The organism is Mesorhizobium sp. C372A (assembly GCF_030323245.1).
GTDB lineage: Bacteria > Pseudomonadota > Alphaproteobacteria > Rhizobiales > Rhizobiaceae > Mesorhizobium.
The window spans coordinates 5,040,856-5,267,646 of the sequence record NZ_CP100475.1; the positions used below are offsets into that span (position 1 = coordinate 5,040,856).

Annotated in this window: 225 protein-coding genes, 2 tRNA genes and 2 pseudogenes (2 of these 229 cut by a window edge); 87 read left to right on the plus strand and 142 right to left on the minus strand. The window is 62.5% G+C overall.

The features are described from left to right. The 5 genes from NLY42_RS24195 to NLY42_RS24215 form a co-directional block, all read left to right on the plus strand. A protein-coding gene (locus NLY42_RS24195) for an ABC transporter substrate-binding protein (RefSeq protein ID WP_023682324.1) crosses the window boundary here: on the plus strand, window positions 1–1,031 show its 3' portion. Its footprint begins 259 nt before the window's first position; only the last 1,031 of its 1,290 coding nucleotides appear in the window; the start codon falls outside the window, past its left edge; the stop codon is at window positions 1,029–1,031. Between the two features lie 237 nt (window positions 1,032–1,268). Next, window positions 1,269–2,180 carry an ABC transporter permease gene (locus NLY42_RS24200; protein WP_023697429.1) on the plus strand — a complete coding sequence of 304 codons (912 nt, stop codon included), beginning with the start codon at window positions 1,269–1,271 and terminating at the stop codon, window positions 2,178–2,180. A 1-nt stretch (window position 2,181) separates the two neighbouring features. Further along, complete coding sequence (locus NLY42_RS24205) at window positions 2,182–3,000, plus strand: ABC transporter permease (RefSeq protein ID WP_023669394.1); 819 nt, start codon at window positions 2,182–2,184, stop codon at window positions 2,998–3,000. 2 nt (window positions 3,001–3,002) lie between these two features. Then, complete coding sequence (locus tag NLY42_RS24210; RefSeq protein WP_023748834.1) at window positions 3,003–3,749, plus strand: aspartate/glutamate racemase family protein; 747 nt, start codon at window positions 3,003–3,005, stop codon at window positions 3,747–3,749. A gap of 5 nt (window positions 3,750–3,754) precedes the next feature. Further along, a complete protein-coding gene (locus NLY42_RS24215; RefSeq protein WP_023705048.1) occupies window positions 3,755–4,591 on the plus strand; it encodes a GNAT family N-acetyltransferase in 837 nt (278 codons plus the stop codon). Between the two features lie 98 nt (window positions 4,592–4,689). On the opposite strand, the gene NLY42_RS24220 is transcribed toward NLY42_RS24215, so the two are convergent. Continuing rightward, window positions 4,690–6,915 carry a GumC family protein gene (locus tag NLY42_RS24220; protein WP_023753608.1) on the minus strand — a complete coding sequence of 742 codons (2,226 nt, stop codon included), beginning with the start codon at window positions 6,913–6,915 and terminating at the stop codon, window positions 4,690–4,692. Between the two features lie 264 nt (window positions 6,916–7,179). Between NLY42_RS24220 and NLY42_RS24225 the strand changes: the two genes are divergently transcribed. From NLY42_RS24225 to NLY42_RS24240, 4 genes are all read left to right on the plus strand, one after another. Continuing rightward, window positions 7,180–7,743 carry a polysaccharide biosynthesis/export family protein gene (locus NLY42_RS24225; protein ID WP_023669390.1) on the plus strand — a complete coding sequence of 188 codons (564 nt, stop codon included), beginning with the start codon at window positions 7,180–7,182 and terminating at the stop codon, window positions 7,741–7,743. 7 nt (window positions 7,744–7,750) lie between these two features. Further along, window positions 7,751–8,881 carry a glycosyltransferase gene (locus NLY42_RS24230; protein ID WP_023753609.1) on the plus strand — a complete coding sequence of 377 codons (1,131 nt, stop codon included), beginning with the start codon at window positions 7,751–7,753 and terminating at the stop codon, window positions 8,879–8,881. An 85-nt stretch (window positions 8,882–8,966) separates the two neighbouring features. Further along, window positions 8,967–10,502, plus strand: a complete 1,536-nt coding sequence (locus tag NLY42_RS24235; RefSeq protein ID WP_023753610.1) for an undecaprenyl-phosphate glucose phosphotransferase — start codon at window positions 8,967–8,969, stop codon at window positions 10,500–10,502. Beyond that, window positions 10,499–11,740, plus strand: coding sequence for an O-antigen ligase family protein (locus NLY42_RS24240; RefSeq protein ID WP_023753611.1), 1,242 nt, complete (start codon window positions 10,499–10,501; stop codon window positions 11,738–11,740). The genes NLY42_RS24235 and NLY42_RS24240 overlap by 4 nt, the downstream gene beginning before the upstream one ends. A gap of 63 nt (window positions 11,741–11,803) precedes the next feature. Here NLY42_RS24240 and NLY42_RS24245 read toward each other — a convergent pair whose 3' ends face one another. Both NLY42_RS24245 and NLY42_RS24250 read right to left on the minus strand, forming a co-directional pair. Beyond that, window positions 11,804–12,832, minus strand: a complete 1,029-nt coding sequence (locus NLY42_RS24245; protein WP_156933754.1) for a glycosyltransferase family 8 protein — start codon at window positions 12,830–12,832, stop codon at window positions 11,804–11,806. Beyond that, a complete protein-coding gene (locus NLY42_RS24250) occupies window positions 12,829–13,794 on the minus strand; it encodes a glycosyltransferase family 8 protein (protein ID WP_245263488.1) in 966 nt (321 codons plus the stop codon). Before NLY42_RS24250 ends, NLY42_RS24245 begins: the two co-directional genes overlap by 4 nt. A 248-nt stretch (window positions 13,795–14,042) precedes the next feature. Between NLY42_RS24250 and NLY42_RS24255 the strand changes: the two genes are divergently transcribed. Then, a tRNA-Pro gene (locus NLY42_RS24255) sits at window positions 14,043–14,119 on the plus strand. A 203-nt stretch (window positions 14,120–14,322) separates the two neighbouring features. On the opposite strand, the gene NLY42_RS24260 is transcribed toward NLY42_RS24255, so the two are convergent. The 3 genes from NLY42_RS24260 to NLY42_RS24270 form a co-directional block, all read right to left on the minus strand. Then, complete coding sequence (locus NLY42_RS24260) at window positions 14,323–14,604, minus strand: hypothetical protein (protein ID WP_023753614.1); 282 nt, start codon at window positions 14,602–14,604, stop codon at window positions 14,323–14,325. Between the two features lie 566 nt (window positions 14,605–15,170). After that, window positions 15,171–15,428, minus strand: a complete 258-nt coding sequence (locus tag NLY42_RS24265; RefSeq protein ID WP_023753615.1) for a hypothetical protein — start codon at window positions 15,426–15,428, stop codon at window positions 15,171–15,173. Window positions 15,429–15,448: 20 nt separating this feature from the next. Next, the gene (locus tag NLY42_RS24270; RefSeq protein ID WP_245263479.1) at window positions 15,449–15,688 is read right to left on the minus strand and encodes a hypothetical protein; all 240 of its coding nucleotides are present in this window, start codon (window positions 15,686–15,688) and stop codon (window positions 15,449–15,451) included. Window positions 15,689–15,909: 221 nt separating this feature from the next. On the opposite strand from NLY42_RS24270, the gene NLY42_RS24275 reads away from it, so the two are divergent. After that, the gene (locus tag NLY42_RS24275; protein ID WP_023753617.1) at window positions 15,910–16,212 is read left to right on the plus strand and encodes a hypothetical protein; all 303 of its coding nucleotides are present in this window, start codon (window positions 15,910–15,912) and stop codon (window positions 16,210–16,212) included. Window positions 16,213–16,570: 358 nt separating this feature from the next. Further along, window positions 16,571–16,846 carry a hypothetical protein gene (locus NLY42_RS24280; RefSeq protein ID WP_023753618.1) on the plus strand — a complete coding sequence of 92 codons (276 nt, stop codon included), beginning with the start codon at window positions 16,571–16,573 and terminating at the stop codon, window positions 16,844–16,846. 150 nt (window positions 16,847–16,996) lie between these two features. On the opposite strand, the gene NLY42_RS24285 is transcribed toward NLY42_RS24280, so the two are convergent. Continuing rightward, window positions 16,997–20,005, minus strand: a complete 3,009-nt coding sequence (locus NLY42_RS24285; RefSeq protein WP_023753619.1) for a phage tail length tape measure family protein — start codon at window positions 20,003–20,005, stop codon at window positions 16,997–16,999. After that, the gene (locus NLY42_RS24290; RefSeq protein WP_023753620.1) at window positions 20,005–20,412 is read right to left on the minus strand and encodes a hypothetical protein; all 408 of its coding nucleotides are present in this window, start codon (window positions 20,410–20,412) and stop codon (window positions 20,005–20,007) included. Before NLY42_RS24290 ends, NLY42_RS24285 begins: the two co-directional genes overlap by 1 nt. Window positions 20,413–20,501: 89 nt before the next feature. Between NLY42_RS24290 and NLY42_RS24295 the strand changes: the two genes are divergently transcribed. Further along, complete coding sequence (locus NLY42_RS24295; RefSeq protein ID WP_023756391.1) at window positions 20,502–20,756, plus strand: hypothetical protein; 255 nt, start codon at window positions 20,502–20,504, stop codon at window positions 20,754–20,756. A gap of 367 nt (window positions 20,757–21,123) precedes the next feature. On the opposite strand, the gene NLY42_RS24300 is transcribed toward NLY42_RS24295, so the two are convergent. The 15 genes from NLY42_RS24300 to NLY42_RS24370 all read right to left on the minus strand — a co-directional run bounded on the left by NLY42_RS24300 (window position 21,124) and on the right by NLY42_RS24370 (window position 32,642). Continuing rightward, entirely contained in the window at window positions 21,124–21,549 is a 426-nt protein-coding gene (locus tag NLY42_RS24300; protein WP_023753622.1) for a hypothetical protein, read from the minus strand. Then, window positions 21,549–21,773: a cold-shock protein gene (locus tag NLY42_RS24305; protein WP_023753623.1), complete on the minus strand. Its 225-nt coding sequence runs from the start codon at window positions 21,771–21,773 to the stop codon at window positions 21,549–21,551. Before NLY42_RS24305 ends, NLY42_RS24300 begins: the two co-directional genes overlap by 1 nt. A gap of 99 nt (window positions 21,774–21,872) precedes the next feature. Continuing rightward, window positions 21,873–22,409 (minus strand): HK97 family phage prohead protease, encoded by a 537-nt coding sequence (locus tag NLY42_RS24310; protein ID WP_023753624.1) that lies wholly within the window; start codon window positions 22,407–22,409, stop codon window positions 21,873–21,875. Beyond that, window positions 22,406–22,588 (minus strand): hypothetical protein, encoded by a 183-nt coding sequence (locus tag NLY42_RS24315; RefSeq protein ID WP_023753625.1) that lies wholly within the window; start codon window positions 22,586–22,588, stop codon window positions 22,406–22,408. The genes NLY42_RS24310 and NLY42_RS24315 overlap by 4 nt, the downstream gene beginning before the upstream one ends. Window positions 22,589–22,590: 2 nt before the next feature. After that, complete coding sequence (locus NLY42_RS24320; protein WP_023753626.1) at window positions 22,591–23,658, minus strand: phage major capsid protein; 1,068 nt, start codon at window positions 23,656–23,658, stop codon at window positions 22,591–22,593. Continuing rightward, window positions 23,648–24,250 (minus strand): hypothetical protein, encoded by a 603-nt coding sequence (locus NLY42_RS24325; protein ID WP_023753627.1) that lies wholly within the window; start codon window positions 24,248–24,250, stop codon window positions 23,648–23,650. The genes NLY42_RS24320 and NLY42_RS24325 overlap by 11 nt, the downstream gene beginning before the upstream one ends. Window positions 24,251–24,510: 260 nt before the next feature. Continuing rightward, a complete protein-coding gene (locus NLY42_RS24330) occupies window positions 24,511–25,449 on the minus strand; it encodes a hypothetical protein (RefSeq protein WP_156933756.1) in 939 nt (312 codons plus the stop codon). Window positions 25,450–26,696: 1,247 nt separating this feature from the next. After that, entirely contained in the window at window positions 26,697–28,091 is a 1,395-nt protein-coding gene (locus NLY42_RS24335) for an AAA family ATPase (protein ID WP_023753631.1), read from the minus strand. Then, a complete protein-coding gene (locus tag NLY42_RS24340; protein ID WP_198022174.1) occupies window positions 28,075–28,332 on the minus strand; it encodes a hypothetical protein in 258 nt (85 codons plus the stop codon). The genes NLY42_RS24335 and NLY42_RS24340 overlap by 17 nt, the downstream gene beginning before the upstream one ends. Before the next feature lie 223 nt (window positions 28,333–28,555). Continuing rightward, window positions 28,556–28,762: a helix-turn-helix transcriptional regulator gene (locus NLY42_RS24345; protein WP_031244595.1), complete on the minus strand. Its 207-nt coding sequence runs from the start codon at window positions 28,760–28,762 to the stop codon at window positions 28,556–28,558. Between the two features lie 79 nt (window positions 28,763–28,841). Next, window positions 28,842–29,216, minus strand: a complete 375-nt coding sequence (locus tag NLY42_RS24350; protein WP_023753635.1) for a hypothetical protein — start codon at window positions 29,214–29,216, stop codon at window positions 28,842–28,844. Further along, window positions 29,216–30,451, minus strand: a complete 1,236-nt coding sequence (locus NLY42_RS24355; protein ID WP_156933760.1) for a site-specific integrase — start codon at window positions 30,449–30,451, stop codon at window positions 29,216–29,218. Before NLY42_RS24355 ends, NLY42_RS24350 begins: the two co-directional genes overlap by 1 nt. A gap of 276 nt (window positions 30,452–30,727) precedes the next feature. Continuing rightward, a complete protein-coding gene (locus NLY42_RS24360; protein WP_280799930.1) occupies window positions 30,728–31,156 on the minus strand; it encodes a CatB-related O-acetyltransferase in 429 nt (142 codons plus the stop codon). A 143-nt stretch (window positions 31,157–31,299) separates the two neighbouring features. Continuing rightward, window positions 31,300–32,088: a hypothetical protein gene (locus tag NLY42_RS24365; RefSeq protein WP_023753638.1), complete on the minus strand. Its 789-nt coding sequence runs from the start codon at window positions 32,086–32,088 to the stop codon at window positions 31,300–31,302. Between the two features lie 95 nt (window positions 32,089–32,183). Continuing rightward, the gene (locus tag NLY42_RS24370) at window positions 32,184–32,642 is read right to left on the minus strand and encodes a YbaK/EbsC family protein (RefSeq protein WP_023753639.1); all 459 of its coding nucleotides are present in this window, start codon (window positions 32,640–32,642) and stop codon (window positions 32,184–32,186) included. A gap of 244 nt (window positions 32,643–32,886) precedes the next feature. Here NLY42_RS24370 and NLY42_RS24375 point away from each other — a divergent pair, with 244 nt between their 5' ends. After that, window positions 32,887–33,339: a cupin domain-containing protein gene (locus tag NLY42_RS24375; protein ID WP_023730864.1), complete on the plus strand. Its 453-nt coding sequence runs from the start codon at window positions 32,887–32,889 to the stop codon at window positions 33,337–33,339. Window positions 33,340–33,416: 77 nt separating this feature from the next. Here NLY42_RS24375 and NLY42_RS24380 read toward each other — a convergent pair whose 3' ends face one another. Then, entirely contained in the window at window positions 33,417–33,710 is a 294-nt protein-coding gene (locus tag NLY42_RS24380) for a helix-turn-helix domain-containing protein (protein WP_023682373.1), read from the minus strand. A 296-nt stretch (window positions 33,711–34,006) separates the two neighbouring features. Here NLY42_RS24380 and NLY42_RS24385 point away from each other — a divergent pair, with 296 nt between their 5' ends. Further along, the gene (locus NLY42_RS24385) at window positions 34,007–34,621 is read left to right on the plus strand and encodes a hypothetical protein (RefSeq protein WP_023753640.1); all 615 of its coding nucleotides are present in this window, start codon (window positions 34,007–34,009) and stop codon (window positions 34,619–34,621) included. A 161-nt stretch (window positions 34,622–34,782) separates the two neighbouring features. Then, a complete protein-coding gene (locus NLY42_RS24390) occupies window positions 34,783–34,998 on the plus strand; it encodes a hypothetical protein (protein ID WP_084779748.1) in 216 nt (71 codons plus the stop codon). 234 nt (window positions 34,999–35,232) lie between these two features. On the opposite strand, the gene NLY42_RS24395 is transcribed toward NLY42_RS24390, so the two are convergent. Beyond that, window positions 35,233–35,436 (minus strand): hypothetical protein, encoded by a 204-nt coding sequence (locus tag NLY42_RS24395; protein WP_023669377.1) that lies wholly within the window; start codon window positions 35,434–35,436, stop codon window positions 35,233–35,235. A 219-nt stretch (window positions 35,437–35,655) separates the two neighbouring features. Here NLY42_RS24395 and NLY42_RS24400 point away from each other — a divergent pair, with 219 nt between their 5' ends. Further along, on the plus strand, window positions 35,656–35,853 hold the full coding sequence (locus tag NLY42_RS24400) for a hypothetical protein (protein ID WP_031244599.1): 198 nt from the start codon (window positions 35,656–35,658) through the stop codon (window positions 35,851–35,853). Next, window positions 35,850–36,119: a hypothetical protein gene (locus NLY42_RS24405; RefSeq protein WP_023669376.1), complete on the plus strand. Its 270-nt coding sequence runs from the start codon at window positions 35,850–35,852 to the stop codon at window positions 36,117–36,119. Before NLY42_RS24400 ends, NLY42_RS24405 begins: the two co-directional genes overlap by 4 nt. A 73-nt stretch (window positions 36,120–36,192) precedes the next feature. Here NLY42_RS24405 and NLY42_RS24410 read toward each other — a convergent pair whose 3' ends face one another. The 7 genes from NLY42_RS24410 to NLY42_RS24440 form a co-directional block, all read right to left on the minus strand. Continuing rightward, the gene (locus NLY42_RS24410; RefSeq protein WP_023669375.1) at window positions 36,193–36,495 is read right to left on the minus strand and encodes a hypothetical protein; all 303 of its coding nucleotides are present in this window, start codon (window positions 36,493–36,495) and stop codon (window positions 36,193–36,195) included. A gap of 85 nt (window positions 36,496–36,580) precedes the next feature. Beyond that, on the minus strand, window positions 36,581–37,123 hold the full coding sequence (locus tag NLY42_RS24415; RefSeq protein WP_023669374.1) for a MerR family transcriptional regulator: 543 nt from the start codon (window positions 37,121–37,123) through the stop codon (window positions 36,581–36,583). Window positions 37,124–37,257: 134 nt separating this feature from the next. Then, complete coding sequence (locus tag NLY42_RS24420) at window positions 37,258–37,581, minus strand: integration host factor subunit alpha (protein ID WP_006201891.1); 324 nt, start codon at window positions 37,579–37,581, stop codon at window positions 37,258–37,260. Between the two features lie 104 nt (window positions 37,582–37,685). Continuing rightward, on the minus strand, window positions 37,686–38,657 hold the full coding sequence (locus NLY42_RS24425; RefSeq protein WP_023669373.1) for a beta-ketoacyl-ACP synthase III: 972 nt from the start codon (window positions 38,655–38,657) through the stop codon (window positions 37,686–37,688). 9 nt (window positions 38,658–38,666) lie between these two features. Next, window positions 38,667–39,737, minus strand: coding sequence for a phosphate acyltransferase PlsX (gene plsX / locus NLY42_RS24430; RefSeq protein WP_023669372.1), 1,071 nt, complete (start codon window positions 39,735–39,737; stop codon window positions 38,667–38,669). A gap of 147 nt (window positions 39,738–39,884) precedes the next feature. Next, the gene (locus tag NLY42_RS24435; RefSeq protein WP_023753642.1) at window positions 39,885–40,433 is read right to left on the minus strand and encodes a YceD family protein; all 549 of its coding nucleotides are present in this window, start codon (window positions 40,431–40,433) and stop codon (window positions 39,885–39,887) included. Continuing rightward, window positions 40,430–40,990: a ubiquinol-cytochrome C chaperone family protein gene (locus NLY42_RS24440; RefSeq protein ID WP_023753643.1), complete on the minus strand. Its 561-nt coding sequence runs from the start codon at window positions 40,988–40,990 to the stop codon at window positions 40,430–40,432. Before NLY42_RS24440 ends, NLY42_RS24435 begins: the two co-directional genes overlap by 4 nt. 115 nt (window positions 40,991–41,105) lie before the next feature. Here NLY42_RS24440 and NLY42_RS24445 point away from each other — a divergent pair, with 115 nt between their 5' ends. After that, on the plus strand, window positions 41,106–41,618 hold the full coding sequence (locus tag NLY42_RS24445) for an outer membrane protein assembly factor BamE (protein ID WP_023753644.1): 513 nt from the start codon (window positions 41,106–41,108) through the stop codon (window positions 41,616–41,618). A 100-nt stretch (window positions 41,619–41,718) separates the two neighbouring features. Here NLY42_RS24445 and NLY42_RS24450 read toward each other — a convergent pair whose 3' ends face one another. Next, entirely contained in the window at window positions 41,719–42,759 is a 1,041-nt protein-coding gene (locus tag NLY42_RS24450; protein ID WP_198032064.1) for a helix-turn-helix domain-containing protein, read from the minus strand. Window positions 42,760–42,967: 208 nt separating this feature from the next. On the opposite strand from NLY42_RS24450, the gene NLY42_RS24455 reads away from it, so the two are divergent. Then, window positions 42,968–43,882 (plus strand): LysR substrate-binding domain-containing protein, encoded by a 915-nt coding sequence (locus NLY42_RS24455; protein ID WP_023753646.1) that lies wholly within the window; start codon window positions 42,968–42,970, stop codon window positions 43,880–43,882. 58 nt (window positions 43,883–43,940) lie between these two features. Here NLY42_RS24455 and NLY42_RS24460 read toward each other — a convergent pair whose 3' ends face one another. After that, window positions 43,941–44,498, minus strand: coding sequence for a hypothetical protein (locus tag NLY42_RS24460; protein WP_023705063.1), 558 nt, complete (start codon window positions 44,496–44,498; stop codon window positions 43,941–43,943). A gap of 75 nt (window positions 44,499–44,573) precedes the next feature. Next, window positions 44,574–45,035 carry an anthrone oxygenase family protein gene (locus NLY42_RS24465; protein ID WP_023727523.1) on the minus strand — a complete coding sequence of 154 codons (462 nt, stop codon included), beginning with the start codon at window positions 45,033–45,035 and terminating at the stop codon, window positions 44,574–44,576. A 296-nt stretch (window positions 45,036–45,331) separates the two neighbouring features. On the opposite strand from NLY42_RS24465, the gene NLY42_RS24470 reads away from it, so the two are divergent. Further along, complete coding sequence (locus NLY42_RS24470; RefSeq protein WP_245263480.1) at window positions 45,332–45,877, plus strand: dTDP-4-dehydrorhamnose 3,5-epimerase family protein; 546 nt, start codon at window positions 45,332–45,334, stop codon at window positions 45,875–45,877. Window position 45,878: 1 nt separating this feature from the next. Next, entirely contained in the window at window positions 45,879–46,877 is a 999-nt protein-coding gene (locus NLY42_RS24475) for a glycosyltransferase family 2 protein (RefSeq protein WP_023753647.1), read from the plus strand. A 77-nt stretch (window positions 46,878–46,954) separates the two neighbouring features. On the opposite strand, the gene NLY42_RS24480 is transcribed toward NLY42_RS24475, so the two are convergent. The 16 genes from NLY42_RS24480 to NLY42_RS24555 all read right to left on the minus strand — a co-directional run bounded on the left by NLY42_RS24480 (window position 46,955) and on the right by NLY42_RS24555 (window position 63,705). Continuing rightward, entirely contained in the window at window positions 46,955–49,096 is a 2,142-nt protein-coding gene (locus tag NLY42_RS24480; RefSeq protein WP_023689501.1) for a sodium-translocating pyrophosphatase, read from the minus strand. A 259-nt stretch (window positions 49,097–49,355) separates the two neighbouring features. Then, a complete protein-coding gene (locus NLY42_RS24485) occupies window positions 49,356–50,123 on the minus strand; it encodes an ABC transporter permease (protein ID WP_023753648.1) in 768 nt (255 codons plus the stop codon). Then, window positions 50,120–51,058, minus strand: a complete 939-nt coding sequence (locus NLY42_RS24490) for an ABC transporter ATP-binding protein (protein WP_023753649.1) — start codon at window positions 51,056–51,058, stop codon at window positions 50,120–50,122. The genes NLY42_RS24485 and NLY42_RS24490 overlap by 4 nt, the downstream gene beginning before the upstream one ends. Next, the gene (locus NLY42_RS24495; RefSeq protein ID WP_023753650.1) at window positions 51,055–52,218 is read right to left on the minus strand and encodes an ABC transporter permease; all 1,164 of its coding nucleotides are present in this window, start codon (window positions 52,216–52,218) and stop codon (window positions 51,055–51,057) included. The genes NLY42_RS24490 and NLY42_RS24495 overlap by 4 nt, the downstream gene beginning before the upstream one ends. A 316-nt stretch (window positions 52,219–52,534) precedes the next feature. Next, on the minus strand, window positions 52,535–53,446 hold the full coding sequence (gene osmF / locus NLY42_RS24500; protein ID WP_023753651.1) for a glycine betaine ABC transporter substrate-binding protein OsmF: 912 nt from the start codon (window positions 53,444–53,446) through the stop codon (window positions 52,535–52,537). A 178-nt stretch (window positions 53,447–53,624) separates the two neighbouring features. Continuing rightward, a complete protein-coding gene (locus NLY42_RS24505; protein ID WP_023753652.1) occupies window positions 53,625–54,842 on the minus strand; it encodes an MFS transporter in 1,218 nt (405 codons plus the stop codon). Next, entirely contained in the window at window positions 54,839–55,339 is a 501-nt protein-coding gene (gene nusB, locus NLY42_RS24510) for a transcription antitermination factor NusB (protein ID WP_023682390.1), read from the minus strand. Before nusB ends, NLY42_RS24505 begins: the two co-directional genes overlap by 4 nt. Then, the gene (gene ribH, locus NLY42_RS24515) at window positions 55,336–55,830 is read right to left on the minus strand and encodes a 6,7-dimethyl-8-ribityllumazine synthase (protein WP_023693260.1); all 495 of its coding nucleotides are present in this window, start codon (window positions 55,828–55,830) and stop codon (window positions 55,336–55,338) included. The genes nusB and ribH overlap by 4 nt, the downstream gene beginning before the upstream one ends. 78 nt (window positions 55,831–55,908) lie before the next feature. Beyond that, window positions 55,909–56,088, minus strand: coding sequence for a hypothetical protein (locus NLY42_RS24520; protein WP_032895488.1), 180 nt, complete (start codon window positions 56,086–56,088; stop codon window positions 55,909–55,911). Continuing rightward, window positions 56,088–56,705, minus strand: coding sequence for a riboflavin synthase (locus NLY42_RS24525; RefSeq protein ID WP_023708666.1), 618 nt, complete (start codon window positions 56,703–56,705; stop codon window positions 56,088–56,090). Before NLY42_RS24525 ends, NLY42_RS24520 begins: the two co-directional genes overlap by 1 nt. Before the next feature lies 1 nt (window position 56,706). Beyond that, window positions 56,707–57,837 carry a bifunctional diaminohydroxyphosphoribosylaminopyrimidine deaminase/5-amino-6-(5-phosphoribosylamino)uracil reductase RibD gene (gene ribD / locus NLY42_RS24530; RefSeq protein ID WP_023753654.1) on the minus strand — a complete coding sequence of 377 codons (1,131 nt, stop codon included), beginning with the start codon at window positions 57,835–57,837 and terminating at the stop codon, window positions 56,707–56,709. A gap of 2 nt (window positions 57,838–57,839) precedes the next feature. Continuing rightward, a complete protein-coding gene (nrdR, locus tag NLY42_RS24535) occupies window positions 57,840–58,334 on the minus strand; it encodes a transcriptional regulator NrdR (protein WP_023669351.1) in 495 nt (164 codons plus the stop codon). A 138-nt stretch (window positions 58,335–58,472) separates the two neighbouring features. Beyond that, a complete protein-coding gene (locus NLY42_RS24540; protein ID WP_023753655.1) occupies window positions 58,473–59,057 on the minus strand; it encodes an invasion associated locus B family protein in 585 nt (194 codons plus the stop codon). 79 nt (window positions 59,058–59,136) lie between these two features. Continuing rightward, window positions 59,137–60,450 carry a serine hydroxymethyltransferase gene (gene glyA / locus NLY42_RS24545; RefSeq protein ID WP_023753656.1) on the minus strand — a complete coding sequence of 438 codons (1,314 nt, stop codon included), beginning with the start codon at window positions 60,448–60,450 and terminating at the stop codon, window positions 59,137–59,139. 171 nt (window positions 60,451–60,621) lie between these two features. Continuing rightward, the gene (locus tag NLY42_RS24550; protein ID WP_023756396.1) at window positions 60,622–62,268 is read right to left on the minus strand and encodes a Na+/H+ antiporter; all 1,647 of its coding nucleotides are present in this window, start codon (window positions 62,266–62,268) and stop codon (window positions 60,622–60,624) included. A 183-nt stretch (window positions 62,269–62,451) separates the two neighbouring features. Then, window positions 62,452–63,705 (minus strand): L,D-transpeptidase family protein, encoded by a 1,254-nt coding sequence (locus NLY42_RS24555; RefSeq protein ID WP_023682396.1) that lies wholly within the window; start codon window positions 63,703–63,705, stop codon window positions 62,452–62,454. 127 nt (window positions 63,706–63,832) lie between these two features. Between NLY42_RS24555 and NLY42_RS24560 the strand changes: the two genes are divergently transcribed. Beyond that, a complete protein-coding gene (locus NLY42_RS24560) occupies window positions 63,833–64,084 on the plus strand; it encodes a hypothetical protein (protein WP_023672996.1) in 252 nt (83 codons plus the stop codon). Here NLY42_RS24560 and ldtR read toward each other — a convergent pair whose 3' ends face one another. From ldtR to NLY42_RS24575, 3 genes are all read right to left on the minus strand, one after another. Then, window positions 64,085–64,600, minus strand: a complete 516-nt coding sequence (gene ldtR, locus NLY42_RS24565; protein ID WP_023672997.1) for a transcriptional regulator LdtR — start codon at window positions 64,598–64,600, stop codon at window positions 64,085–64,087. 203 nt (window positions 64,601–64,803) lie between these two features. Then, on the minus strand, window positions 64,804–65,226 hold the full coding sequence (locus NLY42_RS24570) for a DUF6163 family protein (protein ID WP_023672998.1): 423 nt from the start codon (window positions 65,224–65,226) through the stop codon (window positions 64,804–64,806). Beyond that, the gene (locus tag NLY42_RS24575) at window positions 65,223–66,260 is read right to left on the minus strand and encodes an enoyl-CoA hydratase/isomerase family protein (RefSeq protein ID WP_023672999.1); all 1,038 of its coding nucleotides are present in this window, start codon (window positions 66,258–66,260) and stop codon (window positions 65,223–65,225) included. Before NLY42_RS24575 ends, NLY42_RS24570 begins: the two co-directional genes overlap by 4 nt. 263 nt (window positions 66,261–66,523) lie before the next feature. On the opposite strand from NLY42_RS24575, the gene NLY42_RS24580 reads away from it, so the two are divergent. After that, a complete protein-coding gene (locus NLY42_RS24580) occupies window positions 66,524–66,946 on the plus strand; it encodes a pyridoxamine 5'-phosphate oxidase family protein (protein WP_023753657.1) in 423 nt (140 codons plus the stop codon). 88 nt (window positions 66,947–67,034) lie between these two features. Next, window positions 67,035–68,090, plus strand: a complete 1,056-nt coding sequence (gene hemB / locus NLY42_RS24585) for a porphobilinogen synthase (protein WP_023753658.1) — start codon at window positions 67,035–67,037, stop codon at window positions 68,088–68,090. 34 nt (window positions 68,091–68,124) lie between these two features. On the opposite strand, the gene NLY42_RS24590 is transcribed toward hemB, so the two are convergent. Beyond that, window positions 68,125–68,451: a DUF1330 domain-containing protein gene (locus tag NLY42_RS24590; RefSeq protein ID WP_023693250.1), complete on the minus strand. Its 327-nt coding sequence runs from the start codon at window positions 68,449–68,451 to the stop codon at window positions 68,125–68,127. A gap of 176 nt (window positions 68,452–68,627) precedes the next feature. Between NLY42_RS24590 and NLY42_RS24595 the strand changes: the two genes are divergently transcribed. Continuing rightward, entirely contained in the window at window positions 68,628–69,323 is a 696-nt protein-coding gene (locus tag NLY42_RS24595; RefSeq protein WP_023682403.1) for a winged helix-turn-helix transcriptional regulator, read from the plus strand. A gap of 110 nt (window positions 69,324–69,433) precedes the next feature. After that, entirely contained in the window at window positions 69,434–70,078 is a 645-nt protein-coding gene (locus NLY42_RS24600; protein ID WP_023697456.1) for a dihydrofolate reductase family protein, read from the plus strand. A 189-nt stretch (window positions 70,079–70,267) separates the two neighbouring features. Here NLY42_RS24600 and ppk2 read toward each other — a convergent pair whose 3' ends face one another. Further along, the gene (gene ppk2, locus NLY42_RS24605) at window positions 70,268–71,188 is read right to left on the minus strand and encodes a polyphosphate kinase 2 (protein WP_023705076.1); all 921 of its coding nucleotides are present in this window, start codon (window positions 71,186–71,188) and stop codon (window positions 70,268–70,270) included. A 243-nt stretch (window positions 71,189–71,431) separates the two neighbouring features. On the opposite strand from ppk2, the gene NLY42_RS24610 reads away from it, so the two are divergent. Next, window positions 71,432–72,475, plus strand: coding sequence for an aldo/keto reductase (locus NLY42_RS24610; protein ID WP_023700559.1), 1,044 nt, complete (start codon window positions 71,432–71,434; stop codon window positions 72,473–72,475). A 20-nt stretch (window positions 72,476–72,495) separates the two neighbouring features. Here the strand turns inward: NLY42_RS24610 and NLY42_RS24615 are convergent, their stop codons facing one another. Next, window positions 72,496–73,467: a glycosyl transferase family 90 gene (locus tag NLY42_RS24615; RefSeq protein WP_023753659.1), complete on the minus strand. Its 972-nt coding sequence runs from the start codon at window positions 73,465–73,467 to the stop codon at window positions 72,496–72,498. A 178-nt stretch (window positions 73,468–73,645) separates the two neighbouring features. Here NLY42_RS24615 and NLY42_RS24620 point away from each other — a divergent pair, with 178 nt between their 5' ends. Next, window positions 73,646–73,804 (plus strand): hypothetical protein, encoded by a 159-nt coding sequence (locus NLY42_RS24620; RefSeq protein ID WP_023673009.1) that lies wholly within the window; start codon window positions 73,646–73,648, stop codon window positions 73,802–73,804. Window positions 73,805–73,876: 72 nt separating this feature from the next. Here the strand turns inward: NLY42_RS24620 and NLY42_RS24625 are convergent, their stop codons facing one another. Both NLY42_RS24625 and NLY42_RS24630 read right to left on the minus strand, forming a co-directional pair. Continuing rightward, window positions 73,877–74,110, minus strand: coding sequence for a DUF982 domain-containing protein (locus NLY42_RS24625; protein WP_245259900.1), 234 nt, complete (start codon window positions 74,108–74,110; stop codon window positions 73,877–73,879). A 109-nt stretch (window positions 74,111–74,219) separates the two neighbouring features. Next, a complete protein-coding gene (locus NLY42_RS24630) occupies window positions 74,220–74,885 on the minus strand; it encodes a GntR family transcriptional regulator (RefSeq protein WP_023693245.1) in 666 nt (221 codons plus the stop codon). 150 nt (window positions 74,886–75,035) lie between these two features. Between NLY42_RS24630 and NLY42_RS24635 the strand changes: the two genes are divergently transcribed. Together NLY42_RS24635 and NLY42_RS24640 are read left to right on the plus strand one after the other, a co-directional pair. Then, window positions 75,036–76,301 (plus strand): multidrug efflux MFS transporter, encoded by a 1,266-nt coding sequence (locus NLY42_RS24635; protein ID WP_023693244.1) that lies wholly within the window; start codon window positions 75,036–75,038, stop codon window positions 76,299–76,301. Between the two features lie 43 nt (window positions 76,302–76,344). Continuing rightward, window positions 76,345–76,719, plus strand: a complete 375-nt coding sequence (locus tag NLY42_RS24640) for a DUF423 domain-containing protein (RefSeq protein ID WP_023673013.1) — start codon at window positions 76,345–76,347, stop codon at window positions 76,717–76,719. A gap of 39 nt (window positions 76,720–76,758) precedes the next feature. Here the strand turns inward: NLY42_RS24640 and NLY42_RS24645 are convergent, their stop codons facing one another. After that, window positions 76,759–76,902 (minus strand): hypothetical protein, encoded by a 144-nt coding sequence (locus NLY42_RS24645; protein ID WP_023673014.1) that lies wholly within the window; start codon window positions 76,900–76,902, stop codon window positions 76,759–76,761. Window positions 76,903–76,965: 63 nt separating this feature from the next. Continuing rightward, window positions 76,966–77,109 (minus strand): hypothetical protein, encoded by a 144-nt coding sequence (locus NLY42_RS24650; protein WP_023673015.1) that lies wholly within the window; start codon window positions 77,107–77,109, stop codon window positions 76,966–76,968. A gap of 146 nt (window positions 77,110–77,255) precedes the next feature. On the opposite strand from NLY42_RS24650, the gene NLY42_RS24655 reads away from it, so the two are divergent. Then, window positions 77,256–78,338, plus strand: a complete 1,083-nt coding sequence (locus NLY42_RS24655) for a LacI family DNA-binding transcriptional regulator (RefSeq protein WP_023753660.1) — start codon at window positions 77,256–77,258, stop codon at window positions 78,336–78,338. Between the two features lie 15 nt (window positions 78,339–78,353). On the opposite strand, the gene NLY42_RS24660 is transcribed toward NLY42_RS24655, so the two are convergent. After that, window positions 78,354–79,547, minus strand: a complete 1,194-nt coding sequence (locus tag NLY42_RS24660; protein WP_023753661.1) for an OpgC family protein — start codon at window positions 79,545–79,547, stop codon at window positions 78,354–78,356. Window positions 79,548–79,764: 217 nt separating this feature from the next. Here NLY42_RS24660 and NLY42_RS24665 point away from each other — a divergent pair, with 217 nt between their 5' ends. After that, the gene (locus NLY42_RS24665) at window positions 79,765–80,436 is read left to right on the plus strand and encodes an alpha/beta hydrolase (protein WP_245263482.1); all 672 of its coding nucleotides are present in this window, start codon (window positions 79,765–79,767) and stop codon (window positions 80,434–80,436) included. A 57-nt stretch (window positions 80,437–80,493) separates the two neighbouring features. Here the strand turns inward: NLY42_RS24665 and sthA are convergent, their stop codons facing one another. Further along, complete coding sequence (sthA, locus tag NLY42_RS24670; RefSeq protein ID WP_023682415.1) at window positions 80,494–81,882, minus strand: Si-specific NAD(P)(+) transhydrogenase; 1,389 nt, start codon at window positions 81,880–81,882, stop codon at window positions 80,494–80,496. 190 nt (window positions 81,883–82,072) lie between these two features. On the opposite strand from sthA, the gene NLY42_RS24675 reads away from it, so the two are divergent. The 3 genes from NLY42_RS24675 (at window position 82,073) to NLY42_RS24685 (ending at window position 84,464) form a co-directional block, all read left to right on the plus strand. Further along, window positions 82,073–82,543, plus strand: coding sequence for an RDD family protein (locus NLY42_RS24675; protein ID WP_023673020.1), 471 nt, complete (start codon window positions 82,073–82,075; stop codon window positions 82,541–82,543). 139 nt (window positions 82,544–82,682) lie between these two features. After that, window positions 82,683–83,447: an arginyltransferase gene (locus tag NLY42_RS24680; RefSeq protein WP_023682417.1), complete on the plus strand. Its 765-nt coding sequence runs from the start codon at window positions 82,683–82,685 to the stop codon at window positions 83,445–83,447. Between the two features lie 120 nt (window positions 83,448–83,567). Then, window positions 83,568–84,464, plus strand: a complete 897-nt coding sequence (locus NLY42_RS24685; RefSeq protein ID WP_023753663.1) for a DMT family transporter — start codon at window positions 83,568–83,570, stop codon at window positions 84,462–84,464. On the opposite strand, the gene NLY42_RS24690 is transcribed toward NLY42_RS24685, so the two are convergent. Then, a complete protein-coding gene (locus NLY42_RS24690; protein ID WP_023682419.1) occupies window positions 84,452–85,666 on the minus strand; it encodes an AI-2E family transporter in 1,215 nt (404 codons plus the stop codon). The two genes, NLY42_RS24685 and NLY42_RS24690, sit on opposite strands and share 13 nt — an antisense overlap. Before the next feature lie 280 nt (window positions 85,667–85,946). Next, entirely contained in the window at window positions 85,947–88,199 is a 2,253-nt protein-coding gene (parC, locus tag NLY42_RS24695) for a DNA topoisomerase IV subunit A (protein ID WP_023694915.1), read from the minus strand. Window positions 88,200–88,603: 404 nt separating this feature from the next. Here parC and NLY42_RS24700 point away from each other — a divergent pair, with 404 nt between their 5' ends. Beyond that, window positions 88,604–89,794, plus strand: coding sequence for an aq_1923 C-terminal domain (locus tag NLY42_RS24700; protein WP_023682420.1), 1,191 nt, complete (start codon window positions 88,604–88,606; stop codon window positions 89,792–89,794). A 230-nt stretch (window positions 89,795–90,024) separates the two neighbouring features. On the opposite strand, the gene aspS is transcribed toward NLY42_RS24700, so the two are convergent. Beyond that, entirely contained in the window at window positions 90,025–91,812 is a 1,788-nt protein-coding gene (gene aspS, locus NLY42_RS24705) for an aspartate--tRNA ligase (protein WP_023715385.1), read from the minus strand. 222 nt (window positions 91,813–92,034) lie between these two features. Between aspS and NLY42_RS24710 the strand changes: the two genes are divergently transcribed. Then, window positions 92,035–92,454: a hypothetical protein gene (locus tag NLY42_RS24710; protein WP_023753664.1), complete on the plus strand. Its 420-nt coding sequence runs from the start codon at window positions 92,035–92,037 to the stop codon at window positions 92,452–92,454. Here NLY42_RS24710 and NLY42_RS24715 read toward each other — a convergent pair. Then, complete coding sequence (locus tag NLY42_RS24715) at window positions 92,451–93,209, minus strand: DeoR/GlpR family DNA-binding transcription regulator (RefSeq protein ID WP_023689527.1); 759 nt, start codon at window positions 93,207–93,209, stop codon at window positions 92,451–92,453. The two genes, NLY42_RS24710 and NLY42_RS24715, sit on opposite strands and share 4 nt — an antisense overlap. A 107-nt stretch (window positions 93,210–93,316) precedes the next feature. Between NLY42_RS24715 and NLY42_RS24720 the strand changes: the two genes are divergently transcribed. From NLY42_RS24720 to rnd, 3 genes are all read left to right on the plus strand, one after another. Beyond that, window positions 93,317–94,522 (plus strand): MFS transporter, encoded by a 1,206-nt coding sequence (locus NLY42_RS24720; protein WP_023682424.1) that lies wholly within the window; start codon window positions 93,317–93,319, stop codon window positions 94,520–94,522. 206 nt (window positions 94,523–94,728) lie between these two features. Beyond that, window positions 94,729–95,973 (plus strand): MFS transporter, encoded by a 1,245-nt coding sequence (locus NLY42_RS24725; RefSeq protein ID WP_023689528.1) that lies wholly within the window; start codon window positions 94,729–94,731, stop codon window positions 95,971–95,973. A 75-nt stretch (window positions 95,974–96,048) separates the two neighbouring features. After that, the gene (gene rnd / locus NLY42_RS24730) at window positions 96,049–97,200 is read left to right on the plus strand and encodes a ribonuclease D (RefSeq protein WP_023708785.1); all 1,152 of its coding nucleotides are present in this window, start codon (window positions 96,049–96,051) and stop codon (window positions 97,198–97,200) included. Window positions 97,201–97,264: 64 nt separating this feature from the next. Here rnd and NLY42_RS24735 read toward each other — a convergent pair whose 3' ends face one another. From NLY42_RS24735 to NLY42_RS24755, 5 genes are all read right to left on the minus strand, one after another. Then, on the minus strand, window positions 97,265–97,684 hold the full coding sequence (locus NLY42_RS24735) for an MAPEG family protein (protein WP_023673032.1): 420 nt from the start codon (window positions 97,682–97,684) through the stop codon (window positions 97,265–97,267). A gap of 22 nt (window positions 97,685–97,706) precedes the next feature. Next, window positions 97,707–98,276, minus strand: a complete 570-nt coding sequence (locus NLY42_RS24740; RefSeq protein ID WP_023749016.1) for a hypothetical protein — start codon at window positions 98,274–98,276, stop codon at window positions 97,707–97,709. Between the two features lie 19 nt (window positions 98,277–98,295). After that, window positions 98,296–99,798, minus strand: coding sequence for an IMP dehydrogenase (gene guaB / locus NLY42_RS24745; RefSeq protein WP_023734161.1), 1,503 nt, complete (start codon window positions 99,796–99,798; stop codon window positions 98,296–98,298). A gap of 142 nt (window positions 99,799–99,940) precedes the next feature. Further along, window positions 99,941–100,396: a PIN domain-containing protein gene (locus NLY42_RS24750; RefSeq protein ID WP_023673035.1), complete on the minus strand. Its 456-nt coding sequence runs from the start codon at window positions 100,394–100,396 to the stop codon at window positions 99,941–99,943. Then, entirely contained in the window at window positions 100,393–100,638 is a 246-nt protein-coding gene (locus NLY42_RS24755; RefSeq protein WP_023753665.1) for a type II toxin-antitoxin system Phd/YefM family antitoxin, read from the minus strand. Before NLY42_RS24755 ends, NLY42_RS24750 begins: the two co-directional genes overlap by 4 nt. Window positions 100,639–100,881: 243 nt before the next feature. Here NLY42_RS24755 and NLY42_RS24760 point away from each other — a divergent pair, with 243 nt between their 5' ends. Continuing rightward, on the plus strand, window positions 100,882–102,303 hold the full coding sequence (locus tag NLY42_RS24760; protein WP_023753666.1) for an MFS transporter: 1,422 nt from the start codon (window positions 100,882–100,884) through the stop codon (window positions 102,301–102,303). Between the two features lie 215 nt (window positions 102,304–102,518). Here the strand turns inward: NLY42_RS24760 and NLY42_RS24765 are convergent, their stop codons facing one another. Continuing rightward, window positions 102,519–103,217, minus strand: coding sequence for an RlmE family RNA methyltransferase (locus NLY42_RS24765; protein WP_023753667.1), 699 nt, complete (start codon window positions 103,215–103,217; stop codon window positions 102,519–102,521). A gap of 247 nt (window positions 103,218–103,464) precedes the next feature. Then, a complete protein-coding gene (locus tag NLY42_RS24770) occupies window positions 103,465–104,808 on the minus strand; it encodes a Ppx/GppA phosphatase family protein (protein ID WP_023694901.1) in 1,344 nt (447 codons plus the stop codon). A gap of 350 nt (window positions 104,809–105,158) precedes the next feature. On the opposite strand from NLY42_RS24770, the gene NLY42_RS24775 reads away from it, so the two are divergent. Then, window positions 105,159–106,106, plus strand: coding sequence for a lysylphosphatidylglycerol synthase domain-containing protein (locus NLY42_RS24775; protein ID WP_023753668.1), 948 nt, complete (start codon window positions 105,159–105,161; stop codon window positions 106,104–106,106). Between the two features lie 146 nt (window positions 106,107–106,252). Continuing rightward, window positions 106,253–106,326 (plus strand) — tRNA-Gln (locus tag NLY42_RS24780). Between the two features lie 186 nt (window positions 106,327–106,512). Here the strand turns inward: NLY42_RS24780 and NLY42_RS31835 are convergent. Beyond that, a complete protein-coding gene (locus tag NLY42_RS31835; protein WP_023756397.1) occupies window positions 106,513–106,947 on the minus strand; it encodes a Rap1a/Tai family immunity protein in 435 nt (144 codons plus the stop codon). A 164-nt stretch (window positions 106,948–107,111) separates the two neighbouring features. On the opposite strand from NLY42_RS31835, the gene NLY42_RS24785 reads away from it, so the two are divergent. Together NLY42_RS24785 and NLY42_RS24790 are read left to right on the plus strand one after the other, a co-directional pair. Beyond that, the gene (locus tag NLY42_RS24785) at window positions 107,112–107,726 is read left to right on the plus strand and encodes a hypothetical protein (RefSeq protein WP_156933764.1); all 615 of its coding nucleotides are present in this window, start codon (window positions 107,112–107,114) and stop codon (window positions 107,724–107,726) included. Next, on the plus strand, window positions 107,710–108,939 hold the full coding sequence (locus NLY42_RS24790) for a DUF262 domain-containing protein (RefSeq protein WP_023753670.1): 1,230 nt from the start codon (window positions 107,710–107,712) through the stop codon (window positions 108,937–108,939). The genes NLY42_RS24785 and NLY42_RS24790 overlap by 17 nt, the downstream gene beginning before the upstream one ends. Window positions 108,940–109,202: 263 nt before the next feature. Here NLY42_RS24790 and NLY42_RS24795 read toward each other — a convergent pair whose 3' ends face one another. From NLY42_RS24795 to NLY42_RS24845, 11 genes are all read right to left on the minus strand, one after another. Next, window positions 109,203–110,024 (minus strand): hypothetical protein, encoded by an 822-nt coding sequence (locus tag NLY42_RS24795; protein WP_023756398.1) that lies wholly within the window; start codon window positions 110,022–110,024, stop codon window positions 109,203–109,205. 36 nt (window positions 110,025–110,060) lie between these two features. After that, a complete protein-coding gene (locus tag NLY42_RS24800; RefSeq protein WP_023753673.1) occupies window positions 110,061–110,321 on the minus strand; it encodes a hypothetical protein in 261 nt (86 codons plus the stop codon). 103 nt (window positions 110,322–110,424) lie between these two features. Continuing rightward, window positions 110,425–111,342: a hypothetical protein gene (locus NLY42_RS24805; protein WP_023753674.1), complete on the minus strand. Its 918-nt coding sequence runs from the start codon at window positions 111,340–111,342 to the stop codon at window positions 110,425–110,427. A 78-nt stretch (window positions 111,343–111,420) separates the two neighbouring features. Beyond that, on the minus strand, window positions 111,421–113,442 hold the full coding sequence (locus NLY42_RS24810) for a hypothetical protein (RefSeq protein ID WP_023753675.1): 2,022 nt from the start codon (window positions 113,440–113,442) through the stop codon (window positions 111,421–111,423). Between the two features lie 8 nt (window positions 113,443–113,450). Continuing rightward, window positions 113,451–115,058: a terminase large subunit gene (locus tag NLY42_RS24815; protein WP_023753676.1), complete on the minus strand. Its 1,608-nt coding sequence runs from the start codon at window positions 115,056–115,058 to the stop codon at window positions 113,451–113,453. Then, window positions 115,055–115,327 carry a P27 family phage terminase small subunit gene (locus tag NLY42_RS24820; RefSeq protein ID WP_245263483.1) on the minus strand — a complete coding sequence of 91 codons (273 nt, stop codon included), beginning with the start codon at window positions 115,325–115,327 and terminating at the stop codon, window positions 115,055–115,057. The genes NLY42_RS24815 and NLY42_RS24820 overlap by 4 nt, the downstream gene beginning before the upstream one ends. Before the next feature lie 116 nt (window positions 115,328–115,443). After that, window positions 115,444–115,764 (minus strand): phage head closure protein, encoded by a 321-nt coding sequence (locus NLY42_RS24825; RefSeq protein ID WP_023753678.1) that lies wholly within the window; start codon window positions 115,762–115,764, stop codon window positions 115,444–115,446. Continuing rightward, window positions 115,764–116,177, minus strand: a complete 414-nt coding sequence (locus NLY42_RS24830; protein WP_023753679.1) for a DUF3168 domain-containing protein — start codon at window positions 116,175–116,177, stop codon at window positions 115,764–115,766. Before NLY42_RS24830 ends, NLY42_RS24825 begins: the two co-directional genes overlap by 1 nt. Beyond that, window positions 116,174–116,593: an HK97 gp10 family phage protein gene (locus NLY42_RS24835; protein ID WP_023753680.1), complete on the minus strand. Its 420-nt coding sequence runs from the start codon at window positions 116,591–116,593 to the stop codon at window positions 116,174–116,176. Before NLY42_RS24835 ends, NLY42_RS24830 begins: the two co-directional genes overlap by 4 nt. After that, the gene (locus tag NLY42_RS24840; protein ID WP_023753681.1) at window positions 116,593–116,880 is read right to left on the minus strand and encodes a head-tail connector protein; all 288 of its coding nucleotides are present in this window, start codon (window positions 116,878–116,880) and stop codon (window positions 116,593–116,595) included. Before NLY42_RS24840 ends, NLY42_RS24835 begins: the two co-directional genes overlap by 1 nt. After that, the gene (locus NLY42_RS24845) at window positions 116,877–117,938 is read right to left on the minus strand and encodes a hypothetical protein (RefSeq protein WP_023753682.1); all 1,062 of its coding nucleotides are present in this window, start codon (window positions 117,936–117,938) and stop codon (window positions 116,877–116,879) included. The genes NLY42_RS24840 and NLY42_RS24845 overlap by 4 nt, the downstream gene beginning before the upstream one ends. Window positions 117,939–118,046: 108 nt before the next feature. Between NLY42_RS24845 and NLY42_RS24850 the strand changes: the two genes are divergently transcribed. Further along, on the plus strand, window positions 118,047–118,262 hold the full coding sequence (locus NLY42_RS24850) for a hypothetical protein (protein WP_031244603.1): 216 nt from the start codon (window positions 118,047–118,049) through the stop codon (window positions 118,260–118,262). Between the two features lie 342 nt (window positions 118,263–118,604). Here NLY42_RS24850 and NLY42_RS24860 read toward each other — a convergent pair whose 3' ends face one another. From NLY42_RS24860 to NLY42_RS24885, 6 genes are all read right to left on the minus strand, one after another. Further along, entirely contained in the window at window positions 118,605–119,195 is a 591-nt protein-coding gene (locus NLY42_RS24860; RefSeq protein ID WP_023756400.1) for a hypothetical protein, read from the minus strand. A 5-nt stretch (window positions 119,196–119,200) separates the two neighbouring features. Then, window positions 119,201–120,382, minus strand: a complete 1,182-nt coding sequence (locus NLY42_RS24865; RefSeq protein ID WP_023756401.1) for a phage major capsid protein — start codon at window positions 120,380–120,382, stop codon at window positions 119,201–119,203. A gap of 1 nt (window position 120,383) precedes the next feature. Next, window positions 120,384–120,890, minus strand: coding sequence for an HK97 family phage prohead protease (locus NLY42_RS24870; RefSeq protein ID WP_023753685.1), 507 nt, complete (start codon window positions 120,888–120,890; stop codon window positions 120,384–120,386). After that, entirely contained in the window at window positions 120,883–121,221 is a 339-nt protein-coding gene (locus tag NLY42_RS24875) for a gene transfer agent family protein (RefSeq protein WP_023753686.1), read from the minus strand. The genes NLY42_RS24870 and NLY42_RS24875 overlap by 8 nt, the downstream gene beginning before the upstream one ends. Continuing rightward, a complete protein-coding gene (locus NLY42_RS24880; RefSeq protein ID WP_023756402.1) occupies window positions 121,218–122,471 on the minus strand; it encodes a phage portal protein in 1,254 nt (417 codons plus the stop codon). Before NLY42_RS24880 ends, NLY42_RS24875 begins: the two co-directional genes overlap by 4 nt. Before the next feature lie 111 nt (window positions 122,472–122,582). After that, the gene (locus NLY42_RS24885; protein WP_023753688.1) at window positions 122,583–124,376 is read right to left on the minus strand and encodes a DUF6538 domain-containing protein; all 1,794 of its coding nucleotides are present in this window, start codon (window positions 124,374–124,376) and stop codon (window positions 122,583–122,585) included. A gap of 144 nt (window positions 124,377–124,520) precedes the next feature. Between NLY42_RS24885 and NLY42_RS24890 the strand changes: the two genes are divergently transcribed. The 6 genes from NLY42_RS24890 to NLY42_RS24915 all read left to right on the plus strand — a co-directional run bounded on the left by NLY42_RS24890 (window position 124,521) and on the right by NLY42_RS24915 (window position 133,261). Further along, entirely contained in the window at window positions 124,521–125,147 is a 627-nt protein-coding gene (locus NLY42_RS24890; protein ID WP_031244604.1) for a hypothetical protein, read from the plus strand. Between the two features lie 403 nt (window positions 125,148–125,550). After that, window positions 125,551–126,054, plus strand: coding sequence for a hypothetical protein (locus NLY42_RS24895; protein WP_023753689.1), 504 nt, complete (start codon window positions 125,551–125,553; stop codon window positions 126,052–126,054). 291 nt (window positions 126,055–126,345) lie between these two features. Further along, window positions 126,346–129,687: a M10 family metallopeptidase C-terminal domain-containing protein gene (locus NLY42_RS24900; RefSeq protein ID WP_023753690.1), complete on the plus strand. Its 3,342-nt coding sequence runs from the start codon at window positions 126,346–126,348 to the stop codon at window positions 129,685–129,687. Window positions 129,688–129,759: 72 nt separating this feature from the next. Further along, window positions 129,760–130,182 (plus strand): hypothetical protein, encoded by a 423-nt coding sequence (locus NLY42_RS24905; protein ID WP_023682883.1) that lies wholly within the window; start codon window positions 129,760–129,762, stop codon window positions 130,180–130,182. 35 nt (window positions 130,183–130,217) lie between these two features. Next, window positions 130,218–131,954 carry a type I secretion system permease/ATPase gene (locus NLY42_RS24910; RefSeq protein WP_023753691.1) on the plus strand — a complete coding sequence of 579 codons (1,737 nt, stop codon included), beginning with the start codon at window positions 130,218–130,220 and terminating at the stop codon, window positions 131,952–131,954. Continuing rightward, a complete protein-coding gene (locus tag NLY42_RS24915) occupies window positions 131,951–133,261 on the plus strand; it encodes an HlyD family type I secretion periplasmic adaptor subunit (RefSeq protein WP_023753692.1) in 1,311 nt (436 codons plus the stop codon). Before NLY42_RS24910 ends, NLY42_RS24915 begins: the two co-directional genes overlap by 4 nt. A 63-nt stretch (window positions 133,262–133,324) precedes the next feature. Here NLY42_RS24915 and NLY42_RS24920 read toward each other — a convergent pair whose 3' ends face one another. The 3 genes from NLY42_RS24920 to NLY42_RS24930 form a co-directional block, all read right to left on the minus strand. Next, a complete protein-coding gene (locus NLY42_RS24920; protein ID WP_023753693.1) occupies window positions 133,325–134,758 on the minus strand; it encodes an aldehyde dehydrogenase family protein in 1,434 nt (477 codons plus the stop codon). Window positions 134,759–134,880: 122 nt separating this feature from the next. Next, window positions 134,881–135,264: an ACT domain-containing protein gene (locus tag NLY42_RS24925; protein ID WP_023753694.1), complete on the minus strand. Its 384-nt coding sequence runs from the start codon at window positions 135,262–135,264 to the stop codon at window positions 134,881–134,883. Window positions 135,265–135,287: 23 nt separating this feature from the next. Further along, window positions 135,288–135,749: a GNAT family N-acetyltransferase gene (locus tag NLY42_RS24930; protein ID WP_023753695.1), complete on the minus strand. Its 462-nt coding sequence runs from the start codon at window positions 135,747–135,749 to the stop codon at window positions 135,288–135,290. 737 nt (window positions 135,750–136,486) lie between these two features. Here NLY42_RS24930 and NLY42_RS24935 point away from each other — a divergent pair. Both NLY42_RS24935 and NLY42_RS24940 read left to right on the plus strand, forming a co-directional pair. After that, window positions 136,487–139,213, plus strand: coding sequence for an autotransporter domain-containing protein (locus tag NLY42_RS24935; RefSeq protein WP_023756403.1), 2,727 nt, complete (start codon window positions 136,487–136,489; stop codon window positions 139,211–139,213). Window positions 139,214–139,461: 248 nt separating this feature from the next. Further along, window positions 139,462–140,496 (plus strand): YeiH family protein, encoded by a 1,035-nt coding sequence (locus NLY42_RS24940; RefSeq protein WP_502882139.1) that lies wholly within the window; start codon window positions 139,462–139,464, stop codon window positions 140,494–140,496. Here NLY42_RS24940 and msrC read toward each other — a convergent pair. Beyond that, on the minus strand, window positions 140,493–140,990 hold the full coding sequence (gene msrC, locus NLY42_RS24945; RefSeq protein WP_023689662.1) for a free L-methionine (R)-S-oxide reductase MsrC: 498 nt from the start codon (window positions 140,988–140,990) through the stop codon (window positions 140,493–140,495). The genes NLY42_RS24940 and msrC overlap by 4 nt on opposite strands. 183 nt (window positions 140,991–141,173) lie before the next feature. Between msrC and NLY42_RS24950 the strand changes: the two genes are divergently transcribed. From NLY42_RS24950 to NLY42_RS24970, 5 genes are all read left to right on the plus strand, one after another. Then, complete coding sequence (locus tag NLY42_RS24950) at window positions 141,174–142,070, plus strand: GlxA family transcriptional regulator (RefSeq protein ID WP_245263489.1); 897 nt, start codon at window positions 141,174–141,176, stop codon at window positions 142,068–142,070. Window positions 142,071–142,395: 325 nt separating this feature from the next. Beyond that, window positions 142,396–143,700 carry a M24 family metallopeptidase gene (locus tag NLY42_RS24955; protein WP_023753700.1) on the plus strand — a complete coding sequence of 435 codons (1,305 nt, stop codon included), beginning with the start codon at window positions 142,396–142,398 and terminating at the stop codon, window positions 143,698–143,700. Window positions 143,701–144,037: 337 nt separating this feature from the next. Further along, window positions 144,038–144,715 carry an isochorismatase family protein gene (locus NLY42_RS24960; RefSeq protein WP_023752033.1) on the plus strand — a complete coding sequence of 226 codons (678 nt, stop codon included), beginning with the start codon at window positions 144,038–144,040 and terminating at the stop codon, window positions 144,713–144,715. Window positions 144,716–144,718: 3 nt separating this feature from the next. Continuing rightward, a complete protein-coding gene (locus NLY42_RS24965) occupies window positions 144,719–145,705 on the plus strand; it encodes an alpha/beta hydrolase (protein ID WP_031244608.1) in 987 nt (328 codons plus the stop codon). Window positions 145,706–146,132: 427 nt separating this feature from the next. Further along, the gene (locus NLY42_RS24970) at window positions 146,133–147,773 is read left to right on the plus strand and encodes an ABC transporter substrate-binding protein (protein WP_023753702.1); all 1,641 of its coding nucleotides are present in this window, start codon (window positions 146,133–146,135) and stop codon (window positions 147,771–147,773) included. Window positions 147,774–147,818: 45 nt separating this feature from the next. On the opposite strand, the gene NLY42_RS24975 is transcribed toward NLY42_RS24970, so the two are convergent. Both NLY42_RS24975 and NLY42_RS24980 read right to left on the minus strand, forming a co-directional pair. Next, on the minus strand, window positions 147,819–148,439 hold the full coding sequence (locus NLY42_RS24975; RefSeq protein WP_084779751.1) for a DarT ssDNA thymidine ADP-ribosyltransferase family protein: 621 nt from the start codon (window positions 148,437–148,439) through the stop codon (window positions 147,819–147,821). Between the two features lie 310 nt (window positions 148,440–148,749). Beyond that, on the minus strand, window positions 148,750–149,634 hold the full coding sequence (locus NLY42_RS24980) for a macro domain-containing protein (protein ID WP_023702282.1): 885 nt from the start codon (window positions 149,632–149,634) through the stop codon (window positions 148,750–148,752). A gap of 209 nt (window positions 149,635–149,843) precedes the next feature. Between NLY42_RS24980 and NLY42_RS24985 the strand changes: the two are divergent. Beyond that, window positions 149,844–150,604, plus strand: a pseudogene (locus NLY42_RS24985) (hypothetical protein); the annotation flags it as partial. Window positions 150,605–150,800: 196 nt separating this feature from the next. Here NLY42_RS24985 and NLY42_RS24990 read toward each other — a convergent pair. The 3 genes from NLY42_RS24990 to NLY42_RS25000 form a co-directional block, all read right to left on the minus strand. Then, window positions 150,801–151,556: a hypothetical protein gene (locus NLY42_RS24990; RefSeq protein ID WP_023715256.1), complete on the minus strand. Its 756-nt coding sequence runs from the start codon at window positions 151,554–151,556 to the stop codon at window positions 150,801–150,803. Between the two features lie 27 nt (window positions 151,557–151,583). Next, window positions 151,584–152,462, minus strand: a complete 879-nt coding sequence (locus NLY42_RS24995) for a hypothetical protein (protein ID WP_023753704.1) — start codon at window positions 152,460–152,462, stop codon at window positions 151,584–151,586. Window positions 152,463–152,525: 63 nt separating this feature from the next. Next, window positions 152,526–153,413: a hypothetical protein gene (locus NLY42_RS25000; protein ID WP_286488871.1), complete on the minus strand. Its 888-nt coding sequence runs from the start codon at window positions 153,411–153,413 to the stop codon at window positions 152,526–152,528. Window positions 153,414–153,458: 45 nt separating this feature from the next. Here NLY42_RS25000 and NLY42_RS25005 point away from each other — a divergent pair, with 45 nt between their 5' ends. The 7 genes from NLY42_RS25005 to NLY42_RS25035 are packed head-to-tail and all read left to right on the plus strand — an operon-like array spanning window position 153,459 to window position 159,779. Further along, on the plus strand, window positions 153,459–154,091 hold the full coding sequence (locus tag NLY42_RS25005; protein ID WP_023753706.1) for a DUF4129 domain-containing protein: 633 nt from the start codon (window positions 153,459–153,461) through the stop codon (window positions 154,089–154,091). Then, the gene (locus NLY42_RS25010; protein ID WP_023753707.1) at window positions 154,088–155,293 is read left to right on the plus strand and encodes a hypothetical protein; all 1,206 of its coding nucleotides are present in this window, start codon (window positions 154,088–154,090) and stop codon (window positions 155,291–155,293) included. Before NLY42_RS25005 ends, NLY42_RS25010 begins: the two co-directional genes overlap by 4 nt. Then, entirely contained in the window at window positions 155,280–156,236 is a 957-nt protein-coding gene (locus NLY42_RS25015; RefSeq protein WP_023753708.1) for an AAA family ATPase, read from the plus strand. The genes NLY42_RS25010 and NLY42_RS25015 overlap by 14 nt, the downstream gene beginning before the upstream one ends. Continuing rightward, the gene (locus NLY42_RS25020) at window positions 156,233–157,543 is read left to right on the plus strand and encodes a DUF58 domain-containing protein (protein ID WP_023753709.1); all 1,311 of its coding nucleotides are present in this window, start codon (window positions 156,233–156,235) and stop codon (window positions 157,541–157,543) included. Before NLY42_RS25015 ends, NLY42_RS25020 begins: the two co-directional genes overlap by 4 nt. Next, entirely contained in the window at window positions 157,540–158,559 is a 1,020-nt protein-coding gene (locus NLY42_RS25025) for a stage II sporulation protein M (protein ID WP_023715249.1), read from the plus strand. The genes NLY42_RS25020 and NLY42_RS25025 overlap by 4 nt, the downstream gene beginning before the upstream one ends. After that, complete coding sequence (locus NLY42_RS25030; RefSeq protein ID WP_023753710.1) at window positions 158,546–159,412, plus strand: RDD family protein; 867 nt, start codon at window positions 158,546–158,548, stop codon at window positions 159,410–159,412. Before NLY42_RS25025 ends, NLY42_RS25030 begins: the two co-directional genes overlap by 14 nt. 13 nt (window positions 159,413–159,425) lie before the next feature. Then, the gene (locus NLY42_RS25035) at window positions 159,426–159,779 is read left to right on the plus strand and encodes a hypothetical protein (protein ID WP_023753711.1); all 354 of its coding nucleotides are present in this window, start codon (window positions 159,426–159,428) and stop codon (window positions 159,777–159,779) included. A 7-nt stretch (window positions 159,780–159,786) separates the two neighbouring features. Here the strand turns inward: NLY42_RS25035 and NLY42_RS25040 are convergent, their stop codons facing one another. Then, entirely contained in the window at window positions 159,787–160,473 is a 687-nt protein-coding gene (locus NLY42_RS25040) for a D-lyxose/D-mannose family sugar isomerase (RefSeq protein WP_023694398.1), read from the minus strand. Window positions 160,474–160,623: 150 nt separating this feature from the next. Here NLY42_RS25040 and NLY42_RS25045 point away from each other — a divergent pair, with 150 nt between their 5' ends. The 3 genes and pseudogenes from NLY42_RS25045 to NLY42_RS25055 all read left to right on the plus strand — a co-directional run bounded on the left by NLY42_RS25045 (window position 160,624) and on the right by NLY42_RS25055 (window position 162,345). Continuing rightward, window positions 160,624–161,682 (plus strand): D-TA family PLP-dependent enzyme, encoded by a 1,059-nt coding sequence (locus NLY42_RS25045; RefSeq protein WP_023753712.1) that lies wholly within the window; start codon window positions 160,624–160,626, stop codon window positions 161,680–161,682. Between the two features lie 69 nt (window positions 161,683–161,751). Continuing rightward, window positions 161,752–162,056 (plus strand): annotated as a pseudogene (locus NLY42_RS25050) (type II toxin-antitoxin system RelE/ParE family toxin). After that, window positions 162,049–162,345 carry an addiction module antidote protein gene (locus NLY42_RS25055; RefSeq protein ID WP_023689645.1) on the plus strand — a complete coding sequence of 99 codons (297 nt, stop codon included), beginning with the start codon at window positions 162,049–162,051 and terminating at the stop codon, window positions 162,343–162,345. Before NLY42_RS25050 ends, NLY42_RS25055 begins: the two are co-directional and overlap by 8 nt. 47 nt (window positions 162,346–162,392) lie before the next feature. On the opposite strand, the gene NLY42_RS25060 is transcribed toward NLY42_RS25055, so the two are convergent. The 10 genes from NLY42_RS25060 to hutI form a co-directional block, all read right to left on the minus strand. After that, window positions 162,393–164,024: a tetratricopeptide repeat-containing sulfotransferase family protein gene (locus tag NLY42_RS25060; protein WP_023756404.1), complete on the minus strand. Its 1,632-nt coding sequence runs from the start codon at window positions 164,022–164,024 to the stop codon at window positions 162,393–162,395. Between the two features lie 35 nt (window positions 164,025–164,059). Beyond that, window positions 164,060–164,731, minus strand: coding sequence for an outer membrane protein (locus NLY42_RS25065; RefSeq protein ID WP_023742739.1), 672 nt, complete (start codon window positions 164,729–164,731; stop codon window positions 164,060–164,062). 194 nt (window positions 164,732–164,925) lie between these two features. Next, window positions 164,926–165,678, minus strand: a complete 753-nt coding sequence (locus NLY42_RS25070) for a heme ABC transporter permease (RefSeq protein WP_023682911.1) — start codon at window positions 165,676–165,678, stop codon at window positions 164,926–164,928. Between the two features lie 173 nt (window positions 165,679–165,851). Then, window positions 165,852–167,624, minus strand: coding sequence for a glucan ABC transporter ATP-binding protein/ permease (locus NLY42_RS25075; RefSeq protein ID WP_023672897.1), 1,773 nt, complete (start codon window positions 167,622–167,624; stop codon window positions 165,852–165,854). A gap of 344 nt (window positions 167,625–167,968) precedes the next feature. Beyond that, window positions 167,969–176,548 (minus strand): glycoside hydrolase family 94 protein, encoded by an 8,580-nt coding sequence (locus NLY42_RS25080; protein WP_023753714.1) that lies wholly within the window; start codon window positions 176,546–176,548, stop codon window positions 167,969–167,971. Between the two features lie 313 nt (window positions 176,549–176,861). After that, complete coding sequence (locus NLY42_RS25085; protein ID WP_023753715.1) at window positions 176,862–177,440, minus strand: HutD/Ves family protein; 579 nt, start codon at window positions 177,438–177,440, stop codon at window positions 176,862–176,864. 12 nt (window positions 177,441–177,452) lie between these two features. Then, complete coding sequence (gene hutU / locus NLY42_RS25090) at window positions 177,453–179,123, minus strand: urocanate hydratase (RefSeq protein WP_023739268.1); 1,671 nt, start codon at window positions 179,121–179,123, stop codon at window positions 177,453–177,455. 28 nt (window positions 179,124–179,151) lie between these two features. Continuing rightward, the gene (hutG, locus tag NLY42_RS25095) at window positions 179,152–179,964 is read right to left on the minus strand and encodes an N-formylglutamate deformylase (protein ID WP_023689634.1); all 813 of its coding nucleotides are present in this window, start codon (window positions 179,962–179,964) and stop codon (window positions 179,152–179,154) included. A 1-nt stretch (window position 179,965) separates the two neighbouring features. Continuing rightward, complete coding sequence (hutH, locus tag NLY42_RS25100) at window positions 179,966–181,504, minus strand: histidine ammonia-lyase (protein WP_023753716.1); 1,539 nt, start codon at window positions 181,502–181,504, stop codon at window positions 179,966–179,968. Then, window positions 181,501–182,736, minus strand: coding sequence for an imidazolonepropionase (hutI, locus tag NLY42_RS25105; protein WP_023753717.1), 1,236 nt, complete (start codon window positions 182,734–182,736; stop codon window positions 181,501–181,503). Before hutI ends, hutH begins: the two co-directional genes overlap by 4 nt. Window positions 182,737–182,826: 90 nt before the next feature. Here hutI and NLY42_RS25110 point away from each other — a divergent pair, with 90 nt between their 5' ends. Together NLY42_RS25110 and hutC are read left to right on the plus strand one after the other, a co-directional pair. Continuing rightward, on the plus strand, window positions 182,827–184,179 hold the full coding sequence (locus NLY42_RS25110) for a formimidoylglutamate deiminase (protein ID WP_023753718.1): 1,353 nt from the start codon (window positions 182,827–182,829) through the stop codon (window positions 184,177–184,179). Continuing rightward, window positions 184,176–184,916, plus strand: a complete 741-nt coding sequence (gene hutC, locus NLY42_RS25115) for a histidine utilization transcriptional repressor HutC (RefSeq protein WP_023698022.1) — start codon at window positions 184,176–184,178, stop codon at window positions 184,914–184,916. Before NLY42_RS25110 ends, hutC begins: the two co-directional genes overlap by 4 nt. Before the next feature lie 169 nt (window positions 184,917–185,085). Here the strand turns inward: hutC and NLY42_RS25120 are convergent, their stop codons facing one another. Continuing rightward, window positions 185,086–185,430 (minus strand): RidA family protein, encoded by a 345-nt coding sequence (locus tag NLY42_RS25120; RefSeq protein WP_023672906.1) that lies wholly within the window; start codon window positions 185,428–185,430, stop codon window positions 185,086–185,088. A 205-nt stretch (window positions 185,431–185,635) separates the two neighbouring features. Here NLY42_RS25120 and NLY42_RS25125 point away from each other — a divergent pair, with 205 nt between their 5' ends. Continuing rightward, window positions 185,636–185,974, plus strand: coding sequence for a protein tyrosine phosphatase family protein (locus tag NLY42_RS25125; RefSeq protein ID WP_023689629.1), 339 nt, complete (start codon window positions 185,636–185,638; stop codon window positions 185,972–185,974). 224 nt (window positions 185,975–186,198) lie between these two features. On the opposite strand, the gene NLY42_RS25130 is transcribed toward NLY42_RS25125, so the two are convergent. Next, complete coding sequence (locus NLY42_RS25130; protein ID WP_023734215.1) at window positions 186,199–186,666, minus strand: Lrp/AsnC family transcriptional regulator; 468 nt, start codon at window positions 186,664–186,666, stop codon at window positions 186,199–186,201. Window positions 186,667–186,805: 139 nt separating this feature from the next. Here NLY42_RS25130 and hppD point away from each other — a divergent pair, with 139 nt between their 5' ends. Together hppD and NLY42_RS25140 are read left to right on the plus strand one after the other, a co-directional pair. Beyond that, on the plus strand, window positions 186,806–187,921 hold the full coding sequence (hppD, locus tag NLY42_RS25135) for a 4-hydroxyphenylpyruvate dioxygenase (RefSeq protein WP_023698020.1): 1,116 nt from the start codon (window positions 186,806–186,808) through the stop codon (window positions 187,919–187,921). 3 nt (window positions 187,922–187,924) lie between these two features. Next, the gene (locus tag NLY42_RS25140; RefSeq protein ID WP_023743658.1) at window positions 187,925–188,149 is read left to right on the plus strand and encodes a type II toxin-antitoxin system Phd/YefM family antitoxin; all 225 of its coding nucleotides are present in this window, start codon (window positions 187,925–187,927) and stop codon (window positions 188,147–188,149) included. Between the two features lie 3 nt (window positions 188,150–188,152). On the opposite strand, the gene NLY42_RS25145 is transcribed toward NLY42_RS25140, so the two are convergent. Genes NLY42_RS25145 through hmgA form a run of 7 tightly spaced genes read right to left on the minus strand, consistent with a single transcriptional unit; the run spans window position 188,153 to window position 192,863 of the window. Next, window positions 188,153–188,689: a DinB family protein gene (locus tag NLY42_RS25145; protein WP_023753719.1), complete on the minus strand. Its 537-nt coding sequence runs from the start codon at window positions 188,687–188,689 to the stop codon at window positions 188,153–188,155. Between the two features lies 1 nt (window position 188,690). After that, window positions 188,691–188,987 (minus strand): hypothetical protein, encoded by a 297-nt coding sequence (locus NLY42_RS25150; RefSeq protein ID WP_023753720.1) that lies wholly within the window; start codon window positions 188,985–188,987, stop codon window positions 188,691–188,693. A 7-nt stretch (window positions 188,988–188,994) separates the two neighbouring features. Next, complete coding sequence (locus tag NLY42_RS25155) at window positions 188,995–189,291, minus strand: hypothetical protein (RefSeq protein WP_023743661.1); 297 nt, start codon at window positions 189,289–189,291, stop codon at window positions 188,995–188,997. Window positions 189,292–189,303: 12 nt separating this feature from the next. Beyond that, a complete protein-coding gene (locus NLY42_RS25160; RefSeq protein WP_023753721.1) occupies window positions 189,304–190,317 on the minus strand; it encodes a fumarylacetoacetate hydrolase family protein in 1,014 nt (337 codons plus the stop codon). Between the two features lie 32 nt (window positions 190,318–190,349). Continuing rightward, the gene (locus tag NLY42_RS25165) at window positions 190,350–190,682 is read right to left on the minus strand and encodes a hypothetical protein (protein ID WP_023753722.1); all 333 of its coding nucleotides are present in this window, start codon (window positions 190,680–190,682) and stop codon (window positions 190,350–190,352) included. Window positions 190,683–190,684: 2 nt separating this feature from the next. Continuing rightward, the gene (locus NLY42_RS25170; RefSeq protein ID WP_023753723.1) at window positions 190,685–191,539 is read right to left on the minus strand and encodes an MBL fold metallo-hydrolase; all 855 of its coding nucleotides are present in this window, start codon (window positions 191,537–191,539) and stop codon (window positions 190,685–190,687) included. Between the two features lie 10 nt (window positions 191,540–191,549). Next, the gene (gene hmgA, locus NLY42_RS25175; protein ID WP_286497546.1) at window positions 191,550–192,863 is read right to left on the minus strand and encodes a homogentisate 1,2-dioxygenase; all 1,314 of its coding nucleotides are present in this window, start codon (window positions 192,861–192,863) and stop codon (window positions 191,550–191,552) included. A gap of 123 nt (window positions 192,864–192,986) precedes the next feature. Here hmgA and NLY42_RS25180 point away from each other — a divergent pair, with 123 nt between their 5' ends. Next, a complete protein-coding gene (locus NLY42_RS25180) occupies window positions 192,987–193,430 on the plus strand; it encodes a MarR family winged helix-turn-helix transcriptional regulator (RefSeq protein ID WP_023753725.1) in 444 nt (147 codons plus the stop codon). 31 nt (window positions 193,431–193,461) lie between these two features. Here NLY42_RS25180 and NLY42_RS25185 read toward each other — a convergent pair whose 3' ends face one another. From NLY42_RS25185 to NLY42_RS25195, 3 genes are read right to left on the minus strand one after another with little or no spacing between them, the layout of a single operon-like run. After that, window positions 193,462–194,085 carry a DUF4304 domain-containing protein gene (locus NLY42_RS25185; protein WP_023753726.1) on the minus strand — a complete coding sequence of 208 codons (624 nt, stop codon included), beginning with the start codon at window positions 194,083–194,085 and terminating at the stop codon, window positions 193,462–193,464. A gap of 18 nt (window positions 194,086–194,103) precedes the next feature. Further along, window positions 194,104–195,138: an L-threonine 3-dehydrogenase gene (gene tdh, locus NLY42_RS25190; RefSeq protein WP_023689619.1), complete on the minus strand. Its 1,035-nt coding sequence runs from the start codon at window positions 195,136–195,138 to the stop codon at window positions 194,104–194,106. Between the two features lie 44 nt (window positions 195,139–195,182). After that, window positions 195,183–196,370: a glycine C-acetyltransferase gene (locus tag NLY42_RS25195; protein WP_023753727.1), complete on the minus strand. Its 1,188-nt coding sequence runs from the start codon at window positions 196,368–196,370 to the stop codon at window positions 195,183–195,185. A gap of 310 nt (window positions 196,371–196,680) precedes the next feature. Here NLY42_RS25195 and NLY42_RS25200 point away from each other — a divergent pair, with 310 nt between their 5' ends. Continuing rightward, a complete protein-coding gene (locus NLY42_RS25200) occupies window positions 196,681–198,747 on the plus strand; it encodes a putative bifunctional diguanylate cyclase/phosphodiesterase (protein ID WP_023724848.1) in 2,067 nt (688 codons plus the stop codon). A gap of 21 nt (window positions 198,748–198,768) precedes the next feature. Here the strand turns inward: NLY42_RS25200 and NLY42_RS25205 are convergent, their stop codons facing one another. Further along, on the minus strand, window positions 198,769–199,173 hold the full coding sequence (locus tag NLY42_RS25205) for a MarR family winged helix-turn-helix transcriptional regulator (protein ID WP_023672921.1): 405 nt from the start codon (window positions 199,171–199,173) through the stop codon (window positions 198,769–198,771). Between the two features lie 192 nt (window positions 199,174–199,365). Between NLY42_RS25205 and NLY42_RS25210 the strand changes: the two genes are divergently transcribed. After that, the gene (locus NLY42_RS25210) at window positions 199,366–199,773 is read left to right on the plus strand and encodes a hypothetical protein (protein ID WP_023745497.1); all 408 of its coding nucleotides are present in this window, start codon (window positions 199,366–199,368) and stop codon (window positions 199,771–199,773) included. 220 nt (window positions 199,774–199,993) lie between these two features. Here NLY42_RS25210 and NLY42_RS25215 read toward each other — a convergent pair whose 3' ends face one another. Continuing rightward, entirely contained in the window at window positions 199,994–202,039 is a 2,046-nt protein-coding gene (locus NLY42_RS25215; protein WP_023753729.1) for an oxidoreductase, read from the minus strand. Between the two features lie 140 nt (window positions 202,040–202,179). On the opposite strand from NLY42_RS25215, the gene queF reads away from it, so the two are divergent. Further along, window positions 202,180–202,641 carry a preQ(1) synthase gene (gene queF / locus NLY42_RS25220; RefSeq protein ID WP_023682931.1) on the plus strand — a complete coding sequence of 154 codons (462 nt, stop codon included), beginning with the start codon at window positions 202,180–202,182 and terminating at the stop codon, window positions 202,639–202,641. A 7-nt stretch (window positions 202,642–202,648) separates the two neighbouring features. Here the strand turns inward: queF and NLY42_RS25225 are convergent, their stop codons facing one another. The 5 genes from NLY42_RS25225 to NLY42_RS25245 all read right to left on the minus strand — a co-directional run bounded on the left by NLY42_RS25225 (window position 202,649) and on the right by NLY42_RS25245 (window position 207,990). Then, window positions 202,649–203,527: an alpha/beta hydrolase gene (locus NLY42_RS25225; protein ID WP_023753730.1), complete on the minus strand. Its 879-nt coding sequence runs from the start codon at window positions 203,525–203,527 to the stop codon at window positions 202,649–202,651. Window positions 203,528–203,545: 18 nt separating this feature from the next. Continuing rightward, a complete protein-coding gene (locus NLY42_RS25230; protein ID WP_023753731.1) occupies window positions 203,546–204,151 on the minus strand; it encodes a YqhG/Tai3 family protein in 606 nt (201 codons plus the stop codon). 4 nt (window positions 204,152–204,155) lie between these two features. After that, the gene (locus NLY42_RS25235; protein ID WP_023753732.1) at window positions 204,156–204,635 is read right to left on the minus strand and encodes a DUF3828 domain-containing protein; all 480 of its coding nucleotides are present in this window, start codon (window positions 204,633–204,635) and stop codon (window positions 204,156–204,158) included. A gap of 93 nt (window positions 204,636–204,728) precedes the next feature. Next, the gene (locus NLY42_RS25240) at window positions 204,729–206,378 is read right to left on the minus strand and encodes an ABC transporter substrate-binding protein (RefSeq protein ID WP_023753733.1); all 1,650 of its coding nucleotides are present in this window, start codon (window positions 206,376–206,378) and stop codon (window positions 204,729–204,731) included. Window positions 206,379–206,439: 61 nt separating this feature from the next. Further along, window positions 206,440–207,990 (minus strand): trimethylamine methyltransferase family protein, encoded by a 1,551-nt coding sequence (locus tag NLY42_RS25245; protein ID WP_023753734.1) that lies wholly within the window; start codon window positions 207,988–207,990, stop codon window positions 206,440–206,442. Window positions 207,991–208,079: 89 nt separating this feature from the next. Here NLY42_RS25245 and NLY42_RS25250 point away from each other — a divergent pair, with 89 nt between their 5' ends. Both NLY42_RS25250 and mutL read left to right on the plus strand, forming a co-directional pair. Then, window positions 208,080–208,982 carry a LysR substrate-binding domain-containing protein gene (locus NLY42_RS25250; RefSeq protein WP_023753735.1) on the plus strand — a complete coding sequence of 301 codons (903 nt, stop codon included), beginning with the start codon at window positions 208,080–208,082 and terminating at the stop codon, window positions 208,980–208,982. Window positions 208,983–209,256: 274 nt separating this feature from the next. After that, window positions 209,257–211,110 (plus strand): DNA mismatch repair endonuclease MutL, encoded by a 1,854-nt coding sequence (mutL, locus tag NLY42_RS25255; protein WP_023753736.1) that lies wholly within the window; start codon window positions 209,257–209,259, stop codon window positions 211,108–211,110. Window positions 211,111–211,135: 25 nt separating this feature from the next. On the opposite strand, the gene NLY42_RS25260 is transcribed toward mutL, so the two are convergent. Together NLY42_RS25260 and NLY42_RS25265 are read right to left on the minus strand one after the other, a co-directional pair. Then, window positions 211,136–211,927, minus strand: coding sequence for a hypothetical protein (locus NLY42_RS25260; protein WP_156933766.1), 792 nt, complete (start codon window positions 211,925–211,927; stop codon window positions 211,136–211,138). A gap of 80 nt (window positions 211,928–212,007) precedes the next feature. Next, window positions 212,008–212,901: a DMT family transporter gene (locus NLY42_RS25265; RefSeq protein ID WP_023753737.1), complete on the minus strand. Its 894-nt coding sequence runs from the start codon at window positions 212,899–212,901 to the stop codon at window positions 212,008–212,010. Between the two features lie 92 nt (window positions 212,902–212,993). On the opposite strand from NLY42_RS25265, the gene NLY42_RS25270 reads away from it, so the two are divergent. Next, entirely contained in the window at window positions 212,994–213,920 is a 927-nt protein-coding gene (locus NLY42_RS25270; protein ID WP_023734233.1) for a LysR substrate-binding domain-containing protein, read from the plus strand. A 17-nt stretch (window positions 213,921–213,937) separates the two neighbouring features. Here NLY42_RS25270 and NLY42_RS25275 read toward each other — a convergent pair whose 3' ends face one another. Further along, on the minus strand, window positions 213,938–214,543 hold the full coding sequence (locus NLY42_RS25275) for a hypothetical protein (RefSeq protein WP_023753738.1): 606 nt from the start codon (window positions 214,541–214,543) through the stop codon (window positions 213,938–213,940). A 112-nt stretch (window positions 214,544–214,655) separates the two neighbouring features. Between NLY42_RS25275 and NLY42_RS25280 the strand changes: the two genes are divergently transcribed. Then, entirely contained in the window at window positions 214,656–214,889 is a 234-nt protein-coding gene (locus NLY42_RS25280; protein WP_023694434.1) for a DUF2093 domain-containing protein, read from the plus strand. Window positions 214,890–215,119: 230 nt separating this feature from the next. On the opposite strand, the gene lpxK is transcribed toward NLY42_RS25280, so the two are convergent. The 7 genes from lpxK to epmA all read right to left on the minus strand — a co-directional run bounded on the left by lpxK (window position 215,120) and on the right by epmA (window position 221,952). Then, window positions 215,120–216,148, minus strand: a complete 1,029-nt coding sequence (lpxK, locus tag NLY42_RS25285; RefSeq protein ID WP_023753739.1) for a tetraacyldisaccharide 4'-kinase — start codon at window positions 216,146–216,148, stop codon at window positions 215,120–215,122. Beyond that, the gene (waaA, locus tag NLY42_RS25290; RefSeq protein ID WP_023694436.1) at window positions 216,149–217,465 is read right to left on the minus strand and encodes a lipid IV(A) 3-deoxy-D-manno-octulosonic acid transferase; all 1,317 of its coding nucleotides are present in this window, start codon (window positions 217,463–217,465) and stop codon (window positions 216,149–216,151) included. Beyond that, entirely contained in the window at window positions 217,462–218,250 is a 789-nt protein-coding gene (locus NLY42_RS25295; protein ID WP_023682942.1) for a lysophospholipid acyltransferase family protein, read from the minus strand. The genes waaA and NLY42_RS25295 overlap by 4 nt, the downstream gene beginning before the upstream one ends. A gap of 5 nt (window positions 218,251–218,255) precedes the next feature. Then, the gene (locus NLY42_RS25300) at window positions 218,256–218,501 is read right to left on the minus strand and encodes a DUF4170 domain-containing protein (RefSeq protein ID WP_023682943.1); all 246 of its coding nucleotides are present in this window, start codon (window positions 218,499–218,501) and stop codon (window positions 218,256–218,258) included. Between the two features lie 68 nt (window positions 218,502–218,569). Continuing rightward, window positions 218,570–219,376, minus strand: coding sequence for a 3'(2'),5'-bisphosphate nucleotidase CysQ (locus NLY42_RS25305; RefSeq protein ID WP_023694437.1), 807 nt, complete (start codon window positions 219,374–219,376; stop codon window positions 218,570–218,572). Further along, window positions 219,363–220,706, minus strand: coding sequence for a TldD/PmbA family protein (locus NLY42_RS25310; RefSeq protein ID WP_023756405.1), 1,344 nt, complete (start codon window positions 220,704–220,706; stop codon window positions 219,363–219,365). Before NLY42_RS25310 ends, NLY42_RS25305 begins: the two co-directional genes overlap by 14 nt. A 199-nt stretch (window positions 220,707–220,905) precedes the next feature. Beyond that, window positions 220,906–221,952: an EF-P lysine aminoacylase EpmA gene (gene epmA, locus NLY42_RS25315; protein WP_023694439.1), complete on the minus strand. Its 1,047-nt coding sequence runs from the start codon at window positions 221,950–221,952 to the stop codon at window positions 220,906–220,908. A gap of 129 nt (window positions 221,953–222,081) precedes the next feature. Here epmA and efp point away from each other — a divergent pair, with 129 nt between their 5' ends. The 3 genes from efp (at window position 222,082) to NLY42_RS25330 (ending at window position 225,010) form a co-directional block, all read left to right on the plus strand. Beyond that, complete coding sequence (gene efp, locus NLY42_RS25320) at window positions 222,082–222,651, plus strand: elongation factor P (protein WP_023682947.1); 570 nt, start codon at window positions 222,082–222,084, stop codon at window positions 222,649–222,651. 71 nt (window positions 222,652–222,722) lie between these two features. Beyond that, window positions 222,723–224,183 carry a phospholipase D-like domain-containing protein gene (locus tag NLY42_RS25325; protein ID WP_023753740.1) on the plus strand — a complete coding sequence of 487 codons (1,461 nt, stop codon included), beginning with the start codon at window positions 222,723–222,725 and terminating at the stop codon, window positions 224,181–224,183. A 26-nt stretch (window positions 224,184–224,209) separates the two neighbouring features. Beyond that, window positions 224,210–225,010, plus strand: a complete 801-nt coding sequence (locus NLY42_RS25330; protein ID WP_023671569.1) for an endonuclease/exonuclease/phosphatase family protein — start codon at window positions 224,210–224,212, stop codon at window positions 225,008–225,010. A gap of 1 nt (window position 225,011) precedes the next feature. Here the strand turns inward: NLY42_RS25330 and NLY42_RS25335 are convergent, their stop codons facing one another. Continuing rightward, a protein-coding gene (locus NLY42_RS25335; protein WP_023753741.1) for a glycoside hydrolase family 127 protein crosses the window boundary here: on the minus strand, window positions 225,012–226,791 show its 3' portion. Its footprint extends 188 nt past the window's final position; 1,780 of the gene's 1,968 nt are visible here — the last part of the coding sequence; its start codon lies beyond the right edge, outside the window; the stop codon is at window positions 225,012–225,014.

Consider the following 226,791-nt stretch of genomic DNA (forward strand, 5'->3'; position numbering starts at 1 on the left):
TGACCCAGCCCGACAGCTATGACATCGCCGACATCGAATACTGGATCTGCAAGAAGGTGTTCCCGAGCGGCGTGCTGCAGCCGATGGATGTCAGTAAGCTGAAATACTACGACGAGCTGGTGCCGTTGTTCAAAACCGGCAAGCTGACGCCCGACAGCATCATTGCCCAGGGCACCGCGCCGCACACGGTCGGCTATGTCGAAGCGCAGGACTCAAAGACCTTCGCCAAGGCGCCGACCAAGTGGTTCACCATGGTGCCGACGATCTACAACGCCGATACGCTGGGCATCCGGCCCGACCTCGTCGGCCGCGACATCACCACCTGGGCCGACATCATGGATCCGGCCTTCAAGGGCAAGACCGCGATCCTTAACATCCCGTCCATCGGTATCATGGATGCGGCCATGATCATGGAGGCCACAGGCAGCATCAAATATGCCGACAAGGGCAACATGACCAAGGAAGAGATCGACAAGACGATCGACTTCCTCATCAAGGCCAAGCAGGCCGGCCAGTTCCGCGCCTTCTGGAAGTCGTTCGACGAGAGCGTCAACCTGATGGCATCGGGCGAAGTGGTCATCCAGTCTATGTGGTCGCCGGCCGTCGCTGCCGTGCGCTCCAAAGGCATCGCATGCCGCTTCCAGCCGCTCAAGGAGGGCTATCGCTCATGGGGCGGCGGCCTTGGCCTTGCCGCCCATCTCAAGGGCGCCGAGCTCGACGCCGCCTACGAATACATCAACTGGTATACGTCGGGCTGGGTCGGCGGCTATCTCAACCGCCAGGGCTACTATTCCGCCAATATGGTCTCGGCCAAGAAGTTCATGTCCGAGGACGAATGGGGCTACTGGATCGAAGGCAAGCCGGCCAAGGGCGAGATCAAGGCGCCGGACGGCACCGTCATGGAAAAGGCCGGCGCCGTGCGCGACGGCGGCTCGTTCGAAGAGCGTATGGGCAAGGTCGCCTGCTGGAACTCGGTCATGGACGAGGACCGCTACATGGTGAAGCGCTGGAACGAATTCATCGCGGCGTAGAGCGGACGCGTTCACTGTGATGTTGCGATCCTTCGCGCCCCCCTCTGTCCTGCCGGACATCTCCCCCACTTGGGGGGAGATTGGCAGCGTCATGGCCGGCTCTTCGTTAGCAACGTTGGAGTTTGGCGAAGGCCGTTATGAGAGTTCGATCTCCCCGCTCGTGGGGGAGATGTCCGGCAGGACAGAGGGGGGCGCGAAGGATCGCAAGTCATCGCGATCACGCGGAGGATTTTCCCAATGACAGTCGCGCTCGAACGCCCCGCCATCGCAGCAGCCAAGCCCGCCAGACGCCGCCGCGTCTCCCTTGGCGCCGTCACGCCCTATTTGCAATCGGCGCCGCTGGCGCTCATCCTCGGTGCGTTCCTGCTCTTGCCAATCATCATGATCGTCGTCGTCTCCTTCTGGGATTATGACTTCGCCGCCATGTATCCGGATTTCCTGACGACGAACTATTCCGACGTGCTGGGATCATGGGTCACCTGGAAGACCTATCTCAACACCATCAAATTCGCTGCCATCGTCTGGGCTCTGACCTTGTTCATCGGCTTCTGGGTCGCCTATTTCCTCGCCTTCCATATCCGCACCACCGCCATGCAGATGGTGCTGTTCCTTGTCTGCACGGTGCCGTTCCTGACCTCCAACATCATCCGCATGATCTCGTGGATCCCGGTGCTTGGCCGCAACGGGTTGATCAACTCGACGCTGGTGCAGTTGGGGCTGGTGCCAAAACCCATCGAATGGCTGCTCTATTCGGAATTCGCCGTGGTGCTGGCCATGGTGCATCTCTACACGCTGTTCATGGTAACGCCGATCTTCAACACGTTGATGCGCATCGACCGCTCGCTGGTCGAGGCCGCGCGCGATGCCGGCGCGTCCGGCTGGCAGGTCTTGTGGAACGTCGTCATCCCGCTGGCCAAGCCCGGCATGGCGATCGGCACCATCTTCGTCGTCACGCTGGTGATGGCCGATTTCTCCACTGTGCAGGTGATGTCGGGCGGCCAGAGCGCGTCGGTCGCACTGATGATGAAGAACCAGATGTCGCTGCTGCAGTATCCCGCAGCCGCCGCCAATGCCGTAGTGTTGCTGGTGTTGGTACTGTTGATGGTCGCGGGCATCCTGCGCATCGTCGACATCCGCAAGGAGCTTTGAGGTGAGCCACGAAAAACGCACCCTCGAATTCTATGTGCTTGCGGTCTTCTTCACTCTGTTCGTGCTGTTCCTCTACGGCCCGCTGTCGGCGATCCTGATCCTTTCTTTCCAAGGCGAGACCGGCGGCCTCACCTTCCCGCTCAATGGCGTGTCGCTGCACTGGTTCGCCAATCTGTTCGAGCGCCAGGCGGTCGGCGATTTCGGCGGCAGCTTCAAGCGCTCGCTCGTGCTCGGCCTTATGGTGATGATCGTCACCGTCGTCGTGTCGCTGCTGGCAGGGCTCGCTTTCCGGCAAAAATTTCGTGGCGCCACCGCTTTGTTCTACCTGGCGGTCGCCAGCCTCGTAGTACCCTCGATCATCATTTCGCTCGGCATCGGCGTCGTCTTCCAGCAGGTCGGCTTCCGCCCGGCCTGGTACACATCGGCCTTCGGCGCGCACCTGACCTGGACCTTGCCCTTCGGCGTGCTCATCATGTTCGCCGTCTTCAACCGCTTCTCGCCCGCCTATGAGGAAGCCGCGCGTGACCTGGGCGCCAACTCCTGGCAGACCTTCGCCCATGTCGTGCTGCCGATGATCGCGCCGAGCCTGATCGGCGTCGGCCTGTTCGGCTTCACGCTGTCCTATGACGAGTTCGCCCGCACGCTGATGACGTCGGGCACCTTCAACACGCTGCCGCTCGAGATCTACGGCATGACCACCAATGTCACGACGCCGGTGCTCTACGCGCTGGGCACGGTGACCACCGTGTTCTCCTTCCTGGTGATCCTGGCCACACTGGGCGCCATCCTCTATGTTGGCCGCAGGCGGGCCAGGGTTTGATTGTGCAGATACTGGTGGTGAACCCCAACACGACGGCGAGCATGACCGAGACGATCGCGGCGGCGGCGCGCGGCGTTGCCGGCGCCGGGACCGAGGTGATCGCGGTCACCTCCTCGATGGGCCCGGCCTCGATCGAGGGCTATTATGACGAGGCATTGGCCGTGCCCGGCCTTTTGATGGAGATCGCCGCCGGCGAACGTGCCGGGGCTCAGGCCGCCATCATCGCCTGCTTCGACGATACCGGCCTGGATGCGGCACGCGCCATGGCCTCCATTCCGGTCATCGGCATCTGCGAGGCCGCACTCAGTGTCGCCTCCTACATTGCCCAGCGCTTCACAGTGGTGACGACCACCGAACGCTCGCGTGTCCCTGTCGAGGGGCTGGTGCAGCGCTATGGCATGGCCGGGCGTACCCGCGTGCGCGCCGCCGACATTCCCGTACTCTCGCTTGAAGACGCTGCTTCCGGCGCTGTCGAGAAACTGCGCGCCGAGATCGCCCGCGCCATAGCGGAAGACCGCGCCGAGGCCATCGTGCTCGGCTGCGCCGGCATGGCCGACCTGGCACACCGGTTGCAGCAAGAGTTCGACCTGCCCGTCATCGACGGCGTCGGCGCCGCCCTCAAACAGGCCGAGGCGCTGATCGCATTGGGCCTGTCGACCTCGAAGCGCGGCTCCTATGCCAGTCCGCTGGCCAAGCCCTATCGCGGCGTGCTGAAATCCTTCTCGCCGGGGGTGGTCGCCGCGGAGTGAACGCTATGAAGCCTACCGTCCGCGCATTGTCTCCGCCGGAACTGACCGTTCTCATCGACTGGGCGGCGGCTGAAGGCTGGAACCCTGGCCTTGACGATGCCGCCGCGTTCCGGCCAACCGATCCTGAAGGGTTCATCGGCGCTTTTGTCGACAACGAGATGACCGCCGCCATCTCGGCTGTCGCCTATGGCGGCAACTTCGGTTTCATCGGTCTCTACATCTGCCGACCAGACATGCGCGGCAAAGGCCATGGCAAAGCAGTCTGGAATGCGGGCATGGCCAGGCTGGCCGGCCGAACGGTCGGCCTCGACGGGGTCGCCGCGCAGCTGGCGAATTATCGCCGCACGGGATTCAGCTCGGCGTACGAAACCATCCGCTTCAGCGGCCGTATCGCGACCCCGCCCGTCCGAAGCGAAGGGGTGCGCATGATAACCACGCAACTCGTGCCCGACATCATCGTCTATGACGCCCGCTGTTTCCCCGCGCCTCGACGAGCCTTCCTGCACCGCTGGGCGCAGCCGCCGCATTGCGGGTTCGCCGCGATCAGTTCACTCGGCACCATAGGCTACGCCGTGGCTCGTCCCTGCCGTTCGGGTTACAAGATCGGCCCGCTGTTTGCCGACGACACCGAGACGGCGATGCAGCTCATGGGCAGTCTGGCTGCCGCATGCGAAGGTGGCGACCTGCATATCGACGTTCCTGCCGAAAATTTCGATTTCACCAAGGCGCTTGCAGCGATTGGTTTCAGGCCGACCTTCACCACCACGCGCATGTACAAGGGCCCGCCTCCGAAGGTCGACTCGCGCCGAATATTTGGCGTGACGACCCTGGAGTTGGGGTAGATCCCGGCGCCGGCTGACAGGCTTGGTTTTTCGGGAGCCGGCGGGCGATGGACGAGCCGATCCGTAGTAGCGCCGCCTAAGTCGAATTGTCTGATGTCTCAGGCGGCGCTACGTCGTCCCGGCACGGGGTTACCCGGCGTCTCGTGGCCGATCGGCGTCACCAGAGTGAGGTCGGGATAGCCGCTTTCGATCAGCTCGACGGCGGCCTGCGCCACCTCATCGTCCGCCTGCAGCATGGACATGAAGACCTCGGTGCTGTCGCCGACCAGTCGGCTGATGCCTTGCGCATCGGCCGGTCCGCATTCGACGATGACCAGATCATAGGCGGTGGTCAGCGACTGCATGATGATTGGCAGCCGGTCGGCGGCGCGCATGGCGCGAACCGGATCGGCGGTGCCGACGGGAACGACATGGCAGTCGGAATAGAGGTCAGCGTGAATGACGTCGCTGAACTGCGCTTCCGAAGCCAGCAGATTGGTGATGCCGGGGAAAAGTCCGCTGTCCAGCATCGGCCGCGAGGCGGCACCTGACGCCGTGAGATCGAGCAGCAGCACGCGCAGGCCGGCGTCGGAGACTTCGCGCGCTACCAGCACTGCCGAGGCGGCGGCCTCATCGCCTTCGGGCGAGACGAAGATGGCGCGCGCAGCACCGCTGGCGATCAGCTTTTCCGCCGCCTTCTCGACATCGATCTCGCCAAGGCTGGAGCGTACCCGCTCGGGTTCGGATTGCGGTTCTGGATCGGCAGCCGCTGCTCCTTCCAGCACTGAAGGAGCCGGCTCCTGCTCCGGCTCGGGCGCCAGTTCAGACTCCATGGCCGTCCGCTGATCGACCACCTCCTCGGCCACGACTGCGGCCGGTTCCGGGTCGACGACCGGCGCCGACATTGCCGGCATCGCAACCTGTTCGATGCGGTCCAAGCGGGCGCCGGGCGCCGGGCGCATGGCGCGGCCGGAAAACAGCTCCTGCAGAAGCGTGATGACCGACATCAGCAGCAGCGAGCCGACGAAGGCAGCGCCGACGATCGGCACGAGCTTGGGGAAATAGGGTTCCGACGGCACGCGCGCCTCGGAAAACACGCTGGCATCGACCGGCAGGTAATTCTTGCGCGAGGACACTTCGCGGAAGCTCGCCATATAGGATTCAAGCTGCTGGCGCCGGACGTTCGCCTCACGCTGCAGCGCATCCAGCTGGACCTGCTCCTCGCCGGCGCGCGACGACGCCGCTTTCAGCTTGTTGACGTCCGATATCAGCTGGTTTTCGCGCGCCTGGGCGGTCTGCGCCTGCGTCAGCAACCCGCGCATGATCTTTTGCGCCTCGTTGCGGATCTGACCGTCAAGATCGGCTAGCTGCGACCTCATCGCCCGCAGGCGCGGATGGTTGTCGAGCAAGGTGGTGGAAAGATCGGCGATGTTGGTTCTGAGCTCGATCTGACGCTCACGCAGCCGCTGGATCAGATCGGAAGACAGCACTTCGGGTACAGCGTCCAGCGAACCGCCATTCTGCAAAGCCTGGCGCACCCTTTCGGCCGTCGCCTCGGCCGAAGCGCGGCTGGCGCGCACACGCGACAGTTCGGTCGATAGCTCGGACAATTGCTGTGTCGCCAGCACCGAATTGTTGCCGCCCATCAACAGGTCCGACTGGGCGGAACGGAAGGCCGCGACCTTGGCCTCTGCATCCCTGACCTGCTTCTGCAGATCGTCGATTTCCGGCCCGAGGAAGGCGGTCGCGGCGGCGTTCGACTTGGTCTTGGCGTCCGCCTGATAGGCCAGGTAGGCCTTGGCGATGGCGTTCGGAATGTCAGCGGCAAGCTGGGGATCTTCAGAGGAAAATTCGACGGCGATGACGCGGGTCTTTTCCACGCCATAAACATTGAGCTTGTCGCGCATCTTCGTCAGCACGCGCTCTTCGAGCGGAATTTCTTCCGGATCGCTCTTCAGCCCGGCAATGACCAGGAGCCGGGTGACCGGCGACATGCCGAGCGCATAGTTGAACTCGGGCTTGTCGCCCAGCTTAAGGTCGGCAGCCACCTGCTTGAGAATGTCGGACGAGGAAATGACCTGAACCTCGGTTGCTACACCTTCCGCATCGAGCACAGGTTTGTCGTCTTCATTGGTGCCGGCAGGCCGCGTATAGGCCGATTCGCTCAACTGGATTTTCAGCTGCGTCGTGGCCTTATAATGCGGCGTGGCAAGCCACGCGAACGCGAAGGCGAGACCAGTGACGAGAAGCGTGATCACAAGAATGCGCAGCCAGTTCCGCGCCAGGCTGGCGAAGAGCTGTCTCAGGTCGACATCGACATCTGCGGCCGCGGACTGGTCGGACATGCATTCCTGCTCCGGACATGAGGCTAGATGGTAGCGTAAACAACTATGGTAACTCAGCCGTTAAGATCGCGGTAAGCAGCTGTTAGGGTTTGCTGACATCCGGTAAACAAAGCCAGCAAAACTATACGGCTTTTTGTCGATTGCCGCCAAATCGGCCGCGTCCCTTTACCGGCCATTAACCCTAACAGGATGATAACGAACCCAGATCCTTAAGGTTTGCCGCCGTGTCCTGGCGGCCATAGCGACGAAGGTGTGTGTCCGATCATGAAAAGCGCTGCTGGTCTGTTTCGCGCTCTGCTGGCCGTGTCGATGCTCGCCGGCTGCTCCAGCTACCGGCCGACGCCGGCGGCCTTCCACGAGGTACTCGACCAGCCCTATCGGCTCGGCGCCGGCGACCGTGTCCGCGTCACCGTGTTCGAACAGGACGGTCTGACCAACACCTACAGTGTCGATCAGTCCGGCTACATGTCCTTCCCGCTGGTCGGCGCGGTGCCGGCGCGCGGCCACACGGCCCAGCAGCTGGAAAAAGCGCTCGCCGACAAACTGCGCCAAGGCTATCTGCGCGACCCCGACGTGTCGGTCGAGATCGATCGCTACCGGCCGATCTTCGTCATGGGCGAAGTGGGCGCCGCCGGCCAGTATTCCTACGTGCCGGGCCTCACCGTGCAGAAGGCCATCGCGATTGCCGGCGGTTTCTCGCCGCGCGCCAACCAGGAAAGCGTCGACATCACCCGCGACATCAACGGCAAGGTGATGACAGGCCGGGTGGTTACCTCCGATCCGCTGCTGCCGGGCGACACGGTCTACGTTCGCGAACGCCTGTTCTGACATCAACGTGGCGGACCAGCTCAGGATCGTCCACTGCTTTCGCTCACCCGTCGGCGGGATCTTCCGGCATGTGCGCGACCTGACGGAGGCCCAGCTCGCCGCCGGACATGTTGTCGGCATCGTCTGCGATTCGACCACCGGCGGCGAATACGAGGAACGCCTGTTCGACCAGATGAAGGACAGCCTGGCGCTCGGCATCCATCGCACGCCGATGCAGCGCCATGTCGGGCCGGGCGACTTCGCCTCGGCCTGGCGTACCTATCGAATCATCAAGGAATTGCGGCCGGACGTGTTGCACGGGCACGGCGCCAAAGGTGGCGCCTATGCCCGTCTGTTCGGCTCATTGTTGCGGGTATCTAGGTCTCGCGTAGCCCGCCTCTATTCGCCGCATGGCGGCTCCCTCCACTATGACGAAACGACGACGACCGGGAAGCTGTTCTTCGCGCTCGAGCGCTTCATGGCGCGCTTCACCGACTGCCTGCTGTTCGTCTCCGACTATGAGCGGCGCACCTATCGCAGGAAGGTCGGCGAACCGCCTATCCCGAACACGCTGGTCTATAACGGCCTGCGCGCCGCCGAGTTCGAACCGGTGGTCGCACAGCCCGACGCAGCCGACCTGCTCTACATCGGCATGATGCGCGACCTCAAAGGGCCTGACATTTTCATCGAGGCGCTGGTGCTGGCCGGGTCCCAGCTTGAGCGCCGCTTGACCGCGGTCATGGTCGGCGATGGCGACGACCTGCCGCGCTACCATGCGCAGGTGAAACGGCTGGGCCTCGAAAAACAGGTCCGCTTCTTGCCGCCTATGCCAGCCAGGGAGGCATTTTCGCTGGCCGATCTGGTCGTCGTCCCCTCCCGCGCGGAAGCCATGCCCTATATCGTTCTGGAGACGCTAGCGGCCGGCAGGCCGATGATCGCCACGGCCGTCGGCGGCATTCCCGAAATCTTCGGTGAGGGATCCCCTGCCCTGATCCGTCCCGATCCGCGCCAACTCGGCGACAAGGTGGGTGAAGCGCTGCGCGATCTCGACGCCTACCGGCGCGTCATGCCCGATACGGCCAGCCTCAAGGCGCGATTCGGCGCCGATGTGATGGCCGCCGAAATCGAAAAGGCCTATTTCGCCGCGCTTAACAGATAGACGACCCTCCAAAACCACAAGTTGTCTCAAGGTTTTTTTAGCTCTCTTTCTGCTATCGTCATCGCGGAAGCTTGTGGGAAACCCGATGAACGAGACCGACCCCACGCGCCGCTTTTCGGCCGATGCGGTGCGCAAATTCGACAGTCCTGCCGAGAGCCCCACGCCCAGCGGCATGAACAGTGTTGCCCGCCAGGTCGCCTCGCAATACCGTCGCGATACGATGTCGCCCGTCATGGTCAGCGGCGTATTGCGCATAGGCGAATTCGGCTTGCTGTTCCTGTCGGGGCTCGCGCTCTACTTCCACTTTGTCGGCTTCTTCAACTATCTCGCCTGGCAATATCCGCTGACCATTGCCGCGGCGTCATTCGTGGCCGTGGTGCTGCTCGACGTCAGCGATTGCTACCAGATCTCCGCCTTGATGCGACCGATCGCCAATCTCGGCCGCGTGCTGATGGTCTGGGCCGGCACCTTCGCGCTGATGGCGCTGACGGCCTTCATCATGAAAATGTCGGAGGATTATTCGCGTCTGCTGTTCGGCACCTGGTTTGTCGTCGGCCTGCTTCTGCTGTTCGGCCTCAGGCTGGTGATGTCGAAGCTGATCCGGCGCTGGGCGCGCAACGGCCGCATGGAACGCCGCGCCGTCATCGTCGGCGGCGGCAAGGCGGCCGAGATGCTGATCCGCTCGGTCGAGAAGCAGCCAGACAACGACATCCGCATCTGCGGCATCTTCGATGACCGCGGCGACAAGCGCTCGCCGCCGATCGTGGCCGGCTATCCCAAGCTCGGCACCATTTCGGAGCTGATGGAATTCGCTCGCATCGCGCGCATCGACATGCTGATCGTGTCGCTGCCGCTGACTGCCGAAACGCGCGTGCTGCAGCTGCTGAAGAAGCTGTGGGTGCTGCCGGTCGACATCCGGCTCTCGGCGCATTCGAACGCTTTGCAGTTTCGCCCGCGCGCCTATTCCTACATCGGCTCGGTGCCGATGCTCGATATCTTCGACAGGCCGATCAACGACTGGGATTCGGTCGCCAAGCGCGCCTTCGACATCGTCTTCTCGCTGATCGGCATCATCCTGTTTTCACCGGTGATGCTGGCGACGGCCATCGCCATCAAGCTCGACAGCAAGGGTCCGGTGCTGTTCAAGCAGAAGCGGCACGGCTTCAACAACGAGATCGTCGAAGTCTACAAATTCCGCTCCATGTACACCGACCGCTCGGACCCGACCGCCAAGCAGACGGTGACCAAGAACGATCCGCGCGTCACCCGCGTCGGCCGCTTCATCCGCAAGAGCTCGATCGACGAGCTGCCGCAGTTCTTCAACTCGCTGTTCGGCACGCTGTCACTGGTCGGTCCGCGCCCGCATGCGATTGCCGCGCAGTCGCACAACCTTCTCTACAATGAGGTGGTCGACGGCTATTTCGCCCGCCACAAGGTCAAGCCCGGCGTCACCGGCTGGGCGCAGATCAATGGCTGGCGCGGCGAGATGGACACCAATGAGAAGATCCGCATGCGCACGGAATACGACCTCTATTACATCGAGAACTGGTCGATGCTGTTCGATCTGCGCATCCTGCTCATGACGCCGCTGCGGCTGCTCAACACGGAAAACGCCTATTGAGCGCGATTTCCCATGATGTGCCGCAGGCTGCGGTCAATGCCAAGCTGATCGCGCTGATATCCTCGGGCGCGGTGTTTCTCGGCGTCTTCCTGTCAGGCTTCGTCATCGACGAACCGGCGCCCTACGATCTTTTCATGCTCGGGCTGATCGGGGTGTGGGTGCTGTTTGGCCTGCGCATATCGCGCGCCGCCGTGCCGCTGCTCGTGCTGCTGATCACGATGAACATCGGCGGCATGATTGCCATGACGCAGATGGCCGATCTCGCCAACACACCGCTCTATCTCGCCGTCTCGCTGTTTCTCGCGTTCACCGCGGTGTTCTTCTCGTCGGTGACGGCGGTGCAGCCCGGCCTCTACCGGCTGATCTTCATCGCCTATGTCGTCTCCGCGGTGGTGACCTCGCTGCTCGGCATTGCCGGCTATTTCCACGCTTTCCCGGGCGCTGAAATCTTCACCAGATACGACCGCGCCCAGGGCGCCTTCCAGGATCCGAACGTGTTCGGACCATTCCTGGTGCTGCCCGGCATCTATCTGCTCTATCTCCTGTTGACCGGCTCGATCGCGCGCATGCCGCTTCTGGCGGTGCCGCTGCTGATCATCACCGCCGGCATTTTCTTCTCCTTCTCGCGCGGCGCCTGGGGCATGTTCGCCGTCTCGGCCATCCTGCTCACCGGCGCCCTGTTCCTGCAAAGCAACAGCGGCAAGTTCCGGCTGCGCGTCATCATCATGAGCATTGCCGCCGTCACCCTGCTGGTGGTCGCCATGATCGTCATCCTGCAGCTGCCCGGCGTCGGCGAGATGTTTTCCAGCCGCGCCCAGCTGGAACAGAGCTACGACACGGCGCGCCTTGGCCGCTTTGCCCGCTACACGATCGGCTTCGAGATGGCGCTCGAATATCCGCTCGGCATCGGCCCGCTGGTATTCGGCACCATTTTCGGCGAAGACACGCACGACATCTGGTTGAAGACGCTGATGGATTATGGCTGGCTCGGCTTCGTCTCGTTCCTGTCGCTGACGCTGTGGACGATCGCCGCCGGCTTCCGCATTCTTTTGCGCGACCGGCCGTGGCAGCCCTATCTGCTCTGCGCCTACGTCGCTTTCATCGGCAATATCGGGCTCGGCACATTCATCGATATCGACCACTGGCGCCATGTCTACCTGCTGCTCGGCCTGATCTGGGGCGCGATCGCGCTGGAATACAGGCATCAGCGCGGGTTGCGGGCGGTGGCGGCAAGCTAGACCGACGGGAACGCCGCCGAGTTCGGATGACCCCGCCCTGCTGACGGATTGTCGGGATTTCCTCTATCTCGCGATGCCGGCAACCCGCTCGGGGTATTGCACTGCCAGCATCGATTTGTCGGCGTGATCGGCGAAGATAGCGCTGACCTTTTCGGCGTCGAACCGCGCCCGTCGCTTGCGCTTCTCGTCGTTCAACAAGATGCCGCTGATGGCATCGAACTTGCGGCCGAGGTTCTTCAATAGGCCTCTCTTGATCGGCCAACTGCGGCTGAAGCGGCCCCTCCAGGGCGTGCCTTGGGCCAGATCGCGATATATGGCCATGGCCTCGACCTCGACACCGATCGGCGGACGGTCCCAAGGCTTTCCCCATGCGAAGTGGCGGGCATAGCACCTGCTGAAAGGGATCTGGCTGGTGTAATTGGTCATCACGTTCCAGAACGGGTGCATTGTCTGCCACCGGCCCTCGAAGGCCACGTTTAATGGGCCTTGGTCCATTCCGTAGACATGCTCTGACGCCAACTCCCGCGTACGCTCCAGCAGTCCCTCACGCCTGACCAGCGGCATGTTGAACACCAGCACACCCGAATTGAATTTCGGCGCCCCAGGCTGCACCGGCAGATGTTTCCTGAACTTCGCGTCGAAGTAGGTTTGCTCGTCGTGTGCGGCCAGCAATGGAGCTTTGAGCGGGGTGTTGCAGAGGTCTGCTATCGATCGGTTGAAAAGCACGTCGGCGTCGGAATAGACGATGCGGTCGTACGACTCGAATTCAGGCAATCTGTCCGCAAACAGCCTGATGTAGGCCGCAAGCGAAGGATGCGTCGCCCGGTTGTAGTTCGTCGCGTCCATGAATTCCGTTACGTCGATGACGCCGATCTTCCCACCGAGCAAACGCTCGCCGGCAGAGCGGTCTTCGGCGGAGATCATGCCAGTGTGCAGGATAAAGCCGTCGACCGGTGCCGAAACATCCAGGACGCGGCGAGCCGCCAGACAGGCAAAGGGGAAGAATTTTTGGTCGGCAGCAAAAAAGAAACATGATCTCTGTTGCATGCTACAATGCCCGCCCGTTGACTGTGGCCCGTCGTAGCGGCTCAAGCGAACCCTCCCAGTACTTCTGGGAAACTGACGGCCAGGGCCCCGGAATCAGCTTGCTCCGCATAGATCTTGTGGGTCTTGCGGCCATCATAGTAAGCCCGCCGTTTCTTTCTCTTATCGTTGAGCAGAAGCCCCCGAGCGGCATCGATCCGGCGCCCCAGCCTCTTCAGCACGCCTCGCTCGAATGGAATGCGTTGCCGAAAGCGTTGAAGCCAAGGCGTGTCCTTCGCAAGGTCGCGATAGACCGCCAAGGCGTCGAGCTCTACGCCGACCTGGCCTCCCCATGGCTTGCTGCCTGAAAAATGCCGGGCGTATGCCTGAGAGAATCGATACTCTTTCGTGTAGTTGGACATCAAATTCCAGTTCGGATGCATCGTCTGCCACTTGCCTTCGAAAGCGATGTTTAGCGCGTTCTGGTCGTTCAGCTTTTTCTCGATGGCGACTTGACGGGTATGCTCCAAAAGCGATTGCGCACGCACAGATATCATGTCAAACAGCAGCACGCCCGAATTGAAGTACGGAGCTCCCGGCTGCATCGAGAGCTTCTGCCGATAGGTCGGCAGGAAATACATATAATCATCATGGGCCGCCAGCAGCGGGGCCTGAAGCTTCTGGCCTGTCAGGTCGCCAATGTCTCGGTTGAACAACACGTCGCAGTCCGTGTACGCGATACGATCATAAGCTTCGAATTCAGGTATCTGGTCCGCAAACAGTCGAATGAACGCGGCAATGCCGCTGTCGCGAAATCCGGATCTCACCTTCTCCATGAACGACGAAACGTCGACCAGTTCGACTTGACCCTTGAGCAGGCGCCGCGCCACCCGCATGTCATCGTCGCCTGCGTCAACGTGAAGAATGAAGCCTGGCGTCGTCGCCGCCGAGACGTCCAATATTCTGCGCGCTGTCAAGCATGCATACGGAAAATAGCCCCCGTCAGCCGCAAGAAAAAAGCAGGAGTTCACGTCCAATCCTTCTCGTCGCTCGAGCGCGAGCCATATCCCCTTGGTGTTTCATCGACAAGTTGGATGTTGGTGCTCACTATTGAACGTTTGCCTGGATATTTGGGTGCGTCCCACTTTCTCAGCTATCCGCAGAGCCGCCGCGATTCCGCACGCTGTCGCCAAGCGAGGTGATATTCGTTCGGCTCGTTCACATGCACCGTTTTAGCCCTTGCACCACAACTCTCGAAAATATAAGGCTTTGCGCGGTCCGGAGTGTAGCGCAGCCCGGTAGCGCACTTGACTGGGGGTCAAGGGGTCGTCGGTTCGAATCCGGCCACTCCGACCAATAAAAACAATTACTTAGCTGCTTCCCCCAGAGGTGGCTATAAAGTTTCTAGCCAGATTGTAGCCAGCTACGATGAAAAAGCCCCATCGCTACCGGGCTGACTGATTCCGTTGTACATCACTCTCCGTGGAACCCTACCGACCGCGAATATGTTGAAGAAAAACCCCGCCGAAGCGGGGTTCTGTCGTCACGCGGCGTGTTGGCTAGACGACCAGCCTGCAAGCCATTTCTGGCGTGAGCAAACAGTCGCTCCAGTCGGGATGATCGTCGGCCATCGCGACCAAACTATCCGCCAGGATCATCCTGTCCCTGCACGGATCCACGTCCATGAACGAGCGCACGCCGTAAATCTCTCGGCCCTTGCTCGTTCTAACCCGCCCCATAACTAGCGACGGTAAGCTTTGGTCTTTGTGTGTGATCCAGTCGCCCAGCCTGAAGCGCCAGGAGACGACAGGCTGTTCGGCGGCAATAGCAATAGCGTTCATTTCAGTTCTCCAGTTGGGCCTCTCCAGGCCGCGCCGGATGGCCCGGCAGCCGGGGGAGAGAGGCGACTGGAGATCGCTGGCAAGCTTTTAGGCGCTTAGCCTTGGACATGGCTTGCCACCCCGGCCAAGAGGATCTTGGTCCGCCGCTGCTTCGACCTTTTTTGCAGATAACCCCTTACCCTTGCCGCAAAGCATGGCCGAGAATCGATGGGTACGCAAGTATCTTTAAGCTTTTATTTTTCAGTCCTAAAGTCGACAAGGCGGTTTCGCCTAGTAACAAGGCGAAAGCGCCTTAACTGTCAATACATGTTATGCGAAAGCGCCTAATAGTTACTTGGAGAATCCATATGGACTCCAGCGTTGTTGTGTGGAAACCGTGAGTGTCTGAGCGAGGGAGGATGCCACCATGAAGCACGACCATATCTTCGATGAACTTGCCCAAGCCTCAGGGCGCCCCGCCAGGACGTGTGGCGACCCGTCCGCGCTTTTGCCTTCGATGTGGCAGGCAAGCTGTTCCTGGGCCTTGCTCTTGGCGTAGGCGTTGGCATTGGAATGGCGCTGGCCGGTTAGCTGCCCTTGGCCTTTCCGTAAGCGTTCGGGCTGGTGTCGGGCGTATAGATCATGCCGACGTCGTTCCCGTTGCATTTCTTGCAGCGAAGCTTGGGGCGAATATCCCATTCCATGGCCGGCGCGTCAGGGCCGAAGCGGTCGCGAAGCTTCGCAAGGTCGAGCACCTGCTTATGATGGCATGCTGGTGTGTGGCAGTACGCCGTCACGGTCATCTTGTCGTCTATCAGCGATTGAAAGGTCCAGCCTTTTGCCATCTGGTCCCTACAGGCAGCGCTCACTCGTCGCTGGCCGGAGTCAATTCTAGCTCGGCCGGGGATAGGCCTTGTCGCAACTGGCTCAGCCGAAATTCGTCGACCCAATAGGCCTCGCCATCGACCAGCACACGAGCGCTATAGCTACCGCCTGAATAGCTCTGCCCGGTTATGTAGACCTTGTGGCGATCAAGGGCCTTGCGCACCGCAGCGCGCTTGGAATTCTGGCTAGAAGCGGGATTGGCCACGGACTCATTACTCATCCAAAACATGGCCCGCGCCCATTGGCAGTGCGGGCGCGGGTCGACCAAGCTTTGGAGCCTTGGCCAGCAGCCGGGAAGTGAGGCCGACCTGGCTGCCGTACGTGAAACTGGCCGGGGGGAAGCGAAGTTCCGAGTGGAAACAAAAAACCCCGCCGGTTGGCGGATTGTGCTGAAACATTAGCACCTCTTGACGGTGCTGCCGCCCGCTCCAGAATCCTCTTATGGCTCGGGGTATCAAGGTAGGCGACGAGGTCGCCGTCACGGCGGTGGTCCGCGGTCGGGTGACACCCGATCGCATAAGCGTGACGATTCCCTCCTACGCCCACCCGCATTCCGTTGTCGATTCGACATCGAAGGCCGTGATCGGCCAGCATATGGAATTGGTCGGCCCGGTCACCCGCGTCGACGGCGACAAGGTGACCGTCAGCCTTCGGCCGTTGGTGACAGTGGACGCCGAGCACGTGCGATTGGTGGAAGGTCATGTAGCGCCGAAGCGGAAGGCGCGGCTTGTTGATAAGGCTTAGCTTACGGCATACCCAGAACGAAAAAGGAACGTTGACTCTTGGCGGTTGATGCGATTCGCAGTAGAGTGTGCGACGGGTTGACGCAAGATTCGACACCAGATTGTTTAAACAGGCTGTTGACGGTTGGGGATAACGAGTGTATTTTAAGTGAAACGCGCAAACGGACCGTTATTATAGCTGGACAGCAGCTAAAATTTGATGCAAAAAAGGGCAGCACCCGATTCCGAGTGCTGCCCTGTTTAGTTTGCGATCGCGGAAGCCTTGCGCCGTGAAGCACGCGAAAACCGCGATTGCTCGTACTAGCAGCCGAGTAGATAGCGCCCGGGCCTCCTCATAGCAAGGCTAAGGAGCAAGAGCAGTGCATTATCTAGTTGCCTACGACCTCAACAGAGAGGTCATTCGTCCGAAGATTGTCGATGAGGTCAGAAAGACGCCGTGGGCGAGGCTTTCTGAATCTTCGTACGTGATCGAAACGAACGAGAGTGTCGATCAGGTCCACGCCCGCTTTCGACAGTATCTCGACGCCAACGACGACTTTTTCGTTTTGACGGTCTCGCGCCCGTACACGGGCTACGGTCCTAAGGCTGTGATCGCCTATCTGGATACAAAGCTGTCGCAGTCTCGGGCAGCTTAAACAAAACGAAGGCCCGCCAAGTCGATCTGGCGGGCCTTCACGACGCGGCGCCAGGGCAAGCCCTGATAACCTAGAGATGCCACGCCAGCGCCAACACGACGCCAGCGGAGAGCAGGAAGGCCGCCTTGACCCGCTCGCGGCCGGTGCCATTTAAAGATTCCCAAGCTCATCACGCACGACACGACGGAGGCGGTCTGCGATCTCCATCTGCGATTGCTTCGACGTCTGCTGGCTGCCGGCAGGCATGTGGATATGGATGCCGCCCATATGCACAGTCTTCCCACCACTGCCCTTCATCGCGTCCCCCACTGCGGCACGCTGTTCCGGACGGAAGAAGGCCACCGCCTCGTCAGGCCGCTTCCATGCCTCCACCTTCTGCGTATCGCCAGGATGGATGGCGCCGCCCGTGGCGAAGCCGGGCCTCAGTCTGGTGTTTGCCCCCGGTCCAGTGAAGCCACCGCTGAAAGTGTTGGCGCCGCTGATGAAGTCGCTATCAGCGGAGATATTGATGCCGCCTCCGTAGGAACCGGTCTGCGGCCCTGTCCTTGCGAGTTGTGCAAGGAAGTCCTGACGCCATGTCCGGCTGCCGCCACCACCGATCATGTCGTAGCCCATGTCGATGTTGCTGGGCGAACCGGCTAAGCCCTGGCCAATAGCGCCTAGCATCGATTTGTTGCCGTTGAGCAGGTAGTCGGCAAGCGGGTCGAAGTTCGGCCCGCTCGGTCCTCGCCCCGCGTTGTTGCGGAAGTAGTAGGGTGAGTTCGGATCGCTGGAACTGAAGTGGGTGCTACCCGAACCGCCCGAAGAGCCACCACCGGAATAGCCGGAAGACGAACCACCCCCGCTCGAACCAGACGATCTGCCGATCGCCGATTGAATGGCGCGCAACACAGACAACGATGTCAGGCCATCCTTCTCCAACGTCTCGAGGTAGCCGACCGAGCGCTTGATTTCCTCGACTGTCTGAAACGTGTTTTCTTCGATCGATTTCAGCCTGTCGGCGCCGCCGGAAAGAACGCCTGCCGTCGCAGATGCCGTCGAGACGTTGCCAGCGCCGGCCATGGTTACGATCTCTGGGCCTTTTTCACCGACGAGATACGTGCCGCCAGCAGAGACGGGACCGCCTGCGGCACGGGCCTGATAGTCGTAGGTGTTGGTCTGCGGCAAGTCCTTTTCAGACATCCCGGAGGGGATGTAGTAAATCGGCTTGCCTGCGTTCAGGCCTGTGGTCGATATTTCGCCGCTTGGGCCACCAGCATCGCCACTCGCGCTGCCAAACGGATTAGGATCCATTCCGCCAATCTTGGCCACCGGTCTTTGCGCGTGCCCGCCAGGACCAGTGTAACCGCGCTGGACGCCGACCGATCCACCGCCCACCACGGAATAGACCGTGGTGATGTTGATCGTCTTGTCGTGCAATTGCTGGATCGCACGCTCGAGCAACTTCACGCTGGCGGTAGTGCCGTCGACCTGCATCTGTGCTGCGACGAACGCGTCTACGAAGGCGTTGACCTTGTCGACCGGCAACCCACCTTGGATGAGCGCATTGCGCACCATCTCGATGCCATCGGCTACCAATTGCGCACTGGCTCCGCCTCTACGCATCGATGAGAACAGTCTATCGATCGTATTGGTGGCCGAACCGAGCGCCGCTTGTGCGCCCTTGATGCTGGAGATGTTCCCGAAGAAGTCGCCTATCGAATTGGCACCGGCCGCACTGGCAATGGCCTGCTGCGCGGCGACCAACTCAGCCTTTGTCTTGCGCAGTTCGCCGTTATAGGTAACGAGCGTTTTCAACTGCTCCTGGCCTGCGGCTGCTGCTGTATTCGCCATTGTCTGGAGTGAGCGCACATTCGTGTCGATGCCCGACATCGAGCCGCTGCTGAGTTCACTCATGAGCCTGGACAAAGCCGGAGTGCTTCCGGAGGCGGACGTGCCGACGCTCTTCAAGCCCTTCGAGACATCGAAAAGCGTTGCCCCGGCGTCTTTGGCGGAGTCCGTGATAGCCTTGATGCCGCTCTCGGAATTTACAACTGACGCTGCTTTGGCAGCGGCATTGGCCGTGGCCTGCAATCCTTCGGCAAAATCGTGGGCATTCTTGGAAAGCGCCGGGTCGATCTGCAGCCTGCCGAGTTCGCTTTGAAGCCCAGCAGCGTCTAACGTGCCTGCTTTGATCTCCCTGGCCAGATCGGTGAAGGCGTCCACTCCGGCCTTGCCGATGCGCGCGAAGTCGCCGTCGCCCGTGTTAAGCAGTGCCATCTGCCTGCGAGCATCATCCATATTGCTGGCGAGCGTCTTCTTCGCATCTTCCAATTTGTTTTTGGCGTTTGCGGCAAGGACTGTTTGCGGCAGTTGGTTCGCCTGCTCCTCGTAACGTTTCGCCGCGGCAGCAGCCTCCGGATAGGCGCCAGCGATCTCGTCAATAAGTTGCTTGTGGCCCTTCAGGATCTCATCAACCGACTTGATGTCCTCGCGGGTGGCGGCGACATAGGCTGCAACGCCGGCAGCGGCCGCAACCAAGCCCACTGCTATGCCTTCTGGCGTCGCAAGAAAGCCGAGGAGCGCTTTCCCTGCCGACCTAGCGGCGGTGCCGATGCCCTCCAGAGAGCCGCGAAGACCGCGTGGCCCGGTTTCCAGCGCGTCGTATATCTGGCCGGCCTGCGATGCGAAAATCTGCATCGGGTTGGCGCCGAGCGCAAACATCGTGATGACGTCGTTGCCCTGCCGAGACAGGTTAAGCATCTGGTTCGAAGTCAGGCGAGCAGCGGTGCCGACCGTGCCGATGGCGGAGGCAGCGCCGAGGTGTTTGGCGCGCGCCAGGTCCATGACCCGATTGATTTCCGCCTGGTCGACGCCAAGCTTTCTGGCAGCCGCATCGGCGGTAAGAAGTGCGCTCTCCATCCGCTGCGTCGAAGCAAAGACAGGATCGACGCTGGCTTTGAAGCGGTCCCACGCGCGCGCTGTAGAGGCGATCGAACCGGCCGACGCGGTCATTACGGTGGTCTGTTTTTCCATCGCGACCGTGGCGGCGTTGGCTTGGTCGATGGTGCGATCAGCGGCGGCTTGAGCTGCTTTATGCGCACGGACATAGGCCGCCGAACCGGCTTCGGCGCCGCGCGCGTCAATTGTTAATTCTACAACGACGGTTTCATTGGCCATCAGTGTTTCGCTTCCTTGGGCTCGGCCGGGCGGAAAATCTCAGTTGACCATTTGACTTGCATTACCGGTGGCAACTTGAACTCGTCTGGGTCTGGGTCGGCAGCCATCCGCGATAGCAATTCGCGCGCTTCGCGCTTTTTGCCGTCTTTGAACAGCGCGCTGGCCTTTCGGATATTGGCCTTCATGAGCCTGACCATTTTGTCCTGTGACCCAACAGCGGCGGCAGCTGCGTTCATGCCATTTGCAGCGTAGCCGAAGGCTTCGTGCATACGCTCGAGTTCATCGGCCAGGTCGAGCGCGTGCGCGCCGATGGCGGCCTTCGTCATGGATTTGTGCGCGTCGGCAAGCCTTTGGCGTGCGGACGCATGGCTGTGCGGTCGCGCCGAGGCGCGTTCTAAGTCGGTCATGTTGGATGTTCCTTGAAAGAAGGTGCGCGAGGGCGTTGACCTAGACGGCAATAGGTCCACTATCCCCACACGCTTAGGGGGAGGCGAAAATGAGTTTCGTTCATGACAGACGTGAGGTGCGCCGCTTTAAGGCAAGCGACGACGAAGGTAATATTTACAGAGTGATTGAGTACACCATTGCCATCACGCCATCTGGCGAGGCTCGGCGTGATGCCTTGTCGAATTCGTCACAGCATAGGACAGAGTTCTATCTGGAAGATCGAACTCGCATCTTTGCTCATGAGACCGAAGCCAAGGCGTACAAGATCGACATCAGTCACAAAATCATTCGGCAGGTCTCTTAGCGAAAACAAGGTTGGGTACACTTCAAGGCCGTCTCTGTTCACGGAGCAGACAACAGCCAGCAAACAGTCCTCCGTGTCGGAAAATATGAAATACCGCCATTGGTCCCTCGGCAATGGCGTGCAGCCATCCGCGTCGGGCGGGCTGTGATCGGTCATTTCTTTCCCCGCTTTTTTGATTTATGAACGCTCAAAAACTGTATTTGTTACGGTATTACTCAGTTGCATCCCGAAGCGGTTGTAGGGGTACCGCTGCGCATCATCGATGACCCCCATGCATGGCATGCCGGTCCTCGCCCCTAACCGAGGGTGGGGGCTTGGACCGCTTCGGGGCTTACCTTTGCTATTTCGGTATAAAAAAACATTCTCCTCATGCGGCCTCGAGGTAGCCCATCAGATCCCAGACGTCCCTGGTCTCAGTCGCCATCACCACCGCAGCGGCATATCGCTTGGCAATCTTCAGCGTCTCCGGAGAGTTGATCGTCACGCCATCGCCAGCAACGAATGTGACTTGACCTGTGCCGCCCTGCAGCACGGTGCGCGAGGTGCCTGGTGGGAACGGGACTGCTGAGTAAGGCGGCACGACGATCGACACTGCGCTTGCGCTTGTGGTTCGCACCCAGCGCTCGCGCGGTGACAGCGTGAAGCTTGTGCCGGCGAAGAATTCGACCTGTTCGGGCATGTCGATGGTGGCGCCGGACTCGGCTCGAACGATGCCGCCATTGCGTACGATGATGGATCCGCCAGACTCGACTATCAGTCGGTCACCGTTGCCTTCGAAGCGTACCTTTTCCATTAGTTCATGACCTCGACATTGATCGCGCGGGGCTTGCCGGTGTGTCGGTCGACTTGGCTATCGTATGAAACGCGCTGGCCAACCCGCAGGCAGTCCAGGCCACCGGGTAGTGACGTCACATGCGCGAACAGATCAGCGCCGCCATCATGGGGCGCGATGAAGCCATATGCCGAGCCGGGGATCCAGGTGACGACTGTGCCGTGCTGTCGGTCTTGATTAGGCATCTTGTATCCTTGTTGCGAAGAGAAAGGCCGGCGGTTGAGCCCCTCATGAACCCGCCGCCGGCCTTGGGTTTGCCCGTCTCTTGGCTTCCCAAACTATGTTTATGACCGGCTGAGCTGCGCGAGCTTGCGTCGTGCTGCATCGAGGCGTGGCGTCTGGCTGGCCGAGCGTCCCGTGATCAAAGCGCTCGAGTTGGCAGGCACACTAACGAAGCTGAACTCAAGCATCTCGCTGCTGGTGAAGCGCTGGCCGCCGTACGGCTTGGCGGGGTTGAGCGGAACGCTTTTGAGCGGCACGAAGCCGATGCTCGTTGAATTGATGACGCCAGCCTTGATCAGGCCGTAGACCTCGTCCGACTTGGCGCTAATCCCTTCGGCCGGGAACTCGACCAAGGCGACGAGCTTGCCGCCTTCAAGGCCGATGCTGAGTGCTTTCGCGATAGGGTGATCGGCATCGTGTTGCCAAAGCACCGTCGGTGATCGGCGGAAGGCGTCGAGCTTAATCCCGGCCTGGTCGATGATATCGCCCATACGATCCACCTCGCCGGTGGATACGATTGCCCGAACCTGGCGCAGACCAATTCCGGCACCAGAGAACTTCAGGACTGTAGGCGCAAAGGAGCGTTTGATCTCAGTCATTCGAAACCCTTCACGAGCGCCTGCAGGGATGTTGCCAGGTCTGACGCCGCCTCCTTAGTGAGATTGGCCGAAAGCTGTTCGCCGAGACGTGTCTTCAGGATTAGGCGCACGAGATCATGATGGCGCTCGGCCGAGATGCCGAACGGCGGGTTGATCATTTCAATATCGAGTTCGCGCATCTCTAGTTCCCCACCAGCGCTACAAGCGGGCCAGCAACAGTGTTGTTGCCGAGATCGTGCACGTTGATGTCGAAACGCGCGGTCGCACGGCAGCCGATTTGGTCGTACTCGAGGTATCGCTCCTCAGTCGTTTTCACAGTCACGCCGCGGCGGTCGCCGAGGGTTGCCGCCATGGATAGGTCGCCGAAGGCAATCATCACCTTGCCCGACTGATCGCCGCTGCCTGGCAGGCTGGGCACGGCTTCGATGAGATAAGCGCCGTACTGCAGGATCGGCTTCGGGCCGGTAGGCGTCATTTCAAGCCCGACGACGGTCGCGCCGAGGCGAACAAACGTCTGGCCGATTGCGTATGAACTCGCGTACCACTTTGCGTTACCCAAGGCATATTCAGGGCAAGCGGCAATAACTGTGCCCAGGTCGGCGGCCGTTAGCTCGGCGAACGTGTCGTTGTTGGTAGCAGCCACGATCTTCCCGGCGTCGTGGTTGCCATCGATGAGCTTTGTGGAGATCCCGACAATCCCGCCATAGGCGCCTGTGCCGTCACCATTCCAGCCGCAATCATCCTCAAGCTTTGAAATTGCGAAGGCTGCATCCTCGGCGAAGTCCTGGCCAACGTCGATCGTCTCGTCCTCGCCGAGTTCGGAACTCATCCGAGACAACGCGGCTGCCTTTTTCGCAGTCAGCGCAACACTGCTCCAAGAACGGTCCTGTTCAGCAATCTGGGCATTTTCGCCGACGAAGGCAGCCGTCAAACCTGTGTCGAGCCGCGGGAATGAGCGCGTGTCCGAGCCCATGCGCTTGATGTCGGCGTTGCGTCGAAACGTTCCGACCAGCGCGCGGATCTTGATGATCCCGGCCTCAACTTCAGTCGGGACAAGATAGCCGCCGATAGTGCCGGTGGTTTCACCTTGCGCCTTCTCGACACGCACCCCGTTTTTCGCGCACCAGGCTTGGGCGACCTCGTCACCATCGTGCAGAGCCGCACGGAAAAACATGCCAGCCTTTAGGGCTGCCGCGTCGTTGTCGAAGGCGCGGATTCGGGCGCCGGTGTGGAAAAATTCATGCCGCATTGGTGATTTCCTTCCGGGTAACGAAACCGGCTTTGCAGGCGGCTTCTAAAAATACGTAACTGGCGTCGCCGACGATCGGTTGGCCGAATAAAAGGCCGCTCTGCGCATCGCAAATCAGAGCGGGGCTACTTTTGGCGATGCTCCTAATTGCTTCGCGGTAGTTGGCGGCTGCAGCGTTTGCCCGCCGCAGTTCAAGAACTGCGTCGACACGGCGCCGCACGATCGCGCGCCAGATCGCCGCGCTGGTCCGGACGGCTTCGGCTGCTGCCGCGATCCGCGCTTGGTTCTCCCTGTGTGTTAGGGCTTCAATTGCCAGGGCAAGCGCCTGGCGCTCGGTAATAATGGCGTGGAGTTTTTCGCCATCTGAAGGTTGACGCTCCGCTGGAACCGTCGAGCCGTCGAGCAGCGCCGCTGCCCAATCTCGAACGCCAGGGCCAGCGACCTTTTCTTCCGGTCGAACGCCGGTCTGTTCCAAGGCGATCTGTTCAGTGCGCAACTCGCGATCTCGAGCTTTGAAGCCGGCAGCCTTGCTCTGGATTGCTTCGAACTCCAGCGCAGCGGTGGTTGTCTTGGGTGGTTTCGCGGGGGCCATCTATGGGAGTCCTTTTCAGAAGGCGAAAGCGGTACCGCCAGCCTTCAAAACCCGACGGTTAAAGGCTGGCGGTCGATCAACAGCCACCCTGACGAGTGGCTGGATTTTTGGAAAAGGGCGCACCCGTAGGTGCGAATTGACCGCGCCCTGCGGTACTTCCGCAAAAAGCGCGTTAAGCACCGAACGATGCCGAGGCGACCGATGCTAAAGGTTATATGTCTTCATGAATGACACCCTCGAATGGCGCAAAAAGGCACATCCTAAGCGGCAGCCTTGCAAATATTGACATCGTCGTTGTCGGCCAAGCGAGCGGGCGCCGGAAACTTGGACTTGGCTTCAGCTACGGCTTGATTGATATGGCGCTGCGCACCGCGGTCTGCATAGTCGCGGCTATATCCGCGCGCTTCGCCAATCTCGTATTTGTGGAAACCGGCCAAGATCATCTCCAGAACGCCTGCAGCCGCTTCGGAAAGCGGTATAGGCTCAGCTGCCGGTGCGACTAGCGCGTGCGCACTCGTCGGCCGACGATGAAGGGTTAGCGGCTCATCCGCACCGCGCGTTTCTGACGTATCGTAAAACGGCTGGCGGGTGACACCATTGCGATCGACGTAGGACGTCATGAGCCCTCCGGCAGGGGGACGTCTGGCTTTGCGATGCATGTTAAATTGCATGCCACCGAGCCCAATCGCGCCTTCGCTCAAAACACGGACATCTGTGGAGTGCCGGTATGTCTGCTCCCATCCTTGTGGGCCGCGCTTATGCACTACCCGGACTCGCAACAAGTCAGAGAACATTTCCTCAACCGATGGTCGGATTTTGTGCACCCGCTCCCGGTGAAACTCGTGCAGTTCTTCTGGTTCGTCCTCGCCGTCGAAAAATGCGTTTACGTCGCCGTGAACGTCTCCCAAGACTGACTGCCGCCCGAACGCCCAAACCGCGTATGCGCCTTCCGGATCGTCTTTCGTGATGTCATGCAACACGGGCAGATTGCCGCGCCATCTTGGATCCGCATTGTCGTTAGCTGCCGGCCGTTCCAGGCGGGCGCGGTGCGTGTCGAGGGCCGTTGCCACCTCTGCCGTGACCAAGGCTGCCCTGGCCCTGCGTGCGGTCCGTTCTTCAGGGGTCGATGTAAGTGGCCTGCCGGTGAGTTTGCTCTTGGCTAGCCGCGGCTTTGTAATGAATGCTGGGCTGTTGTTCATTGGTGGTCACCCCATGGGAGAAAACCGGCCAGGCCGGGAGTGCCGCCCGCAAAGCGCGGCCGGTAAGATAACGGTGCATAACATCCTGCACCGTCCATTAGTTCTTGCTAATTCTTCTTTCCCGGCGTCCCAGTCCGATGGGGCTTTCAGAAGGCAAAATGCCAAACCGCGCAGCTTCCACCTCGCGCCATTTTAACTTTCATATTCCCGATGACGTCACTGACGCTATCGTCGGGTATATCGACTGCTCTGCTCCTGGCCGGATCATTTCAACCTTTGCTGCCGTTCAGTGGGTGCGAGACAGAGTCCCCGATTGTGAGATGTCCGACGATCAGCTCGAGCGGTGCGCCGTATTGGCCGCAGTCGACGAAGGCCTAGCCGTGCATTTCGATCGGCGAGGACGCCAGCCGGCTCCCTTTTCGAGCTTGAGCAGGAGCCATTGGCATCTTGTTCCCATCTGGCAAATCAAGGTGCGGCCTCGTCTGGCTACCCCCATGCGTGCCGTGGCTCGCCCCAAAGTCCGAACGGGTATCGTTCGCGGGCTTCCTGTCCGGCAGGATTCGATAGAATTCGGCCCAAGATAGCCTGCGAACCTGAACTGTCTCGGCGCCGACTGCGATGGTGGACATGCTGCTCCTTTAAAGATTCAAGGGACCGTTCAGCAGCCGTTCATGTTCAGGCGCGCTTCTTGGTTGACTTGGGCTGCGGGGTGCCTGGCCGGATGGGCAGTTGAATTGTCCGTCCGGCCTGTTTCGCACCGGCCATACTGTCGGTCATCGGCGTCTCCCTGCGTTACTCATCTACCCGCCGCACGGACGGCATTGAACTGGTGTACATTTGGCCATCGTCGCCTTCCGTTATGATGACGAACCTACCTTGATCATGCGATCCATCGTGAACCACTCCGATGACCTGGCACTGGTACCAGTTTGTCTTGCCGCCCATTTGCTTCACAGGGTAGGCGGCGTCGAATGGTTCGATTGCAATTACGTTGCTCATGCTGTGCTTTCATCGTGTTCTCCTCGTTTCTCAGAAATCGTCGTCCGTCGTCCGCACCCATGGGAATCGGGACGGACGGACGACAGTGGGTGGGTGGATAAATCCACCCCCACCACAAGCTGTTTTTAGAGAATTGCCGTCCGTCGCGTACAGTTTGAAATCATTATGTTTTTGGCCATTTTTCTAGTCCATTGTCCGTGTTTTCGTCCGTACGGACGATTTGTCGAATTTCCCTAGTTTTTCAGCGGTCAGTCGTCCGTGTCTTCGGACGGACCCGGACGGCGCCATCTTGCCACCATGCTTGATATCGACGCTGCCGCTTGCTCTACCTTAAAGCGCTCGGCTTTTGCATCGGATGCCGCTTCCTGGCCGGCAGTCGTGAGCTTCCACTTGCGTCCGACATGGCTTGCTAGCTTCGCCTTTGTCAGCTTGTCAGTTGCCATCGATACGCGCCGCCTGTGCGGCTGGCCGTCTTTCTGCCAACCTAGTACTACGGCCATCTCTAGGATCGATTTGCTGCCATCTTTGTCGATCAGCAAGAGAACTTCGTCCTCGTCCCTGCGGGCCTCAACCCGGCGCTTCTTTGTCTCACCGGTTGAGATAGCGGAGGCCATCACAGTAGGCACGTCTCGGCCCTTGCTATCGATGAGGGCGGGAGCTGTTACCGTCTGTAGATCAAAATGGAGCGGCTCAAAGTCCGGCCCTCGGTGCTTGCCATGCCAGTGCAATCGGATGGTTCCGGAGTCGCCCTTGGCCAGAACCAGGTTGCCATCAATTTCGGCGATGAAGGCGCCACCTCCCCGGGGCAACAGATTGGTGGCGTCAGCGGCCTTTACGGGGTGGCAGGCCACGAGAACACATGGCGAGCCTGGCAGCGTCGTAAGCGTGCGCAAGTCGCGCGCATGGCGCCCGAGTTCAGTATTGCTGTTTTCTTCCTGGCCTTGGAAATACGCAGCCGACGTGTCGACCACGACCAGTTCGGCGCCACCGAGTTTCGTGACTTCGGCAGTGATGCGAGTGAACATCTTCGGGATGCTGAACGTGCCCTTGATGAAGTGGACGTCCATCGCGTTGGGGTCGAACCCCATATGGTGCGCCATAGCGATCCATCGCATAGTCACGTCGTCGGGGTTTTCGCCCGCGAAGTAGACCACGCGGCCCTTCCGCACCTCACGATCGTTGATCGGTGTTCCAAGGGCTGTATGCGCAGCCAGGAGCAGCAGGACTGCCGTCTTGCCGGTCCCGGTCATTGCCGTAGTGGAATAGAGAAACCCCGCCTGTGCTATGCCTTCCAGATGGTAGTCCGGTGGCACGAAGCCGCGCACAAGATCGCCACTCGATACGATGCCTGGCCACATTTGCTCGCGGTTGTCATTGGCGGCCACCTTTGTTGGGGGACGAGGGATGCCCGCGGGCTGCGGCGACGCATGAATATTCTCGGGCGCCACGGTCTCATGCTCAGCGTGTTCGACTGCGGCTTGGATTCCATTGCGCCATCGTGTGTCGAACCGCAGGCTTTTTATCGCACTGGGATAATTGAAGACGCATACGCCGCCTTCTGGATCGATACGTATTGTCCCGCCACCCCGCTTGGCGACCAATGCCGTTGCGAGGTCAATGTCAATTTCAAGTGGTGCGGTCATGCGGCAAGGGCTCCGTGAGCGCGGCAAGAGCGGCGCGGGCGATTTCGGCAACAAGAGGTTGGGAGAAGGTGACGACGCGGCCACCCATCGCGTTGGGCGCAAACACGGCGTAACCGCCGTCAGGTCGCCTCGAGAGCTTGAGATTGAAGACACGAAGGTCTTCACTGATCTCAACATCGACGCGCGCGATAGCGTTGCCGAAACCGCCAGGCGGTTCGGGTCGACAGGCAATGATTTTCAAGAGTTGGAGTTCCCGGTTTGGAAGTTGCCGCGGTTGGTTCCGCGGGAGGTTTTTGAAAGAGGCGCGCTCACGGCTCTGCGGCAATGGTTACGGTAGGACGCTGGGCCGCAGGCGCGTTTCTACTGGCGGGAAGCTTCCCGCTGCGCCTTCCGCCAGGCCTGCACAGCACGGATGGCAGCAAGCTCTGCGTCGATCTCGGCCAGGGTCATCTCTGAGGTGGGCTTCATGCGGCGGCCCTCGCCGCGATGTTGTCATTCACCGGCGCGCGCCGGTTCTCTGACACCCAGGCGTCAAGATCGGCCGTGGTGTAGATGACGCTGCTGCCAAGTTTGATGTATGCTGGGCCGGCGCCGTAGCAGCGCGCCTTGTCTAAGTAGGATTTCGACAGGCCGACATAATCTGCGGCCTGACTTACGCGCATATTTGCCATGCGTTTACCTCCGTGCATGTTGTTGCATGGTGGTAGATAGGCGTTTTCGCCTATTCGATTTAGGCAAAAGAAACCGGATTTATTCGCGGGACGCCTCGTCGTGCGCTTCTTTCGCTTCTTGATATGTGCGGATGGCTGTGCGGACGTGCGTCTCTGAACAACCAAATTTTTTCGCCAATTGACGCAATGCTTCCTCGTAAAGCACGCCGTCACCGCGCAGCCAATTGAACTGCTCACTGATTTCCGACCAGTATCGCGGCAGCGCACGCTTTCGACCGCGCGGTCTCTTCGGCGGCTTGAGCAAGTCGGCAGCCAAACCCTGCACAACGTAATCGGCCTTACCGGTTCGCAGGATCTCGACAATCAGAGTCTTTGCATCCTCTGTGCGGTCTTCGCTTAACGCAGCCTGGATCGGCGACGCCTGCAAACTGAAACCTTTCGGAAACTTTGCCATCACTTACCCCCAATCGCATCCGCGATCTTTCCTGCGATGGCATCCGCTGCGGCGCGCACGGGGTCGACATGAAGGTGGGCGTACCGTTGCGTAGTGCCCGCGTCTGAATGACCGAGCAACTTTCCAATGATTGGCAGCGACATGCCATCGCCAGCGCCCACCGATGCGAACGTGTGACGTAAGTCGTGAAGATGAACGTCGGCCAACCCTGCGCGGCCTGCAATAGCCGCCCAAGGCTTCTTTAGATCGGCGCGGGGCGCCTCATGTTCTGTTGCGGCGGAATGCCCAGCGATCACAAACTTGCCCACGCGCGGCAATGCGTCCAACACAGCCTGTGCTGCCGCGGAAAGCACTACGGTCTTGCGACCGGTCTTGGAGTCGGGCAGCAGCAAAAGTCCGCGCTTGTCGTCGTACTCGGACCAGCGGAGATTCAGGATTTCCCGCAACCGGCACCCGGTCAGCATCAGCAATCGAATGGCGCCAGTTACGTGCGGCCCGTAAATTGTGCGGTTCTTCTCCTTCGGCGCATGTTTGGACTCAGAAGATTTGTGCGGAATGCCTATCGTCTCAGCCTCCCGCAAAGCGTCGCCCAGCCGGGCCATCTCATCTGCGACAAGGAAGCGTTCACGCGCCTCTTCCTTGTTTCGATCTATCTTCGCGGCAGGGTTCATGCCCTCTGCAACGTAGCCACGCTTGGCGCCCCACACATAGGCCGCCGATAGCAGCGCCATTGCCCTGTTCGCAGAATATTTCGCCTGCTTCGACATGGCGGAATGCGCGCGCTGCACGTCGATGCGAGTCAACGCGACAGATTTCGTCGTACCTATCTGCGGCTCAATATGCTTGGCTAGCGTGATCTTGTAGAATGCCCGCGTCGACTCCTTCATCTCCTTGCCGTCAATATAGTCTGCGACGAGCTGCTTCACCGTGCCACTCGCCCGCTGGTCCGACCGCTCCTTTACCAAGTCCTTGCCAAGCGCAGCGTTGGCGATCGTCTTCCTGGCCGCCTCACGTGCTTCGCTGGCTTTCAGCGTGCCGACGCGCCCTAGCTTTAGCCGCTTTTTGCCGCCGCCAGACACCGGACGGAACTCGGCAAAGAAAGTGCCAGTGCCTCCGGCAGTTCGGTAGAAGCCGAAGCCGGAAAGATCGTCATCGAAATAGAAAGTTGTGCGGTTCGGCCTTGCGCCATCCATGACGGCTGAAACCGCTGCCGCCGTGATCTTGATTTTAGCCACGCCCACCCCCTTTGTAGCCACTATGTAGCCAGCATTTAGGCTCAAGCAACGTACTAGTCAAGCGGTCCTAGGTTGGACAACGTTGGGTTCTTGCGGTTTTGATCTACCCCATGCAACGCCAGGAATGGCTATAAAACTTGGTGTTTTAGACTGGGGGTCAAGGGGTCGTCGGTTCGAATCCGGCCACTCCGACCAAACAACACAGGCGACTAGCTGCTTCCCCCAAGTGGCCATGCAATTTCTCAGCCCCACTGCAGCGACCAGCAAGATGCGTTCTTACGGTGTCGCACCGGCATGTCGCTCCAAGAAAAATTCGATCGGGCCGGTAAGAAAAGCAGCCTCCTGCTTGATCTTCTCGTCGCTCCATTCCCACCACCGGATCGCCAGCAACCTCCCAATGACATCATCTGAAAAGCGATAGCGGATGAGCTTGGCCGGGACCCCGCCGACGATGGCGTATGGCGGCACATCCCTGGTGACGACGGCCCCGGCCGCGACAATGGCGCCATCGGCGATGTGAATGCCTGGCATGATCAGCGCATCGCGGCCGATCCAAACATCATTGGCAATGGTGATGCCCACGGGTTCGCCACCGTGTTCAGTGGGATCAACTGATTCCATCAAGCGGCTATGGATCGGGAATGTGGTTGCAGCCCAGGGCGTGTGACTTCCTCCCGAACACTCAAAGCTGACATTGCCGGCCACCGAACAAAACGCCCCTATGGTCAACGGAGTGGCGGCAGACGTTCCAAACACCTTCCTCCGGCTCACCCCATAGGTGTGACGTCCGAGGATCACGCTTGAGGGCAGCCTGGATCGAAACGGATTCCTCATGCATAGCCATCCCGTCACAGTGACTTCCTATGCTTCTGATGCCATAAATCCAAGGGCGTCCGCCACAGACGATATCTACCGGCCTTTGCAACCTGCTGGCCGACTGGCACCGAGCCGTAAGCATTAAAGAACGCATGTACGCGCGGCTCAGCGAACTGCTTTTTGCCTCGGGTGTTGTAGTGCCGGATCGGCAGGCGATGCGGGCTGATGGTTCGGCCGTTTTGAGAAAGGGCTACCCCGAGGCAAAACTGCTCCGGCGCCCATGTGTCGGTCACCTCATGAACCACCTTGATAGCGGCGAAAGCGTCAACCATAGCACTGAGGCTTTCTCGGTGAATTCCAACGATGCCGCTGTTCCACATCGGCTCCTGGCCGGTCAAAACCTGGCCGCCGATGCTGATGTTCTTGCCCGGCAGCGCACGTTGATAGATGCGGTGCTTCCCTTCGCACAGGCGCATGATGGAGTGGATCGCAGAAATCGAGTGGAAGCCCTTCGACGGGTCACCCACCGGGTACATGTCGGTGTCCATGAAAAGCAGCCGATCAGCTCGCCGCAAAAGCTCACGCATCGTCCCGGCCTTGATGCCGAAATGATATCTTCCACCGAAAGACCACTGCTCTTTCTGTTCGGTCGTTATAAGCATTGTCTCAATGGGATAACCGCGAAAGAGTTCAGACCTGTCCGTTGCGACAGTTATTCTGGCGGTCGGGCAATGGTGCAAAAGCTTGAGGGCGCTGAGCAGCGCGCCGCGATGGTAAAGCTCGTTCTCACCATAGGCGATGTAACCAAAAACGTCGTTCATTCCGCCACGTATAATGGGTCGTTCAATCTTCTACTAGCTGCGCTCGCAGTCGTTTTGCTCCCAGAAATCTCCTGCTGAAATCAGCCGACGATTCACTACTGGCACACATCAACCCATTCGGCGCCGACAATCTGTGCCATGCGCTGCGGGCTGAGCCTTACAGCGGCGTTGATGGCGCCGGCCGCGGGCACGACTTCATCGAAGGCGCGCAGCGAGACGTCGCAATAGACCGGCAGCGGCGCCGGCAGGCCGAATGGGCAGACGCCGCCGACGGGATGGCTGGTAATCGCGACAACCTCATCGGCGTCAAGCATGCGCGGCTTGCCGCCGAAACGGTCCTTGAATTTGCGGTTGTCGAGCCTCGACATGCCGCCGGCCACGATCAGCATGGTCTCACCGCCGACGCGCAGGCAGATGGTCTTGGCGATCTGCGCCGGCTCCACGCCGTGCGCCTCAGCCGCCAGCGCCACCGTCGCGGAACTCGCTTCGGTGACGAGCACTTCGACATCGGGCGCATGGGCAGCCAGGAAGGCGCGCACGGATTCAAGGCTCATCTCGGCATTGTCCCATTCGAAAACGGTTAGCGTTCACACTGGATAGCTTCACGCTCGGTCGGCGGCAACTTCCCCGCCCCTCGACGGCTGCAGCGATACCAGGCCAGGCGGGTCGCGCCGCATGTCAGCAACGCAAGGCGCATCCCCCGTGCGGGAGATGTGTTCGGGCTGCTGCCTTGGTAGGTCGCAATGGATCAGGGCCGGCGCTGATGCTGTGCTCCCACGACCAACCGGAGAGATCATCATGCTCAAGCTCGCCTCGGCTCTGGCGCTGCTGCTTATCGGGACGGCGCCGCTGCTTGCCGACGACATGCCGATAAACGCGGACGCCATCAAATGGGGCCCTGCTCCTGCTGTCTTGCCCGCCGGCGCGGACATGGCTGTCATAGCCGGGGACCCCTCGAAGGATGGCATCTACGTGCTGCGGTTGAAGCTGCCGGCCGGCTACAGGATTGCCGCGCACAACCATCCCACCTCGGAATATGTGACGGTGATTTCCGGCAATTTTCATATCGGCATGGGCGACAAGCTCGACGAGACCAAGGGCATCGAACTGACCGCCGGCGGCTTCGGCGTAGCCCCACAGGGAATGAACCATTACGCCTGGACGACAAGCGCTACGATCGTCCAGGTTCATGGCGAGGGGCCGTTCGCGATCACCTACGTCAACCCGGCGGACGATCCGAGCAAGAAGTGACATTCGCCGTTGGGCGAATGCAACAAGCCCGCCAGGGCAAACCATGGCGGGCTTGTTGAACGACGCTTGGCCGTTGTTTATGAAACGGACCGGTTTTCCACAGGCGCCGTGGGCGCCGGGGCATCGATCAGGGCCGTTTCCGGCAATTGCAATGCTGCGGCGATCCGGCGAAGTTTCGTCGGATCGGTGTCCTTGCCGCTCTCTATGTCGGCAATCTCGCTGGTCGACAGACCGCAGGTCAGGGAAAGCTCTTCAATACTGTATCCCTTTGTCTCCCGGATGGCTTTGAGGCCGGGGTGCTCGAGCGCAACGTCGGCCGCAACATCGGCCGCCAGCCTGGAGAAGGGTTCGTGTTTTGCAGTTTGGGGCATTGGCAACTCCATGGGGCTAAAGAGTTTTGGATCAAATGATAGGGTGTTGCCTGAGAGCCGGGACAATGCCCGCTTGACGGCGATTTGCCAAGGCCCAAACCGACCGTCACAGCATCGTGAACCGGCGTCAAAACCGCAGGCGCCAGGGCACATATAGGATCTCCGCCCCGATCTCCCAATCAAGTTCTTTTGAAGGGCCGCACGCCGAAGTGTTCAGCGGTTTTGCGCCGCTCGCGCGTTAACCTGATGTTGCTGGCAGCCGCATCGGGCCAGCTTTTCCCAAGAGGATCAGATCCATGACATTCAAGACATCAGCCATCGTGCTCGCCACGATTTCAGGCCTCGCTGGCGCGAGCATGGTCGCGGCGCAAGCCGCCGAGGCCGTGCGCATTCGCGGCACGGTGACCGCCTTTGCCGGAGCGACGCTGACGGTGAAGACCCGCGAAGGCGCTACCGACGCCATCGCGCTGGCTGAAGGGTGGAAGATTTCCGGCGTCGCCAAGGCGGATGCCGGGGATATCAAGCAAGGCGATTTCCTCGGCATTGCCTCTGTTTCGAAGGCCGATGGCGGCAGCGGCGCGCTTGAGGTGGTGATCTTCCCGGCCGCGCTGAAGGGCGCCGGCGAAGGCGACCGCCCGTGGGATCTCGAGCCCAACAGCCGGATGACCAACGGCACGGTCGCCGATGTCACCGAGATTGCAGATCGCACGGTGATGCTGACCTACGACAATGGCCAGAAAAAGCAGATCGCGATCCCGCAGACGACGCCGGTGGTGACCTTCGCGCCGGCGACGCCCGCCGACCTCAAGCCTGGCGCTGTGGTGTTCGTCAACGCCGAGCGCGGCAGCGACGGCAAGCTGACCGCGGGCCGGGTCGTTGTCGGCACCAACGGCGTCATTCCGCCGATGTAAGTTGCCGACGAAGCCGCCAGACACAATCCAGAAACAAAATTCTACAGTCCGGAAAAACTGTCGAAAAGTTCGGAGGCGATAGTCATGACTGCGGGGTTCACCGGCACCGATCTTGCTCGGTGACGGCCAAATTCAGCCCGCGCAGAAAAGGAAACGAAGTCATGAAGAAGTCCCTCCTGTCGGCTCTCGGGCTGGCTTTTGCCCTGGCTGTCTCTCTGCCGCTCATCGGCGCCAGCAGCGCCGACGCAGCACCGCTGCACAAGAAGCATCACCACCATCATCATCATCACAACAAGCATCACCGCCATCACCATCACCACCACCACCACCACTACCACCACTACCACCACAAGAAGGTGGAGGCCAAGAAGGCCTGACACGGCCGACTTGCCCAACGGGAAGGCTGGCCCTGGAGTCCTCGCCAAGGCCGCCTTCCCGTTGGTTTTTGCCAGGCGACACGTGGAAAAGCTGAAGGCAGGATTCGATGGCGCCGATGCGCCAGAACGCGAGCAACCACAGCGCACCCCAACGAACGTATCAGGCGCAAGGCCGACAACACAGCGGTTGCCAGCTGCAGGACACCACGGGTCCCTCAATGCTGCCGGAACCCGCTAGGACGGCGCCGCGAACGCGAGCACTATTGCGATCAAAATCAAAAGCGGTCCCATCCATTTGAAATGCTTCGCGACCTGCAGCCACCATGGCTGCTGACCTTTCTGGGCCTGAAAAGGACTTTGGAGCAGCCCAAAACCAACGCCTGTCATCCACAGCCCAGCGCAGAACATGATGAACTCGTCGATGTAATTTGCGACCACGCCCGTCTCCTCCGCCGGTACCTTTGGACTGGCGTTATAGTCGCAGCCGGGAGTGGCAGAAAGCGCGGTGCCAAGTGGCGGCAATGACTGCTGCCGCCACCTGACAAGAGCCGGGCGCGGACTCGGTCTTGGCCGGCCATTTGGGCACGCCACGGTGTGACCTTCGCATGGGATGCCGCGCCGCTACGTCAGCGGCCTTCACGCGAAAATGCATGATCGATGCCGCCCCCGCCAGGCGCCGTCCGTTGGCGAAGGCTAAAAATCGACGTCGCGAAAAAACGCGAAGAAAATTCGAACCACGCATGGACCTTTGCTTTGGAGGCCGCACTAACCGGCATGGACGCCGAGAAGGCGATCCCAACACAGAAGGACGCCATGGTGGCGATCCTCGATCCAGAGAAGGAAATGCTCAAATGACCAACTTCAAGCGCATCACGCTCGCCGCGGCCCTCATCGTCTCGGCCTTCGGTTCGGCTTCCGTTCCGACCTCGGCTTTCGCCAACGGCACGCATCCCACGGGCGACGGCGGCGCGGTTTGCAAGGGCTCCGGTCATTGCCTGGTGCTCTCGATCGAGTGCAAAGGCACCTATACCGACGCCACGGACAAGAATGGCACTGTCTATGGCAAGTGCAGCCAGACCGCGCAGGTTTCGCCGCAGGCCAAGATCAAGCTCGCCAAGTAATCGGCCGCAGATCAGGGAAATGGCGGTCGTCCGCGGGACGGCCGCCATTTTCTTTTTGTTTTCGTGAATTGTTTTAGCGCCGGCTGAGCAACAGGCTGGCGAGAAGGCCGACCACGACCAACCCAACAGCAGCGGCTGTTGCCGGACGATCGCGCGCCGTCTTTTCGATCGCCCTGCCCTGCTTCCTGATCGCCGGCAGCGCATCGCTGACAAGGTCGGCAAGCTGCCCATAATAGTCCGAAGCGGCATCGCGCCCGTCCTCGTAGTAAGCACCGCCGCGTTTGGCCACGACTTTGCGCAACGCGGCGAGCTCTTTGGAAAGGGTCGCGACCTGCTTTTCGAGATCGAGATCGGAGAGGGTCGAAAGCGATACCATGATTGTTTTTCCTTCTTTTGAGAGAAGGCCAAACGCATGGCCGCAGAACCGGTTCCGGTCTGCTTGCCCGAGGGCAGCGGAAAGGTTAGCGCACCTGGTCGAGCAGGCGCTTGCACTCCAGGAGGTCAAACAGCGCCTCCTGCAGCAAGGCCCGGTTGTCGCGCGACAGTTTCGATGCGCCAGGCTGGACCGGACCTTCCTCCTCGGTCTTGCCCAGGCCGAAAAAGCGGCGGCTGGGTTTTACCTTGGGCTGGCCGACCAGCATCTCGTCATCCATGCCGCGCGGCTGGGCGGCTGGCGTCAGCGGCACCTGATCGGCCTGCCTGCGCTGCGAGATCGCTTCGACGGCAGCCATGTCGCCATTGCCGATGGCGACCAGGAAATGGTTGCCGTTCTCGCGCAGCAGTTTCTGCACGCCCTTGATCGTGTAACCCTGGTCGTAGAGCATGTGGCGGATGCCCTTGATCAGTTCGACATCCTGTGGCCGGTAGTAGCGGCGGCCGCCGCCGCGCTTCATCGGCTTGATCTGGTTGAAACGGGTTTCCCAGAAGCGCAGCACGTGCTGCGGCAGATCGAGATCCTCCGCGACCTCGCTGATGGTGCGGAAAGCGTCGGGGCTCTTGTCCATGGGCGAAATCCTCTCGCTGGACGGCGATCCGGCCCAGTCTACCGAATCGGGTATCATTTCAGCGGTTTATGAAACAATATTCAAGCCCGGCGTCAAAACGGCCCGGCGTTTTCAACCGAAGCCTGCGGCAGAACCTATTTGCCGCCCTTGGCCTTGCTGTTCTGGTGCGAGCGCAGGATACGGCTTTTCAGCACGTTCGACGACTTGAAGGTCATCACCCGGCGCGGCAGGATCGGCACTTCCTCGCCGGTCTTGGGATTGCGGCCGATGCGTTCGTTCTTGGAACGGACGTGGAAGGTGGCGAAGGACGACAGCTTCACCGTCTCGCCGCGTACGATGGCTTCGCAGATTTCGTCCAGCACCGCTTCGACGAGTTCTGCCGATTCAGTGCGTGACAAGCCGACCTTACGGTAAACAGCTTCGGCAAGGTCGGCGCGCGTAAGTGTCTTTCCCCCCATGCGACCGTCCCATCAGTTCAAAAAACATAAATCGATACAGGTAAAGGCAGAGCCTAAGTAATTGATCCGGCAAGGTCAAGGACCGAAACCGGACCGTTCGGCACTTACCAGCGAACGAGAACCGCGCCCCAGGTGAAGCCTCCGCCCATCGCTTCCAGGAGCACGAGATCACCCTTCTTGATGCGACCGTCGGCGACGGCCACCGAAAGCGCCAGCGGCACGGAAGCAGCCGAGGTGTTACCGTGCAAATCGACGGTGACCACCACCTTTTGCTCAGCAATCCCGAGCTTCTTGGCCGAAGCGTCAATAATGCGTTTATTGGCCTGATGCGGCACGAACCAGTCGAGGTCGTCGGCGGTTATGCCGGCCTGCGAAAACGTCGCCTCGATGACATCGGTGATCATGCCGACGGCGTGCTTGAACACTTCGCGGCCTTCCATCCTGAGATGGCCGACCGTGCCGGTGGTCGAGGGACCGCCATCGACGAAAAGCTTGTCCTTGTGGGCGCCGTCGGAGCGCAGGCTCATCGCCAGCACGCCACGGTCGGCAATGCCGCCGGTGCCCTCATCCGCTTCCAGCACCAGCGCGCCGGCGCCGTCGCCGAACAAGACGCAGGTCGAGCGGTCGCTCCAGTCGAGGATGCGAGAAAAGGTCTCCGCGCCGATCACCAGCACGCGCTTGGCGAGGCCGCCTCTGATGTAGAGGTCGGCGGTGGTCACCGCATAGACGAAGCCCGAGCACACCGCCTGCAGGTCGAAGGCAAAGCCGTGATGCATGCCGAGCCGGTTCTGGATCTCGACGGCGGTCGCCGGAAAGGTGTTGTTGGGCGTCGAGGTCGCCAGCACGATCAGATCAATGTCGGCAGGCGTAAGACCAGCATTGTCGAGCGCTGCGCGCGCCGCCGCCTCGCCCAGCGACGCCGTCGTCTCGTCATCGGCGGAGATATGACGCTGGCGGATGCCGGTGCGCTGGGCGATCCACTCGTCCGAGGTCTCGACCATGCCTTCGAAATCGGCATTCTTCATGATGCGGCGGGGCAGCGCAGCACCGGTGCCGCGCACGACTGATCTGATCAAAGCTCTTTCCTATTCCTTTTCGTCGACGGTGGCGTCGGATTTCCTGTTTGCCTGGGCATGCGGGTTGCGCGCATGGAACAGGTCGAGATCGGCCTCGATGCGGTCGATCAGATTGTTGCGCACCATGTCGTAGCCAAGCTCGATGGCCGCCGCGAAACCGTCCGAATCGGCTCCGCCATGGCTCTTTACCACGATGCCGTTCAGACCCAGGAAAACACCGCCATTGGAGCGGCCCGGATCGAGCTTTTCGCGCAGGCGGTCAAAAGCGCCCTTGGCGAAGACATAGCCGATCCTGGCCATCAGCGTGCGGTTCATCGCGGCGCGCAGATAGCCTGAGATCTGGCGCACAGTGCCTTCTGCCGTCTTGAGCGCGATGTTGCCGGCAAAGCCCTCGGTGACGACCACGTCGACCGTGCCCTTGCCGATGTCGTCACCCTCGACGAAGCCATGATAATTCATCGAGGCCATGTTGGCCTCGCGCAGCATGCGCCCGGCTTCCTTGACCTCTTCCTGTCCCTTGATCTCCTCGACGCCGACATTGAGCAGGCCGACTTTCGGCCGGTCGATGCCGAACACCGAGCGCGCCATGCCGGTGCCGAGAATGGCAAAGTCGATCAGCTGGTGCGCATCGGCGCCGATGGTGGCGCCGACATCCAGCACCACGCTCTCGCCGCGCATCGTGGGCCAGATCGCCGCGATCGCCGGACGGTCGATGGTCGCCATCGTGCGCAGGCAGAATTTCGACATCGCCATCAGCGCGCCGGTATTGCCGGCCGAAATGCAGGCCTGCGCGCTGCCACTCTTGACTGCTTCGACAGCCTTCCACATCGACGACTTCCAGCGGCCGTGGCGCAGCGCCTGGCTCGGCTTGTCGTCCATCCTGACCGCGACTTCGCAGTGGTGGAACTCGCTGACCTCGGCCAGTTTGGGGAATTTGGCGAGTTCGGGGCGCACCAATTCCTCGCGCCCATATATGACGAAGCGGATGTCGGGACGCCTGACGGCGACCGTCATGAGTGCCGGGATGACCACGTTTGGCCCGTGATCGCCACCCATGGCATCGATGGAAATCCTGATCACGCGGTCTTTATCTCACTAGCTTGGGCCAGGGCACATGGCCCGCGAAAGAAATACTAAACTCGCGAAATTCGGGGGCTCGCGAAGGTTCGGCGAAAATAGCGGTTTTGGGCTGCCGCACAACCGGCTTTTCTCCGATCGCTTCGTGTTTTAGGATTTTCCAAGCAAGGATCGCAGCTTTTGCTGGAATTCATTCTCGACGGGCTCGTCCGGGCCGGCGGCATCGAGAGAGGCGCCTGCCTTGCGCGGATAGGGATCGATCGCCAGCCCGAAGAACTGTTCGGCGAGCGCGCCGACGTCGATCGTGTCGCCGGAGAATGTTTCCGGGCCGTCTGGCCCGTCGGCGTCGAGCAGGATCTCGCCGCCGCCTTCGAACCCTTGCCGTCCGAGCTTGGATTGCTCCGGCAGGAACAGCGCCTCGACCTCCTCGTCGATATGGGCCGCGACCGGCTCAAGGGTGACGATGCAGGCCTGGGTGATATCAGCCTCGACGCGGCCGCTGACCTTGACGCCATTGCGCTTCCACGGCGCCACCAAAAGCTCAGCACGGTAGTTTTCGACCGAAAGCAGCTCGTGCTCGCGCGCAAGCGTTGCGCGCTGCGCGGCGTCGGCGTCGATCACCACCTGCAAACCTTTGTGCGGCAGGCGGCCGACATTGGCCGCGAATGAGACCGGGCTAGGCGTGTCCACATGTTTCATCTTGGTCTCCCCTCCTCATCCGCTTTCGCGACGGGAAACGCCACGGCACCGGAAACGATCGATTCGGACGGCTGTGCTTCAAGCTGCCTTGCGGCATCGATTACATAGGACGCCAGCGGCAAGGCTTGCGGCCAGGCGCCGGCATCGGGTCTGACATTGCGCGCCAGGGCGGCAGCAAGCGCGTCGCGGTCGCTGCGTTCCAGCGCGTCGTCATAGGCGGCGGTACGGCCGTAGAACATTTTGGCCAGCCTCTTCATGCGCTTGGGCACGCCGACATCGCCAACGCCCAGTTCCCGCAGCGAATGCTCGACATCGAGAAAGAACTCGTCGATCAGCACCTGCGCGACCTCATGCGCGACGCCCTCTTCGCCGCGCAGCCGGTGCTGAAACAGGAACATATGCAGCGACAGCATCTCGAAACGGCCGAGCGGCGTATCCGGCACATTCCAGTGGGAATAAAACACGGTCTGCCGCGCCGCCGCCACGATTTGTGCGTAAAGCGCCTCGGTGATAGCGCGGTTGGCGTTGCGTTCGCGGCCAAAAAGGCGCTGGAACATTGAGGGTGGTCTCCTGGGGACCGATTGTTTGAATGGGCCTTGTTGCATCGGCAAGCAAGCTGGTTTACCGGTTTTGCCGCCCAGCGCAAGTTGCGGCCAGCTAATGGAGTTGTTGTTGCGCGCGCTGAAATTCAAGTCGACTTTTCTGCCTGGGGCCACCGCCGCGGTTTCGCTGGTGCTGGTGGCTTCCGCGCTGTCGGGCTGCAATTCGTCCAAGATGTTCGGCGACCTTAACCCTAGCGAGACGCTGACGCAGGGCTATGTTATCGACCAGCAGGCGGTCGATTCGGTGCCGCTGGGCTCCAGCCGCGAACAGGTGCTTCTGGCGCTCGGCACGCCATCGACGAAAGCCACCTTCGACAATGAGGCGTTCTACTACATTTCGCAGACGCGCAAGCGCTATGTCGCTTTCGACAAGCCGCGCCTGGTCGACCAGAAAGTGCTCGCGGTGTATTTTGGCGAGGACGGGCGCGTCACCCAGATTGCCAATTACGGTCTGAAGGACGGCAAGATTTTCGACTTCATCTCGCGCACCACGCCGACCGGCGGCAAGGACCAGAACTTCCTCAGCCAGATCATCAAAGGCGCCAGCAAACTGGCGCCCCCCATTCCTGGCGGCGGCGCCTAAGAAGCGACCGCCTTCCTCAGATTTTTGCTTCCCCCGAAGCGACACCATCTCAGGCGACCAAAAGCCCGCGGGAGCGATCCTGCGGGCTTTTGTTTTGAGGTCATGCGGCCGCAACACCCGTCGCGCTTTGCCGCGCGTGGCCTGTTCGGCCGCCGGGCTCCAGCGAGGCGCGGTGCACAGCCGCACTCTGCCGCGCTTCCGAAGGCGTCATGCCAAAATGCCGGCGGAAGGCGTGGTTGAAGGTCGAGAGATCGCCGAAGCCGGCGTCGAAGGCGATGGCGCCGATGGTGCGGTGTGCCAGGCGCAGGTCGGATAGCTTGCTGCAAACCAGCGCCAGCCGCCGGCCAAGCACGAACTGCGACAGCGAGGTACCCTCACCCTCGAACAGCTTTCTGATATAGCGCGCGCTGACGCGGTGGCGCCCGGCCAGCGCGTCGGACCCGACATCGCCGGAAGCCAGATTGCTTTCGATATCGGCTTTGATGGCGCGCAGCCGCGCGGCGCGTATGCCGCGGCCTGCGGCGACCTCGGTGGCGTCCTGCGTTGCCCCGATCACGACCGCGACAAGGTCCTGTATGTGCTTGGCGGCAAGCCAGCGCAATTCGGACGCGGCCAGGTTCGGCTCCTGCATCAGCAGACGGACATAGCTGGTCAGCAGCAAGAACTTTTCGCCCACGCATGACATCGGCGTCATCAGGGCGGCATCCGCATTCGCAGCCATGGGCCCGAGCGCTGCCTTGGGGATGGTGATGAAGAGATGACGCGACATCGCCCGCTCGATCACATGCGGATCAGAGGAGGACAGAAGGATTGCCTGGCCGGCCTCGATGCTGGCCTCGCGGCCGAGATGCGAGAAGGTGGCAGCGCCCTCCAGACACATGAAGAAAATGTAGTCATCGGTCCCCTTGGCCATGGCGCTGGAACGGATGGTGCGGAAGGCGGTGGTCCTCGAATCGGCAATGCCGACGCCCGGCAGCCGCAGGATGGTCGCGTCGACGGAGAGCTTTTCCTCCGTGACGTTAAAATCCATGTCGGTCACCATCCGGCGCAACAGGTCGCAATAGACGTTTCGCCATTCCGCTCGCGGCCACATGGCGGTCGAAAAGCGCGCATACGCAAACTCGGGGGGTCGAATAGTCATGGGGTACTCCCAAGCGATTGTCTTCATTTCACTGTCGTTCGTAGTCGAGGCTCGTTCCATGAACGGCCTCTCATCCGACGGCGGCAATCGGGGGGCACTGGATGGCTACAATGATTTGCGCACTTGGACAAAAGACTATTTACGAAGCTATGGATGAGCTTTGTTCATTCATGCTAAGGAACCCATGGGCAGGATCGGGTAACGGCAAATGACAAGACGGCTTCCACAATTGGAATCCATTCGTGCTTTCGAGGTCATTGCCCGGCTGGGCAGCTTCAAGCGCGCCGGCGATGAGCTGAATGTTACGCCAAGCGCGCTCAGCCACCGCATCGCCGATCTCGAAGCCGATCTCGGCGTGCTTCTGTTCACCCGCCATGTCCGCCGCGTCGAACTAACGCTTGAAGGCGAACGATTGTCCGCGGGCGTGCGACGCGCATTGCTGGAAATCCAGAGCACGGTCGCGAGTGTCGCGCGCAACGAGCGCACGAGGCTGAGGGTCACTGCCATTCCTTCGCATGCCGTACGCTGGCTGGCCCCGCGCCTGCACAGGTTTCGCAAAAAGCATCCCGAAACAGAGATCGACATCAATGCGGATCTTGCAGTCGTCGACCTTTCGCAGCGAACAGTCGACATCGCATTGCGTTTCGGCGGCGGACACTATCCGGCCGTCGAGACCGAATGGCTGATGGCAGATGCGATCTTTCCTGTCGTCAGTCCCGACTATCTCGCCGCCAACGGCCCGGTCAGAGACCAGCACGATGTGCTGCGACTGTTCCGCATCCTCGACACGACGGCCGAAAATGACGAGAGCGGCGCCAATTGGCGCCACTGGTTCGAGAGAAACAATCTGCCGCTGGATACGGTTGGCGACGGCATGAATCTGAATGGCACCTTGTTGGCGGTCGAAGCGGCGGCGAGCGGTCTGGGCGTCGCCATCGCGAGGAAGTCGCTGGTCGAGAGCGATTTGCGCACCGGCAGGCTCGTCCGCCTCCTGACAACGGACATACCGACGAACTGGAACCACTACGTCGTCGTCCACCCGTCCATCTCCGCCTGGGAGCCTGCCAGATCGTTCATCAACTGGCTGAAGGCGGAAGCCGGCGACAGCGCCGGCGCCGGTTGACCTCGGCGGCCGTTTGGGAACTCTCCTTGGGAGGTCAGCAGAAGGCGCCCCCCGGTGCTCACGGACTCATTGCACCGGCCGGTTGGTCATCCTTGCGGCCCGACTGGTTCGCGGCCTTGGCGGCAAGCGCTGCCGCCATCTGGCTCTCCAGCTCGCGCAGCTTGGCGTCGAGTGTCGCCATGCCGCCCCAGCCGAATGTCGCGCGGTACAGCGGTGCGATCTCGGGCGTCAGGAATTCGACGAGGGTTTCGTCCTCGACCCAGACCTTGAGCACCTTGAACAGGCGCGCATCGATCAGCTCGCTATGCCAGCCCATGCGGGCGGCAATGCCCTGGATGGTTTCGGTCGAATTGGGCGTGCTGAGCAGCACATGCGAGCCGGAGCGCAGGCGCATGTTCGGGTCGAAGCCGATGCCGAGCGGCGCTTGCTGGTCCAGAACCGTGCCGCACGGCAGGATTTCGATCAGCGAGCCGAAATCGTCGCCGAGGCAGACGAACCATGCTCCCTCAGGAAATGGCGGCGACGGCGCACGAACCGCGGTGGCGACAAGCATTTCGGCAAGGACGCTGGCGACGGCCTGCGGATCGCGGGCGTTGAATGAAGCGTGGTGCAGCATGGCAATACTCCTGTTTTCAACGGCGGCGGCCGGCAGAAGTGCCGACCCATGCCGCGGCGTTCCGCGAAAACTGAATCACCGGCTGAGCGTCAGGATGACCGCGGCAAACAGGCAGGCGTATTCGGCCAGTCCAAGCACAAGGCGCAGATTGTGGTTGGCCGCCCAGCTGTCGCGCGTCTGCGCCCAATCATCGGGGATGGTCACCGGCGTCCAGCTCTGCACCTGTTTGTTGAGCGGCACCTGACGGCTGACGGTGAAGCCAATGTCGATCACCACCAGCGCCGCGGCGACGATCGTCAGGATGCGCGGCAGGCCGGCATCGACCGCAAACATCGCCGTCGCCGCGATCAGCACCAGCGTCGTCAGCCTGACGACCGGCATCACCCGGGTAAACGTCCGGTCGCGCATCTGATGCATGGCCATGTACTGGCCGGCGGTAAGATCATCGATGCGAAAATCGTGGATTACGCCCGAGACGTAGATGCCGGCAATAATTCCAGCCAGCGCAAGCGAAGCCGTCATCAAAAACATGTCCATGTCTTTTCCTGCCGAAATGCCTTTCCCTGCCCGAAATCGCCGCGAGGGCGAGCAGACACCGCGTCGATCGCAATGTCCTGGCCATGGCCGGGGTATTAAAGCAGGCGAACGGTCCGGGCTTGGGCAGAACGGAACGATGTTTTGGGCAATGCGGCTCTCCGATTGCATCAAAACATCAAGTGCCGTGAGATCGAAACCCATCAGCAAACCTTGACGCGTACTTGCCAGCGACCGGTCAAATTCGTATCAGACCGTGCTGGCCAATGGCGCATCACGCTGAATTGGGAGGAGCATCCGTGCCGGAAAAAACCCGGACAAAACCGACAGGCTGGATGGCGACCGGAACGGCTGACGGCCAGGTGGTCACGCCTGACTGGATGCCCATCGAGCCGGTGGCGATCGATGGCGTGAGGGTCAAGGAGATAAGGCCGGTCGCAACCTCCACCGGCTATCTGACCGAGATCTTTCGCGAGGAGTGGGAGCTCGATTCGGAGCCGGTCGGCCAGGTCTTCCAACGCACCTTGTATCCCGGCGCGGTGACGGGCTGGCATGCCCATGCGGTGACGACCGACCGGCTGTTCTGCTGCGTCGGCAGCGTTCGCATTTCGCTGTTTGACGGACGCAAGGCCTCGCCGACCTTCGGCGCCGTCTGGCACAAGATTATCGGCCCGCTGCGCCCGGCGGTCGTCATCATTCCGCCCGGCATATGGCATGGTGTTGTCTCGCTCGGAGCGGAGACGGCGGTGCTGCTCAATCTCGTCGACAAGGCCTATGCCTACGATCAGCCCGACCATTGGCGCCTGCCGCCAGACACCGACCACATTCCCTACAGACTGGTGTAGCGTGGAAGCATCGGCGCAGCGCGACCAGGCCGGCGGCGAACCGCTGGTCTCGATCGTGATCGCGACGCACAACCGGCCGGCAGCGCTGCGGCAGGCATTGACCAGCGTCATGCGCCAGACGTTGCAAGACTGGGAAGCCTTGGTCATCGGCGACGATTGCAGGCCGGATACGGCGGCCGTTGTCGCTGAATTTGACGATGCCCGCATCGTCTACATCGATCTTCCCGTCAATTTCGGCGAACAGTCCGGTCCCAACAATATCGGCTTTGCCAGGGCGCGTGGCCGCTTCGTCGCCTTGCTCAACCACGACGATCTGTGGTTTCCCGACCATTTGGCGGCGATGACCGGCTGGATCGACGCCTCGGGCGCCGACGTGGTACTGGCGCGCGGTGCCGTCATCCAGCCGCCGTCGGCGGCCGGCAATCCTGTCAATTCGATCTTCGGGATCGGCAAGGATGGTTTTTACGACCCCGTCACGACGGAAGGATTTGGCTCGGCACACATGTTTCGCCGCGCTTCGTTCAGCCTGCTCGGACCTTGGCGACCCGCCAGCCAGTGCTTTTGCGAAAGCTCGCAGGACTGGCTGTTTCGGGCATGGCGAAAGGGCGCGGTGATCGCGACGATGCCGCACCTCACGGTGATCAAGTTGCATTCCGGCATACGCAAGGGTTCCTATCTCGGCGACAATGCGCAGGAACAGAAGGATCTTCTGGATGCCATGCAGACGCCGGACGCCTTGCGCGTGAAAATCCTTGGCTGCGCGGGCGAACCCATTCGCCTGGCGGCATCGAGTTATCTCAGGCGCAGGCTGATGGCGGCTCTTGGCATCCATCCCCGCGCCCGCGCCTTCCGCCGCAAGTATAAGCGAGGCGCCTTCCTTGCCAAGCTGCGGCGCCTGCGTGGCCTGGCGCCGATGCCTGAGCGCGAACCTGGCGTGAGCGAATTGCTGGATCGCTACAGCAAGCGCGGCGATGTGGGGACCGAGCCGGATGAGGGTTGACTGCCACCAGCGTAAATCTCAAACAAAAACCCGCGGGATCGCTCCCGCGGGTTTGTTCCTGAAGCAGTGGCGTTGCCTTAGCCGTGCGCGAGCACGGCCAGCAGCAGAAGCGCCACGATGTTGGTGATCTTGATTGCCGGGTTGACCGCCGGGCCGGCGGTGTCCTTGTAGGGATCGCCAACCGTGTCGCCGGTGACCGAAGCCTTGTGCGCTTCGGACCCCTTGAGGTGCTTGACGCCGTCCTTGTCGACAAAACCGTCCTCGAACGACTTCTTGGCATTGTCCCAGGCGCCGCCGCCCGAAGTCATCGAGATGGCGACGAACAGGCCGTTGACGATGACGCCGAGCAACGAGGCGCCGAGTGCCGCAAAGGCGGACGCCTTGGAGCCCGAGATCAGCTGCACGCCGAAATAGACGACGAGCGGCGCCAGCACCGGCAGCAGCGAGGGGATGATCATTTCGCGGATCGCCGCCTTGGTCAGAAGGTCGACGGCGCGGGCATAGTTCGGCTTGGAGGTGCCGGCCATGATGCCCGGATCCTCGCGGAACTGCTTGCGCACCTCCTCGACGATGGCGCCCGCCGCGCGGCCGACGGCCGTCATGGCGATGCCGCCGAACAGGTACGGGATCAGGCCGCCAAAGATCAGGCCGGCGACAACATAGGGATTGGAGAGGTCGAAGGAGACATCGCCCATGCCCTGGAAGTATGGATATTTGTCGCCATTGGCGGCAAAGAACTTCAAATCGTTCGAATAGGCCGCAAACAGCACCAGCGCGCCAAGACCGGCCGAACCGATGGCATAGCCCTTGGTCACCGCCTTGGTGGTGTTGCCGACCGCGTCGAGCGCGTCGGTGGAGTGGCGCACTTCCTTGGGCAGGCCGGCCATTTCGGCAATGCCGCCGGCATTGTCGGTGACCGGGCCGAAGGCGTCGAGGGCGACGATCATGCCGGCCAGGCCGAGCATGGTGGTGACCGCGATCGCCGTCCCGAACAGGCCGGCGAGCTGGTAGGTCGAGATGATGCCGCCGACGATGACGATTGCCGGCAGTGCGGTCGATTCCAGCGACACCGCAAGTCCCTGGATGACGTTGGTGCCGTGACCGGTCACCGAGGCCTGGGCGATGGAGTTCACCGGGCGCTTGTTGGTGCCGGTATAGTATTCGGTGATCACCACGATGAGACCGGTCACAACGAGACCGATCAGGCCGCAGATGAACAGGTTCTTGCCGATGATGGTCATGCCGGCGACGGTGCCGACCTCGCCCCAGCCGACGGTTGCCGAGGTAGCGACACCGAGACCGACGATCGACAGCAGGCCGGTGACGATCAGGCCTTTGTAGAGGGCGCCCATGATCGAGCCGTTGGAACCGAGCTTGACGAAGAAGGTGCCGACGATCGAGGTCAGGATACAGGCGCCGCAGATGGCGAGCGGATAGAGCATCGCCGCACCCAGAGCGGCGGTTCCGCCGAAGAAGATGGCAGCCAGCACCATGGTGGCAACGACGGTCACCGCATAGGTCTCGAAGAGGTCGGCGGCCATGCCGGCGCAATCACCGACATTATCGCCGACATTGTCGGCGATGGTGGCCGGGTTGCGCGGATCGTCTTCGGGAATACCGGCTTCGACCTTGCCCACGAGATCGCCGCCGACGTCGGCGCCCTTGGTGAAGATGCCGCCGCCCAGACGGGCGAAGATCGAGATCAGCGAAGCGCCGAAGCCGAGCGAAACCAGCGCATCGATGACGATGCGGTCATTGGGCTGCAGGCCCATCGGGCCGGTCAGAATATAGTAGTAAATCGACACGCCGAGCAGCGCCAGGCCAGCCACCAGCATACCGGTGATGGCGCCCGACTTGAAGGCGATGTCGAGACCGGCGGCGAGGCTGTTGGACGCCGCCTGCGCGGTGCGCACATTGGCGCGCACCGAGACGTGCATGCCGATGAAACCGGCGGCGCCCGAAAGCACGGCGCCGATCAGGAAGCCGACCGCGGCGGTGATCGAAAGCAGCCACCAGGCGAGCACGAGCACGACCACGCCGACGATGGCGATGGTGGTGTACTGGCGCGCCAGATAGGCCTGCGCGCCTTCGCGGATGGCGGCGGAGATTTCCTGCATGCGTGCATTGCCCTGATCGGCTGCAAGAACCGATCGTGTCGCCCAGATGGCGTAAAGGATTGAAAGCAAGCCGCAGGCGATGACGGCAGAAATGATGGTCATTGCCGAATTTTCCTCGATTGATGGCCCAAAAGAACCCCTCCCTGGGCCGTTGGTGCGGGGAGCGGATAAAGCCTAGGCGGAATCCGTCCTTCGCAGCGGTGTATGCGAAACAGGGCTCGGAACGTCAAGATATTGTTCGGTTTTTGCCCCGCTTTCAGCCAAAAGTTTAGGCCAGAACATTCCCGTGGCCGATGCCTTGCTATTAGATCGGTTGAAATGACGCTGCGTCAGTCACTGCTTGCCCGCAGTCCAGCGAAGGTCAGTCGCCAGTCTCCTGCCCCATCTTGCGCGCCGTGTAGCGTTCGACCGCCGAAAGGCCGTCATAGATCAGCACCGCAAGGGCCGCGACGATCAGGCCGCCTTGCAGGACGAAGGCGAGATTGTTGGACAGCAGGCCGGCGATGATCACCTCGCCCAGCGTCTTGGCGGCAACCGTCGAGCCGATCGTCGCCGTGGCCAGGCTGATCACCACCGACAGCCTTATGCCGCCCAGAATGATCGGCGCACTCAGCGGCAATTCAACCTTGATCAGCCTTTGCCAGCCGGTCATGCCGGCGCCGCGCGCGGCCTCCATGATGTTGCCCTGCAGCGTCGTTAGGCCGGTCAGCGCGTTCTCGAAGATCGGCAGCAGGCCGTAGAGAAACAGCGCAATCAGCGTCGGCTTCTCGCCGAAACCGACGGCGGGCACCGCCAGCGCCAGCACCGCCACCGGCGGAAAGGTCTGGCCGATATTGACCAGGCTGCGCGACAGCGGCAGGAATTCGGCGCCCGCCGGCCTGGTCACCAGGATGGCAAGCGCCACGGCAACGATGGTTGCGGCGACGGTAGCGATCAGCACGGTCCTGAGATGCAGCAGGGTCAGCGTCAGCAGGCTGCCCTGATTGTAGATCGCCGGCGCATTGTTTTCGGTCAGCGGCTTCAACAGCGGCTCGAACCAGCCGGGATTGGTGACGAAGGCTATGAGAAGCACCACCAGGGCAAGCCTGAGCAGCGAAGGCAGCCAGGCTTTTAGACCGGCCCCTTTCATGCCGGCCTCGCCGCGCGCTTCACCAGCCCGTCGACGGTGACCCGGCCGAGCGGCTTGCCGTCTTCGCCCTTGACCGGCAGCGCCGGCCGGCCCGACCACAGAAGCTCGGCCAGCGCGTCGCGCTGGCTGGCGTCGCCTGGGATCGCCTCGCCTTCGGCAGTCCCCTTTTCCACGGCGTCGCGCACGCGGCCGAGCGACAAGAGCCGGAACGGCTTTTCGCTGGCGCCGACCAGGGTTTCGACGAAGGCGTTCGCCGGCCGCGCCAGGATCTCTTCCGGCTTGGCGTATTGCACCAGCTTTCCGGCATCCATGACGGCGATCTTGTCGCCCATGTGGACCGCCTCCTCCATGTCGTGGGTAACGAGGATGATGGTGGTGCCGAAGCGCTTCTGGATTGCCAGCAGGTCCTCCTGCGCCTTGGTGCGGATGATCGGGTCGAGTGCGCCGAACGGCTCGTCCATCAGAAGCACATTGGGCTCGGCGGCGAGCGCGCGGGCGACGCCGACACGCTGCTGTTGCCCGCCGGACAGTTCGTGCGGGTAGCGCGGGCCATAGGCCTCGGGGTCGAGCTGGTAGAGTGTCATCAACTCATCGACGCGGGCCTTGATGCGGTCCTTGTCCCAGCCCAGCAGGACCGGCACGGTGGCGATGTTCTGCGCAACGGTGCGGTGCGGGAACAGGCCGTGGCCCTGGATAGCGTAGCCGATGCTGCGGCGCAGCTCGTAGCCGGGCAGCGTGCGGTTGTCGTTGCCGTCGAGCTTGATGACGCCGGCGGTCGGCTCGACCAGCCGGTTGATCATTCGCAGCAGCGTCGTCTTGCCGGAACCGGAGGTACCGACAATGACGCAAACCGTACGCGGCCGGACGACCATGGACACGTCGTCGACCACGGTCGTCGCGTCATAGCGCTTGGTAATGCCTTCGATCTCGATCATGCCGTTTCAACCCTGCGCCTGGTGGCGGTCATTTCGATTACTGCGTCGAGGATGATGGCCGCGGCAAAAGCCAGCGCCACCGTCGGCACGGCGCCCAGCAGCACCAGGTCCATCGCCGTCTGGCCAACGCCCTGAAACACAAACACACCGAAGCCGCCGCCGCCGATGAGTGCTGCGATGGTGGCCAGGCCGATGTTCTGCACCAGCACGATGCGGATGCCGGTGAGGATCACCGGAAAGGCCAACGGAAACTCGACGCCGAACAGGCGCTGGCCATCGGTCATGCCCATGCCGCGCGCTGCATCATCGGCCGCGCGGGGTACGCCGGCAAGCCCGACCACGGTGTTGGCCACCACCGGCAGCAGCGAATAGAGGAACAAGGCAACGAAGGCGGGCGCGGTGCCGATGCCTCTGATACCGAGCGCTGCGGCACCCGGAACATGGGTGGCGACCCAGCCGAGCGGTGCGATCAGCAGGCCGAACAGCGCGATCGAGGGTATGGTCTGGACGATGTTGAGCACGTTGAGCACACCGGCGCGCAACCGTTCGACGCGATGGCATAGAATGCCGAGCGGCAGGCCGACGATCACCGCCGCCGCCAGCGACCCCAGCGCCAGTGTGATGTGCTTGGAGCCTTCGGCCCAGAAACTATCGGCGCGGTTTGCATATTCCTTGAGGATCGACAGGCTGTCCCACTGCCCCGATATCAGCAACAAGCCGATGGCCAGCGCCGCGACGACGAGCACGCCGACGCGGGCCGGTGGCGACAGGTTGAGCCTGGTCAGCACGTCGGCGAGCAACAATGTGAAGGCAAAGATCAACAGCCAGAACCCGGAAGCCGGCGAGATGCGGGCGAAGGTGTTGCCGGCCGGCATCAGGAAGGTGCCGGCGACACCGATCAGGATGGCAAGGGCGGCGAGCGCCACGACGCTTGCGGCCAGGCGCAGGCCAAGCGGGGTTTTCAGCAAGGCAACAATTGCGGCCACGACGACGACTGCCAGCAGCAGCGGCCCGATCGTTGCGGGCAACGCCTCCAGCATCGAGCGCGCCTGACCGGGGACGATACGATTGGCGCGGAAGGTGGCGAACGGGGCCAGAAACGCCGCATAGGCAACGATCGCCGCGATAACCATGCCGAGCTTGTCGAAACGCAGGGTCATGGATGCCCCTCATGAGGAGCGATTTTCCACGTTGCGCAGACTACGCTGGTGATCGGCGAAAGCCGACGCGAAATCCGATCTCCCCCTTTGCGGGGGAGATGGCCGGCAGGCCAGAGGGGGGTGTGAAGGATCGCCAGCTTTCGAGCGTCGGCCTGTTCGGAAGCAACCCTGTTGAGGCACGCACCTGCTACCGGTTGTGAGGTCGGCGGGACAGCATCCCCCTCTGTCCTGCCGGACATCTCCCCCGCAAGGGGGGAGATCAGCAGCTTCCAGAGAGGGGTGTCTCGCACCAGCGTCACGATCAGCTATGCGCTGACTACTTCAAAAACCCGTTCTTCTTCAAAAAGTCCTCGGCGACACCCTTGACCGGCTCGCCGCCGACCTGGACGCGGCCGTTGAGTTCCTGCAGCGTGACGAGGTCGAGCTTGGCGAACACCGGCTTCAACAGCGTCTCGATCTCCGGATGCTCTTTCAGCACCGCTTCGCGGATGATCGGCGCCGGCTGGTAGACCGGCTGCACGCCCTTGTCGTCGGCGAGCACGACCAGGCCGGACGGCGCGATGCCGCCGTCGGTGCCGTAGACCATGGCGGCGTTGGCGCCGTTGGTCTGGTTGGCGGCAGCACCGATTGTCGCGGCGGTGTCGCCGCCCGAAAGCGTGATCAACTGCTCCGGCTTCAGCGTGAAGCCGTAAGTGGTCTGGAACGCCGGCAGGGCTGCCGCCGAATTGACGAACTCGGCCGACGCCGCCAAAACCACCGTGCCGCCGCCGGCAACGTATTTGCCGAAGTCGGAGAGCGTGGCCAGCTTGTTGGTCTCGGCAACCTCCTTGCGCAGCGCGATCGCCCAGGTGTTGTTGGCCGGTGACGGCGACAGCCAGACGATCTTGTTGGCGTCGTAGTCGAGCTTCTTGGCGGTCTCATAGGCCTTGGCGGCATCCTTCCAGACCGGATCGTCGGCCTTCTCGAAGAAGAAAGCGGCATTGCCGGTGTATTCGGGATAGATGTCGATCTCGCCGGCAGTGATCGCCTTGCGTACCACCGGCGTGCCGCCGAGCTGGATGCGGTCGGTGGTCTTGATGTTGTTGGCGTTGAGCACAAGCTGGATGATGTTGCCGAGCACGCCGCCCTCGGTGTCGATCTTCGAGGAGACGACCACCTGGGCATTGGCGGAGGCGGCCGTGATGCCGAGCGCCAACGCCGCGCCGGCCAGAATATTGACTGAAAACATTGTGAAAACCCCTTGCTTTGGACCGAAATGCGGTGGCCGCATATGAGCATGGCTTCAACGCCCCGTCGGGGCACACGGTTTCATAACAATGGGTACAGACGCAATAATTTTGTGCGGTCGCCGCGATTTCGGCCGCCGCCATGCTGACACGTCGTGCCAAGCCAAAGATAGAACCGGATCAGGCGCGGGCTTTGCGCGATCCGGTCAGTTTGAGCGCGCCAAGGGCGACGAAGCAGAGGGCGACGACCGGGAAAACCAGCCAGTTCAGCATCTCCCAGCCCCAGGCATTGTAGATGGCGCCCGACATTAGCGAGGCGAAGGCGACGGAGCCGAACAGGACGAAGTCGTGGAAGCCCTGCACCTTGCTCTTTTCGGACGGATGGTAGCTGTCGGCGACCATGGAGGTGGCGCCGATGAAGGCAAAATTCCAGCCGAGGCCAAGCAGGATCAGCGCAGTCCAGAACTGCCACAAATGCAGGCCGGACAATGCCACCGCGGCGCAGCCGATGAGCAGGACCAGGCCGGTTGCGACGATGCGTTCGGCGCCGAAGCGATGGATCAGCGATCCGGTGAAGAAGCTCGGCGCAAACATCGCCATCACATGCCAGGAAATGCCGAGCGTGGCGTCGTCCGTCGACAGGCCGCAGCCGACCATGGCCAGCGGCGCGCCGGTCATGACGAAACTCATCAGCGCATAGCTGCCGACGGCGCAAAACAGTGCCGCGACGAAACGCGGCCGGGTGACGATCTCGGACAGCGGCCGGGCGTCGCTTGACGCGACTTCCGCGTGGCCGGGAGCCTTGGCCGGGATGCGCAGGAATGACAGGATGATGGCGCCGGCCGCCGCCAGAACCGGAATGGCCACGAACGAGCCGGCAAACATCACCGGCGCCAGCAATTCGCGGGTGAAGATGACGATCTGCGGCCCGAGAATCGCGGTGATGACGCCGCCGGCCAGCACGAAGGAAATGGCGCGCGCCTTGAATTCGGGCGGAGCATTATCGGCGGCGGCGAAGCGGAACTGCTGGACGAAGGCGCCGCCGACGCCGATCACCAGCAGCGCGAAAGCGAACAGCCAGAAGCTGGCGTGGAACAGAGCCAACGTGGAGATGACGCCGCCAAGCGCGGTGACGATGGTGCCGGTCATGAAACCGCCGCGCTGGCCGAGCCAACGGATGATGGCCGCGGCCGGCAACGCGCCGAGCGCCACGCCGATGTTGAAGCCGGTGATTGGCGCCGTTGCCAGCGACTTATCGGGGCCAAGCAGATATTGCCCGGCCAGCCCGCCCATGGAAATGGCAATCGGCGCGGCCGAACCGATAATCGCCTGCGACGTCGCCAGGATGATCGCCGTGCGGCGCGCTTCCCTTGCTGCGCCGGCGACGGTGCCGGTCACAATGCGTCCTTGCCGCGCCCCTCGCCCCGCACCCGGCGCGACACACGGTCGAGCACGGCGTTGGTCAGCTTCGGCTCGTCTTCCTCGTAGAAGGCCTTGGCGATGTCGACATATTCCGAAACGATGACGGCCACCGGCACGTCGTCGCGCTTCATCAGTTCGTAGACGCCGGCGCGCAGGATGGCGCGCAACGTCGAGTCGAGTCTGGACAGCGGCCAGTCTTCCGTCAGCGCCTGGCGTATGATCGGATCGATGGTCGTCTGGTTCTCGACGACGCCGGCCAGGATGGCGCGGAACCACTGCGCGTCGGCCTCGCGATAAAGCGCGCCGTCGACTTCCTTGCCGAGCCGGAACGCCTCGTATTCGGCGGTGATCTCGAAGACGCCGCTGCCGGCCACGTCCATCTGGTAAAGCGCCTGCACGGCGGCCAGACGGGCGGCGCCACGCTTGTTGGCGTGGCGTATCGCGGGCTGGCCGGGCGAAGCGGGTTCGCTCACGATTGCGCTCCCAGCTTCTCCTTGAGCGCGATCATGGTCAGCGCCGCGCGCGCGGCAAAGCCGCCCTTGTCGCCCTCCGAGCGCTTGGCGCGCGTCCAGGCCTGCGCGTCGTTCTCGGTGGTCAGGATGCCGTTGCCGATCGCAATCGCTTCCTGCACCGAGAGATCCATCAGCGCGCGGCTCGATTCATTGGCGACGATGTCGAAATGATAAGTGTCGCCACGAATGATGGTGCCGAGCGCGACAAAACCATCATAGTCCTTGCCGCCCTCGCCCATGCCGTCGAGCGCAAAAGTGATCACTGCTGGAATTTCCAGCGAACCGGGAACGGTGACGACGTCATAGGTCGCGCCGGCTTCGTCGAGCGCGCTCGTCGCGCCGTCGAGCAGCGCGTCGGCAAGATCGTCATGAAAGCGCGCCTCGATAATCAGAAGGTGGGCCTTCTTCTTCGGGCGAATGAACGCTTTGCCGTGTTGGGATGTGCCTGCCATGAATGTCTCCGGGGGTAGCCGGTGACTTAGGCCGAAGCCGGTTTGATCGCAAGCGGAAGATTGCTGGAGGTGAGGCCGTCAGATACCGGTAGCCTCGCGATACCGACGCACTGTATCGCGAAGACGATCGTTTATGGGCTGAGCATTGATCAGAGCTTCAGGGAAAACCTTGCGATCGTTGACCGACAAACCGAGGCCGAGCGCGTCCTCAGTGTGGAGCTCTTCCCGCTGCCCGAAGTGAATTTCGTCTTTTGTCATCACAAACCTTCCTTCGCGGCCTCGACCAGCCGCGCGGCGTAGCGGGCCATGGTGTCGATCTCGAGGTTGACCTTGTCGCCGACCTTGCGCTCGCCCCAGGTGGTCACGGTCAGCGAATGATGGATCAACAGCACGTCGAAACGGGCGCCTTCGACCTTGTTGACGGTGAGTGAGGTGCCGTCGAGTGCGACTGAACCCTTGGGCGCGATGAATTTCGCCAGTTCGCGTGGCGCCTCCAGCGTGAAGCGAACGGCATCGCCTTCATCCTTGCGCTCGGCGATTTCGGCCATGCCATCGACATGACCCGACACGATGTGGCCGCCGAGTTCGTCGCCGATCTTCAGTGCCCGCTCGAGATTGACCTTGGTGCCTGATTTCCAGCCCGACGCCGTGGTCAGCCTCAGTGCCTCTTCCCAGGCTTCGACCTCGAACCAGCGGGCGTTCGAGCCGCCATCTGGCAGCGCCGTCACCGTCAGGCAGACGCCGCCGCAGGAGATCGAGGCACCGATGGCGATCGTCGCGGGGTCATAGGCGGTGTCGATGCGCAGGCCGACGCCTTCGCTCAGCGGCTTGACGGCCGCGACGGTGCCGATATCGGTGACAATTCCAGTGAACATTTCAGATATCTCTCACCCATTCGGCATAGCTGTCTTCCCCGAAGCGCATCTCGCGCAATTTGCGGAAGCCTGCCGGGATATGGTTGGCGTCGATGGGCGATGCAATGCCGCCCTCGCCGATCGCTTCCGGTCCCTGGAACAGCACGATGCGGTCGATCAGTCCTTCGGCGAGGAAGGCGCTGGCCACCTTGGCGCCGCCTTCGACCAGAACGCTGGCCATGCCGAGCGCGCCGAGATCCTCGAGCAGTTCCGGCAAGGCCACGCCGCCTTCATGGGTTTCGGTGCCGATGAAGCGCACGCCGGCACGCTCCAGCACCGACCGCCGTAGCGGATCAGCCTCCAGGCTCGCGGCGACATAGAGCGGCACCCGGTCGGTGCCGGAGACCAGCTTCGAGGCTTCCGGCAGCCTGATCTGGCGGTCGAGCACGATGCGCGCCGGCGAGCGGTTCTCCAGCCCCGGCAGCCTCACGGTGAGCGCGGGATCATCCTCCAGCGCCGTGCCGATGCCGACCAGTATGCCATCGGCTTCGGCGCGCATCAGATAGACTTCGCGGCGGGCGATATCGCCGGTGATCGCGACCTGGCCGGCGCCATGCCTGCCGATCTTGCCGTCGCTGGAAAGCGCAAGCTTCAGAGTCACTTCCGGACGCTTTTTCATGGATCGAATCAAATAGCCGGCCATCTGCTCGGCGGCTTCCTCGACCAGCACCTTTTCGACCACTTCGATGCCGGCGGCGCGCAGGATGGCATAGCCTTTGCCGGAGACGCGCGGATCGGGATCGCTGGCGGCGCCGACGACCCGCGCCACTCCGGCATTGACCAGCGCGTTGGCGCAAGGCGGGGTGCGGCCATGGTGGGCGCAGGGCTCCAGCGTGACATAGGCGGTGGCGCCGCGCGCCAACTCGCCGGCTTCAGTCAGCGCCTCGGTCTCGGCATGCGGCCGGCCGCCAACAGCCGTGACCCCTGTGCCGACGATCATCGGGCCGGCGCCATCGTCGCGAACGATTATGGTGCCGACGGAAGGGTTGGTCGAGGTGCGGCCGGCATTTCTGCGCGAGAGCCTCAGCGCCGCGGCCATGAAGCGGCGATCGAGGGCCTGCTGATCGGCCTTCCCTGACGTTTGGCTTGCCATGCTCAGCCGGCGTCCTCTTCGCTCTTCAGCTCGTCGCCTTTGAGTTCGTCACCTTTGAGCTCACCCAGCACGTCATGGAAGTCCTTAGCCTCACGGAAATTGCGATAGACCGAGGCGAAGCGGACATAGGCGACGTCGTCGAGCGACTTCAGCGCTTCCATGACGAGCCGGCCGACCTCGCCCGAGGCGATTTCAGTCTCGCCGGAGCTTTCGAGCTGGCGCACGATGCCGGTGACGGCGCGGTCGATGCGCTCGGGATCGACATTGCGCTTGCGCACCGCGATCTCCACCGAACGCAAGAGCTTGTCGCGGTCGAACGGCACCTTTCTGCCGGACTTCTTCACCACCACGAGGTCGCGCAACTGGACGCGCTCGAAAGTGGTGAAACGGCCACCGCAATCGGGACAGACGCGCCGCCGGCGGATCGCCGCGCCATCCTCGGCGGGGCGCGAATCCTTCACCTGCGTATCTTCGGACTGGCAATAGGGACAGCGCATGGAGAGCCTTCAGGTTGGCGATTCTGGCGGAACGATAGGCTTAGAGGTTTTTGCCGGGACGGCAAAGGTTCGGCAACGGCCGCTCGCGCCCTCAGAGATAGCGAGGCGGGAGGAAAATTGCCAGCCGCGCCAGATATGTCAGGGGGCGACGTCCTTGGTCGGGAAGCCGCAGGACGTTCCGAGGTTGCGGTAGGCCTTGGTGAAGCCATCCATCGGGATGCTGGCGACAGCCTGCTTGCCGAACGTCACATCGAGCGAGATGACCTGGCGCATGGCCCGCAACAAAGCGAGACTGGTCTTGACCTGGTTGTCGACGGTCCAGCTCGGGCGGCCGGCATCATTGGAATAGACGGTCGCGGAAACCTTGACGCCGGGGTCGCCAAAGGTCGCGGCGATCTTCTTGCCGGTCGGCAGCTCCTTGTTGGCGATGGTGAACATGATCGCCGGATAGGCATCGGGCGGCAGGGCGTCGCCAGTCGAGATCGAAAGCGTCAGCGTGCCGGCATTGCCGTTGCCGTCGACAAAGGCTGTCGAGGCCGCACAGGTCTTGTGCGAATCCTGGCCGGTGTCGAGCGCATCGATGATCGTGGTCCACCTGCCAAAGGTGCTGGTGGCCGGGATATCCGTGCCCGGCTGCGTCTGCTCCTCGGCGATCGCGCACGACACAGTGAAGGTGGCAAGCAAGCCGAGGAAGGCCAGAACGGCAGGATGGAACATGCGCATCGTCAGATCTCCACAGGCCGCGCCGCCCGGACAGCAAGCGGCGCAGAGCGCGGGATAAAAGACGATGCGCCGCTGGCGGTCAACCGAGATAGGGATAGAGCGGGAAACGATCGGTCAGCGCCACGACCTTGGCCTTCACGGCTGCTTCCACAGCCGCATTGCCTTCGTCGGAATTGGCGACCTTCAGCCCGTCCAGCACCTCGGCGATCAACTTGCCGATCTCGCGGAACTCGGCCTGGCCGAAGCCGCGCGCGGTGCCGGCCGGCGTGCCCAGACGCACGCCCGAGGTGACGAAAGGCTTTTCCGGATCGAACGGGATGCCATTCTTGTTGCAGGTGATGTTGGCGCGGCCGAGCGCTGCCTCGGCGCGCTTGCCGGTGGCGTTCTTGGGCCTGAGATCGACCAGCATCAGATGGTTGTCGGTGCCGCCGGACACGATGTCGAGGCCGGTTTCCTTGAGGCTCGACGCCAGCGCCTTGGCGTTGGCGGCGACGCTCTCGGCATAGAGCTTGAAGCTCGGCTTCAGCGCCTCGCCGAAGGCGACAGCCTTGGCGGCGATGACATGCATCAGCGGCCCGCCCTGCAGGCCGGGGAAAACCGCCGAGTTCATCTTCTTGGCGATGTCCTCGTCATTGCACAGGATCATGCCGCCGCGCGGGCCGCGGAGCGATTTGTGCGTGGTCGTGGTCACGACATGGGCGTGCGGCAGCGGTGACGGATGCACGCCGCCGGCGACGAGGCCGGCGATATGGGCCATGTCGACCATCAGATAGGCGCCGACCGCATCGGCGATCTCGCGAAAGCGCTTCCAGTCCCAGATGCGCGAATAGGCGGTGCCGCCGGCCAGGATCAGCTTCGGCTTGGTCTCATGCGCGGTCTTTTCGATCGCGTCCATGTCGAGCAGATGGTCGTCCTTGCGCACGCCGTAGGAAACGACCTTGAACCATTTGCCGCTCATGTTGACGGGCGAGCCGTGCGTCAGGTGGCCGCCGGAGTTCAGGTCGAGGCCCATGAAGGTATCGCCCGGCTGCAGCAGCGCCAGGAAGACCGCCTGGTTCATCTGGCTGCCGGAATTCGGCTGGACATTGGCGAAGTTGCAGCCGAACAGCTTTTTGGCGCGCTCGATGGCGAGTTCCTCGGCGACGTCGACGAACTGGCAGCCGCCATAATAGCGCTTGCCCGGATAACCCTCGGCGTATTTGTTGGTCATGATCGAGCCCTGCGCCTCGAGCACGGCTCGCGAAACGATGTTTTCCGAGGCGATCAGCTCGATCTCGTGACGCTGGCGGCCAAGCTCGTTGCGGATCGAGCCGAAGATCTCCGGATCGGCATCTTCCAGCGTGGTTTCGAAGAAGGATTCGAATTTGTTCGACGCTGCCGCTGCAGTTGCCATGGCCTGAAATCCTTCGGTTCGGGGCATTTATCTATGCATATCGTTGTCCCGAAACCGCTGCACGGTTCCGGGCGACATGCATTGCCGCGCCATTAACACAGTTGTTTTCGCCTCGCCACGTTTGCAGCGCGAAATTTGCTGGCCGGATTGCGCCAGAGCGGCCCTGAACCGCTATTTTCGCTCCTGCCGCCCCTGCAGCAAGGCTTCGGTGAGCGTGATCTCGGTAAACAGCGCCCGCGCCGTATGGTCGTTGATCGCGCCGCTGCTTAACATGTCGCGCACGGCGATGCGCTCGGCCTCGATGCCGGCAAGCCGCATTTCGAGCTCCAGCCGCCCGGCTTCGCGGGCCTCCGCCCGGGCGTCGTCGGCCTCGTCCGAGGTGGCGATGCGGCGCCGGTAGCCGGCGACGATGTTTTCGGCGGCGGCAAGCCTGGCGCCGGGCACCTCGCCCTGGTCGTCGTCGCTGGCGCCCGCCATGCTTTCGATGCGGGCGATGGCCGCCTTGGCGGCGCCGATGCGGGCGAGACGCTCCTCGATGGCGCTGCCATCCTCGCCCGGCTCGACCAGTCCGTGCGCTATCTTCGGCAGCGCCACGCTGGCGATGGCGAGCGAACAGATGATGACGCCGGCGGCGAGAAAGATCACCAGGTCGCGCGCGGGAAAAGGCGAGCCGTCCGGCATGGCGAGCGGGAGCGACAGGATGCCGGCCAGCGTGATCGCGCCGCGCACGCCCGCCACCGAGCCGGCAAGCCGCACACGCATCCCGAACGGCTCGGCCTTGCGCTTTCCCCATTTTGCCTTGAGGCCTGCCGCGATGTCGCCGACCCAGATCCAGAGGAAGCGCAGCGCGATCAGGCACAGCGTCAGCGCTATCACCGTCGCGACCGGCTGGATGATCGGGTAATGGCCGGTCAGTTCGGGCGGCACGCGGCGAATGATTTCGGGAAGCTGCATGCCGAGCACGATGAACAGCGCGCCATTGTAGACGAAGGACAAGGTCGTCCACAGCGAGATCGTCTGCATGCGCGCCGAGACGCCGAGGAAGCGGAAGACGCCGGAGCCGCCGGTCAAAAGCCCGGCGGTGACCGCCGCCAGAATGCCTGAGGCATGCAGATGTTCGGCGACGAGATAGGCAATGAAGGGCAGCAGGACCATGACCAGAACCTGCGCCTCGGCCGGAACGCCGCCGATGCGATTCAGAAGCTGCAGCAGCCTGGCGGCGATGAACAACGCGGCGATGCCGGCCAGGATGCCGATGGCGACGGCATAGACGAAGGACAGCGATGCATCGGCGAAGGAAAAGCTGCCGGTCACGGCGGCGGCGACGGCGAAGCGGAACATGACCAGGCCCGAGGCGTCGTTGAGCAGCGCCTCGCCTTCCAGAATATGCATCAGCCGCGCCGGCACCAGGCTTCTGTCGACGATCGAGGACACCGCCACGGCGTCGGTCGGGGACAGCACGGCGGCGAGCGCGAAGGCGACGACCAGCGGGATGCTCGGCACCAACCAGTGCAAGGCATAACCGAAGCCGACAATGGTAAAGAAGACCAGCCCGATGGCCAGATCGAGGATCGGCCCGCGCAGCGCGATCAGCTCGCGTTTGGGCGCTCCATAGGCATCGCCGAACAAAAGCGGCGGAATGAACACCAGCAGGAAGAGTTCGGGGTCGATCTCGACATGGATGCCTTTCACCGGCCAGGCGAGCGCGGCGCCGATGGCAATCTGCAGCACCGGCAGCGGCACCCGAACCAACCGCACCAGTGCGCCGGAAAGAGCGACGAAAACCAGCACGGCGAGGATGAAGATTGCGACCTGCATGGCGCGATTCCGGCTGTTTTGAGTACCATGCGCAATTGCCGTTAGTCCGTCCAGATGGGCCTGCGGCGCAACGTCCGGCAGTGTTCATGGCCTGCATGGCTGGCGGCCACCAGTCTTCTTCTGTTGGGATGTCGAACGGAAAAGGCCACCTTGCGGTGGCCTTTGCTGAAGGAGATCAGCAGCTTAGAGCGAAGAGGTGATCTGCAGTTCGCTGGCGCCATCGAGCGCGTAGACGTCGTCGCGGAACTGCACGACGCCCGGACCCGTCGACCAGGCCGACACATAGAGGAAGTGGACCGGAACCGGGTTGACGACCTGCACCGGCGTGTTCTCGCCGGTCTTGATGGTCGCCTCGAAATGCTGGCGGTCCCAGCCGGGTGTGTCGCGCAGGATCCATGTGACGAGGTCGCGCACGTTCTGGACACGCACGCAGCCCGAGGAATCGAAGCGCATCATCTTGCCGAACAGGCTTTGCTGCGGCGTATCGTGCATGTAGACGCCGTCGGGGCTGGGGAAGTTGATCTTGACCGAAGCCATGGCGTTGCCGGAACCCGGATCCTGGCGGAAGCGGTATTTTGCGGCATCATCCGTCGACCAATCGACAGTCATCGGATCGACTTCGCTGCCATCCGGCGCAAACAGGCGGATATGGCTGTCCTTGAGATAGTCGGGGTTCTTCCGCATCAGCGGAATGATGTCCTTGCGCACGATCGAGACCGGCGCGTTCCAGTAAGGATTGACGATGATCTCGTTGATCTTGGAATTGACCACCGGGGTCTGGCGGTCGATCTTGCCGACGATTGCGGTGTGGCGCAGCACGACGCGATCGTTCTCGACCGCCTCGATCTGTGCCGCCGGGATATCGACCAGCACATAACGGCTGCCCAGCGTGCCGGCCTTTTCGCGCAGGCGCTCCAGGTTGGTCTGCAGCTGACCGAGGCGGATCTGCGCCGAAACGTTCATCGCGGCATAGGTGTATTTGCCCATGGCGCCGTCGGCCGGCAGGCCATGGCGCGCCTGGAAGCGCTTGACCGCGGCGTCGACGTAGGAATCGAACGACGTCGAAATGCCGGCGCTCTGCGCCAGGTCGCCCGAAACCATCAGCCGCTTGCGCAGCGGCACCACGTCCGGATCGTCGACGCCAAGCTGCAGCTTCTTGGTCGCCGGCACCTCGCCCCAGCCGCCCTGGGCGACGATGTTCTGATACTGCGCCACCGCCTGTTCGGTGAAGGCGACCGTCTGCAGGCTGAAGATCGGCAGCGTCGAGGCGACCTTGCCGCCCTCCGAGGCGCGGGCATCGAACTGGTCGTCCCAATTGCCACGGTTCGAAGACTTCAGGATATCGTCGATCACATCCTGCGCGCTGGCGGCATTGGCAACCATGGCAACGGCGAGCGCGGAAGCTCCGGAAAGGAAAAAGCGGCGGCTGGTTCTCATGGACGTTCCAGACATTCTTGTCGTGTTTGGCTTGTAGCGTTTGGCTGTTGCAGCGTTCGGCTACGTGCTCGATGTTGGGCGATATCGCCCGCACTCTAAAGTTGGCACTGTTAACAATTAGCCAACCATGACCTGCGTCACCTGGCCGTCAAAAGCGGACCGCGATGCGACCTTACAGGCGCGCGAACAGCTTTCGCCGCCGCATACCCACACCCCTCGCTTCCACCGCGAATATGGCGGCAACGTGGCTTTGCGCCGAATTGGAAGCGCAGGCGGCTCGAAAAAGAAAAGGCCGGTGCTTTTCGGCACCGGCCTGTTGGCTGAGACTTTCCTCCGGCCGCGCTTCTTCCGGCGCAGCTGCTATTCAATGGCCCGCTGATTACATCCGGTAGGCGATGGTGTCGTTCCAGAAGCGGTCGAGGCGCTGCAGCGCGCGGTTCATCTGCTTGAACTCTTCGCTGTTGATGCCGCCGACCTGTTCGATCGAGCCGACATGGCGCTCATAGAGACCGGCGACGACTTCGGCCACTTCATTGCCCTTCGGCGTCAGCGAGACGCGGACCGAACGGCGGTCGATGCGCGAGCGCTGGTGGTTGATGAAGCCGAGATCGACCAGCTTCTTCAGATTGTAGGAGACGTTCGAGCCGAGATAGTAGCCACGCGAGCGCAGCTCGCCGGCGGTCAGCTCGGAGTTGCCGATGTTGAACAGAAGCAGCGCCTGGATGGCATTGATGTCGGAACGGCCGTTGCGGTCGAACTCGTCCTTGATCACGTCAAGCAGACGGCGATGCAGACGCTCCACCAGCTGCAGCGATTCCATGTAAAGCGAACGGATAGCCTCGCGGCGATCGTCGGATACGTTGGCGGTCTTCGCCGCCGGACGCGAATTGATCATTGTCTTTGCCTCTCGTTTGTCGCCCTGGTGATTTTTTGTTTTTCACCTTGATTGCGACACTATCGAATACTCATAAAATTCGACTTAAACGCTAGGGCTAACAAGAGCTTACCGGTAATAGGTTTCGCAAGACGCTTAACGAACGGTCACCCGAGCAAGGATAATTAACCTAAAGATTTAGCCAATGGCTGCGGGGCGGCGTTTCAGGCGCGCGCGGGGCGCTTGCGCATCCAGATGACGATGCGGAAGGCGATGTAGAGCAGCGCGACCGCGGCATGCGAGAAGACGATCAGCGGCCGGTGGCCGTACAGATCGGGGAAGCCGGCATACATGATGGTCTCGGTGACAGCACAGATGAACCAGATCACCGGGCCCCACGACGCCAGCATCCACAGGCCGGCGGCGGCGAAGGGGAAGAACACGGCCAGCATCACCGCCACGACCTGCCAGTGCACCGGCATCAGGTCGAAGCGCCACAGCGGGCCGGGATAAAAGCCGATCAGCCGGATCCAGTACAGGATGCCGAACAACAGGCAGTAGCCCGCTATGACGCGCTGGAACCAGGCGAAGATGATCTCGACGCCCGAGGGCTGCAGCACGATACGCCGCGACGTGACCTCGCTCACAGTTCGAGCTCCCGTTCGAGCGGCGCGAAATAGGCGTCCACCGAAGCAGCGTCAACCTCGGCCAGGCTTGCCGGCCGCCATTGCGGCGTCGAACCCTTGTCGACGAGGACGGCGCGGATGCCTTCATAGAAGTCGTGCCCGGCCAGCATGCGGTTGAGGATGCGGAACTCCATCTTCATGCAGGCTTCCATCGACAGCGTCAGCCCGGCGCTGATCTGGCGCCACGCGACATTGAGGCTGGTCGGCGAGCGGGTGCGGATGGTGGCCAGCGTCTTGGCGGCAAACTCGTCGGCGCCTGCCGCCCGCTCCAGGCTCTCGAGGATTTCGGCGAGCGAGGGTTGGGAAAAATGCCGGGCAATGGCTTCCAGCACCGGCTGGCCGGTCTCCCGCCTGGCCGGCACGAAAAAGCCGCGCAGCACCGATTCCGGATCGCCATTGGCGCAGAGCCGATCGAGAAAGGCAGCCTGGTCGGCGGCCTTGATGGTGTGGGTGGCCAGGCCAGACCACAGCGCATCGCCATAGCGAATGCGGTTGCCGGTCAGCGCCAGATACATGCCGAAGCTGCCGCCAAGGTCGGGCAGAAGATGGCTGCCGCCGACATCGGGGAAGAAACCGATGCCGACTTCGGGCATGGCGAACTGGGCGTTCTCGGTCAGCACACGCTGCGAACCGTGGAAAGAGATGCCGACGCCGCCGCCCATAACGATCCCGTCGATCAGCGCGACATAGGGCTTTTTGTAACTGTTGATGCGGGCGTTGAGCCGGTATTCGTCGGCGAAGAACTCGACCGGCGGCTTTCCGGCGCGGGCCTCGTAGACGTGCATGATGTCGCCGCCGGCGCAAAACGCCCTGCCCTCGGCCTTGACGATGACGACATCGACGCCGGTATCGCGCTCAAAAGCGTCGAGCGCCTTGTCCAGCGCCTTGATCATGCGATGTGTCAGCGCATTGAGCGCCTGCGGCCGCGTCAGCGTGACGACGCCCGCCTTGCCCAACCGTTCGAAGCGGATCTCGTCGCCGCCGCCAAAATCCATCGTCAGAGAATCCCTCCCCGCGCCTGCGGGACTGAAGTGCTAAAGGTGGCGCATGGGTGCGTCAACCGGCGGGCGCGGTTTGGATTTTCGCAAGGGAACGCAACCGTGCTTTGCCCCCCGCAGAAAAGCGCGCAGAATTGCCGGGCGAAACAGCCTTTCTTCTGATGCAGGGACAAACGCATGACGCTTGAAACCGCAGCGCCGAGCCATGGCTGGGAGATGCGAAAAAGTTCGACCCGGATGATGTTCTCAGCCGCCCGCTGATGGCAAATCTGGCGACCGTGACGCCTGACGGCGCGCCGCGCAACGCGCCGATGTGGTTCATCTGGGAGGACGCTGCAATCTGGCTGCTCGGCTCGACCGGGGCAAGTGCTGTCAAACACCTCGAACGTGACCCGCGCTGCGCCGTGGAGATCGTCCATTTCGACAATGAGGCCGGCATCCTGCTGCATCTCGGCCTGCGCGGCTCCGCCACCATCGAGCCGATGGCGCCGAACCGCTTCAAACGGCTGCTGCACAAATATCTCGGCCCGGAGGCGACCTGGAACCGCTGGTTCATCGACAATGTCGCCGACATCGGCCATCCGGACGGGCGCCTGATCCGGCTTGCCCCGAAGAGCATCTTCACCAACAATGTGTCGTTCTTCAAAACCGGCCCCGAGCTGGCGTGGCCGCCGAAGCCGTAAGCAGCGCGTTATCGACTGGCACAATCGTGTCGCATTGGTCAGCGGCAAGGCCTCGTGGTAAAAGCCGCCCCGACCCGGAGTTTTTGCGATGAACAAATTCACCCCCGCGACGAGCAACAAATTCGCACCGGCAAAGCCCGCCGGTGCGCGCAGCGTCGACGAGATCACCGGCAGCCGCCGCTTGCGGCGCATGCGCAAGGCCGACTGGTCGCGCCGCCTGGTGCAGGAAAACCGGCTTACGGTGAACGATCTGATCTGGCCGATCTTCGTGATCGACGGCAAGAACACGCGCGAGCCGATCGCCGCCATGCCCGGCGTCTTCCGCCTGTCGCTGGACCTCGCCGTCAAGGAGGCCGAGCGGGCCGCTAAGCTCGGCATTCCGGCGATCGCCACCTTCCCCAATGTTGAACTCAGCCTGCGCGACCTGACGGGATCGCACATCCTCGACCCGGAAAACATCATCAACCGCGCAACCCGCGCCATCAAGGACGCGGTGCCGGAGATCGGCATCATCACCGATGCCGCGCTCGATCCGTTCACCTCGCACGGCCATGACGGCATCTTGCGCGACGGCATCATCGTCAATGACGAGACAGTGGAACAGGTGACCGCCGCGGCCGTCATCCAGGCAGCGGCCGGCGCCGACATCATCGCGCCGTCCGACATGATGGACGGCCGCATTGGCGCCATCCGCGACGCACTCGACGCCAACGGTTTTTCGGATGTGGCGATCATGTCCTATGCGACGAAATTCGCCTCCGCTTTCTACGGCCCCTACCGCGAGGCGGTCGGCACCGCCGGCCTGCTCAAGGGCGACAAGAAGACCTACTATCTCGACCACGCCAATTCCGACGAAGCGGTGCGCGAGGCCGAGCAGGATATCGCCGAGGGCGCCGACATGCTGATGGTCAAGCCCGGCCTGCCCTATCTCGACATCATCCGCCGGCTGAAGGACGAGTTCCAGATGCCGACCTTCGCCTACCAGGTGTCAGGCGAATATTCGATGATCAAGGCGGCGGCCGCCAATGGCTGGATCGACGGCGAAAAGGCAATGCTGGAGAGCCTGCTCGCCTTCAAGCGCGCCGGCTGCGACGGCATCCTGACTTACTTCGCGCCGGAAGTGGCGCAGCTGCTGAAGGGTTAGCCGGAACCTGGATGCTCCGGGTTCCGGCTTTTCCTCACGCCTTTGGCAAATAAGGAATCGTTCCGGCGAGATCGGTATCGTCGATCAGTTGGAAGCGGCTGTCGCTGCCCTTCTGACGCTCCGCCACAAACGGAGCGTATTGCGGATCGTTGGTGAAGGCTTCGGCTGCCTTTGCCGACGGAAACGCCATGATGGCGATCAGGCTGGTGTCGAGCGGCTTGCCCTCCAGCGTCTTCACATTGCCGCTGCGGGCGAGATACTTGCCGCCATGCTTGTGGACGAGGTCATGCACCGAAGCGGCATAGGCCGGCACCCATTTGTCGTCCTTCACCTTGATGTCTGCGATCACGTAAGCGGTCATTGTCCAACTCCTCATGGATCGGCACCGGACTGCCCGGTGACGTGACCGCTGCCTCGCATGGCGGCGCCGGACCGCTCCAGTCACAGAACTGTACCGGGGGTGCCAGTACAGCTTCTGTACTGGCTGAACTCAGGTTTTCTGAATAAGGTCCGGCAACATCTTTTGGAGCTCACCACATGACACAAGCCGGTTACAAGCAATTCTGCCCGCTCTCCATGGCCGCCGAGCTGCTCTGCACACGCTGGACCATGGTGCTGCTGCGCGAACTGGTGGCGGGATCGACCCGCTTCAACGATTTGCGCCGCGGCGTGCCGAAAATGTCGCCAACCCTTCTGTCGCAACGGCTCAAGGACCTCGAGGCCGGCGGCATCGTCGAGCGGACCGAGATCGCGACCGAGAAGGGCGTGTTCGAATACCGGCTGACCGAGGCGGGCCGGGATTTGCGCCCGGTTGTCGAGGCGATGGGGTTTTGGGGCCAGAAATGGGTCGAGGCCAGGCTGTCGCTCAAAAACCTCGATCCGTCGCTGCTGATGTGGGACATGCGGCGCAATCTGAACCCCAGTCCGCTGCCGGACGGGCGCACCGTGATACAATTCCTGTACCATGACCTGCCGGCGTCAAAACGATCGTGGTGGCTGATCGTCGAGAAGCAGGGCGAGGTCGATCTTTGCTGGTACGATCCGGGCTTCGACGTCGATCTCTACGTCTCGACCGATCTGTGCACCATGACCTCGATCTGGATGGGGCTGACGACAGTTCACAAGGAACGCGACAAGATCAGCCTGACCGGCGATCTCGACGTCGCCGGCAAGATGCAGATCTGGCTTGGGCTCAGCCCGTTTGCGGTGATGCCGAAGCGCGTGGCGGCTTGAGGTCCCTGCGCATTCCACAGATCGGCTTGCCTCTAAAAATACTAGTTGCAAAATGCAATCAGTTTGAATACTGATTGCAAATCACAACTGGTCACCAAAGGGAGTCTTCCATGTCCAAACTGCGCGTCAATGCCTTCACCTTGTCGCTCGACGGTTTCGGCGCCGGTCCTGACCAGGACCTGCAAAATCCGCTCGGCGTTGGTGGCGAATATCTGCACAAATGGATGACCGGCACCCGCACCTTCCATGAGATGGTCGGCAAGGATGGCGGCACCACCGATGTGGACGACCGGTTCACTGTCCGCAGCTTCGACAATGTCGGGGCCTGGATCCTCGGCCGCAACATGTTCGGCCCAATCCGCGGCGAATGGCCAGACGAGAGCTGGAAAGGCTGGTGGGGCGACAACCCGCCCTATCACGTGCCGACCTTCGTGCTGACCCACTACAAGCGCGACCCCATTGTGATGGAAGGCGGCACCGTTTTCCACTTCGTTGCCGGCGGCATCCACGCCGCGCTCGAACAAGCAAAGGCCGCGGCCGGCGGCAAGGATGTCCGCGTCGGCGGCGGCGTTTCCACCATCCGGCAATATCTGCAAGAGAAGCTCATCGACGAGTTGCATCTGGCGGTGTCGCCGGTGTTGCTCGGGAGGGGCGAGAGCCTGTTTGCCGGGCTGGATATGCTGAAGCTGGGTTACCAGTGCACCGAGCAGGTGGCCACGGCGCTCGCCACGCATGTGACGATCAAGCGGGTATAGTGGCGAAGTAACAGGCGCAGGCTTCTTTCTCCCCGTTTTGCGGGGAGAAATGCCCGGCAGGCAATGAGGGGCAGCGCTGCTTTTGGAGGTTAGCAGCGTCCGACGGCTGTGAATTCGTCGATGCCGGCGCTGCCCCTCATCCGCCCTTCAGGCACCTTCTCCCCGTGAAACGGGGAGAAGGAAAAGTGCTCAATACTTCTCCGGCACGTAAAGCTCGCGCGGCAGGACCTGGCGCTCGTACTCCGGGTTGAACACCCGCTCGGGCAGCGTGATTTCTTCGTGCGGCACGTCCTCATAGGGCAGCTGTTTGAGGAGATGGTCGATGCAGTTCAGCCGCCCCCGCTTCTTGTCGTTGCCTTCGACGATGTACCACGGTGCCTCTGGGATGTTGGTGCGGGCGAACGTCTCTTCCTTGGCCTTGGTGTACTGCTCCCAGCGCACGCGCGACTGCAGGTCCATCGGCGACAGCTTCCACTGCTTCATCGGATCGTGGATGCGCATCATGAAGCGCATCTGCTGTTCCTCGTCGGTGATCGAGAACCAGTATTTGACCAGCGTGACGCCGGAGCGGACCAGCATGCGCTCGAACTCCGGCACGTCGCGGAAGAACTCTTCGACCTGATCGGGTTCGGCAAAGCCCATCACCCGCTCGACGCCGGAGCGGTTGTACCAGGAGCGGTCGAACAGCACGATCTCGCCGCCGGCCGGCAGATGCGGCACGTAGCGCTGGAAATACCACTGCGATTTTTCGCGCTCGGTCGGCGCCGGCAGCGCCACGACGCGGCAGATGCGCGGGTTGAGGCGCTGGGTGATGCGCTTGATGACGCCGCCCTTGCCGGCGGAATCGCGTCCTTCGAAAACCACCACCAGCTTCTTCTTGTGGTAGGCAACCCAGGACTGCAGCTTGATCAGTTCCGACTGCAAGCCGATCAGGTCGCGGAAATACTGCATGCGATCGATCGACGGCGGATGCGCGTTCTTGTAGATCTTGGCGATCTCCAGCGACAGCGCCGGCTCCGAGATTTCCAGCTCATAGTCCTCATCGAGCGTGTCGGCGAGTTCGGCTTCCAGCCAATCCCTGGCCGCAGAATTCTGCTTTAGCTCATTCATTTCCACTGCTCCGCTTGCCGGCTGACATGAAACCCTGAGCCGACTTGATATAGGCCGGCAATGACGGTTTTATTGCAAGCCGCCGGCCAGCCGGTCATCACTGCAAACCAGCGAGCATTGCCGATCCATCGCCCTGGGATGGCGACAAGCCGCTCAAATTGTCCTACAAATGGCGGACCCGTTCGGGCTTCCCCGCCCTTTCCTGCTAAAACCACCTCCCCACCAAAACTACGAGGATCTGACATGGAATACCGCACGCTTGGCCGTTCCGGCTTGAAAGTTTCGGCGCTGACCTTGGGAACCATGACCTTCGGCGGCAGCGGGCCGTTCGCTGCCGTCGGCAATTCCGATCTCGCGGAGGCCTCGCGCATCATCGACACTTGCATCGATGCCGGCATCAATCTCATCGACACCGCCAATGTCTATTCCAACGGTCTGTCGGAAGAGATCATCGGCGAGGCGCTCGGCGGCAAGCGCAAGAACGACGTGCTGATCGCCTCCAAGGCGCGCATGCGGATCGGCAAGGGCCCCAATGACGAAGGCCTGTCGCGCCATCATCTGATCCGCGAATGCGAGAAGAGCCTGAAGCGCCTCAGGACCGATGTCATCGACATCTATTTCCTGCACGAATGGGACGGCGCGACACCGCTCGAGGAAACCATCTCCGCGCTCGACACGCTGGTTGCCCAGGGCAAAATCCGCTATGTCGGCTGCTCCAACTATTCCGGCTGGCAGGTCATGAAGGCGCTCGGCATCAGCGACAGCCAGCACCAGCCGCGTTTCGTCACCCAGCAGATCCACTACACGCTGGAAGCACGCGAGGCCGAGTATGAGCTCTTGCCGATCTCGGTCGACCAGGGCCTTGGCGTGCTGGTGTGGAGCCCGCTCGCCGGCGGCCTGCTGTCGGGCAAATACCGCCGCGACAGTCCGACGGCGCGCCAGATCGGCGGCTGGTCGGAACCGCCGATCCGCGACGAGGGCCGGCTGTGGCGGATCGTCGACGTGCTGGTCGACATCGGCGCCACTCGCGGCGTCTCGGCGGCCCAGGTGGCGCTGGCTTGGCTGCTTGGCCGGCCGGCCGTCAGTTCGCTGGTGATCGGCGCACGCAACGAGGCCCAGTTGAAAGACAATCTCGCCGCGGCAAGCCTGACGCTGTCCTTTGATGAACGCCAGCGTCTCGATGCCGTCAGCCGGCCGCCGGTGCTCTATCCCTACTGGCACCAGCAGTTTACGGCGAAGGACCGCTTCGGCCCGGCCGATCTGGTTATGGACCGCAGCGTCATCTGACTTAAGGGCGCCGGAAGCCGCTAGCCCGCGATAAACCGCCAGACCTGCGGATCGGGCTCGATCTGGCCGCTGAGCACGAAATATTTGTAGAGCACGAGCAGGCAGATCGCCTGCTCGGCCCGCTCGTCGGCGAATTTGCGGCAATAGGCGTTGGCCGCCGCAACGATGCGCTGGGCCTCGGCCGGATGCTGCTCGAGATGATGCACCCGCTCGGCCAGATCGCTGAAGTCGGGCGCCAGCGGCACATAATGGACATCGGGCTCGAGCTGCCCCTCGGCGAACCAGGTCTCGTAAGTCGGCAGCGGCATCAGGCAGAGCGAGTTCGAGCTCATGATCCATTTCAGATTGGTCGCGACATCATTGCCTTCGAGCGAGATGATGTAGCGGTAGCGGCGCTGCTGATCGATGCTGAGATAGGGCTTGCGGTATTCCGCAGGTGCTGTCGCCCTCGGCGTGCCGACATCGCAGAACGGCAGATTGCGGGCTGCATCCAGCAACAAGGTGCGGATCGGATTGTTGAGTTCGCCGCGCCAAACGACGAGCGGATGCTTGTCGGCGAAGGCGACATCGTCGGCCGGCATGTAGAAATGACGGAACTTGTTCAGCTTGAACAGGACGCCGTTGCCGTTGTCGCCCGCTATCGGCCGATCCTTGACGATCGACGGCATCTTCGGCACTTCGATGACGTCGCCGAATTCCAGGTCGATGCGCAGATCTGGGTCGAAATAACGGGTGAACTCCTTCAGATCGTAATAGTACATGCTGCGGTCCGACGGCAGCCGGCTGACCGGCACGGCCTCGGGGCTGGGGCTAAAAGGCTCCCGCAGCGTGTTGTAGTAATTGAGCCGCTGGCGGACCGATGCGTCGGAAAGCCTGGCCTGATCGAGCAGCCGGCCGAGCCGGCGCCGGAAAAGAACCGGCGGCGCGATGTCGCGCATGGCGTTGCGCGCATAGTAGATCAGCTTCTGTGCGTTTCTTTGAAGCGTGGCCATCGGTCGTTTTGATTCGAAATCGGTCGGCGGCGGCTCCAGCAACTGTCCCGCAGCCTTTTCTAAACCATTGTGTTCGCCATCACGCAAGTCCAGAACCGCTGGCATCTGCCCTCGCGGCGCTGTTGTGTTTGCCGGCCAATGCTTCTAGGCAGGATCAGGCACAGCGAAAGGAAACGATATGGCTCGACCACCGAATTACGGTCAGGAACGCAAAGAGCGCGACCGGCAGAAGGCCGCCAAGAAGGCGGAGAAGCTCGCCGCCAAGGTCGCGGCCAAGGAGCGCGCCGAGCCTGAGAACGAGGCAAGTTCGAAAACCGACACCGAGACAGAAAAATAGGCAAGACAGGATCACCGGCCCGCGAAACGGGCCGGATCCTGGCAAAATGCCGGTCTGATCAGGCCGATGTGATCAGGCCGGGGCCTTGTCGCTGACGAAGACGTTGACCTCGCGCGCGGCGGCGATGAAGGCGCGTCTTGCAATCATCGCCGGCTTGTCGCCGGCCAGCGCGTCATGGCAGGCCTGCAGCGCTTCGCGGTGCTTGGGGCTGCGCTTGCCGGGCCAGCTGTTGAGCAGGTAATCGGAAGCCTCGCGCACCGTACGCAAGAGCTGAGTGCTTCCCTCCGTGCCCGACTTAACGGTCACGGGTGTTTCAAATCGGTTGTTTTCCATGGCCGCCTCTTACGCCATCGGCGTCCGCGAAGCGAGGCCGAAAGCGGATCGCGACGGCGTTCTTTCGTTTTCGTGACCAGTATCAAGCGGCGACGACGGCAAAACCCCTGGCGCGCAGGCCGCGCCGGTCATTGTGCAACGACGTCACCAGGCGGGCGCGGCTGCCGGCGATATGGGCGGAAAGTCGCGCCGCCGCCGCATCGGCATCGCCGGCCCGCACCGCTGCCAGAATGGCGTGATGCTCGCTCCAGGCGCGGCCGAGCGCTGCCTCGTCGCGCACCTCCAGCCAGCGCGCCCGCGACAGGCGCGTCATGGCATCGCGCACGGCCCGGAACAGGAACTCGTTGCCGGAGAGCCGCGCCAGTTCGATATGGAAATCCATGCCGACGCGGTGCCATTCCTCGCGCGGCGTGGCAGTGTCGCAGGAGTCCAGCATCGCCTTGATGACATCGGCTGCGCTCCTGTCGGCCAGCGCCGAAGTCAGCCTGACCGCCGCGACCTCGACGGCTTCGCGGTACACCGCGATCTGTTCCAGTTCGGCAAGGTTGATCGGCGACACGGTCCAACCGCGCCCGTCGCGGCAGATCAGCCCTTCCGTCTCCAGCCGCAGCAGGGCTGCCCTGACCGGCGTGCGCGAGGCGCCGAAGCGGCTCTCGATCCAGCGCTCCGTCAGCCGCTCGCCAGGACCGACCTCGAGGCCAAGGATCATCTCGCGAAGCGCTTTTTCGACGATCTGCATCTGCGACATAGTTGCTTCCATTGCTGGCGATCGGCCTTGCCCATTGGTCTTGCCGATCACATTGAGGGCGCCTGATTGACAGCAGCCGGGCTTTGCGTCCATGAGGGTGCCAAATTGGTATCCCAAAATGGTATCCGCAGCAAGCGGACAGGACAGGACATGCCGCAGGACAGTGCAGCGCGGGCCGCCGAAGCGCCTTCCACCTACAACATTCATTGGCGGCGCAACCTGTTCGTGTGCTTTGCCGGATCGTTCAGCACGCTTGTGGCGATGACGTTGCTGCTGCCGTTCCTGCCGCTCTATGTCGAACAGCTGGGCGCCGTGGGCCACGCGGCGATCGTGCAATGGTCCGGCATCGCTTTCGGCGCCACCTTCCTTGCCGCCGCCCTTGTCGCGCCACTGTGGGGACGGCTGGGTGACCGTTATGGCCGCAAGGTGATGCTGGTGCGTGCCAGTTTCGGCATGGCGATCTGCATGTCGCTGACCGGCATGGTGCAGACCGTCTGGCAATTGGTGCTTTTGCGCCTGTTGATCGGCTTTGCCGGCGGTTATTCCTCAGGCTCGACGATCCTTGTCGCCATGCAGACGCCGAAGGAGCGCTCCGGCTGGGCGCTTGGCGTGCTGTCGGCCGGCATCACCGCAGGCTCCCTGGTCGGCCCGTTGCTTGGCGGCGCGCTGCCGCCATTGATCGGTATTCGCGCCACCTTCCTCATCGCGGGCGGCGTCATTTTCCTGGCGGCGCTGGCGACGACGTTCCTGATAAAGGAGATGCCTCGCCCGCCAGTACAGGCAAAACGCGAGGAGAAACCAAAGGGAAGTTGGGCGCAGATCCCCGACAAACGCCCTGTCGTGGCCATGCTGGCGACCGGCATGCTGTTCACCTTCGCCAACATGTCGATCGAGCCGATCATCACCGTTTACGTCCAGCAACTGGTCGCGGAGGCAAGCCGGGTGACCCTGGTCTCAGGTGTCGTCATGTCGGCGGCGGCGCTGGGCGCCATCCTGTCGGCGTCACGGCTGGGCAAACTCGCCGACCGCATCGGCCACTGGAACGTCATCGTCGCATCGCTGGCCGTCTCGGCGCTGCTGTTGATACCGCAGGCCTTCGTCACCGAGAGCTGGCAGTTGGTCGGGCTGCGGTTCCTTATGGGTCTGGTGCTGGGCGGGCTGTTGCCCTGCATCACCAGCGTCATCCGCCACAATGTTCCCGATGGGGTCGGCGGCAATGTGCTGGGCCTGGCAATCTCGGCGCAATATGTCGGCCAGGTTGCGGGGCCGCTGCTGGGCGGCTTCGTCGGCGGCCATTTCGGCATGCGCGCGGTGTTTCTCGGCACGTCGTTGCTGATGGCGGGCGGTGCCGCGTATAATTGGCTGGCCCAGGCGCGCCGCACGCGCGACATGCTGGCGATATCGGAAAAATCCTGACAGACAGGTCGCGCCGCCTATCGTCAATCACGGAGCCCGAGACATGAGCATCGCCGAGTCAGCACCAGCAAACAGCGCGCGCATCCTCGTTTTCGCCGGCGGCATTGCCGGCGCGGCGGGCGTGGCGCTGTCGGCGGCATCAGCGCATCTCGGCGGCGCCTTCGTCGGCACGGCCGCATCCTTCCTGCTCATGCATGCGCCGGTGTTTTTGGCCGTCGGCCTCGCCGGCGCAAACCGGATCTTGCGGATCGGCAGCCTGGTGCTGCTCGTCGGGCTTGTTCTGTTCTGCGGCGATCTGCTGGCACGGGATTTCGTGGGATCGCGGCTGTTCCCGATGTCGGCGCCGATCGGCGGCACCTTGCTCATCGCGGGCTGGCTGGTGATCGCGGCCTCGGCGCTCGTGCGGCAACGGTCCTGACGAGCCAAGAACCCTGTCCCATCAGATATCACACGAGGCTTAATCCTGCCGGTTTTGCGGCAGCAGGTCGCGGTTGCGCTTGGCAGACTTGGTCGGCCGCCGCCTTTCCGGCTGCTCCGTGGCAGGCGAGATACCCCAGTAATTGCGATAAATGTCTTCGAACAGATGCTTCACGGGATGCATGTTCGTCTCCTCTTTAAGAACTTGAATCGATCCAATCAGCTGGCACGAAAATGCCGGGGCCGATCAGCTGCGCTTGCGTTTCACAAGGTATTGCAGGTCACGCCTCCACGGCCCGACCTTGTCGCGGCGCCTGCGGGTGGCGGCGTCGGAGACTATGCCCCAATCATTGCCGTAGATGTCTTCGAACAGATAATTCACGGGATGCATGGCACCCTCCTCTTGAATCGATCCAAGTTATACTTGGTGAATCCCTTGGATCGATTCAAATATAGACCCTCTCCGCCGTCCGATCAAGGGAAAATTTGAACCGATCCAACGAAAGTGCTAAACAGGCTCCGGTTCAGGAGACGAAAATGACGGCATTGACCTCCGGCAAGACGAGACCAGTGCGGCTTGCCGACATCGCCAAGGCGGCCGGGGTCTCGCACGGTACCGCGTCCAACGTGTTCGCTCGCCCGGAAATCGTGCGCGAAGAGGTCCGCGAGCGGGTCAAGGCGGCGGCGGAAGCGATGGGCTATGCCGGCCCGGATCCCAAGGGCCGGCTGCTGCGCGCCGGCAAGGTCAACGCCATCGGCGTGGCAACGGCAGAACCATTGTCCTATTTCTTCGACGATCCCTTTGCCCGCGTCATGATGGCCAGCATTTCGCAGGCCTGCGACGCCACCGGCGCCGGAATTTCGCTGGTCTCGGCCGCCAACAGCGAGCAGCTCGCCTGGAACATCCAGAGCGCCCTGGTCGACGGCTTCATCGTGTTCTGCATCGAGGGTGGGTCGCGGCTGGTCGAACTGGCGCGCGAACGCAAACTGCCTTTCGTGGCGCTTGATCTCGATTCGGAAAATGAGGCGGTCGCTGCGATCGGCGTCGACAACGTCGCCGGCGCGGGTCTGGCGGCGCGCCATCTGGCCGAGTTCGGCCATCGCAGCTTTGCCGTACTCGCCCTGGAATCTGCCGACGCTGGCTTTGGTCCCGTCACGCAGGAGCAAGTCGAGACGACATCCCTCTACTCGGGCACACGCGACCGTCTGCGTGGCTATTTCGGCGAGCTCTCCCGCTTCGGCATCGACGTCTCGCAAGTGCCAATCTACGAAACCCTCAATGACGAGGCGAGCGTGCGGGCCGGCCTCGATCATATTTTCGCGCTGCCGCAGACGCCGACGGCAATCCTGGCCATGTCGGACAAGATTGCGCTGCATGCGCTCGACTGGCTGCGCGAGCGTAACATTGCCGTGCCGGGCGATGTGTCCATCGTCGGCTTCGACGGCGTGCCGGAAGGCGCCGACTCCGAGCCGCCACTAACCACCGTCGCCCAGCCGATCGCCGAGATGGGACGCCTGGCCGTCAAGGCGATCCTCGAAAATGACGGCTCGCAGCACCGGCAATTGCTGCCGGTCGATCTCGTGGTGCGGGGGTCGTCCGGCCCCTCGCCTGCTGGCTAGGCGGCTGATGTGGGATCATCGGCTTAGCCTTGGCATCGCGGGCATGCCGAAGGTCTGGTGAACGGCTGGCGCTTCTTTGCGAACCGGCTTTTTGCTCGAGCCGATGCCGGACAGCCACTCAAGATAGAAGGCGAGCACGAATTGCATGGCGATGCCGGCCGAAATCAGCAAGGCGTCATAGGCAAAGCCGCCCGGATTGATCAGCTTCATCACCTGCGCCGCCATGGCGATCAGCGTGCCGGCGAGGAACACCGGCAAGGAGCGCTTGCCGAGCAGCGCTAGCGGATGATCCGGGCTGAGACGGAACAGGTTCGAGAAAGCCGGCAGGGCGACGATCAGATAGCTCACCGCCAATATGTGCAGGAGCCGCGGCAGCGACAGGAACGTCTTGTCGAAGCCGCCGATCACCACGGGCAGGTTAAACCACGTTATCTCGCCCCAGAGCGGGCTGTGCACCCAGACCGCCGCTGCCGCGACATAGGTCGCCGCGGCGCCCACCAGCCAACGATTGACGGGAATTGTGCCGCCGCGCCTGACATGCAGCATGCCGGCAAGGCCGATGTTGAACAGGAATTGCCAGGACAGCGGGTTGAGGAACCAGAAGCCGGGCTCGGGATAGTTCGGCGGCGCGATCTGCCAGAGGCCGGCGGCAAGCCACAGCGCGCCGGAAAAGACCAGCGCCGGGAGCGGCCGGTAGCTGACGAAGAGCAGGAAAAACGGCGCCATCAACAGCAGCGCCGCATAGACCGGCAAAATGTTGTTGTAGCCAAGCTGGTGGCCGAGCGTGACAATGCCGATCATGACCTCCGGCGTGTTCTTCATCAGCGGCTCGATGTTGATCAGCTTGAGCAGTTCCGGCCGCCGGCCGTACACCGCCGCGGCGCAGAACAACGCCATCACAACCATGGTGGTGACGATGTGGGCACTGTAAAGCACGCCGGCCCGGCGCCACATCTTCAACATCGCCAGCAGCCGGCCGCCCGGCTGGAACTTGTTGCCATAGGCGAGTGCGACCGACATGCCGGAGATCAGCACGAAGGCTTCCGCCGCGTCCGAGAATCCGAAATTCTTGTAGGTCAGCGTTTCGAAGACGGTGCCCGGCACGTGGTCGATATAGATGGTCAGGAGTGCGAGCGCACGGAACACGTCAATGCGCGTGTCGCGATCGGCGATACGCGGGGCGCGATCGGGCGGAACTGGCAGGGTCATCGACAAAAGGCCTCAAAGGAGAGCAAGGGTGCTCGCGTTGTTCATGCCGGGATGCGACCATCGGCGCACACCGCTTCGATTCCTCCCGCAGGGAGCATATCGGCGCAGAAACGGTCTGAAATTAGCCTGTTGCAATCACATTTCGCGGAGCGTGAAAATATTCCGTTTTGAAGCTGGCAAAGGACCAATGTCTCCGTGAAATCAATGAGATATGAGCGTGCATCGATATAGCGACGAGAACGCCTTTCTGCATCAGGATCTGGCCTTTCCCTACCGCCTTCTCAAGCCGGAGAATGCCGGCGGCGAGAGCCTGTTTTTACTGCACGGATCGGGTGTCGACGAAACGACGATGGTGCCGATTGCGAGGCAGATCGCCCCCAACGCCACGCTGGTCGCGGTGCGTGGCCGCATCCGCCAAGAAGACGGCTTCCGCTGGTTCGAGCGGATCACGCCGACCAGTTTCGAACAGGCGAGCATCCGTGCCGAAACATCGTACTTTGCCGCCTTCGCAAGCGAGGCCGCAAAGCGCCACGGGCTCGACCTCGCCCGGGCGACTTTCCTCGGCTATTCCAACGGCGCCAATCTGGTTTCCAGCCTGATGCTGCTCAACTCCGGCCTCGTCCGAAAAGCGGCGTTGCTGAGAGCAATGCCCGTGCTTGACGATGCGCCGGCAACCAATCTGACCGCAACGCGCGTCCTGATTGTCGCCGGTGCCGCCGATGAGACCTACGGGCCGTTTGCGCCGCCACTGGTGACGCTGCTCAACAAACATGGCGCCGAGGTCGATGCGCGCATCGTGCCTTCAGGTCACGAAATCGGCGACCCGGATGCCGCCATCGTCCGGCAGTGGCTTGCGGGACCAGCATTGGCCGCACGCCAGGCAGGCTAGGAGACCTTGGTAGACCGCATCGGCGCCCGGCGGAACAGCTGAGCAGATGCTCGTCGCCTAGCCCTGTCCCATCCGGTTCCAAGCATCGAGCCCGGCGATCTTGTAGGCTTCGGCCAGCGTCGGATAGTTGAAGGTGTTGTTGACGAAGAAATCAACCGTGCCGCCGAGGTTGATCACCGCCTGGCCGATATGGATCAGTTCGGTGGCGCCTTCGCCGACGATGTGGGCGCCGAGCAGGCGGCGCGTTTCGACCGAGAACAGCAGCTTCAGAAAGCCGGAGTTGACGCCCATGATGTGGCCGCGCGAGGTTTCGCGGAACCGCGCCAGACCGACTTCATAAGCAGCGCCGCTCTCGCGCACCTGCTCCTCCGACTGACCAACGGTGGAGATTTCCGGCACGGCGTAGATGCCATAGGGGAAGGTTTCCGGCGGCGGTGGCAGTTGCACGCCGAAGGCGTGGCAGGCGGCCACCCTGCCTTGCTCCATCGATGTCGAGGCAAGGCTGGGGAAACCGATGACGTCGCCGGTGGCATAGATGTTGGGCGCACTGGTCTGGAAGGTCTGCGGATCGACCTTGATGCGGCCCCGGGAATCGGCCTCGATGCCGACCACGTCGAGGCCGAGGCTGCCGAGATTGCCGCTGCGGCCGGCGGCGTAAAGCACGATCTCGGAGCGGATGGTGCGGCCATCGGCGAGCGTCACTTCGGCATAGTCGGGTTTTGAGACGATTTCCTTGACCGTACTGCCGAGGCGAATGGTCATGCCGCGGTCGCGCATCTGGTGGATGAAGTCGTCGACGATCTCGCGGTCGACGAAATCGAGGATGGTGTTGCGCGGCTCCACCAGCGTCACCGGTACGTCGAGCGCCGAAAAGATCGTCGCATATTCAACGCCGATGACGCCGGCGCCGATCACCGTCAGCGTGCGCGGCAGATGGTCGAGTTCCAGCATCTCATCGCTGTCGAAGACGCGGATCTTGTCGAAAGGCACGTCGCGCGGCCGGTGCGGCCTGGTGCCGACCGCGATCAGCGCATTGGTGAAACCAACCTCCGAGTAGTCGCCATTGTCTGCCGTCAGGCTGACCTTGTTTGGGCCGACGAATTTCGCCATGGCGCGGACGCTTTTGACGGCGTTGCGCATAAACTGGTGCTGCAGCACCTCGACCTCGTGGTCGAGCGTCTTGTGCAGCCGCTCGACCAGGTCGGCGATGGAGATGTCCTGCTTGACCCGGTAGCCGCGGCCGTAAAAGCCCCGCTCGCGCCAGCCGGACAGGTTCAGCACCGTCTCGCGCAGCGTCTTCGACGGGATGGTGCCGGTGTGCACCGAGACGCCGCCGAGGCGCCGGCCCCTGTCGACCACCAGCACCGATTTGCCGAGCTTTGCCGATTGCACCGCGGCGCGGCGCCCGGAAGGGCCGCTGCCGATGACCAGCATGTCGTAATCCATGTAACCCCGTCCCCTCGGCGTCTTGTTGCGCCGCAGCAAGCTAACGCCATCCGTCCACCAAATTCAATCGGCTCAACCGCGCCACACTGCCGACCCGGACCGATGGACGAACCGATCTTGATTCCGCCCGCGGTCTTCACCATTTCAGTGGCGGCGCACCCTAGCGTGGCGCCTGTTACGAGGACATGACATGAACGCGCGCGTACTTGACGGCGAAATCATCACCAGCAGGCTCGACGACGTCAGGGCCTATGACGGTGTGCGCACGCGGCGCATCCTGGCCTTCATAATCGACTATTGCATCGTGGCGCTGCTCACCATTCCGTTCGCGATCCTGGTGGCCGTGCTTGGCCTTTTGACATTCGGTCTTGGCTGGGCGCTGTATTCCATCCTCGTGCCGGCGGTCGCCATTCTCTACATCTGGAACACGCTGGGCGGTCGCAACCAGGCCACATCAGGCATGAAGATGATGGGCATTCGGCTCGATCGTCTCGACGGCAGCCGTATCGACGGCCTCACCGCCGTTGTCCATTCGGTGCTGTTCTGGGCGAGCACGGTCATCCTGACGCCGCTCGTCCTCCTGGTGACGCTGTTTTCCGATCGCAAGCGCACACTGCACGACCTGCTGCTTGGCACGGTCGTCAGCCGCAGCGACCGTTGAACCGGCGTCCAACCGACGCCAACAGGCATTTGTGCGCAAATGTGAAGGGGTCCGTTCAACCCCGCCTTCACAATCCTGTTGAATTTTTCGCCAGCCAAGCCAAAGGTAGAGCGATTCGCAGGAGTGTTCCCAAGGTTCGATGACGCACCATCCGACCCAGTCGCCGCAGTTCTTCCTGACCGCGCCATCGCCGTGCCCGTATCTCGAGGGCCAGTTCGAACGCAAGGTGTTCACGCATCTGGTCGGCGACAAGGCGCCGGAGATGAACGATCTGTTGACGCAAGGCGGTTTCCGGCGCTCGCAGAACATCGCTTACCGTCCCGCCTGCGAGACCTGCCGCGCCTGCGTCTCGGTGCGTATCCTGGCGCAGGAGTTCACCGCCAGCCGCAACATGAAGCGGGTGATCCAGCGCAATTCCGATCTGATCGGCGCCATGCACGACGCGCAGCCGTCGACCGAGCAGTATTCGCTGTTTCGCGGCTATCTCGACGCTCGCCATCGCCGCGGCGGCATGTCCGACATGACGGTGCTCGACTACGCCATGATGGTCGAGGATACCCATGTCGACACCAAGGTGATCGAATACCGGCGCCGCGGCCCCGACACATTCATCACCGGCAAGGGCCAGGGCGAGCTGATCGCCGTGGCGCTGACCGACAAGATGGCCGATGGCCTGTCGATGGTCTATTCTTACTTCAATCCCGAGTTCGAGGATCGCTCGCTCGGCACCTTCATGATCCTCGACCATATCGCCCGCGCCCGGGCCATGGGCTTGCCCCACGTCTATCTCGGCTACTGGGTCAACGGCTCGCGCAAGATGAACTATAAGATGCGCTTCATGCCGCAGGAGCATCTCGGCCCGAAGGGCTGGGAACGCTACGACCACGAAGCGGTCACGCGCTGATTTTTCTTCTTACCAGATCCTGATCTAAACATTTTCAGCCGAGACGATGCTGGTCTTCCGCCCGTTGGCGGGGCGATTGCGCCGACCGGCATCTGCTCAACTCATTGCGAAAGCCGTTGCATGTCCTCTCACAATGCCCACACCAAAGGACTTCTGCTCACCGCGCTTGGCGGGCTGGCGCTGACCATCGACATTCCCCTGATCCGGCTCGCCCATGGCGAAGCCTGGACGATCCTTTTGCTGCGCACCGGCTGCACCTTCGTGGCAGGGCTGATCGTATGGGCCATCTGGCGCTCGTTCAGCAAGAATGCTCCGCAGCTGATACCCGGCTGGTCGGGGCTCGTGGTCGCCACACTCTACGGGCTCGGCGCAATCGCCTTCATCACCGCCGTCTACAACACCTCGACCGCCAATCTGGTTTTCATCCTGGCCTTCTCCACCATGTTCTCGGCGCTGCTGTCGTGGCTGTTTCTGAAGGAGCGACCGCAGCCGCTGACGCTTGCGGCAATGGCGCTGATGATCGTCGGCATCGCGATCATCGTCGGCGATTCCGTCGGCACGGGAAATCTGTTCGGCGATGTGATGGCGCTGTGTTCGGCCTTGGCGATTGCCTGCGCCATCACCGTTTCACGCGCCAGCGGCAGGGATATGGGATTCACCGCGCTGACCGGCGTCCTGCTGCCGTTCTGGCTGGCGGCGCTCATGGTCTCCAGGACCGGTTTCCAGGTGGAAGCGCCATGGTGGATCATTTTCAACGGCGCCGTCATCATGCCGTTCGCCTTCTTCTGCCTGGCCAACGGGCCGAAATACATTTCCGGCCCGGAAGTGGCGATGTTCTATCTCCTGGAAACGGTTTTGGCGCCGGTCTGGATATGGATGATCTTTGCCGAGACGCCGTCGCGCAACAGCTTGATCGGCGGCGTGATCCTGATCGTCACGCTGGTTGCCCATTCCCTGTGGCAGTTGCATGAAGGGCGCAAGCGCCGGGCAGCGCTCGCCGTCGCTTACCCAGCCTGACTTTTCTTCGCCGGGCCGGCGACAATCTCGATCTGCGGCGGCCCGCCTTCGAGCTCGGCCGCCGCGTCGGGAACGGTGTCTTCGGCCAGTTCCACCTCGCGCAGCCATTCGCGCCAGATCGCGACGAGCAGCGCCATCAGCACCGGGCCGATGAACAGGCCGAGAAAGCCCATTGTCTTTACGCCGCCGATCAGGCCGAAAAAGGTCGGCAGGAAGGGCAGCTTGATCGGCCCGCCGACCAGCTTCGGGCGCAAGGTCTTGTCGACGATGAACAGTTCCACTGCGCCCCAGATGAACAGCGCCAGACCCGCCATCGGCGAGCCGCTGGCGGCGAGGTAGATCGACACAAGCGTAAACGACAGCGGCGCGCCACCGGGGATCAGCGCCATCACGCCGGTCAATGCGCCCAGCGTCACCGGCGACGGCACCCCGGCCAGCCAGTAGGCGATGCCGAGCACCAGCCCCTCGCCGATGGCGATCACGGTCATGCCGGTAACGGTCGAGGAAATGGTCGCCGGCACGACGCGCGAAATCCGCTCCCAGCGCGTCGGCAGGATGCGTTCGCCGAGCCGGTCGATCTGGCTGGCAAAGTGTTCGCCGTCGCGGTAGGCGAAGAACAGCGCGATCATCATGAACAGCAGCGTCAGCAACAGGCCGAAGGCGCTGCCGCCGGCAGCCAGCACGCCGCGATAGATGCTGCCGATATTAGCGCCGCTGACCAGCTGGATCAGCTCGCCGATGCCGCCGGGATGGCCGAAATTGTCGATCCACTGTTCGTTCAGCCACTCGCCGACGACAGGCAGCGAGGTGATCCAGTGCGGTGTGACCGCGCCGTGCCTGTTGGTCTCGATCGCCCAGCCGACCCATTCGCGGACCTCGTTGATGGCGTAGGTGCCGGCGAGCGCTATCGGCACCACCAGGAAGGCGAGGATGAACAGGATGGCGAGCGTCGCGGCGACGGTGCGGTTACCGCCGACACCGGCAAGCAGCCGGCGGTAGAGCGGCCAGCTGGCAAAAGCAATGACGAGGGCTGCCAGCACGGGAAACAGGAACCCGTGGAAGAAATAAACGCCGGCGGCGACGATCAGCACCAACAGCCAGCGCGCCGCCGACAGCGGAGGAATGACAGCTGATCGCAACGGAGTCGACAGGCCGAACAGGCGCTGCTGACGCTCAGGCTTCTGGATCTTCGCTTCCTTCAAACGGTCAATTCTCCCCGGCCTAACAGCGTTTATGCACTGTTATAGTGCCGCAATCGTGACGATAGTCCAAATGGTTGGTGAAGCTGCCAATCTCCCCCCTTGTGGGGGAGATGTCCGGCAGGCCAGAGGGGGTCGCGAAGGATCGCCAGCCTGGCACCCGACATTGAAGACCCAAGAGTTGCGACCGAGTGGCGAGCCATGACCATTTGATGCGCTGGCGGGACAGCGCCCCCCTCTGGCCTGCCGGCCATCTCCCCCACTTGGGGGGAGATCAGCAGCTTCAACCAAATTTCCCGGTCCGCGGGAATCCCTTCGGCACCATGCGACCGGCCGACGCTCTCGCGCCGATCCATTCCGCCAGCTCCTCGCGCGACCTGACGAAGGTGCGGTCTGCGGAATCCTGCCACGACAGGCCGCTCGCCAGCGTGAAGGGTTTCAGGTCGAGCAGACCGCCATCCTTGTATTTCTGCAGGCGAACGCCCTTGCCGCGGCCCATCTCCGGAATTTCGGAGAGCGCAAACACCAGCATCTTGCGGTTCTCGCCGACAATGGCGAGATGATCGCCTGACACGGGGACGCAGGCCTTGGCCTCGTCGGGCGCCTTGACGTTCATCACCTGCTTGCCCTTTCGGGTGTTGGCGACGACCTCCTCCTCCGGCACGACGAAACCATTGGCATCGTAGGAGACGAGCAGCAGCTTGCGCTTCGGGTCGTGGACGAAAGCGGTGACGATGTCCTGGTCGTTGTCCATGTCGACGATGATGCGGATCGGTTCACCATGGCCGCGGCCGCCCGGCAGCCGGTCGGCGCCGATGGTGTAGAATTTGCCGCCGGTGGTGAAGACCAGGATCTTGTCGGTGGTCTGGGCATGGAAGGCGAGCTTGAGGCTGTCGCCTTCCTTGAAGGTGAGCGTGGAATGGTCGGCCAGATGGCCTTTCATCGCTCGCAGCCAGCCTTTTTCCGAGACCACCACGGTGACCGGCTCGCGCTCGATCATGGCGTGCGCAATGTCGGTCAGGTCATGCTCCGGCGCGTCGGCGAACTGGGTACGGCGCTTGCCGAGTTCGGTCTCGGGGCCGAACTTGTCGCGAACCTGCGTGACTTCCCATTTGATCGTCGACCATTGCTTGGCGTCGGATGCCAGCAATGCCTCGATCTGCTTCTTTTCGGTGGTGAGACCGTCGAACTCCTTGCGGATCTCGAACTCTTCCAGCTTGCGCAAGGCGCGCAGCCGCATGTTGAGGATGGCTTCGGCCTGGGTGTCGGTGAGCGACCAGCGGGCCATCATCACCTGCTTGGGCTCATCCTCCTCGCGGATGATCCTGATGACCTCGTCGATGTTCAAATAGGCGATCAGGTAGCCGGCAAGGATTTCCAGCCGCTTCTCGATCTCGCCAAGCCGATGCTTCGAGCGGCGGATCAGCACATCGCGGCGATGGTCGAGCCACTCCTTCAGCACGCCCTTCAGCGACAGGACGTTAGGCACCTTGCCCCGCGACAAAACGTTCATGTTGAGGGGAAATCGGCTTTCGAGCTCGGTCAGCTTGAACAGCGATTCCATCAGAATGCCGGGATCAACCGAACGGCTCTTCGGTACGAGCACGATGCGGACGTCCTCGGCGCTTTCATCTCTGACATCCTCGAGCAGCGGCAATTTGCGCGCGATCAAAAGCTCGGCGATCTTTTCGATCAGCCTGGCCTTCTGGATGCCGTAGGGGATTTCGGTGACGACGATGCTCCAGGTGCCCCTGCCCTGATCCTCCTGGCCCCATTTGGCGCGCACGCGAAAACCGCCGCGGCCGGTCTCATAGGCCTCCAGGATGGAAGCGCGGCTGTCGACGATGATGCCGCCGGTCGGAAAATCCGGCCCCTGGACGAACTCCATCAGCTTTGTCACCGGCGCGTCCGGCTGCTCGATCAACTGCAGCGCTGCGTTGCAAAGCTCGGCGGCATTGTGCGGCGGGATGGACGTGGCCATGCCGACCGCAATGCCGGAGGAACCGTTGGCGAGCAGATTCGGGAAGGCGCCGGGAAGCACTACGGGCTCCTCGTCCTCCTCATTGTAGGTTGGCCGGAAATCGACGGCGTCCTCGGTGATGCCGGCAAGCAAATCGCTCGCCACCTCGGTCATGCGCGCCTCGGTATAGCGCATGGCGGCGGCGTTATCGCCGTCGATATTGCCGAAATTGCCCTGCCCGTCGACGAGGGGATAGCGCATGGAGAAATCCTGCGCCAGGCGCACCAGCGCGTCGTAGATCGACTGGTCGCCATGCGGATGGAACTTGCCCATCACGTCGCCGACGATGCGGGCGCATTTGGCAAAGCCCTGGTCGGGGTTGAGCCTGAGCAGCCGCATCGCATGCATGATGCGGCGATGCACAGGCTTCAGCCCGTCGCGCACGTCAGGCAGCGCCCGGTGCATGATGGTCGACAGCGCATAGGCGAGATAGCGCTCTTCCAGCGCCTTCTTCAGATCGACCGGTTCGATGTGGTCACCACCGCCATTTTCAGGCGGCAAAATCCTTTTTCCCATGCGGCTGGACTAGCCGAGCGGGTGATTCGCGGCAAGGCGGGGCTGCGGAAATCCGCACTTTGCAGCCTTTGGGCTTACGAGGGCGGCTCAAGGTCCGACAATGGATGTGACGGACTTCATGTTCCCCCTTGCCGTCCCTGTGCAACAGCAGCGGTAGCAGTGCTGTTGCCAACCAACATCAATCTGTTACACGCCTTCTCTAAGGCAGGAGACGGTACGCAGGGGAGCCCGACCTTCATGACATATTCACCGCATCGGGCGAAGGCTCCCGCTCCGATTTGCCTTTCGCCGTGATTTTCGACAACTCTGCGGGAAAGCGCCTTTTTCCCGTCCAGTTCGTCACGGAATGGTGATGGCGTAGAATTGAGAAAACACTTTTTCAGGACTCTCTCAGGGAACTCGCGATGACAATCCAACGTTCGACACTCAAGAAACTTGCTTTTTCGACCTTTTTGCTGACGCTGCCGCTGAATGCCGCCTTTGCGCAAGACACGGCGGTTGCCGACCGACTGAAGGCCGCACTTGCCGTCCAGGGCGTCGATATCACCTGGACCGGCGTTACCGGCGACAATTCCAGCATGGTGCTGCAGGGCGTGTCGGTCAAACCGGCGGCCGAAAAGGAGGCGCTGCCGATCGGCGACGTCAAGCTCGAGGGCGTGACCGAAGCCAATGGCGGCTTCGATGTCGCGACCATCACGACTTCGGCCTTCGAGCACAGCAAGGACGGCGTCACGCTCAACCTCACCCCCTTCGTCATCCACGACGCCAACATCCCGGCTGAGGGCGCTACAGGCCCGCTCGGCTCGATGATGATCTACAAGTCGGCCGAACTCGAAAGCCTGACGGTCAAGGTTGCCGACAAGACCGCCTTCTCGGTGGATGGGCTTGCTGTCCAGATCACGCCGCCGGCCGACGGCAAGGCGATGGAGTTTTCCGCCACCACGGAAAAGTTCAACGCCGACCTGACCCTGGTCGACGATGCGAAATCCAAGGAAGCCATCGAGGCCCTCGGCTACCAGAACATCTCGGGCAATATCGAAATCGGCGGCACCTGGCAGCCGAGCGACGGCAAGATGGACCTGTCGAAATACGACATCTCGGTCGAGAATGCCGGCACGCTCGGCATGACCTTCGGCCTCGGCGGCTACACGGTCGACTTCGTCAAGTCGCTGCAGGAGATGCAGAAGAAGATGGCGGCGCAGCCCGAAGGGGCTGACAATTCGGCGCAAGGCATGGCCCTGCTCGGCCTGTTGCAGCAGCTCTCCTTCAACAGCGCATCGATCCGCTTCGATGACGATTCGCTCACCGGCAAAGTGCTTGAGTATGTCGGCAAGCAGCAGGGCATGTCGGGCAAGGACATCGCCAACCAGGCCAAGGCGATCGTGCCGTTCGGCATGGCGCAGCTCAACAATCCCGAACTGACCGCCGAAGTGACGGCCGCGGTGAGCAAGTACCTCGACGATCCGAAGAGCCTCGAGATTTCGGCCGAGCCGCCGGCAGCGGTGCCGTTCGCGCTGATCATGGCCGGCGCCATGTCCAACCCGGCCGACCTGACCAAGACGCTGGGCGTCCACGTCAAGGCCAACGAAGACTGATCGAAGTTCGCTCCCTTCTCCCCGTCACTATACGGGGAGAAGGTGCTGGCAGGCAGATGAGGGGCGGCGCCAACGCCTGCAAATTGTAGTTCGATGCTGAACCGATTGTCAGAAGGCGCCAACTGCTAAGGCCGTTCGCCAATCGCCTGCATGCGTGCTGCCCCTCATTGTCCTGCCGGACATTTCTCCCCGTATAGAGACGGGGAGAAAGGGCAGCTGCAACGCTGCCGTCAGTCCTTCTTCACTGCCGCGACACGCAGCGACAGATCACGCAACTGCTGCGGCGAGGCTTCCGAAGGCGCGTTCATCAACAAATCGTAGGCCTGCTGGTTCATCGGGAACATGGTGATCTCGCGCAGGTTCTTGGCCCCGACCAGCAGCATGACCACGCGGTCGACACCGGCCGCCATGCCGCCATGCGGCGGCGCGCCATACTGGAAGGCGCGATAGAGGCCGCCGAAGCGCTCCTCGACCGTGGCGCGGTCCAGCCCGACCGTCTCAAACGCCTTGACCATGGTCTCGGGCAAATGGTTGCGGATACCGCCAGAGGCGATCTCGAAGCCGTTGCAGACCATGTCGTACTGGAAGGCCTTGATGCCGAGCAGGTCGTCGCCGTTGAGCGCGTCGATACCGCCTTGCGGCATCGAGAACGGGTTGTGGGCGAAGTCGATCTTCTTCTCCTCCTCGCTCCATTCGAAGAACGGGAAGTCGACGATCCAGCACAATTCGAAGCGCTCGCGGTCGACAAGGTTCAGTTCTTCGCCGGCACGCGTACGCGCGGCACCGGCGAAGGTAACGAACTTCTTCGGATCGCCGGCGACGAAGAAGGCGGCGTCGCCATCGGCAAGGCCGAGCTGCTGGCGGATCGCCTCGGTGCGCTCCTCGCCGATGTTCTTGGCCAGCGGACCGGCGCCTTCAAGCTTGTCGCCTTCCTTGCGCCAGAAGATGTAACCCAGTCCCGGCTGGCCCTCGCCCTGCGCCCACGAGTTCATGCGGTCGCAGAAGGCGCGGCTGCCGCCGGTCTTGGCCGGAATGCCCCACACTTCGGCCTTCGGATCGTTGGCCAGGATGTTGGCGAAGACCTTGAAGCCGGAATCGCGAAAATGGTCGGAGACGGCCTGCATCTCGATCGGGTTGCGCAGGTCCGGCTTGTCGGAGCCATATTTGCGCATCGCGACATCGTAAGGAATGCGCTGGAATGTCTGCGTCACCGGCTTGCCGTTGGCGAAGGTCTCGAAGACGCCGCGCATCACCGGTTCCATGGTCGACAGCACGTCGTCCTGCTCGACGAAGCTCATTTCGAGGTCGAGCTGGTAGAATTCGCCGGGCAGACGGTCGGCGCGCGGGTCCTCGTCGCGGAAGCAGGGCGCGATCTGGAAATAGCGGTCGAAGCCCGAAACCATGATCAGTTGCTTGTACTGCTGCGGCGCCTGCGGCAGCGCGTAAAAGGTGCCGGGATGGATGCGCGACGGCACCAGGAAGTCGCGCGCGCCTTCCGGCGACGAGGCCGTCAGGATCGGCGTCGAGAATTCGGTGAAGCCGACATCGGTCATACGCTTGCGCATCTCGGCGATGATTTTCGTGCGCGCCACGATGTTCCTGTGCAGCGTCTCGCGGCGCAGGTCGAGAAAACGGTACTTCAGGCGGATGTCTTCGGGATAGTCGGGCTCGCCGAACACCGGCAGCGGCAATTCCTTGGCTGCCGACAGCACCTCGATCTCGCGGGCAAAGATCTCGATCTCGCCGGTCGGCAGGTTGGCGTTGGTGGTGTCCGGCAGGCGCGCCTTGACCTCGCCGTCGACGCGGATCACCCATTCGCCACGCAGCGTCTCGGCGACCTTGAAGGCGGGCGAATCCGGATCGACGACGATCTGGGTCAGGCCGTAATGGTCGCGCAGGTCGATGAACAGCAGGCCGCCATGGTCGCGCACGCGATGCACCCAGCCCGACAGGCGAACCGAAGAGCCGACATCGCTCTTTCTCAACTGGGCACAGGTGTGGCTGCGGTAACGATGCATTGTCATGTCAAAATTCCGGGGTGCTGGGTTGTGGGTCGAGCATCAAAGCCCGGTCCAAAATTTGCGCGAAAAGCGCATGGGAGGCCCGATTTGTCAAGGCAAGCCGGGTTTGGGTCGCCGCCCTATGCGATCGTCAGCATAAAGTCTTTGCCAGGCTTGGCGCATTGCCGCCAGGCATGTTTCTCGCGACAGTGCCGTCCTCAAGCAATCTGGAGATGCTTCATGCCGAAACGCACAGTCCCGTCGGGCGTCGGGCCACATAATGGCCGCGAGTTGGCACTGATGCTTCAGGGCGACAAGCCGATGGCCCTGTTCGGGGCGGAGCCGGGTATGGACGCCGAAGATATTGGCGAAACGGGCTTTGCACCGTTTGTCGACGAAGGCCGCATCCTGAAGTTCACCCACTTTGATCCAGAGACGTCCGTGGAAGATCGCCGCTACTGCCTGCCGACAGAGGAATGGCGCTGCAAACTGAGCTTGTTGATCTCCAGAATGTGCCGCAGCGGAGAGGCCTTTGACATCTTCACATCGAATGATCTGGCGAGGCTTGAAGGAGCCCTTCTCGGTTATTCAAAGGAAGATGTCGAAGTGTTCGTCGCCCATGCTGCGTCCCGGACTGCCCGCGCGCCGAGCTCCGTTTAAGCCAAATGGATTTCGGCGCCCTGGCGTTCGAAATCCGCGAGGATCGCGGCCGGCGCGGTCTTTTCGACCACGAGGTGGCGGATCGCCTCTGGCCTGGCGACCCGGTAGGGTGCGGCTGTGGCTAGCTTGTCGTTGGTTACAGCGATGACGATGCCTGCGCTGTTCTTGGCCATCGCCCGCTTTACCTCGGCCTCAGCCGAATCGAAGGCCGTGACGCCGCGCGACGCATCGAGACCGCAGGATCCGAGAACAAACAGGTCCGCGCCAAGTTGCGCGACAGCGGCAAGCGTGTCGGCGCCGACGCAGGCGCCGAGGTGGCGGTCGAACCGTCCCCCAAGCACAATCAGCTCGACCAAAGCGTGGTTTGACAGGACGGAGGCAATTTCGAGCGAGTTGGTGGCGACGGTCAGATCGAGGTCGCGCGGGATGGCCCTGGCGATCGCGGCATTGGTCGAGCCGCTGTCGATGAACAGGGTCTGTCCGCGCGAAAGCAGTGCCACGGTCGCGCGGGCCAGCCGCGTCTTTTCTTCGACCGCATGGCCGGCGCGCAGGCCGACCGGCGTGGCCGCGAAGGGTGCGGCCGCGACCGCGCCGCCATAGACGCGGCGGCACTGCCCGGCCTTGGCCAACTCCCTGAGGTCGCGGCGAACCGTGTCTTCCGAAACGCCGAAGCGGCCTGCCAGCTCGCCGGCCAGCACCCTTCCCTCGACGGCCAGGCGATCGCGAATGATTTGATGCCGCTCATCGGTCAGCATTGCATGATCCTGTTTTCTTTGTGCACGTTCTTGCACAATTTGCATGTTTGTGCAAGATAAGGGGATATCAACGACAATCTCCGGCTCTCTTCCCCGAAAGCATCGTCATGACCTTTGGCCTCCGCCTCGCTCCGCAACACCGGGTCTACGCCGGCTTTGCGATCTATTCGTTCGCCATGGGCCAAATCTTCCCGCGGCTGCCCGACATCAAACATGCCATGGGCATAGGAGACGGCACGCTCGGGCTCAGCCTGATCGGGACGCCGATTGGCACCTTGACCGCGCTGACGCTGGCGGCGCCGATCCTGGAGGGCGTCGGCTTCCGCCGCGCGCTGCTCGGACTGGTGCCGCTTTTGTCGGTCGTCTTTGCCATTGCCGTGCATGCGCCTGGGCCGCTTGCGCTATTCCTGATGCTGTTTCCGGTCGGCCTGATGATCGGCAGCGTCGAGATCATTCTCAATGTCGAGGCCGACAGAACCGAATTCCTGCTCAAGCGCCGGATCATGAACCGGGCGCATTCGTTCTGGAGCATTGGCTTTTTCGGCGCCGGCCTGTTCGGCGCCGCGCTTGCGCATCTCGGCATATCGCCGCAACTGCACCTGGCGATTGTCGTACCGATGGTGGCGACAGGAATCGCGCTGTTTCTCGGCGGTTACGAACCGGCGCCGAGCCGCTTCGCCGGCAATGACGAGACGGCGCCAAGGCTGGCGCGGCCGACGCTGCCTATCCTCGTCCTCGTCGCGGTGACGCTGTCGGCGATGCTGATGGAAGGCGCCAGCATCGACTGGTCGGCAATCTACATGCGCACCGTGTTCGATGCGGGCCCTTTCGTCGCCGGCTTCACAGTGGCGCTGTTTGCATTCTCGCAAGCGAGCACGCGCTTCTTTGCCGACTCCTTTGTCGACCGCCACTCGCCGAGCGTCGTGGCGCGGGTGCTGCTGGCGACGATGGCGGTGGGCGTGCTGCTCGTCTTCTTCTCGCCTGCCCCGCTCGTATCGATGCTGGGCTTTGCGCTACTTGGCATCGGCAGCAGCGTGCTCTTTCCGTTGGCGATCTCGGCGGCAGCCCAGCGGACGGACCGCTCCGCGACGATCAATGTCGCGGCGCTGTCGCAGATTTCCTTCGTCGCCTTCCTGCTCGGCCCGCCGCTGCTCGGTTTCGTCTCCGACCATTGGGGCATCCGCTCGGCCTTCGGTATCGGCATCCCGTTCATCATGCTCAGCCTGCTGACCGCCGGCTCGCTTGGCCGAAGGGCTGCCCGGGGCAAGCCTGCGCCGGCGAGCGAAGCTTTGGCGAGGGCCGACGGAGCTTGAACGGCCGCACTTGAAGCCACACACCTGTTGGCGGCGGGACAAGCCACTGGCATTGGCCACACCGATGGTTCAGAACTGTGGAGCCACCTAGACGAGTATGACGTTTCGTCGAATCGTCACACTCATCCAGCTCTTTGTCGAAGCATGATCTTTTTCCGAAAACCGGTTCCCACTTTTCGGGATCATGCTCTAAGCAACGGTTCCGTATGTCCTCCATCCGCCCGCTGATCCCGCTCCTCATCGCCGCCGGCATCCTGCTTGGCGGCAACGGGCTGCAGGGCACGCTGATCGCGCTGCGCGGCGCGCAGGAAGGATTTTCGGCCTCCGACATCGGCCTGATGGGCACGTTCTATTTCGCCGGCTTCCTGCTTGGTTGCCTCGCAGTCACCCGCATCCTCAAGGCAGTCGGCCATGTCCGGACGTTTTCAGCGCTCGCCGCCATCGCCGCGGCCAGTACGCTGCTCCTGGTGCTGATCATCGATCCGGTGATGTGGTGCGCGGTGCGCTTTGCCGGCGGTTTCTGCTTTGCCGGTCTGTTCACCGTCATGGAAGCCTGGCTGAACTCCGGCGTCGAAAACAAGGATCGTGCGCGCGTGCTGGCCATCTACCGCATGGTCGATATCGGCTCGGTGACCGGCGCGCAGTTCCTGATCCCGATCTTCGGCCCCGGCGGCTTTGCCATCTTCGCCATCATGTCGATGATGATCACGCTGTCGCTGGTTCCGGTGTCGCTCGGCGACCGCTCCAACCCGACGCCGCCGGAAGACGTCAAGCTCGATCTCGCCCGCGTCTGGCGGATTTCGCCGCTCGGCTGCTTCGGCTGCATCTGCGTCGGCGTCACCAACAGCGCGTTCCGCACGCTGTCGCCGGTCTATGCCGAGCAGATCGGCATGTCGGTGGCCGATGTCGTCACCTTCGTCAGCGTCGGCATCTTCGGCGGCGCCCTCATCCAGTATCCGCTGGGCTACCTCTCCGACCGCTGGGATCGGCGCGCGGTGCTTTTGGCCACGACATGCGGCGCCATGTTCGCGGCGCTGGCGCTGGTCTTCGTCGCCGGCGCCGATCCGACCCTCAATTTGATCATCGTCTTCATCTTCGGCAGCTTCGCCATGCCGCTCTATTCGCTATCGGCGGCGCATTCCAACGACCGCGCCGACAAGGGCGAGTTCGTGCTGATCAACGCCGCCTTGATGCTGTTCTATTCCTTCGGCGCCATTGGTGGCCCCTTCGCGGCGTCCGCAGTGATGCAACATTTCGGACCGGGCGCCCTGTTTGTCTTCAGCGCAGTCGTCTACGCCACCCTCATCGCCGTCATTCTCTACCGCATGCAGGTGCGCGGCAGCGTGCCGGCGGGCAAGCGCAGCCGCTTCACGGCGCTGCTGCGCACATCAACCGTCTTCGCGCGGCTGGCGCGCAGAAATGGCGATTCCGACGGATCGGCTGATACTTGACCGAAGGCCGGCTTGACGAAAGCGCCCATGGCTGAAATTGAAAGAGAACCTTACCCGTTACTAAAAAGCGATTTGATGCACGTCATCACCACCCAAAATGAGCTCGAGTCCGTTCTCGCCGCTTTTGAAAAGTCGGATTTCGTCACCGTCGACACCGAATTCATCCGCGAAACGACATTCTGGCCGATTCTGTGCCTGATCCAGATGGCGGCGCCCGGCGTCACCGCGCTGATCGACCCGCTGGCGCCCGACATCAACCTCGCCCCGTTCTTCCGGCTGATGGCCAATGAGGCGGTGGTCAAGGTTTTCCATGCCGCGCGCCAGGACATTGAAATCATCGTCCATCTCGGCGATCTGGTGCCCCATCCGGTGTTCGACACCCAGGTCGCGGCCATGGTCTGCGGCTTCGGCGACAGCGTCTCCTACGATCAGCTGGTGCAGCGCATCACCGGCGCACGGCTCGACAAATCCTCGCGTTTCACCGACTGGCGCCACCGGCCGCTGTCGGACAAGCAACTCGACTATGCCTTGGCCGACGTCACCCATCTGATCGACGTCTATAAGCATCTCAGCGCCGAACTGGAGCGGGAAAACCGCGCCCATTGGCTAAACGAGGAAATGGAGGTGCTGACTTCGCGCGAGACCTACGATCCGCACCCCGAAGACGCTTGGAAGCGGCTGAAGATGCGGCTGCGCAAGCCGCAGGAGCTGGCGATCGTGCAGACGGTGGCGGCATGGCGCGAACGCGAGGCGCGCGAGCGTGACGTGCCGCGCGGCCGGGTGCTCAAGGACGACGCCATATACGAGGTCGCCCAGCAGGCGCCGCGCGATGCGGCAGCCCTTGGCAAGCTGCGCACCACGCCGAAAGGCTGGGAACGGTCTTCGACGGCAACGGCGCTGCTCGGCGCGGTCAACACGGCGCTCGCTTTGCCCCGGGAAGAGATGCCGAAGCTGCCCAAGAGCTTTCAGCCGCCCGAGGGCTCCAATGCCGCCTCCGAGCTGTTGAAAGTGCTGTTGCGGATCGTCGCCGAGAAGGAAGGCGTCGCCTCGAAAGTGCTTGCGTCCAGCGATGACATCGACCGCATTGCCGCCGAAGGCGAAGCCGCAGACGTGCCGGCGCTGCAGGGATGGCGGCGTACGGTGTTCGGCGAAGCCGCACTGAAGCTGGTGCGCGGCGAAATCGGCATCAAGTTCGACAAGCGCAAGATCGCGGTGTTCGATTTGTAGACCCCCACCCCGCTCCGCTGCGCGGAGCGACCCTCCCCACAAGGGGGGAGGGTAAACAACTGCCCTACACCGCTCCGAGCAGGTGTAGCGCGAACCAGATCCATGCCAGCAAGAGAATGATCGCGCCGACGTAGAAGGCGCGGCTGCGAAACCGCAGATTGTTGCTGGTGAGGTGGACCCAGGCGTGGCCATAGCGGGAAATCACGAAAATCCACATCAAGGCCAGGGTCAGATAATTGACGCCATTGGTCGCGTGCAGCGCCAGGCACAGCACATAGAACAGCACCGGCAGTTCGAACTGGTTGATGAGATTGTTGGCAACCGTAACGCTCGACCCGGGCTCGGTCGTGCGCACCTTGTATTGACCGACCTTGGCCTCGCCCGATTTGACCGCGCCGTAGCGGCGCCGGCCCATCACGACATAGACGATATAGACGAGCAACACCTGCGCCAGCATCGGCCAGAAAATCGCGGTCTGGCTCATGGCGTTGCCCCTGCTCTGTCGTTCATGCCTGTGGACGCCGCTGGGCGGCAAGGATCAAAAACGCGATGACGATGACGGGGATCGCCAGCAGCGCGAATTTGGTGACGATCAGCGACGAGGCGAAAGACAGAGAATCCGGGTTGGCCGACAGCGCATCGGACAAGAGCCGCGCCACCGCAATGTTCTGGGCGTAGTCGGCGCATGTGTAGGGCAGCACGATGACCAGCGCGAACAGCGCCTGAAGCTGCACCGGCATGGCACGAAAATTCTTCAGCCGCCGCCCGGTTGCCAGGATCAGGCTGACCATGGTGAGCGACAGCAGCGCCGGGAAGAGAAGGTCGAAAGTCAAATAGTGCCAGACCAGGATGATCTCGCTGCCGCGTCGGCCGAGTGCCGTCAGCCAGGCCATGCCCTCGTCGGGCGTGAACCCGCCAAGGCGCACGTCGAGCGACGGCAGGCCACCGCTCAGCCGGCGGAAATAGAAGAATTCCAGCAGCGTCATGATGATGAAAACCGCCGCGGCGGCAAAGCACAGCGCGCCGGCATGGCGCGCCAGCCGCAGCACGATCGTCGCCTGGTGGCGCCAGAGCATGTACCGCTCTGGCTGCCGGTCAGGCTCCGCCAGGATAGTTCGGGCTTTCGCGGGTAATCGTGACGTCATGGGCGTGGCTTTCACGAAGTCCGGCGTTGGATATGCGCACAAAGGTGGCGCGTTCGCGAAAATCGGCAAGGTCGCGGCCACCGACATAACCCATAGCGGCTTTTAGCCCGCCCGCAAGCTGGTGCAGCACGCCAGACACAGGTCCCTTGTAGGGCACCTGCCCTTCAATGCCTTCCGGGACCAGTTTCAGCGTGTCGCGAACCTCGGCCTGGAAGTAGCGATCGGCCGAGCCGCGCGCCATGGCGCCGACAGAGCCCATGCCGCGATAGGCCTTGAAGGAGCGGCCCTGATGCAGATAGACCTCGCCCGGGCTTTCGTCGGTGCCGGCCAGCAGCGAACCGATCATGGCCGCACTGGCGCCGGCGGCAAGCGCCTTGGCCAGGTCACCCGAATATTTGATGCCGCCGTCGGCGATGACCGACACGCCTGATCTATGCGCCGTCTCGACCGCCGACATGATCGCCGAAAGCTGCGGCACGCCGACGCCGGCGACGATGCGCGTGGTGCAGATCGAGCCCGGGCCGATGCCGACCTTGACGGCATCGGCGCCGGCGTCGATCAGCGCCTGCGTGCCTTCGGCGGTGGCGACGTTGCCGGCGAGGATGCGGACGGAATTGGAAAGCTTCTTGGCCCGCGTCACCGCATCGAGCACGCGCTGCGAATGGCCATGCGCGGTGTCGATGACCAGGAGGTCGACACCGGCATCGATCAACCGCTCGGCGCGCTCGAAGCCGTCATCGCCGACGCTGGTGGCTGCCGCCGCCCGCAGGCGCCCCTGCGCATCCTTGGTGGCGTGCGGGTTGAGCTGCGACTTCTCGATGTCCTTGACGGTGATCAGGCCGACGCAATTGCCGGACTTGTCCACGACGACGAGCTTTTCGATGCGGTGCTGGTGCAGCAGCCGCTTGGCCTCGTCCTGGTCGACATTCTCCTTGACCGTGATCAGGTTCTCACGGGTCATCAATTCGTAGACTTTCTGCCCCGGATCGGAGGCGAAGCGCACGTCGCGGTTGGTCAGGATGCCGACCAGGCGGCCGATCTTCTGGCCGCCGGTGCCGCCATTCTCGACCACCGGAATGCCCGAGATGGAATAGGTGCGCATCAGCGCCAGCGCGTCGGCGAGGGTGGCGTCGGGGCCGATGGTGACCGGATTGATGACCATGCCCGATTCGAACTTCTTGACCTGGCGAACCTGCTCGGCCTGTTCGGCCGGCGAGAAATTGCGGTGGATGACGCCGATGCCGCCGGCCTGCGCCATGGCGATGGCGAGCCGCGCCTCGGTGACGGTGTCCATGGCGGCCGACAGGATCGGGACGTTGAGGTCGATGTCGGTGGCGATGCGGGTGCGGATGTCGGTCTCACCGGGCATGACCTCGGAATGACCGGGCTGCAACAGCACGTCGTCAAAGGTCAGCGCCAGCGCGCCGGTGGACGTTTCGATGATTTTTGCCATGGCCAGTCCTCGGATACGAAAAGCGCCGGGAGAATACAAAAAAGCGCTGGACCGAAATGGACAGCGCCGACTCGTTTCTTCCCTTTCAGGATTGGCGCTGGCTGGTAACACGTCGCGGCGTGGTTGAAAAGCCGGTCGTGGCCTATTCGGCGGACTTGCCCAACAGGGCATCGAGCAAGACATGGCGCGGTGACGCGAAAGGATTGACGACCGTTACGCCGCCCCAGGTGAAGCCGTCCTGCAGATCTTCCGACAGCAGCAGCCGGCAACCGGTTTGCGAGGCAACAGACAGGATGGTCGCATCCCAGATGCCGAAATGGTGATCGGTCGCAAGATCAGCCGCGACCGTCATCACCTCCGGCGTCGTGCCGACAACCGGAAACGCGTCGCGCCAGCTCAACAGGGCGTCGCGCGCTTGTGCACGTGATCGTCCGGCCTTGCGTGTGAGAACGGTGAACAATTCGCCGAGCACCTGGACTGGAATGACGGCTGCCTCTTGCGCAATGTCGTGCAGCAGGCCGAAAACGATGTCGCGCTTCTCGGCTCCGTTGATCCCCTCGGCATAAACAAGGATGTTGGTATCGAGCGCGACCTTCACCGCTCGTCCTCGTAAAGCTCGTCGCGGCTCCAGCGCCCGGCTTCTACAACAGGCTGGCGTTCGAGGCGCGACAGCAGCGCTGTGCGCGAACGAGACGCCGCAGGGTCGGGCTGCCATGCAGGCACGATCCGCGCCACGGGGCGCCCATGGCTGGTCACGACATAGCTCTGTCCTTCGCGGACACCGCGCAGGAGGAGCGAGAATTTGCGGTTGGCGTCGGCTGCGGAAACGGCTTCTTCCATAGCATTGTCCATATAGTAGTTATATTCACTACAGCATAGTGAACCAGGTCAATTTTCGCAAGTTCATTCAATGTGGCGAAACGCAGCGACGCCTCTTGTCCGCCCACGGTCGCACAAAAGTGACAGCAAATTAATGCGACATCGCGCCTGAGGCGTGATAACCGCCGGTTCGTATCGCTTGCCCCGCCTTTTCATTGCCTGGATTGGTCGGCACGCAATTTTTGGCCAGTTCGGACGCGTTCGTTGAACCGCATCATTCCGCTCATTCTGGCGGTCGCCTTGTTCATGGAAAACATGGATTCGACCGTCATTGCGACATCGCTGCCGGCGATCGCCGTCGACATCCACACCAGCCCGATCGCGCTCAAGCTGGCGCTGACCGCCTATCTGGTGTCGCTGGCCATCTTCATTCCGATCAGCGGCTGGATGGCCGACCGGTTTGGCGCCAAGACCATTTTTCGCGCCGCGATCGGCGTGTTCATCGTCGGCTCGGTCTGCTGCGCCATCTCCAATTCACTGCCGGCCTTCGTCGTCTCGCGCTTCCTGCAAGGCATAGGCGGCGCCATGATGACGCCGGTCGGCCGCCTGGTGCTGGTGCGCGCGACGCCGAAGAGCGAGCTGGTTGCCGCCATGTCGTGGCTCACGGTGCCGGCGCTGGTCGGCCCGCTTGTGGGACCACCGATCGGCGGCTTCATCACCACCTATTTCACCTGGCACTGGATCTTTCTGATCAACGTGCCGATCGGCCTGATCGGCATCTGGCTGGCGACGCGCTTCCTGCCGCAAACCGACTCGATGGAGACGCCGCCGCTCGATTTCGTCGGTTTCGTACTGAGCGGGCTGGCGGCCTCCGGCGTCATCTTCGGCCTGTCGGTGGTCAGCCTGCCCTATCTGCCGCCGGCGACCGGCCTCATCACCGTGGCGGTCGGGCTGATTTCCGGCGTGCTCTATCTCCTGCATGCGCGGCGCGCCAAGAACCCGCTGCTGGCGCTGGAACTGTTCCGCAACCCGGTGTTCCGCTCCTCGGTGCTCGGCGGCTCGCTGTTTCGCATCGGCATCGGCGCGGTGCCGTTCCTGTTGCCCCTCATGTTCCAGATCGGCTTCGGGCTGACGCCGTTCCAGTCGGGCATGATCACCTTCGTCTCGGCTATCGGCGCCATCGGCATGAAATTCGTTACCGCGCTGATCTTCCGGCTTGCGGGGTTCCGCCGGGTGCTGATCTGGGGCTCGCTGATCGCCGCGGCATCGATCGCCATATACGGCCTGTTCACGCCGGAGACGCCTTACGCGCTGATGCTGGCCATATTGCTGGTCGGCGGCTTTATCCGCTCGATGTTCTTCACCGGCGTCAATGCGCTCTCCTACGCCGAAGTGTCGGCCGAGGACACCAGCAAGGCAACGCCGATCACGGCGGTGTTCCAGCAGCTGTCGATCGCACTCGGCGTGGCGCTGGCCGGCGGCATTCTGGAAGTGTCGACCTCGATCCATGGCGGACCGCTGGCGCTCGGCGATTTCCACATCGCCTTCTTCATCGTGGCGGCAGTGTCAGCGGCGGCGTCGGTATCGTTCATGCGGCTGGCGCCGGATGCCGGCAATGCCGTATCGGGACATGGCCGGCTGACGACGCCGAAGACGCTGGAGCCGGTGAGCACGGCTGGGAAGTAAGGGGCGAGCGCCCCTCATCGCTTCGTTCATCCTAGGGCGAAGCGACTCAAAGCGTCGCGCAGACCCTGGGATCCATGCCGTGATCTTGATCGAAGGATGCAGCGGCACAGAATTCTGCGGCGTTTCAACGCGTTAACGTCACGGCATGGATCCTAGGGTCTGCGCTGCGTCGCTTCGCTCCTTGCTTCGCCCTAGGATGACGATGCCACTGGTGGCTATCTGCCCTTAAAATCCTTCGCCAGCAAATACAGTTCCACCGACTCATCGCGCGACGCCGGCGGCTTGACGTGGTGCACCGAGCGGAAGTTCTTCTTGAGCATCGACAGCAGCTCGTTTTCGGCGCCGCCTTGAAACGTCTTGGCCAAAAAGTGCCCGCCCGGCTTCAGCACCGACAGCGCGAAATCGGCGGCCACCTCGCACAGATGCATGGTGCGGATGTGGTCGGTTCGCTTGTGGCCGGTGGTCGGCGCGGCCATGTCGGACAACACGATATCGGGGTCGCCGCCCAGCGCCTCGGCGAGCTTTTGCGGCGCTTCCGGGTCGAGGAAATCCATCAGCAGCACCGGCGCACCCGGCACCGCATCCATTTCGAGATAGTCGATGCCGATGACATGTGGATTATCAGCCGTCGATTTCGTCCTCGCGGCCGCCACCTGGCACCAGCCGCCGGGGGCCGCACCGAGATCGATGACCTTCATGCCGGGTTTCAGCAGATGATGCTTGTCATCGATCTCGATCAGCTTGTAGGCCGCGCGCGAGCGATAGCCGTCGGCCTTGGAGCGCTGGACATAGGGATCATTGATGTGGCGCTGCAGCCAGCGGCGCGACGATTCCTTCAGGCCGCTCTTCTTCTTGATCCGCGTCTTGAGGACACGAATGCTGGCGGAGCCCGGCTTTTCCGGCTTCTTGGTCATGACGTTATTTCTTGTTTGAGTTTTTGCGCTGGCCGAGTTGCCGCCGTTTTTCGGCGGCTTCGCGTTTCGCGAAGGGCTTCCCCCACTCCGTCGCCGCTTCGCGGCGCCACCTCTCCCCCCTCCGGAGGGAGAGGAAAGGCGCCGGTCTGCATAAGTTCGCGCCCTTCCTCTACCCCGTCGATCGGGGGAGAGGTGTCGAGCGAAGCTCGACGGAGTGGGGGTCGACCGTTCACCAAAGCGATGCGGATCATGCTCGGCCCCGCCCACTGTTGCGCCAGACGCCGTCATCGGCCATCAGCTCGCTCAAAATGCCTTCGCGCAGACCACGGTCGGCGACGCGCAGCCGCTCCGACGGCCACACCGCACGGATCGCTTCAAGAATAGCACAGCCGGCCAGCACAAGATCGGCGCGGTCCGTACCGATGCACGGGTTGGCGCAGCGCTGCTGGAAGTCCCAGCCGACCAGTTTTTCGACCATGCGGTCGACGCTGTCGCGGTCCATCCACAGCCCATCGACGCGGCGGCGATCGTAGCGTTCGAGGTCGAGATGGACGCCGGCCAGCGTCGTCACCGTGCCTGATGTGCCCAGCAGATGGAATTTCGGGCTGGTCAGCACGTGGCTCAACCGGTCGCGGCCGTCGAAGGATTTTAGCCGCACCGCGACATCGTCGACCATCGCGGCAAAGATCTCGCGCGTCACCGTGCGGCCGCCAAAACGCTCGGCCAGCGAGACAACGCCGACCGGCAGCGACGTCCACGACACGATGTGGTTGGCAAGCCGTGGCGAGCGCTGGCCGGTGAGGTCGATCAGCGCGATTTCGGACGAGCCACCGCCAATGTCGAACAGCACCACGCCTTGCGTGTCGCGCTCGACCAGCGAGCCGCAGCCGGATACAGCAAGCCGCGCCTCGGTCTGGCGATCGATGATTTCCAGCTTCAACCCCGCCTCTCGTTCGACGCGCTGCAGGAATTCCACGCCATTGTCGGCGGTGCGGCAGGCCTCGGTGGCGATCAGCCGTGCCTTGCGGATCTTGCGGTTGCGCAATTTGTCGCCGCAGATCTTCAGCGCCTCGACGGCGCGGTCCATCGCCGCCTGGCTCAGGTGCCCATTCGCCGTCAGCCCCTCGCCCAGCCTGACGATGCGCGAGAAGGCGTCGATGACGCGGAACTGGCCATGGCGCTGCGGCACCGCGACCAAAAGCCGGCAATTGTTGGTGCCGAGATCGAGCGCGGCAAACACCGGCAGTTCCTGCATCGGCGGACGATGCATTGGCTGTTCCGGTCGGGATTGTGGCGCCGAGGGCAAAGGCACCGGCGCTGGAGCGGCCGGGCCGACTGAGGCCGGCGCACTAACCGCTTCGGCCGTTGCGAGAGGGCTGTCGTCGCGCGCAAAAACCTTGCGCCCACGCCGGCGCTTGCGCCGCTTTCTCGCCTTGCCTCGCTGATGCTGGGCTTCGCCGGCCTGTCCGTTACCGGACTGAGGCCCCGCCTGGCGGGGCCGCCCGGCGGATGGGCTTGGCCCGCCTGACGGCGGCGAAGCCCTGGACACGCCCACTTCCGGCGCGCCAGCGCCGGTGTCGTGGTCTTCCACTTCAGTTCCTTCCGGCGCCGCGCGAACCGGAAAACCGGACGCAGCAGGCGCTTAAAAATTTTAAGTTGCCGCCAGAGTAGCAGCGCCGGACCGGATCACCAAGAGCAAGGGGCCAAATTTTGCCGGCTGCGTCCTGCCACGTCCCCGCTGCTTTGCAGCGTCCCGGCGTTCGCTAGCCTTTTCATCTTGCCACTGGCACGACGAATTCGCCGTTGGCGAACCGGCTGCTCACCCTTGCCGGTTGAATAGCCGGCTTCAATGAGGCATTTCTGAAATGAGGGGGAATTGGTGAATCGCGGACGTTTTAACGCCCGCCTGGGCGATGGGCAGCAACACATGACGACAACTCCATGAATTGGGGGGGCACGAATTGGAAGCGCTATCTGTGGCCGGTCATCGGTGTCGCGGCGGTCATCGGGTCGCTGTTGTTGCTGTGGCATGAGTTGCGCGGCATCTCGATCGACGATGTCTGGGACGGCATATCAGCCATCCCGACGCGCGGCTGGGTGCTGGCGGCGCTGAGCTCGGTGGTCGCCTACGCCTCGCTTGCCGGCTACGACCACATAGCGCTCTTGCATATCGGCAAAAAGGTCTCGTGGCTGTTCGTCACCTTCTGCTCGTTCACCACCTATGCGCTGTCGCACAATATCGGCGGCTCGGTGTTTTCGGGCGCCGTGATCCGCTATCGCGCCTATGGCACCAGGGGGCTGACCGGCCAGGACGTCGGCATTCTGGTGGCGATCTGCTGGATCACCTTCGTGCTCTCCAGCATTCTGGTCGGCGGCCTGGTGCTGGTGTTCGAGCCTGCGATCATCGACCGCTTTTCCGGCGCCCCGCACCACGGCCTGGCGATCGCCGCCGGCATCGCTTTGCTGATCCTGATCAGCGCCTACATCTTCGGCAGCTGGCTGCATCTGAAGCCGCTGAAAATCGCCGGCTTCCAGCTGCACTATCCGGCGCTGCCGATCGTGGCGCGGCAATTGCTGATCGGCCCGATCGAGCTTCTGGCAGCAGCGGCGATCATCTTCTTTGCTCTGCCGGCGGCCGGAAATCCCGGCTATTTCGTCATTCTCGGCGTGTTCCTGGTGTCGTTCTCGGTTGCGCAGATCTCGCACGCGCCGGGCGGGCTCGGCGTGTTCGAGGTCGTGTTCCTCGCGGGCCTGTCTGATATGGACCCGGTCGGCGTGTTGGCGGCACTTCTGGTGTTCCGGCTGTTTTACCTGATCATCCCGCTGCTGATCGCGCTCGGCGTGGTGCTGTTCTTCGAGCACTCGCAATACAGCCGGACGGACAGTTGAGGTCGCGCCGGGCGACAGCGCCCGCCTGGCGCAATTGGCTGATGAAACACCGAGATTGAAATGCAACGCAGGCTTGACTATTTTCCGGCGGCGGCTACAAGGCACGCGCGGCTGCTTCGGCGGCCCACCAGCGCGACAGCGCCTGCTGGGGAATAGGTTAACGGTAGACCCACGGACTCTGACTCCGTTAGTCCTGGTTCGAATCCAGGTTCCCCAGCCACACCTCTTTTCGATATAAAATTCAACGACTTAGTGAAAATTAGAAATTGCTAAGTGTTACACTCCAGCGGATGATCCACATGGCATCCTGTTTGACGCACGAGGGGGGCTTGCTTCTTCTCGGATTCGCACCTTCAACGAAGGTTGAGGCACAGGCAGCGAAATGCAGTGGGGAGCACGAAAAACTTTATTGGCACGGCCACATCTCGCGGAGAGCGTCTCTCACGCCGTGAAACATTGGCTCACCCCATTTCTCAGGGTGCTTCTCCGCCCAGTTCTTAAACACCTGGCGATAGGCGCCATAGGTGGGCGTGGGATTTTGACTCGGGCACGATCCAACTAGGTCGGCGTCCGAGCCGCGCACCTGCATCATGGTGTCGGCAACGCCAGAGACATAGCCTATGCACAACGACACGGCCGACGAGCCTGGACTGGCGTTGCAGTTGTTGAGGAGTTCCTGTGTCGTTAATCCCCCTTGCGCTGCCGAAGCGTGAGAAGGAACGAGCCCAGCGGCGATCAAGGCTATTGCTCCAACTCGATTCATGTTTCCCACCCAGTGCGAATAAGCCAGCGACAAGACTAGTCGCTGGCGTCCTGGTTCGACAAGATCGCCCGCGCGCATGCCTTTAGCTCGACGATCCGCTGCTAAGGACCGCAGGAGACCGCCGGTAGGCGCTTTCCAATAAAAACATCGGGGCGCGCTCGCTTGAGTTCAAACATGCAAAAATGTTACTGGTCTGAACTCGATCTTCCGAATCCTCTAACTCTTAGCGGCAAGACAAGAAATTGACGGGCACGGCTTCTGAAACGGCAGATGAAAGACGCGAAGCCTTACAGCGACTCATAGCCCCGTATCATGACACCATAACACGGGCGCGGCGGGTGTTCTTCGACAAGGCATCCTTTGCACTTGATGGAAAACATGAGACGGAATTTGCGATAAAGCAGAGAATTGCATCACGCTACTCGATCGCATTTCGTTCGGTGCTGTTTGCTGGTTCTGCACAATTAGGTTTCAGTCCACAAAAAGACACTACTTTTGAACCTGGCAAATCGGACCTGGATGTAGCTTGCATCGATAACGGTCTGTATCAGCGATTTTGGGAAGTTGTCCTCCGGGCGACAAGAGCGTTCTCTGATGATTCAACGTTTATTTCAGACTTCCATCGAGAGCGGATGAAAGAGGGAATTTTGAGAAGGGGCATGATCTTACTCGAATATCTGCCGAAGTGCCCAGAGCGAAATAGCGAGAAATCATTTATGGACGAACTCGGGAAAGATCACAGTGCCCATTTTTCCAGGATAACGGTGGCAGTTTATATGAACGAATATGCTTTTTGTTGGAAACAGGCTTCTGCTCTAAACCTTGTTAGAGGCATTACGAATGCAAAACGACCTTAAATATCAAGTCCGATCTCGCGAAATCGGAGATATCGTGTCGATGATGCGGAGCGGCCGCCTGATCCTTTCTCCATATTTTCAGAGAAATCTGGTGTGGCGAGACTCTCATAAGCACGACTTCATCGAAACGATTTTGCACGGGTATCCCTTTCCGCAGATCTTTCTGGCCAGGGGGCCGATCAACCTCACAACGATGGAATCGCAGACATGCGTAGTCGATGGTCAACAGCGCCTGAACGCCATAAGGGAATACACCGGGGACAAACTTCGGGTGGGCGGTAAGCTCTTTTCGGATTTGAATACGGACGAGAAGACCGCCTTCGTGAAGTATGAGGTGCCTGTCATCGATTTCGACCTCGACGCTGGGGACGCGAGGCTAAAAGAAGTCTTCAAACGCTTAAATCGAACGTTCTATTCCCTGTCGACAATTGAACGAATAGCTACCGAATACAGTGCTTCGGAGTTCTTGCTAACCGCCAGATTGCTGTGTGGTGACATCGCCACAGGTGACGTCGCCAAAGAGGAAATCGAAGCAGCACTTGACGTATTCGATCCCGGGGATCTCCCTGATGAGGTCGAAGACGAAGCCGTGGATAACGAGTTCCTGCGAGATCCAGGCATATCGAAAGAAAAATGGGAATGGCTGGAGGCCCGCGCCGGTGGAGCTTTTTCGCTCCTGGTTGGTTCAGAGCGAATCTTTTCGCAGTATGAATTCCAACGAAAAGTTCCTTTGATGTTCGTTCTGAATGTTATGTGCACCGTTCTCGGCGGATATTACAGCAGAAATTCCAAGGTAAAAGAATACCTTGAGGACTACAACGTTGATTTTGCTCAATCAGAAAGCCTTATTCAGAAAATGGATGCGGTTTCTGACCTGATTTATAAGTTTTCTCTGCCGGAAAGAAGCATCTGGTGGAATAAGGCGAATTTTTTTACGGTGGTATGCGAGCTTGCTAGGCTAGATCATCTGGAAGAGGTTGATCCGATTTCCACCGGCAAGAATTTGTTGTTCTTCGAAGGCGCACCGCCGCGCGAATTCCAAATTGCAGCAAGGGAGGCAGTCAATAATAGGCCAGAACGACTTCTCAGAGCGAGTGTTTTTCAGCACCTCGTTGCACGCTACGGCGAGCCGTTCGTCACGATTGAAGAGCTTGATGATGATCCCCAGTCAGCTGTGGATGTGGAGGTGACCGACCCGTCGCTACCGGAATAGCGGCACTTTAAATTTTCCGCTGTTCCTCGTGCTTGTAGACGAGGCGTGGAGCTATTCCATTTTTTATCTGGCGGCCGATCTTCAGACGCCAGCTATGTTCAAGATGCGAAAGCCCCTGTCCGAAACTGCTCGCCGGCCGGGCTGGCAAGGCTTCATCTATGATCTCGAAACGGTCAAAGATCGGCTAGTTCGCATTCGATAGTCTGTGACTGGTCTGGCCTTTAGGAAAATGCCAGTGGTATCTAGTGTCGTTTGCTGATGGTTTAAAATGGCCATGGAAGAGCGTGGAGCCACGCCAGAACCGCTTCTGTAGCCGTGCCTAAAAGCGTTAAGAGACGTTGGGCGAACAATGCCATACCTCCGCCCAGCCCCAGGGTTATCGCTGCGTCGACCTGGGCGTTTGCACGGCCTCTCAGCCATAAGGCAACAGATCTTGCCATCTGCTTTAAAAAGCCAACGCTTTCATTTACCGTGCCAGCCGTTGGTTCTGCGCTGTCCGCCTCTGCTTCGATTTTCGCGATCGCGTTTAGAGCTTCCCCTGCCTGTCCTTCCGAGACTGGGCTATCTTCTATCGGTCCAGGTGGCTTGTTGTGACCGATCATCCCATAGCTGTGCAGCCCAAGCTGCAATTGTGCTTTTAACTCAGCCAGCTGAACGAGCATCGCACTCTTGAGTTGGTCTATGTCGTCCTTTGATGCGGGAGCAGGTTCGCCTCGCGTTCCCATGAAAGCGTCCAGGTCAAAAGCGGGCTCAAAGCCACCGTCGTCATCAGACTGGCTTTCGGCCACGGGAGCCCAGTCGAAGAGCCCGTCGCTTTGGACCTCGTCTACCGCCTCTTCCATGACTTCGAAGCTGGCGACTTCTGAGAACTCGCTCTGAATCCCATCGTCCGCGCTGTAGGGGCCGCCCCAAATCCATTGATAGCCGCCCTCTGCTGACTCATATGGAAGTCGAACAGCTGGATCCTCGTAATGTTCATGGAACCACTGAACCATCAGCTCGATCTTGCGCCTGCGTGACAGCTTTCTAAACGCTGAGGGCGAGTATTCGAACCCGCCGATCACATATTTTCGCCGACTTGCCATGCCACCACCGAAACAAAGAGTTGAATGAGCTCCACGTCAGAAGACACATTGAATGCATCGCCCTGACAACATGTTGTCTTCGGCCTCCGCGTTAGCACCTTGCCCTTGCTCAAGCCAAGCTCTAGCGGTCAGCGATGTCGATTCTGGCAGCACGCTCGCCGGCCATATCTCGGCGGCCATAAGCGCATCGACAATCTGGTAAGGCTCGCGCTTGCCGCTGAAGGGGCAAGGTTCGATCTCGGCGAGCGCCAGGGCGAGCCGGGCGTATGTCTTGTTATCGATGTAGACGTTTTCCATGCGAAAAGATCCTCCGTTCGGTGACTTGCCGGCAAGGTATGAGTCATCTGTCGGGGATGCGCAAGCGAAATTTATCTAACAAAATCAATAAGTAAATGGTGACTTAGTTGCCCTGTGAGTTCTTTATCATGCTCACAACAAGCTCTCCGCGAGCGGTGTAGAGCGAACTCGCGCCGCTGCGAACCGCGTTGGTCGCGGTAAACCAGTCACCACCAATAGGCCGGCTTAGGTTCTTGAACCGCCCTCGATAGGGCACAACGCCCGACAAGACCGACAACCCGCGCACGTAGTGAGACCAGGCAACATCCGGTGCCGGTTTTGTGTGAGCCTGATATTGCCGGGCGTCATTCCACTCGCCACCGGCGATGCGTAGTGCTTTGCGGGCGCACAGAGAGTCACCAGGCGCGATCTGTAGCTCGCCGTGACAATGTAGCCTTCGCGGCTGACCCGCCTCTGTGACCTCTACAGCGAACCAGAAATCGATAGGCCTGCCGAGGGCGAGCTTAAGCTGAAGGGCAATCCGCCTGGACAACCATTTGACCGCTGACGGCTTCGTGCGGGCTAGATGGTCGACCGCTGGCGAGAGGTTCAACGTAAAGGCGTGAACGGGACCGGTATGGCGTAGCGCGTGGTGAAACCACTCTAGCCGATACACGTCGCTTAGATCACGCCAGGCGGCCGGCGCTTCGTGGACGGGCAAACCAGTGTAGACGTTGAAGGGCTGCCAGAAGCGTTCGTGGCGTGCAGATGCTTCAGAGGAGAGACGTTCGCGGACGTAGGGTGTTGAGGTGCTGATAAGGGGCAAGGACACTGTAACTGAAGTCGGCCCGCTTTCCTCAAGCTCCTCAAGGGCGTCGAGCCCTTGGAACGCATAGCGGAACGCCGCATCGCGGTAAGGTGATTTGAGGTGCTTCCGATTTCCCTTTCTGTCACCAGGCCGACCGAGGGTCGTCGCGATGATAGGAAAAAAATCCTTTGTTGTCGCGCGCATTTCGGGCGCGGAAGTGCTATATACAGACATAGAAACTCCTGAAGATCGGTCGCCGTCGGGAAACTGTGGCCGATCTTTTTTTTCTGATGGTTACGATATAGCGGAAAGTTAGCGGCGGCCTCGATTGTTAGCCAGGTTGCCGGGACGCGACGCCTTGCGCAGTTCATCGGCGACGACGCCACGCATTGTAGCCTCCATCTGACGCCCCATCTTCTTAGCAAGGTCATCGTTCTGTGCTGGTGTGCCCGCGCTGCCATGCACCGTCACGGGCGCGCTGATAACGACCTGCGGTCCAGCGCGGTAGTCGCTGCCGGCGAAAGCTGGCGTGCCACCGACAAGCCCGCCGGCAGCGAAGGCCGGAAGGCGATCGTCGTTTATGGCTTCAATCAATGCCCGGTGCTTCTTGGTGGCCTTGGCGTTCACCATGAACTCCCCGTCCGAACCCATGATCGGAATGCTGTCTGACGTTGACGTGCCGGGGCCGCGAACGTGGCCGCCACCAGCAAGCCGCATGCCCGCCCAGGCGTCGCTCTTCACAAGCCCGCCACCGCTGAAGCCGAACAGCGAGCCGATGATCCCCATGATACCGCCGCCGCCGGTGCTGAAGATCGCGTTCAAGGCGATGTCGAGAAGCTTATCCTCGATCTTGCCGAGCGCGTTGACGAGCATGTCAGATGCCGACGCGCCGGCGCGTAAGTCAGAAATGAAGCCGCCGAGAACGTCACGACCAAGGCCGGACATTTCTTGCGCAGTCGCGCGGGTCTTGTCCTGGCTGTCGGCTAGCTTCTGCGCCTCTGTAGAGGCGCTGGCGTAGGACCGGGCTATTTCGTCGATCGTCGCCGTCAGTTCCGGCGTGATGACCTTGCCGGCCTGCTGTGCGGCGTTGAGAAGGTCTTGCTTCGTGCGAGCGAAGGCGAGGGCGTCGCCGTAGTCGTTGACCAGGGGATTGAGGCCAGCTTGTGCGCTTGTCTCAGCCCGCATGAGCGCGATGCGCCGTTGCGTCTGTGCCAACTGGCGCTCGAAACCATCCGGCGCTGGAGATTTTGCCTTTGAGCCGCTGGCCTCATCGCCTGCCTCGCCGGGAATGATGGTCGCCCGGCGCGTTGCGTCGCCGTATCTGGCCTTTAGGTGCTCAACGAGCTTGTCGTCGGCTTTGGCAATCTCACCGCCGAACGCCTGTGAAATGCGAACGTCGATCGCATCCGGCTTATCGCCTTTGCCCAGCCCGGTGATGACCGAACCCTTCTCAGGCACCAGCGAACCGGCAAGCGTTCCTAGCCCGGCTGCAGCCGCCAGCTTTTGATTGTCCACCAGCATCTTGTTGAGGCCGTCCATGCCTTCCAACGCGGTCAGGATGGCCGATTGCGAGCTTACGGAGAAACGGTGCCAGGCCGCGTCCCATCGGTCGCCCATCTCCTCCGCACGACGCAATAGCTGTTCATCGATTACGCCGCCGGCATCTTCGGCGGCTTTCTTCATGTTCAGAATGCCTTTTGCACCGTCATTGAGACCGACGAGCATTGCGCCACCCCCACGACCGAACGCTTCAGTGACCAAGAGCATCTTTTCCTGCTCTGAAGACGCATTGCGGATCAACTCGGCGTAGCTGGCGAGCAGCTGCTCGGAAGTTCGTATCTGACCGTTGCTGTCGCGGATGGCGATACCGTTGGCCTTCAGGATATCAGCGAGCCGGCCGCCCTTCGTAGCTGCCTCGCCGATGCGCTTCGAAAACTGCTCCATGCCTGTTTCGAACTCAGACTGTTCGACGCCAGCCTGCGCAAAGCCGAAGCCGAGTTCTTGAAGAGCGGTTGTCGACAGTCCGATGCGGTCGGCCGTGTCGACCAGGTGCGAAGCCATGTCGATCGTGTCGAGCGCCTTGTTGAAGAGCGCGAGTGGTGCAAGCGCGGCCGTAGCGGCTGCACCAGCGCCTAGAAACATGCCGGCCAATCCGCCCTTAAGCAGCCCGCCGATATTCGCGAACGACGTGTCCAGGCGCGATGTCATGGTCTTTGCACGCTGTTCGATCTTGTCGAAGTCAGAAACAGCCGAGACCCGGGCGCGTTCGAAGCTTCGCCGGAAATCGCTATCGCGGGCTATTAGGTCTACGGCTAAAATCTGGTCGTCTGCCATGGTCGTTCCTATGCAAAGAGTTCTTCGGGATCGTCGTGATCGTAAATCGAGCGGGAGTTGTCGTTCGCAGCGGCCCGGCTGACTGCCATTGCGGTTGCGACAGCGCCGTCGATGCGGTCGCGGGCCGTCGCCTTGTGCATGCGCGTCAGGCCGGTATCGCCCGTCGAGGCCACGACGCTGTCGAAGTGATGTCGAAGGACAGGATGGCCGCTGTGGCGAATCTTGCGGCCATTGACGGTGCGCTCAAGGTCGCCGATCGCTGGCGCCATCGTGAGCGGACCTTGGCGCATCTCGATTGCGGGGATGCCGTCATTGTGAAGCCGCTGCATCATCGTCCGCGCAAGGTGCGGGTCGAAGGCTACTTCCTCGACGCGAAAGCGCGCGCATAGTTCGCGGACGTGGGCCTCAATCACTTCAGGTTCGATGATCGGCCCGTCGATTGCGGTGAGATAACCATCTGCCTTCCACTGCTCATAGGGAACGCCATCGCGGTCGGCGCGGCCACGCAGGTCGTCGCCTGGCACGAAAAACCATGGAAAGACCGTGATCCGGCCGTCGTCGTGCCGCCACGCTGCGACAACGGCAGTCAGGTCGCCGTTCACGGACAGGTCAACGCCAAGGAAACACGGCAAGTCTTCAAGGTCGGAAAGCTCGAACTCGAACCGGCCTTCGTCATAGACGGCCATGTCGAAAAGAGGTGTCCGGCTGTGAGCCTGCCAGATGTTGAGGTTGAATTGTTTGAAGGCGTGGCGTTCGGCCGGCCGATGTTCGGCTTCCTTCGCGAGCGAGCGCAAACCGGCCAGGTTCGGGAAGCCATGTCTTAGGCCGGGGTTGACGCGATGCCAGAGCGCCTCAGCGTTCCAATCGTTGTCATTGGCGGCTTCGAAGATGATCGGCAGGAAAGCGGGATTGTCGATGTCGCCGAGCGCGATCTTGCGGGCGTAGTCGTATTGCTCGAAACCGATGTTCTCAGAGCCACGGCCGGCCGTGGTGGCAATCACCATGAGCGTGCCAGGCGTCTTCACAAGGCCGGACTTCAGGGCCTCCCAAAGATCGCGGCCCTTCCATACGTGGATCTCATCGACCAGGATGAAAGCGGGCGTCTTGCCATGCTGAGATGCGCCGTCGCTCGAAATGGCCTGAAGCGAGACGTCCTGCTTTTTGTAGACGATTTTCTTGACCGAGTTATGTGCGTCATAGATGCGGGTAGCGGCCATCAACCGGCGGTCCATGCGGATGATGTTCGCGGCCTCTTTGAAGCCGAGTCCGGCTTGCTCGCGATCGGAAGCGGCAAAGATCACCTGCCCGGCCGGAACCTTCTCCGGGCCGATCGTGTGAAGCAGCGCAAGAGCCGCGGCAAGGCTGGTTTTGCGGTTACCGCGGGGAATCATCCAAAAGACAGTTTCGACAATGCGCCGGCCGTCCGCGTGGCGCGGGCCGTAGATGCGTCGCACGATGCGTTCCTGCCAATCGTGAAGTTGGAATGCACCACCAGGCGCGGTGCTGTTCGGATGCTTAAGGCTTCGCAGAAAGCGCACGGCGCGGTCGCCGTAGCCGAGCGGGTCGGCAATGGGCGAACCGTCGAAAATCCATTCGGGGTAAGCGCTGGCGGTCATCGCACGTCCAGCGGGTTCGTGTCGTCGTCTTCTTCGTCGCGACCACCGACACGCGTGCGAGACGTAGGCGATAGGCCATACTCGGCGGCAAGCTGCCGGGCCGTTTGCATCGCCTTGTCCTGTGCTCGCACGAGCTTCAGGTCGATCGCGCCGCTATCGTCGCGCATCACGGCGTCGATCTCACGCACCAGGCCGCGCGCCAGGCAGAAGTCTTCGATGCCACCAAGATCAGCTTTGGTGATGATACGATCGTCAATAAGCCGGGGCATGACACGCGCCCATTCAGCCTTAGCGAACGCGCTGAAGTAGCGAGGCGGTGGCGGTGCCTTAGTGAGCGGGTCGCGATCATGCGAAAGGGCTGGCTTAACGCCACGAAGATGCGTCACTAGCGGGCGCGCTCGCACCGCAGTTCAAGGCCACGTCGCCGGCCTATCTCAGTGATCCCGACCAGGTTGTAAGGCGTCCCCTCATAAAGCACGCGATCGGCCGTGGTGAGGTTGCCGACGTAGCGGATGCGGAACGTGACGGTGATGTTCTCGGCTTCGCCGAACGTGCGAGGTGTCTCTTCAGCAGCCGCGTCGATCCTCTCGGCGCGCAGGCTGGTGGCGAGATTCACCCATGACAGATCGACAGCGCCAGTCGAGCTCTTCGTCTCACCGTTAGAACGCTGCAGTGTGATCGTCCTAGAAAGTCTACCAGCGCGCATTAGGGCCTCCACCGAATGACGGCCTCGACGTTGAGCACGCCATGCGCAAAGTCAGGGTCCGGGTCGCGAAGCCAACGAACGTTCTTGGCTTCAAAGAAATCGATAGCGCAGTCCACCATGACGAGCGGCGCGAGCAACGCGCCGTGCAGCGCGAAGCCGATAGCCTTTGCCAAATCGCCGCCAGCGTCGAGCGCCCAGATATGAAGGTCTAGCCAGACGCGGGCGCTGTATTGCCTGCCGGAATTATAGCCAAGATATTCAGTTTGCGAGCCTTCCATGATGACGGAAGGCAGCTGCTCACGGCGCATGCTGCCGGTGCGAATTTGATCGGCCGCAACGACCGCAGTGACGGCCGGTGTTGAAGAAAGCCGGGTGTTGATTGCGGTCTGAAGCGCCAGGGATGGTTCGATCATGACTGCTGCCACGCCGCTTTGACCAGCTTGCCGAGTGCGAGCTTGATCGCACGTTGCCCGCGCGGTCCGTAGGTGCGGACGGCCGGCCAGAAATATGGCTGTGCCGCCATCTTCGACGTGCCGTATTCGATGAGATGCGGATAGCGAACGACTGTGTTGCCGACGGTGATAATTGCTTCGTTGTTCGCTGCGATGCGCGAGCCGCCTGGCTGAGAATAGGCAGGCGTCGATTGACCGGGCGGTGTGACGACAACGGAATCCTTCAGGTCGCCGCTGTCTTCCGGCGCGGCGCGCTGGATACGGCCGGCGATCTTGTTCGCTTCGATGACAAGTTTCGGCTCGATGGCCTTCGCCACCACGTCGGGAAGCTCCCGCATCACCTTGTCGAAGGCCTGAAGCTGCTTGGAATGGGCCATCAAAGCACCCATTCACGGTAGGGTCGAATGAGATCGCGGACGCCGAACGGGACTTCGTTCGCGCCGATGCCGATCAAGACGGCCTCGCGCTGCTCATACCAGGCGGCCGCAAGCTGAAGCACGGCTTCGGTGAGTGTCGCCGGCATCGGGTCGATCTCGGCGAGATCCTTTCCGATCTGGTCAGAAATCCACTGTTCGGCCGCCGCGATCTTGTGTGAAAGCAGCGCGTCGTCGTCGGTGCCGGTGAGGTTCATCTGTGATTTGAGAAGGTCGAGAGACACGCTCATTTTGAAATTCCTATATCGGTGCTCTCTTGCAGTGTGCTCCCCCCGCCGGTCCCAGCGAAAGGTGCTAGGTCGGAAGCCACCCCCCGGTTGAACAACTCGCTCGATGTCGCTAAGCGCGCACTGTCAGGGTTCTGGTTGGAGTGATTCGAATGTGGCGTGGTGATCCCGACTATGGAGTCGGCAGTGGGGGCGGCGGTGGCGTATTGATCATCGCATTTGTCATCGCTGCATTCTTCCTCTTTGCGACCGTGATGAACGTCAGAGAGCGCAAATACTGCGAGGCCTTGGGTATGTTCCCCTTTGGCGTTGCCTGTGTGGGGGTTTACATCTGGTTCTATCTCCAGACGTAGATTAGTCAGCGGCTTTGGAGCGCCCATGGCGACGGCTTCGGCGAGCGAGCGGCCCTTGTGAATGCGGGCGATGAGAGCGTTGTATTTGATGCCGGCATGATCGGCCCATTCGTGCAGCGTCTTGGATGTTCCATCGATGGTGTGGACTGCTCGCGTTCGCTCACCGAGCGTTACCGCGAGTGCTTGCTCCATAGTGACGCCTCGCTTTATCCGACGGCGCAGCGTGGGTTGTTGAATGCCGGCCTGGTCAGCCCAATAACTTAGTGACCTGGTCATGCCGTTGACGGTGTAGAGTTTGGCCGGCCGGCGTTGTCCGATGCCTTTGAAGTGCGATCGCCTGCCTTTCGGCAACGTGCCCTTGCGAAGAACATCCTTCATCGGATGCCCGGCCTTAATGCGCGAGCGCATCGTCTCAGGCGATATGCCGGTGAGCTCGGCCCATTCAGTGACTGTGTGGCTCTTTCCACCATAGATGTAGCGATCGACCACACGAGGTTTAGCGAGCTTGATCGCGCGCGGTCGGGCTACTACCGGCTCAGGCAACTGGTCGCCTGGCCGTGCGGTGATCGGCTTGCATATGGCCACCTCAACCGATATGCCGCCATGAAGTCGCCTCATGATGGTTTGCGGCGTGATGCCGTAGTCCAACCCCCATTCATTGATTGACTGAGTGATCCCGTCGAAGGTCAGAAGATCGTCGCGTGTCATAGGTGAATTGACCCCGGTGTAAAGGTTACACCGGCCCGAAGATTGGACCTTGCGCGAACACTTTTAGGGAATAACGTGCGGTGACAAACAGACGTCAGGGGTGAAGAAATGACCACCGAACACATGCCGACAGACGCGTATTTTCTGCTACGCCGCGTTGTTTCGAATGGACCGCAAAAGTCGAGGGGCGACAAAGTTGATGACGACTCGGCGCGGGGCTTTCTCGTCAGTCGAGGGTTCGTAACGTGGGATGAAACCGCAAAGAAGCTGACCGCAACGCAGGCAGGAAGAGATTTCGGCCGGCTCATGAAAAAGGCCCCCTAAGCTGGTGTTCCTGTCGCTGCTTACGGCTTGAATGACAGGGTGATGCAGCCATCGGTTGCCAGTTGGCCCGGTCCCAGAAGAGCCGCTTGTCGCCACGGTGCGGAACGATGTGGTCGACCATGTTAGCGAGACGGCCGCAGGCGCACGCGCAATGACGATGTTGGGGCATGGCGAGGAACGCCTTGCTTTCCTTCTCCCACTTGGAGTCGTAGCCGCGCTCCCGTGCCGAAGGCCTGGTGCGGTCGAAGCGTGCCTTGCGGGTGCGGTCGCGCACTACCTGGCAAGCGCAACGCTGCTCGGCAGGCACGATCTTTCCGCAGAGGCAGAGGTGTGGTGGTCGGGTCATTGTGTCTGACGCGCCAGCACTCGCAATCTTGCGATGCCTTCTCTGACTTGCTCCGGGCTTACAGTTTCGAGCGGGTCATATTCGGGCGTCTCTTCAGCGGTGCCGTGAATGGCCTTCAGCTTGGCGACTAGGCCACGCTGGGCGACGATGATCTCGGCAGGTGTTGCCGACCAGGTATCGGCCGGCGACCAGCCTAGCCAGCCTGTGCCGATCTCGAAAAACTGTTCAAGGCCGGCTTCGATTGAGAATTCTTTGCCCGCCTTTTCGCGCGTTTCGGCCGGGTGTTCGGCTTCGGCATCGATGCCGAAACAAATGGCCACGAACCGGGACAGGTCATCGCTAAGCGACGAGAGAGAACGAACGCCCTCGTCGGCAACGATCTGTAGAAGATGGCGATAGGCGGTCGGATCATCGGTGGAGGCCATTACGATGTCGGCGATCATGCCGAAGTTGCCTCGATTGATGCCCTGCACGACCATGCCCAGGCCGTGCTTGTGCTGAAGGATGGTTGCGGCCCGCAATGACGGCCGCAAGCGCAGGGCGAGGTTGCCGTGCTGTATAGCGATGATGTCAGATGCGAGCCGCATGATCGTTACGCCGAAATCTTCAGCTTGGCGAAGCGGTCGGGATTGGTGACGTCGCCACCGACACGCTTGCGGCTGTGAAGAACAACGATGCCGTTCTTCGCCCGCGTGTAGGGGTCCGAGAGGATGCTGAAGTCGGTGCGATCGACAATGCGATAGCCGGACCAGTCGCCGAACACGATCGGGAACTTGCCGGCTGCCACGTCGGGGAAGTCGACCATTTCGATAACCGGGCGACCAAGCAGCGAAGACGGCTGACCAGCCTGTAGACCGGGCTGCCAGAGATAGTTGCCCTGGCTGTCCTTCCACTTGCGCACGATGCCGAGCGTGTTGCGGTTCATTGCCCATGCGCCATTCTGGGCATGTGCGGTCGGGATCGCGCTCATGACGTCGATGAGCTTGTCGCCGGGGTTCGCTGCCGGAAAATCGGCGGCAACGCCGGTCTTTACTTCAGCGATGCCGGTAGCGACGAGAATGCCCTTAGGGCGATCGGTGCCGGTGCCGTCAACAAACGCCTTACCTTCGGCGATAGCGAAGGACTCAGCGAGATCGCTGGAGACTTCGGCCTCGACATTATAGGCGGCATCTTCAAGCAACTGCCGGCTGATCTCGACAAAGGTTGCCATCTCCCAGGGCGTCAGCGTAACCTGTTCATAGGACGGGCCGCTTTCGGTGCGGTCGGCGATCTCGCTAACCCAGGTCGCGGCGGTCGAGCCGATGCGACGCGGGAACTTGATCTCGGAACCGGCGATGGTCACGACCTTGGCGAACTGGCGAAGCGGGCTGAAAAGGCGCAAGGCCTTAAGAATTTCGGCGCTGAATTCGGTCGGTGCGAGGTAGCCGGCCGTCGCGTCGGTCGCGACGGTGAGCGCCTTGATATCGATGTCCTGAAGGCCGCGATCGCCACGACGGAGATACGTGCCGAAGGCCTTGGCTTCGGGCGTCGGGTTGTCATTGTCGGCGACAGGAACATTCGAGTTCGCAGCCGCCGGGCGGTTCATCTTTGCTTCGAGCTTGTCGAAGCGTTCGGTGAGCTTGACGCTGTCGCCGGACTTGGTTTCGACAGCCTTCAGCCGGTCATCGACCGTCTTCGTCAGGTCAGCGAGCGCCTTCGTAACGACGTTTTCAGTGTCGTCGGCTTCCTTCAGTTCGAGGGCGCCGGTGAGCGCCCGCTTGTTTGCAGTCTTCATTTCAATTGCCTTTTCGTAAGAGCGCCGTGGCGCGGTTGAGCGCATCGGCGATGCCGAGAGCCTTGATTGCCGACTTCGCGCTTGTGACGCGCGCGCCGGGATGCATGGGGAGAGACACAAGGCTCGCCTCAAGCAATTCGAGTTTTGAGATAGTCCGGCCACCGCCGACGCGAGCCAGGGCCTTACGAGTGACGAAGCCGATGCTGATCCCGCGCACCGCGCCAGACTGGACCAAGGCGCGAACCTCACGGGCGCGCGCAACGTCATCGACCAGAAGGCGACCCTTCAGGCGGAAGCCGTCGGGTGCTTCGGTCGCTTCCGTCCAGACGCCGATAGGGTCGTTCTGGTCATGGCCGAAGAGCATGGTGAGCGGGAGTTTGACGCCAGCAAAGGCGCCCTTCTCGATGATGTCGCCGACACGATCGGCCGAACCGAAAGGCCATGCCAAGCCCTCGATGTCGCCGGTTTCATCGGTTGTGAATTTCGTTTCGAGAACGAGCTTATCCATTGGCGGGTGCCTGGCCTTCCTGTGTCGGTGTCGGCGTGCCGCTCCAGACTGCTTGCAAGACCGCTACCGCGATCGGGAATGGTTCACTGAGAGGACGCTTGGCCGCGTAGGTGTCAGCGAGGGCGGCCGCATCCTTTGGCGTGGTGCCGCCGCCGATGAGCGAAAGCCGGATGATCTCAACAAGCTCGGCGTGGCGAAAGTTACCTTCAGGAAAGCGTAGGCAGAGCGAGCCGATGCCCGCGCCGGTCTTGCGTTCAAGTTCGATGATGAGGTCTGGCGTCAGCCCAAATGTGCGCTCGCCGTCACCGAAGAATGCGACGTGCGTGTTCACGCGGCTGCCTTGGCGACCGTGGCGTTGTCATTTTGCGCTGAAGGTGCGCCTGGCGTGATATTCGGATTTGCCAGAACGTCGCCGCCTTCCAGCGGTTCACGGTTCAAGCCTGCGCGCACTTCGTTGGCGGTGATCGCGCCCATGGCGCGATACTTCTGATATGTCTCAGCGCGGGTCGCAGAATTGGCCGTCATGAGGTCGTCAATGACGAACTCGACGTAATGGCTTTTGCGCTCTTCAGACGTCAGCAGCACGCGGGCGTAAGCCCATTCCCATTCGTCCAGCCATGAGCGCAGCGTGAGCGTCAGGAACGATTGAAACATCTCTTCGGCGTTCGACCAGGTGGCGCGGGAAAGCTCGAAAAGCAGATGAGGCGGAACGCGGAAAACGCGGGCGATCTCGTTGACCTGTTCAACGCGCATCTCAGCGAATTGGGCGTCGGTGCTGGTCAGCGCTATCTGTTCGTATTTCCAGCCGTCATCGAGCACCATGGGTTCGGTGAAGCTGCCGGACGAAGTAGCGGCCCGGTAGGCGGCCTTGATCGCGGCGATGACCTTCGAACCGGAGGTGCCGCCCTCACCGCCCTTTTTGTTGTCATTGTAGAAGAGCGCGGACGGCTTAGCGCCACCGGCGAAGAGCTGCGATGCGTGGCGCTCTAAGATCGTAGCCAGGGCGATGGCTTCGCGGCCGGCCTTGATCGGCGCGAGGCTAAGGGGCGACGACACATGAAGAACGTCGCGGAAATCATAGATCCATTCGCGATTGCCGACGTGCCGGACGTAGACCGGCTCGCCAGTCAGCTCGTTCGTTTTGATGGTGACGGTTCGGGGGTCGAGCCGAATGAACTCTTGCGGCTTGCCAGCGCCGACGCGGATAGCCAGGGCATAGCCGTGGTCATGCAAGAGAGCGTCGGCCGTGAGCGTGGCTCGAAGCTGCCCGGCTGACGTCCATTCATTGGCTTCGTCATGCACCAGGCGGTAGGCCGGATGATCGTTTGCGGTTCGCTTCCCGCCATCTGCCTCTGCTACAAAGATTTTGGCGGGAAGCGAACCAATCGTGCCCGCGATGAGCACGACAGCTGAATACACGGCCGGCACCCGAAGGGCGGTCGCGGCATTGATCGAAGGTCCGGCTACTGTCGGAAATGCACCGAACAAATCGAGCGCTAGCGGGTCAGTGAGCGATATCGATTTCTTCTCGATATCGCCACCGAACAAATTCTTGAACAACTCAACGGGACGCTTGAACAAAACAACCTCGAACTTGATTTCGAGATTATTGTCTCACGTCCATTGATAGGAACAAAGTCCTATATTTTTCTTTGTCGAGATTTACTTTTTGAGCTATCTGTGATCTATCATTCAAGGGCTCAGGTGCATCAGGTCCAGGCCGGGATAGGCGATGGAATTCACATACTCGACGCGCTGCTCAAGCATGCCTTGAGGCATCATGCCGTAGCGGCCGGTCATGGTCGCGCTGGCATGACCAAGGACGATAGGCCCAAACTGTTCATCCAAATAACCCGCCCGTCGGAACGCATCTGCCACACCATGGCGAAAGCTGTAGAGCGACAGGCCCCGCCCGACCTTCATGCCGATCCGAGTCAGGTAGCGGCCGAACTCACGCGAGAACTCGGACATCATCTGCCCACGTGAATTGCGCTTCGCTTCAGGAAACAGGCGGGAGTGCCCGGCCGCTTTCATGCCATCGCGATACTTGATGAAGCCGAGCCGGATCAATTCAGGATGGACCGGCACAACGCGCATGGAACCTTCGGTTTTCACGCTCTTGTCATCGTCGCCTTCCGTGGTGATGTGCATGATCCAATGGCCATGCACCTGCCGCACGTCCGCGACAGCAAGCTGCGCAACTTCTGCTGGGCGTGCGCCTGAGAACAGCATAACCAGCGGAACCCAATAGCGATGATCGCGGATGCGCGCGTTGCCGAGCTTGGCTATGTTCCGCCACTCGTCGGCGCTACGGCATCCGGTGAACAGCGGCGACTTGAACAGGGTGTTTAACTGGTCGGACGTGAAGACAAGCGGTTTGCTGCCCTTCGTCTTCTTCAGGAACATGCCGTCGGCCGGGTTGCTGTCGAGGTAACCGTGATTAACCAGCCAAGAGCAAAAAGCGCTGAAACCCGCTAGGTAGCGGTTTACGGTGCGCACAGTAATCACCGGCTTTCCGACCTTCTCATTGTGTCGAACGATCTGCGCAAGCTTCATGCCGGCAAACACGCTGCTTTCGGTGGCCTTCACCGGATACTTCATCAAGAGCGCCTTCCACTCACGGACAGCCTTCTTGTCCATCCGTTGAACCGGGCAAGTTCTGCCGACAAAATCGACAAAGCTGCCAACGTCGCGGCGGGCCTGCGCAATGGTGTCGGTCGCAATGCCCTTCGGGTTTTCGGCGGCGTATTGTTCAAATAGCTCCATGATCCCCTCGCCCGGCGCTGCCTGCTCGCGCGAAGTGCCGCTTGCCGGCTTTACGATCGGGTCTTTCGGGGTGCCGCTGTAGTCGCCCTGGTCGCGCTCTATGGTGCGCTCCAAGCTTTCGATTTCGGATCGCATCATCTTCCTGGCGAGGTCGCCACGATCCGGGGATAGCGGGTCGATCAGAAGCTTGTTCCGTTCGATGTAGTCGTCAACCTCATCTGCAATCAGCGCGGCTTCACCTTCGACAAGATGCTTGCGCATGGCGTCGAGCTTCGCGCGCCTGCCCTGGGCGTCGAACTCGCGCCGATGCTTCAGCACCATGACGTCAAGGACGGCGTCGAGCGTCGCCAGCGGGTCACCAATGTCGATATCTTCGCGCCGCACCCGCTCCACAGCCCGTTCTGTCGCCGCCTCAATATCGGCGGCAATGGGCATCGATTGCCGAACCTGCTCATCACGCGCGAGAATGCCGGTGTAGTGCTGCCAAACCGCATCTGCCTTGTCATCGGCCGTTAGCATACGGCGCGAGCGCATGTCATCGAACTGACGGTTCCAGGCTTCGACTACCGGCCACAAGAGCCGCTTAGCTTCGTTTTCATCCTTAGTGCCGAGCGCCTTTACAAGCTCGCTTTTGCCCATCATGTCGATAAGATCGAGGGGAACGCGAGCGCGGGCATAGTAGGATGCTCCACGCCTTAGCAGGTAGCTTAAACGTGCCATAATTGCTCCACATGGAAGGCCTGTGTGTTACAATCATGTGTTACAATCTCTGGCGAAAAACGTCAATGACTACAGATATTTATATGATTTCAACGCTTTGGAATTTGCTGGATTACTGTCCAGGTTCCCCAGCCAAGGCACGTCATGCCCACTGACAGCCAGTACATCCTCGAACGCATCCGCCAAGGATGCGTGGAGTTGTCCGACGACGCGTTCGTCATCGACAGGTTAGTCAAGTATGTCGGCAACGGCAGGATCCGCTGGCATGTCGAATTGCGTGGGCACCGCATCGAACTGACGACCGGCCAGATCAAGAAGCAGCCGACCCTTCGCAGGAAAATCCTCGAACAGGCTGGCGTGCTGCCGCCGCAGCGTACCGGGGCCGACTACCGGCGATGGGCTCTCGATCTGAGGCGGAATGCCATCGAGCTTCCCTGGCGGGACAGGCCGGTCGACGCCGGTTTTGCCATCGACAGGCTGACCAGCCACGGCGATGGGCGTTGGTCGGTCGAGTACCAGGGCAAGGCCATCAAGTTCACGACGACCAAACTGCGCAGGCAAGTCAGTTTCCGCAAACGCATGCTGGCCAAGGCCAAGGTGCTTCCGCCGGAATTGGCCCCGCCTGCCTATCGCAAGTGGATGGACTGGCTCATTCAAAACGCGACTGAGGCTGTGCCGCAGGCCGGCGAAGCCTCGATCAGAGAGAAAAGCTGGCTTGACGACCTGCCGGAGCTGGCCGGCTGGGAAGATGAAGCGCCACCCGAGAATTGATCGGGTTCCAATGATCATGAAATCGAGCGATGCTTCTCCGGAACTGCGCGATTGGGCAGCGGACGTTCTGGGAATACAGACCGATATCCAAATGCCGGCCAAAACCGCCCAGCGGTAACCCTCCCGCCAGGCCTGATATTTCCCCGGCAGGAACTTGGTCGCCGCCGAAGTCAGCGGCCGGCGCCGCTCATCAAGAGATTGCCTGAGGAGGCGCCGGCCAGGCGGGCATTGGGGTACCCGCCGACGCTACATTAGCATTCACGCATAGATTTGGTATGGCGCGAACGCGGAAGCCGGCTGCCTTCACAGCAGCATTACCGCAATTTTTCCCAAGACCAGGAACCCGCAACGGTGCAAGGGTTGGAACGCCCAGCGTTTCGGCGCGGCTTGCCTGGAGACAATCATGGCGACGTTTCTTACCGCTCTCGCATCCGAAGGTCCGCCAGCCGACCGGGCGAAAGACATGGACCTGTATGGATGGTTGATCGGCAGTTGGGACATGGAGACGCTCCACCACCGCAACGACGGCACAATTCAGAAATGGGATGGCGAGTGTCACTTTGGTTGGGTGCTCGAAGGCCGCGCCATTCAGGACATCTGGATCAGGCCCAGGCGACCAGCCCCGTCCACCATGTATGGCACGACCTTGCGCGTCTTCGATCCCGGGATCGGTGGCTGGCACATTATCTGGAGCGATCCGCTCAACCAGGATTACTCGCGCCAGATCGGGCGGGCCGAAGGCAAGGACATCGTCCAGATGGGCGCCGACTCGCGCGGCCTGCAGGCGCGGTGGCGGTTCACCGAGATCACCGCCGCCAGCTTTCACTGGATCGGTGAGGAGAGACGAGCGGAGAGCGACCCCTGGCGCGTGACATATGAACATTTCGCGCGCCGGACGGGTTCCTGAAGCACGCTTGCGCATTCAGCCCCTCGTGCCTACGGGCGAGGTACGACCATAGATTAGCGATAGCTCAATTAACACCAAACCAGTATCTCAAAACCCGCCGGTACAAGCGCGCCCAAGAACCTTCATATGTACCGAGCGCGAACTGAGGCTAGACAAGTGAAGATTCCAATAGCATTGTTGGCACTGGGACGGGGCTCGACCGGCAAACGCAAACGATGCTTGTCGGTGGTTGGCAACTGCTAAACCGTACAGCCGTAATTGCCACGGCTGCGAGACCAAGGAGTCCCAAGGATGCCGAACTCAAGCCAAACCAGCGATCAATGGTGGGTCAACGACCAGACGCCGGACAACCCGTACGGCAAAAGCGAAGATTACGGGGCCTTCCTCACCTACCTTGGAGCGCTGGACCGGTCGATAACGCCGGCGATCGCGGCGGGAACGCTGAGGATCAATGTCTCCGAGCTCAATGACCATCCCGAATACAAGGCCGCCGCGATCGGCGCCTTGCAGATGTGGGCCAGTGTCACCCCTTTGAAGTTCGAAATCGTCGACAATGCGCCATACAACAGCGCAACGGACTGGATGCAGGTTGTCAGCCCCGAACTGGGCGAAGAGGACGACGGCAGCGCCTATTCCAACGACCGCTATGTCAGCATCGGCCAGCGTTTCCACGACACCGAGGTCAACAAGACGGATATTGGCGGCTATGTCTTCGATTCCTTCATCCATGAATTCGGTCATGAGTTCGGCCTGAACCACCCCGGGCTCTACAATTACAGCGGCCCCGGCGGCGTACAGATCAATTATCTGAACAATGCGACCTGGACCTACGACCGTCAGCAATACAGCGTCATGTCCTATTTCGACGGGATCGATGTCGGTGAAACCAGCCGCTGGTCGGCGTCAACGCCGATGATGGCCGACATCGAGGCAGTCATCCGCCGCTTTTTCTCCACCGTCGACGAGAACGGCGTGCGCACCTATCAGCATATCGACCTCAACACGGGCGACAACGTCTACGGCTTCGGCAGTGCCGTGGACGGCTACCGGCTGACCTCCTCGGGCATGCAGCACGATATCGGTTTTGTCATCCATGACACCGGAGGAACCGACACGATCGACTTCTCCGGCTCGACGGCCGGCACGATCCTCGATCTGCGCGCCGGGCAGTTCTCCAGCGTCAACGGCCATAGCAACAATGTGTCGATCTTTGCCGGGCACAACGCCGACGGCACCGACTATTACATCGAGAACGGCATCGGCAGCAGCTATGACGACGTCCTGATCGGCAATGACGGAGCCAACGTGCTGGATGGCCGCGGCGGCGGCGACCGCATGGCCGGCAATGGCGGCGACGACACCTACTTCGTCGATTCTCTCGACGACATCGTGCGCGAGGAAGCGAATGGCGGGAATGACACGGTCGTTCTGCTGAACCGGAACTTGAATATCCGGAAAATCGCCAACGTCGAACACATCATCTACGCCGACGAGTCGACACTCCAGCCTGGAGACGGCGGCACCGAAACCGCACCGACCATCGGCGACAACACGATGACCAGCGTCATCTTCGGCGACAACGGCAACAATACGCTCGACGGCGGCGCCGGCGACGACACGATCTTCGGTCAGGGCGGCGATGATCTCATCATCGGCGGCCGCGACTCGCTCGCCAGCCGCGACATCAACAACACCATCGATGTCGCCGACCTTCCAGACCAGACCGAGAGCGACGACGGCAATGACACGCTCTATGGCGGCCGCGGCAACGATACGATCCTCGGCGGCCAGGGCAACGACATCCTCGACGGCGGCGACGGCGACGATACGCTGAGCGGCCAGGATGGCGTCGATATATTCAGGGGTGGCGCCGGCGTCGACACGGTCGACTTCAGCAAGGAGAGCCCCTTCCAGCTGCTCGTCAACCTCGAGACGAACGTGGCCAGCGGCGGAACCGCTACGGGCGACACCTTCTACAGCATCGAAAACCTGATCGGCTCCGATGACCGCATCGACCGTTTCATCGGCACGTCGGCGGCAAATCATTTCTGGGGCCGGGGCGGCGGCGACTATTTCAACGGCGGCGGCGGCAACGACATACTGGATGGCGGCAATGACGGCGACATCCTGTACGGTGAAGCCGGCAACGACACGATCATCGGCGGCGCCGGCCAGGACTATCTGGATGGCGGCGCCGGCATTGATACGGTCGTCTACGAAGGCAGCTCCGCCGGCGTGACGATCGACCTCGCCAATGGCACGGCCAATGGCGGCGACGGCGATGGCCCGGTGCAGATCGTCGGGCGCGGCACCGTTATCCGGCACGACATCCTGGTCGGCTTCGAAAACGCCGTCGGGTCGTTCTTCGACGACCATCTCATCGGCAACGCCCAGGCCAACAAACTTTCCGGCGGCGCCGGCAACGACACGCTGACCGGCGGTGGCGGCGCCGATATATTGAATGGCGGCGCCGGCAGCGACACGGCGGACTACGCCGACGCGGCCAGCGGGCAAAACCTCAAACTGGGTGGCGGCAAATCCGGCGGCGACACCTATATCTCGATCGAAAATCTGGCTGGCTCGGGCTTCAACGATCACCTGACCGGCGATGGCGCGGCCAATGTGCTGACCGGCCAGGGCGGCGCCGACAAGATCGACGGCGGCGGCGGCGATGACACCCTGCTCGGCGATTTCGCCTATCAGGGCGATGCTCCGCCACGCCCGGGCATGGGCACCGGCTACGCCACGCTCGGACCGGACGCGACCAACAATTCGGTCTCGACCGCCTTCGACATCTCGAACAACTTCTCGCTGACCGCCGACCCCGACATCTTCGATTCGACGACCACCCTTCACACCACCGTCAATGCCACCGGAAACGGCTTGGGCGGATATTACAGCATCAACCTGGCGGCCGGCACGATCATCACCATCGACATCGATGGCATTGCCGACCCCAATGTCCATGACAGCATCGTCAGGGTGCTGGACAGCGATGGCAATATCGTCGCCCAGAACGACGATGGCGGCAACGACCCCGGCTCCAACAACGGCCGCGATTCGAGCACCAGCTTCATCGTTCAGGAAACCGGAACCTACTATATTGTGGAGGGCGAATGGTCGGACTCGGCTCCTGGCGATGGCTGGGTGGAATCCGTGCCGGAGGGCTCGACTTACAAGCTGAACGTATCGGTCGAATTCCCGCCGGCACCAGCTCAGCCGGGCGTTGCGGGCGCCGATACGCTCAACGGCGGCGGCGGCAGCGACCTTTTGGATGGCGGGCTGGCTGCCGATACGCTGACCGGCGGCGCCGGCGACGACTATTTCCGCTTCTCGACAGAACTCGGGAACGGCAATATCGACTGGATCAAGGACTTCAAGGTCGCCGACGATACGATCCTGCTGGACAACCTCATCTTTGCCAGCGTTGGCGGCGACGGCGCCCTCGCTTTGGGCTCATTCTACAAGAGCGCAGCCGGTGCTGCTCATGATGCCGACGACCGCATCATCTACGACACCGACAGTGGAATATTGTCTTACGACGCCGATGGTTCCGGACAGGGAGCAGCCGTTCAGTTTGCACACCTGAACACAAATCTGGATCTTTCGGCTGCAGACTTCATCGTCATCTAACGCGTTCCCGGGAGGGGTGCCGTCAGGCTGCCCTCCCGCATACCCCAGCGCAGTGAAAAGGGAGAGGACGCGATGACTGACCGCCGCACGGTGTTAATGGCCGCCGGAGTTGCGGCAGTCGCCGCGGCCACCGGGGCAGCGGCAGCGCAATCGCCAGATATTCGCGCGCCAGATATTCGCGCAACAGATATTCGCGGCGCCGTCACCTTTGTGGGCGGCAAGGCTATCCCGGAAGGTCATCTCGAGATCTATCTTGAGGATCCCGCCATTCAGGACAGTGGGCGACGCCGCGCCGCCAAAACCAGCCTCAAGAGCGAGGGCGGCTCAAAGACCATAGAATTTTCCTTGCCCCTGCCCGCAAGCTCGACCGCTTCACCAACGCTGCAGGTCGTTGCGCGCCTGGAGCGTGCGGACGGCTGGCTGGTGGCGCGGGGCAGCGCGCAGTTCCAGGCCGGCTTGCCCGTCCATGTCACACTCAAGGCAGTTATCTATTGAAGGGACGAGATGCCATATCCTGATTGCGAGCCTGCATGCAGCTGACGCCATCGACGCCGCTTACGCTGGTCGGAATCCTGGCGTCCTTTCGACGTGCGTTTTCGGGCATCGTCCTGATGAGCGGGGTCGTCAACGTGCTGACCCTGACCGGCTCGTTCTTCATGTTGCAAGTCTATGACCGCGTCGTTCCGGGTCGCAGCGTGCCGACGCTGGTCGGCCTGGCGGTGCTTGCGGGAACATTGTTCGTGTTTCAGGGAGTGCTGGAGCTGATCCGCTCTCGCCTCATGGTGCGGCTGGGACAGGGGTTGGACGCAAAGCTGAGCCCGTCGGTCTATTCGGCGCTGATGCGCCTGCCGCTGCGCGCCAAGCCTTCCGGCGACGGGCTGCAACCCCTACGGGATCTCGATCAGGTCCGCTCCTTTATCGGCAGTGCCGGACCGACCGCTTTGTTCGACCTGCCATGGATGCCGCTCTATATCGGCATCTGTTTCATTTTTCATTTCTGGATCGGCGTTACCGCGCTTGCCGGCGCCGTTGTCCTGTCTGCACTGACGCTTCTGGCCGAATTCCGGACCCGCGGCCCGACAAGGATCGCCGGACAGCACGCGGCCGTTCGCAGCACGTTGGCCGAGGCGACAAGGCGCAATGCCGAAGCCATGCAGGCCATGGGTTTTGGCGGGCGTATCGCCGAGCGGTGGTCTGCCGTCAATGCCGAGTACCTGAACGCCCATGCGGCGGCCAGCGATGTCGCGGGAACGCTTGGCACGATTTCCAAGATCCTGCGGTTGATGCTGCAATCGGCAATGCTGGCGATCGGCGCTTATCTGGTCATCCAGCAAGAGGCGACCGGCGGCATCATGATCGCAAGCTCGATCATGATGGGCAGGGCGCTGGCTCCGATCGAACTGGCGATAGCGCATTGGAAGGGTTTCATTTCAGCGCGGCAAAGCTGGGCACGCCTGAAGCAGCTTCTGTCCGCGCTGCCGGAAGGCGCAACCGGCGTGACCCTGCCCGCGCCTGTCAGCGCGCTGGCGGTCGAGAATGTCAGTGTCGCGCCGCCGGGCGAACGCACGCCGGTGGTGTGGGATGCAAGTTTTTCACTGGCCAGGGGAGCGGGCCTGGGGGTCATCGGCCCGAGTGCTTCCGGCAAATCATCGCTGGTGCGTACGCTTGCAGGTGTCTGGCTTCCGGCGCGCGGCGCCGTGCGGCTGGACGGCGCGACGCTTGACCAGTGGCCGGCCGACGAGCTGGGTAAACATATCGGCTATCTGCCGCAGGATGTGCAGTTGTTCGACGGCACGATTGCGCAGAACATCGCCCGCTTCGACCCGGATGCCTCGTCCGACATGGTGCTTGCGGCAGCCAAGGCCGCCGGCGTGCATGATCTCGTCGTGCATCTGGCCGACGGTTACGACACAAAGGTTGGCGAAGCCGGCGCCTCGCTGTCGGCGGGACAACGGCAGCGTGTCGCCCTTGCCCGCTCTCTTTATGGCGATCCCTTCCTGGTCATCCTGGACGAGCCGAATTCCAATCTCGACTCAGAGGGTGAAGTGGCCTTGTCCGCCGCCATCCAGGGCATCAGGGACCGCGGCGGCATCGTTATCGTCGTCGCGCACCGATCCAGTGTCCTGGCCAATGTCGACACCGTGCTGGTGATGGCCAATGGCCATGTGCAGGCCTTCGGTCCGAAGGATGAGGTGCTGAACAAGGTCTTCCGATCGGCGGCACCGCTCAAGGTCGTTGCCGCCACGGAGAGAGGCGTTCCTGCATGAGCGAGGACAGAAGCGCTTTGCATCATCGGCAGGTCCGCCGCTATCTCGTGGCTGGCGTTGCTACCTGTCTGCTGCTTGTCGGAGGTGTTGGCGGCCTGGCGGCAGTGACCAAGATGTCGGGTGCGGTGATCGCAGCTGGCCGGCTGGTGGTCGATTCCAATGTAAAGAAGGTTCAGCATCCGACGGGCGGCGTGGTCGGCGAGATCAGGGTGCGTGAAGGCGACCGGGTCAAGGCGGGCGATATTCTGGTGCGGCTGGATGAAACGACAACACGCGCCAATCTGGCGATCGTCTCAAAAGGTCTGGATGAGTTTTATGCACGGTTGGCGCGCCTGGAGGCGGAGCGTGACGGCAAGGACAGGATCAGCTTTCCGGACGTTTTGACATCGCGGCGCGACGAAGCCGGTGTCGCCGCATCGATGGCCGGAGAACAATCGCTGTTCGATTTCCGGCACCAGGCGCGGTCTGGCCAGCGATCGCAATTGCGCGAACGGATCGCGCAGTTGAAGCAGGAGAGTGCCGGCCTGACCGAGCAGCTGCAGGCGAAACGCCGCGAGATCGAGCTGATCCAGATCGAGCTGGAAGGTGTGCGGTCGCTCTGGCATCGCAAGCTGATAGGAATCGACCGCATGACGTCGCTGGAACGGGACGCGGTGCGGCTCGAAGGCGAGCATGGCCAGTTGACCGCGGGAATTGCCCAGGTGAAAGGCAAGGCGTCCGAGATCGAACTGCAGATCATCCAGATCGACCAGGATCTTCGCAGCGAGGTCGCGACCGATTTACGCGATACCCAGGGAAAGATCTCCGAGTTCGTCGAACGCAAGGTAGCGGCCGAGGACCAGTTGAAGCGCATCGATCTGCGCAGCCCGCAGGATGGCGTGGTGCTGCAGTTGGCGGTGCATACGATCGGCGGCGTCATCACCCCCGGGGAACAGGTGATGCAGATCGTACCGGTGACGGACGACCTGACCGTTGAAGCGCATATCGCACCGCAGGATATCGACCAGGTGACGATGGGCCAGAATGCGATTTTGCGCCTGTCGGCCTTCAATCGGCAAACCACGCCGGAGCTGACCGGGACGCTGTCGCGGATCTCGGCGGATCTCACCATCGAAGAGCGCACCGGAGCAGCCTTCTATGTGGCGCGGGTGACGCTGCCCAAAACCGAGGTCGCCAAGCTGCGCGGGCTGGCGCTGGCGCCAGGCATGCCGGCCGAAGTGTTCTTCCCGACGGGCGACCGGACGATGCTTTCCTATCTGGTGAAGCCGCTGTCGGATCAGATCCAGAAAGCTTTCCGGGAGGAGTGAAGCCGCACCTTTGAGAGCTGAAGCCTCGGGACCGGCTGGTTGCCGGTCCCCAAGGGGTAGCCCCTACTCCGCCGCCTCGTAGCCGGCGATGCCCTTGATCTCGAGGAAATCCTCGAGGCCGTATTCGGCGTATTCGCGGCCGTTGCCGGATTGCTTGTAGCCGCCGAAGGGCAGGCCGGCGTCCCATTGGGGATAGTTGATGTAGACGTTGCCGGTGCGCATGCGGGCGGCGACTTCGCGGGCCTTCTGGATGTCCTTGGCCTGGATGTAGGACGCCAGCCCATAGACAGTGTCGTTGGCCGTGCCGATCGCCTCTTCCACTGTGTCGTAAGGCATGATCGCCAGCACCGGTCCGAAGATTTCCTCGCGTGCGATGCGCATGTCCGGCGTGACATCGCCGAACACGGTCGGGCGGACATAGTAGCCGCGGTTGAGCTCGGCCGGACGCCCCGGTCCACCCGCGACCAGCGTGGCGCCTTCATCTATGCCGGCCTGGATCAGGTCCTGGATCTTGTCGAACTGGATCTGGCTGACCACCGGGCCGAGCTTGGTGCCGGCCGCATCGGCCGGGCCGACGGTCAATTTTTCGGCCGCCGTCTTGGCGTAGCCGGTCGCCTCGTCATGGCGGTCGCGCGGCACGAACATACGGGTCGGCGCATTGCAGGACTGGCCCGAATTGCTGAAGCAGCCGGCGACGCCCTTGCTGACGGCCTTTTCCAGGTCGACATCGGGAAACAGGATGTTGGCCGACTTGCCGCCGAGTTCCTGATGCACGCGCTTGACCGTGTCGGCGGCCGCCTTGGCGACCAGGATGCCGGCGCGGGTCGAACCGGTGAACGACATCATGTCGACATCGGGATGGCTGGACAGCGCCTGGCCGACGCCCGGGCCGTCGCCATTGACGAGGTTGAAGGCGCCCTTGGGAACGCCGGCCTCGTCGATGATTTCGGCAAAGATGATGGCGTCGAGCGGCGCGATTTCCGAGGGCTTCAGCACCATGGTGCAGCCGGCGGCGAGCGCAGGACCGACCTTGCAGGTGATCTGGTTCAGCGGCCAGTTCCACGGCGTGATCAGGCCGACGACGCCGATCGGCTCCTTGACGATCAGCGACGAGCCCTTGACGTGGCGGAATTCGAACGACTTCAGCACCTCGGCCATCTTCCGCAGATGTGCCAGGCCAATGCCGACCTGGCTGTCGAGTGCCATCTGGCGCGGCGCGCCCATCTCGCGCGATACGGCCAGCGCCAGATCGGCGCTGCGCTTCTTGTAGACCTCGATTATGCGGTTGAGGATATCGAGGCGCTCCTCGACCGAAGTGAAGCCGAATGTCTCGAAGGCGCGCTTGGCGGCCGCAACCGCCTTGTCGACATCGGCCTTTGAGCCGAGCGAAATCTGCGCGAAAGCATCTTCGTTTGACGGATCGATGACGTCGAGTGTGCTGGGCACGACAGGATCGACCCACACGCCGTCAATATAGAACTGCAGATTGTGTGACATGGGCTTCTCCTCGGGGGATTTCTGAATTGATGGGGGGCGATCGCCAGATCGTCGTATCGGTTCAGGGATAACGATGGGGCAAGAGCGATGTCAAACGCAAGGGCGGGCGATTGAGCCGACGGCTACAGAAGCGTGTGCCCCGCCGTGACCAGAAGCCCCCTTGCCGCGGCTTCATCCTTGGCTTTGACGAGCAGATGGTCACCATCGAAGGTGGATACCAAAAAAATGCCGAGTTCGTTTTCCGACAATGGTTTTATCACCGACAGCACGATGCCTGTTTCGTCGAAGGCAAAGGGACCTTGGAGTTTCAGGGCGACCCAGTCCCTGTCATGCTTCACCCCGTCCGGCACCCGATCCTGCAGGCAGACGACCGAAAGCTCGTCGTCGGTCCTGGTAATGCTGACGAAGCCCGGCCCGTCCGCCCAGCCGGGAATGCTGTCTTTTGCTTCGAGGCGCGAAACCGCATACCGCCCCGTGAGCGGCTTCAACCGGACCCTGACTGCCATCCGATCCTCCCTGTTATCGGCCATCACCCCAGTTTCTTGCTCATATAGACCGTCATGCCGTTCATGAACGGCTCCTCCCGGTCGATCGTATAGCCATGCCGTTTGTACAACAATACATTGGCCTCGAAGGCGCCATTGGTCAGCAGGCGCAGCTCGAAGCAGCCGGCCTCCAGCGCCTTCTGCTCCGCCCGTTCCAGCAACAGCCGGCCGATTCCCCTGCCCTGCGCCTGTGGCGTGACGCAGACATTCTCGATCCAGAGATGATCGTCGGCCGGCATGGTCTCGATCATGCCGACGATGCGGCCATTTTCGATGGCGAGATCGAACGGATGTTCGGCGACCGCCTTGTCATAGTCGGCGCGCATCGGCAGCGGCTCGCGGCCGATCAGAGGCACCCATTTGGCATAGGCGGCACGCACAATGTCCCGGACGGCGGCCGCGTCTGCCGGCTCAGCCGGCCGAAACAGGATGGAAGAATTGGACATGGCAAAGGCTCCAGACATGAAAACCCCGCCGGCAGACATCGCGGGCGGGGCTGGAACGAACGAACCGGAATTTTATTGGGCCGGTCCTTTTCGTCGCGCAAACAGCTTGCCACACTGCGTGGTGCAGGAACGGCGTCGCTTGGCGATGGCGAACGAGAAAACGAACATGACGCCACGCTGGAGCAGGAAGCGCGGCGCTGTCAAGATTTTGGCGTTGGCCCAGCCTCCGAGTTGACCCGCGCGGCAGAGCGGCCGGCGCCGGCAAGGCCATAAGTGTACTGCCAGGCAACGCCAGTCGTCACCTTGCGCGGTGGTTGCTCGCCCTAAACTGCTGCCGTCGAGTAGGGCTCTCGTACGCGTACAAAAAAACAGCAACAGCTAATATTGTTGGACATTCAACCTACCACTGGTTCAAATTTCTATTTGATCTAGTCTTGGCATCATAATATAAGCGGAGAAGCACTGGACGGGCTGACGGGGGGGCCATGCATCGAGGGCTGGCAAAGCGTACAATCTCACGTTTGTTAGGCGCGATGACGGTCGTCTACGCGCTCGCGGGCACGACGTCAGCGCTCGCGCAGTCTTGTAGTCCCACACAGACAGCTCATGCTTTTAGCTTTACTGGCGGCGACCAGTCCATCTCGGTTCCTGGCAACACCCATTCCGCCACAGTATACCTCAAGGGAGCGCAAGGCGGGGTTGGCAAGAGCGGCGCCGGCACCATCGGGGGGAGCCCATTGAGCCCAGGCGGCGCCGGCGGGCTCGGCGGCCAGGTGAGCGGTTCCTTGACTGTCGCGCCGGGTGACATCCTTTCTGTCGGCGTTGGCGGCCGTGGCTCGCTCGCGGTCAATCCCGGTGGCGCGAGCGGCACTCCCGACGGCGGCAATGGTGGCGGGGCGACCGACCTGCGGCTGGGCGGAACCCGCCTGGCAATTGCTGGCGGCGGTGGCGGCGGTGGCAACGGGGGCTGGCACACTACAAATTCGATAGCTGGTGGCGCCGGTGGCAAGAGCGGGGGATCCGGCTCGGCAGGAACTGATGTTTCGGGCGGCCTTGGCCCCTTCGGCGGTGAAGGTGGCACTGTAGGTGCCGGTGGCGCGATCGGCGCTGGGTGCGATAGTTTTCCTGGCACGGCCGGTCAGGCAAATGGCCAAGGCGGAACTGCACGAAATTTCTCAGGGTCTTTCCTGGGCGCCGGATATGCTGGTGGTGGCGGTGGCGGGGCTACTGTCGGCGGCGGTGGTGGCGGCGCAGGCGTCGGCACGACCTCGTGCCAGCAGAACTGGAACGGCGCCGGCGGCGGCGGCGGCGGCGGATCATCGGATGCCGGCTCGCTGCAATCGGCTGCGGTGGCGGATGGCGTCAATTCCGGCGATGGGTCCGCATTGATCTGTTTTGATGAGCCGCTCTATGTGATCAGTGGCACAGCGAGCGGTCAGACCGGGACGGTGAGTTTGAAATTGACATCAAGCTCGCCGGCAGGGACGCAAACCAGGGACGTGAATGTCGGCGATATCACCTTTGCCTTTGCGGATGGCCTGCTGACCGGCTCCAACTGGAGCGTTGAGGTTACTGCCAAGCCGGCCGACCAGACATGCACGGTCACGACGGCCTCGGGCACGGTGGCGGGAGCCGACGTGACCAATCTTGTCCTGTCCTGCACCACGGTCACGGTGGAGCTGTCGCCGGCAACATTGCCGAATGCGCATATTGGCACGCCGTACAGCCAGACCATCACGGCAAGCAGCCCCAATGGCGGCGCCGCACCCTATACCTTCACCGTGATTTCCGGCTCAGTGCCTCCCGGCCTCGCGCTCTCGCCTGGAGGTACGCTGGCTGGCACACCCACTGTCGCGGCCAATTACGATTTTACGGTGCGGGCCATGGACAGCAACGGCTTTACCGGCCAACGTGACTACACTGTGGTCGTCGAGATCCACTTGCCGTCGGCACAGGACCACACGCTGGACGTGATGGCCGGAACGACCGGGTCCCTCGACCTGACGCAAGGGGCTACGAATGGGCCGTTTACCAGCGCCACGATTGCCTCGCCGCCGCCGAGCGAAGCGGGCACGGCTTCCATTGTGCCCGATGGCGGCGCTTATATCCTGCAGTTTGCCGCGGCAGCCACCTTTGTCGGCACAACCAGCCTGACCTACACGCTCTCGAATGCCGACGGAACGTCACCTCCGGCAACCGTGACCATCAACGTCACGGCACGGCCCGACCCCTCCCGCGATCCGGAAGTGATCGGCCTGATTCGGGCACAGGTGGAGGCGGCAAAGCACTTCGCCGACATTCAGATCCAGGGATTTGGACAGAGGCTGGAACAGCTCCACAATGAGGGCGACCAGCGCCACAATTCGATAGGCCTCAGCGTTGCCGTCCAGCAATCGTCGGACAATCCCGACGCATACGCTCAGCAGCAGAATGCGGCGAACGATCCGGCGCTCGCCGCAATCGCCACGGCATCGTCGCAGTCCACTTACGGAGCGCCCAATCCGGAGCGCATTCAGCCCAACGCCAACGCAAAGCAGGACAGGACTTCGACCGGCGCGTCGCCGATCAAGACCGGACAGTCTTCAACTGGCACGGACGTGGACACCCAGACGTCGTCACTGCCGGCCGAGAACCCATTTGGCGAACTGGCCTTCTGGAGCGGCGGCTACGTCAATTTCGGCACCGATGACGATGGAGCCATCAAGCTCGACCATACGCTGGTCGGCGTGAGCGTCGGTGCCGACTACCGCTTTTCCCCGACCTTCACCGCCGGTCTCGGGTTTGGCTATGGCCATGACGTCACCGACGTCGGGAGCAACGGCACCGAAAGCCGCGCCCATGCCATCTCGGTCGCCGCCTATAGCAGCTACCGCCCGGCGCCAGGTTTTTTTGTCGATGGCCTTGCCGGCTATGGCGCCCTCAATTTCGACAGTGAGCGCTATGTGACCGATACCGGCGATTTCGCGTCTGGAACGCGCGACGGAAGCCAGGTCTTCGGGTCGCTGACGGCGGGCTACGAATTTCGCCGGCCGGACTCTCTGATATCACCCTATGGACGTCTGTCGGGGTCCCACTCCACGCTTGACGGCTTCACCGAGACGGATGGCGACATCTATAATCTGACCTTCGGCAAGCAGACCGTCGACACGCTGTCGGGCACCCTTGGCCTGCGCATCGAGAACAACATTCCTACCAGCTGGGGTCTGCTCACACCGCGCGCGCGCTTTGAGTATACGCACGACTTTGCCGGCTCCAGCCGCGTCAGCCTCGGCTATGCCGATATCGGCACCACGCCCTACGCGCTGGACGCAGATGCCTTTTCCAACGACTATTTGTCAATCGGGCTCGGCGTCGATGCGCAAATCGGCGGTATTGCCTTCGGGCTGAACTACAGCACCGCGGTCGGCAGCAACGGCGACAGCCAGGACCATACGATCGCCGCGCGAATTGGGATGAAATACTAGGGCATGATCCCAAAAAGTGGGGTTAGATCGTGATGGGAATTCATCATGATCTAGGGCGGCTCCAGGTTTCGCCCGGCCGCTCTTTCTCATTCTGACCTCGGCCGCCCTAAACGTTCACAAAAATCGATCATTTCAACAAAAACAATTCGTTGGAAAGATCGATTCTGGAATGACATTCTCCTGAGGTACTTGCGTGGAGAATTGCATTGTCTTCCGCCGCCCAGCTAGCGAACGATATTCCGATCAGCATGATTTCCGCCGATCTGGCCGTGGGCCGGAAGCGGCTCGGTTCCGTGTGGAATGGCGTCATCCCCGGGATCGTGCTGGTGGCGATGATCACGGGGGTGGCCTTCTCGGCCCATAATATCTCCGGCTTCGCGCTGTTCAGCCCGATGATCCTCGCCGTCGTCGCCGGCATGATCTATTCCAACGTGCTCGGCACGCCCGCCCACGCCAAGGCCGGCATTGCATTCTCGCAGAAGCGCCTGCTGCGCTTTGCCATCGTGCTGCTCGGCTTTCAGCTGACGCTCGGCCAGGTCGTCTCCATCGGCGCCGGCGGCGTCGGCATCGTGGCGCTGACCCTTGGAGCGACCTTCGTCTTCACCATTACGCTTGGCCGGCTGATCGGCGTCGACGCCAAGCTGGCGCAGCTGATTGCCGCCGGCACCTCGATCTGCGGCGCTTCGGCGATCGTTGCCACCAACATCGTCACCGATGCGCGCGACGAGGACGTCACTTATGCCGTCGCCTCGATCACGCTGTTCGGCACCGTCGCCATGCTCGGCTTTCCGCTGCTGGCGCCGGTGCTCGGCCTCGACCAGCACGCATTCGGCCTGTGGGCCGGCGCCTCGATCCACGAGGTGGCACAGGTCATCGGCGCCGGCTTCCAGAACGGCGCCCAGTCCGGCGAGATCGCCACCGTCGCCAAGCTGACCCGCGTCGCCCTGCTGGCGCCGATGGTCATCGCGCTCGGCCTGATGGCGCGCCGCAAGAGCAATGACGATCGCCCAAGCGACCAATCCGGTGCGCGGCCGCCGATGCCGTGGTTCGTCGCCGCTTTCATCGCCGTCGTGGCGCTGAACAGCCTGGTTGCCGTGCCGGCCGAAGTGAAGTCGGCCATGGCGTTCGCCACCACCATCATGCTGACCATGGGGCTCGCCGCCATGGGTCTGCAGGCCAACATTTCGCAGCTGCGCTCGCGCGGCCTTCGCCCGCTGGCGCTCGCCTCCTGCGCCTTCCTGTTCATCGGCTGCTTCAGCCTGATGCTGGTGAAGTTCGCTTAATCCTCGAACGAACTCGCCGCGACATAGATCGCGGCAAGCGCCTCGATGCCGGCCTGGTCGTCCTTGTCGAAGCGGCCGGGCGTCGGGCTGTCGAGGTCGATCAGGCCGAAGACGCCGTCATTGTCCCTCAGCAGCACGACGAGTTCCGAGCGCGAGTCGGCGTCGCAGGCGATGTGGCCGGCAAATTCATGCACATCCTTGACCAGCATCGACATTTCGAGATCGATGGCGGTGCCGCACACGCCCTTGCCGACGGCGATGCGCACGCAGGCCGGCTTGCCCTGGAACGGTCCAAGCACCAGCTCCTCGTCCGACGCCAGGAAATAGAAGCCGGCCCAGTTGAGATCGGGCACCATCTGGAAGATCAGCGCCGATGTGTTGGCGGCGTTGGCGACGGAGTCGCTCTCGCCTTCCAGCAGCGCCTTCAACTGGGTGGCCAGTTCGCGGTAGAAGGCCGGCTTGTCGGTGCTGTCGATGGTCTGGGCCGCAAACATGGCGTCGTCTCCATTGCGGGCGGGCCAAAAAGCCCGTTACATTTCCTGTCTGCCACCAATGACGCTCCCAGGAAATACACAATTGTGAATACCGACCGTGCCAGCCAAACACACGACCGGGCGCAACCCGCAGCGAGCGAAGGTCCCCTCACCTTCGCCGTTCTGGTCTTTCCCGGCTTTCCGATGATGGCGTTCAGTTCGGTGATCGAGCCATTGCGCGCCGCCAACGTGCTGGCCAAACGCGATTGTTACCGCTGGGTGATCGTCGGCGCCGACCAGGGCACGGTCGAGGCATCCAATGGGGTTGTCATACAACCGGGATTCTCAGCGTTCGGCGCGCCGAAGGTCGACCGCATCGTCGTCTGCTCCGGCGGCAATGCGGACTTGCTTGTCGCGGACGATGCGGTTGCCTGGATCCGCAGGAGCCTGCGCGCCGGCGCCCATATCGGCGCTGTGGCCGATGCCGCCTTCTTCCTCGCCCGGGCCGGCCTGCTCGACGGCCATGCCTGCACCTTGCACTGGACCAGCCAGGCCGCCTTCACCGAGGCCTTCCCGGATATCGAGCTTCGGCGCGACCTCTATGTCATCGACCGCAAGCGCTTCACCTCGGCCGGTGGCGTCGGCAGCCTCGACATGATGCTGGAGATCATCACCAACGATTATGGCGGCGAGCTCGCGGCGGGCGTTGCCGAATGGTTCGTGCACAGCCCCTTGCGTTCGAGCGTCGACCGCAAGCTGATGCCGCTCAGGCTGCGCACCGGCGTCCAGAACGAACTGGTGCTGTCGGCCATGGCCATCATGGAGGATGCGGTGGAAGAGCGGCTTGGCATGACGGAACTGGCGGCCCGTCTCGGCGTCTCCTCCGACAAGTTGGAGCGCAATTTCCGCGCCCAGCTCAGCATTTCGCCCAATGGATATTACCGGCGGCTCCGGCTGCGGCGCGCCGCCGACCTGTTGGCCCATTCGACGCTGATGGTGCGAGACGTGGCGCTGGCCTGCGGCTTCGCGTCCATGTCAAGTTTTGCCCGAGCGTTTCGCGAGGAGCATGGGCACGCGCCGAAGGCGATGCGGCGGCATTAGAGGGCGCTGCGCGCTAACGCGGTGAGATGCTGGCGGGGCAGCGCCCCCCTCTGTCCTGCCGGACATCTCCCCCACACGGGGGGAGATCAGATGTCGCCTCGGCTTTCGCCAATCACCAACGTTGCAGGGCGAGCGGGACGCGAAAGCTGCTAATCTCCCTCCTTGTGGGGGAGATGTCCGGCAGGACAGAGGGGGGCGCGAAGGATCGCAACATTGCCCTTTGTATCCATGCCCTTCTTGCGGCATTTCGCGCGACATCTGCGGATTCTCGCACAGACATTTTTCGGCGCATGGCTATGGTCTAGCCCTTCAGGAGGCGCACCCAATGAGCATCGTCGTTTTCGACCCCGACAGCACCGAGGATGTGGATTTCAAGGACCGCATGCGCCACCCGGTTGCGGCTGACTCGGCCGGTGGCATGTGGCTGTCGGACACCGAGCCGTCCTTCATCGATGCCGACGCGCTGCGCAAGGGTCGGCTGGCGAAACTGCGCGGCTGGATGCGCGAGGCGGGCTATGGCGGCGTCGTTTTGTTCGACCCCTACAACCAGCGCTATGCCACCGGCTCGCGCAACATGTTCGGCTATTTCCTGCGCAACTCGACGCGGTATTTCTTCATCCCGACCGACGGGCCGATCGTGCTGTTCGAATACCCGCAGAGCTACCATGTCTCGATGGTGCTCGACACGATCGACGAGGCGCGCCCGTCCAAGCTGGTATGGTCTTCGGTGTCGGGCCGCGACGACGAAACCGCCGGCCCCTTCGCCGACGAGATCGCCGAGCTTTTGAAGAAACATGGCGGCGGCTCGATGAAGCTCGGGCTCGACCGCTGCAGCCATTTGCAGGCGCTGGCGCTGGAAAAGCGCGGCTGCGACGTCAGGGATTGTCAGGGCGAAATCCTGGCGGTGCGCGCGGTGAAAACACCCGAGGAAGTCAAATGCCTGCAGGTATCGATGGCTGGCGCGGAAGCCGCTGTTTATGCCGTGCGCGAGGCGATCAAGCCCGGCGTCTCCGAAAACGAGCTGTTCGCCATCATGTATGGCGAGGTGATCCGCCAGGGCGGCGAGTTTATCGAGACGCGGTTGCTCACCTCGGGACAGCGCACCAATCCGTGGTTCAACGAGGCCAGCGGCCGCAAGATCCGGCCGGGCGAGCTTCTGGCGCTCGATACCGATACGATCGGCTGCTATGGCTATTATTCCGATTTTTCGCGCACCTTCCGCTGCGGGCCGGGCAAGCCGACCGGCTATCAGAAATCGCTCTACCGCATGGCGCACGACCAGGTTCAGCACAACATTTCGATCGTCAGGCCGGGCATGGCGTTTCGCGAAATCGCCGAAAAGGCGTGGAAAATCCCGGACCGTTTCGTCGACCAGCGCTATACCTCGGTGATGCACGGCGTCGGCATGCATGGCGAGACGCCGTTCATTGCGCACGCCATGGACTATGAAACCTATGGCCGCGACGGCATTATCGTGCCCGGCATGGTGGTGAGCGTGGAAAGCTATATCGGCGAGAAAGGCGGCCGCGAGGGCGTCAAGCTGGAGGACGAGATCCTGATCACCGACACCGGCACCGAGCTTCTGTCGCGCTTTCCCTACGAGGATGAGTTTCTGGAGAAGCAGGTTTGATCGCAGCGTCCCTCACTAACGTCAGCGCGGTATCGCAAACCTTCGGGAATAGTCGCGGCAGCTATGCCTTCGTCATCCTAGGGCGAAGCAAGGAGCGCAGCGACGCGGCGCAGACCCTAGGATCCATGCCGGGACTCATCCGCGCCGCAACGGTGCAAGTTCTGCTCCGCCGCACCCCACGGCCAACCTCACGGAATGGATCCTCGGGTCTTCGCGACGGAGCTTCGCTCCTGCTTCGCCCGTGGATGACGAAGGTGGGGAGGCACCCGCTAATCGCCACCGTTTGCGTCGACACGACCCGAGCGGCGTTGGCGACGACAGGCATAAGCCTATCCGCATGAAAAGCCCCATCTCGATCAAACGCGGCACGGTCGCCGCGGCGTTCATCGACCTCCAGGAAGAGCATCGGCAGGACAAGCGCTATCTGGTCGAAGGTTTTGGCGAGGTGCTGGCCAACGTCCAGCGCCTGCAGGCGGCGGCGCGGCGCAACTTCGTGCCGCTCTATCACTGGGCCTATGTCGTCGATACCGCCAAGGCGCGTCCGTTCCATCCGCTCGACGCCGACGGCAAGTCTGCCTTTTCCGACAAGACCGATCCGCTGACCGAGATTTGCCATGAGGTGGCGCCCGCGGCCGGCGAGACGATGCTGGTCAAGACGCAGGCCAGCGCCTTCGGCGCCGGGCCTGCCGCAACCGAATTCAAGGCGCGCGGCATCGAATGGCTGATCGTCGCCGGCGTCTGGACCGAGGCCTGTATCGACGCCACCGTGAAGGACGCGGTCGCATCCGGCTTTCGCGTGCTTCTGGTCAAGGATGCCTGCGGCAGCGGCAGTGCCGCCATGCACCAGACCGCCATCCTCAACCTTGCCAACCGGCTCTATGGCGGCGCCGTCACCAACACGATAGACGCGTGCCGGCTGATGGCGGGCGACACTGTCAGCGCATGGCGGGTCGAGGGCTCGGTGCCGCTGCGCTTCACCTTTGAAAACGCCGAACGTCTCTACGGCGAGCTCTGAGAGATGGGCACGGTCCACAAGCTCAAGACCACCAGGCGGGGGAAATACGCCACCCTGCTCGACCCGGCGCTGTGGGAGCATATCGACCTAGTCAATGACTGGTTCCCGCCAGAAATCGCCGAACTTCCGATCGCCGAGCAAAGGTCGGTCTATGATGCGATGTGCCGCGCCTTCCATCAGGGTTATCCCAAGGGGGTTTCGGCCAGCGACGGCATCATCGCCGCCGATGAGGGACACGCCATCCCGATCCGCTACTACCGGATGGCGGGCAAGCCCGTGCGCGCCGTCATCCTCTGCTATCATGGCGGCGGCTTTGTGCTTGGCGGGCTCGACAGCCATGACGACATCTGCGCCGAAATCTGCGCCGGCACCGGTTTCGACGTCGTCTCGGCCGACTACCGGTTGGCGCCGGAGCATCCGCACCCGGCCGCCTTCGACGACGCGCTGACCGTGTTCGAATGGGCGGCGGTGACAACGGACCTGCCGATCGTGCTTGTCGGCGAAAGCGCCGGCGGCAACCTTGCCGCCGCGGTCGCGCACGCCTCGCGCCGCCACCTGCGCCGGGCGGTCGGCCAGGTGCTGATCTATCCCGGCCTTGGCGGCGACGAGAGTGCCGGCTCCTATGTCGAACATGCCGAGGCACCGCTGTTGACACTGCGCGACATCGCGTTCTACCGCACCATTCGCGCTGCCCCGGCACAGTCGCCCGACGACCCGACTTTTTCGCCGCTGAGCGACAATGACTTCTCCGGCCTGCCGCCGACTGTCATCATCACGGCCCAATGCGATCCGCTGTCATCGGACGGCGAGACCTATCGCGACCGCATCGTTGCGGCAGGCGGCCGCGCCTGGTGGTATGAGGAGAACCGCCTCGTGCACAGTTTTCTGCGCGCCCGCAAAAATGTTCCGCGCGCCGGCGAGGCGTTCGTGTGCACGCTTGCAGCCATCGCCGCCGTCGCCGTGCTCGGCAAGAACGACTGGCCATATTGAGGCGGCGAAGCGCTGATCTCCCCCTCATGGGCAGGCAATCGCATATGAGATTTTTGCGAAGAGGACCCCCACCCTAGCCCTCCCCACAAGGGGGAGGGAACGCTGCCGCCCGCCATATTGCGGCGCTCAACGTGGCCAATCTGCCGAGTTCAGCGCTGCCGAGTCTCCCTCCCCCTTGTGGGGAGGGATTAAGGGTGGGGGTATTCGTGGAGCGCAAAGCGCCGAAATCCATATGCGATTGCCGCGCCCACAAGGGGGAGATTGTCTGCACTCCCACTGCGGAGTGGCGCACAAGAATTGCGGAAAAGAGAACATTTCCCGGGGTCGGCCCGCTTTATCATCACCTGCTCAGGCAACGGCGCCCGATGATCGCATCCGCCCCAGCGGAGGCGGACCGTCGGGGCGCCCAACAAAAGAGGGAACGACGATGAAATTCATGCTGACCGACCGCAATTTGCACCCGCAGGCCAAACCCGTCGCCCAAGATTTCACAAAGGGCGGCGTCAACCGGCGCGAATATCTCGCCATCATGGCCGGCTTCGGCGTCAGCGCGGCCGGAGCACTGGCATTGGGCGGCCTCAGCGCGTCGCCCGCCCGGGCAGAGGAGCCGAAGCGCGGCGGCACCTTGCGCGTCGCCATGAACGTCAAGGGTTTCAAGGATCCGCGCACCTTCGACGGTGTCGAGATGTCCAATGTGGCGCGCCACTGCAACGAATATCTGGTGCGCTGGAACCGCGACTTCACCTTCGAGCCGTGGCTGCTCGAAAGCTGGGAAACCAGCGACGACGCCAGGACGCTGACGCTGCATGTGCGCAAGGGCATCGCCTGGTCGAATGGCGACGTCTTCAACGCCGATGACGTCATCCACAATCTCAACCGCTGGTGCGACGCTTCCGTCCCCGGCAATTCGGTCGCCGCGCGCATGGGCGCGCTGGTCAATGCCGACACCAAGAAGCCGGTCGATGGCGGCATCGAGAAGGTCGACGATTTCACCGTAAAGCTCAATCTGCCGAAACCCGACATTTCGCTGATCGCAGGGATGGCCGACTATCCCGCGCTGATCATGCACCGCTCCTATGAGGGCGGCGACGATCCGATGAAGGCGCTCGCAATCACCACCGGCCCTTGCGAACTGGTCAGCTGGAATGCAGAGACCAGTGCGGAGGTGAAGCGCAAGGACAAGCCCTGGTGGAAGGGCGACTTCTACCTCGACGGCATCAAATGGGTCGATTACGGCTCCGACCCCAACGCGATGCTGTCGGCGTTCGAATCCGGCGAGATCGACACCGACCACGAGACCGCCTCCGACGCCGTGTCGCAGACCGAGCAGATGGGCTTGCTGAATTCCGAGATCGCCACCGGATCGACCATCGTTGCCCGTTTCAATGTCGGCAACGCGCCCTATGACGACGTCAAGGTGCGCCGCGCCGCCCAGCTTGCCGTCGACAATTCCGCCGTGCTGGCGCTGGGCCTCGGCGGTCGCGGCAAGCCCGCCGACAACCACCATGTCGGTCCGATGCATCCTGAGTTTGCCGATATCGGTCCGGCCAAGCGAGATATGGATCAGGCGAAGAAACTGCTCGCCGAGGCCGGCAAGACGGACCACGAATTCGAGCTGATCTCGGTCGACATCGAATGGCAAAAGAGCACCGGCGACGCGATCGCCGCGCAGATGCGCGAGGCCGGCCTGAAGATCAAGCGCACCGTGCTGCCGGCGGCGACCTTCTGGAACGACTGGAGCAAATACCCCTTCTCCACCACCGAATGGCTGGGCCGCCCGCTCGGCGTCCAGGTGCTGGCGCTCGCCTATAAATCGGGCGCCGCCTGGAACGAAAGCGCTTACGCCAACAAAGAGTTCGACGAACTCCTCGACAAGGCGCTGGCAACGCCGGATGCTGCCCAGCGCAAGGAGATCATGGCCAAGATCGAACAGAATCTGCGCGATGCCGGCATCATCATCCAGCCCTACTGGCGCTCGGTCTACCGCACCTATCGCAAAGGCGTGCAAGGCTGCGAACAGCACCAGTCGCTGGAACAGCATTTTGAGAAGGTGTGGCTGGAGGGCTGATTCAATTGGTGTCGCCCGGTCGGTGTAGATAAGACAGAATTAGAGCTAGGCGACGACTGGCCCAGCAGCTGGAACTACTCCTTCGTATGCTGTGCACCCTTCTATCTCGATCTTCCAGATGGCATTGGGGTTCGGATTTACGATGGCCGGAATGCGCCATCTGCTTGGAGCTATCTCATATCGGAAATGCTGATCGCCGCAGGTCACCTTGACCTCATACTGGGGTTTCGATGCAGAAACAGGTGATCTGAACTCGAAATGCAATTCCCCGTTTTCGGTATACAATTCACTGATAAACATACCACGACGAAAAAAGACTGATCCGCCTTTCTCTACCGCGAAATTGTAATTCCATGCTCCCGGTCCAAGCAGCCGCTTCAGATAGCGCTCTTCATGGATCGTCCTGCACACAACGTAATTCAGGGTTGCGAGACTCAGTCTTTGGGGGACGACAACCTCAGACATTCTCATATTGTGAATGTGTTGCATTTCGTCCTGAGAGACTGCTGAGTCATGATATATATGTTCAAATTTGAGTTGGTCAAATTGATTGTCTCCGTCTCTCGGTATCTGATTAGAATTAGCAAAGTTTCCGGCAACAAAACGGCTAGACGCTAGGGTGAGCACCGATTTTAGGTCAAACACTAACATCACCAGGAAATGCACATATGAGGATCCGCCCTATTGGGGTCACTCCGAGCCTTTATACCTTCGGTCTTTAAATGGAATCTGTTCTTGGGCCTGAAATATAACCGTACATAGTTATGAGCGGCTGGATTGTTGTTCAAAGCACCCTGATTGGCGACGTCACATAGCAAAGCGGGCACTCCATTGCGGCATATAATCTCGCCACCACGCAAGATTTCTGCGGCAACTTCGATCTGGCATGCGTGATAGAGAGACCGACCCCAACCCGTCCTTGATGCAAAACGATCAAGGCGAGGTCCCCAGGTCGCGATATGCTGATCGGCCCTCGCTATTGAAATAGCCATCCTTGCGTCGGTTTCGCCACAGTGTAGGGAGTGTATTGATCGCGATCTAAGAAAAGCGCTTCTGCCCGAGATGCGGTTGAAGCACCTGTTCGAGACTTCACCGAACAGATATAAGGAAGCTCGGACAGGATCGGAAAAAGGTAACTCTTTAGGCGCTGTGATTTTGCGTCTGAGAAACTATCTATTGAGAGTATCCTCTCTCGCAGCCTGACCCATGAGGCTTGGAGCAACTCCCCATCAATTCGCTCTTTCTTCCCCGACTGATGCTCCACAACAAGAGAGTTGTCTGTTTGCATCTGCACCGTGAATTGAGACTCTTTGGAAGTTGCGAACACGTGACCTTTGGCAAGCTTCCTAAGATCCTCAGAGAACTCCGCAAAATCTTCCGGGATTCTTACTCGCTCTTTGTGCTCTGCTACAAAATCCGAAGGAACCTGTATGTCGTGGATGTAAACGGGGATACTTACTCGAGCCAGATAGCGTTCCATCAAAGGACGAACGTCTTCCCAATTCAAGTTGCCGTTGCCGCATCCCAGAGGCGGAAAAGAAACCGAGGTGATCCCTAAGTCCTTATAAGCCGCGACGAACTTCTGCAGACCGTGCTCGATGTACTCTATCTTCGATGGCAGTTTCCAAGTGGTTTTAGTTGGAAAATTCAACACCCACCGCGTGTCGGATCGCCACAGATGGAGATTGCCAATCCGAAGGGCGCGCGCCTCGCAAAGATCGCGATACTCCCGAAACATTCGCGGGTACCTGCTTTTGAACTCCCTGGCGATTCCCTTACCCATGACACCCACCGTGTTGACGGTGTTCACCAGCGTCTGCGCGGGAGATTCAAATACGCTGCTTTCAAGAAAAGTGATCATTCGCTTAGATGCCCCAAGGTCAGAACGAATGAGAACATATAGAGAACATTAAGCAAGGTTTCTAGCACGATTCTGCAGCGCTGTCGTTGGCGGCTCGGCATTCCGCCTGAGGTTATACACACTTCGACGTGTTGCACCTATCGGCGACTCGTCGGTGATATCCAGCATCAGCTAGTCCCATGGCACTTCAATGTGTGAGAAATGTACGCATGGATCATTTCGACCTCGGCACCTACCGCCGCCCCATCTCCACCTCTTCGGCTGAAACACAGCGCTGGTTCGATATCGGGCTGAACTGGTGCTACGGCTTCAACCATGAGGAAGGCATAAAGTGCTTCGAAAAGGCGCTGGAGACCGATCCTGATTGCGCCTTCGTGTATTGGGGCATCGCCTATGCCGCCGAGCCTTTTTACAACCTCACCTGGAAGGAGCACGGCAAGGACGAGGCTAACCGCGCCGCGCGACGCTGCTTTGATCATGTCCAGCTTGCGCGGGCTGGTTCTGCGGGCGCAAGCCCCGTCGAGCAGCGGCTGATCGAGGCGCTGGCCGCACGCTTCCAGCAGCCGCATGGCGTGACGCCGGCGGAATTCGAACAATGGGACAATGCTTACGCTGCCGCCGCGATGCGGTAGGTCTATTGTGACTTTCCCGACTACCATGACGTGATGGCTCTCACCGTCGAGGCGCTGATGATGCGCACCGTGCGGCGGCTGTGGGATTTGAAAACCGGCAAGCCGGCGCCGAACTAGATGTGCTGGAGGCGCTGGAGGTCTGCGAGCGATCGATCCGGCTGTCGGACGAAGCCGTCACTGCGCCGCATCCGGCGATCCTGCACCTGCATATCCATCTGCTCGAGATGTCGACGCAGCCGGAACGCGGCATGCGCTCGGCGGACCGGCTCGGCACCATGTGCCCCGATGCCGGCCACATGAACCATATGCCGGGCCATATCCATGTGCTGTGCGGCGAGTAACGGGTTGGTGGAATGTCTGAAGCGGCGCGGCGAGAGCGTGGAACTGCCGGGGGTGCAGGAGAAGCTCGACGTAGCACTGGCCAAGGCTAATGTGGCGATCACGTCGTCATGCCTGTGCCGGACGAGACCGCAGGCGGACCGTAGCTGCTGTCGTTGAGAGGGCAGCCAACCGACCGAAATCGGCGACGTTCGCTCACGAGAAAATCTCAGCCAGATCGTCGATGCTGGTGCCTTCCTTGAGCTGTCGCAACTCCACATACATGACGACGATGGCGATCGATACCACCAAGCCTTGGGCTGTATCGACCAGGGCGTTGAGCAAAAAGCCCAGTGTCAGACCAAATGAGAAAAAGAAGGCGTTCGCCCAAATATCCACGGTGATTGAAGGCACGAGCACGACAAGCCAGATGCACAGCAACGGCCAGCGGCTGCCTTTGGTCAGGTCGCGGCTGCGTTGCATGCTGGCGAACACGCCACGCCCTTCACCGACAATTACCGGCGTCGTGACCGACCAGCGCGCCAGCAGCAACAGTCCGGGAACGATGATGAGTACCAGGCCCAGCCAGAAGGCGAATGTGATCAGGATCGAGGCGGCGCTTGCCGGTAGCAGAAGCGCACAGGCTGTTCTGATGCAATCGCGTGCCGACGGCCGTTCGCCGCGCAGATCCATCAGGGCCGCTCGCGTCAATGCCGCCTGCATGAAAGCCCCCAGCACAAAAAAGCCCAACATGAAGATTGCCGTGATCGTCAACCGTCGCATCGAGTATTCGGGCTCTACCGACCCAACGGATACCCAGAACCAGTAGGAAAATCCAAACTCCGGCAAGGCGTATACGAACAACGCCACTCCCAAGCACAGCACCGGATTGCGCCGGATAATCGCGAACGTATCGCGGAGAACCCTGCCGATGCGAAATTTGCCTGGCTGCTCCGGCGTCATCGACGTCACGATTGCCCTACCCCGGTCGATGTGCCGTTACGAAAAAATCTGCGCCAGTTCGTCGACGCTGGTGCCTTCCTTGACCTGGCGCAGTTCGACATAGGTGACGGCAATGGTCACCGACAGCATCGTCGAAAAGATCGTCGACACCAGAGTGCTGCCAATCGCTCCGACCAGGACACCGACACCGGTGACGCCGCCGGCGGTGGCGAGCGCCAGTCCGAAAAACAACGAGAACACCGCCTGGATGAGCATCGCCGCCACGCCAATGATCAGCAGCAGCCAGAATATCGACCAGCGGCTGCCTTTGGTCAGGGCACGGCTGCGCGATATCGAGCCGAACACGCCAAGCCGCTCCTGAACCGCAATGGGCACGGAAACCGATACGGAGATCAGCCACATGAAAGCGGGAATAAACGCCAGGGCAAGCCCGATCAGCCACCCGATAGGGGGAATGACCCAGGCGATGAAAACCATCACAAAAACAGCCACCACCAGAGTGACAATGATCAGAATGCCTATGCCCAGCGTGGGCAAGAAGCTGCGCAATGCTATCTGGATGCAGTCGCCGATGACCGGCCGCTTGCCGTTCAAATCCTCGATTGCCGCCCTGACAAGCGCCGCTTGCACCAGCAAGGCCAGAACGAAAATGATCAAGGAAGCGACTATCGATAAGCCCGAGTAGTCTCCCATGGCCGACGTTTCGAAAGCGGCGGCGTTCCCGGCGCTGTCGACGTTCACAGATGTAGCCACCCGGGACAGGTTCCAGAGGCTGTACAGCAGTGCGGGCAGTGTCGAGAAAAGTCCGACAACCACAGCAAGGAAACCCAGATTGCGGCCAATAACCGCGAAGCTGTTGCTGAAGACCCTGCCGATGCGGAATTTTTCCGGTCGGTCCTGCGCCAGTGACGTCACGATGCCTCCTGCCCTGGCACCCGCCTTGACCTGACCGGGTCAAGGCGGTGCAAACCCGTCGGCTTACGAGAAGATCTCGGCCAGTTCGTCGACGCTGGTGCCTTCCTTGACCTGGCGCAGCTCGACATAGCTGACCGCGGCGGCGACCGACAGCAACATCGACATCACGCTCTGCACCAGTGCCGCCACGACAGTAGCGACAATGCCGTGAAACAGGTAGACAACCACGCCAACCATCGACTGGATGACCATGGCGATGACCAAGAGGAGCAAGAACAGGCCGAAGAGCGACCAGCGGCTGCCCTTGGTCAGGGCGCGGCTGCGCGACATGGAGCCGAACACGCCGAGCCGCTCCTGGATCTGAACCGGTATCGCAACCGACCAGCCCAGCCACAAGATGATGCCGGGCACCAGCAACGCAAGCGCGGCTAGGCCTGCGCCCAGGCCGACGAGCAGGCCGATCGCCAATGTCGGCAGAAAATATCGGATGGCTATCTGCAGGCAATCGCCCAAGGTCGGCCGCTTGCCGTTCAAATCCTCGATTGTGGCTCGCACGAGCGCCGACTGCAGCACCAGTACGAAAAGGGAGGCAATGAAACTGGCCGGGAGCGTCACCCAAATGTTGCTAAACACCAGGGCGGGGTCGGCCGCAGCGCCGGGATTGGCCGTCAGGAGCGCCTGCATGCGCGATTCGGTCCATAGCCGAAGAATAACTGCCGGCACCCCCGCAAACAGCACCGAAAGCCCCACGAAAAGTATGACGTTGCGGCCGATGACGGAGAAGCTGTTGTTGAAGACCCTGCCGATCTGAAATTTCTCAGGCCGTGCAAATGTTGCCGAAGTCATGATGCGCCCCCTGTTCCACCGCCGAATATTGTCCGGCAGCCGCAGTAGTAAATTTGCCAAGATTAACGACTGGCGTCTAGCCCACTTGCAAAAGTTACGCTGCATTGCCAGTGTCGGCTCGCGAACCGCAGGTTGCAGGGGGGCGAGAAGGTGACTGCTGCACAGCCGGACGCTGCGCAAGCCGAATGGCTGGCCAAACTGCACAAGCAGTTGCTGTCGGACGATTCGATCCAGTTCGACCTGCCGGCCTACAGACCACCCGAGACCCCCGAGTGGCTAAGACCGCTGGGCGAGTTCCTGAAATCGCTCGGCCCTTACATGATCTATCTGTTCTGGGGGGCCGTGATCACAGGTGCCGCAATCATTCTGCTGCTGATTTTGCTTGAGGTGAAAGGCGTCGCCTGGCGCCTGCCCTGGTGGCGCAAAAAGAGCGAGACCGAGGCGGAAGCGACATGGCACCCCGACGTGGGCGCCGCGCAGGTCCTGCTGTCGGAAGCCGATGCGCTGGCCGCCCGGGGCGAGTATGACGAGGCGGTGCATCTCCTGCTGCGCCGCAGCGTCGCCGACATTGCCGGCCGCCTGCCCGACTTCCTGCGCCCGTCGCTGACCGCGCGCGATATCGCGGGAGCGGCGTCGCTGCCAACGCGGGCGCGTGGCGCCTTTACCCAGATCGCGCGCATCGTCGAGGCCGCTCTGTTCGCGCGCCGGCCGGTCGGGCCAGAGGGCTGGCAGGAGGCGCGCAGCGCCTATGAGCGATTCGTCTTCAGGGATGCCTGGACGTGAGTGACACGACAGCCGACATCGCCCAGCAGGAACCGTTCAGCCGCAGGACGGTGTTCTGGGGCATTTTCGCCAGCCTGCTCGCGGCGGCGGGCTTCTTCCTTTTGTCCACCTATGCCCCCGACTTTCGCCAGCCGAGCGTCGGTGGCGCAACGCCGCTGTCGAAGAGCGGCATCGGCTATGCCGGTCTGGCGCAATGGCTGAAGCTGACCGGCGAAGCGCCCGATATGGCGCGGTCCGACAGCGACCTCGAGACCGAAATGCTGCTGATCGTCACCATTTCACCCGACAGCGACCCGGATGCGCTTGCCAACATCATCAAGCTTCGCAAGGGCCTGGATACGCTGTTCGTTCTGCCCAAATGGGCGACCTTGCCGCTGGCCCTGCACGAAGGCTGGGAGATGAAGATCCAGCGGCTGCCGGACGTCGTGGTCAACGACTGGCTCGCCCGGATCGCCAAGGCCAAGCTCGGCGAAGGTGAGACCACGGTCAAGCAACTCGACGTCTCAGGGCAAATGGTCAGCGTTCCCGACCAGCTGCAATGGGTGGCCGACGAACACCCGCTGATTGCCGCCGGCAACGGCAAGGCCGTGCTGACCGAGGTGGAAGACGAGCGGTTCTACATTCTGACGGACCCCGATCTCATCAATAACGCCGGCTTGAAAGATCCCGACAAGGCGGCGGCGGCGCTCAAGCTGATCGAGCTCCTGCAGCCCGAAGAGGGTGCCGTCATGTTCGACCTGACGCTGCATGGCGCGGGGCGAAAATACGACCTCGCCAAGCTTCTGGTCGAACCGCCTTTCCTGGCGCTGACGCTGACCATCCTGGCGGCCGCGGCACTTGCCTTCCTGCATGGCCTTGGCCGGTTCGGGCCGCCACGGGCCGATCAGCGCGCCATCGCCTTCGGCAAACGCGCGCTGGTCGACACCACGGCGATGCTGTTGCGCCGCGCCGGCCGGCTGGAAGAACTAGGCGACCGCTATGGAGCACTGGCACGCGTACGCGCCGGCGCGCTGCTCGGCGCGCCGCACGGTTTGCAGGGCGAAGCGCTCGACCGCTGGCTCGATTCCCGCGACAAGGACGAAGCCGGCGGTTTCACGACCCGCCTGCAAGCTGCGAACGCGGCAAAGACCCTGACACAAATGCATGATGCAGCCGAAAAGCTGCACGACTGGACGGCAAGGAGGCTCGGTGAACGTCGATGATGTGAAGGCCCTGGCGACACAGATCAGGGAAGAGGTGGCCAAGGCCATCACCGGGCAACACGATACGGTCGATCTGATGCTCACGGCATTGTTCGCCGGCGGGCATATATTGCTCGAGGGACCGCCGGGCACGGCCAAGACGATGACGGCGCGCTGCTTTGCCCACGCGCTGGGCGTCGCCTATGGCCGGATCCAGTTCACGCCCGACCTGATGCCCGGCGATATCGTCGGTTCCAACATCTACAATTTCCAGACCGGGCAATTCACGCTGACGCGCGGCCCGATCTTCTGCGACCTTTTGCTCGCCGACGAGATCAACCGCACGCCGCCCAAGACCCAGGCTGCCCTTTTGGAGGCGATGCAGGAGCATGCCGTCACCTTCGACGGCACCACTCATGCGCTCGGCCCGAACTTCATGGTGGTGGCGACGCAGAACCCTATCGAACATCAGGGCGTCTATCCTCTGCCCGAGGCGCAGCTCGACCGTTTCCTGTTCAAGCACCGGGTGAGCTACCCCGGCGCGGAAGAGGAAAAGGCGATCATCATCCACCATGGCGGCGGCACCGCCTCGCACGACATCAAGCAGTACGGCATCACCGCCCAGGCCGACCGCAAGACGCTGGAAAAGGCGCTGGCGACCGTCGGCGAGGTCACGCTGGTCGACGATGTCGTCGACTATATCGCAAGGCTGGTGCGGGCTACGCGCGAAAGCCCCGATCTGGAAGTCGGCGCCAGCCCGCGCGCGGGCGCCATGCTGGCGAGAGCCGCGCGCGCCCGGGCGGCGCTCGACGGACGCGCCTATGTCATCCCCGACGACGTCAAAGCGCTTGCGGTGCCGGCGCTGCGCCACCGGGTGATCCTGTCGCCTGCGGCGCAGATCGACGGCCGCCTGGTCGAGCAGATCGTCACCGACCTCGTCGACCAGACGGAAGCGCCACGTTGATCTATCCGAGCGGCCGGGCAGTCTGGGCAGGTGCGGCCGGTGCAATACCGGCCTTCCTGATCGCGCTCGCGCTGCCGTCTCTGTGGTATCTCGGTCTTTTGTGGATTTGCGTGCTGCTTGCTTTCCTGGCCGTGGACGCGGCCGCCGGGCGCGGTCGGGCTTCTCTGAACGCCAGCATCCATGCACCGCCGCAGGTCAGCGTCGGCAGCCAGTTCACCGTCCACGTCACGGCCAGGCTTGGCGGGCGTCCGCGCGCGGTGCAGGCGCGTCTCGGCCATGATGCGCGGCTAGAGCCGCTGGGCGGCACCGGCGGGGCATTGACTGCTGAGGCCGGCAGCGCATCGCTCGACCTCAAATTCCAGGCGCTGCGGCGCGGCATGGCCAGGTTCGACCGCCTGTGGGTGCGCTGGCGCGGGCCGTTCGGGCTGGTCTGGAACCAGGTCGTGCTGCCGATGGACAGCAAGGTGGCGGTGCTGCCCGACGTCAGCAGCGCCCGCGACGAGGCGATCACGCTTTTGCAGCGACAGGCGCTGCCCGACGGCCATGCGCAGCGCCGAGCCGGCCAGGGCCGCGAATTCGAGGCGCTCAAGGATTACCAGCCCGGCATGGGCCGGCGCATGATCGACTGGAAGCGCAGCGCCCGCCACGGCAGGCTTCTGGCGCGCGAATTCCGCATCGAGGAGAACAACAACATCGTGCTGGCCATCGATAGCGGCCGCTTGATGTGCGAGCCCGTCGACGGCGTGCCGAAGGTCGACCGCGCCGTCACCGCCGCTTTGCTGTCGGCGTTCATTGCGCTGAAGGGCGGCGACATGGTCAGCCTGTTCGGCTTCGACGCGCGACCGCGCGTTTCCAGCGGCGCCGTGCGCGGCTCGGCCAGCTTCGCCATGATCCAGAAGCGGGCGGCGGAGATCGACTATTCTACCGAAGAGACCAATTTCACCCTGGCGCTGACGACGCTGGCGGCGCGGCTCGACCGGCGCTCGCTGGTGATCATCTTCACCGATTTTGTCGATCCGATCAGCGCCGAACTGATGCTGCGCACCGTAGGCCGGCTCACCGAACGGCATCTGGTGCTGTTCATGATGATGAAGGATGTCGAGCTGGAGACACTGGCCGACATGCCGCCGGACACGCCGGAGGATGTGGCGCGCTCCGTCGTCGCCGGCGGGCTGCTGCGCGAAAGGCAGGTCGTCATCGGCAGGCTCAGGCTGCTCGGCGCGCACGTCATCGAAGCCGACCACCAGAGGCTCGGACCGGCGCTGGTCGAGCGCTATCTCGAGTTCAAGCGGGAGGATCTGTTGTGAACGCGCTGGTCGGCAAGGATGCCGTGCGCCAGTCGCTGGCGAGCTTCCGTTCGGAGCGCGAGGCCGACTGGAAGGCGTTCGAGGCGCTGCTCGCCCGGGTCGAGAAACGCGCGCCGCGCACGCTCTCGGAAGACGAGTTGCTGTCGCTGCCGCTGCTCTACCGCTCGGCGCTGTCCTCGCTCTCGGTGGCGCGGGCGACCTCGCTCGACAATGCCTTGGTCGGCTATCTCGAGGCGCTGTGCCTGCGCGGCTATTTCTACCTCTATGGCGCACGCCGAGGGTTGCGGCAGCGCATCGGCGATTTCTTCCTGCATGACTGGCCGCATGCCATTCGCGATTTGTGGCGCGAGACCTTGCTGTCGGTCGTCCTGACCTTTGTCGGTCTCGGCGCCGGCTACTGGCTGGTGGCGAAGGACAAGGGCTGGTTCGACGCCATCATTCCGCCGAGCCTGGCCGGCGGGCGCAACCCGGATGCATCGGCGGAAGTGCTGCGGCAGGTGCTTTATGACGGCGCCGACAGCAATTTCCTGTCGGGCTTCGCCGCCTATCTGTTCACGCACAATGTCCAGGTGGCGATCCTGGCCTTCGCGCTCGGCTTTGCCTTCGCGGTGCCGAGCGTGCTCCTGATCCTGATGAATGGCTGCCTGCTCGGCGCGATGTTCCAAATCTATGTCGCCAAGGGGCTTGGCATCGAGCTGGGCGGATGGCTGTCCATCCACGGCACCACCGAGATGTTCGCGATCGCCTTGGCGGGCGCCGCTGGCATGCGTATCGGCACGCGTATCGCCTTCCCCGGTGAACTGACGCGGATGACGGCCGCAGCCGATGCCGGGCGCGTGGCGGCAACCACCATGGTCGGGGTGACGATCATGCTTTTGTTCGCCGGCCTGCTCGAAGGCATCGGCAGGCAGGTGATCACCAGCGACGTCACACGCTATGCCATTGGCGGCGGCATGCTGACGCTGTGGCTCTGTTATTTCTATTTGTTCAGGGTGGTGCGGCATGGCGACCGTTAGGCGCGCCGCCGTCTCGACGATACGGCCGCTGATCACGCCCGAAGGCGTCGATCTCCGGATAAAGCTCGCCGATGCCGGCACCCGCGCCGCCGCCTTCCTGCTCGACTTTGTCATCATCGTCGTCGCCGCAATCGTGATCACGATCGTCGCGCTGCTGGGCGTGGGCGGCCTCGGCGGCGAGGAAGCGCAGCCGCTGTTTGTCGTCTGGATCATCCTGATCTTCTTCCTGCGCAACGCCTATTTCATCGTCTTCGAGGCCGGCCGCCGCGCCGCCACGCCCGGCAAGCGGATGCTCGGCATCCGGGTGGCATCGCGCAGCGGCGCCGGCCTATCGGTCGATCAGGTCATCGCCCGCAATCTGATGCGCGAGATCGAGATCTTCCTGCCGCTGTCGATCATCCTCGGCCGCAGCGAGATGGGGCTCGCCGACACGTTGTCGACGATCTTCGGGCTGGTCTGGACGCTGCTGTTTGCGCTCTTCCCGCTGTTCAACCGCGACCGCATGCGCATCGGCGACCTTTTGGCCGGAACGTGGGTTGTCGAGGCGCCGAAACTGGCGCTGGTCGAAGACCTGTCGCAACGCCAGGACACCACCACCCGCGCATTCCGCTTCACCCAGGCGCAGCTCGATGCCTATGGCATCGCCGAACTGCACAAGCTGGAGGAAGTGCTGCGCCGCGACGACTATTTCGCGCTGAAAGCCGTGGCCGAAACGATCGGACGCAAGATCGGCATGACGATCGAGCCGGTCGATTCCAGGGCCTTCCTCACCGCCTATTATGGCGAGCTGCGGGCACAGCTCGAACGCAAGCTTTTGCTGGGAACACGCAAGGCGGATAAGTACCAGCGGTAGATCGGAGTTCGGGATGCCGGCTCAAGTTAGCGAAGCGGAAAAAGCCAGAATAGAACGCGCCATTCAGGCGGCAGTCTCCGGATCCTGGAAGGAATTTGCAGAACTCACCGACGAACCGTTTCCAAACGATGCATCGATGAGGGAGCAATTCGGAGATACTTCTTCCCGACTTCAGCAAGCCGACGGAAATTGGGAAATGACCTCAGGCCTAGGTATCGTGCCTGACGGCAGCGCGCGCCTGATCACAGTCTTGATCAAGGCGCCGCCCACCGTGGATATTGTCCTGACGCTGCACAGCACGAGCGATCGGGATGACAGCACGATCAGCATCTGGACGTTCTTTCAGCAGGTGAATTGGGGCGATTAGGCATCGCCTACCCCACCCACTTCTCATAGTCGGACACCAAAAGGTGCACCGGCGCGACATCCTCGTCGATGTTGGAGAAGCGGCCGATCGGTTCGCGGAAGACGTTGTCGGTAAGGTCGTCATTGACGGTCGAGACCTCGCCGATCAGCACATCCTTGCCCTCGGCCCAGAAGGCGTGCCAGACGCCGGGCAGCAGCGTCACGCTCTGGCCCGGGTCGAGCTTCAGGAGCCCGCCTGCCGGCAGCCTGTGGATGGTGCCGTCGACCGGCACCGTCACTTCGGCCTTCGGATCGATGCCGCCGTCGCGATCGTGCATGAACAGTTCCAGCACGAGCTTACCGCCGCCGCGGTTGATGATGTCCTCGGCCTTGATGTTGTGGCGGTGCATCGGCGACAGCTGATCCTTGCGCGAGATCATGATCTTCTCGGCATAAAGCATGCCCATGCCCTTCTTCATGTCGGCATAGACGCCGTTGCGAACGGTGAACAGGAACAGGCCGAGTTCGTCGAATTTTTCCTGGCCGTAATCGGTGATGTCCCAACCGAGCCGCGAGGTGAAAATGGCGGCGGAGTCGGCCTTGCGCGCCTTCATCTCTTCCGGGCTCCAGTAGGCGAAGGGCGGCATGATGTAGCCGAACGAGCGGATGAAGGCGTCTGCATCGCGGATGATGTCGTTGACGGTGGAGCGTTTCATGATCGTGATCCCTTCGCGTCGCGTTCCCTGGAGTTATCTGAAGCGCATAGCCGAACAGCGCTGCGGTGTCGACGCAAACTGCGTGCTGGCCCCATGACATCCGTGCGGATCGGGGCCATAAGTCAGCCAGATTTCCCAGGGTGATATTTCATGCAAGGCATAGACGACCTCGACACGCCGGCGATCCTCATCGACGCAGCCCGCGCCGAAGCCAACATCACACGAGCGCAGGCGCATGCCGACCGCCACGGGCTGAAACTCAGGCCGCACATCAAGACGCACAAGCTGCCTTATTGGGCGAAGAAGCAGGTGGCGGCCGGCGCGGTCGGCATCACCTGCCAGAAGATCGGCGAAGCCGAGGTGATGGCCGATGCCGGGCTGACCGATATTTTCCTGCCCTACAACATCCTTGGCCGCGCCAAGCTGGAGCGGCTCAAGGCCCTGCATGGCCGTGTGACACTGTCAGTGACGGCCGACAGCCTCGAAACGCTGGAGGGGCTCGCCGCCACCTTCACCGATGCAGGGCACGCCCTGCCCGTCCTGGTCGAATGCGACACCGGCATGGGCCGTTGTGGTGTGCAAAGCGCCGCCGAGGCGCTGGCACTGGCGAAGTTGATCGACCAAGCCAAGGGGCTCACCTTCGGCGGGCTGATGACCTACCCCGCGGCCGGCCGCGCCGCCGAGGCTGAATCGTGGCTGGCCGGCGCCAAACAAACGCTCGCGGCATCGGGCCTCGCCTGTGAACGCATCTCCAGCGGCGGCACGCCTGACATGTGGCGCTCGGGCGAGGACAGCGTGGTGACCGAATACCGCCCCGGCACCTACATCTACCTCGACCGCTACCAGGTCGCCAAAGGCGTCGGCACGCTCGACGATTGTGCGCTGACGGTGCTCGCCACCGTGGTCAGCCATCCGACGCCGGCCCGCGCCATCCTGGACAGCGGCAGCAAGGCGCTGTCCAGCGACACGCTGGGGCTCGCCGATTTTGGCGAGCTGCTCGGCATGCCCGGCGCCCGCGTCACCAGCTTGAGCGAGGAACATGGCACGGTCACGCTTGGAAATGGTGCGAAGCTTCGCATTGGCGAGCGCGTGCGCGTGGTGCCTGATCATTGCTGCGTGGTGACCAACCTGTTCGACCAGGTGCATCTGATCGACGGTGACAAGGTGCTGGAAACGCTGAAGGTGGAAGCGCGTGGGCGGATGGAGTGAGGCTTTTCGTTTTGGAGGCTCGCCCTATTTCGACATTGACGAATTGTAATTTATAACTTACTAGTCCCCATGGCAATCCTGAAGCAGACAGCCACCTTTCGGAGGTGGCACCAAAAGCTGAAAGACGGAAGAGCCAAGGCGGCAATTGCCGTTCGGCTGCAACGTTTGATTGTAGGAAATCCCGGCGACGTGGCCCCAGTGGGTGAAGGCATCAGTGAATTGCGCATTCACTATGGGCCCGGCTATCGCGTTTATTTCACAAGCGCGGTGAAACGGTCATCCTGCTCCTGTGCGGCGGGGATAAAAGTTCACAAGAAACCGACATACGGACAGCAAAGCGCCTGGCCGTAGAATGGAGTGACGACAATGGTTGAAAAAATCTATGATTTCGATCCCGCCGAAATGCTCGATTCCGATACGGCAATCGAGGCGTTTCTGGCAGAGGCAATGGAAACCGGAGACGCCAAATTCGTCGCGTCCGCCCTCGGTGTCGTTGCCCGCGCCAAGGGGATGAGCAACATTGCCAGAAAGACCGGCTTGGCTCGCGAGCATCTTTATACCTCGCTCAGCGAAAACGGTAATCCTACGCTGGAAACCACACTGGCGGTCATGAAAGCATTCGGCTTTAATTTGGCCCCAAAGCACGGTGCAACTCAGGTCTAATCTACGCCAGCGCGCGTCGAGCGCGAGGTTGTTCGGGCCAACTGAAATCAGGACTGATAAACCGGACCCAGCGCCGCCTTCAGCGGATCCAGCGCGTCGCCATACAGCTTCCAGCGCTCGACCGAGGATGAATAGATCGGCTGGCGCACCTGCCAGCGGCTCGGCGTCCGCACGGTGCGCTCGGTTTCGTTGAAACGCAAGCAGGCATCGTCCCACTCGATGCCGAGGAATCCGATCAATCCGCGGGCGCGATTTTCGAAATCGGCGACCGTTTCTTCGTAGGGCATGTCGTGGATATCCAGCGGGATGACCTTGGCCCAATGGCGCATCAGGCGCTCATACTGCCGGTAATACTGCCCAAGCTTGGTCAGATCGGCGTTGTAGCCGTGCGCCTCGGAAAAATTATGCATGAAACAGGACGCGCAATTGTCCATCGGGTCACGCCGGCAATGGATGATGCGGGCATTCGGCAAGATCAGGCTGATGAAGGCCAGCAGCTCGAAATTATGCGGCATCTTGTCGACGACAAGCCGCGCCGTGTTGTTGCGCTTTTTGAGAGCGTCGAGATATTTCGATCCAAGCTCCTTGGCCTTGGCCGCAGTGAGCGCCGCCATGGCCTCGGTGAAAATGGCTGGGTCGAGCTTGTCGAACCCAAGTTCGCCGGCAAGTGAACGAATGGTCGACAACTCGCCGGCGCCATGGATATCGCGATGGCTGGCGCATATCTGCTCGGTCAGCGTCGTTCCCGACCGTGGCATGCCGACGATGAAGACCGGGCGTCTGGATGGATTTCCCAAATTGGCTCGCGCCTCGAAGAAGCCGGCGTCGAAGGTGTCGATGAAGCTGTCGTAAAGCTGGGTGTGCCGATCGATGTCGAAGTCATTGCCGGAAATCGCCTTGGCCCTCGCGAAATGGCGGATGGCCGGGCCATAATTGCGCTGATCATTGAGCATCTTGCCGGCGGCGTGGTGCAGCACTACCCGCTCGCGATCGGTGGTTGTCGGCAATTCCAGGCGTTTCAGCACCAAAGGCAACGTCGGATCGTCCTTGACCGCCCGGCGCGCAAGCGCCATTCCAGCCAGCGCCTCGACATGGCCCGGGTCGATGGCAAGGGCCTTGCTGAAGCATTCGACCGCCTCGGCCGGCCGGCCAATGTCGGTGAGCAAATCGCCCATACCGGCAAGTGCCATCACCGACTGGCCGTCGATAGCCAGCGCCTGGCGATAGAACCCTTCGGCAATGTCGCCCTCGAGCTGGCTGCGGTAGGAGCGGCCGAGATTGCACAGCGCTTCGATGAGCCCTCCGTCGAGCTCGATCGCCTTTCTCAGATGTCTGCGCGCCTTGTCGACGTTGCCGGTGACATTGTAGGCATTGCCGAGATTGTTGCGGAAGATGGCGTTGTCCGGTTCGAGCTTGACCGCCCTTTCCATATAGGCAATGGCGGCGTCATGATGCTCGGCCTCGATGGCGAGCGTGCCCATCAGGTTCAGCGCCATGGCATTTTTGGGCTGCGTGCGAAGCACCGTCTGGTAGCAGAACTCGGCCTCGCGAAAACGCTTGCGCCGTTGCAGGTCGATGCCGCGCTGCAATGTCTTTTCCGCCGGCTCACCGGCGGTCGGCAGCGAGGCTGGGATCATTGCCGGCAGGCCCAGGGGTTGCCGGCGTGGCAAGAGCGGCATCCGTCAGATCCCGGTCGCGGCCTGCGACGAACCAATCAGAACTTCAGGGTAACGCCAAGCTGGAGATTGTGGGAGTACAATTTGGCGTTCTCGTATGTGCCGCCGCCATCATTGTCGTCTAGATCCACGCTTGTCACGGCCTTGAAGCGGTAACCGAAATCGAGGTCGACATTCTGCGTTACCGCGTAGGTAACACCGGCGCCCACCTGGCCGGCGAAACCCCAGCCGCCAGGCCCGTATCCAAAGGCGTGGCCATCAAAGTGAGTATCGGCGGTAACATAGGCCGCGCCGACACCGCCGCCGACATAGAGTTTGGCATCACCAAAATGCGCAACATCGGCCCAGACGTTGGCGAGAAGATAGGTGGCCGACAGATTGCCGGAAGCCGGATAGTTGCCGACGCCCGTGTAGCTGTATTCGCTTGCCTTGTAGCGCGCGTAGGACAGTTCGCCTTCGACACGAAACACATCGTTGATGCGCCGACCGACAGCGCCGCCGATTACGAACCCGGTATCAAGATCGACTGAATAGCCAGTACCATTGTAGTCCGTTTTCACATGGTTCGGGAAACTGGCGCCGCCGAAGAGCGTGACGTACCAGAGATCCTCCGCCCTCGGAACGTCGACAATCGCGTCGGCGGCGTAGGCCGAACTCCAACCAAGCGCCAATGCAAATGTCGAGACGCCAGCCAACAAGCGCAGTTTCATCGCCGATTCCCTCGCTACAACTAGTGACTGGTATCACTCTTGCTTCGCGGCTGAGCTGTCAAGAAAGCAAACGAGATCAAGGAGCCAAGCGAAGTCGGGAACAATCTTTTGAGAATTCTTGTTGCTGCACCGCAACATAACAGCACAGGCTAATGTTTGGCGGCAGGCGTATGGCTTCGGTTTTGAAAATCGCGCTAGTCGGCCTGCCGTGCCGCCACCCTGCGCATGGCGATCACCCGCCGGCGGCGGATTTCGGTGCGCATCGCCGTCAAATGCAGCGCGAAGAACAGCACGGTGAAGCCGAGCGCCATCACCAGCAGTGGCCATAGCAGGCTGGGATCGATCGTCGGTCCGCCGAGCCGGAACACCGAGGCCGGCTGGTGCAGCGTGTTCCACCAGTCGACCGAGAATTTGATGATCGGGATGTTGATGAAGCCGACGAGCGTGATGATGGCGGCGGCCCAGGCGGCGCGGCTGGCGTCATCCAGCGCACGCGTCAGCGCGATGATGCCGAGATACATCAGGAACAGGATGAAGACCGAGGTCAGGCGGGCGTCCCAGACCCACCAGGTGCCCCACATCGGCTTGCCCCAGATCGAGCCGGTGACCAGCGCAAGCGCGGTGAAGGTGGCGCCGATCGGGGCTGCCGACTTCAGCGCGACATCGGCCAAGGGATGGCGCCAGACCAGCGTGCCGAGCGCGGCGACGGCCATCACCGTGTAGCACATCATGGCGAGCCAGGCGAAAGGCACGTGGATATACATGATGCGCACCGTGATGCCCTGCTGGAAATCCTCAGGCGCGGCAAAGCTCATATAGAGACCGATGGCGAGCAGGATCGCGGCGATCGACGCCAGCCACGGCACCAGCCTATCGGCCAGCCCGACAAAGCGCGTGGGGTTGGCGAGGTCGGTCCAGCCGGCGAGGCGTGAGGAGGTATCGCTCATAAGGTCTAGATAGACCGGCGGCGCGTTCGGGGCAATCGAGGGAGTGTCGCAGTCTTATTTACCCTCCCCCTCGTGGGGAGGGTCGCTGCGAAGCAGCGGGGTGGGGGTGGTGGGGCACCACCCCACCCGGACCCTACGGGTCCGACCTCCCCACAAGGGGGAGGTAAAAAAGCTTACGCCGCTTCGATATTCACGGTGCGGCTGAGGCGGCGGACTTCCTCGTCGTTGAGCAGGCCGCCGGCGCGCAGCAGGCTGGCGAAACGGCCATTGCGCAGCGACAGTTCGGCGAAGCCGCCCATCTCGACCACCTTGCCCTTGTCCATGAACACGACCAGGTCGGCGTCGCGGACGGTGGTCAGGCGGTGGGCGATGATGAAGGTGGTGCGGTTGCGCCTCAGTTCGTCGATGGCTTCCTTGACGCGGTCCTCGGTCTCGACATCGAGCGCGCTCGTTGCCTCGTCGAGCACCAGGATCGGTGCGTCCTTGAGCACGGCGCGGGCAATGGCGATGCGCTGACGCTCGCCGCCCGAAAGCTGGCCGCCGCGCTCGCCGACGACGGTGTCATAGCCGGCGCTCTTGGCAAGGATGAAATCCTGCGCGGCAGCCGCATTGGCGGCGGCGTGAACCTCGTCATAAGTCGCCTCGGCACGACCGACGCGGATGTTGTCCTCGATCGAGCGGTTGAGCAGGCCGGCATCCTGGAAGACGGTGGCGATCGAATGACGCAGCGACTTGCGGGTCACCGTGCGGGTGTCGATGCCGTCGATCAGGATACGGCCATGAGACGGCGAGAAGACGCGCTGCAAGAGGTTGATCAGCGTCGTCTTGCCGGCGCCGGTCGGGCCGACGATGGCAACCGTCTGCCCGGCCTGGACTTCGAAGGAGACGTCGTCGACGCCCTGCCTCGAATTGGCAAACTCGAAGCCGACATTCTCGAAGCGGACGTGGCCGGTGACGTTGGTGAGGTCGCGCAAGCCGTCCGGCTCGGCGGAGTCGGCGGCCGAATCCTCGAGGTGATAGAAGTCCTCGAGCTTGGCGCGGGCTTCCGAAATCTGGTTGGCGAAAGCCGACATCTGGTCGAGGCGGGCAATCAGCAGCGTGGCAAAGCCGGTGAAGGCGATGACGTCGCCGATCTTGAGCTGGCCATGGGTGACCAGATAGGCGCCGATCAAAAGCACAACCATCATCGAAATGGTCGACGACAGGCGGTGCAACGCATTGGCCATCGCCCACCAGTCGAGCACCGGGTTCTGCGCGTCGAGCAGGTTCTTGACATAGCGGCGCAGCGTATCGGCCTCGTGGCCGAGACGGTTGTAGCTCTGCAGCACGGCGACATTGCTGACCGAGTCGGTCACATGCGCGAAGACCTGATGGTAGTGACGCTCGACCGCGGCCTGGCCCGCCTTGGTGCGCTTCATCACAAGCCGGCCGATGCCGACATAGAGAACGCCCAGCGCCATCAGCACCAGCGACATGCGAAGATCCATGCTTATCGCGGTCGGAATCAGCAGAGCCAGCGCAACCGCCGTCGACAGATGCTGGCGCATGAATTCAAGCCACAGGCTGAACAGCGTCTCGACGGCGCGCAGCAGCGTGTGCAGCGCGTTGGAGGTGCCGCGCTGGTGGTGCCAGGCGAGCGGCATGGTGATCACGCGCTCGAACGACTGGCACAGCACCTCGCTGCGCCGCTTGTGGGCAAAACGGTCGGCGCCGCGCGCCACCAGCACGAAGGCGACGATGTTAAAGGCGCCGAGACCGGCCCACAGCGCCAGCGTCGAAAACACCGAACCCTTATCGGAGATGGCGTCGATTACCCGGCCGAACATGATCGGCTCGAGGATGGCGATAATGGCGAGCGCGACATTCGCACCGCAGATAAACGCAACGCGCTTCCTGTCGGCTGCGAGATAACCCAGCGCTCTCCAGTAGATTTGCAGAAGTGACACTTCAGCTACTCCGCCCAAAACATTATTGTGCACCGCACCATTTCTTGACACGTACCGGTTAACGGGTCGCAAAACAATGCCCGTCTACCTCTTCCGTTCCCATTCTGCGAACAAAAGATGACGACGTTGCGAAATCTGCCGTGATCACCTAACGGTTTGAGATAAAAGGTGAAATGTCAGTCTTGCGGCAAAATCATGGCAGCAGCTGGCGCTGCCACATTTTTAGTCACTGCACGCTTGGACCGCCGGTATCCGGGAAGGCACGCCGTTCTGCGCCAGGAGCATGCCGAAGTAGAAAACGCGCGCCTCGAGAGGCGCGCGTCAACAACCTGAAGCCTTTGATTTCACGCGGGTATCTTGACGACCACCTCGGTCTTGTCGCCGGCTTTCGGCTGAAAACCGGAAGACTTTGTCTTGGTTCCATTGACTTCGAGCGAGATGGATTTGGCCTTTTTGTCGCGGATGACGCGAACCTTGATCTCCGACCCCAGCATCTTCAGCGTGGCAGAATAGCCGTCCCAATGGCTGGGCAGTTTCGGCCGGAACGTGATCTGCTTGCCCCGCCGCTCGATGCCCAGAATGCCTTCGACCGCAGCACGGTAGAGCCATCCCGCAGAGCCCGTATACCAGGTCCAGCCGCCGCGACCGCCCTTGCCCTCACCGGAATAGATGTCGGCGGCGACGACGTACGGCTCGACGCGGTAATGCTCGGCCGATGCATCGTCGAGCGCATGGTTGACCGGGTTCAGCATCGAGAAGCAGCGATAGGCATCGTCGGTGCGGCCCATTTCGGCGAGCGCGATCACGAACCAGGTCGCCGCATGGGTGTACTGGCCGCCGTTCTCGCGCACGCCCGGCGGATAACTCTTGATGTAACCAGGGTCCTTTCTCGTGTTCTGGAAGGCCGGGGTAAACAGTTTGACGATCTTGAGCTTGTCGTCGACCAGCAGGTTCGTCGCCTGCTGCATCGCCGTGGTCGAGCGCGCGGGGTCGCCCTCGCCGGAGAGCACGCTCCACGACTGCGCGATGGAGTCGATCTTGCACTCGTCCGAATTGTGCGAGCCAAGCGGCGTGCCGTCATCGTAGCTGCCGCGGCGATACCACTGGCCGTCCCAGGCGGTGCTTTCCAGCGCCCGCTTCAGCACATCGGCGTGTTTTGTCCAGGCCTGCGCCCGCTTGGTGTCGCCCTGCCCCTTGGCCACGGTGGTAAAGTCGCCCAGCGTCTTCAAAAGGAACCAGCCGAGCCAGACACTCTCCCCCTTGCCGGCTTCGCCGACGCGGTTCATGCCGTCGTTCCAGTCGCCGCCGAGGATCAGCGGCAGCCCGGCCGGGCTGCTGCGCTTGACCGCAAGGTCGAGCGCGCGCGCGCAATGGTCGTAAAGCGAAGCGTTCGTCTTGGAGATTTCCGGCGTGAAGAAGGCGTCGTGCTCGCCCTCGCCCAACACCTGCCCGTCGATGAAAGGCAGCTGCTCCTTCAGGATCCCTGTATCGCCGGTCACCTCGATGTAGCGATTGGTGGCATGCGCCAGCCAGACCACATCGTCGGAGATCATGGTGCGCACGCCGGCGTCGGTGCGCGGCAACCACCAATGCTGGACGTCGCCTTCGGGGAACTGCCGGCGCGCCGCATTGAGGATCTGGTCGCGCGCCAGTTTCGGATCATGCGCAAGCAGGGCCAGCGTGTCCTGCAGCTGGTCGCGGAAGCCGAAGGCGCCGCTTGCCTGATAAAAGGCCGAGCGGGCGCGGATGCGGCAGGCCAGGCTCTGATAGGGCAGCCAGTGATTGACCATGGCGTCGAGCGCCTTGTCGGGCGTCTCGACCTGGATGGTGTCGAGGAAGCCGCGCCAGACGCGTTCATTGTCGGCCAGCCGCTGGTCGAAATCCTTGCCCGAATGGGTCTGCACCAACGCGCTCGCTTCGGCTGATGTAGCGGCGTCGCCAAGCAGCCAGACCAGCGTGACGTCGCCGCCGGCAGGGATATCGATTTCGCTGGCGACAGCTGCGCACGGATCGTCGCCGGCCTCGACGCGGCCCGACAGGCCGGCGCCGCTGACGACCGCGTGCGGGAATGCGCTGGTGCCGTGCCTACCGATGAACTCGCCACGATCGGCTGTCACCGAATGCACCGGACCGGTGGCGGCCAGGAAGGCCACCCGGTCGCCGAAATCGAGACCGTAGGGGTTTTGCGCCAGAAGCGCGCCGGTCGCTGGATCCCTGGACGGGATGATGGTCGCAGCCGTGCTCGAGCGATGGCTGCCGAGAACCCATTCGGCATAGGCATAGACGCGCAGCCGCGCCGGCGCCGAGCCCGAGTTCTGGATGCGCAGGCGCGTGATCTTCACGGGATCGACGGGATCGACGACGTGCGTCAGATCCATCGACAGCGGGCCGCGTTTGGACCGGAAGGTCGAGAAGCCCTGGCCGTGCCATGTCTCATAGGTCATCGAGGGATCGCGGACCACGGCAGCAAGCGGCGAGAATGCCTTGCCGCTGGCCTGATCGTAGATGTAGATGCCCTCGCCCGGCCGGTTGGTGACCGGATCGTTCGACCATGGCGTCAGCTGGTAATCGCGGCTGTTGCGGCTCCAGGTGAAGGCAGCGCCTTCGGCCGAGACATGGAATCCGAACGAGGCGTTCGAGACGACGTTGATCCAGGGCTGCGGCGTCGAGCGCCGCCCGGCAAGGCGGGTGACATAGTGGCGGCCGTCGCCCTCGAAACCGCCAAAGCCGTTCCATTGGCTGAGGCCGCTGCCGTCGGCGCTGCTGTCGGACGCGGCATGGTATGCAGGCGCCGCCGGCACCGGCAGAGACGGCTCGCGCAGTGACGCGGGGGGCGCCGGCTGCAGGGCATCGCGTGCTTGCAAGGCTGCCGCCTCGGCGCGTTCGATCTGGTCGAAGATGGTGCCGTTGCGCGTGTGCAGAACCACGCGGGCAACCGCCAGCAGCGTCTTGTACGTCGCCTCGTCCATGAGGTCGCGGCGCACGGCGAAGATGTGCTGGCGCGGCCCGAGTTCCTTGCCGCGCAGGCGGCTGTTTTCGCACAGCGTCTCGACCGCGCGCTGCAGATCCTGGACATAGGACGATGCCTGCTCGTTGACGACCACGAAGTCGATCATCATGCCGCGGGCGCGCATATACTCCTGGAAGCGCAGCGCCTGGGCGACAATTTCGAGGTCGGCCACGTCGCCGATGCGGACCAGGAAGATCGGGAAATCGCCCGAAATGCTGGTCGGCCACAGGCTGGACTGCTTGCCCAGCCCCGAAGCGATGGATTCGCCGGGCAGGCGCAGGAACGGATCGGGATAGATCAGGAAGCGCGCCAGCTTCTGCACGTTGGCGGCGTCGGTCAGGCTGAGACCAAGATGGCGGGTCTGCACCTGCGAACGCGTCCAGGCAAGCATCGCCTGGCGAGCAAAACTTTCGGGATGGTCGAGCCTGGCGATGGCCTCGTCCAGTTCGGCGCGGTTGGCGCCGACGGCGGTCCAGAAGGTCAGCGATATCTTCTTGTTGGCCGGCACCCGCACCTGGCGGCGCAGGGCCGCTACCGGATCGAGGGTGAAGCCGTGGTGACCGCCAAGCTTGGCGCCGGGATCGAAGGCCGCCGCTTCCGCGATGGTACGGCCACGGCCGATGAAGGCACGGCGGTCGGTTTCGGCCTCGGCATCGCGCGCCGACCCGGAGGGATCGGTGACGAAATGCACCATGGTGACGTCAGGCTCGTTCTTCTCGCGCTTGCGCCTGGTGGCAAAGATGGCGCCGTTATTGGCAGCGATCTCGGTCTCGATAAACATTTTCGAGAACGCAGGATGGGCATTGTCGGAGGCTTCGTTGCCCAGCACCAGCTCGGCAAAGGAGGTCACCTCGATATGCCGGTCAGTGGCGCCGTCGTTGTAGAGCGTGACGCGTCGTCCCTCGCCATTGCCTTCCGAGATGACGATGCATTCGACCTCCGAACGCAGCGAGCCCACTGTTTTGACGAAGCTCGCCTTGTCGTCGGAAAACAGCGTCTGCACTCTCTCGCCGGTCGCCTGCTTCGGCTCCGCGGTGGCCGACCACCAGTCGCCGCTGCCGGCGTCGCGCAGGAAGATGTAGGAGCCGAGCCGGTCTTCGGTCGGGTCGGGCTGCCAACGGGTGACGGCGAGTTCGCCCCAGCGGCTGTAACCGGAACCGGTGGCCGAGACCATGACGGAGTAGCGGCCATTGGACATGACGCTGGTGGCGCGCAACGCCCTCAGCGGGTCGAGGACGATGCGCGAATCCGGGCTCTCGACCTCGGTCTCGTCCTTCGAGCGCTCGTCGGCTTCGGTCCTGACCGTGGCGGTCGGGATGTCGCGCGGCGCCCTCTCCTGAAGCAGGAGTTCGGCAGACTCGATCACCGGATCGCTGTGGAAGCGGTCGCGCAGCCTGCCCTCGAAGATGGCGTCGGCAACGGCGGCGATCGACATGCCGGAGTGATGCGCCATGTAGTTCAGGACAACGGCATGGTCGGTGCCTTCCGGCACGCGCTGCGGCGTGAAGTCGACGGCGTCATAAAAGCCATGCCGGCCGAGAGCGCCGATGGAGCGCAGCCTGGCCAGATTCTGGACGGATTCGCGCGGTGTGAACTGCGCCGCGAGGATCGTGGCGTAAGGCGCGATCACCGTGTTCTGGCCAAGGCCGCGCTTGAGACCAAGTCCGGGCACGCCGAAATTGGTATACTGGTAGGTCAGTTCGCGGTCGCGGGCGTTGTAGGCCGCTTCCGAAATGCCCCAGGGCACGTTCTTCGAACGCGCGTACTGGATCTGGCGCTTGATGATCAGCTTGCTGGTCTGGTTGAGGATCGACCCCTGCGGCTCCTTCATTACCAAAGGCGGCATCAGATACTCGAACATCGAGCCCGACCAGGACATCAGCGCACCCTGGAAGCCGATCTCGACGATCGGCCTTCCAAGCCGGAACCAATGCTCCGTGGGCAGGTCACCCTTGGCGATGGCGAACAGGCTGGTCAGCCGCGCCTCGGAGGCGAGAAGATCGTAGCAGCTCTCGTCGAGCTGATGCTCCTCCACCCGGTAGCCGATCGACAGCAGTTTGCGCTCCTGACGCATCAGGAAAGAGAAATCCATCTCGAAGGCATAGCGGCGGCAGCGTTCGCGCAGCGCCAGCAGCTTGGCGCGCAAGGCTTCGACGGCGTTTTCGTCGCTGTGCGAGTCATGCACATGCGCCTCGCAGGTCGCTTCCAGCCGTGCCGCCCAGTCGGCGATAATGTCGCTCCGCTGCGATCCGGCCTCGGTGTGGATGGCGGTGGCGAGCTTGCGGATCTCGCCGGCAAGCACGGCCAGGTTGATCGTGCGGATCGAGGCCATCTCCGGCTGCGCCTTGATGGTCATGACGGCGCGCCGCATGCCATCGAGGCGATCGGCCAGACGCTGGCGCAACGGCCGCAGTTGCCGGCGGTCGTCAGGCAATTCCTCGAGGCTCTCGTCGAGGATACTCACCGTGTCGAGGACGCCTTCGAAATCGCCCTGCAGGTGAACGGACGGGGCTTCCGCCCATTCGGCGCAGGCAGCCGCCACCGCGACCAGATGTCCGGCGAGATTGCCGCTGTCGACGGCGGAGATGTAGAGCGGATAGAGCGGTTTGAGCGTCGTGGTGTCGTACCAGTTGAAGAGGTGGCCACGGTTGCGCGGCATGCTCTCGATGGTCGTCATCGTGGCGTCGATCCGGGTGATGGCGTCGGACAGCGCAATCCAGCCGAAATCGCGTGCCGACACCACCGACAGCAGGTAGACGCCGATATTGGTCGGCGACGTCCGCGGCGCTACAACCGGCGCCGGGCTTTCCTGGAAATTGTCGGGCGGCAGATTGTGGTGCTCGGCCGTGACGAAGGTTTCGAAATAATGCCAGGTGCGGCGCGCCACGGTGCGCAGCGCGTGGATGTCGGCCTGCGATATGCGCAGGCGGTCCTCGGTCTCGGCCGAGCGGCTGATCCAGCAGGCAACCGCCGGCGAACCGATCCAGAACAGAGCGAAGAAGAAGGCGACGAAGGCACCGGTGGAATCGGCCAGCACGGGGATAGCGAGACCGACGACGCCGATGATCACGGCGCCATACATCATGCTGTAATAGGAGCCGATATCGTTGTCGCCGCCCTTGTGCGCCTGCGACGCGGTGCGCCATTCCAGCAGGTTCTGGCGGCTGACGAACAGGCGGTAGAGCGTGCGCACGATGGCGTCGCCCATCATCCAGGCATTGTGCGCCATCAACAGCACTTTCAGCGCCACAAGGGCCGTGCCGAAGACGGTGTCGTGCGCCAGTGCGGAGAAATGGCCGCGCGGCGTCTGGTCGCCGCTCTTGGGCAGGATGGCGTTGACGACATCGAAGGTCGGCGCCATGAACAGCGACAGGATCAGCAGCGCCTGCCACTGCGCGGCCTGCGTGAAGGGCAGCAGCGTCCAGCCGCCGATCGCCGCCATCACCCAGAAGATCGGGGTTAGCGAGCGGCGCAGATTGTCGACCATCTTCCAGCGCGACAGCGCCGGCACGCCGGAACGCGGCGAGAAGATGAAGCGCAGCAGCTGCCAGTCGCCGCGCGCCCAGCGGTGGTGGCGCGAGGCGTCGACCGAGTAGCGGGTAGGATAGTCCTCGACCAGTTCGACGTCGGTGACAAGTGCTGCGCGCGCCAGCGCACCTTCGAGCAGATCGTGGCTGAGGACGGTGTTTTCCTCGATGCGGCCCTGCAGCGCCGCCTCGAAAGCGTCGACGTGATAAAGGCCCTTGCCGGTGAAGGAGCCGTCGCTGAAGACGTCCTGGTAGAGATCCGAGACGGCAAAGACGTAAGGATCGAGACCGCTGTTGGACGAGAAGACGCGCTGGAAGAAAGAAGCGTCGTCGCCGCTGGTGAGCGAGGCTGTGATGCGCGGCTGCAGAATCGTGTAGCCGGCGGTAACGACGCGCTTTGTCGCGTCGAAATGCGGGCGGTTGAGCGGATGGGCGAGCTTGCCGACCAGTGACGACACGGCGTCGCGCGTGGTGCGCGTGTCGGCGTCGAGCGTCATGACATAGACGACCTTTTCCGGCAGCGGCACGTCGAGCGGCAGGAAGGTGGTGTCGCTGTCGCCGCGCAAGAGAAGGTTCAGCTCATGCAGCTTGCCGCGCTTGCGCTCCCAGCCCATCCAGGCGCCCTGCGCCTGGTTGTAGAGCCGGCGGCGATGCAGGATATAGAAACGCGGCGCGCCTTCCGAGGGATAACGGGCATTGAGCCTGGCGATCTCGTCGCGCGCATATTGCAGGATCTCGATGTCGGCGGCGTCGATCTCGGTCTTGGAATCCGGCCAGTCGGACAGCAGCGCGAAATGGATTTCTTCGGCCGTGTTGGCGAGGTGATGCACCTCGATGTTGCGGATGTTTTCCTCGACATCATCGCGCGAGCCGATCAGCGACGGCACCACGACCAAGGTGCGTGATGCCGCCGGAATGCCGTGCTTGTAGTCATAGCCGACGAGCCGCGTCGGCTTCAGGAACAGTGAAACAACGGTGTTGAAGAAGGCGAGCGCGCCTTCGCTGGCAGGCACCGCAAACAGCGCCAGCATCAGCGTGATGGATTCCACCGACAGGCCGAGATGGGCAAGCGCATTGCCGGAGACAACCAGCAGTAGCACCGTCAGCAGGAAGACCGGCACAACGATGCCGAGCCAGCCCGTGGCGGTGAAGGCGCGCTTGAAGGTCACATGGAAGGGCGGCCGATAGCCGATCGCCTTTTCCAGATCCGGCCGGCGCGGGCCGACCAGGAAGAAGCCGACATCGGTATGCATGGCCGGATCGGCTGATGCATCCGGCACGCCGGAGGCATCGGTGACCCCGGGAACATGGCTGGCCAGCTCGATGGCCTTTTCGGCGACACGGAATTCGGACAGGTCGGAGCGCCGCGCCAGTTGCTCGATCGACGTGCGGTACTGGTCGCGCGAAAAGAAATCGAGCGCGGCGAAATCGGTGCGCTCGCGCAACAGCGTGTCGATGCGGCTGACGCCCTCGAACCACACCGTCCAGTCGACGTCGTTGATGAGGCGCAGGCCGCGGATGATGTTGCCGGTGGTGACATTGCCGCTGGACAGCGTGCGATGCTCGGAAATGATGATTTCCTCGGCGTCGGAGCCGGTTTTCTCGAGCTCGACCTCCAGCCATTCCAGCGCCCTGCCGGCATTCTGCGAGCCGTCGCGCAGGCGGTAGAGCAACTGGGTGGCGAAGGTGGTGTCCTGCGCATGCGCGCCGTAGCCCGACAGGATCTTCCGGCGGTCTGCATTGTCGTCGGTCGCCAGCACGCGGTCGGCGACCTCGTTGGCGATATGGCGCATCTGCCTGGTGCGGTCGACGCGCACGGCGATGCGGCGCAGATTCTCGATCAAAACGAAGCGCAGCAGCGACGGCAGCGCCCACAATTCGCCGATCTTGAGCGGCTCGACCGACTGAAAACCCTCGACGATGGATTTGAACATGGTCGCCGAAACCGAACTGTCGGAATGGGCGACATAGCTCCAGGCCAGGGCCAGCGCGCGCGGCACCGCGGCGCGGTTCGCCACTTCCAGGGTCGGCAACTGCCGGTAGAAACGACGCGGCAGGTCGCGCTTCACCTGAAAAATGGTCTCCTCGACGAGATAATTGTTGTCGAGCAGCCATTGCGCGGCAGGCGTGATGGTTTCGCCCTTGGCCTGGGCGGCATTGGTCGAGCGGTAGACTTCGAGGATTTTCTTGGCGCTGTCGCGGATGCGGGCCTGGAAATCGAACTGCGTCAGGCCGAACAGGTCCTTGATGTCGCCCTTGGCGAGGCTTTCGCCCAGCGCGCGCAGCCGCTCTTCGGGCAGGAAATTGGAGCGTATCGGCTCTTCGGTGATGACCGGGAAGCCGGCGCTGGACTTTTCGATATGGGCAGGATTTGTCTGGATATTCATTGAAAATTCCGCATGGGGGACGCGATGCGGCGCCACCGCCACGGCAATGTCCCTAAAACCGATTCAAATGCAATTGGTTGCATGATTACACTGGCCGAAAATTTTGCTTCTCACCACGCCAGAGGCGTTATCCCTTCGACATTTTAAGTGGGGCTTTCGACAACTTAAGGACGAGCACCCCTGCCCTCCCGTCCGCCTTGGAACGATGGAAGGATTCGGGCTTTTTCGTGATCCAGACAACAGCTTACGCCAGATTTCTCCGGCGTGCGATCATGTTTGGCAACAGGCGTTAATCGTTGTGCTGGCGGTGCGGCTAGCCCAGGCTGGCTATCCGGACGACGAACACGATCGTCGGCCGCACCGGTTCAAGCCGCAGTTTCGCGGCCTGCGGTCCGAGCAACAGCGTGTCGCGAGGTCCAAGGCGCGACGATGTCGCGCCGGTCACGCCGACCTCACCGTCGAACGGCAGGATCAGGGTCATAGCGCTGGTCGGCCGGATATCGGTCGGAACCGAGATCACCAGGCGCTCGACCGTGTGCATGGCCCGCCCGCGGCGGGTCATGACGTTGAGGTCGGTGATCGGACCGGAGATCAGCGCCGCCGAGGTCGGCACATCGGCCGGGAAGGACAGCGGGGCGGAAGCCGCCGTCACTTCGGCCGGCGGCCGGCCAGCAATGTCGAGGACGATGCCCTCGCCTTCCAGCACGGCCAGCGTGCGGTCGACGCCGGCAAAGCCCGAGAACGGCCCGCTATCCTCGACTCGCGCCATCGAAACGCGCCAGTCGAAATCGTCCAGGCCGGCGCCGTCCGGCGAGACGGCGATCTCGGTGGTCGTGCCGCCGCCATTCTTCCACGGCATGACCCGGTAGTCGGCGGCCCGTAGGATGCGCATCATTTAAGCCAATCAGCCTAAAATACCGGGCAGATTGAGCTGGTGCTCCTTAGCGCACTCGATGGCGATGTCGTAGCCGGCATCGGCGTGGCGCATGACGCCTGTCGCCGGATCGTTCCACAACACGCGCTGCAGGCGCCTTGCGGCGTCCGGCGTGCCGTCGGCGACGATGACCATGCCGGCATGCTGCGAGAAGCCCATGCCGACGCCACCGCCATGATGCAGCGACACCCAGGTTGCGCCCGACGCGGTGTTGAGCAACGCATTGAGCAGCGGCCAGTCGGAGACGGCGTCGGACCCGTCCTTCATCGCTTCCGTCTCGCGGTTGGGCGAAGCCACCGAGCCGGAATCGAGGTGGTCGCGGCCGATGACGACGGGCGCCTTGAGTTCGCCCCTGGCCACCATCTCGTTGAAGGCGAGCCCCAGCCTGTGGCGGTCGCCGAGGCCGACCCAGCAGATGCGCGCCGGCAGGCCCTGAAAGGCGATGCGCTCACGTGCCATGTCCAGCCAGTTGTGCAGATGGGTGTTGCCGGGGGTGAGTTCGCGCACCTTGGCGTCCGTCTTGTAGATATCCTCGGGATCGCCCGAAAGAGCAGCCCAGCGGAACGGGCCGATGCCGCGGCAGAACAGCGGCCTTATATAGGCCGGCACGAAACCCGGGAAAGCAAAGGCGTTCTCGAAGCCTTCGTCCTTGGCGACCTGGCGGATGTTGTTGCCATAGTCGAGCGTCGGCACGCCGGCATTCCAGAACGCGACCATCGCCTCGACATGCTCGCGCATTGAGGCGCGGGCGGCCTTCTCGACAGCCTTGGGATCGGAGACGCGCTTCTCGCGCCACTCAGCCATCGTCCAGCCCTTGGGCAGATAGCCGTTAATCGGGTCATGCGCCGAGGTCTGGTCGGTGACCATGTCGGGGCGGATGCCCCGCTTGAACATTTCCGGCACGATGTCGGCCGCATTGCCGAGCAGGCCGACCGACTTCGCCTCGCCGGCCTTGGTCCAGCGCCCGATCATTTCCATCGCTTCGTCGAGCGTCTCGGCCTTCTCGTCGACATAGCGGGTGCGCAGCCGGAAATCGATCGAGTCCGGATTGCATTCGATGGCGAGGCAGCAGGCGCCGGCCATGACGGCGGCAAGCGGCTGGGCGCCGCCCATGCCGCCGAGGCCGCCGGTCAGGATCCATTTGCCCGTAAGGTTGCCATTGTAGTGCTGGCGGCCGGCCTCGACGAAGGTCTCGTAGGTGCCCTGCACGATGCCTTGCGTGCCGATATAGATCCAGGAGCCAGCCGTCATCTGGCCGTACATCATCAGGCCTTTTTTATCGAGCTCGTTGAATTTATCCCAGGTCGCCCAATGCGGCACGATGTTGGAGTTGGCGATCAGCACGCGCGGCGCATCGGTGTGCGTCCGGAAGACGCCGACCGGCTTGCCGGACTGGACCAGCAGCGTCTCGTCTTCATTGAGGGTCTTCAACGAGGCGACGATGCTGTCGAAATCGTTCCAGGTGCGCGCGGCCCGGCCGATGCCGCCATAGACAACGAGCTCATTGGGGTTTTCGGCGACATCGGGATCGAGGTTGTTCATCAGCATGCGCAGCGGCGCTTCGGTCGTCCAGTATTTGGCGTTGAGCTTGTCGCCGCGGGGCGCACGCACTTCGCGGATGTTGTGGCGAGGATTGTTCATCATTGTCCCTTTGGAGTAAGGCGGCGTCTCAGCGCCCGGCCCAGTCAATGGCGGATTGGAGGATTTTCGTCAGTGTGGCGCGCATCGGCGCGGCGAACTCGGCATCATAAGGCACCGGCCAATTGTCCGGTTCGCCCTTGCCCTCGGGCTCGCGCAAATAGCCGCGATCGGCAAGTTCCATCTGCAGCGCATGGTAGCCGCCTTGCGGATTGCCGAAATAGCGGGTGATCCAGCCACCCTTGAAACGGCCGTTGATGACATTGCTTTCACCGCTCTCGGCCATGATCTGGCCAACCAGCGCCTGCAGCGTAGGATCCGCGGTCTGGCCGTCATTGGTGCCGAGATTGAACACCGGCAGCGTGCCGTAGAACAGGCGCGGCAGCACCGACCGGATCGAGTGGCAATCGTAAATGACGACCTTCTCATGCAGGCCGCGCAGCCTGACGGACTGAGCCGCCAGCATTTCATGGTAGGGCACGAAATACGCTATGCGGCGTTGATCGATCTCCGACGGCGTCGGTTCCGCGCCGGGCAAATACAGCGGATCGCCGTCGAAGGTCTCGGTCGGGCATAGCGTCGTTGTCGTCTGCCCGGGATAGAGCGAGGCGCCGGAAGGATCGCGGTTGACGTCGATGACGGTGCGCGAGATCGACGTGTGCACGACAGTCGCGCCAAGGCCGGCGGCAAAATCGTAGAGATTGTCGATCCACCAGTCGCAATCGCGGCGGCCGAGCCAGGGCGAGACCAGCCGATTGTCGATGCCGGCGAGATCGATACCCGTGTGCGGGATGGACACCAACAGGGGTGCCGTGCCTTCCGTCACTGTCAGCCAGTCGGTCATGTCAGACTCCCGAGATCGAAGGCAATGTCACCGCGCTCGCAGCCTTGATGGCAGCGCCGCTGCGCACCATGGCGATGGCTTTTTCCATGTCAGGGTGGAAATGCCTGTCATTGTCGAGATGCGGCACCTCGGCGCGGACCAGCTTGCGAACCGCTTCCAGAGCTGCACTCGACGCCAGCGGCGCATGGAAATCGCAGCCCTGCGCGGCGGCCAGGAGTTCGATGCCGATGACGGCTGTCGCATTCTCGACCATGCCGATCAGCCGGCGCGCGCCATGTGCGGCCATCGAGACATGGTCTTCCTGGTTGGCCGAGGTCGGGATGGAATCGACACTTGCCGGATAGGCCTTCTGCTTGTTCTCAGAGACGAGCGCCGCCGCCGTCACCTGCGGGATCATGAAGCCGGAGTTCAGGCCGGGCTTCGGCGTCAGGAAGGCCGGCATGCCGGACAGCGCCGGGTCCACCAGCATGGCGATGCGGCGTTCCGACAGCGAGCCGATCTCGCAGACGGCGAGCGCGATCATGTCGGCAGCGAAAGCCACCGGCTCGGCGTGGAAATTGCCGCCGGACAGCGCAGTATCGTCCTCGGCGAAGATCAGCGGATTGTCGGTGACGCCATTGGCCTCGGTGCCGAGCGTATCGGCGGCCTGGCGCAGCACGTTGAGCGCCGCACCCATCACCTGCGGCTGGCAGCGCAGGCAGTACGGATCCTGCACGCGCTCATCGCCGACGCGGTGCGATTCACGAATGGCGCTGCCGGCCATCAGGTTGCGCAGCGCTTCCGCCGTCTCGATCTGGCCGGGATGTTTGCGCAGGAGATGGATGCGCCGATCGAAGGGCGCGTCCGAGCCCTTGGCAGCGTCGGTCGACAGCGCCCCGGCGACCAGCGCCGACTGATACAGCACTTCGGCCTCGAACAGAGCGGCCAGCGCGTAGGCGGTGGAAAACTGCGTGCCGTTGAGCAGCGCCAGACCTTCCTTGGCGCCGAGCGTCACGGGCTCCAGGCCGTGCGAGACGAAAGCGACCTTGGCCGGGAAGCGGCCATGCGGTGTAAAGCATTCGCCGACGCCGATCATCACCGCCGTCATGTGCGACAGCGGCGCGAGATCGCCGGAGGCGCCGACCGAGCCCTGCGCCGGCACCATGGGGATGACGTCGTTGGCCAGCATCGCTTCCAGCAACTCGATGGTTTGCGGCCGTACGCCCGACGCGCCCTGCGCAAGGCTGGCGAGCTTCAGCGCCATCATCAGCCGAACCACCGAAACCGGCATCGGCTCGCCGACACCGGCGGCATGCGACAAAACGATGTTGCGTTGCAGGGTCTCTAGATCCTCGGCCGGAATGCGGACGCTGGCCAGTTTGCCGAAGCCGGTGTTGATGCCGTAGACCGGCTCACCCTTGGCGACGATGCGGGCGACTGCCTCGGCGCTGGCCTTGATTTTCGGCCGGCAGGAGGCGTCGAGCTTCGGCATGGCGCCACGATAGATAGCGCGCCAGTCGGCCAGCGTCGCATTGCCGGGCTTCAGGTTAAGTTCGGTCATTGTCCTCTCCAGATGCGGGCATGGAGCGGGTTGAAGCCCATGCGGTAGACGAGTTCGGCCGGACGCTCGATGTCCCAGATCGCCAGGTCGGCGGATTTTCCTGCCTCAAGCGTGCCGGTCTTGCCAAGCAGCCCAAGCGCGCGGGCAGCCTCGCGAGTGGTGCCGGCCAGGCATTCCTCGACGGTCAGGCCGAAAAGCGTCGCCGCCATGTTCATGGTCAGCAACAGCGAGGTCAGCGGCGACGTCCCGGGATTGTTGTCGGTGGCGACCGCCATCTTGACGCCGTGCTGGCGGAACAGGCCGACCGGCGGCTTCCTGGTTTCGCGGATGAAATAGTAGGCGCCGGGCAGGATGGTCGCCACGGTGCCGGCCTTGGCCATCGCTGCGGCGCCGGCCTCGTCGGTGTATTCGAGATGGTCGGCCGACAGCGCGCCATAGCGGGCGGCGAGTTCGGCGCCATGCAGGTTGGACAACTGGTCGGCATGGAGTTTGACCGGCAGGCCAAGCGCCTTGGCCTTGTCGAAGACGCGGGCAATCTGTTCCGGCGAAAAGGCAATGCCCTCGCAAAAGCCGTCGACGGCGTCAGCCAGGCCCTCGGCGGCGATTCCGGGGAGGATGGTGTTGGCGACGAGATCGACAAAAGCGTCCTTGTCGCCTTTTGCTTCCGGCGGCAGCGCATGCGCGCCGAGGAAGGTGGTGCGGACCGTGACCGGGCGTTGCTTGTCCAGCTGCCGCGCGGCGCGAAGCGACTTCTGTTCATGTTCGAGATCGAGCCCGTAACCCGACTTTACCTCTACCGTGGTGACGCCCTCGGCCATCAGCGCATCGAGGCGTGGCAGCGTCTGCGCAACCAGTGCGTCTTCGCTCGCGGCACGCAGGGATTTGACCGAGGAGACGATGCCGCCGCCGGCACGGGCGACTTCTTCATAGGTGGCGCCGGCCAGCCGCATCTCGAACTCGTTGGCACGGTTGCCGGCATGGACGAGATGGGTGTGGCAGTCGATCAGGCCGGGCGTGATCCAGCGGCCTTCGCAATCGGTAGTCTCGCCGCCCTGAGCCAACGCTGACGGCATGTCGGCTTCCGGGCCGGCATAGACGATGATGCCGTCACGGGAGACGATCGCGCCCTTTTCGACGATGCCAAGTCCGGCAACGCCTTCGGCCATGGTTGCCAGGCGCGCATCACGCCAAAGCTGAAGGCCCCCTGCCCGGCTTTTGTTCTGTGCCGCCATCATCTTTTTCCGTTTGATTGGATGGCAATTATGTATATACATATTGAAAAGCACTGCAAGTGCAAATGTTCAGGGAATGCGGAGAAAAACGTGACGGCGATCTTTGCGGAACAGGCGCTGCTGCCCAATGGCTGGCACGACAAGGTGCGGATTTTATTGAACGACGGTCGCATCACGGCAGTCGAAGCCGGCACGTCGATACAGGCTGACGACGAACGCCACGCCATTCTGGTCCCCGGCATGCCGAACCTGCACAGCCACGCCTTCCAGCGCGGCATGGCCGGGCTTGCCGAACTGCGCGGTCCCTCCGCCGACAGCTTCTGGAGCTGGCGCGAGGTGATGTACCGCTTCGCGCTGTCGATGACGCCGGACCAGGTCGAGGCGGTCGCCGCACAGCTTTACGTCGAGATGCTGGAGGCCGGGTTCTCGCGCGTCGGCGAGTTTCATTATCTCCACCACGATCGCGACGGAACACCCTATTCCAACCTGGCCGAGATGGCGGAGCGGATCGCCGCCGCTGCCAACGAAACAGGGATCAGCCTGACGCTGCTGCCGGTATTTTATGCCCATTCCTCCTTCGGCGGCGCTGCGCCCAACGAAGGCCAGCGGCGATTCATCAACGATGTGAATCGGTTCGAACGCTTGCTTGAGAAAAGCCGCGAATCGGTTCGTGCGTTGAATCAGGCTGTCGTCGGCGTCGCCCCGCACAGCCTGCGCGCCGCGGCGCCGGAGGAACTCAGCGCTGTTGCCGCCATTGCGCCGGACGGACCGATCCACATCCACGTCGCCGAGCAGGTGAAGGAGGTCGAGGATTGCCTGGCGTGGTCGGGTGCGCGACCGGTCGAATGGCTGCTCGCCAATGCCGGGATCGACAAGCGTTGGTGCCTGATTCACGCCACCCACATGACCGAGGCTGAGACATCCGGCATGGCCAGAAGCGGCGCCATTGCCGGGCTTTGCCCGATCACCGAGGCCAATCTCGGCGACGGCACCTTTTCAGCACCTCTGTTCATCGAACATGGCGGCCGCTTCGGCGTCGGCTCGGATTCCAACGTGCTGATCGGACTGCCGGATGAATTGCGCCAGCTCGAATATTCGCAGCGCCTCGCACACCGCGCCCGCAATGTGCTGGCGGTGACCGGCGGCTCGACCGGGCGGGCTCTGTTCGACGCCGCCCTCGATGGCGGCAGCACCGCACTCGGCGCCGGCCCGTCGCGGATCGCCGCCGGCGCCGCGGCTGATTTCGTCTCCCTCGACGAAAACCATCCTTCGCTGGCCGGAAAAAGTGGCGATGCGATCCTCGACGCCTGGATCTTTGTCAATGGCGGCAAGGTCGATTGCGTCTGGGTGCACGGAAAAAAACAAGTCAGCGGCGGCCGGCATGCAGCGCGTGAGACGATCGCCGAGCGCTTTCGCCATGTGATGACGGCGCTTTCGGCATGAGCATATCAGAGACAGCGGCTGTGGAAGGCGGCGGTTCGCTGCACCAGCGCATCCTGTCCGACATCAGCGAGAAAATAATGTCCGGCGCCTGGGCGCCGGGTCACCGCATCCCGTTCGAGCACGAGTTGACGGCCGAATACAATTGCTCGCGCATGACAGTGAACAAGGCGCTGTCGCAACTGGCCAAGGCCGGGCTGATAGAGCGCCGTCGCCGTTCGGGCAGCTTTGTCCGCCAGCCGCAGTCGCAGGCCGCGGTGCTGGAAATCCACGACATCAGGATCGAGGTTGAGTCGCTTGGCCTGGCTTATCGTTACGAGCGCTTGGCGCGGCAGAAAAGGCGCAGCAGCGCCGAGGATCGCGCCTTGCTGGAACTGGACGCAGCCGGACAGGTGCTGGCGCTTGAATGCCGGCATTTCGCCGGCAAGCGGCCATTCGCGCACGAACAGCGGCTGATCAATCTCGCCGCCGTCGCGGAAGCCGCCGAGGAGGAGTTTCTCGACATCGCCCCCGGCCCTTGGCTGATCGGCCGCGTGCCATGGAGCGAGGCCGAGCACCGCATCCGCGCGGTGGCGGCCGACAGGCATATTGCCGAAGCCCTCGACGTCGCAACCGGCGCACCGTGCCTGGTGGTCGAACGCCGGACCTGGAGCGCGGAGCACCCGGTGACGCAGGTGAGGTTCACTTATGCCGCGGAGAGCCACACGCTGGTGGCGCGGTTCAGGCCTTCGCAGGGGTGATTACCCTCCCCCTCGAGGGGAGGGTCGCGGAGCAAGTGCCGCAAGGCGGCACTGGTGACGCGGGGTGGGGTCGGTGCAGCCTCGCCGACCCCACCCCGTCTCGCAGTCTCCGCTTCGCTTCGACTACTCGCCGACCCTCCCCTCGAGGGGGAGGGTAAGGCACCGCGCTCTAAATCGCCGCCGTAACAATAATCTCGACAGTGTATTCCGGCCCTGCAAGCTTGGCCTCACCCGTGGCGCGGGCGGGCGTGTTGCCTTGCGGGACCCACTTGTCCCATTCCTTGTTCATCTCGGCGAAGGTGCCCATATCGGCCAGCCAGATGATCGCCTGCAGGATCTTGGTCTTGTCGGTGCCGGCCTTGGCCAGCAGTTCGTCGATGGATGCGAGGATCGACCTGGTCTGTTCGCCAACGCTGGCGCCGGGCGTTCCGACCTGGCCGGCGAGATAGACGGTGTTGCCGTGGATGACGATCTGGCTCATGCGCGGGCCAACATCGATGCGACGAATGCTCATGGGATGGTTCCTTCGTTTGTCGGTGCGCCTGTTTAGAGTCGCTGCCGCCTCCGGGCAAGGCCAACAGCGCGAAACCTCTTGAGCCTGGGGGATCTTGGGCCGCAAATGTCTATCTGCGCCGAGGGATTTCTTTCCGGCGCGGATTGCCGACCTCGTGTGAGAGTGGCAAGACTTCGCGCCAAACCAGGTTGAGAGGATGAGAGCCATGGAATATCGAGAAATCAGCGAGGACTATTCGGTCTCGGGCCAGATCCAGCCCGAAGATGCCGCCGCCATCAAGGAAGCCGGTTTCAAGAGCGTGATCTGCAACCGGCCGGATGACGAGCAGCCCGACCAGCCTTCGGCCGACAGCGTCAAGGCGGCGGTCGAAGCCGCGGGGCTGGCCTTCCGCTACATCCCGGTAATCAGCGGCCAGATCACAGCCGAGAATGTCGAAGATCAGGCCAAAGCGCTCGACGCGCTCGAAGGCCCGGTGTTTGCCTATTGCCGCTCCGGCGCGCGCTGCACCAATCTCTACGGGCTGATTCAGCAGTCCAAGGGGTGAGCATCTGAGGCGCTGGCGATCCCTCACACCCCCCTCTGTCCTGCCGGACATCATCTCCCCCGCAAGGGGGGAGATCGGATGTCGCCTTCGCTTTTCGCCAATCGCCGACGTTGCAGGATGAGCGCTATCGACAAAGCTGCTGATCTCCCTCCTTGCGGGAGAGATGGCCGGCAGGCCAGAGGGGGGTGCTGTCCCGCCGACGTATCAACTGAAACTCTCTCAAACTAGATCGGCAGCGCCCCGGTCTCCTTCAGCGTCTCCAGCACGATCGCGGTCTTCACATGCTGCACCGATTCATGCGGCAGCAGCACGCCATTGACGAATTCCGACAGCGATTTGAGGTCGGGCGTCACCACCTTCAAGATATAATCCATCTCGCCGGTCAGCGCGTGCGCCTCCTGCACCTCCGGCAGCCGCGCCAGCAGCTCGCCGAAGCGCCTGGCATTGTCGCGGTTATGGGTGGCGAGCGTCACCGAGATGACGTTGACCAGCGAGAAGCCGAGCTTGTCGCGGTCGAGCACGGCGCGATAGCCCTTGATGTAGCCGTCTTCCTCCAGCCGCTGGCGGCGGCGTGAGCATTGCGATGCCGACAGGTTCACGCGCTCCGAGAGATCGTTGTTGGTGAGCCGCGCGTCGCCCTGCAAGAGAGCCATTATCTTGCGGTCAAATTGATCGATGCGCGCTTCATTCATCGATTCATCTCCAATCATGCATGAATTACGCACGAGATGATCATTTCAAGCGTTTGAATGCAAGCACCGTGCGGTCGCTTCGCACTATCATGCGTCATCTCGTGGTCCGATGCGGCCACCATCCGTTTGGAGGAATGCCATGGGTCCCTTCCCGCACGACGCCCCGCCCGCAAAGATCAGCAAGGAAAACCCCGCCGGCACCGACGGTTTCGAGTTCGTCGAGTTCGCGCATGCGGAGCCGCAGAAGCTAGCCGAACTGTTCACCCGCATGGGCTATGTCGCGGTGGCCAAGCACCGCACGAAGGACATCACCGTCTGGCGCCAGGGCGATATCAACTATGTCGTCAATGCCGAGCCGGGCTCGCATGCGATGAAGTTCGTCGACAAACACGGCCCTTGCGCCGCCTCGATGGCCTGGCGTGTTGTCGATGCCAAGCACGCATTCGACCATGCGGTGTCGAAAGGCGCGACGCCCTATGAAGGCGACGACAAGGCGCTCGACGCGCCGGCCATTGTCGGCATTGGCGGCTCACTGCTCTATTTCATCGAAGCCTATGGCAAGAAGGGCTCGGCCTATGATGCCGAGTTCGAGTGGCTGGGCGAACGCGACCCGCGGCCCCAAGGCGTCGGCTTCTATTTCCTCGACCACCTCACCCACAATGTCTATCGCGGCCAGATGGACAAATGGTGGGACTTTTATCGCGAATTGTTCGGCTTCAAGCAGATCCATTTCTTCGACATCGACGGCAAGATCACCGGCCTCGTCAGCCGCGCCATCACCTCGCCCTGCGGCAAGATCCGTATCCCGCTGAACGAGTCCAAGGACGACACCAGCCAGATCGCCGAGTATCTGAAGAAGTACAATGGCGAAGGCATCCAGCATATCGCCGTCGGGACCGACGACATCTACGCCGCCACCGACAAGCTTGCCGACAACGGGCTGAAGTTCATGCCCGGTCCGCCGGAGACCTACTACGACATGTCGTACAACAGAGTGAACGGGCATGACGAGCCGATCGAGCGGATGAAGAAGCACGGCATCCTGATCGACGGCGAAGGCGTGGTCGACGGCGGCATGACCAAGATCCTGCTGCAGATATTCTCCAAAACCGTGATCGGCCCGATCTTCTTCGAATTCATCCAGAGGAAGGGCGACGAAGGTTTTGGCGAAGGCAATTTCCGCGCGCTGTTCGAGTCGATCGAGCAGGACCAGATCAAGCGCGGCGTGATCAAGGTCGATGGCAAGGCGGCGTGAACCGTGAACGTCTCCATAACCGAAGCAAAGGCCAAACTAACGGAACTCGTCGGCCGCGCGGAGGCCGGCGAGGAGATAGTCATCACTCATCACGGCAAGATCGCGGCGCGGCTCGTGCCACCAGTTCGAGAAGACTTGTTGTCGCGCATAGGTGCCCTGAAGGGCAAGATTTGGATTTCTGACGATTTCGACAAACTCGGCCCTGAATGGAACGAGTACACCAGATAAAGGTCAGAGGCCCAGCCGCACGACCTCTTCCCTCCTCACCTTCAAATCATAATCGAGCAAGAACTCGTCCAGCTGCGGCGGCGCGACCGAGCTGCCCGAGAGCATCGCGTGAACCTGGCCGCGATGGTGGATGTCGTGCAGGAAGACATGGGCGAGAATGTCGCCGATCTTTTCGGGGATCATGCCGTCCTCGCGCCGGTCGGTGATGACCTGACGGTCGAGATCCGCCTCCGACAGCTTCTCGCAAAAGGCGATCAGGCGTCGATCTGCTGCGACCTGGGCGGCAAACAGCGCCTGCGGCACATCGAACGGCACGTAGTCGTCATGGGCGGCCGCACCGACGCCGCCTTCTTCGAGAAAATCGAGATAGAGATGATCGACCGCAAGGATGTGGTTGAGCGTTGCCTTGATCGACGGGAAGAAGCTGGTGCGTTCGGCTTCGAATTCGCCGGGCTTCAGCGCAAGCACAGCGCGGTAGAGCCGGTCATTCGACCAGAGATTGTTGCCGGCCATGCGGCTGAAGTGGGTGAGAATATCCATGTTATGCGCTTGGCCAACCGACCAAGTCCACCAACTTCAGAATGACGAGTATGGCAGCTGTCCCCAGAAGACGAGCGTTCATACCGCGGCGCAGTTCTTGCGTTCCTGCATCGCTTGCGACTTCCCGGTTCAAAGCGACGTACACAAGCCTCGGCAGGCGCGCCTCGCTGCTGAAATTACGCAGCCTTTCAGACCGATCCTCGACCTGCCGGCAGAGCCGAATTGCGGAAATCAAAAGCCAGCCGGTTGCGACGCTGCAAAGCCCAAGAAACCAAAGATAAGAAGCGGTATAGGCCATCTGCCATTCACGCTCCCGTCGATCGCATCAGATACAAGCCTGCCGCCATCACCGCGAAGCCGGCGACAACGATCAGCAACAGGCGGTTCATGCGCCGCCGCATCGCCTGCGTCTCCTCGTCCCGCGCCACATTGGTGTTGGTGATGGTGTGGAACATCATCGCCTTGCGCGGGTAGCCACTGCGGTTGGTCAGATCGGGCGAGCGCGCCTCGATGCGGTAGCTCAGCCGGATCGCCTGGATGAAGACCACCAGAATGGCCAGCGCCCAGACGCCGGCCAGCAGGTAGAACGCCTCTCCCGTCACTATTGCCCCCTCTTATGCCTGGGACTTCTCGACCTTCTGCTCGATGGCGCCGAAGATCGAGTTTCCGCTTTTATTCTTCATCTCGATACGCACCGTATCGCCAAAGCGCAGGAACGGCGTCTTGGGCTCGCCAGACTCAATGGTCTCGATCATGCGCAGTTCAGCGATGCAGGAATAGCCGGCGCCGCCGGCCGCCACCGGTTTGCCCGGCCCGCCATCCAGCTTGTTGGAGACGGTGCCGGAACCGATGATGGTGCCGGCAACCAGCGGCCGTGTCTTTGCGGCATGGGCAATCAGCGCCGGGAAGTCGAAGGTCATGTCGACGCCGGCATTGGCACGGCCGAACGGCTTGCCGTTGACGTCGGCGAGCAGAGGCAGGTTGACCTTGCCGCCATCCCAGGCGTCGCCGAGTTCGTCCGGCGTCACCGCCACCGGCGAAAAAGCCGAGGACGGCTTCGACTGGAAGAAGCCAAACCCCTTGGCGAGCTCGGGTCCGGTGAGCGCGCGCAGCGTCACATCATTGACCAGCATGACCAGCCGGATGGCGGCGCGCGCCTGGTCGATACTGGCGCCCATCGGCACGTCGTCGACAATGACGGCGACCTCTGCCTCCATATCGATGCCATAGGCTTCGCCGGCCATGCGGATCGGCTCACGCGGCGCGATGAAGGAATCCGAGCCGCCCTGATAGATCAGCGGATCGGTCCAGAAGCTTGCCGGCATATCGGCCCCGCGCGCTTTGCGCACCAGTTCGACATGGTTCACATAGGCCGAACCGTCGGCCCATTGATAGGCGCGCGGCAGCGGCGAATGGGCGTCATGCTCATGGAAGCGCGCCGACGGCACCGCATTGTTTTCCAGCGATTCCGCGATGGTTGCCAGATGCGGCGAAACCCGCTGCCAGTCGTCGAGCGCGGCCTGCAGCGTTCGCGCCAGGAACGAGGCGTCGGTGAAGCGCGTCAGGTCGCGCGAGACGACGACGAGTTTTCCATCGCGCGTCCCGTCCTTCAATGTGGCAAGCTTCATGCATCCTCCCAGTGGTTATTCTTAGTATGCGGTTATTCGTGAGATTTGCCGGCATAGAGAATTTTGGCGGCGGCTTTCCAAGGATTTTCGTCAGCTAGGAATGTCGGCCCATTGTCTTGGACGCAGGCGACCGCCGCTTCAAGAAATGTGGCTATCGAGCCATTGTACCAGCCATTCCAGCCGGGGTCGGATGGTCCGGGCCTCGCGTCCTCCTTGCGGTCGGCGTCCTCGCGGTCCTTGCGCAGCGCATCGATGAAGCGGACAAAGGACAGCAAGTCCTCCACTCGTTCGAGAAACAGAGAGAGCTGCGCCCAGGATGCCTCCCCGGATTTGCGTACCTCTTCCCAAAGCGCGTCGTCGGCCATCGTTACTCCCGAAACCCCACAACAAGGCCGTCGCGGGCAATCGTCAAGTCACCGGCCCACGATTTCCTGACGGCAGCCTCCCAGTCGGCCTCACCGATCGCGGGATCGTCGGCCGGAATGAGGTGATTGAGCACCAGTCTCCCGACGCCGGCATCGCTGGCGATGCGCCCGGCTTCCTCGGCAAAGCTGTGGCTGGCGAGCAGATGCTCCTTCAGCCGCGCGCCATTGCCGGTCCTGGTGACGAGACGCTCGATGCCTTCTTCCAGCATGGCCTCGTGAACAAGAATGTCGGCATCTCTGGCGAAACCGGCGAGCGGCGGGAAGAAGGCGGTGTCGGCCGAGAACACGACGCTTTTGCCGGCACGGTCGAAGCGCAGCGCAAAGCAGTCGGTTACGGGGGGATGGTCAACGCGCAGCGCCGAGACCTTCAGGCCGCGCTGCGTAAAAATCTCACCCTCGCCGAATTCGACGATCGAAACCAGTTCGCGGATGTCCGGCCTGCCTTCGTCAACGATGCGGATCTCGATGTCGAACTCCATCGCCTGGCAGAAGCGCCGCCAGTAATGGCCGGTGCCGGGCGGTCCGAACAACGTCACCGGATTGGCCAGACCGGCGGTCCAGGCGGTGTGGAGCAGCGCCCCCAGTTCCAGCACATGATCGGAATGCAGATGGGTGACGAAGATCAGGTCGAGCGCCTTCAGGCTGACGGCGGAATCGACCAGGCCGCGCGTGACGCCGAGCCCGCAATCGACGACGATGGTTCGCCCGCCCAGTTCCAGCAGCGACGAACTCGGCCACGGCCCGCCCGGCCGCAGCGCCGGGCCCTTGGAGCCGAGAAGCACCAGCCGGTCGTTCATCGGGCTGATCTCAAGACCAGTCGCCCTCCGGCGTGCCGTTGAAACGCTTCTTCAGATCGGTCCAGCAATCGATGTAATTGTCCTGCCTTGTTTCAAGCTCGGCGCCGTAGCGGGTGAGCATTTGCGGGAATCGGGTCTCGAACATGAAGGCCATGGTGTTGTCGAGCTTGACCGGTTTCAGCTCGGAGCGCGAGGCCTTTTCGAAGCCAGGCGCGTCTGGGCCGTGGGCCAGCATCAGATTGTGCAGGCTGATGCCGCCCGGGACAAAACCTTCCTCCTTGGCGTCATACTGGCCGTGGATCAGGCCCATGAACTCGCTCATGATGTTGCGGTGGTACCAGGGCGGCCGGAACGTATCCTCCGCCACCAGCCAGCGCGGCGGAAAGATGACGAAGTCGATGTTGGCAGTGCCTTCCTCGCCGCTCGGCGCCGTCAGCACGGTGAAGATCGACGGATCGGGATGGTCGAACAGGATGGCGCCGACCGGAGAAAACGTCGCCAGATCATACTTGTAGGGCGCGTAGTTGCCGTGCCAGGCGACGACGTCGAGCGGCGAATGGCCAATCTCGGTGACATGGAAATTGCCGCACCATTTCACCGTCAGCCGGCACGGCGTCTCCTTCTCCTCGAACCAGGCGCAGGGCGTCTTGAAGTCGCGCGGATTGGCGAGGCAGTTGGCGCCGATCGGCCCGCGGTCGGGCAGCGTCAGCTTGGCGCCGTAGTTCTCGCAGACATAGCCGCGCACTTCCTCGTCGATGAGCTCGACCTTGAACACCAGCCCGCGCGGCAGAACGGCGATCTCACCGGGTCGCAGCTCGATGACACCCATCTCGGTGACGAAGCGCAAGGCGCCGACCTGGGGGACGATCAGCAACTCGCCATCGGCATTGAAGAAATGATCGTCGACCATCGATCGGTTGGCGACATAGACATGCGCGGCCATGCCGCTTTGGCCCAGCACATCTCCGGCAGTGGTGATGGTGCGCATGCCGGCGATGAAGTCGGTCGGCTCACTCGGCATCGGCACCGGGTTCCAGCGATACTGCCCGAGCGCCAGTTCGTGGTCGCCGACATTGGGTGCGGTCTTCCACAGGGGATAGCTCGCCGCCTTGAAGCGGCCGGTGTGTTTGACGCTCGGCCGGATGCGGTAGAGCCAGGAGCGCTCATTGGTGCCGCGCGGGGCGGTGAAGGGCGAGCCCGAGAGCTGCTCGGCATAAAGTCCGTAAGCCGGCCGCTGCGTGGAATTGCGCCCTTGCGGCAGCGAGCCGGGCAGCGTTTCGGTCTCAAAATCATTGCCGAAGCCCGGCATGTAGGAAAAGGTCATCCGATCCTCCCTGATCCCGACCGCCGCGAAGCGCGGCCTGCCGGCGATGTTGACCAAACTGGTTTCATTTGTAACGATCGAAAATGTAACTATCAACGGGCGAATGCCGCATCCATGGTGCAGATGGAACCGGAGATTCTGGAACTCGAAAGCTTCCTGCCTTACCGGCTGTACCGGCTGGCCGATGCCGTCAGCCGAGAATTTTCAAAAATCTACCGCGACCGTCACGGTCTGACGCGGCCGGAATGGCGCACACTCTCTGGGCTCGGACAGCGCGGCACGATGACCGCGACGGCGCTCGGCGAGCAGTCGGCCATGCACAAGACCAAGGTTTCGCGGGCGGTGGCGGAGCTTGAGCGGCGGCGCTGGCTGACGCGCACGCCGGACGAGAATGATCGGCGTGTGGAGCGTTTGGCGCTGACCAAGGCGGGACTGGCCGCCTATCGCGAGATGGTGCCGCTGGCGAAAGCCTTTGAACGGCAGTTGCTGGCGAGGCTTGGTACGGAAGAGCGGGCGGCGATTGTGAATGGGGTGGCGGCGCTGGAGGCAAAACTCACCTTGGGTTGAGATCTTCCCATAAGTTCGACCGTCGCTGAAATCAGATCGCGAATGCGGCAGGCAGCGCCCCTAAACCGTAATAGGCGCGTTCGGCTTCAATGAAGCCTCTGACACGGCTTCGAAATGCCGCCGGATCATCAATGTAGGCTAGAAGCGCCTGCGCTTGCGAAGCCGCGTGTCTTTGAGCGCTTTCAAACAGTCGCCTTGCCGTTTCAAAATCACCGGCCAAACCAGCCGCCACCCCGGCGTGGAAGGCCGCCCACTCGCCGTAGGCGCCCGGCTGCAATTCACTCACGAGGATTTTCGCTGTCGTTTGGACGGAAAGGAACATCGATCGGTGAACCTGATCGATTTCGACGACCTTCTTGGCCATTTGATCAACCGCGAGAAGAAACCGTGGCGGGCTCTCGAACGGAACGAACTGTCCAATGCGCTCAACGCGATCGAAGGTAATCGTTTCCGGAAGCGAACCCCAGAGCCAGTGGACTGCTACGTTAAGGTAAGTGCCCTTGGACCAGGAACTGGGCTGGAACTCGACTACACTTAGCCAGAAGCCGCGATCGGCGATCCAGATTCGGGACTGCCCTTTGCGTCGAAATCCGGCCGGCTTCAGTACGAGCTTTGCCTGCGAGGCAATGATACGACCGTGCTCATTGTCCGCCATCTTGCACCCACACGTGCCTCACCAATCCATCACCACCTTGCCCGAACTGCCGCTCCGCATCGCATCAAACCCCACCTGAAAATCATCAATCCCGATGCGGTGCGTGATCAGACCCGATACATCCAGCGGCCCCTGCACCAGCGCAATCATCTTGTACCAGGTCTCGAACATCTCGCGGCCGTAGATGCCCTTGAGATGAAGCATCTTGAAGATGACCTTGTTCCAATCGATTTCGAAGCCGGTCGGCGCGATGCCGAGAATGGCGATCTTGCCGCCATTGTTCATCGTGTCGATCATGTCGCGGAAGGCGGGCGCGGCGCCCGACATTTCGAGGCCGACGTCAAAACCCTCGGTCATGCCGAGCGCCGGCATGACGTCGCGCAGCTTTTCCTTGGACGCATCGACGACATGCTGGACGCCGAGCTTTTTGGCCAGCGCCAGCCGCACCGGGTTGATGTCGGTGATGACGACTTTTCGCGCCCCCACACATTGGGCAACGAGCGCGCCCATGATGCCGATCGGCCCGGCGCCGGTGACCAGAACGTCTTCACCGACCAGGTCGAAGGACAGAGCGGTGTGGACGGCATTGCCCAGGGGATCGAAGATCGCGGCGATCTCGTCGGGCACATCGTCGGGGATCGGCACGACATTGTGCTGCGGGATCGCCAGATATTCGCCGAAGGCGCCGGGGCGGTTGACGCCGACGCCGAGCGTGTTGCGGCAGAGATGCCCCCTGCCGGCGCGGCAATTGCGGCAATGGCCGCAGACGATGTGACCTTCGCCGGAGACACGCTGGCCGACCTTGTATTCGGTGACCGCAGCGCCGAAATCGGCCACCGTGCCGACGAATTCATGGCCGGTCACCATCGGCACCGGCACGGTCTTCTGCGCCCACTGGTCCCAATTGTAGATGTGGACGTCGGTGCCGCAGATCGCCGTCTTCTTGACCTTGATCAGCACGTCGTTGGGGCCGATCTCCGGCACCGGTACCTCTTCCATCCAGATGCCCGGTTCGGCCTTGGCCTTCACCAGCGCCTTCATCATGTTCGACATGCTTTTGTCCCTTGAATCCCTTGATCCGGAATCGCTTTTGGCGATCAGGAAATGACGCCCAACTCTTTTCCCACCGCCGCGAACGCTGCCACGGCGCGGTCGATGTCGGCGCTGGAATGCGCCGCCGACATCTGCGTGCGGATGCGCGCCTGGCCTTTCGGCACCACCGGGAAGGAAAAGCCGATGACATAGATGCCGCGCTTCAGCATGCGCGCCGCCATTTCCTGCGCCAGGCTGGCATCGCCCAGCATCACCGGAATGATCGGATGATCGGCGCCGGCCAGCGTGAAGCCGAGCTTGCCCATTTCGGAGCGAAAGCGCGCCGCATTGGCATAGAGGCGTTCGCGCAGGGCGTCGCCATTGCGGATCAGCTCGAACACCTTGATGGAAGCGCCGGCAATCGCCGGCATCAGCGTGTTGGAGAAGAGATAAGGCCGCGAACGCTGGCGCAGCCAGTCGACGACCTGGCTTTTGCCGGAGGTGTAGCCGCCGGAGGCGCCGCCGAGCGCCTTGCCGAGCGTGCCGGTGATGATATCCACCCTGCCCTCGACGCCGCAATGCTCGGCCGAGCCGCGGCCGTTCTTGCCGACGAAGCCGACGGCATGGCTGTCGTCGACCATCACCATGGCGCCGTACTTTTCCGCGAGGTCGCAGACGCCTTTCAGATTGGCGATGATGCCATCCATGGAGAACACACCGTCGGTGGCGATCAGGCGGAAGCGGCAGTCTTTCGCCTCCTTCAGCCGGGCTTCGAGATCGGCCATGTCGTTGTTGGCGTAGCGGAAACGCTTGGCCTTCGACAGCCGCACACCGTCGATGATCGAGGCATGGTTCAGCGCATCGGAAATGATCGCATCCTCCTCGCCGAGCAGTGTCTCGAACAGGCCGCCATTGGCGTCGAAGCAGGAGCCGTAGAGGATGGTGTCGTCCATGCCGAGGAATGATGAAATCGTTGATTCAAGCTGCTTGTGCTCTTCCTGCGTGCCGCAGATGAAGCGCACCGAGGCCATGCCGTAGCCGTAGCGGTCCAGCGCGCCTTTGGCTGCATCGCGCAATTCTGAGCTGTCGGCGAGGCCGAGATAGTTGTTGGCGCAGAAATTCAGCACCTTGTCGCCGCCGACTTCGATCTCAGCCGACTGGGTCGAGGTGATCACCCGCTCGGATTTGTAGAGCCCGGCGGATTTCAGCCCTTGCAGTTCGTTGTCGATATGGGAGAGGAATGCCGCGCTCATGGATCAGGTCCTGTTGAGATTGGCGCGACTGTCGCGCTACGCGCACTAAAAATCCATCGCAAAAGCGACCGTTTCGGTGGCACGGCGGGCTCAACCCTGGCGCGACACGATCGCATGGCCCGCATGCTGGAGTAGCAGGCACGCGAATACGGCCATGCCGCGAAAGAACATGATAACCATCTCGGCAGCTTTCGTTTACTGCCGAAGCAACAGTTCCGCCGGCTTCCAGACCTGTTAACCCTTTCAAGCCAATGGTCTTCTCGCCACGAATCGGTGGCAGAATCAGTTCGACCGAGGGGTCACCTAGAATATGTCGCAGCAGCCGGCGCAAACCGTCTCGGGCAAACTCATCCTGCTGATCAAGAGCGGCTACTGGCTGGCGCTGCTGATCATCGCCGCCATGGTGATGGCCTCCTTCATCCTGCTGCAGCAGATGATGGCGGCGCAACAGCACAACCATACTCTGCTCGACATCGTCAGCACCCAGAAGGCGCTGTCGCAGCGCATTGTCTTTTTGACCAGCGCAACCGGCTCCGCCGCGCGTGACAAGCAGCCGGCCCTAGTTGCCGCGCTGAAACAGGCGACCGCCGAGTTCGAGACGAACTACGACCTGCTGCTCAAACAGACGGGAGCCGACCCGCTGTCGCCGGCATTGTCCGACCCAAGGTCGATCGAGAGCGTCCTTTACGGCAAGCCGTTCCACCTCGACTATTTCTCGGTCGGGCTGGTCGCCAATGGCGAAAGGCTGATCTCGTCCTTCGAATCCCAGCTCTCCGGCAATGCCGCCTACAAGGGCGGCGGCGAGCGCGTCAATCTCGATGCTTCCGTCGCCAATGCGACGCTGTCGGGTTATGCCGCGCTCGGCCAACGCATCGCCGCATTCGCAGACGAGCGGTCGGAAAAGCTCCTCGATCTCCATCGCACCTTGTTCTACGCCACCATCGGCGTCATCGTCCTGGTGGCGCTTTTCATCTTCCGGCCGATGTCGAAGGCGATCCTGCGCAAGACGCACGAGCTTGTCGATGCCCGCAACTCGATGGCCTTCATCGCCGTACATGACGGGCTGACCGGCCTGCACAACCGCACCTTCCTGACCGACCACTTCGAAACGCTGATCAAGGGCGCGCATCGCCGGCGCGAGAGGCTGGCGGTCATCCAGCTCGACCTCGACCGGTTCAAGCAGATCAACGACACACTCGGCCACGCCGCCGGCGACTATGTGCTGGTCGTCACCGCGCAGCGCATGCGCGATTCCTGCCGTGCGTCGGATCTCTGCGCGCGCCTTGGCGGCGACGAATTCGTGATGATCCTCAATGGCGCCGGCGGCCCCGAGGACATCAACATGCTGGCCCGGCGCATCCTGGAGGAGATCAACGAGCCGATTACCTTCCAGGGCACGACCATCCTTCCAGGGGCCAGCGCCGGCATTGCCGTCTATCCCATCGACGCCGACAATGCCGAGGATCTGCTCGTCCACGCCGACCTCGCGCTCTATTCCGCCAAAAAGCTCGGCGGCGGCAGCTTCTCGTTCTTCTCCGAGGAACTCAGGCGCGAGCTAGACTACCGCAAGCAGCTCGAGCACGACATCAAGGTCGCGATTTCGGAGAACGCCTTCCAAGTCTATTTCCAGCCGCAGGTGTCGCTGAGCAACGGCGCCATCAGCGGCATCGAGGCGCTGGTGCGCTGGAAGCATGCCGAGCGCGGCATGATTGCGCCGGGCGAGTTCATTCCGGTCGCCGAAAAATGCGGCTTCATGCCCGAGATCGGCCGCATCGTCTTTACCAAGGCGATCGAGCAAGCAGCCGAATGGGATCGCGCCGGCATCGCTTTCGGCCGGCTTGCCGTCAACGTGTCCGGCACCGAGCTGCGCGAACCCGACTTCGACCGCTTCCTGTTCGCGACGCTGGAAAAGGCCGGCCTTGCTCCGCAGAAACTGTCGCTGGAAATCGTCGAATCCGTCATTCTCGACGACGAGAAGACGGGCATCGCGGCGAAGCTGCGCCACATCCGCGCTGCCGGCGTCCATCTTGAGCTCGACGATTTCGGCACCGGCTATGCCTCGCTCAGCCACGTCAATCCCAACGAGATCGACCGGCTGAAGATCGACCGCCGCTTCGTCCAGAACATCAACGAGAATGGCGACAACACCAAGATCGTGCGCGCCATCACCGAGCTGGCGCGCGGTCTCGGCATTTCGATCGTCGCCGAGGGCGCGGAAACCGAAGCCGAGCTCGATTCGCTGATGGCAATCGGCTGCGATCAGGTGCAGGGCTATTCCATCGCCTTCCCGATGCCGCAGGACAAAGCGCGCGAATGGCTGCTGGCGCGCAGCCCGAAGAAAGCCAAGCTGAAGGTGCTTCAGGGCAATTTAGCCTAGACTATTGCCCACCGGTGCCGGTCATTTGGCCGGCGCGACATTCGCCCGCAATGCCGCCAGCACCTCGGCGAACTCCGCCAGCCTGTCGTCCGGCAATCCCGCGCGCAGCCGCTTGTCGAAGATGAGAGCCGCCGCCCGCAGCTTCAGGAACATCGTTTCGCCCGCCTGCGTCAGTTCGACCAGATGAACCCGGCGGTTGTCCGGATCGCGGCGGCGCGTCAGCAAGCCTTGCGCCTCCATGGCGTTGAGATGGTGGGTGAGCGTGGCGCCCTGGATGCCGATCATGCCGGCAAGTTCGCGTTGGTTGGCAAGCTCGCTCGACTTGACCGAAAGCAAGGTCAGCCACACCGGCAGCGTGCCGCCGGCCTCGACCAAAGCGGCGTCAAAGGCCTGCGCCACCAGCTTGGAGGTGCGCGCGAGATTCATGCCGATTGGCGGACGGTCAAAGGGAGTCATGCGCCGACAGTAGAACAAGGCGCCGAGCGATGGAACGCGGCATTATACATTGACATCGAACCATTTGATACCTAACTATCATGCGTGTCGATCTACCCAGTTCGTATCATCCTGCATTCGACAGGGATCCGAGGACGGACGGCGGGCAAGGAGGAAGCGGTCATGCAATATGTCTACATCGTCGTTATCGGCCTTCACGTCATGGCCGGTGTGTTCTGGGCCGGCACCACCATCACGCTTGCCCGCGACCCCGAGATCAGGGCGGAGCGCTTTATCGGACCGCAAATGGGCTCGGCCGGCATGGTGTTCGTGACCGGCGCCCTGCTCTGGTATTTCTTCCACGGCGCCTATTTCGGCTCGATGGAAATGGTGCTGGCGCTGGGCATCCTGGCCGCCTTCGCCGCTGCCGGCGTTCTCAGCGTCGTCGTCCGCAAGACAAGCCGGCAGCTTGCCGGCGCGGACGCCGCAACGGAAGCGGCGCTGCGCACCAAAATGGCCCGCGGCGAGCGCATCGCCGCCTGGCTTCTGGTACTCACCGTACTTTGCATGGCGACGGCCAGGATGATTTGAGCCCTGCCGCGCGTTGCCTCCCGGTTGAAAAGCATTCCGCATCGTGCGTCGCCTGGCTCTCGGCTGGTGGCGTACGCGGCGCGCAGTTCGGACGGATGTGCAAGGTGGCTCTCCGCACAGAGGTTTGGCTGCGCGCCACCCATCACTTTGATCGATCGAGTTGCGCCCGTCGGAAGGGTGAGATCGAGCTTTGGAACAAGCCGTAGGCCGGCTTGTAGGCTCAAACCCGCAAGCCGAACCTGATGCCGTCATAGATGGCGGCATGGATGTTGCGCGAGGCGACCGCATCGCCGATGCGCAACAGCACGAAGCCCCCTTCGGGGTTGCGTGAAGGAAAAATATCGCCGCCGCCGACCAGCCGCTCGTAATCGACCGCGCCACCATTCTTCGACAGCGGTTTCAGCTGGAGATAGAGATCGTCGAGCGGCGCCGTGCCGTGCTCGACCACCACCTGGTCGACCCGCCTCTCGCCGCGCCAGCCGTCGGCAAAGTCGGAGGCGAGTTCGGCGACCAGCTGGTTGCCCTCGCGCCGTACCGAGCGCAGCCTGGTGTTGATGGTGATGGTGACGCCCTTCTCCTGGAAGGCGCGCATATAGGGCACGTGGTTCATGCCGCCCATTTCGGGGGCGAAGAAGCGCTCCGGCGAAACCAGCTCCAGCTTCGAACCGGCATTGGCGATCAGCTCCGCCGCGCCCATGCCCTGGTGGCCGCCATTGTCGTCGAAGAGCAGCACGTTCTCCGCCGGCTTGACGCTGCCGGCCATGATGTCCCAGCTCGACGTGACGAGATTGTCGCCTGATGTCAGCGGCGGGTTCTGCGGCAGGCCGCCGGTGGCGATCACCACCACATCGGGCGACAGCGCCAGCACATCGTCCTGCTCGGCCCATGTATCGTAGCGGATCCCGACGCCGAGCCGGTCGAGTTCGGCCAGCCGCCAGTCGATGATGCCGATCAGTTCCTTGCGGCGCGGGTTCTGCGTCGCGAGCCGGACCTGGCCGCCGGCCTGACCGGAGGCTTCAAGCACCGTGACATGATGGCCACGTTCGGCCATGACGCGAGCTGCCTCGAGCCCGCCAGCGCCAGCGCCAACGACGACGACTTTCCGCCTGGGCCCTTCGGTCATGACGATGATTTGCGGAATCTCGGCCTCGCGGCCGGTCGCGGCATTGTGGACACAGAGCGCTTCGCCGCCTTCATAGATACGATCGAGGCAATAGGTGGCGCCGACGCAAGGCCGGATCTCGTGCTCGCGACCTTCCATGACCTTCTTGATGATGTGCGGGTCGGCGATATGGGCGCGGGTCATGCCGACCATGTCGAGCTTGCCGGTCGCGATGGCGTGGCGCGCCGTGGCCACATCGGAAATCCGCGCCGCATGGAAGGTCGGAAATTTCGTTGCCGCCCTCACCTCGCCGGCGAAATCGAGATGCGGGGAAGAGCGCATGCCGGTCACCGGGATAACCTTGGTGAGCGCCGCGTCGCTTTCGATCGAGCCGCGGATGATGTTCAGGAAATCGACCTTGCCGGAATTGGCGAGCCGTCTGGCGATCTCGACGCCCTCCTCCTTCGACAGGCCTTTGTCAAAATCCTCATCGGCGACCATACGGATGCCGACGACGAATTTTTCGCCGACCGCCGCCCGCACGGCATCCAGCACCATGTCGGTGAAGCGCAGCCGGTTGTCGAGCGAACCGCCGAACTCGTCGTCGCGATGGTTTGTGGCGGGCGACCAGAAGCCGTCCATCAGATGGCCGTAGGATTCGAACTCGATGCCGTCGAGGCCGGCGGCCTGGCAGCGCTGCGCAGCCGACGCATAGTCGGCGACGATGCGCTCGATGTCCCAGTCCTCGATGGTTTTGGGGAACGCGCGGTGCGCCGGCTCACGCACCGGCGAGGCCGACAGCACCGGCAGCCAGTCGGCCTTGTTCCAGCCGGTGCGGCGACCAAGATGGGTGATCTGGATCATCACCTTGCAGTCATGCTCGTGGCAGGCGTCCGCCAGTTCGGCCAGCCACGGCACGATGCGGTCGTCATAGACATGCAGATTGCCAAAGGCGGCCGGGCTGTCGCGCGAGACGATGGCCGAGCCCGCCGTCATGGTCAGCGCCATGCCGCCCTTGGCCTTTTCGGCATGGTAGAGCCGGTAGCGCTGTTTCGGCATGCCGTCCTCTGAATAGGCCGGCTCGTGGCTGGTCGACATCACCCTGTTCTTCAGCGTCAGGTGTTTGAGCTGGTAAGGCTGGAGAAGCGGGTCGTTGCTGGTCATCATCTTCCTGCCATTCCAGTTTGTGTCGGAGCAGCGCGCGCTGCTCCAGTTCTTGTCTTAAGCATCGAATTTATCCGAAAATCGCTGCACACTTTTTGATCCGATGCTAATGAGCGCGGAAAATCCCCAGGAAAACCACGATGATCGATACCAAAACCCTCACCCAGCTCGGCGCCCACGTCGAGACGCCACAGAGCCCGGAGACTGCGGTCCTGGAGACCGTGCCGTTCCAGCGCGGCGACGGACCGCCGGCGATCGTGCGCTTCACCTGCCCGGAATTCACCTCGCTCTGCCCGGTAACCGGACAGCCGGATTTCGCTCATATCGTCATCGACTACGCACCCGATGCCACGCTCGTGGAATCGAAGTCGCTCAAACTGTTCATGACCTCGTTTCGCAACCATGGCGCTTTCCATGAAGACTGCACGGTGATGATCGGCCGCCGCATTGTGGCGGCAACGAAGCCGCTGTGGTTGCGCATAGGCGGCTATTGGTATCCGCGCGGCGGCATTCCGATCGATGTCTTCTGGCAGACCGGCGCTCCGCCCGAAGGCGCCTGGTTGCCCGACACCGGCGTTGCCCCCTATCGCGGCCGTGGCTGAACTGACGTCAGCCATAGGCGGCTCGGCAGAGCTTTGTCGCCAGAAAGGGAAGGACGGCATCGCGATAGCGCGGCTGGTCATACCGCAGCAGGTCCACATGGCCCGCTCCTTCGAACCAGACCAGTTGTGAGCCGGCAGCAGCGCTGTGCAGCGCCTGCACCTGGCTGCGATCGATGAAGGGATCGGTGCTTCCCGCAAGCAGCATCAGCGGTTCACTGATCTGGCCGAGGCGATCGACCGGCCTGACATTGCCGGCGCTCAACCCCAGACGAAGCGGCATCTGCGCCAAAAGCACATCGGCCTGAAAACCGCGCCAGAAGTTGAAAGGCATGCGCCATGCCGTGGTCTCGCGCAAACTCGCGTAAAGCTGCTCCAGAACATAGGCGTCGGCGGGCGCTTGCTGTGCCGCAAAGACGAAAGCAGCGGCGCCTAGCGACGAGCCGACAGCGCCAAGCTTCTGGCCGGGAAAACGTTGCCTGGCATAGGCAATGATGCGGGCGGCGTCCTGCCCTTCCGTGTAGCCGAAACCTTGAATGGCACCGCCGCTTTCGCCGTGCCCGGACAGGTCGAACAGGACGACGGAATAGCCGGCGTCGAACAAAAGTTTCGCTCTTTGAACCAGGGCCAGCCTGTTGGCGCCGCGCCCATGCAGCAGCACGACCGCGCCGCAGCTGCCCTTTCGATCAGCCGCCCAGCCGACCAGATCAGGAGCGCCGGGCTGGTCGAGCACGACGCGCTCGACGGGCAAATCGCCGGGAGCCGCCAAAGCTTGCCAAGCCGCGCGGGCGATCAGCATCGTGCCGATGTGCCAGTCGAGGCCGCAGCCGGCAGCGCCCAACCCGACCAGCGCGATCGCGACAAAACGCGAAGCTTCATTGCCGACCACCCGGAAACAATCGGCGGCTTATTCGCACTGGTACTGGCTGAGCGCCCATTCACCGGTCACCGAAAGCAGATCGGATATCTTCCAGTCGCCGTCGACCTTCTTCAGCTTCCACTCCAGCCGGTGCTGGTTGCCTTCGACGACGAAGGCGACCACCACCTTGGCCTGATCACCATTGACGGCCTCGATGCTCTTCAGGCTCTTGTCGATTGCAAGCTTGTCGTAATCGGCATTGTCGAGCGCCATGTTGGGGTCGAGGCATTCGCCCTGCCCGGATTTGCGCAACGCGTCGCTCTTGTCGAGTACGGTCTTGGCCGGGTCGACGAAGTTCTTGCGCTGGGTCGGATCGAGCTCCAGTCCGAGATGTTCGTAGAACGGCTTGACCACAGCCGTCGGCGAGCCCGCCAGGACGGGCGCGGCCGGCTCGGCCGGCGGCCACCCAACCGGCGGTGTCGCCGGTTCCACCGCTGTCCCGGGTGGATTTGCGGGCGGTGCTGCGCCGGCCGGTGCCGCCACGGCCGGCGCATTGGCTGGCGGCGGGCCCAACAGGCCTTGTGCTGCGGCTGCGCTCATACCCACCGCCAGCACGCACATGGGCGACAGCGCCAGGGCAAGACGGCGGAGCACGGGATCACTCCGGCGCTTTGTCGGGCATGCATTCCAGCGCGCTCAGCGTCCAGCTGCTGGTCTTGGAGGTGATGTCGGCGACCTTCCATTTGCCGTCGATCTTCTTCAGCGACCACAGCATTTCGCGTTTGGAATCATCGCCTTCCGCAAAAAGGCTGAAGGTGGCGGTGACTTCGGCCGTATCGCCATTGACGGTTTCGGTCAGCTTCAATGTCTTGGCAATCGACTTCTGGTCGAAATCCTGCGCGTCGAGGCCGGGATCGAAGTCGAGGCATGCGACTTCGTCGGGCTTGTTCTTCGTGGCCTGGTCGTTGAGATCGAACAGCTTGGTCACCGGCTCGGTGAAGCGGTCGCGGTACTTTGCATCTCCCTCGAATTTCACCTCGGGCACATAAAAGAACTTCACGGCGTTGGAAGCCGGCCCGGCCAGCACCGTCGCTGGCAAGGCAATCGAAAAGACAGCGGCAAGCACTATCGGTTTCATGCAGGATCTCCGGAAGTTTGGCGGCAAGGCGGCAATACCAGACATCCTGCATATCGGCTTTTTTGCGGCTCATGAAGCCCCGGCTGCACCGTCTCAGCCATCCAGCCAGACGTTCTGCAGGTCCATCTCGAAGGTCTGGTGGACGCCGTAGTTCTTCACCTTCTTGTTCATGTGGCTGTAGAGCTTCTGCCAGAAGGGTTGAATGATGACGCCGGAATCCTGCAGGATCTGCTCGACATCCTTCATCACCTCACGCCGTTTCTCCACGTCGATCAGCGACAGCGCCTGCTTCAGCTTGGCGTCGAAGTCCGGGTTGGAATAGGCCGATTCATTCCAGGCCTCGCCGGTGCGATAACCAAGCGCCAGCACCTGGACGCCAAGCGGGCGCATGTACCAGATGGTCATCGAATAGGGATACTTCGTCCAGTCGTTCCAGAAGGTCGAGCCCGGCAGCACCGTGCGCTTGACCTTGATGCCGGCGTCGCGCAACTGGCCCGCAATCGCGTCGCCGGTGTTCTTCTGCCAGTCGTCCTCGACGGTGATCAGCTCGTGCTCGAAATCGGCCTGCCCTGCGTCCGCCATCAGTTTCTTGGCGCCGGCCGCGTCGCGCGTCTTCTTGGGCAGCGCGAAATATTCAGGATGGATAGGGCTGACATGGTGGTTTTCACCGACCGTCCCTCGCCCGGCATAGCCGAGTTCCAGCACCGCATTGTTGTCGACCGCCATCTGCAGCGCGTTGCGCACCCGCTGGTCGTCATAGGGCTTGTGGGTAACGTTCGTGCGGGCAACCAGCGTGGTTGCCGTCGCAACCTCGGACTTCTCCAGCCCCATCTTGTCCAGGATGTCGATGAAGTCGGCCGGCGTCTCGAAATTGAGGTCTATCTCGCCGGATTCGAAGGCGTTGATCGAAGCGTTGAAATCCGTGCCGTAGTCGATGAACTCGACGCTGTCGAGCGGCGCTTCGCCGCCCCACCACTTGCCGTTTTCACGACGCTTGACCACCGCCTTCTGGCCGACATCGTAGGAGACCAGTTCGAACGGGCCTGTGCCGATCGGCTTCTTGACCGGGTCGGCGCCTTCGGCGTCGAAATTGCGGTGGACGACGAGCGCGGGATAATCGGTGAGGTTCGGAATCAGCGAAATGTCGGGCGCGCTGAGCGTCAGCTTGATCGTATTGTCGTCGACCTTGGCGATCGCGCCTTCCCTGGCCTTGCCCGACTTTTCGTCGATCAGCCCGCCGACGCGAGCGGCCATGGAGTTGCCGGCGACCTTCTTCTCGCACCAGCGGGTAACATTGAAGACCACGTCATCGGCGTTGAAAGCATCGCCATTGTTCCAGGTGATCCCCTTGCGCACATGCAACGTGTATTCCGTGGCGTCGTCATTGATGTCCCAGCTTTCGAGCAGCACTGGCTCGAAGGTGAATTCCCTGGTGTAGCGGACCAGCGGCTCCAGCCAGCAGCGCGAGATGTTGGCGAGTTCCACCCAGTCATAGGTGCGCGGATCTTTTTGGGCCTTGACCGACATCGATATGTGCAGCGTGCCGCCCTTCTTCGGCTCCTCGGCAAAAGCCTGTCCCGGCGCGGCAAGGCCGATCATGCCGTAGGCCAGCGCCGTCGATGCGCCGAACGCACTTGCCAATGCAAGAAAGTCGCGCCGGTCCATACGGCCAGCACGCGTCTCTTGCGCCATCGCCTCGATGGCCGTTGGCACGCGATCGCCATTGCTTTTGAAAAGTGTCATGTCTTTCTCCCTTGCGGTTCCCATCGGGTCTTCGCCCGTTATCAACTCATTCGTCGTTCTCTTAGCTAACGCTGTCGGGCAGCCTCTCCTCGCGCTGCGCGATAAAGTCCCTGAGGCCCTCGGCAATGCCCTCATCGAGTTTCGGCTCTTCATAGTCGGCCAGCATGTTGCGGGCTTTCTCGCGGCCGCGCGTGTCGTGGTCCTTCGCCCCTCCAGCCTTCCATTGTTCGTAGGAGTTGAAATCCATGATGGTGGGCATGAAGAATGCCGACTCGTAGTGATCGAGCGTGTGCTGGGTGCCGAGGAAATGGCCCTGCGGCCCGACTTCGCGGATCGCCGCCATGGCCTCCTTGAAGTCGTCGAACGACAGGCCGCCGGCATATTTGTACCAGCCGACAAGCTGCTCGCAGTCGGTGGCGAATTTCGAATAGCCGCAGGTGAGCCCGGCCTCGAGCCAGCCGGCGGAGTGCCAGATGTAATTGGCGCCGGCGAGGATGGCGGCATGCATCAGCATGTTGGATTCATAGCCGGCCTGGGCGTCGTTGAGCTTGGAGCCGACATGGAAGCCGGAGGTTCGCCAGGGCAGTTTGTATTTCCGCGCCAACGCGCCCATCAGATACATCATCTGCGCAGCCTCCGGCGTGCCGCCCATCGGCGCGCCGGTCTTCATGTCAACCGTCACCATGAACTGGCCGTAGATCTGGGGCGAACCCGGGCGCAGCAGTTGGGTGAAAGCGACCCCGGCCAATGCTTCGGCATTGACCTGCGCCACCGCGCCGACGGCCGAGGCCGAAGTCGATGCGCCGCACAGCGCAAAGGGAGCCAGGATCAGCGGCTGATTGCTGCGCGCATAGACCTTCATCGCGTCCAGCATGGTGGCGTCCCACACCAGCGGCGAGTTGCAGTTGGTAATCGACACCAGCACCGGGTTGTCGCGAACGAAATCTTCGCCAAAGACGATGCCCGCCATCGCCATCGTGTCTTCGGCGCGGTCTTTGGAAGTAACGATGCCCATGAACGGCTTGTCGGAATGCTTCAGCGCCGAATGGATGATGTGGAGATGCCGTTTCGGCACCGCGATCTCCATCGGCTCGCAGATGATCGAACTCGACGAATGCAGCGCCGGGGCCATGTAGGCGAGCTTGTGGAAATTGTTGAGGTCTTCAAGCGTGCCATAACGCCGGTTGTTGTCGAGGTCGCGCACGTAAGGCGCGCCATACATCGGCGCGAAGATGGAGTTCTTGCCGCCGACGCGCACGGTGCGCTCGGGATTACGCGCATTGAGGGTGAATTCGGACGGAACCTTCGCGACCAGTTCCATCAGCAGGCCGCGGTCGATGCGGACGCGTGTCTCGGACACGTCGGCGCCCGCCGCCTTCCACATGGCGATCGCCTCGTCGTCGCGGAACTCGCAACCGACCTCTTCGAGGATGGCGAGTGACTCCTGGTGGATCAGTTCCACCGCCTCGTCCGGGACCATCTGGTAGGTGGGGATCTCGCGGACCAGCGTCGGGAACGAGGTGACGGGGGCGCTCCTCAGCGCCTTGCGTCCGAGGCGACCGCCGCCGCGGCGGTGGGTTTGCTCGGTCAGTTCAGTGGCCGGTGCGTTCATGGAGCCTCCTCATTCCGTCCAACCAAGTTAGCGAGAGGAAATATGGATGTGATGCTGGAAAATCCTGATCTCTTGTATAAGCTCAGCTTATGCGAAGCCTGCGCCACCTCCTGCCCTCGGCCGGCAGCCTGATCGTCTTCGAGGCGGCGGGCCGGCTGTCGAGCTTCACCGCCGCCGGGCGCGAGCTCGGCATGACGCAGGCCGCCGTCTCGTATGCGGTGCGTGGGCTGGAGGAACAGCTCGGTGCTCAACTCTTCCAGCGCCGTCACCGCCAGGTCGTCCTGACAGAGGCGGGCGAGCGTTTTCATGCCGACGTCTCGCTGGGACTCTCACACATCCGCAAATCGGCGGAGGATCTGCGCCTGCAGGCGACCGGCGGCCATGTCACGCTGGCCGCGTCGACCGCCTTCGGCTCGTTCTGGATGATGCCGCGCCTGCAGCAGTTCCGCGACGAGTTGCCTGGCATCGACCTGCGCATCCAGACCGCCGACCGCGACCTCGACATTATCGCCGAGGGCATCCCGCTCGCCGTGCGCGGCGGCGAACCGCGCGACTGGGCCGATTATCATTCGCTGCCGCTGGCCGACGAGGAAATCTTCCCGGTGGTAGGCGCCAGCTATCTGGCGAAATTCGGCATGCCGAGGAGCGTCGCGGAGCTGGCGACGCACCGTCTGATCCATCTCGAGGAGCCCTACCGCGAGGCGGCCAGCTGGGACGAATGGTTCCGGTCGGCCGGAGGCAGCCTCGACGACACCGCGCGCGGCCTGCGCATCAACGACTATGGCCTGGTGATCCAGGGCGTCATGGAGGGCCAGGGCATTGCGCTTGGCTGGCGGCATCTTGCCGAACGGCTGCTGGCCACGGGGTTGCTGGTGCCGGTGACCGATCACGTGCTTAGGACCGGCAAGGCGTTCTATATCGTCTGGCCGAAGAACCGCGAGTTGAGCGAGAATGCGCGCAAGGTAAGGGATTGGCTGGCGGCGCAAGCTTGAAATCGGTTGTAGCGTAGTCACTATCGCGGAGTTCCTTCACACCCCCCTCTGTCCTGCCGGACATCTCCCCCGCAAGGGGGGAGATTGGCAGTTCATATGTCGCGTCACCCTTCAAGCATTGGAGATTGGCGAAAGCCGTCGTGACATCTGATCTCCCTCCTTGCGGGGGAGATGGCCGGCAGGCCAGAGGGGGGTGCTGTCCCGCTGGCGTCTCCAATGTCCGGCATTCATTGAAGCCTTCCGCACACCCTTCGAATCCGCCTATAATACCCCCATGCCCATTCGCCAGCTTTCGGAAACGATGATCAACCAGATCGCCGCCGGCGAAGTCATCGAGCGTCCGGCGAGCGTGGTGAAGGAACTGGTCGAAAACGCGCTCGACGCCGGCGCCTCCCGCGTCGAGGTCGTCACTGCCGGCGGCGGGATGAACCTGATCCGCGTCACCGATGACGGCTCCGGTATCCCCGAACAGGAACTGGCGCTGGCCATTGCGCGCCACTGCACCTCGAAACTTGCCGACAACATTCACGATATCCGCTCGCTCGGGTTCCGTGGCGAGGCATTGCCGTCGATCGGTTCGGTGGCGCGGCTGTCGATCCGTTCGCGCACGACCGCAGGCGACGCTGCCGCCGAGATCGCCATCGAAGGCGGCCGCGTTTCGGCGGTCAAACCGGCGGCGGCCAATCGCGGCACAACGGTCGAGGTGCGCGACCTGTTCTTTGCCACGCCGGCGCGGCTCAAATTCATGAAGGGCGAGCGGGCCGAAAGCTCGGCCACCAGCGACGTGCTCAAGCGCATCGCCATCGCCTTCCCCGCCGTGCGCTTCACGCTGGCCGGCTCGGACCGCTCGACGCTGGAATTGCCGGCGACCGATGACAGTACCGAGGGCAGCCTGCGCCGCGTCGCCCAGGTAATGGGCGCCGAGTTTCCCGACAATTCCATCGCTATCGACGCCAGCCGGGACGGCGTGCACCTGACCGGCCACGTCTCGATCCCGTCCTTCACCCGCGCCAACGCGCTGCAGCAATATGCCTATGTCAACGGCCGTCCGGTGCGCGACAAGCTGATTGCCGGCGCCATTCGCGGCGCTTTCGCCGATGTGCTGCCGCGCGACCGGCACGCGGTGACCGTGCTGTTCCTGACGCTCGATCCGGCGACCGTCGACGTCAACGTCCACCCGGCCAAGGCCGATGTGCGCTTTCGCGACCCCGGCCTGGTGCGCGGGCTGATCGTCGGCGCCATCCGCGAGGCTCTGGCCAATGCCGGCATCCGCGCCGCCACCAGCGGTGCCGCCGGCATGATGGCGGCGTTCCGGCCGGGGGCGGCGTCCTACGCCCATGCCGGCCCGGCCAACGGCCATCGCAGCTACGACGCGGCCCACCGCGCATCGGGCTTTGCCGGGTTCGATCGCTCGCCGCAGCGGCCGCTGGATATGGGATTTGACGGCGCCGGCTTCCGCGAAAACGACCAGGCTGCATTCGATGCCGGGCCGCTTGTCAGCGCCGACGCGCGTGCAGGCACGGCCGAGCCGGCCGAGACGCTGCTTGGCACAACGCTCGGTGCTGCGCGCGCGCAGGTGCACGAAAACTATATTGTCGCGCAAACCAGGGATTCGCTTGTCATCGTCGACCAGCATGCGGCGCATGAGCGGCTGGTCTACGAAGCCCTGAAGGATGCGCTGCATTCCCGGGCCGTGCCCTCGCAGATGCTGCTCTTGCCGGAGATCGTCGACCTGCCGGAAGAGGATGCCGAGCGGCTGGCCATGCATTCCGAAACGCTGGCCCGGTTCGGCCTTGGCATTGAGCGTTTCGGTCCCGGCGCGGTGGCGGTGCGCGAGACGCCGTCGATGCTCGGCGAAACCAATGTCCAGCAATTGGTGCGTGATCTTGCCGACGAGATCGCCGACAACGATACCGTCGAGACGCTGAAAGAGCGGCTGGACAAGATCGCCGCCACCATGGCCTGCCATGGCTCGGTGCGCTCCGGCCGGCTGCTCAAGGCCGAGGAGATGAACGCACTGCTGCGACAGATGGAGGCGACTCCCGGCTCCGGCACCTGCAACCACGGCCGCCCGACCTATATCGAACTCAAGCTCGCCGACATAGAGCGGCTGTTTGGGCGGCGGTGAGCACAAGCCAGGTCAGGCCACACGCTCAATTCACCAACAGGCGATAATCCTTGAACCTATGAGAGAAAACGTAATCCCTTGAGTAACCGGCGCTACCGCCGCGAAAATTCACGGAGATTATCTCGAAGCTTCTCCCAACCTGTTTTTGAACATTCATGTAGATGGGAGTCATCAGCATGCCGGCATCGCAATCGTCGTCATCGAAAGCGATTGCCTGAACGACCTTCTTTTTCTTCTTATCGATGACCCGCAGCTTATTCATGCAGACGAGAAAGCCCGCTTTCTCGTAGACCCCGGCAAATCTGTGGGTTGCTGTCTGCGCCCAGAAGGGAATCTCGACGGTGCCGTCAACCTTCGCCTCACCGGTATCGTCGAGGTTTGCGACCTTCTTCAGCGTGATCGGGAACTTGTCCGAGCCCTTGCTCCAAGTCCCTGTTGCGCCGCTTTCGCCAAGGTCGAGAGAAAACGGACATCCGGTGGTGCCAACGGGCGTTTTCGATCCCATGACCAGCACCCGGTCGAACTCCCTGTCGTCCGCAATCTCGCAAAGGAAGACGCTGGTGCCACTGATCTTGCCGTACACCGCTATCGGGCTTTGCTTCGCGTCGTGGAAATAGCTCCCCTCGACCGTAATCCCGCTGCCGAAACTGTCATATCTCTGCAGCGATAGGTGGACGGGGTTAGGTCCGATGGAGCCTTCGTAGTTTTCGACCTGATACCAGCCCGCGGCGGCTTTCCCGGTCAGCAGCAAAACGCAAAAAAATTGCCGATATGAACAGTCTTCCCATTCCGTCCCCCAGTGAAGGCAGCGTACCATAGCTGTCCTTCCTCTGGGTGTCTGCATTCTGATGGAAGCGGTTCTCGGGTTGAGTCCGAAAACAGCTCAAATAATTTGTTTTAAAGCTTTAAATTCACCACGATCACGCCGCCCAGCGCCAGGGCGCCGCCGAGGATACCAAGTAGCGTCGGCACTTCGCCCAGCCAGAAGAAGCCGATCAGGGCCGACATGGGCGAGACCAGATAGAGGAAGTTCGAGGCGCGCGCTGCCGGAAGACGCGACAGAGCGGTTGCCCATGCGGCATAGGCGATCAGGCTGGGCACGATGCCAAGAAAGATCACGGCGCCGATCCCGGCTGTGTTGGCGACCGCGGCCTGCGCAAAGCCGCTTGGCAGAAAGGGTGCCAGGCAAAGCGCGCCAAGGATCATGTTGGAGGCCGAAATGGTCAGCGGGTGATGGCGGGCAAAGAGCGGCTTCTGGACGATCGTGTTGACGGCCGAGCACAGCGCGGAGCCAAGAACCAGCAGCGTGCCGGTGTCGAAACTCAAGCCATTACCGTCAGCCACGGCGATGATGCCGATGCCGGCGAAAGAAATCGCCGTGCCGAACCAGGCCCAGCTTGAGAAGCGCTCGCCGAGCAATGCCATTGCCATGATGGCGGTGAAGATCGGGCTGACATTGATGATGAAACCGGCGGCACCCGCCGACACGGTCAGTTCGCCGAAATTGAGCATGACAGTGTAGAGCGCGACGAAGATGGCGCCGCCAAAGACCAGGCGCCACACTTCGTCGAGCCTCGGCAGCGCCGGGCGCTTGACGGCAAGAAAGATCGCCGCCGGCACCGCGGCAATGGCAAAGCGCAGCGCACCGAGTTCCAGCGGCCCGAAAGCGGCGAGGCCGGCACGGATCGCCGGAAAGGCCGAGGCCCAGCCGACCACCGTCAACGCCACGGCGATGGCCGCCGTGGTGTCCATCCGCTGTGTCGGATTCGACGTGCTGGTCGTTGCGCTCATCTGCCTGTCCTCGGGTTCCCAGAGTGTTGAAAGGCAGAAAGCGCCTTTTCGGCGCCGTTGACAAACGATCAAATCGAGGATCACCTGTGACTATGGATCACAGCTCAGACACAATGGTGCCGCTCGAGACCCTGCGCGCCTTCGATGCGGCGGCGCGAACGGGGAGCTTTTCGGCCGCGGCCGAGAAGCTCAACATCACCCACGGCGCCGTCAGCCGGCAGATCGCCAAGCTGGAGGACTGGCTGGGCTTGAAAGTGTTCGACCGCGGCGCGCGCGGCGTCTCGCTGACCATCGAGGGCAACCGCCTGCATCTGCGCACGGCGGAAGCCTTTGCGCTGATCTCCAGCCATTCCGACCGCTGGGTCGAGCCGCGCGGCACCGCCGTGGTGCGGCTGACCTCGATACCCTCCGTCAGCGGGCTGTGGCTGATGCCACGCATGGCGGCGCTGGAGAACAATCCCACCAAGCTGCGCATCGTCCTCGACGTCGACATCCGCCAGGCCGACCTTGCCGATGAAGGCATCGACCTGTCGGTCCGCTGCGGCCGCGGCGGCATTCCGGGCCGCATCTCGGTGAAGCTGTTCGAGGAACATGTCTTTCCCGTCGCCGCGCCCGGCCTTGCCCGCGAGATCGGCCGCGGCGACCCGGCCCGGCTGCTGAGGTTTCCACTGATCAACGATTCCGACGCCTCCGGCTGGCGTGCCTGGTTTGCCGCGCAAGGGATGGACTACCGCCCGCGCCCGCAGGATCGCCGCTTCGAGGACTACAATCTGGTGCTCGACGCCGCAGCTTACGGGCTCGGCATCGCGCTGGCGCGGCCACCGCTGACCGGACACCAGTTGGAGGCAGGCCGCATCGTCGCCGTTGACGAGCGCACGGCGCTGAACCCGGTGTCGTACTGGCTCGACCGACCGCTGGGGCGGCCACGCACGGCTGCCGCCGAACTTTCACGCCGTATCGCTGTCGAGGCGGGGCTGGCGATGGACAAGATGGAAGCATTCCTCGAAGCCGAGCGATAGCGGCGATCGTTCGGTGCTCAGCGAAGCACCAGCAGGGCTAGCCCGACAATGGCGACGGCCAGAAACCCGGTTGCCAGCGCCATCAGACCGACACGCGTCTGCTTTCGGCCTTGCGGCTGGGCCGCGTCATTCGGCCCAGACGTCGCCTGCTCCCGCTTCATTGGCATATCGGTGGTGGCAGCGCGGCGCTGCGGCGAAACCACGGGTGCGAGAAGCGCAAACCAGGGCAGTCCTGCGGGCTTTGCGGCAGCGCCATCTTCGGCCCTTGCCGGCGGCAGCGGCAGACCGCGCTGTGCATCGTCGTTGGCTGGCGTCGCCTTGCCTATCGCAGCGGTTGTCGGCCCGGTATCGTCGGGCGTGGCGTCACTAGGCTCGGCAAGGGCCAGATAGGCTTGCAGGACCTCGGCAGAACCCGTCTGCTGCCCCTTTGCGGTGGCTGCGGACAACAGCGCCTGCAGCGCCGGCGCCGCTGCCTGCTGCAAAGGCGCGCCGGACGGCGTCGGCGGCTGCACCAGCGCCTTTATAAGTGCTGCTTTCGCCGGATCGGCCTTCGCCGACGGCAACGCTGCCAACATCATGGCCTCACGCAGCAGCGCGGTCAGGCGGGCGGATGAAATGTCCATACCGGTCCCATAAGAATGGTTTGGAGCGACAATAGCGCCTCAGCATTGCGTCAAGCTTGACCTTGCCGGCAATTTATGGCGATGAAATCAGCATGAACCTTGGCACCACTCCATGATGAACCGCTTCGAAGGCCCCGGCGGCAAGGAAGCCCGTATCCGCTATCTCGACGGCGACTTCCAGGTCACCAGCCCCGGCGCCTTCGTGCGCTGCGCGGTGACCGGCGAGAGCATTCCGCTGGACGAGCTCAAATATTGGAGCGTCGCCAGGCAGGAGCCCTATGTCAGCGCCGCCGCCTCGCTGCGCCGCGAGATCGAGATGCATCCGGACCTGCGCAGCCGGGGTTAAAGGCGCGCACAGAGCCGTTGGTCGCGTTCCTTCACACCCCCCTCTGTCCTGCCGGACATCTCCCCCGCAACGGGGGAGATTGGATGATCATCTTTGCTTTCGCCAAATCAACAGCGTTGCAGAATGAGCGCCATTGGCAAAGCTGCTGATCTCCCTCCTTGCGGGGGAGATGGCCGGCAGGCCAGAGGGGGGTGCTGTCCCGCCAGCATCTCCGCGTGACGCTGCACGCCCTACCCTCGCAGCTTCCGCTGTCTCCAGGCATCCAGCGTCTCGTCGATGATGCGCTCCGGCACAGTGTCGAGTTCGAACGTGGCGTCGATCTCCAGCACGGCGAGTTCAGCGAGGAAATCGGCCGGGGCAGCGCCGTGGCGCAGCCGGGCTGCGTCCTTGGCGGTGGTCACGAGGCCCAGTCCCTCACGGCGCGCGGTTGCCGCCAGTTCGGCGAGTTCGTCGGGGGCATAAAAATGATGGTCCGGAAACGACCGGCTCAGCGCCACTTCCGCGCCCGTGCCGCGCAGCGTCTCGAAGAATTTTTCGGGGTGACCGATGCCGGCAAAGGCGAGGAACCGCCGGCCGGCGAACCGCTCCTTGGCGGCGGGCTCGGCATGCGCCTCGAAGATCGGCCGGCCGGCGCGCGCCGCCTGGCGCACGACCTTGTCGGCGGCAGCGCCCTCGCCCATCTTCAACAGCCCATCGGTGAACACCAGTTGGTCGACGATGTTGGCTCTCAGCGGTCCACCCGGAATGACGCGGCCGTTGCCGATGCCGTAGCGGGCGTCGACGACGACCAGCGCATAGTCAATATGGATGCGCGCGCTCTGAAAACCGTCATCCATGATCAGGAAATCGCAACCATGGGCTTCCAGGAGCAGCTTGGCGCCGGCAGCGCGGTTGGGGCTCACCGCAACCGGCGCGTGCTCGGCCAAAAGCAGCGGCTCGTCGCCGACATGCTTTGCAGCGTCGTGACTGGCATCGACGACATGCGGCTGCGCGAACGAGCCGCCATGGCCGCGCGACAGGAATCCGGGATTGAGCTGCATGCGCCGGGCCTGCTTGGCCAGCGCGATGGCGACCGGCGTCTTGCCGCTGCCGCCGACGGTGAAGTTGCCGACGCAAAGCACTGGCGCGTCGATCTTTTCACGTATCGCCCGATGCATATGGCGGCCGGCGACCATGCCATAGACGGCTGATAGCGGCGACAGCGCAAAGACCCGCCAGTCCGGCGCTTCCCACCAGAAAGGTGGTGCTTCCGACGCCACCTATCGCCCGTCGGCGCCCTTCAGGCGCGACTTGACGATCAATGGCTGGATATAAGGCTCGAGCGACTTCAGCGTGTGCGCCAGCGCACCGCGCATCTGGTCGACTGTGGCGGCACCGGCCGCCATCATCTCATGGCGCGCAACTTCATTGCTCAGCAGGAAATTGACGGCGCCGGCCAGCATGTCGCGGTCGCGCACCAGCTTGGCGCCGCCGCTGTCGAGCAGGCGCTGATAGGCCTCGCGAAAATTCTGGACGTTGCGGCCGGCCAGCACAGCGGTGTCGAGCATGGCCGGCTCCAGCGGATTCTGGCCGCCTTCCGAGGTCAGCGAGCGGCCGACAAAGGCGATTTCCGTCAGCCGGAGATAAAGCCCCATCTCGCCGATCGTATCGCCGAGCAGGATATCGGTGTCGGCGGTGATCCGGTCGCCCTTGCTGCGCCGCGCCAGCTTCAGGCCCATGCCGGAAATCTGTGCGGCCAGCGCTTCGGCGCGGTCGGGATGACGCGGGACGATGATCGTCAGCAGGCCATGGTGGCGCTTGTAGAGCGTGGCGTGGACTTCCGCCGCGACCACCTCCTCGCCGTCATGGGTCGAAATTGCCGCCCAGGTCGGGCGGCCGGCGATCTGGCGCTTCAGCGTCGCCAGCGCCCGTTCGTCGACCGGCGGCGGCAAGGTGTCGACCTTGAGGTTGCCGGACACGGTGACCGGCCGGGCGCCAAGCGCGCGAAACCGTTCGCCGTCGACATCCGACTGGGCAACGACGTGTGCGAGGTTCTCGAACAGCGCCTCGGCGATGTTGGCGCGCTTCTTCCAGGATCTGAACGAACGGTCGGAGAGCCGGCCGTTGACCAGCACCTGCGGCACGTGTCGGGCGCCGAGTTCGAGGATGGTCATCGGCCATATCTCGGATTCGGCGATGATAGCCAGGTCCGGCCGCCAGTGATCGAGAAAGCGGCTGACGGCCGGCTTGAGGTCGAGCGGAACATATTGGTGGATGATGCGGTCGCCCAGCCGTTCGTCGGCAACCTGCGCCGAGGTCACTGTTCCCGTCGTCAGCACGATGTTGACACCGTAGTCGAGGATGCTTTGCACCAGCGGCACGACCGCAAGGGTCTCGCCGACGCTTGCCGCATGGATCCAGATCACCGGCCCTTCGGGGCGCGGCCGCCCGGCAACGCCGTAGCGCTCACGGCTGCGGCTGCGGTCTTCCTTGCCCTGCGATGTGCGCCAGGCGACATAGGGACCCATCAGCGGATAGGCGGCTGCACCGGCAAGGCGGTAGGCCGCCAGGAAGGCGCGCGCCCAGCCGACGCTCATGGCCTGCCGTCCACGAGCCGATAGGCCTCGGCGGTTGCGGCATTGAGCGCGGCCGTGACTTCCTGGCGCTTGCGCTCCATTTCGGCCTCGTCGGCATTGGCCGGCACGAAAACCGGCGTTCCGATGACGATCGAGGAGCGGCCGAACGGCAGGTTGATGGTGGTCTTGTCCCAGCTCCTTTCCAGCACCTTGCGGCGGCTGGTGGCGATGGCGGCAGGCATGATCGGCCGGCCGGAAAGGCGTGCCAGCAGAACGATACCAAGCCCCGCGTCGCGCGGCGTGCCGTGGGGAATGTCGGCGATCATGGCGACGTTCTTGCCGGCCACGAGTGACTTTTTCAGGGCGATGAGCGCCTTGGCGCCGCCCTTGTCGAGATGCTTCGTGCTTTCACGCCCGCCGGAGCCGCGCACCGCCTCGATGCCGAATTTTTCGATCATCAGCGCGTTGAGTTCGGCGTCGGCGCTGCGCGAGACCATGGCGACCAGCGGCCGTCCCTTGGGATAATAGGCTGGGGTCAGCAGATGCTGGCCATGCCAGAGCGCGATGATGCCGGGTTCGAATTCGGCGTAGTCGCCGCCTGAAAATTTAGCCGAGCCTTCGACCACGCGGTTGGTCAGGCGCACCAGGCGGACGAACTGGGCGAGCAGGCTGACGATCATGCTCTTGACGATTCGCGACTGCGCCAACGGCTCGCGGATCTTGCGCCAGAATGTCTTCGAACTGCCGCCGCGTCTTCTTCGGACCGCGGCGCCGGTGGGCTGCCCTTTCACCGCTTCATGCTCCATCGCTGTCAACCGGCGGCCTTGCTTTCAGGGTCGAGCAGCCGGTGCAGATGGACGACGAAATAGCGCATATGGGCATTGTCCACGCTGGCTTGCGCCTTTGCCTTCCACGCGGTGTGCGCGGTTTGATAGTCCGGATAAACCCCAACGATGTCGAGCGCGTCGAGATCGCGGAACTCGGTGCCTCCCAGCTTCTTCAGCTCGCCGCCGAACACCAGGTGCAAAAGCTGTTTCTTTCCGTCTTCCGCGGCCATTTCGGTCCTTCACATATTGTGAGTTTGCGACAGGTCTAGCCCAAAGCTGCCGACTTTGGAACCTTCGATCACGCTTCCGTATCGGCAATGACGCCGGCAAGCACGGTCAGCAACTGCCCGCTGCCGGCGACCAGCGCGCCGTGACGGATGATCTCCCCGGCATAAAGCGGCGCGCGGCCATGGCCGTCGAGCACGGCGCCGCCAGCCTCGCGCAAGATGAGATCGGCGGCGGCGATATCCCAGTCATGCGCGTTGGGCTTGACGAAGGTTGCGTCGAGCGTGCCGTTGGCGACCATCGCCAGCCGGTAGGCGAGAGAGGGAATGTGCGCCGCCCGCCGCACCCGGCCCTGCCATTGCGCCGGCATCAGGTCGATCAACTGCTTCAGCCCGCCGATCTCGACCGTCTTACCCAGGCCGCGCACGGCAATCGGCTTGCCGTTGCGGAAAGCTCCACGGCCAGGCAGCGCCCAATAGGTTTCGCCCTTGGCCGGACATTCGAGCACACCGGTGAGCGTGCGGCCATTCTCGACCACCGCGACGCTGACGCACCACGAGCGCAGACCTTCGAGGAAGCCGCGGGTGCCGTCTATGGGGTCGACGACAAAGGTGCGCCGCGCCAGAAGCCGCGCCGGATCGTCAGTCGTTTCCTCCGACAGCCAGCCATAGTCCGGCCGGGCCGCCAGTAGGGTATCGCGCAGATAGGCGTCCGCCGCGTGGTCGGCTTCGCTGACCGGCGAGGTGCCGCCCTTCATCCACACTTGCGGGTTTTTGCCGAAATAGCGCATGGCGATCGCGCCCGCCTCGCGGGCGGCGTCGCGCAGCAGATCGAGGTCTTCCGAGGCCCCGGCCGATATGACCGGGTCACGCTCCGGCAAGGGTCATTCCTTCGATCAGCAGCGTCGGTGCGGCAGTGCCGAAATCGCGGTCAAGATCGCTCGCCGGAACCATATTGAGGAACATCGTCTTCAAATTCGAGGCGATGGTCACCTCGGCCACCGGATAGGCAAGCTCACCATTGTCGATCCAGAAGCCGGATGCGCCACGGCTGTATTCGCCGGTCACCATGTCGACGCCCTGGCCGAACACTTCAGTGACATAAAAGCCGGATTTTAGCGACCTGATCAGGTCTTCCGGCGTCCTGTCGCCCGGCTCGATGGCGAGATTGGTCGAAGACGGCGATACCGACGAGCCGCTGCGCGCGCCGCGTCCGTTGGTGGTCAGCCCTAATTCCCGCGCGGCGGACGTCGACAGGAACCAGTGCTTCAGCACGCCGTTCTCGACCATCAACAGCTTTTCGCCCTCGACGCCTTCGCCGTCGAACGGGCGCGAGGCCTGGCCGCGACGCCGCAGCGGTTCGTCGGTGACGGTGATGGCAGCCGACGCAACCTGCTTGCCCATCATCTCGCGCAAAAAACTGGTCTTGCGCGCCACCGAAGCGCCGTTGATGGCGCCGGCGAGATGGCCGGCAATGCCGCGCGCGACGCGCGGGTCGAACACCACGTTGACCGGACCGGTCGCCGCCTTGCGTGCGCCGAGGCGGCGCACGGCGCGCTCGCCGGCCTTGCGGCCGATCAGGTCCGGCGCGTCGAGATCGGAAAAATGCTGGTTCGAGGAGTATTCGTAGTCGCGCTCCATGCCGGTGCCTTCGCCCGCAATAACGCTGGCCGAACGCGAAAAGCGCGATGCGACATAGTGGCCGACGAAGCCGTTCGACGTGGCCAGCACCAGCCCGCCAAGACCGGCGCTGGCGCCGCTGCCGGCCGAATTGGTGACGCCCTTGACGGCAAGGGCTGCTTCCTCGGCGGCAAGGGCCGCTTCTTTCAACTGATCGGCCGAAACCTCGGTGGCGTCGAACAGATCGAGGTCGCGCACCTTGCCGACCAGCAAAGCCGGATCGGCGAGACCCTGATAGGGATCCTCGGGCGAGACTTTGGCCATGGCCACGGCGCGCTCGGCCAATGCCCTGGGGTCCGATGCCGCCGTCGCCGAGACGCTCGCCACCCGGTTGCCGACGAAGACGCGCAGCGAGACATCGTCGCCCTCGGACGCCTCAGTGTTCTCGACCTTGCCCAGCCGCACCGACACGCCGATCGAGCGGCCGCGCACGGCAACCGCGTCGGCGGCGTCGGCGCCGGCCCGCTTGGCAGCCTCGACCAGTGCCGCGACGCGGTCGGTCAATTTCGCTGCCTCTGATGTATCGGTCATGCGCGTGGTCCTGGCTGAAGCCGCGCCGGGCGGTAGCGGCTGTTGCACCATCTATTGTCCCAATGCGGCTTGTGCAATGGCGCACGGGCAATTGTCCCGCTGCGGCATAGCGCCCAAGCGGCCCGCAAAGCCCATCCGCGGCGGCCGCCACAGACGCGCGGCTTGACCGGTTTGTGAGTTTAACCGAGGCCGATTTCCGTCAAGGAGTGGCGACCGGCGTCCAGATCACGTCATCGATCCTCGTCGCGCCCGTTGCCAGCATCACCAGCCGGTCGAAGCCAAGCGCCGAGCCGCTGGCTTGCGGCATGATGGCGAGGGCGGCGAGAAAATCCTCATCCAGCGGATAGCGCTCGCCATAGACGCGCTCCTTCTCGTCCATCTCGGCGGCAAAGCGCCGGCGCTGCTCGGCCGGATCGGTCAGTTCGCCAAAAGCATTGGCGAGCTCGACGCCGCAGCAATAGAGCTCGAAGCGCTCGGCCACGCGCTGGTCCTCCGCGCTCGGCCGGGCCAAGGCGGCCTCGGAGATCGGATAGCCATAGAGGATTGTGGCCCGCCCCTGCCCCAGCATCGGTTCGACCGTTTCCACCATCACGCGGCTGAACAAATCGGCCCAGTTGTCATCGTCGGCCGTGCGCAGGCCGGCCTTGACCAGAGCATCATGAAGTGCGGCGCGGTCTGTGCCGCCATCGGCAGAAACGGTGGCAAGAAGATCGATGCCGGCGTAACGCGCAAAAGCTTCCGCCACGCTCACGCGTTCCGGCTCGGCAAACGGATCGGCCTCGCGGCCGCGAAAGCGGAAGGTTTTGGCGCCGGCCCGCTCAGCCGCGAGCTTCAGCAGTTCGGCGCAATCAGCCATCAGGCTCTCATAGGTTTCGCCGACTCGGTACCATTCGAGCATGGTGAACTCCGGGTGATGCAAAGGACCGCGCTCGCGGTTGCGCCAGACGGCGCCCAGGCTGAAGATGCGCCGTTCGCCGGCGGCAAGCAGCTTCTTGCAGGCGAATTCCGGTGAGGTGTGGAGGTAAAGCGGCCGGCGCGCACCGTCGGCGCCGATCGCCTCGGTGGCGAAGGCTGAGAGATGCGCCTCGTTGCCGGGCGAAATCTGCAATGCCGCCGTCTCGACCTCGATGAAGTCGCGCTCGCCAAACCAGCCGCGCATTGCGGCAGCTATGGCGTTGCGGGCCATCAGCCGCGGCCGGCGGTCGGCGTGAACATCCGGCGTCCACCAGGGCGAAGCGCCAGTCATGGGTTTGCCGGGCAACGGAATTGCTGACAGGGCTGGCGGTTCGGGCCAAGATGCGCTACGGCGACGGCTCTCGCAGCCGATTTGCGCCGAACGATCGTTTCAGGCCAACGAAGTCTAGGATTGAAAACCGTGGTGAAGGTCATCGCCAGTTCGCTCCGTAAAGGCAATGTCGTCGACAAGGACGGCAAGCTTTACGTGATCCTCTTTGCCGAAAACATCCACCCTGGCAAGGGTACGCCGGTCACCCAGCTCGACATGCGCCGCATCTCCGACGGGGTGAAGGTTTCGGAGCGCTACCGCACCACCGAGCAGGTCGAGCGCGCCTATGTCGAGGAGCGCGAGCACACCTTCCTCTACGCCGACGCCGAGGGGTATCACTTCATGAACCCGGAAAGCTACGACCAGGTCGCGGTGCCGGAAAGCGTGGTCGGCGACATGGCGCCCTACCTGCTCGAAGGCATGGCGGTGCAGATCTCGCAGTTCAACGGCATCGCCATAGCCCTGGTGCTGCCGCAGCGCGCTACTTTCGAAGTGGTCGAGACGGAGCCGACGACCAAAGGCCAGACGGCGTCCTCGTCCTACAAGCCGGCCGTGCTTTCCAACGGCGTGCGCACGCTGGTGCCGCCGCACATCGCGCCGGGCACCCGCGTGGTGGTGATGACGGCCGATGGCGCTTATGTGGAGCGGGCGAAGGACTGACGCGCGAGCGCCTCCGTCCTGGTTGATCCGTTGCATTGCCTTCTGCGGCCGCTGGCTCGATAGTCCTGCCGATGTGGCAGACCTTTGTGACCTACTGGCCTCTGATCCTTGTGATCATTCCGATGCTGATGGCCGCCATCGGCATCGTCCACGCAATCATGACCAAGGAAGACGTGCGCGCCGCCACCGGCTGGGTCGGCGTGATGATCTTGTCGCCGTTCCTTGGCGCGATCATCTATGCCATTGCCGGCATCAACCGCATCCGCCGCGCCACCATCAGCGCCATGCGGCCCGTCGCCGGTGAAGCCGAGACAGCCAAACACGACCACGACATTGCGCTCGAAGCACTCATTTCAGCCGAATTCGGCCAGCGCTTTGCCGGCCTGAAGACGCTAGGCGACAGGGTGGCGCGGCGCGGCCTGCTTTCGGGAAATGCAATCACCATCCTGAGGACCGGCGACGAAGCCTACGCGGCAATGTGCGGGGCGATCGACGGCGCACGGCGCAGCATTCTGCTCGAGACCTACATCTTCGACAATGACGAGATCGGACGACGTTTTGTCGGATCGCTGGCCGGAGCGGTCCGGCGCGGTGTGACGGTTCGCGTGCTGATCGATGCGGTGGGCGTGCGCTATTCCGTGCCCAGCATTCTTGGGACACTCCGGGAAGCCGGCGTCACCGTCGATCTGTTCAACGGCAACATCGTCATGGGCCTGAGACTTCCCTATGCGAATTTGAGGACGCACAGGAAAATCCTGATCGTCGACGGCGCGGTGGCATTCACCGGAGGCATGAACATCCGCAAGGGGTTCTCGGCTGAATTCGCCGGCAGCGCCAGCTCGGCGGATACGCATTTCCAGGTCACGGGGCCGGTCGTGGCCGACCTGTTCGCGGTTGCCGCCGAGGACTGGCGTTTTGCCGGCAACGAGGCCCTCAAGGACGAGGTCTGGCACGTGGCAAAGCCCTCGCCGCCTCCCGGTCAGCCGATCCTGGTGCGGGCGGTGGCGTCGGGGCCGGACGCCAGCATCGAAACCAACCACAAATTGCTGACGGGGGCATTTTCCGTCGCCCGCAAATCGATCCGCATCATGTCGCCCTATTTCCTGCCGGACCGGGAATTTGTCAGCGCGCTGGTCACGGCTGCCCGGCGCGGCGTCGAGATCGACATCGTCGTGCCCGCGGTCAACAATCTCTTCCTGGTCGGCCGCGCCATGACGGCGCAATACGACCAGGTGCTGAAGCACTATTGCCGCGTCTGGCGGCATGAAGGGTCGTTCGACCATTCGAAGCTGTTGTCGGTCGATGGCGTCTGGGCCTATGTCGGCTCCTCCAACCTCGACGCGCGGTCGCTGCGGCTGAATTTCGAAATCGACCTTGAGGTTCTGGATACCGGCTTTGCCGCCGAGATCGAGGGGCGCATCGGAGCGGCAATCGCTTCCGCCAAACCCGTCACACTCGCAACCCTAAGAGCGCGGCCATTTGTCATCCGGGTTTTTGACCGGTTGTTATGGCTGGGATCGCCCTATCTTTAGAATCAGGACAGATTGAACGCAGGCCTATGGACATAAACGGACGCAGCCTTCCTGAAACAGTGCTCCTGTCGATCCGCGGCAGGAAAGCGCGCAAGGCGAACGCGACGCCGCGCAAGCACATTGAAGGCGCCCAGATGGTGGTCGCCTCCTACAACGTCCACAAATGCATCGGCACCGACCGCAGGTTCGACCCCGAACGGACCGCCCGCGTCATCCGCGAGATCGGCCCCGACGTCATCGCGCTGCAGGAGGCCGACAACCGCTTCGGCGACCGCGCCGGGCTGCTCGACCTTGCCCGGATCGAACACGAAACAGGGCTTGTGCCGGTGCCGGTTTCCGGAAGCGGCAAGGGCCATGGCTGGCGCGGCAATGTGCTTTTGTTCAAGCGCGGCACCGTGCGCGACGTCCATCAGATCAAGCTTCCGGGACTGGAGCCCCGCGGCGCGCTGGTTGCCGAGATCGACCTCGACGAAACGCGCACTCTGCGCGTCATCGCCGCGCATCTCGGCCTGTTGCGCCGCTCGCGTTCGGAGCAGGCCCGCGTCGTGCTCGACATCATGAGCAACCAGGATGAAAGGCCGACCTTGCTGCTCGGCGACCTCAACGAATGGCGGCTGGGCAACCGCTCGGCGCTCAAGACGCTGCACGCCACCTTTGGTTTCACGCCGGCGGCGGTGCCGACTTTTCCCTCAGGCCTGCCGGTGCTGGCGCTCGACCGGATCATGGCCAACCGGCACGGCATGGTCTCGTCGGTGGAAGCCCATGACACGCCGCTGTCGCGGGTTGCGTCGGATCATTTGCCGCTGACGGCGTTCGTCAGCCTGTAACTCATCCGTCCCGCAGCCAGACCAGCATCTCACCGGGTTCACGGTTGTCCCAGGCAAAGTACGGGACGGCGGTGATTTTCGTTTCGCTCACCGCCGGCGGATCGGTGCGATAGAGCCCGGTTTCCCAGTTTTCCTGGGCTTCCTTGCTGGCAAGTGCCGAAAGCGTGACGATGCCGCCGAGCAGGTTCGGCTCGGCATGCGCCTCGATTTTTGCCGTTCGCGGCAGAGCGATCCGATGCAACTGGCCGGCATTGTCGGTCTCCTCGACGCAATAGATCAGCGGACCGCGCGCAAGTGCGACGCGGCCGATGTCCTGACGCACCTCCGGATTGGCGAACAGACGGGCGATCGACATTTCGAGATCGAGTTCGACCCGGTCGCCCTGGCGCCACTCGCGCCGGATCGCGGCATAGCCGTCGCTGGTGATGCCGTCCAGATCGACGGCGGCGCCGTTGATCTTGAGCGCCGCCTTGCCGCACCAGGACGGGACGCGCAGGTGCAAGGTGAATTCCACCGGAGCGTCGGCTTCGATCCGGATCGAGACCGCGCCATCCCAGGGATAATTGCTGGTCTGAATCAGACTGACCGCCCGGTTCGATATGTCGAAGCGCGCGGTGCTGTCGCCGTAGAGATGAACGGCCAGCGCGTCGTCCGACAGGCTGTAGAAATAGCTGCCGATGGAGGCGACCATGCGGCCGATATTCGGCGGGCAACAGGGGCAGCGATGCCATTTCCAGCGATTGTGCCTGCCCCGGCTCTCCAGCGGGTTCTCGTAGAAGAACAGCGAGCCGTCGAGCGACAGGCCGGAGATCGAGCCGTTGTAGAGTGCCCGCTCCATCATGTCGGCGTAGCGGGCGTTGGGACCCATGCCGAGCATGCGACTGGCCCAGAACACGAGGCCGACCGAGGCACAGGTCTCGGCATAGGCGGTTTCGTTGGGCAGGTCGTAGTCGCTGGTAAAGCCCTCATTGTGCGCCGATGGCCCGAGGCCGCCGGTGACATAGAGGTTCTTGGTGGTGAGATCGTTCCACAGACGGTCGAGCGCTACCCTGAGCGTGTCGTCGCCATATTCGGTGGCGATGTCGGCCATGCCGGAATAGAGGTACATCGCCCTGACCGCATGGCCGACGACCTTGTCCTGCTCGCGCACCGGCTTGTGCGACTGGTTGTACTCATAAGTCTTGAAATGATAGGCCTTCGGGTCGGCGCCGCGCGCACGCGCCTCCTCGTCGAAATAATGCGGCTGTTGCCCGCGCTGGTCGATGAAATACCTGGCCAGGTCCATGTATTTCTGCTCGCCGGTCGCCCGCGCCAGCTTGACCAGCGCCAGCTCGATCTCCTCATGGCCGCAATAGCCCTTCTTCTTGCCCGGCTCCGGACCGAAGGTGTCGGCGATATGGTCGACGTAGCGGCACATGATATCCAGCAGCTTGCGCTTGCCGGTGGCCTGGTAGTAGGCGACCGCGCCTTCGATCAGATGGCCGGCGCAATAGAGCTCGTGGCAATCGCGCAGATTGGTCCAGCGCTTGCCGGGCTGGATGCGCTGGTACCAGCTGGAGAGATAACCGTCTTCCTGCTGCAGTCTGCCGTAGAGGTCGATGACGGCATCGATCTTCGTCTCGAGCGCCGCGTTCTTGCGCCGGTAGAGCGAATAGGCCGCGGTCTCGATGGTCTTGCCCCAATCGGAGTCCCAGAACATCTGCGTCGTCACCGTCGAGCCGGTGAAGCCGGGGCTGGCAGCCTCGTCGGGCGACGGCGAATGGAACGGAATGACGACGCCC

Coding starts and splice junctions, on each gene's coding strand:
- NLY42_RS24200 (WP_023697429.1), top strand. CDS start 1,269: ATGACAGTCGCGCTCGAACGCCCCGCCATCGCAGCAGCCAAGCCCGCC.
- NLY42_RS24215 (WP_023705048.1), top strand. CDS start 3,755: ATGAAGCCTACCGTCCGCGCATTGTCTCCGCCGGAACTGACCGTTCTC.
- NLY42_RS24220 (WP_023753608.1), bottom strand. CDS start 6,915: ATGTCCGACCAGTCCGCGGCCGCAGATGTCGATGTCGACCTGAGACAG.
- NLY42_RS24225 (WP_023669390.1), top strand. CDS start 7,180: ATGAAAAGCGCTGCTGGTCTGTTTCGCGCTCTGCTGGCCGTGTCGATG.
- NLY42_RS24235 (WP_023753610.1), top strand. CDS start 8,967: ATGAACGAGACCGACCCCACGCGCCGCTTTTCGGCCGATGCGGTGCGC.
- NLY42_RS24260 (WP_023753614.1), bottom strand. CDS start 14,604: ATGAACGCTATTGCTATTGCCGCCGAACAGCCTGTCGTCTCCTGGCGC.
- NLY42_RS24265 (WP_023753615.1), bottom strand. CDS start 15,428: ATGGCAAAAGGCTGGACCTTTCAATCGCTGATAGACGACAAGATGACC.
- NLY42_RS24270 (WP_245263479.1), bottom strand. CDS start 15,688: ATGAGTAATGAGTCCGTGGCCAATCCCGCTTCTAGCCAGAATTCCAAG.
- NLY42_RS24275 (WP_023753617.1), top strand. CDS start 15,910: ATGGCTCGGGGTATCAAGGTAGGCGACGAGGTCGCCGTCACGGCGGTG.
- NLY42_RS24285 (WP_023753619.1), bottom strand. CDS start 20,005: ATGGCCAATGAAACCGTCGTTGTAGAATTAACAATTGACGCGCGCGGC.
- NLY42_RS24290 (WP_023753620.1), bottom strand. CDS start 20,412: ATGACCGACTTAGAACGCGCCTCGGCGCGACCGCACAGCCATGCGTCC.
- NLY42_RS24295 (WP_023756391.1), top strand. CDS start 20,502: ATGAGTTTCGTTCATGACAGACGTGAGGTGCGCCGCTTTAAGGCAAGC.
- NLY42_RS24300 (WP_023753622.1), bottom strand. CDS start 21,549: ATGGAAAAGGTACGCTTCGAAGGCAACGGTGACCGACTGATAGTCGAG.
- NLY42_RS24305 (WP_023753623.1), bottom strand. CDS start 21,773: ATGCCTAATCAAGACCGACAGCACGGCACAGTCGTCACCTGGATCCCC.
- NLY42_RS24310 (WP_023753624.1), bottom strand. CDS start 22,409: ATGACTGAGATCAAACGCTCCTTTGCGCCTACAGTCCTGAAGTTCTCT.
- NLY42_RS24315 (WP_023753625.1), bottom strand. CDS start 22,588: ATGCGCGAACTCGATATTGAAATGATCAACCCGCCGTTCGGCATCTCG.
- NLY42_RS24320 (WP_023753626.1), bottom strand. CDS start 23,658: ATGCGGCATGAATTTTTCCACACCGGCGCCCGAATCCGCGCCTTCGAC.
- NLY42_RS24325 (WP_023753627.1), bottom strand. CDS start 24,250: ATGGCCCCCGCGAAACCACCCAAGACAACCACCGCTGCGCTGGAGTTC.
- NLY42_RS24330 (WP_156933756.1), bottom strand. CDS start 25,449: ATGAACAACAGCCCAGCATTCATTACAAAGCCGCGGCTAGCCAAGAGC.
- NLY42_RS24335 (WP_023753631.1), bottom strand. CDS start 28,091: ATGACCGCACCACTTGAAATTGACATTGACCTCGCAACGGCATTGGTC.
- NLY42_RS24345 (WP_031244595.1), bottom strand. CDS start 28,762: ATGGCAAATATGCGCGTAAGTCAGGCCGCAGATTATGTCGGCCTGTCG.
- NLY42_RS24350 (WP_023753635.1), bottom strand. CDS start 29,216: ATGGCAAAGTTTCCGAAAGGTTTCAGTTTGCAGGCGTCGCCGATCCAG.
- NLY42_RS24365 (WP_023753638.1), bottom strand. CDS start 32,088: ATGAACGACGTTTTTGGTTACATCGCCTATGGTGAGAACGAGCTTTAC.
- NLY42_RS24370 (WP_023753639.1), bottom strand. CDS start 32,642: ATGAGCCTTGAATCCGTGCGCGCCTTCCTGGCTGCCCATGCGCCCGAT.
- NLY42_RS24375 (WP_023730864.1), top strand. CDS start 32,887: ATGCTCAAGCTCGCCTCGGCTCTGGCGCTGCTGCTTATCGGGACGGCG.
- NLY42_RS24380 (WP_023682373.1), bottom strand. CDS start 33,710: ATGCCCCAAACTGCAAAACACGAACCCTTCTCCAGGCTGGCGGCCGAT.
- NLY42_RS24385 (WP_023753640.1), top strand. CDS start 34,007: ATGACATTCAAGACATCAGCCATCGTGCTCGCCACGATTTCAGGCCTC.
- NLY42_RS24390 (WP_084779748.1), top strand. CDS start 34,783: ATGAAGAAGTCCCTCCTGTCGGCTCTCGGGCTGGCTTTTGCCCTGGCT.
- NLY42_RS24400 (WP_031244599.1), top strand. CDS start 35,656: ATGCCGCCCCCGCCAGGCGCCGTCCGTTGGCGAAGGCTAAAAATCGAC.
- NLY42_RS24405 (WP_023669376.1), top strand. CDS start 35,850: ATGACCAACTTCAAGCGCATCACGCTCGCCGCGGCCCTCATCGTCTCG.
- NLY42_RS24410 (WP_023669375.1), bottom strand. CDS start 36,495: ATGGTATCGCTTTCGACCCTCTCCGATCTCGATCTCGAAAAGCAGGTC.
- NLY42_RS24415 (WP_023669374.1), bottom strand. CDS start 37,123: ATGGACAAGAGCCCCGACGCTTTCCGCACCATCAGCGAGGTCGCGGAG.
- NLY42_RS24420 (WP_006201891.1), bottom strand. CDS start 37,581: ATGGGGGGAAAGACACTTACGCGCGCCGACCTTGCCGAAGCTGTTTAC.
- NLY42_RS24435 (WP_023753642.1), bottom strand. CDS start 40,433: ATGAAACATGTGGACACGCCTAGCCCGGTCTCATTCGCGGCCAATGTC.
- NLY42_RS24440 (WP_023753643.1), bottom strand. CDS start 40,990: ATGTTCCAGCGCCTTTTTGGCCGCGAACGCAACGCCAACCGCGCTATC.
- NLY42_RS24450 (WP_198032064.1), bottom strand. CDS start 42,759: ATGACTATTCGACCCCCCGAGTTTGCGTATGCGCGCTTTTCGACCGCC.
- NLY42_RS24455 (WP_023753646.1), top strand. CDS start 42,968: ATGACAAGACGGCTTCCACAATTGGAATCCATTCGTGCTTTCGAGGTC.
- NLY42_RS24460 (WP_023705063.1), bottom strand. CDS start 44,498: ATGCTGCACCACGCTTCATTCAACGCCCGCGATCCGCAGGCCGTCGCC.
- NLY42_RS24465 (WP_023727523.1), bottom strand. CDS start 45,035: ATGGACATGTTTTTGATGACGGCTTCGCTTGCGCTGGCTGGAATTATT.
- NLY42_RS24480 (WP_023689501.1), bottom strand. CDS start 49,096: ATGACCATCATTTCTGCCGTCATCGCCTGCGGCTTGCTTTCAATCCTT.
- NLY42_RS24485 (WP_023753648.1), bottom strand. CDS start 50,123: ATGAAAGGGGCCGGTCTAAAAGCCTGGCTGCCTTCGCTGCTCAGGCTT.
- NLY42_RS24490 (WP_023753649.1), bottom strand. CDS start 51,058: ATGATCGAGATCGAAGGCATTACCAAGCGCTATGACGCGACGACCGTG.
- NLY42_RS24495 (WP_023753650.1), bottom strand. CDS start 52,218: ATGACCCTGCGTTTCGACAAGCTCGGCATGGTTATCGCGGCGATCGTT.
- osmF (WP_023753651.1), bottom strand. CDS start 53,446: ATGTTTTCAGTCAATATTCTGGCCGGCGCGGCGTTGGCGCTCGGCATC.
- ribH (WP_023693260.1), bottom strand. CDS start 55,830: ATGGCAGGCACATCCCAACACGGCAAAGCGTTCATTCGCCCGAAGAAG.
- NLY42_RS24520 (WP_032895488.1), bottom strand. CDS start 56,088: ATGACAAAAGACGAAATTCACTTCGGGCAGCGGGAAGAGCTCCACACT.
- NLY42_RS24525 (WP_023708666.1), bottom strand. CDS start 56,705: ATGTTCACTGGAATTGTCACCGATATCGGCACCGTCGCGGCCGTCAAG.
- ribD (WP_023753654.1), bottom strand. CDS start 57,837: ATGGCAAGCCAAACGTCAGGGAAGGCCGATCAGCAGGCCCTCGATCGC.
- nrdR (WP_023669351.1), bottom strand. CDS start 58,334: ATGCGCTGTCCCTATTGCCAGTCCGAAGATACGCAGGTGAAGGATTCG.
- NLY42_RS24540 (WP_023753655.1), bottom strand. CDS start 59,057: ATGCGCATGTTCCATCCTGCCGTTCTGGCCTTCCTCGGCTTGCTTGCC.
- glyA (WP_023753656.1), bottom strand. CDS start 60,450: ATGGCAACTGCAGCGGCAGCGTCGAACAAATTCGAATCCTTCTTCGAA.
- NLY42_RS24550 (WP_023756396.1), bottom strand. CDS start 62,268: ATGCAGGTCGCAATCTTCATCCTCGCCGTGCTGGTTTTCGTCGCTCTT.
- NLY42_RS24555 (WP_023682396.1), bottom strand. CDS start 63,705: ATGAGAACCAGCCGCCGCTTTTTCCTTTCCGGAGCTTCCGCGCTCGCC.
- NLY42_RS24560 (WP_023672996.1), top strand. CDS start 63,833: ATGACCTGCGTCACCTGGCCGTCAAAAGCGGACCGCGATGCGACCTTA.
- ldtR (WP_023672997.1), bottom strand. CDS start 64,600: ATGATCAATTCGCGTCCGGCGGCGAAGACCGCCAACGTATCCGACGAT.
- NLY42_RS24575 (WP_023672999.1), bottom strand. CDS start 66,260: ATGGATTTTGGCGGCGGCGACGAGATCCGCTTCGAACGGTTGGGCAAG.
- NLY42_RS24580 (WP_023753657.1), top strand. CDS start 66,524: ATGGCAAATCTGGCGACCGTGACGCCTGACGGCGCGCCGCGCAACGCG.
- hemB (WP_023753658.1), top strand. CDS start 67,035: ATGAACAAATTCACCCCCGCGACGAGCAACAAATTCGCACCGGCAAAG.
- NLY42_RS24590 (WP_023693250.1), bottom strand. CDS start 68,451: ATGACCGCTTACGTGATCGCAGACATCAAGGTGAAGGACGACAAATGG.
- NLY42_RS24595 (WP_023682403.1), top strand. CDS start 68,628: ATGACACAAGCCGGTTACAAGCAATTCTGCCCGCTCTCCATGGCCGCC.
- NLY42_RS24600 (WP_023697456.1), top strand. CDS start 69,434: ATGTCCAAACTGCGCGTCAATGCCTTCACCTTGTCGCTCGACGGTTTC.
- ppk2 (WP_023705076.1), bottom strand. CDS start 71,188: ATGAATGAGCTAAAGCAGAATTCTGCGGCCAGGGATTGGCTGGAAGCC.
- NLY42_RS24610 (WP_023700559.1), top strand. CDS start 71,432: ATGGAATACCGCACGCTTGGCCGTTCCGGCTTGAAAGTTTCGGCGCTG.
- NLY42_RS24615 (WP_023753659.1), bottom strand. CDS start 73,467: ATGGCCACGCTTCAAAGAAACGCACAGAAGCTGATCTACTATGCGCGC.
- NLY42_RS24620 (WP_023673009.1), top strand. CDS start 73,646: ATGGCTCGACCACCGAATTACGGTCAGGAACGCAAAGAGCGCGACCGG.
- NLY42_RS24630 (WP_023693245.1), bottom strand. CDS start 74,885: ATGTCGCAGATGCAGATCGTCGAAAAAGCGCTTCGCGAGATGATCCTT.
- NLY42_RS24635 (WP_023693244.1), top strand. CDS start 75,036: ATGCCGCAGGACAGTGCAGCGCGGGCCGCCGAAGCGCCTTCCACCTAC.
- NLY42_RS24640 (WP_023673013.1), top strand. CDS start 76,345: ATGAGCATCGCCGAGTCAGCACCAGCAAACAGCGCGCGCATCCTCGTT.
- NLY42_RS24645 (WP_023673014.1), bottom strand. CDS start 76,902: ATGCATCCCGTGAAGCATCTGTTCGAAGACATTTATCGCAATTACTGG.
- NLY42_RS24650 (WP_023673015.1), bottom strand. CDS start 77,109: ATGCATCCCGTGAATTATCTGTTCGAAGACATCTACGGCAATGATTGG.
- NLY42_RS24655 (WP_023753660.1), top strand. CDS start 77,256: ATGACGGCATTGACCTCCGGCAAGACGAGACCAGTGCGGCTTGCCGAC.
- NLY42_RS24660 (WP_023753661.1), bottom strand. CDS start 79,547: ATGACCCTGCCAGTTCCGCCCGATCGCGCCCCGCGTATCGCCGATCGC.
- sthA (WP_023682415.1), bottom strand. CDS start 81,882: ATGGATTACGACATGCTGGTCATCGGCAGCGGCCCTTCCGGGCGCCGC.
- NLY42_RS24675 (WP_023673020.1), top strand. CDS start 82,073: ATGAACGCGCGCGTACTTGACGGCGAAATCATCACCAGCAGGCTCGAC.
- NLY42_RS24680 (WP_023682417.1), top strand. CDS start 82,683: ATGACGCACCATCCGACCCAGTCGCCGCAGTTCTTCCTGACCGCGCCA.
- NLY42_RS24685 (WP_023753663.1), top strand. CDS start 83,568: ATGTCCTCTCACAATGCCCACACCAAAGGACTTCTGCTCACCGCGCTT.
- parC (WP_023694915.1), bottom strand. CDS start 88,199: ATGGGAAAAAGGATTTTGCCGCCTGAAAATGGCGGTGGTGACCACATC.
- NLY42_RS24700 (WP_023682420.1), top strand. CDS start 88,604: ATGACAATCCAACGTTCGACACTCAAGAAACTTGCTTTTTCGACCTTT.
- aspS (WP_023715385.1), bottom strand. CDS start 91,812: ATGCATCGTTACCGCAGCCACACCTGTGCCCAGTTGAGAAAGAGCGAT.
- NLY42_RS24710 (WP_023753664.1), top strand. CDS start 92,035: ATGCCGAAACGCACAGTCCCGTCGGGCGTCGGGCCACATAATGGCCGC.
- NLY42_RS24715 (WP_023689527.1), bottom strand. CDS start 93,209: ATGCTGACCGATGAGCGGCATCAAATCATTCGCGATCGCCTGGCCGTC.
- NLY42_RS24720 (WP_023682424.1), top strand. CDS start 93,317: ATGACCTTTGGCCTCCGCCTCGCTCCGCAACACCGGGTCTACGCCGGC.
- NLY42_RS24725 (WP_023689528.1), top strand. CDS start 94,729: ATGTCCTCCATCCGCCCGCTGATCCCGCTCCTCATCGCCGCCGGCATC.
- rnd (WP_023708785.1), top strand. CDS start 96,049: ATGCACGTCATCACCACCCAAAATGAGCTCGAGTCCGTTCTCGCCGCT.
- NLY42_RS24735 (WP_023673032.1), bottom strand. CDS start 97,684: ATGAGCCAGACCGCGATTTTCTGGCCGATGCTGGCGCAGGTGTTGCTC.
- NLY42_RS24740 (WP_023749016.1), bottom strand. CDS start 98,276: ATGCTCTGGCGCCACCAGGCGACGATCGTGCTGCGGCTGGCGCGCCAT.
- guaB (WP_023734161.1), bottom strand. CDS start 99,798: ATGGCAAAAATCATCGAAACGTCCACCGGCGCGCTGGCGCTGACCTTT.
- NLY42_RS24755 (WP_023753665.1), bottom strand. CDS start 100,638: ATGGAAGAAGCCGTTTCCGCAGCCGACGCCAACCGCAAATTCTCGCTC.
- NLY42_RS24765 (WP_023753667.1), bottom strand. CDS start 103,217: ATGACCAAGAAGCCGGAAAAGCCGGGCTCCGCCAGCATTCGTGTCCTC.
- NLY42_RS24775 (WP_023753668.1), top strand. CDS start 105,159: ATGAATTGGGGGGGCACGAATTGGAAGCGCTATCTGTGGCCGGTCATC.
- NLY42_RS31835 (WP_023756397.1), bottom strand. CDS start 106,947: ATGCGCGCGGGCGATCTTGTCGAACCAGGACGCCAGCGACTAGTCTTG.
- NLY42_RS24790 (WP_023753670.1), top strand. CDS start 107,710: ATGCAAAACGACCTTAAATATCAAGTCCGATCTCGCGAAATCGGAGAT.
- NLY42_RS24795 (WP_023756398.1), bottom strand. CDS start 110,024: ATGGCAAGTCGGCGAAAATATGTGATCGGCGGGTTCGAATACTCGCCC.
- NLY42_RS24800 (WP_023753673.1), bottom strand. CDS start 110,321: ATGGAAAACGTCTACATCGATAACAAGACATACGCCCGGCTCGCCCTG.
- NLY42_RS24805 (WP_023753674.1), bottom strand. CDS start 111,342: ATGTCTGTATATAGCACTTCCGCGCCCGAAATGCGCGCGACAACAAAG.
- NLY42_RS24810 (WP_023753675.1), bottom strand. CDS start 113,442: ATGGCAGACGACCAGATTTTAGCCGTAGACCTAATAGCCCGCGATAGC.
- NLY42_RS24815 (WP_023753676.1), bottom strand. CDS start 115,058: ATGACCGCCAGCGCTTACCCCGAATGGATTTTCGACGGTTCGCCCATT.
- NLY42_RS24820 (WP_245263483.1), bottom strand. CDS start 115,327: ATGCCCCGGCTTATTGACGATCGTATCATCACCAAAGCTGATCTTGGT.
- NLY42_RS24825 (WP_023753678.1), bottom strand. CDS start 115,764: ATGCGCGCTGGTAGACTTTCTAGGACGATCACACTGCAGCGTTCTAAC.
- NLY42_RS24830 (WP_023753679.1), bottom strand. CDS start 116,177: ATGATCGAACCATCCCTGGCGCTTCAGACCGCAATCAACACCCGGCTT.
- NLY42_RS24835 (WP_023753680.1), bottom strand. CDS start 116,593: ATGGCCCATTCCAAGCAGCTTCAGGCCTTCGACAAGGTGATGCGGGAG.
- NLY42_RS24840 (WP_023753681.1), bottom strand. CDS start 116,880: ATGAGCGTGTCTCTCGACCTTCTCAAATCACAGATGAACCTCACCGGC.
- NLY42_RS24845 (WP_023753682.1), bottom strand. CDS start 117,938: ATGACACGCGACGATCTTCTGACCTTCGACGGGATCACTCAGTCAATC.
- NLY42_RS24850 (WP_031244603.1), top strand. CDS start 118,047: ATGACCACCGAACACATGCCGACAGACGCGTATTTTCTGCTACGCCGC.
- NLY42_RS24860 (WP_023756400.1), bottom strand. CDS start 119,195: ATGCGGCTCGCATCTGACATCATCGCTATACAGCACGGCAACCTCGCC.
- NLY42_RS24865 (WP_023756401.1), bottom strand. CDS start 120,382: ATGAAGACTGCAAACAAGCGGGCGCTCACCGGCGCCCTCGAACTGAAG.
- NLY42_RS24870 (WP_023753685.1), bottom strand. CDS start 120,890: ATGGATAAGCTCGTTCTCGAAACGAAATTCACAACCGATGAAACCGGC.
- NLY42_RS24885 (WP_023753688.1), bottom strand. CDS start 124,376: ATGGCACGTTTAAGCTACCTGCTAAGGCGTGGAGCATCCTACTATGCC.
- NLY42_RS24890 (WP_031244604.1), top strand. CDS start 124,521: ATGCCCACTGACAGCCAGTACATCCTCGAACGCATCCGCCAAGGATGC.
- NLY42_RS24895 (WP_023753689.1), top strand. CDS start 125,551: ATGGCGACGTTTCTTACCGCTCTCGCATCCGAAGGTCCGCCAGCCGAC.
- NLY42_RS24900 (WP_023753690.1), top strand. CDS start 126,346: ATGCCGAACTCAAGCCAAACCAGCGATCAATGGTGGGTCAACGACCAG.
- NLY42_RS24905 (WP_023682883.1), top strand. CDS start 129,760: ATGACTGACCGCCGCACGGTGTTAATGGCCGCCGGAGTTGCGGCAGTC.
- NLY42_RS24910 (WP_023753691.1), top strand. CDS start 130,218: ATGCAGCTGACGCCATCGACGCCGCTTACGCTGGTCGGAATCCTGGCG.
- NLY42_RS24915 (WP_023753692.1), top strand. CDS start 131,951: ATGAGCGAGGACAGAAGCGCTTTGCATCATCGGCAGGTCCGCCGCTAT.
- NLY42_RS24920 (WP_023753693.1), bottom strand. CDS start 134,758: ATGTCACACAATCTGCAGTTCTATATTGACGGCGTGTGGGTCGATCCT.
- NLY42_RS24925 (WP_023753694.1), bottom strand. CDS start 135,264: ATGGCAGTCAGGGTCCGGTTGAAGCCGCTCACGGGGCGGTATGCGGTT.
- NLY42_RS24930 (WP_023753695.1), bottom strand. CDS start 135,749: ATGTCCAATTCTTCCATCCTGTTTCGGCCGGCTGAGCCGGCAGACGCG.
- NLY42_RS24940 (WP_502882139.1), top strand. CDS start 139,462: ATGATTTCCGCCGATCTGGCCGTGGGCCGGAAGCGGCTCGGTTCCGTG.
- msrC (WP_023689662.1), bottom strand. CDS start 140,990: ATGTTTGCGGCCCAGACCATCGACAGCACCGACAAGCCGGCCTTCTAC.
- NLY42_RS24950 (WP_245263489.1), top strand. CDS start 141,174: ATGATGGCGTTCAGTTCGGTGATCGAGCCATTGCGCGCCGCCAACGTG.
- NLY42_RS24955 (WP_023753700.1), top strand. CDS start 142,396: ATGAGCATCGTCGTTTTCGACCCCGACAGCACCGAGGATGTGGATTTC.
- NLY42_RS24960 (WP_023752033.1), top strand. CDS start 144,038: ATGAAAAGCCCCATCTCGATCAAACGCGGCACGGTCGCCGCGGCGTTC.
- NLY42_RS24965 (WP_031244608.1), top strand. CDS start 144,719: ATGGGCACGGTCCACAAGCTCAAGACCACCAGGCGGGGGAAATACGCC.
- NLY42_RS24970 (WP_023753702.1), top strand. CDS start 146,133: ATGAAATTCATGCTGACCGACCGCAATTTGCACCCGCAGGCCAAACCC.
- NLY42_RS24980 (WP_023702282.1), bottom strand. CDS start 149,634: ATGATCACTTTTCTTGAAAGCAGCGTATTTGAATCTCCCGCGCAGACG.
- NLY42_RS25000 (WP_286488871.1), bottom strand. CDS start 153,413: ATGCAGCGTAACTTTTGCAAGTGGGCTAGACGCCAGTCGTTAATCTTG.
- NLY42_RS25030 (WP_023753710.1), top strand. CDS start 158,546: ATGGCGACCGTTAGGCGCGCCGCCGTCTCGACGATACGGCCGCTGATC.
- NLY42_RS25035 (WP_023753711.1), top strand. CDS start 159,426: ATGCCGGCTCAAGTTAGCGAAGCGGAAAAAGCCAGAATAGAACGCGCC.
- NLY42_RS25040 (WP_023694398.1), bottom strand. CDS start 160,473: ATGAAACGCTCCACCGTCAACGACATCATCCGCGATGCAGACGCCTTC.
- NLY42_RS25045 (WP_023753712.1), top strand. CDS start 160,624: ATGCAAGGCATAGACGACCTCGACACGCCGGCGATCCTCATCGACGCA.
- NLY42_RS25055 (WP_023689645.1), top strand. CDS start 162,049: ATGGTTGAAAAAATCTATGATTTCGATCCCGCCGAAATGCTCGATTCC.
- NLY42_RS25060 (WP_023756404.1), bottom strand. CDS start 164,024: ATGCCGCTCTTGCCACGCCGGCAACCCCTGGGCCTGCCGGCAATGATC.
- NLY42_RS25065 (WP_023742739.1), bottom strand. CDS start 164,731: ATGAAACTGCGCTTGTTGGCTGGCGTCTCGACATTTGCATTGGCGCTT.
- NLY42_RS25070 (WP_023682911.1), bottom strand. CDS start 165,678: ATGAGCGATACCTCCTCACGCCTCGCCGGCTGGACCGACCTCGCCAAC.
- NLY42_RS25080 (WP_023753714.1), bottom strand. CDS start 176,548: ATGAATATCCAGACAAATCCTGCCCATATCGAAAAGTCCAGCGCCGGC.
- NLY42_RS25085 (WP_023753715.1), bottom strand. CDS start 177,440: ATGCGCATCCTACGGGCCGCCGACTACCGGGTCATGCCGTGGAAGAAT.
- hutU (WP_023739268.1), bottom strand. CDS start 179,123: ATGAACAATCCTCGCCACAACATCCGCGAAGTGCGTGCGCCCCGCGGC.
- hutG (WP_023689634.1), bottom strand. CDS start 179,964: ATGACCGACTGGCTGACAGTGACGGAAGGCACGGCACCCCTGTTGGTG.
- hutH (WP_023753716.1), bottom strand. CDS start 181,504: ATGACCGAACTTAACCTGAAGCCCGGCAATGCGACGCTGGCCGACTGG.
- hutI (WP_023753717.1), bottom strand. CDS start 182,736: ATGGCGGCACAGAACAAAAGCCGGGCAGGGGGCCTTCAGCTTTGGCGT.
- hutC (WP_023698022.1), top strand. CDS start 184,176: ATGAGCATATCAGAGACAGCGGCTGTGGAAGGCGGCGGTTCGCTGCAC.
- NLY42_RS25120 (WP_023672906.1), bottom strand. CDS start 185,430: ATGAGCATTCGTCGCATCGATGTTGGCCCGCGCATGAGCCAGATCGTC.
- NLY42_RS25125 (WP_023689629.1), top strand. CDS start 185,636: ATGGAATATCGAGAAATCAGCGAGGACTATTCGGTCTCGGGCCAGATC.
- NLY42_RS25130 (WP_023734215.1), bottom strand. CDS start 186,666: ATGAATGAAGCGCGCATCGATCAATTTGACCGCAAGATAATGGCTCTC.
- hppD (WP_023698020.1), top strand. CDS start 186,806: ATGGGTCCCTTCCCGCACGACGCCCCGCCCGCAAAGATCAGCAAGGAA.
- NLY42_RS25145 (WP_023753719.1), bottom strand. CDS start 188,689: ATGGATATTCTCACCCACTTCAGCCGCATGGCCGGCAACAATCTCTGG.
- NLY42_RS25150 (WP_023753720.1), bottom strand. CDS start 188,987: ATGGCCTATACCGCTTCTTATCTTTGGTTTCTTGGGCTTTGCAGCGTC.
- NLY42_RS25160 (WP_023753721.1), bottom strand. CDS start 190,317: ATGAAGCTTGCCACATTGAAGGACGGGACGCGCGATGGAAAACTCGTC.
- NLY42_RS25165 (WP_023753722.1), bottom strand. CDS start 190,682: ATGGCCGACGACGCGCTTTGGGAAGAGGTACGCAAATCCGGGGAGGCA.
- NLY42_RS25170 (WP_023753723.1), bottom strand. CDS start 191,539: ATGAACGACCGGCTGGTGCTTCTCGGCTCCAAGGGCCCGGCGCTGCGG.
- hmgA (WP_286497546.1), bottom strand. CDS start 192,863: ATGACCTTTTCCTACATGCCGGGCTTCGGCAATGATTTTGAGACCGAA.
- NLY42_RS25180 (WP_023753725.1), top strand. CDS start 192,987: ATGGAACCGGAGATTCTGGAACTCGAAAGCTTCCTGCCTTACCGGCTG.
- NLY42_RS25185 (WP_023753726.1), bottom strand. CDS start 194,085: ATGGCGGACAATGAGCACGGTCGTATCATTGCCTCGCAGGCAAAGCTC.
- tdh (WP_023689619.1), bottom strand. CDS start 195,138: ATGTCGAACATGATGAAGGCGCTGGTGAAGGCCAAGGCCGAACCGGGC.
- NLY42_RS25195 (WP_023753727.1), bottom strand. CDS start 196,370: ATGAGCGCGGCATTCCTCTCCCATATCGACAACGAACTGCAAGGGCTG.
- NLY42_RS25200 (WP_023724848.1), top strand. CDS start 196,681: ATGTCGCAGCAGCCGGCGCAAACCGTCTCGGGCAAACTCATCCTGCTG.
- NLY42_RS25205 (WP_023672921.1), bottom strand. CDS start 199,173: ATGAATCTCGCGCGCACCTCCAAGCTGGTGGCGCAGGCCTTTGACGCC.
- NLY42_RS25210 (WP_023745497.1), top strand. CDS start 199,366: ATGCAATATGTCTACATCGTCGTTATCGGCCTTCACGTCATGGCCGGT.
- NLY42_RS25215 (WP_023753729.1), bottom strand. CDS start 202,039: ATGACCAGCAACGACCCGCTTCTCCAGCCTTACCAGCTCAAACACCTG.
- queF (WP_023682931.1), top strand. CDS start 202,180: ATGATCGATACCAAAACCCTCACCCAGCTCGGCGCCCACGTCGAGACG.
- NLY42_RS25235 (WP_023753732.1), bottom strand. CDS start 204,635: ATGAAACCGATAGTGCTTGCCGCTGTCTTTTCGATTGCCTTGCCAGCG.
- NLY42_RS25240 (WP_023753733.1), bottom strand. CDS start 206,378: ATGACACTTTTCAAAAGCAATGGCGATCGCGTGCCAACGGCCATCGAG.
- NLY42_RS25245 (WP_023753734.1), bottom strand. CDS start 207,990: ATGAACGCACCGGCCACTGAACTGACCGAGCAAACCCACCGCCGCGGC.
- NLY42_RS25250 (WP_023753735.1), top strand. CDS start 208,080: ATGCGAAGCCTGCGCCACCTCCTGCCCTCGGCCGGCAGCCTGATCGTC.
- mutL (WP_023753736.1), top strand. CDS start 209,257: ATGCCCATTCGCCAGCTTTCGGAAACGATGATCAACCAGATCGCCGCC.
- NLY42_RS25260 (WP_156933766.1), bottom strand. CDS start 211,927: ATGGTACGCTGCCTTCACTGGGGGACGGAATGGGAAGACTGTTCATAT.
- NLY42_RS25265 (WP_023753737.1), bottom strand. CDS start 212,901: ATGAGCGCAACGACCAGCACGTCGAATCCGACACAGCGGATGGACACC.
- NLY42_RS25270 (WP_023734233.1), top strand. CDS start 212,994: ATGGATCACAGCTCAGACACAATGGTGCCGCTCGAGACCCTGCGCGCC.
- NLY42_RS25275 (WP_023753738.1), bottom strand. CDS start 214,543: ATGGACATTTCATCCGCCCGCCTGACCGCGCTGCTGCGTGAGGCCATG.
- NLY42_RS25280 (WP_023694434.1), top strand. CDS start 214,656: ATGATGAACCGCTTCGAAGGCCCCGGCGGCAAGGAAGCCCGTATCCGC.
- waaA (WP_023694436.1), bottom strand. CDS start 217,465: ATGAGCGTCGGCTGGGCGCGCGCCTTCCTGGCGGCCTACCGCCTTGCC.
- NLY42_RS25295 (WP_023682942.1), bottom strand. CDS start 218,250: ATGGAGCATGAAGCGGTGAAAGGGCAGCCCACCGGCGCCGCGGTCCGA.
- NLY42_RS25300 (WP_023682943.1), bottom strand. CDS start 218,501: ATGGCCGCGGAAGACGGAAAGAAACAGCTTTTGCACCTGGTGTTCGGC.
- NLY42_RS25310 (WP_023756405.1), bottom strand. CDS start 220,706: ATGACCGATACATCAGAGGCAGCGAAATTGACCGACCGCGTCGCGGCA.
- epmA (WP_023694439.1), bottom strand. CDS start 221,952: ATGACTGGCGCTTCGCCCTGGTGGACGCCGGATGTTCACGCCGACCGC.
- NLY42_RS25325 (WP_023753740.1), top strand. CDS start 222,723: ATGTGGCAGACCTTTGTGACCTACTGGCCTCTGATCCTTGTGATCATT.
- NLY42_RS25330 (WP_023671569.1), top strand. CDS start 224,210: ATGGACATAAACGGACGCAGCCTTCCTGAAACAGTGCTCCTGTCGATC.